The sequence below is a fragment of the Aidingimonas halophila genome (genome assembly GCF_900106955.1).
Classification (GTDB): domain Bacteria; phylum Pseudomonadota; class Gammaproteobacteria; order Pseudomonadales; family Halomonadaceae; genus Aidingimonas; species Aidingimonas halophila.
This window is the reverse complement of the sequence record NZ_FNNI01000007.1, coordinates 57,672-288,357: the sequence shown is the minus strand read 5'-3', so window position 1 is coordinate 288,357 and position 230,686 is coordinate 57,672. Positions and strand designations below refer to the sequence as shown.

The 230,686-nt window shown below is 58.8% G+C and carries 211 protein-coding genes, 7 tRNA genes, 1 other RNA gene, 1 pseudogene and 1 riboswitch (1 of these 221 running past the window's edge); of the genes and pseudogenes, 97 read left to right on the top strand and 123 right to left on the bottom strand.

Translation table 11 applies throughout. From position 1 onward, the window contains the following. The 7 genes from ugpA to BLW01_RS14895 form a co-directional block, all read left to right on the top strand. A protein-coding gene (gene ugpA / locus BLW01_RS14925; protein ID WP_092571100.1) for a sn-glycerol-3-phosphate ABC transporter permease UgpA crosses the window boundary here: on the top strand, window positions 1-442 show its 3' portion. 434 nt of this gene lie to the left of the window's left edge; only the last 442 of its 876 coding nucleotides appear in the window; its start codon lies beyond the left edge, outside the window; the stop codon is at window positions 440-442. A gap of 13 nt (window positions 443-455) precedes the next feature. Then, window positions 456-1,301 carry a sn-glycerol-3-phosphate ABC transporter permease UgpE gene (ugpE, locus tag BLW01_RS14920; protein WP_092571098.1) on the top strand — a complete coding sequence of 282 codons (846 nt, stop codon included), beginning with the start codon at window positions 456-458 and terminating at the stop codon, window positions 1,299-1,301. Between the two features lie 10 nt (window positions 1,302-1,311). After that, window positions 1,312-2,397 (top strand): sn-glycerol-3-phosphate import ATP-binding protein UgpC, encoded by a 1,086-nt coding sequence (locus BLW01_RS14915; protein ID WP_092571097.1) that lies wholly within the window; start codon window positions 1,312-1,314, stop codon window positions 2,395-2,397. After that, the gene (locus tag BLW01_RS14910) at window positions 2,394-3,161 is read left to right on the top strand and encodes a glycerophosphodiester phosphodiesterase family protein (RefSeq protein ID WP_092571095.1); all 768 of its coding nucleotides are present in this window, start codon (window positions 2,394-2,396) and stop codon (window positions 3,159-3,161) included. The genes BLW01_RS14915 and BLW01_RS14910 overlap by 4 nt, the downstream gene beginning before the upstream one ends. A 104-nt stretch (window positions 3,162-3,265) precedes the next feature. Next, window positions 3,266-4,345: a PA0069 family radical SAM protein gene (locus BLW01_RS14905; protein ID WP_092571093.1), complete on the top strand. Its 1,080-nt coding sequence runs from the start codon at window positions 3,266-3,268 to the stop codon at window positions 4,343-4,345. Between the two features lie 36 nt (window positions 4,346-4,381). Then, window positions 4,382-4,675 carry a winged helix-turn-helix domain-containing protein gene (locus BLW01_RS14900; protein WP_092571091.1) on the top strand — a complete coding sequence of 98 codons (294 nt, stop codon included), beginning with the start codon at window positions 4,382-4,384 and terminating at the stop codon, window positions 4,673-4,675. A gap of 191 nt (window positions 4,676-4,866) precedes the next feature. Beyond that, window positions 4,867-7,050, top strand: coding sequence for a putative bifunctional diguanylate cyclase/phosphodiesterase (locus BLW01_RS14895; RefSeq protein ID WP_092571089.1), 2,184 nt, complete (start codon window positions 4,867-4,869; stop codon window positions 7,048-7,050). Between the two features lie 9 nt (window positions 7,051-7,059). On the opposite strand, the gene chrA is transcribed toward BLW01_RS14895, so the two are convergent. Next, a complete protein-coding gene (chrA, locus tag BLW01_RS14890) occupies window positions 7,060-8,259 on the bottom strand; it encodes a chromate efflux transporter (RefSeq protein WP_092571087.1) in 1,200 nt (399 codons plus the stop codon). Between the two features lie 120 nt (window positions 8,260-8,379). Here chrA and BLW01_RS14885 point away from each other — a divergent pair, with 120 nt between their 5' ends. Further along, the gene (locus BLW01_RS14885; RefSeq protein WP_092571085.1) at window positions 8,380-8,859 is read left to right on the top strand and encodes a phosphatidylglycerophosphatase A family protein; all 480 of its coding nucleotides are present in this window, start codon (window positions 8,380-8,382) and stop codon (window positions 8,857-8,859) included. On the opposite strand, the gene BLW01_RS14880 is transcribed toward BLW01_RS14885, so the two are convergent. Then, on the bottom strand, window positions 8,845-9,318 hold the full coding sequence (locus BLW01_RS14880; protein ID WP_217635547.1) for a sodium:calcium antiporter: 474 nt from the start codon (window positions 9,316-9,318) through the stop codon (window positions 8,845-8,847). The genes BLW01_RS14885 and BLW01_RS14880 overlap by 15 nt on opposite strands. A 174-nt stretch (window positions 9,319-9,492) precedes the next feature. On the opposite strand from BLW01_RS14880, the gene cobO reads away from it, so the two are divergent. Both cobO and BLW01_RS14870 read left to right on the top strand, forming a co-directional pair. Next, window positions 9,493-10,092: a cob(I)yrinic acid a,c-diamide adenosyltransferase gene (gene cobO, locus BLW01_RS14875; protein ID WP_092571081.1), complete on the top strand. Its 600-nt coding sequence runs from the start codon at window positions 9,493-9,495 to the stop codon at window positions 10,090-10,092. 100 nt (window positions 10,093-10,192) lie between these two features. Continuing rightward, complete coding sequence (locus BLW01_RS14870; RefSeq protein WP_092571079.1) at window positions 10,193-10,909, top strand: tellurite resistance TerB family protein; 717 nt, start codon at window positions 10,193-10,195, stop codon at window positions 10,907-10,909. A 38-nt stretch (window positions 10,910-10,947) separates the two neighbouring features. Here BLW01_RS14870 and BLW01_RS14865 read toward each other — a convergent pair whose 3' ends face one another. After that, the gene (locus tag BLW01_RS14865) at window positions 10,948-11,505 is read right to left on the bottom strand and encodes a flavin reductase family protein (protein ID WP_092571077.1); all 558 of its coding nucleotides are present in this window, start codon (window positions 11,503-11,505) and stop codon (window positions 10,948-10,950) included. Window positions 11,506-11,924: 419 nt separating this feature from the next. Here BLW01_RS14865 and katG point away from each other — a divergent pair, with 419 nt between their 5' ends. Beyond that, window positions 11,925-14,078, top strand: coding sequence for a catalase/peroxidase HPI (gene katG, locus BLW01_RS14860; RefSeq protein ID WP_092571076.1), 2,154 nt, complete (start codon window positions 11,925-11,927; stop codon window positions 14,076-14,078). A gap of 110 nt (window positions 14,079-14,188) precedes the next feature. Here the strand turns inward: katG and BLW01_RS14855 are convergent, their stop codons facing one another. The 4 genes from BLW01_RS14855 to BLW01_RS14840 all read right to left on the bottom strand — a co-directional run bounded on the left by BLW01_RS14855 (window position 14,189) and on the right by BLW01_RS14840 (window position 20,077). Continuing rightward, window positions 14,189-15,424: a DNA glycosylase AlkZ-like family protein gene (locus tag BLW01_RS14855; protein ID WP_175529857.1), complete on the bottom strand. Its 1,236-nt coding sequence runs from the start codon at window positions 15,422-15,424 to the stop codon at window positions 14,189-14,191. A gap of 140 nt (window positions 15,425-15,564) precedes the next feature. Continuing rightward, the gene (locus tag BLW01_RS14850; RefSeq protein WP_092571072.1) at window positions 15,565-17,592 is read right to left on the bottom strand and encodes a pyrroloquinoline quinone-dependent dehydrogenase; all 2,028 of its coding nucleotides are present in this window, start codon (window positions 17,590-17,592) and stop codon (window positions 15,565-15,567) included. Between the two features lie 11 nt (window positions 17,593-17,603). Next, window positions 17,604-17,969 (bottom strand): hypothetical protein, encoded by a 366-nt coding sequence (locus BLW01_RS14845; protein WP_092571070.1) that lies wholly within the window; start codon window positions 17,967-17,969, stop codon window positions 17,604-17,606. Between the two features lie 302 nt (window positions 17,970-18,271). Then, complete coding sequence (locus BLW01_RS14840; RefSeq protein ID WP_092571068.1) at window positions 18,272-20,077, bottom strand: acyl-CoA dehydrogenase C-terminal domain-containing protein; 1,806 nt, start codon at window positions 20,075-20,077, stop codon at window positions 18,272-18,274. A gap of 367 nt (window positions 20,078-20,444) precedes the next feature. Here BLW01_RS14840 and BLW01_RS14835 point away from each other — a divergent pair, with 367 nt between their 5' ends. Further along, on the top strand, window positions 20,445-21,464 hold the full coding sequence (locus tag BLW01_RS14835; RefSeq protein WP_092571066.1) for a fatty acid desaturase: 1,020 nt from the start codon (window positions 20,445-20,447) through the stop codon (window positions 21,462-21,464). 141 nt (window positions 21,465-21,605) lie between these two features. Here BLW01_RS14835 and BLW01_RS14830 read toward each other — a convergent pair whose 3' ends face one another. After that, window positions 21,606-22,367, bottom strand: a complete 762-nt coding sequence (locus tag BLW01_RS14830) for an SDR family NAD(P)-dependent oxidoreductase (protein WP_092571064.1) — start codon at window positions 22,365-22,367, stop codon at window positions 21,606-21,608. Between the two features lie 131 nt (window positions 22,368-22,498). Between BLW01_RS14830 and BLW01_RS14825 the strand changes: the two genes are divergently transcribed. Next, window positions 22,499-23,683, top strand: coding sequence for an acetyl-CoA C-acyltransferase (locus tag BLW01_RS14825; RefSeq protein WP_092571062.1), 1,185 nt, complete (start codon window positions 22,499-22,501; stop codon window positions 23,681-23,683). Window positions 23,684-23,802: 119 nt separating this feature from the next. On the opposite strand, the gene crcB is transcribed toward BLW01_RS14825, so the two are convergent. Further along, window positions 23,803-24,201 (bottom strand): fluoride efflux transporter CrcB, encoded by a 399-nt coding sequence (gene crcB / locus BLW01_RS14820; protein ID WP_092571060.1) that lies wholly within the window; start codon window positions 24,199-24,201, stop codon window positions 23,803-23,805. 82 nt (window positions 24,202-24,283) lie between these two features. Next, window positions 24,284-24,359, bottom strand: a riboswitch (Fluoride riboswitch). 108 nt (window positions 24,360-24,467) lie between these two features. On the opposite strand from crcB, the gene arsH reads away from it, so the two are divergent. Next, window positions 24,468-25,178, top strand: a complete 711-nt coding sequence (arsH, locus tag BLW01_RS14815; RefSeq protein WP_092571253.1) for an arsenical resistance protein ArsH — start codon at window positions 24,468-24,470, stop codon at window positions 25,176-25,178. A 25-nt stretch (window positions 25,179-25,203) separates the two neighbouring features. After that, the gene (arsB, locus tag BLW01_RS14810) at window positions 25,204-26,286 is read left to right on the top strand and encodes an ACR3 family arsenite efflux transporter (protein WP_229806470.1); all 1,083 of its coding nucleotides are present in this window, start codon (window positions 25,204-25,206) and stop codon (window positions 26,284-26,286) included. A gap of 48 nt (window positions 26,287-26,334) precedes the next feature. Here arsB and BLW01_RS14805 read toward each other — a convergent pair whose 3' ends face one another. The 19 genes from BLW01_RS14805 to BLW01_RS14715 all read right to left on the bottom strand — a co-directional run bounded on the left by BLW01_RS14805 (window position 26,335) and on the right by BLW01_RS14715 (window position 48,140). After that, on the bottom strand, window positions 26,335-26,661 hold the full coding sequence (locus BLW01_RS14805) for a YnfA family protein (RefSeq protein ID WP_092571058.1): 327 nt from the start codon (window positions 26,659-26,661) through the stop codon (window positions 26,335-26,337). A 33-nt stretch (window positions 26,662-26,694) separates the two neighbouring features. Next, on the bottom strand, window positions 26,695-27,942 hold the full coding sequence (arsJ, locus tag BLW01_RS14800) for an organoarsenical effux MFS transporter ArsJ (protein ID WP_092571056.1): 1,248 nt from the start codon (window positions 27,940-27,942) through the stop codon (window positions 26,695-26,697). Window position 27,943: 1 nt separating this feature from the next. Further along, window positions 27,944-28,963 (bottom strand): ArsJ-associated glyceraldehyde-3-phosphate dehydrogenase, encoded by a 1,020-nt coding sequence (locus BLW01_RS14795; RefSeq protein ID WP_092571055.1) that lies wholly within the window; start codon window positions 28,961-28,963, stop codon window positions 27,944-27,946. Window positions 28,964-28,969: 6 nt separating this feature from the next. Then, the gene (locus BLW01_RS14790; RefSeq protein WP_092571053.1) at window positions 28,970-29,353 is read right to left on the bottom strand and encodes a metalloregulator ArsR/SmtB family transcription factor; all 384 of its coding nucleotides are present in this window, start codon (window positions 29,351-29,353) and stop codon (window positions 28,970-28,972) included. Then, on the bottom strand, window positions 29,334-29,762 hold the full coding sequence (locus tag BLW01_RS14785) for an arsenate reductase ArsC (protein WP_092571051.1): 429 nt from the start codon (window positions 29,760-29,762) through the stop codon (window positions 29,334-29,336). Before BLW01_RS14785 ends, BLW01_RS14790 begins: the two co-directional genes overlap by 20 nt. Window positions 29,763-29,895: 133 nt before the next feature. Then, window positions 29,896-30,678, bottom strand: a complete 783-nt coding sequence (pstB, locus tag BLW01_RS14780; RefSeq protein ID WP_217635552.1) for a phosphate ABC transporter ATP-binding protein PstB — start codon at window positions 30,676-30,678, stop codon at window positions 29,896-29,898. Window positions 30,679-30,771: 93 nt separating this feature from the next. Next, entirely contained in the window at window positions 30,772-31,938 is a 1,167-nt protein-coding gene (gene pstA, locus BLW01_RS14775; RefSeq protein ID WP_092571049.1) for a phosphate ABC transporter permease PstA, read from the bottom strand. Window positions 31,939-31,959: 21 nt separating this feature from the next. Beyond that, window positions 31,960-33,216 (bottom strand): phosphate ABC transporter permease subunit PstC, encoded by a 1,257-nt coding sequence (pstC, locus tag BLW01_RS14770; RefSeq protein WP_092571047.1) that lies wholly within the window; start codon window positions 33,214-33,216, stop codon window positions 31,960-31,962. Window positions 33,217-33,313: 97 nt separating this feature from the next. After that, window positions 33,314-34,330 carry a PstS family phosphate ABC transporter substrate-binding protein gene (locus tag BLW01_RS14765; protein ID WP_092571045.1) on the bottom strand — a complete coding sequence of 339 codons (1,017 nt, stop codon included), beginning with the start codon at window positions 34,328-34,330 and terminating at the stop codon, window positions 33,314-33,316. Between the two features lie 109 nt (window positions 34,331-34,439). Continuing rightward, a complete protein-coding gene (locus BLW01_RS14760; protein ID WP_308428099.1) occupies window positions 34,440-35,186 on the bottom strand; it encodes a sulfite exporter TauE/SafE family protein in 747 nt (248 codons plus the stop codon). After that, on the bottom strand, window positions 35,179-36,363 hold the full coding sequence (locus BLW01_RS14755) for a multidrug effflux MFS transporter (RefSeq protein WP_092571043.1): 1,185 nt from the start codon (window positions 36,361-36,363) through the stop codon (window positions 35,179-35,181). The genes BLW01_RS14760 and BLW01_RS14755 overlap by 8 nt, the downstream gene beginning before the upstream one ends. A gap of 112 nt (window positions 36,364-36,475) precedes the next feature. Continuing rightward, entirely contained in the window at window positions 36,476-36,985 is a 510-nt protein-coding gene (locus BLW01_RS14750; protein ID WP_092571246.1) for an STAS domain-containing protein, read from the bottom strand. Next, window positions 36,972-38,168, bottom strand: a complete 1,197-nt coding sequence (locus tag BLW01_RS14745) for a PP2C family protein-serine/threonine phosphatase (RefSeq protein WP_092571041.1) — start codon at window positions 38,166-38,168, stop codon at window positions 36,972-36,974. The genes BLW01_RS14750 and BLW01_RS14745 overlap by 14 nt, the downstream gene beginning before the upstream one ends. A gap of 12 nt (window positions 38,169-38,180) precedes the next feature. After that, window positions 38,181-38,981: an MlaA family lipoprotein gene (locus BLW01_RS14740; RefSeq protein ID WP_092571039.1), complete on the bottom strand. Its 801-nt coding sequence runs from the start codon at window positions 38,979-38,981 to the stop codon at window positions 38,181-38,183. A gap of 108 nt (window positions 38,982-39,089) precedes the next feature. Then, a complete protein-coding gene (gene hrpA / locus BLW01_RS14735; protein ID WP_092571244.1) occupies window positions 39,090-43,124 on the bottom strand; it encodes an ATP-dependent RNA helicase HrpA in 4,035 nt (1,344 codons plus the stop codon). Window positions 43,125-43,193: 69 nt separating this feature from the next. Beyond that, a complete protein-coding gene (locus BLW01_RS14730) occupies window positions 43,194-44,861 on the bottom strand; it encodes an AMP-binding protein (protein ID WP_092571037.1) in 1,668 nt (555 codons plus the stop codon). Between the two features lie 169 nt (window positions 44,862-45,030). Continuing rightward, entirely contained in the window at window positions 45,031-45,816 is a 786-nt protein-coding gene (locus BLW01_RS14725) for a class II glutamine amidotransferase (protein ID WP_092571035.1), read from the bottom strand. Then, on the bottom strand, window positions 45,809-47,698 hold the full coding sequence (locus BLW01_RS14720) for a vWA domain-containing protein (RefSeq protein WP_092571033.1): 1,890 nt from the start codon (window positions 47,696-47,698) through the stop codon (window positions 45,809-45,811). Before BLW01_RS14720 ends, BLW01_RS14725 begins: the two co-directional genes overlap by 8 nt. 10 nt (window positions 47,699-47,708) lie before the next feature. Beyond that, window positions 47,709-48,140, bottom strand: a complete 432-nt coding sequence (locus tag BLW01_RS14715) for a hypothetical protein (RefSeq protein WP_092571031.1) — start codon at window positions 48,138-48,140, stop codon at window positions 47,709-47,711. Between the two features lie 44 nt (window positions 48,141-48,184). On the opposite strand from BLW01_RS14715, the gene BLW01_RS14710 reads away from it, so the two are divergent. After that, complete coding sequence (locus tag BLW01_RS14710; protein ID WP_092571029.1) at window positions 48,185-50,272, top strand: S9 family peptidase; 2,088 nt, start codon at window positions 48,185-48,187, stop codon at window positions 50,270-50,272. 43 nt (window positions 50,273-50,315) lie between these two features. Here BLW01_RS14710 and BLW01_RS18515 read toward each other — a convergent pair whose 3' ends face one another. From BLW01_RS18515 to BLW01_RS14670, 8 genes are all read right to left on the bottom strand, one after another. Further along, window positions 50,316-50,939 carry a hypothetical protein gene (locus tag BLW01_RS18515; RefSeq protein WP_175529856.1) on the bottom strand — a complete coding sequence of 208 codons (624 nt, stop codon included), beginning with the start codon at window positions 50,937-50,939 and terminating at the stop codon, window positions 50,316-50,318. A gap of 213 nt (window positions 50,940-51,152) precedes the next feature. Beyond that, on the bottom strand, window positions 51,153-51,602 hold the full coding sequence (locus BLW01_RS14700) for a YcgN family cysteine cluster protein (RefSeq protein ID WP_092571026.1): 450 nt from the start codon (window positions 51,600-51,602) through the stop codon (window positions 51,153-51,155). Beyond that, complete coding sequence (locus tag BLW01_RS14695; RefSeq protein ID WP_092571024.1) at window positions 51,602-51,898, bottom strand: YcgL domain-containing protein; 297 nt, start codon at window positions 51,896-51,898, stop codon at window positions 51,602-51,604. The genes BLW01_RS14700 and BLW01_RS14695 overlap by 1 nt, the downstream gene beginning before the upstream one ends. After that, complete coding sequence (gene rnd, locus BLW01_RS14690; RefSeq protein WP_092571022.1) at window positions 51,895-53,025, bottom strand: ribonuclease D; 1,131 nt, start codon at window positions 53,023-53,025, stop codon at window positions 51,895-51,897. Before rnd ends, BLW01_RS14695 begins: the two co-directional genes overlap by 4 nt. A 31-nt stretch (window positions 53,026-53,056) precedes the next feature. Continuing rightward, entirely contained in the window at window positions 53,057-53,662 is a 606-nt protein-coding gene (gene recR / locus BLW01_RS14685; RefSeq protein WP_092571020.1) for a recombination mediator RecR, read from the bottom strand. Continuing rightward, the gene (locus BLW01_RS14680; RefSeq protein ID WP_217635551.1) at window positions 53,662-53,988 is read right to left on the bottom strand and encodes a YbaB/EbfC family nucleoid-associated protein; all 327 of its coding nucleotides are present in this window, start codon (window positions 53,986-53,988) and stop codon (window positions 53,662-53,664) included. Before BLW01_RS14680 ends, recR begins: the two co-directional genes overlap by 1 nt. Window positions 53,989-54,036: 48 nt before the next feature. Continuing rightward, window positions 54,037-55,902 carry a DNA polymerase III subunit gamma/tau gene (dnaX, locus tag BLW01_RS14675; RefSeq protein WP_092571016.1) on the bottom strand — a complete coding sequence of 622 codons (1,866 nt, stop codon included), beginning with the start codon at window positions 55,900-55,902 and terminating at the stop codon, window positions 54,037-54,039. 174 nt (window positions 55,903-56,076) lie between these two features. After that, the gene (locus tag BLW01_RS14670; protein ID WP_217635546.1) at window positions 56,077-56,649 is read right to left on the bottom strand and encodes a helix-turn-helix domain-containing protein; all 573 of its coding nucleotides are present in this window, start codon (window positions 56,647-56,649) and stop codon (window positions 56,077-56,079) included. A gap of 125 nt (window positions 56,650-56,774) precedes the next feature. On the opposite strand from BLW01_RS14670, the gene BLW01_RS14665 reads away from it, so the two are divergent. Continuing rightward, window positions 56,775-57,044: a helix-turn-helix domain-containing protein gene (locus tag BLW01_RS14665; RefSeq protein WP_092571013.1), complete on the top strand. Its 270-nt coding sequence runs from the start codon at window positions 56,775-56,777 to the stop codon at window positions 57,042-57,044. A gap of 102 nt (window positions 57,045-57,146) precedes the next feature. Further along, entirely contained in the window at window positions 57,147-57,854 is a 708-nt protein-coding gene (locus BLW01_RS14660; RefSeq protein WP_092571011.1) for a DUF2201 family putative metallopeptidase, read from the top strand. Between the two features lie 19 nt (window positions 57,855-57,873). Here the strand turns inward: BLW01_RS14660 and ffs are convergent. Beyond that, window positions 57,874-57,970: signal recognition particle sRNA small type (gene ffs, locus BLW01_RS14655), an RNA gene on the bottom strand. Between the two features lie 247 nt (window positions 57,971-58,217). Between ffs and BLW01_RS14650 the strand changes: the two genes are divergently transcribed. Next, window positions 58,218-59,441 carry an ATP-grasp domain-containing protein gene (locus BLW01_RS14650; protein WP_092571009.1) on the top strand — a complete coding sequence of 408 codons (1,224 nt, stop codon included), beginning with the start codon at window positions 58,218-58,220 and terminating at the stop codon, window positions 59,439-59,441. A 36-nt stretch (window positions 59,442-59,477) separates the two neighbouring features. Then, window positions 59,478-61,508 (top strand): hypothetical protein, encoded by a 2,031-nt coding sequence (locus BLW01_RS14645; protein ID WP_092571007.1) that lies wholly within the window; start codon window positions 59,478-59,480, stop codon window positions 61,506-61,508. 26 nt (window positions 61,509-61,534) lie between these two features. Here BLW01_RS14645 and BLW01_RS14640 read toward each other — a convergent pair whose 3' ends face one another. Next, the gene (locus tag BLW01_RS14640) at window positions 61,535-62,560 is read right to left on the bottom strand and encodes an AbrB family transcriptional regulator (RefSeq protein WP_092571243.1); all 1,026 of its coding nucleotides are present in this window, start codon (window positions 62,558-62,560) and stop codon (window positions 61,535-61,537) included. Between the two features lie 108 nt (window positions 62,561-62,668). On the opposite strand from BLW01_RS14640, the gene BLW01_RS14635 reads away from it, so the two are divergent. The 5 genes from BLW01_RS14635 to BLW01_RS14615 all read left to right on the top strand — a co-directional run bounded on the left by BLW01_RS14635 (window position 62,669) and on the right by BLW01_RS14615 (window position 65,513). After that, window positions 62,669-63,433, top strand: coding sequence for a TlyA family RNA methyltransferase (locus BLW01_RS14635; protein WP_092571005.1), 765 nt, complete (start codon window positions 62,669-62,671; stop codon window positions 63,431-63,433). Window positions 63,434-63,504: 71 nt separating this feature from the next. Next, window positions 63,505-64,422 carry a phospholipase A gene (locus tag BLW01_RS14630; protein WP_092571003.1) on the top strand — a complete coding sequence of 306 codons (918 nt, stop codon included), beginning with the start codon at window positions 63,505-63,507 and terminating at the stop codon, window positions 64,420-64,422. Window positions 64,423-64,505: 83 nt separating this feature from the next. Beyond that, window positions 64,506-64,838, top strand: coding sequence for an ElaB/YgaM/YqjD family protein (locus BLW01_RS14625; protein WP_092571001.1), 333 nt, complete (start codon window positions 64,506-64,508; stop codon window positions 64,836-64,838). Continuing rightward, window positions 64,838-65,230 (top strand): phage holin family protein, encoded by a 393-nt coding sequence (locus BLW01_RS14620; protein WP_092570999.1) that lies wholly within the window; start codon window positions 64,838-64,840, stop codon window positions 65,228-65,230. Before BLW01_RS14625 ends, BLW01_RS14620 begins: the two co-directional genes overlap by 1 nt. Beyond that, window positions 65,220-65,513 carry a YqjK family protein gene (locus tag BLW01_RS14615; RefSeq protein ID WP_092570997.1) on the top strand — a complete coding sequence of 98 codons (294 nt, stop codon included), beginning with the start codon at window positions 65,220-65,222 and terminating at the stop codon, window positions 65,511-65,513. Before BLW01_RS14620 ends, BLW01_RS14615 begins: the two co-directional genes overlap by 11 nt. Before the next feature lie 3 nt (window positions 65,514-65,516). Here the strand turns inward: BLW01_RS14615 and BLW01_RS14610 are convergent, their stop codons facing one another. After that, window positions 65,517-66,698, bottom strand: a complete 1,182-nt coding sequence (locus BLW01_RS14610; RefSeq protein ID WP_092570995.1) for a BaiN/RdsA family NAD(P)/FAD-dependent oxidoreductase — start codon at window positions 66,696-66,698, stop codon at window positions 65,517-65,519. A 258-nt stretch (window positions 66,699-66,956) separates the two neighbouring features. Between BLW01_RS14610 and BLW01_RS14605 the strand changes: the two genes are divergently transcribed. Genes BLW01_RS14605 through BLW01_RS14595 form a run of 3 tightly spaced genes read left to right on the top strand, consistent with a single transcriptional unit; the run spans window position 66,957 to window position 71,674 of the window. Next, window positions 66,957-68,063 carry an efflux RND transporter periplasmic adaptor subunit gene (locus BLW01_RS14605; protein WP_092570993.1) on the top strand — a complete coding sequence of 369 codons (1,107 nt, stop codon included), beginning with the start codon at window positions 66,957-66,959 and terminating at the stop codon, window positions 68,061-68,063. Continuing rightward, window positions 68,063-71,200, top strand: coding sequence for an efflux RND transporter permease subunit (locus BLW01_RS14600; protein WP_092570992.1), 3,138 nt, complete (start codon window positions 68,063-68,065; stop codon window positions 71,198-71,200). Before BLW01_RS14605 ends, BLW01_RS14600 begins: the two co-directional genes overlap by 1 nt. A 54-nt stretch (window positions 71,201-71,254) precedes the next feature. Next, entirely contained in the window at window positions 71,255-71,674 is a 420-nt protein-coding gene (locus BLW01_RS14595) for a SpoIIAA family protein (protein WP_092571241.1), read from the top strand. Between the two features lie 3 nt (window positions 71,675-71,677). Here the strand turns inward: BLW01_RS14595 and BLW01_RS14590 are convergent, their stop codons facing one another. From BLW01_RS14590 to BLW01_RS14580, 3 genes are all read right to left on the bottom strand, one after another. Further along, window positions 71,678-72,112, bottom strand: coding sequence for a DUF3617 domain-containing protein (locus BLW01_RS14590; RefSeq protein WP_175529855.1), 435 nt, complete (start codon window positions 72,110-72,112; stop codon window positions 71,678-71,680). A 65-nt stretch (window positions 72,113-72,177) separates the two neighbouring features. After that, the gene (locus tag BLW01_RS18510; RefSeq protein ID WP_175529854.1) at window positions 72,178-72,342 is read right to left on the bottom strand and encodes a hypothetical protein; all 165 of its coding nucleotides are present in this window, start codon (window positions 72,340-72,342) and stop codon (window positions 72,178-72,180) included. 152 nt (window positions 72,343-72,494) lie between these two features. Further along, the gene (locus BLW01_RS14580) at window positions 72,495-73,001 is read right to left on the bottom strand and encodes a GNAT family N-acetyltransferase (RefSeq protein WP_092570986.1); all 507 of its coding nucleotides are present in this window, start codon (window positions 72,999-73,001) and stop codon (window positions 72,495-72,497) included. A 126-nt stretch (window positions 73,002-73,127) separates the two neighbouring features. Between BLW01_RS14580 and BLW01_RS14575 the strand changes: the two genes are divergently transcribed. Beyond that, entirely contained in the window at window positions 73,128-73,604 is a 477-nt protein-coding gene (locus tag BLW01_RS14575; protein WP_092570984.1) for a peroxiredoxin, read from the top strand. 234 nt (window positions 73,605-73,838) lie between these two features. Here the strand turns inward: BLW01_RS14575 and BLW01_RS14570 are convergent, their stop codons facing one another. Both BLW01_RS14570 and BLW01_RS14565 read right to left on the bottom strand, forming a co-directional pair. After that, the gene (locus tag BLW01_RS14570; RefSeq protein WP_092570982.1) at window positions 73,839-74,894 is read right to left on the bottom strand and encodes an aldo/keto reductase; all 1,056 of its coding nucleotides are present in this window, start codon (window positions 74,892-74,894) and stop codon (window positions 73,839-73,841) included. 72 nt (window positions 74,895-74,966) lie between these two features. Then, window positions 74,967-75,965, bottom strand: coding sequence for an aldo/keto reductase (locus BLW01_RS14565; RefSeq protein WP_092570980.1), 999 nt, complete (start codon window positions 75,963-75,965; stop codon window positions 74,967-74,969). 120 nt (window positions 75,966-76,085) lie between these two features. Between BLW01_RS14565 and gcvA the strand changes: the two genes are divergently transcribed. Further along, window positions 76,086-77,006 carry a transcriptional regulator GcvA gene (gene gcvA, locus BLW01_RS14560; protein ID WP_092570978.1) on the top strand — a complete coding sequence of 307 codons (921 nt, stop codon included), beginning with the start codon at window positions 76,086-76,088 and terminating at the stop codon, window positions 77,004-77,006. Window positions 77,007-77,262: 256 nt separating this feature from the next. On the opposite strand, the gene BLW01_RS14555 is transcribed toward gcvA, so the two are convergent. The 9 genes from BLW01_RS14555 to BLW01_RS14515 all read right to left on the bottom strand — a co-directional run bounded on the left by BLW01_RS14555 (window position 77,263) and on the right by BLW01_RS14515 (window position 81,370). Next, window positions 77,263-77,350: transfer RNA gene (locus BLW01_RS14555), tRNA-Ser, on the bottom strand. A gap of 110 nt (window positions 77,351-77,460) precedes the next feature. Further along, entirely contained in the window at window positions 77,461-78,021 is a 561-nt protein-coding gene (locus BLW01_RS14550) for a nitroreductase family protein (RefSeq protein WP_092570976.1), read from the bottom strand. A 46-nt stretch (window positions 78,022-78,067) separates the two neighbouring features. Further along, complete coding sequence (gene queF / locus BLW01_RS14545; RefSeq protein ID WP_229806469.1) at window positions 78,068-78,907, bottom strand: NADPH-dependent 7-cyano-7-deazaguanine reductase QueF; 840 nt, start codon at window positions 78,905-78,907, stop codon at window positions 78,068-78,070. Next, window positions 78,904-79,677, bottom strand: coding sequence for an ABC transporter permease (locus tag BLW01_RS14540; protein ID WP_092570972.1), 774 nt, complete (start codon window positions 79,675-79,677; stop codon window positions 78,904-78,906). Before BLW01_RS14540 ends, queF begins: the two co-directional genes overlap by 4 nt. Then, window positions 79,674-80,672, bottom strand: coding sequence for an ABC transporter ATP-binding protein (locus BLW01_RS14535; RefSeq protein WP_092570970.1), 999 nt, complete (start codon window positions 80,670-80,672; stop codon window positions 79,674-79,676). The genes BLW01_RS14540 and BLW01_RS14535 overlap by 4 nt, the downstream gene beginning before the upstream one ends. A 244-nt stretch (window positions 80,673-80,916) precedes the next feature. Next, window positions 80,917-80,991 (bottom strand) — tRNA-Gly (locus tag BLW01_RS14530). A gap of 23 nt (window positions 80,992-81,014) precedes the next feature. Beyond that, window positions 81,015-81,090 (bottom strand) — tRNA-Glu (locus tag BLW01_RS14525). A 99-nt stretch (window positions 81,091-81,189) separates the two neighbouring features. Next, window positions 81,190-81,264: transfer RNA gene (locus BLW01_RS14520), tRNA-Gly, on the bottom strand. A gap of 30 nt (window positions 81,265-81,294) precedes the next feature. Further along, window positions 81,295-81,370 (bottom strand) — tRNA-Glu (locus tag BLW01_RS14515). A 216-nt stretch (window positions 81,371-81,586) separates the two neighbouring features. Here BLW01_RS14515 and msrB point away from each other — a divergent pair. The 4 genes from msrB (at window position 81,587) to htpX (ending at window position 85,320) form a co-directional block, all read left to right on the top strand. Then, window positions 81,587-81,988, top strand: a complete 402-nt coding sequence (msrB, locus tag BLW01_RS14510; RefSeq protein WP_092570968.1) for a peptide-methionine (R)-S-oxide reductase MsrB — start codon at window positions 81,587-81,589, stop codon at window positions 81,986-81,988. Window positions 81,989-82,077: 89 nt separating this feature from the next. Further along, a complete protein-coding gene (gene ylqF / locus BLW01_RS14505) occupies window positions 82,078-83,031 on the top strand; it encodes a ribosome biogenesis GTPase YlqF (RefSeq protein ID WP_092570966.1) in 954 nt (317 codons plus the stop codon). A gap of 46 nt (window positions 83,032-83,077) precedes the next feature. Next, on the top strand, window positions 83,078-84,307 hold the full coding sequence (locus BLW01_RS14500) for a pyridoxal phosphate-dependent aminotransferase (protein ID WP_092571239.1): 1,230 nt from the start codon (window positions 83,078-83,080) through the stop codon (window positions 84,305-84,307). Window positions 84,308-84,420: 113 nt separating this feature from the next. Then, window positions 84,421-85,320 carry a protease HtpX gene (htpX, locus tag BLW01_RS14495; RefSeq protein WP_092570964.1) on the top strand — a complete coding sequence of 300 codons (900 nt, stop codon included), beginning with the start codon at window positions 84,421-84,423 and terminating at the stop codon, window positions 85,318-85,320. Here htpX and pdxB read toward each other — a convergent pair. Beyond that, window positions 85,298-86,470 carry a 4-phosphoerythronate dehydrogenase PdxB gene (gene pdxB / locus BLW01_RS14490; RefSeq protein WP_092570962.1) on the bottom strand — a complete coding sequence of 391 codons (1,173 nt, stop codon included), beginning with the start codon at window positions 86,468-86,470 and terminating at the stop codon, window positions 85,298-85,300. The genes htpX and pdxB overlap by 23 nt on opposite strands. A 119-nt stretch (window positions 86,471-86,589) precedes the next feature. Between pdxB and BLW01_RS14485 the strand changes: the two genes are divergently transcribed. Further along, window positions 86,590-86,871 (top strand): hypothetical protein, encoded by a 282-nt coding sequence (locus tag BLW01_RS14485; RefSeq protein ID WP_092570960.1) that lies wholly within the window; start codon window positions 86,590-86,592, stop codon window positions 86,869-86,871. A 48-nt stretch (window positions 86,872-86,919) separates the two neighbouring features. On the opposite strand, the gene BLW01_RS14480 is transcribed toward BLW01_RS14485, so the two are convergent. Continuing rightward, a complete protein-coding gene (locus BLW01_RS14480) occupies window positions 86,920-87,240 on the bottom strand; it encodes a glutaredoxin family protein (RefSeq protein ID WP_092570958.1) in 321 nt (106 codons plus the stop codon). Next, the gene (gene rlmKL / locus BLW01_RS14475; RefSeq protein ID WP_092570956.1) at window positions 87,237-89,444 is read right to left on the bottom strand and encodes a bifunctional 23S rRNA (guanine(2069)-N(7))-methyltransferase RlmK/23S rRNA (guanine(2445)-N(2))-methyltransferase RlmL; all 2,208 of its coding nucleotides are present in this window, start codon (window positions 89,442-89,444) and stop codon (window positions 87,237-87,239) included. Before rlmKL ends, BLW01_RS14480 begins: the two co-directional genes overlap by 4 nt. A 355-nt stretch (window positions 89,445-89,799) precedes the next feature. Between rlmKL and rmf the strand changes: the two genes are divergently transcribed. Beyond that, the gene (rmf, locus tag BLW01_RS14470; RefSeq protein WP_092570954.1) at window positions 89,800-90,006 is read left to right on the top strand and encodes a ribosome modulation factor; all 207 of its coding nucleotides are present in this window, start codon (window positions 89,800-89,802) and stop codon (window positions 90,004-90,006) included. Between the two features lie 15 nt (window positions 90,007-90,021). Here the strand turns inward: rmf and BLW01_RS14465 are convergent, their stop codons facing one another. The 4 genes from BLW01_RS14465 to murI all read right to left on the bottom strand — a co-directional run bounded on the left by BLW01_RS14465 (window position 90,022) and on the right by murI (window position 98,150). After that, complete coding sequence (locus BLW01_RS14465; protein ID WP_092570952.1) at window positions 90,022-91,083, bottom strand: quinone-dependent dihydroorotate dehydrogenase; 1,062 nt, start codon at window positions 91,081-91,083, stop codon at window positions 90,022-90,024. A 102-nt stretch (window positions 91,084-91,185) separates the two neighbouring features. Beyond that, window positions 91,186-96,024, bottom strand: a complete 4,839-nt coding sequence (locus BLW01_RS14460) for an NAD-glutamate dehydrogenase (RefSeq protein ID WP_092570950.1) — start codon at window positions 96,022-96,024, stop codon at window positions 91,186-91,188. A gap of 177 nt (window positions 96,025-96,201) precedes the next feature. Then, the gene (trmA, locus tag BLW01_RS14455; protein ID WP_092571237.1) at window positions 96,202-97,311 is read right to left on the bottom strand and encodes a tRNA (uridine(54)-C5)-methyltransferase TrmA; all 1,110 of its coding nucleotides are present in this window, start codon (window positions 97,309-97,311) and stop codon (window positions 96,202-96,204) included. A gap of 20 nt (window positions 97,312-97,331) precedes the next feature. Next, window positions 97,332-98,150: a glutamate racemase gene (gene murI, locus BLW01_RS14450; protein WP_092570948.1), complete on the bottom strand. Its 819-nt coding sequence runs from the start codon at window positions 98,148-98,150 to the stop codon at window positions 97,332-97,334. Between the two features lie 169 nt (window positions 98,151-98,319). Between murI and umuD the strand changes: the two genes are divergently transcribed. Together umuD and BLW01_RS14440 are read left to right on the top strand one after the other, a co-directional pair. Beyond that, entirely contained in the window at window positions 98,320-98,754 is a 435-nt protein-coding gene (gene umuD, locus BLW01_RS14445) for a translesion error-prone DNA polymerase V autoproteolytic subunit (protein ID WP_092570946.1), read from the top strand. 17 nt (window positions 98,755-98,771) lie between these two features. Then, window positions 98,772-100,037 carry a Y-family DNA polymerase gene (locus tag BLW01_RS14440; RefSeq protein WP_092570944.1) on the top strand — a complete coding sequence of 422 codons (1,266 nt, stop codon included), beginning with the start codon at window positions 98,772-98,774 and terminating at the stop codon, window positions 100,035-100,037. An 8-nt stretch (window positions 100,038-100,045) separates the two neighbouring features. Here the strand turns inward: BLW01_RS14440 and BLW01_RS14435 are convergent, their stop codons facing one another. Continuing rightward, entirely contained in the window at window positions 100,046-100,600 is a 555-nt protein-coding gene (locus BLW01_RS14435; protein ID WP_092571235.1) for a hemerythrin domain-containing protein, read from the bottom strand. A 175-nt stretch (window positions 100,601-100,775) separates the two neighbouring features. Here BLW01_RS14435 and BLW01_RS14430 point away from each other — a divergent pair, with 175 nt between their 5' ends. Further along, window positions 100,776-102,131, top strand: coding sequence for a replication-associated recombination protein A (locus tag BLW01_RS14430; protein WP_092570942.1), 1,356 nt, complete (start codon window positions 100,776-100,778; stop codon window positions 102,129-102,131). Window positions 102,132-102,139: 8 nt separating this feature from the next. Here BLW01_RS14430 and lolA read toward each other — a convergent pair whose 3' ends face one another. Beyond that, window positions 102,140-102,769, bottom strand: a complete 630-nt coding sequence (gene lolA / locus BLW01_RS14425; protein WP_092570940.1) for an outer membrane lipoprotein periplasmic chaperone LolA — start codon at window positions 102,767-102,769, stop codon at window positions 102,140-102,142. Between the two features lie 128 nt (window positions 102,770-102,897). Continuing rightward, window positions 102,898-105,900, bottom strand: a complete 3,003-nt coding sequence (locus tag BLW01_RS14420) for a DNA translocase FtsK (RefSeq protein WP_092570938.1) — start codon at window positions 105,898-105,900, stop codon at window positions 102,898-102,900. A gap of 181 nt (window positions 105,901-106,081) precedes the next feature. Between BLW01_RS14420 and aat the strand changes: the two genes are divergently transcribed. The 3 genes from aat to infA all read left to right on the top strand — a co-directional run bounded on the left by aat (window position 106,082) and on the right by infA (window position 107,947). Continuing rightward, window positions 106,082-106,795, top strand: coding sequence for a leucyl/phenylalanyl-tRNA--protein transferase (gene aat, locus BLW01_RS14415; protein ID WP_092570936.1), 714 nt, complete (start codon window positions 106,082-106,084; stop codon window positions 106,793-106,795). A 57-nt stretch (window positions 106,796-106,852) separates the two neighbouring features. Continuing rightward, on the top strand, window positions 106,853-107,587 hold the full coding sequence (locus BLW01_RS14410; protein WP_092570934.1) for an arginyltransferase: 735 nt from the start codon (window positions 106,853-106,855) through the stop codon (window positions 107,585-107,587). A gap of 141 nt (window positions 107,588-107,728) precedes the next feature. Beyond that, window positions 107,729-107,947 carry a translation initiation factor IF-1 gene (gene infA, locus BLW01_RS14405; RefSeq protein WP_013332816.1) on the top strand — a complete coding sequence of 73 codons (219 nt, stop codon included), beginning with the start codon at window positions 107,729-107,731 and terminating at the stop codon, window positions 107,945-107,947. Between the two features lie 133 nt (window positions 107,948-108,080). Here the strand turns inward: infA and clpA are convergent, their stop codons facing one another. The 3 genes from clpA to BLW01_RS14390 all read right to left on the bottom strand — a co-directional run bounded on the left by clpA (window position 108,081) and on the right by BLW01_RS14390 (window position 113,351). Next, window positions 108,081-110,354, bottom strand: a complete 2,274-nt coding sequence (clpA, locus tag BLW01_RS14400) for an ATP-dependent Clp protease ATP-binding subunit ClpA (RefSeq protein ID WP_092570931.1) — start codon at window positions 110,352-110,354, stop codon at window positions 108,081-108,083. 175 nt (window positions 110,355-110,529) lie between these two features. Next, complete coding sequence (gene clpS / locus BLW01_RS14395) at window positions 110,530-110,913, bottom strand: ATP-dependent Clp protease adapter ClpS (protein WP_092570929.1); 384 nt, start codon at window positions 110,911-110,913, stop codon at window positions 110,530-110,532. A gap of 203 nt (window positions 110,914-111,116) precedes the next feature. Beyond that, window positions 111,117-113,351 (bottom strand): NADP-dependent isocitrate dehydrogenase, encoded by a 2,235-nt coding sequence (locus BLW01_RS14390; protein WP_092570927.1) that lies wholly within the window; start codon window positions 113,349-113,351, stop codon window positions 111,117-111,119. A gap of 54 nt (window positions 113,352-113,405) precedes the next feature. Here BLW01_RS14390 and BLW01_RS18505 point away from each other — a divergent pair, with 54 nt between their 5' ends. The 10 genes from BLW01_RS18505 to BLW01_RS14345 all read left to right on the top strand — a co-directional run bounded on the left by BLW01_RS18505 (window position 113,406) and on the right by BLW01_RS14345 (window position 122,333). Further along, window positions 113,406-113,555, top strand: coding sequence for a hypothetical protein (locus tag BLW01_RS18505; protein ID WP_175529853.1), 150 nt, complete (start codon window positions 113,406-113,408; stop codon window positions 113,553-113,555). 115 nt (window positions 113,556-113,670) lie between these two features. Next, window positions 113,671-114,267 (top strand): pseudouridine synthase, encoded by a 597-nt coding sequence (locus BLW01_RS14385; RefSeq protein ID WP_092570925.1) that lies wholly within the window; start codon window positions 113,671-113,673, stop codon window positions 114,265-114,267. Next, window positions 114,264-114,713: an NUDIX domain-containing protein gene (locus BLW01_RS14380; protein ID WP_092570923.1), complete on the top strand. Its 450-nt coding sequence runs from the start codon at window positions 114,264-114,266 to the stop codon at window positions 114,711-114,713. Before BLW01_RS14385 ends, BLW01_RS14380 begins: the two co-directional genes overlap by 4 nt. 94 nt (window positions 114,714-114,807) lie before the next feature. Then, entirely contained in the window at window positions 114,808-115,947 is a 1,140-nt protein-coding gene (gene mnmA / locus BLW01_RS14375) for a tRNA 2-thiouridine(34) synthase MnmA (RefSeq protein WP_092570921.1), read from the top strand. Beyond that, a complete protein-coding gene (hflD, locus tag BLW01_RS14370) occupies window positions 115,944-116,582 on the top strand; it encodes a high frequency lysogenization protein HflD (protein ID WP_092570919.1) in 639 nt (212 codons plus the stop codon). The genes mnmA and hflD overlap by 4 nt, the downstream gene beginning before the upstream one ends. Window positions 116,583-116,607: 25 nt before the next feature. After that, a complete protein-coding gene (gene purB / locus BLW01_RS14365) occupies window positions 116,608-117,972 on the top strand; it encodes an adenylosuccinate lyase (RefSeq protein ID WP_092570917.1) in 1,365 nt (454 codons plus the stop codon). A gap of 40 nt (window positions 117,973-118,012) precedes the next feature. Further along, window positions 118,013-119,215 carry a cupin domain-containing protein gene (locus tag BLW01_RS14360; protein WP_092570915.1) on the top strand — a complete coding sequence of 401 codons (1,203 nt, stop codon included), beginning with the start codon at window positions 118,013-118,015 and terminating at the stop codon, window positions 119,213-119,215. Beyond that, window positions 119,203-119,631: a GNAT family N-acetyltransferase gene (locus BLW01_RS14355; protein ID WP_373294226.1), complete on the top strand. Its 429-nt coding sequence runs from the start codon at window positions 119,203-119,205 to the stop codon at window positions 119,629-119,631. Before BLW01_RS14360 ends, BLW01_RS14355 begins: the two co-directional genes overlap by 13 nt. Window positions 119,632-120,039: 408 nt before the next feature. Beyond that, window positions 120,040-121,638 (top strand): isocitrate lyase, encoded by a 1,599-nt coding sequence (locus BLW01_RS14350; protein ID WP_092570911.1) that lies wholly within the window; start codon window positions 120,040-120,042, stop codon window positions 121,636-121,638. 221 nt (window positions 121,639-121,859) lie between these two features. Then, window positions 121,860-122,333 carry an outer membrane lipoprotein gene (locus BLW01_RS14345; protein WP_092570909.1) on the top strand — a complete coding sequence of 158 codons (474 nt, stop codon included), beginning with the start codon at window positions 121,860-121,862 and terminating at the stop codon, window positions 122,331-122,333. Window positions 122,334-122,428: 95 nt separating this feature from the next. Here the strand turns inward: BLW01_RS14345 and BLW01_RS14340 are convergent, their stop codons facing one another. Further along, entirely contained in the window at window positions 122,429-122,713 is a 285-nt protein-coding gene (locus BLW01_RS14340) for a hypothetical protein (RefSeq protein WP_092571233.1), read from the bottom strand. A gap of 247 nt (window positions 122,714-122,960) precedes the next feature. On the opposite strand from BLW01_RS14340, the gene BLW01_RS14335 reads away from it, so the two are divergent. After that, the gene (locus BLW01_RS14335; protein ID WP_092570907.1) at window positions 122,961-123,455 is read left to right on the top strand and encodes an FKBP-type peptidyl-prolyl cis-trans isomerase; all 495 of its coding nucleotides are present in this window, start codon (window positions 122,961-122,963) and stop codon (window positions 123,453-123,455) included. Between the two features lie 86 nt (window positions 123,456-123,541). Here BLW01_RS14335 and BLW01_RS14330 read toward each other — a convergent pair whose 3' ends face one another. Continuing rightward, the gene (locus BLW01_RS14330; RefSeq protein ID WP_092570905.1) at window positions 123,542-124,168 is read right to left on the bottom strand and encodes a CDP-alcohol phosphatidyltransferase family protein; all 627 of its coding nucleotides are present in this window, start codon (window positions 124,166-124,168) and stop codon (window positions 123,542-123,544) included. Window positions 124,169-124,190: 22 nt separating this feature from the next. Continuing rightward, a complete protein-coding gene (locus BLW01_RS14325) occupies window positions 124,191-126,350 on the bottom strand; it encodes an FAD-dependent oxidoreductase (protein WP_092570903.1) in 2,160 nt (719 codons plus the stop codon). A 156-nt stretch (window positions 126,351-126,506) separates the two neighbouring features. Between BLW01_RS14325 and msrA the strand changes: the two genes are divergently transcribed. Next, a complete protein-coding gene (msrA, locus tag BLW01_RS14320) occupies window positions 126,507-127,157 on the top strand; it encodes a peptide-methionine (S)-S-oxide reductase MsrA (protein WP_092570901.1) in 651 nt (216 codons plus the stop codon). On the opposite strand, the gene BLW01_RS14315 is transcribed toward msrA, so the two are convergent. Further along, window positions 127,125-128,330, bottom strand: a complete 1,206-nt coding sequence (locus tag BLW01_RS14315; RefSeq protein WP_092570899.1) for an MFS transporter — start codon at window positions 128,328-128,330, stop codon at window positions 127,125-127,127. The genes msrA and BLW01_RS14315 overlap by 33 nt on opposite strands. An 88-nt stretch (window positions 128,331-128,418) precedes the next feature. Between BLW01_RS14315 and BLW01_RS14310 the strand changes: the two genes are divergently transcribed. Then, entirely contained in the window at window positions 128,419-129,333 is a 915-nt protein-coding gene (locus tag BLW01_RS14310; RefSeq protein WP_092570897.1) for a LysR family transcriptional regulator, read from the top strand. Here BLW01_RS14310 and BLW01_RS14305 read toward each other — a convergent pair. Both BLW01_RS14305 and BLW01_RS14300 read right to left on the bottom strand, forming a co-directional pair. Next, window positions 129,318-129,911 carry a C40 family peptidase gene (locus tag BLW01_RS14305; protein ID WP_092570894.1) on the bottom strand — a complete coding sequence of 198 codons (594 nt, stop codon included), beginning with the start codon at window positions 129,909-129,911 and terminating at the stop codon, window positions 129,318-129,320. The genes BLW01_RS14310 and BLW01_RS14305 overlap by 16 nt on opposite strands. A gap of 156 nt (window positions 129,912-130,067) precedes the next feature. Next, complete coding sequence (locus BLW01_RS14300; protein ID WP_092570892.1) at window positions 130,068-132,521, bottom strand: DUF1266 domain-containing protein; 2,454 nt, start codon at window positions 132,519-132,521, stop codon at window positions 130,068-130,070. Window positions 132,522-132,747: 226 nt separating this feature from the next. Between BLW01_RS14300 and BLW01_RS14295 the strand changes: the two genes are divergently transcribed. After that, window positions 132,748-134,193 carry an NAD-dependent succinate-semialdehyde dehydrogenase gene (locus BLW01_RS14295; RefSeq protein ID WP_092570890.1) on the top strand — a complete coding sequence of 482 codons (1,446 nt, stop codon included), beginning with the start codon at window positions 132,748-132,750 and terminating at the stop codon, window positions 134,191-134,193. Window positions 134,194-134,225: 32 nt separating this feature from the next. After that, window positions 134,226-135,524, top strand: a complete 1,299-nt coding sequence (gabT, locus tag BLW01_RS14290; protein ID WP_092570888.1) for a 4-aminobutyrate--2-oxoglutarate transaminase — start codon at window positions 134,226-134,228, stop codon at window positions 135,522-135,524. Window positions 135,525-135,602: 78 nt separating this feature from the next. Here the strand turns inward: gabT and BLW01_RS14285 are convergent, their stop codons facing one another. Both BLW01_RS14285 and BLW01_RS14280 read right to left on the bottom strand, forming a co-directional pair. Continuing rightward, the gene (locus tag BLW01_RS14285; RefSeq protein ID WP_092570886.1) at window positions 135,603-135,845 is read right to left on the bottom strand and encodes a GlsB/YeaQ/YmgE family stress response membrane protein; all 243 of its coding nucleotides are present in this window, start codon (window positions 135,843-135,845) and stop codon (window positions 135,603-135,605) included. Window positions 135,846-135,898: 53 nt separating this feature from the next. Then, a complete protein-coding gene (locus BLW01_RS14280) occupies window positions 135,899-136,447 on the bottom strand; it encodes a DUF924 family protein (protein WP_092571231.1) in 549 nt (182 codons plus the stop codon). 263 nt (window positions 136,448-136,710) lie between these two features. On the opposite strand from BLW01_RS14280, the gene BLW01_RS14275 reads away from it, so the two are divergent. The 5 genes from BLW01_RS14275 to BLW01_RS14255 all read left to right on the top strand — a co-directional run bounded on the left by BLW01_RS14275 (window position 136,711) and on the right by BLW01_RS14255 (window position 142,633). After that, entirely contained in the window at window positions 136,711-138,306 is a 1,596-nt protein-coding gene (locus BLW01_RS14275; RefSeq protein WP_092570884.1) for a solute:sodium symporter family transporter, read from the top strand. 157 nt (window positions 138,307-138,463) lie between these two features. Beyond that, on the top strand, window positions 138,464-139,642 hold the full coding sequence (locus tag BLW01_RS14270) for an MFS transporter (protein ID WP_092570882.1): 1,179 nt from the start codon (window positions 138,464-138,466) through the stop codon (window positions 139,640-139,642). 27 nt (window positions 139,643-139,669) lie between these two features. After that, a complete protein-coding gene (locus BLW01_RS14265; RefSeq protein WP_092570880.1) occupies window positions 139,670-141,061 on the top strand; it encodes a YcjX family GTP-binding protein in 1,392 nt (463 codons plus the stop codon). Beyond that, the gene (locus tag BLW01_RS14260) at window positions 141,058-142,125 is read left to right on the top strand and encodes a YcjF family protein (protein ID WP_092570878.1); all 1,068 of its coding nucleotides are present in this window, start codon (window positions 141,058-141,060) and stop codon (window positions 142,123-142,125) included. Before BLW01_RS14265 ends, BLW01_RS14260 begins: the two co-directional genes overlap by 4 nt. A gap of 52 nt (window positions 142,126-142,177) precedes the next feature. Further along, window positions 142,178-142,633, top strand: a complete 456-nt coding sequence (locus BLW01_RS14255) for a universal stress protein (RefSeq protein ID WP_229806468.1) — start codon at window positions 142,178-142,180, stop codon at window positions 142,631-142,633. A gap of 2 nt (window positions 142,634-142,635) precedes the next feature. Here the strand turns inward: BLW01_RS14255 and BLW01_RS14250 are convergent, their stop codons facing one another. Next, window positions 142,636-143,436 carry an HAD family hydrolase gene (locus BLW01_RS14250; RefSeq protein ID WP_092570876.1) on the bottom strand — a complete coding sequence of 267 codons (801 nt, stop codon included), beginning with the start codon at window positions 143,434-143,436 and terminating at the stop codon, window positions 142,636-142,638. Between the two features lie 134 nt (window positions 143,437-143,570). Between BLW01_RS14250 and BLW01_RS14245 the strand changes: the two genes are divergently transcribed. Beyond that, the gene (locus tag BLW01_RS14245; protein WP_092570874.1) at window positions 143,571-144,200 is read left to right on the top strand and encodes an SDR family oxidoreductase; all 630 of its coding nucleotides are present in this window, start codon (window positions 143,571-143,573) and stop codon (window positions 144,198-144,200) included. An 83-nt stretch (window positions 144,201-144,283) separates the two neighbouring features. Continuing rightward, window positions 144,284-146,224 carry an exoribonuclease II gene (locus tag BLW01_RS14240; RefSeq protein WP_092570872.1) on the top strand — a complete coding sequence of 647 codons (1,941 nt, stop codon included), beginning with the start codon at window positions 144,284-144,286 and terminating at the stop codon, window positions 146,222-146,224. Window positions 146,225-146,275: 51 nt separating this feature from the next. On the opposite strand, the gene BLW01_RS14235 is transcribed toward BLW01_RS14240, so the two are convergent. The 10 genes from BLW01_RS14235 to sdhC form a co-directional block, all read right to left on the bottom strand. Further along, on the bottom strand, window positions 146,276-147,142 hold the full coding sequence (locus BLW01_RS14235) for an urea carboxylase-associated family protein (protein WP_092570870.1): 867 nt from the start codon (window positions 147,140-147,142) through the stop codon (window positions 146,276-146,278). Between the two features lie 147 nt (window positions 147,143-147,289). Continuing rightward, entirely contained in the window at window positions 147,290-148,162 is an 873-nt protein-coding gene (gene sucD, locus BLW01_RS14230; protein WP_092570868.1) for a succinate--CoA ligase subunit alpha, read from the bottom strand. Beyond that, window positions 148,162-149,328, bottom strand: coding sequence for an ADP-forming succinate--CoA ligase subunit beta (gene sucC / locus BLW01_RS14225; RefSeq protein ID WP_092571227.1), 1,167 nt, complete (start codon window positions 149,326-149,328; stop codon window positions 148,162-148,164). The genes sucD and sucC overlap by 1 nt, the downstream gene beginning before the upstream one ends. A gap of 144 nt (window positions 149,329-149,472) precedes the next feature. Beyond that, complete coding sequence (gene lpdA / locus BLW01_RS14220; RefSeq protein ID WP_092570866.1) at window positions 149,473-150,912, bottom strand: dihydrolipoyl dehydrogenase; 1,440 nt, start codon at window positions 150,910-150,912, stop codon at window positions 149,473-149,475. Window positions 150,913-150,959: 47 nt separating this feature from the next. After that, a complete protein-coding gene (gene odhB / locus BLW01_RS14215; RefSeq protein ID WP_092570864.1) occupies window positions 150,960-152,558 on the bottom strand; it encodes a 2-oxoglutarate dehydrogenase complex dihydrolipoyllysine-residue succinyltransferase in 1,599 nt (532 codons plus the stop codon). A gap of 41 nt (window positions 152,559-152,599) precedes the next feature. Further along, window positions 152,600-155,434, bottom strand: a complete 2,835-nt coding sequence (locus BLW01_RS14210) for a 2-oxoglutarate dehydrogenase E1 component (protein ID WP_092571225.1) — start codon at window positions 155,432-155,434, stop codon at window positions 152,600-152,602. Between the two features lie 291 nt (window positions 155,435-155,725). After that, entirely contained in the window at window positions 155,726-156,436 is a 711-nt protein-coding gene (locus BLW01_RS14205; RefSeq protein ID WP_092570862.1) for a succinate dehydrogenase iron-sulfur subunit, read from the bottom strand. An 11-nt stretch (window positions 156,437-156,447) separates the two neighbouring features. Beyond that, window positions 156,448-158,220, bottom strand: a complete 1,773-nt coding sequence (gene sdhA / locus BLW01_RS14200; protein ID WP_092570860.1) for a succinate dehydrogenase flavoprotein subunit — start codon at window positions 158,218-158,220, stop codon at window positions 156,448-156,450. A 3-nt stretch (window positions 158,221-158,223) separates the two neighbouring features. After that, on the bottom strand, window positions 158,224-158,571 hold the full coding sequence (gene sdhD / locus BLW01_RS14195; RefSeq protein ID WP_092570858.1) for a succinate dehydrogenase, hydrophobic membrane anchor protein: 348 nt from the start codon (window positions 158,569-158,571) through the stop codon (window positions 158,224-158,226). Then, window positions 158,565-158,942, bottom strand: a complete 378-nt coding sequence (sdhC, locus tag BLW01_RS14190) for a succinate dehydrogenase, cytochrome b556 subunit (RefSeq protein WP_092570856.1) — start codon at window positions 158,940-158,942, stop codon at window positions 158,565-158,567. The genes sdhD and sdhC overlap by 7 nt, the downstream gene beginning before the upstream one ends. 439 nt (window positions 158,943-159,381) lie before the next feature. On the opposite strand from sdhC, the gene gltA reads away from it, so the two are divergent. Then, window positions 159,382-160,668 carry a citrate synthase gene (gene gltA / locus BLW01_RS14185; RefSeq protein ID WP_092570854.1) on the top strand — a complete coding sequence of 429 codons (1,287 nt, stop codon included), beginning with the start codon at window positions 159,382-159,384 and terminating at the stop codon, window positions 160,666-160,668. 608 nt (window positions 160,669-161,276) lie between these two features. Here the strand turns inward: gltA and BLW01_RS14180 are convergent. The 4 genes from BLW01_RS14180 to BLW01_RS14165 form a co-directional block, all read right to left on the bottom strand. After that, window positions 161,277-161,352, bottom strand: a tRNA-Glu gene (locus BLW01_RS14180). Window positions 161,353-161,375: 23 nt separating this feature from the next. Beyond that, window positions 161,376-161,451 (bottom strand) — tRNA-Ala (locus BLW01_RS14175). A 77-nt stretch (window positions 161,452-161,528) separates the two neighbouring features. Further along, complete coding sequence (gltX, locus tag BLW01_RS14170; RefSeq protein ID WP_092570852.1) at window positions 161,529-163,007, bottom strand: glutamate--tRNA ligase; 1,479 nt, start codon at window positions 163,005-163,007, stop codon at window positions 161,529-161,531. A 105-nt stretch (window positions 163,008-163,112) separates the two neighbouring features. Next, complete coding sequence (locus BLW01_RS14165; protein WP_092570850.1) at window positions 163,113-164,009, bottom strand: LysR family transcriptional regulator; 897 nt, start codon at window positions 164,007-164,009, stop codon at window positions 163,113-163,115. 417 nt (window positions 164,010-164,426) lie between these two features. On the opposite strand from BLW01_RS14165, the gene BLW01_RS18795 reads away from it, so the two are divergent. Beyond that, entirely contained in the window at window positions 164,427-164,990 is a 564-nt protein-coding gene (locus tag BLW01_RS18795; RefSeq protein WP_229806496.1) for a helix-turn-helix domain-containing protein, read from the top strand. Window positions 164,991-165,216: 226 nt separating this feature from the next. Here BLW01_RS18795 and BLW01_RS14155 read toward each other — a convergent pair whose 3' ends face one another. Then, the gene (locus BLW01_RS14155; RefSeq protein WP_092570848.1) at window positions 165,217-165,813 is read right to left on the bottom strand and encodes a hypothetical protein; all 597 of its coding nucleotides are present in this window, start codon (window positions 165,811-165,813) and stop codon (window positions 165,217-165,219) included. Between the two features lie 263 nt (window positions 165,814-166,076). Here BLW01_RS14155 and dusA point away from each other — a divergent pair, with 263 nt between their 5' ends. Further along, entirely contained in the window at window positions 166,077-167,093 is a 1,017-nt protein-coding gene (gene dusA, locus BLW01_RS14150) for a tRNA dihydrouridine(20/20a) synthase DusA (RefSeq protein WP_092570846.1), read from the top strand. A gap of 15 nt (window positions 167,094-167,108) precedes the next feature. Here the strand turns inward: dusA and BLW01_RS14145 are convergent, their stop codons facing one another. From BLW01_RS14145 to BLW01_RS14130, 4 genes are all read right to left on the bottom strand, one after another. Beyond that, a complete protein-coding gene (locus tag BLW01_RS14145) occupies window positions 167,109-168,140 on the bottom strand; it encodes a succinylglutamate desuccinylase/aspartoacylase family protein (protein ID WP_092570844.1) in 1,032 nt (343 codons plus the stop codon). A gap of 73 nt (window positions 168,141-168,213) precedes the next feature. After that, window positions 168,214-168,915, bottom strand: a complete 702-nt coding sequence (locus tag BLW01_RS14140; RefSeq protein WP_092570842.1) for a hypothetical protein — start codon at window positions 168,913-168,915, stop codon at window positions 168,214-168,216. Between the two features lie 177 nt (window positions 168,916-169,092). Beyond that, a complete protein-coding gene (locus BLW01_RS14135) occupies window positions 169,093-172,278 on the bottom strand; it encodes an efflux RND transporter permease subunit (protein ID WP_092570840.1) in 3,186 nt (1,061 codons plus the stop codon). Then, window positions 172,275-173,576 (bottom strand): efflux RND transporter periplasmic adaptor subunit, encoded by a 1,302-nt coding sequence (locus BLW01_RS14130; protein ID WP_092570838.1) that lies wholly within the window; start codon window positions 173,574-173,576, stop codon window positions 172,275-172,277. Before BLW01_RS14130 ends, BLW01_RS14135 begins: the two co-directional genes overlap by 4 nt. Window positions 173,577-173,984: 408 nt before the next feature. Here BLW01_RS14130 and BLW01_RS14125 point away from each other — a divergent pair, with 408 nt between their 5' ends. Further along, window positions 173,985-174,623 (top strand): TetR family transcriptional regulator, encoded by a 639-nt coding sequence (locus BLW01_RS14125; RefSeq protein WP_092570836.1) that lies wholly within the window; start codon window positions 173,985-173,987, stop codon window positions 174,621-174,623. A gap of 84 nt (window positions 174,624-174,707) precedes the next feature. Beyond that, complete coding sequence (locus BLW01_RS14120; RefSeq protein ID WP_092570834.1) at window positions 174,708-175,637, top strand: alpha/beta fold hydrolase; 930 nt, start codon at window positions 174,708-174,710, stop codon at window positions 175,635-175,637. 30 nt (window positions 175,638-175,667) lie between these two features. Here the strand turns inward: BLW01_RS14120 and BLW01_RS14115 are convergent, their stop codons facing one another. Together BLW01_RS14115 and BLW01_RS14110 are read right to left on the bottom strand one after the other, a co-directional pair. Continuing rightward, window positions 175,668-177,065, bottom strand: coding sequence for a TolC family outer membrane protein (locus BLW01_RS14115; RefSeq protein WP_229806497.1), 1,398 nt, complete (start codon window positions 177,063-177,065; stop codon window positions 175,668-175,670). 250 nt (window positions 177,066-177,315) lie between these two features. Then, window positions 177,316-178,155 (bottom strand): fructosamine kinase family protein, encoded by an 840-nt coding sequence (locus BLW01_RS14110; RefSeq protein ID WP_092570830.1) that lies wholly within the window; start codon window positions 178,153-178,155, stop codon window positions 177,316-177,318. 152 nt (window positions 178,156-178,307) lie between these two features. On the opposite strand from BLW01_RS14110, the gene BLW01_RS18500 reads away from it, so the two are divergent. Beyond that, window positions 178,308-178,460 (top strand): hypothetical protein, encoded by a 153-nt coding sequence (locus BLW01_RS18500; protein ID WP_175529852.1) that lies wholly within the window; start codon window positions 178,308-178,310, stop codon window positions 178,458-178,460. A gap of 34 nt (window positions 178,461-178,494) precedes the next feature. Next, window positions 178,495-178,806, top strand: coding sequence for a YqfO family protein (locus tag BLW01_RS14105; protein WP_092570828.1), 312 nt, complete (start codon window positions 178,495-178,497; stop codon window positions 178,804-178,806). On the opposite strand, the gene BLW01_RS14100 is transcribed toward BLW01_RS14105, so the two are convergent. Further along, window positions 178,803-179,741, bottom strand: a complete 939-nt coding sequence (locus tag BLW01_RS14100; RefSeq protein ID WP_092570826.1) for a LysR family transcriptional regulator — start codon at window positions 179,739-179,741, stop codon at window positions 178,803-178,805. The genes BLW01_RS14105 and BLW01_RS14100 overlap by 4 nt on opposite strands. 166 nt (window positions 179,742-179,907) lie before the next feature. Here BLW01_RS14100 and BLW01_RS14095 point away from each other — a divergent pair, with 166 nt between their 5' ends. The 6 genes from BLW01_RS14095 to BLW01_RS14070 are packed head-to-tail and all read left to right on the top strand — an operon-like array spanning window position 179,908 to window position 184,933. Then, complete coding sequence (locus tag BLW01_RS14095) at window positions 179,908-180,732, top strand: transporter substrate-binding domain-containing protein (RefSeq protein ID WP_092570824.1); 825 nt, start codon at window positions 179,908-179,910, stop codon at window positions 180,730-180,732. A gap of 32 nt (window positions 180,733-180,764) precedes the next feature. Further along, window positions 180,765-181,421, top strand: coding sequence for an amino acid ABC transporter permease (locus BLW01_RS14090; protein WP_092570822.1), 657 nt, complete (start codon window positions 180,765-180,767; stop codon window positions 181,419-181,421). A gap of 10 nt (window positions 181,422-181,431) precedes the next feature. Further along, window positions 181,432-182,139 (top strand): amino acid ABC transporter permease, encoded by a 708-nt coding sequence (locus tag BLW01_RS14085; RefSeq protein WP_092570820.1) that lies wholly within the window; start codon window positions 181,432-181,434, stop codon window positions 182,137-182,139. After that, on the top strand, window positions 182,126-182,959 hold the full coding sequence (locus BLW01_RS14080; RefSeq protein ID WP_092570818.1) for an amino acid ABC transporter ATP-binding protein: 834 nt from the start codon (window positions 182,126-182,128) through the stop codon (window positions 182,957-182,959). Before BLW01_RS14085 ends, BLW01_RS14080 begins: the two co-directional genes overlap by 14 nt. 13 nt (window positions 182,960-182,972) lie before the next feature. Then, the gene (locus tag BLW01_RS14075) at window positions 182,973-183,680 is read left to right on the top strand and encodes a DUF1989 domain-containing protein (RefSeq protein ID WP_092570816.1); all 708 of its coding nucleotides are present in this window, start codon (window positions 182,973-182,975) and stop codon (window positions 183,678-183,680) included. After that, window positions 183,677-184,933: a M20 family metallo-hydrolase gene (locus BLW01_RS14070; protein ID WP_092570814.1), complete on the top strand. Its 1,257-nt coding sequence runs from the start codon at window positions 183,677-183,679 to the stop codon at window positions 184,931-184,933. The genes BLW01_RS14075 and BLW01_RS14070 overlap by 4 nt, the downstream gene beginning before the upstream one ends. Before the next feature lie 16 nt (window positions 184,934-184,949). Here the strand turns inward: BLW01_RS14070 and BLW01_RS14065 are convergent, their stop codons facing one another. Both BLW01_RS14065 and BLW01_RS14060 read right to left on the bottom strand, forming a co-directional pair. Then, window positions 184,950-185,507 carry an NUDIX hydrolase gene (locus tag BLW01_RS14065; RefSeq protein ID WP_092570812.1) on the bottom strand — a complete coding sequence of 186 codons (558 nt, stop codon included), beginning with the start codon at window positions 185,505-185,507 and terminating at the stop codon, window positions 184,950-184,952. Between the two features lie 142 nt (window positions 185,508-185,649). After that, on the bottom strand, window positions 185,650-186,714 hold the full coding sequence (locus tag BLW01_RS14060; RefSeq protein ID WP_175529851.1) for an AraC family transcriptional regulator: 1,065 nt from the start codon (window positions 186,712-186,714) through the stop codon (window positions 185,650-185,652). A 252-nt stretch (window positions 186,715-186,966) separates the two neighbouring features. Here BLW01_RS14060 and BLW01_RS14055 point away from each other — a divergent pair, with 252 nt between their 5' ends. The 7 genes from BLW01_RS14055 to BLW01_RS14025 all read left to right on the top strand — a co-directional run bounded on the left by BLW01_RS14055 (window position 186,967) and on the right by BLW01_RS14025 (window position 194,200). Further along, window positions 186,967-188,547 carry a peptide ABC transporter substrate-binding protein gene (locus BLW01_RS14055; protein ID WP_092570808.1) on the top strand — a complete coding sequence of 527 codons (1,581 nt, stop codon included), beginning with the start codon at window positions 186,967-186,969 and terminating at the stop codon, window positions 188,545-188,547. Between the two features lie 61 nt (window positions 188,548-188,608). Then, window positions 188,609-189,535 (top strand): oligopeptide ABC transporter permease OppB, encoded by a 927-nt coding sequence (gene oppB, locus BLW01_RS14050; RefSeq protein ID WP_092570806.1) that lies wholly within the window; start codon window positions 188,609-188,611, stop codon window positions 189,533-189,535. Continuing rightward, window positions 189,525-190,421 carry an ABC transporter permease gene (locus BLW01_RS14045; protein ID WP_092570803.1) on the top strand — a complete coding sequence of 299 codons (897 nt, stop codon included), beginning with the start codon at window positions 189,525-189,527 and terminating at the stop codon, window positions 190,419-190,421. Before oppB ends, BLW01_RS14045 begins: the two co-directional genes overlap by 11 nt. Before the next feature lie 11 nt (window positions 190,422-190,432). Then, on the top strand, window positions 190,433-192,043 hold the full coding sequence (locus tag BLW01_RS14040) for an ABC transporter ATP-binding protein (RefSeq protein WP_092571223.1): 1,611 nt from the start codon (window positions 190,433-190,435) through the stop codon (window positions 192,041-192,043). 75 nt (window positions 192,044-192,118) lie between these two features. Beyond that, complete coding sequence (locus tag BLW01_RS14035) at window positions 192,119-192,742, top strand: CoA pyrophosphatase (protein ID WP_092570801.1); 624 nt, start codon at window positions 192,119-192,121, stop codon at window positions 192,740-192,742. An 85-nt stretch (window positions 192,743-192,827) separates the two neighbouring features. Continuing rightward, the gene (locus BLW01_RS14030; RefSeq protein WP_092570799.1) at window positions 192,828-193,586 is read left to right on the top strand and encodes a Mut7-C RNAse domain-containing protein; all 759 of its coding nucleotides are present in this window, start codon (window positions 192,828-192,830) and stop codon (window positions 193,584-193,586) included. 65 nt (window positions 193,587-193,651) lie between these two features. Further along, the gene (locus tag BLW01_RS14025; RefSeq protein ID WP_092570797.1) at window positions 193,652-194,200 is read left to right on the top strand and encodes a thioredoxin family protein; all 549 of its coding nucleotides are present in this window, start codon (window positions 193,652-193,654) and stop codon (window positions 194,198-194,200) included. A gap of 16 nt (window positions 194,201-194,216) precedes the next feature. On the opposite strand, the gene BLW01_RS14020 is transcribed toward BLW01_RS14025, so the two are convergent. Next, complete coding sequence (locus BLW01_RS14020) at window positions 194,217-194,759, bottom strand: YqhA family protein (protein ID WP_092571221.1); 543 nt, start codon at window positions 194,757-194,759, stop codon at window positions 194,217-194,219. A 149-nt stretch (window positions 194,760-194,908) separates the two neighbouring features. Here BLW01_RS14020 and BLW01_RS14015 point away from each other — a divergent pair, with 149 nt between their 5' ends. Then, window positions 194,909-195,364, top strand: coding sequence for a cupin domain-containing protein (locus BLW01_RS14015; RefSeq protein WP_092570795.1), 456 nt, complete (start codon window positions 194,909-194,911; stop codon window positions 195,362-195,364). Between the two features lie 139 nt (window positions 195,365-195,503). Here the strand turns inward: BLW01_RS14015 and BLW01_RS14010 are convergent, their stop codons facing one another. Next, the gene (locus BLW01_RS14010; RefSeq protein WP_175529850.1) at window positions 195,504-197,141 is read right to left on the bottom strand and encodes an alkaline phosphatase D family protein; all 1,638 of its coding nucleotides are present in this window, start codon (window positions 197,139-197,141) and stop codon (window positions 195,504-195,506) included. A 254-nt stretch (window positions 197,142-197,395) separates the two neighbouring features. Between BLW01_RS14010 and ampC the strand changes: the two genes are divergently transcribed. After that, the gene (ampC, locus tag BLW01_RS14005; protein WP_092570791.1) at window positions 197,396-198,568 is read left to right on the top strand and encodes a class C beta-lactamase; all 1,173 of its coding nucleotides are present in this window, start codon (window positions 197,396-197,398) and stop codon (window positions 198,566-198,568) included. Here the strand turns inward: ampC and BLW01_RS14000 are convergent. Continuing rightward, complete coding sequence (locus BLW01_RS14000; protein ID WP_092570789.1) at window positions 198,560-199,261, bottom strand: aspartate/glutamate racemase family protein; 702 nt, start codon at window positions 199,259-199,261, stop codon at window positions 198,560-198,562. The two genes, ampC and BLW01_RS14000, sit on opposite strands and share 9 nt — an antisense overlap. Before the next feature lie 131 nt (window positions 199,262-199,392). Here BLW01_RS14000 and BLW01_RS13995 point away from each other — a divergent pair, with 131 nt between their 5' ends. Next, window positions 199,393-199,869 carry an OsmC family protein gene (locus tag BLW01_RS13995; RefSeq protein WP_092570787.1) on the top strand — a complete coding sequence of 159 codons (477 nt, stop codon included), beginning with the start codon at window positions 199,393-199,395 and terminating at the stop codon, window positions 199,867-199,869. Between the two features lie 30 nt (window positions 199,870-199,899). Here the strand turns inward: BLW01_RS13995 and tsaA are convergent, their stop codons facing one another. The 4 genes from tsaA to BLW01_RS13975 form a co-directional block, all read right to left on the bottom strand. Next, window positions 199,900-200,316: a tRNA (N6-threonylcarbamoyladenosine(37)-N6)-methyltransferase TrmO gene (gene tsaA, locus BLW01_RS13990; protein WP_092570785.1), complete on the bottom strand. Its 417-nt coding sequence runs from the start codon at window positions 200,314-200,316 to the stop codon at window positions 199,900-199,902. A gap of 19 nt (window positions 200,317-200,335) precedes the next feature. Next, window positions 200,336-201,094 (bottom strand): VIT1/CCC1 transporter family protein, encoded by a 759-nt coding sequence (locus BLW01_RS13985; RefSeq protein ID WP_092570783.1) that lies wholly within the window; start codon window positions 201,092-201,094, stop codon window positions 200,336-200,338. Continuing rightward, complete coding sequence (locus BLW01_RS13980) at window positions 201,091-201,420, bottom strand: hypothetical protein (RefSeq protein ID WP_092570781.1); 330 nt, start codon at window positions 201,418-201,420, stop codon at window positions 201,091-201,093. Before BLW01_RS13980 ends, BLW01_RS13985 begins: the two co-directional genes overlap by 4 nt. A gap of 66 nt (window positions 201,421-201,486) precedes the next feature. Beyond that, the gene (locus BLW01_RS13975) at window positions 201,487-202,167 is read right to left on the bottom strand and encodes a winged helix-turn-helix transcriptional regulator (protein WP_092570779.1); all 681 of its coding nucleotides are present in this window, start codon (window positions 202,165-202,167) and stop codon (window positions 201,487-201,489) included. A 153-nt stretch (window positions 202,168-202,320) separates the two neighbouring features. Here BLW01_RS13975 and BLW01_RS13970 point away from each other — a divergent pair, with 153 nt between their 5' ends. Continuing rightward, a complete protein-coding gene (locus tag BLW01_RS13970) occupies window positions 202,321-203,154 on the top strand; it encodes a class I SAM-dependent methyltransferase (protein ID WP_092570777.1) in 834 nt (277 codons plus the stop codon). 188 nt (window positions 203,155-203,342) lie between these two features. On the opposite strand, the gene BLW01_RS13965 is transcribed toward BLW01_RS13970, so the two are convergent. The 9 genes from BLW01_RS13965 to BLW01_RS13925 all read right to left on the bottom strand — a co-directional run bounded on the left by BLW01_RS13965 (window position 203,343) and on the right by BLW01_RS13925 (window position 212,875). After that, window positions 203,343-203,744, bottom strand: coding sequence for a VOC family protein (locus BLW01_RS13965; protein ID WP_092571219.1), 402 nt, complete (start codon window positions 203,742-203,744; stop codon window positions 203,343-203,345). An 88-nt stretch (window positions 203,745-203,832) separates the two neighbouring features. Then, window positions 203,833-204,501 carry a dihydrofolate reductase family protein gene (locus BLW01_RS13960; RefSeq protein ID WP_092570775.1) on the bottom strand — a complete coding sequence of 223 codons (669 nt, stop codon included), beginning with the start codon at window positions 204,499-204,501 and terminating at the stop codon, window positions 203,833-203,835. A 417-nt stretch (window positions 204,502-204,918) separates the two neighbouring features. Beyond that, window positions 204,919-205,650 (bottom strand): oxygen-insensitive NADPH nitroreductase, encoded by a 732-nt coding sequence (gene nfsA, locus BLW01_RS13955; protein WP_092570773.1) that lies wholly within the window; start codon window positions 205,648-205,650, stop codon window positions 204,919-204,921. Between the two features lie 123 nt (window positions 205,651-205,773). Next, window positions 205,774-206,853, bottom strand: a complete 1,080-nt coding sequence (locus BLW01_RS13950; protein ID WP_092570771.1) for an NAD(P)-dependent alcohol dehydrogenase — start codon at window positions 206,851-206,853, stop codon at window positions 205,774-205,776. A gap of 71 nt (window positions 206,854-206,924) precedes the next feature. Then, the gene (locus BLW01_RS13945) at window positions 206,925-208,721 is read right to left on the bottom strand and encodes an acyl-CoA dehydrogenase (protein WP_092570769.1); all 1,797 of its coding nucleotides are present in this window, start codon (window positions 208,719-208,721) and stop codon (window positions 206,925-206,927) included. 337 nt (window positions 208,722-209,058) lie between these two features. After that, window positions 209,059-209,832, bottom strand: a complete 774-nt coding sequence (locus BLW01_RS13940; protein ID WP_092570767.1) for an enoyl-CoA hydratase-related protein — start codon at window positions 209,830-209,832, stop codon at window positions 209,059-209,061. Window positions 209,833-209,848: 16 nt separating this feature from the next. After that, window positions 209,849-210,697 (bottom strand): 3-hydroxyacyl-CoA dehydrogenase NAD-binding domain-containing protein, encoded by an 849-nt coding sequence (locus tag BLW01_RS13935; protein ID WP_092570765.1) that lies wholly within the window; start codon window positions 210,695-210,697, stop codon window positions 209,849-209,851. 78 nt (window positions 210,698-210,775) lie between these two features. Next, on the bottom strand, window positions 210,776-212,110 hold the full coding sequence (locus BLW01_RS13930) for an MFS transporter (protein ID WP_092570763.1): 1,335 nt from the start codon (window positions 212,108-212,110) through the stop codon (window positions 210,776-210,778). 111 nt (window positions 212,111-212,221) lie between these two features. Continuing rightward, window positions 212,222-212,875, bottom strand: a complete 654-nt coding sequence (locus BLW01_RS13925) for a class I SAM-dependent methyltransferase (RefSeq protein ID WP_092571217.1) — start codon at window positions 212,873-212,875, stop codon at window positions 212,222-212,224. Window positions 212,876-212,912: 37 nt separating this feature from the next. Here BLW01_RS13925 and BLW01_RS13920 point away from each other — a divergent pair, with 37 nt between their 5' ends. Then, on the top strand, window positions 212,913-213,293 hold the full coding sequence (locus tag BLW01_RS13920) for a VOC family protein (protein WP_092570761.1): 381 nt from the start codon (window positions 212,913-212,915) through the stop codon (window positions 213,291-213,293). 60 nt (window positions 213,294-213,353) lie between these two features. Further along, the gene (locus tag BLW01_RS13915; protein ID WP_092570759.1) at window positions 213,354-214,286 is read left to right on the top strand and encodes a lysophospholipid acyltransferase family protein; all 933 of its coding nucleotides are present in this window, start codon (window positions 213,354-213,356) and stop codon (window positions 214,284-214,286) included. 14 nt (window positions 214,287-214,300) lie between these two features. Here BLW01_RS13915 and BLW01_RS13910 read toward each other — a convergent pair whose 3' ends face one another. Continuing rightward, window positions 214,301-215,707: a mannose-1-phosphate guanylyltransferase/mannose-6-phosphate isomerase gene (locus tag BLW01_RS13910; RefSeq protein ID WP_217635544.1), complete on the bottom strand. Its 1,407-nt coding sequence runs from the start codon at window positions 215,705-215,707 to the stop codon at window positions 214,301-214,303. Continuing rightward, complete coding sequence (locus BLW01_RS13905; protein WP_092570757.1) at window positions 215,704-217,275, bottom strand: sulfatase-like hydrolase/transferase; 1,572 nt, start codon at window positions 217,273-217,275, stop codon at window positions 215,704-215,706. Before BLW01_RS13905 ends, BLW01_RS13910 begins: the two co-directional genes overlap by 4 nt. A gap of 202 nt (window positions 217,276-217,477) precedes the next feature. Between BLW01_RS13905 and BLW01_RS13900 the strand changes: the two genes are divergently transcribed. From BLW01_RS13900 to BLW01_RS13885, 4 genes are read left to right on the top strand one after another with little or no spacing between them, the layout of a single operon-like run. Continuing rightward, window positions 217,478-219,010, top strand: a complete 1,533-nt coding sequence (locus BLW01_RS13900; RefSeq protein ID WP_092570755.1) for an OpgD/OpgG family glucan biosynthesis protein — start codon at window positions 217,478-217,480, stop codon at window positions 219,008-219,010. Further along, on the top strand, window positions 218,982-220,937 hold the full coding sequence (mdoH, locus tag BLW01_RS13895) for a glucans biosynthesis glucosyltransferase MdoH (protein WP_092570753.1): 1,956 nt from the start codon (window positions 218,982-218,984) through the stop codon (window positions 220,935-220,937). The genes BLW01_RS13900 and mdoH overlap by 29 nt, the downstream gene beginning before the upstream one ends. Further along, window positions 220,934-221,755 carry an FkbM family methyltransferase gene (locus BLW01_RS13890; RefSeq protein WP_092570751.1) on the top strand — a complete coding sequence of 274 codons (822 nt, stop codon included), beginning with the start codon at window positions 220,934-220,936 and terminating at the stop codon, window positions 221,753-221,755. The genes mdoH and BLW01_RS13890 overlap by 4 nt, the downstream gene beginning before the upstream one ends. After that, window positions 221,752-222,564, top strand: a complete 813-nt coding sequence (locus BLW01_RS13885) for a creatininase family protein (RefSeq protein ID WP_092570749.1) — start codon at window positions 221,752-221,754, stop codon at window positions 222,562-222,564. The genes BLW01_RS13890 and BLW01_RS13885 overlap by 4 nt, the downstream gene beginning before the upstream one ends. On the opposite strand, the gene ribA is transcribed toward BLW01_RS13885, so the two are convergent. Continuing rightward, on the bottom strand, window positions 222,554-223,681 hold the full coding sequence (gene ribA / locus BLW01_RS13880) for a GTP cyclohydrolase II RibA (protein WP_092570747.1): 1,128 nt from the start codon (window positions 223,679-223,681) through the stop codon (window positions 222,554-222,556). The two genes, BLW01_RS13885 and ribA, sit on opposite strands and share 11 nt — an antisense overlap. A 36-nt stretch (window positions 223,682-223,717) precedes the next feature. Here ribA and BLW01_RS18495 point away from each other — a divergent pair, with 36 nt between their 5' ends. Further along, entirely contained in the window at window positions 223,718-224,617 is a 900-nt protein-coding gene (locus BLW01_RS18495; RefSeq protein WP_342341871.1) for a RibD family protein, read from the top strand. 51 nt (window positions 224,618-224,668) lie between these two features. On the opposite strand, the pseudogene BLW01_RS18790 reads toward BLW01_RS18495, so the two are convergent. The 5 genes and pseudogenes from BLW01_RS18790 to BLW01_RS13855 all read right to left on the bottom strand — a co-directional run. Beyond that, window positions 224,669-225,529, bottom strand: a pseudogene (locus BLW01_RS18790) (lysylphosphatidylglycerol synthase transmembrane domain-containing protein); the annotation flags it as partial. A 2-nt stretch (window positions 225,530-225,531) separates the two neighbouring features. Beyond that, a complete protein-coding gene (locus BLW01_RS13870) occupies window positions 225,532-226,434 on the bottom strand; it encodes a class I SAM-dependent methyltransferase (protein ID WP_092570743.1) in 903 nt (300 codons plus the stop codon). Next, the gene (locus BLW01_RS13865; RefSeq protein WP_092570742.1) at window positions 226,431-227,519 is read right to left on the bottom strand and encodes a glycosyltransferase family 4 protein; all 1,089 of its coding nucleotides are present in this window, start codon (window positions 227,517-227,519) and stop codon (window positions 226,431-226,433) included. The genes BLW01_RS13870 and BLW01_RS13865 overlap by 4 nt, the downstream gene beginning before the upstream one ends. Then, window positions 227,516-227,914: a 6-pyruvoyl trahydropterin synthase family protein gene (locus tag BLW01_RS13860; RefSeq protein ID WP_092570740.1), complete on the bottom strand. Its 399-nt coding sequence runs from the start codon at window positions 227,912-227,914 to the stop codon at window positions 227,516-227,518. Before BLW01_RS13860 ends, BLW01_RS13865 begins: the two co-directional genes overlap by 4 nt. A 57-nt stretch (window positions 227,915-227,971) precedes the next feature. Beyond that, the gene (locus tag BLW01_RS13855; RefSeq protein ID WP_092570739.1) at window positions 227,972-228,961 is read right to left on the bottom strand and encodes a zinc-dependent alcohol dehydrogenase; all 990 of its coding nucleotides are present in this window, start codon (window positions 228,959-228,961) and stop codon (window positions 227,972-227,974) included. Between the two features lie 151 nt (window positions 228,962-229,112). On the opposite strand from BLW01_RS13855, the gene BLW01_RS13850 reads away from it, so the two are divergent. Both BLW01_RS13850 and BLW01_RS13845 read left to right on the top strand, forming a co-directional pair. Beyond that, window positions 229,113-229,862 carry a CDP-alcohol phosphatidyltransferase family protein gene (locus tag BLW01_RS13850; RefSeq protein WP_175529849.1) on the top strand — a complete coding sequence of 250 codons (750 nt, stop codon included), beginning with the start codon at window positions 229,113-229,115 and terminating at the stop codon, window positions 229,860-229,862. Between the two features lie 148 nt (window positions 229,863-230,010). Then, window positions 230,011-230,685 (top strand): cupin domain-containing protein, encoded by a 675-nt coding sequence (locus tag BLW01_RS13845; RefSeq protein ID WP_092570735.1) that lies wholly within the window; start codon window positions 230,011-230,013, stop codon window positions 230,683-230,685. Window position 230,686 lies beyond the last annotated feature (1 nt).

Below are 230,686 nucleotides of genomic sequence, written 5' to 3'. Positions count from 1 at the left end.
GAACCATCGCGTCAATGGCGGCCAGGCTATGCTTCTGGTGATCCTGGCGTCGATCTGGAAACAGATGAGCTACAACTTCGTGTTCTTTCTGGCCGGCCTTCAGTCGATCCCCAAAAGCCTGCTGGAAGCGGCAGCGATTGATGGCGCCGGCCCTTGGCGACGATTCTGGACCGTCACCTTTCCGCTACTATCGCCAACCTCCTTCTTCCTGCTGGTGATGAATAGCGTCTATGTCTTTTTCGAGACCTTCGGGACCATCGATGCCACGACCGGTGGCGGGCCGGGCGGAGCAACCCGCACCTTGGTCTATAAGGTCTACGAAGATGGTTTCGAGGGCTATGATCTGGGATCCAGCGCCGCACAATCCGTCATTCTGCTGATCCTGGTGGGTCTACTGACTCTCCTGCAATTCCGCTATATCGAACGCAAGGTTCAGTACTGAGAAGGACAACACGATGCGTTATCGTCGCCGCGGCCTCGACATTACCAGTCACACGCTCCTGATTCTGTGCGTGATCGTCTTCTTCCTGCCGGTGTGGATGGCGATCGTTGCCGCAACGCATACGCAATCATCGCTCTATACCGGCGTCGCCCCTTTCTGGTTCGGCAGTGAAGGGTTCGGAAACTTCCTGGCCGTGCTCAGCGATCCGGTCGGCCGATTGGGCACCGATGCCACCCGGCTATTGGTCAATTCCACGATCATGGCCCTGGGGATTGCCGTCGGCAAAATCACCATTGCCATTCTGGCAGCCTATGCGATCGTCTTCTTTCGCTTTCCATTTCGCATGCTCTGCTTCTGGGCGATCTTCATCACGTTGATGCTGCCGGTGGAAGTCCGCATCATGCCAACATACAAGGTGGTCGCCGGTCTGGGGATGTTGAATTCGTACACAGGATTGATCCTGCCGTTGATCGCCAGTGCCACGGCCACCTTCCTGTTCCGTCAGTTCTACCTGACCGTGCCGCCGGAGCTGCTCGAGGCCGCACGTGTCGATGGCGCCGGCCCCTGGCGCTTTCTGCGTGACATTCTGCTACCACTATCAAAGACCAATATCGCCGCGCTATTCGTGATCATGTTCCTCTACGGCTGGAACCAATACCTGTGGCCACTGCTGATCACCACCGAATCCGATTACATGACGGTCGTCATCAGCCTCAAACGCATGCTGACATCGGCAGATAACCTGGTGCCCTGGCACACGGTTACTGCGACCGCGCTACTGGCCATGTTGCCCCCCGTCATCGTAATCGTGCTGATGCAGCGCTATTTCGTGAAAGGGCTGGTCGATACCGAGAAATAAGTGAGACTCCATGGCAACACTACGACTGGACGGATTGAAAAAAACCTATCCCAATGGTTTCGTCGCCCTGCACGGCCTGGACCTGGAGATCGCCGATGGTGAACTACTGGTCGTGGTCGGCCCGTCAGGTTGCGGAAAATCCACACTGCTGCGCATGCTCGCCGGTCTTGAAGATATCACCGCAGGCGACCTCTACATTGGCGAGGCCCGCGTCAATCCATTGGAACCCGCGGACCGCGACATCGCCATGGTATTTCAGAACTACGCGCTCTACCCCCATATGAGCGTGGCCGGCAATATGGAATATGCCCTCAAGAATCGTGGCGTTCCAAAGGAAGCGCGTCGCCGCAAGGTCGAGGAAACGGCAAGCTTGATCGGTTTACAGGACCTTCTCGACCGTCGCCCGCGCCAACTGTCCGGTGGCCAACGTCAACGCGTCGCGATGGGACGCGCCATCGTGCGTGAACCTCAGGTGTTCCTGTTTGACGAACCCCTGTCCAATCTCGACGCCAAACTGCGTGTACAAATGCGTCTGGAGATACGCCGGCTGCAGAAACGCCTGGGAGTCACGTCCGTCTATGTCACTCACGACCAGGTCGAAGCCATGACGCTGGCGGATCGTCTGATCGTCATGAACGAGGGACGGATAGAGCAGTTGGGCTCGCCCATGACACTCTATGACCAACCCGCATCAACGTTCGTGGCCGGATTCATTGGCTCACCTGCCATGAATTTTCTCAGCGCCGAAGCCAGTGGTCGGACACTGTCACTCCCCTGCGGTAACCAATTGCATGCGCCTGTCGATGCCCATGGCCACGTCACTCTCGGCATTCGCCCAGAGCACTTGGTACCGGTCGAGGAATCCGACGATGCGCTGGCAGTCCAGGTCGAACTCGTCGAGCCACTGGGTGCCGACACCCTGGCGTATGTACAGCTGGATGGCCAGGCGGAACCACTGGTCGTCCGTTTCGACGGCGCACGTCGTCTCGAGGAAGGCGACCGCCTGTGGCTGGCTCCGGATCTTGAACGACTTCATCTCTTCGACCCTGAACAGGGTCAACGCCTGACAACCACAGAGGCCATCACGACCCCATGACACGACTCGAGGCAATACATCCCCATACCATTGCGCACCGTGGACTGTCGGCTCATTTTCCGGAGAATACCTTGACCGCGGTCCGGGGTGCTTATCGCTGTGGCTGTCCATGGGTCGAGCTAGACGTCCAGCTATTGGGTGATGGCACCCCCGTCATCTGGCACGATCCCGGGGTCAGACGCTGTTCCAGCCGTCGCGGCAAACTGTTCACGTTCGACATGACTACCGCGAAGACCCTTGATGTCGGTGCCTGGTTTCACCCTCGATTTGCCGGTGAGCGCATGGCGACACTGGAAGAGATGCTCGATCTGATCAATGAGCTGGGTCTTGGACTCAACCTGGAGCTCAAGGTGAACCGTGGCCGGGATCCCCGGACCTTGACAGAAACGTCGCTCCCCATGGCCCTCGATAAGCTACCGACCGAACGACTGGTGGTGTCCTCCTTTAACCGACAAGCTCTCCATACCGCCCGCCAGCTGGAACCCGACCCTCATCGCCTGAATCTCGGCCTGCTCTATGACAAACTGCCGAAAGAGTGGCGGGAGATTGCCAGTCATCTCAATGCCTACAGCTTTCATCTCGACTGGCGACGACTGAAGGAAAAACAGGCCCGGGAAATCAAAGCCACGGGCTATCGACTGTTCTGTTATACCGCCAATGATCCGATCGCCTTCGCTCCCTTATGGCAATGGGGCGTGGATGCCGTCATCAGCGATGACCCCGACCTGTTCGCGCACTATCTGCCAGGTAAAGCAGCCACCTGATCTCTGCTGAGGAGAATGCCAATGCGACGGCGACCGAAGAATTGGCATGCCTTGGGGTATCCTATATACTGTTTTTATATACAGCATATAGGCTGGAGATTGCCATGCACCCGAAGAGGCTGGACATCCACCACGCCCGCAAGGGACGGGGCGCCACCTATGATCCACATAATCGATTCTCGCCAACGCAAAGTGAAGCCGTTGATGATGGATGGTGGCAGGAAGCACCCGTCGAGCGGATCGTTACGGAAGTCACCGACGAACCCGCGAAAAGCGCCCTGTCCTGGAACCATTCTCCGGATCTTCCCTTCGACCGCTCATTGAACCCGTATCGTGGCTGCGAGCACGGCTGTATCTATTGTTACGCCCGACCTAGCCATGCTTACTGGGACATGTCACCGGGGCTCGACTTTGAAACCCGCTTGATCGCTCGCACTGGCATGGTCGATAGACTGCGCGAAGAGCTAGGCAAACCGGGGTATGTCTGCCGCCCCATCAACCTTTCCGGCAATACCGACTGCTACCAACCGATAGAAGCCGAGCGTCGTACCACCCGATCGCTACTGGAGCTGCTGCTGGAGTGCCGCCATCCTGTGACGCTGGTCACCAAGAGTGCGCTGATTCTACGCGACCTGGATCTGCTGTCGGCCATGGCCGAACACAATCTCGTCCGTGTGTTCGTCAGTCTCACCAGCCTCGATACCGAGCTCAAACGCACACTGGAGCCGCGCACGGCCTCCCCTCAGGCGCGCCTTAATGTCATAAAGGAACTCAATACCGCCGCGATTCCCGTCGGCACTCTGATCTCCCCCATTGTCCCCGGTCTGACCGACCATGAACTCGAGGATCTGTTGGAAGCCGCCAGTCGTGCCGGCGCACGTAGCGCCACCTGGATGTTATTGAGACTCCCTCACGAGGTCGCCCCTCTGTTCGAGGACTGGTTGACACATCACTACCCGCAACGTGCGGCCAAGGTGATGAGCCTGATACGGCAATGTCACGGAGGCGAGACATACGATTCCCGATTTGGACACCGTATGCGGGGCCAAGGCGTCTTTGCCGACTTGCTGGCTCAACGTTTCATCAAGGCCAGTCGCCGGCTGGGATTGCATGAACGTGTCGATAGCGGTCTCAACACCCAAGCCTTTATCCCGCCTCGTGCTCAAGGCGAGTTATTCAGCTAGGCTGAATAAGCCCATCGTTGCCACCAGGACGTGCCGATGCCAGTCAGCAAGACAAAATCGAGCTTCTATCGACGCCTCTATGTCGCCTATTTAATCGACAATGGTGTCGACAGTGTGCCTGCCATTACCGAAGCCACCGGAATGCCACGCCGAACTGCCCAGGACACCATCAATGCGCTGGCGGAATTGGATATCGTCTGCGTGTTCGAACACCAGGCAGGTGCCCCACACAACATCGGACGTTATGTCATTCGCGACTGGGGAGCCATCAATCCGCGCTGGATCACATTCCATATCGACCAGATTCGGCACGTTCTCGGCTACCCGTAACATAATGCAACACTGAAGATGATCGTTTCTGCAAAGTTGCGCCTACTTTCACTTCGTCAGCTGTGACATATTTTCCTATATTAAATTAGCGTGCCTTTTACATAATAACGAAAACTCCCGTTACCACTCCTGTGTCATGTCGATAAAACAACGAATGCACAACCATCCACGCGGGGAACCCAGGAGTCATAATGGATTTTTGGCGTTTTGATGAGACTGACCCTGATCTGGGGCCATTGCTGGAAGGTGGCTACGATCCATTACTCGTTACCCTCTCCATTGCCATTGCCTGTTTAGCCGGTCTGACCAGCTTGATGCTTGCCGATCGCATGATTGCCTCCCGTTCGTTTGCCATTCGTCGGTGGTGGCACATCGGAGGCGCCATCACCATGGGATGTGGCATTTGGGCCTTGCACTTCACCGCCATGCTGGCCTTTTCCGTCCAAGGTCACGAAAACATGGGCTACACCCTCGGTCTGACCGGGCTATCACTGTTACCGGCAATTCTCGGCAGTGGCGTCGCCCTATACTGCATGGCCCATTCCGCTCCCTCAATGCCCCGGCTGCTGCTGGGCGCACTGCTGATGGCCATCAGCATCGGCAGTATGCATTACATCGGTATGGAAGCCATGCATATGCCAGGGTTGCGTTATGACTTCGGGTTCTTTGGACTCTCCATCGTCGTCGCGTTCCTGCTTGCATTGGCGGCCCTTTATCTGCATTTCCGCGTGCGCAACCTGGGCGAACTTTCGGACAATGGAGTGCGCGTTGTCGCCGGTGTCTTCATGGGATTTGCGGTCGCGGGCATGCACTACACTGCCATGGGTGCATCACGCTTCTACGATACTGCCATCATGCCCGGAACCCAGGCCCCGCAGCTCTCCAACAGCGCCTTGGCAGCAACAATCGGCGGTTTCGCCGGTCTGATCCTCGGGCTTGGTCTACTAGCTGCCTGGATCGACCGCCAGAAAGCCATACAGCGCATGTTGGAGCACATTGCCAATACTGATGCCTTGACCGGCCTGCCCAATCGCACCCTGTTCCGACAGCGGTTGAGTACCGCGCTAGCTCGCAGTCAACGTCAGGATAAGCGGTTGGCCGTGCTCTTCATGGACCTGAACGATTTCAAGACGATCAATGACAGTCTCGGGCATGCGGCCGGGGACCGAGTGCTGCAGGAATTTGCCACTCGACTGACAAACTTCATTCGTGAGGACGATACAGTAGCTCGCTTCGCTGGCGACGAATTCATCGTACTCATCCAGGATCTGGAATTGCCTGAAGAAGCGGCCAGAACAGCCGAAAGACTGTTACGAGCCATGCAGCCGCCGATTGAATTTGACAACTGGAAGCTGCACGCAGATCCGAGTATCGGTATCAGTATCTACCCTGACGACAGCATCCGAGCGGATGAGCTGATCCAGCATGCCGATGCTGCCATGTACCGGGCCAAGACCGAGGATCTCGGTTATCACTTCTTCGACACTTCCTTGACCAATCAGGCCATGTTCCAGGTACGCTTGGGCAACGACTTACGTGGTGCCCTGAACCGGGATCAACTCTTTCTTCATTACCAGCCGCTGATCGATCTCCGCACCGGAGAATGGATAGGGCTTGAGGCTCTGGCTCGTTGGCAACATCCCGTGGAAGGAGCAATTTCACCTACCGTGTTTATCCCTCTGGCCGAGCGTACTGGCATGATCACTTCCCTCGGCGAGTGGGCACTCCGCGAAGCCTGTCAGCAAGGACGCACCTGGTTGGACGCCAACCTCGGCTTCGGTCACATTGCCGTCAACATAGCTGCACCACAACTGGCCCACCGTGGCTTTGCTTCACGCTTGCGCCACATCCTGCAGGAAAGTGGATTGCCACCCCATCATTTGGAACTGGAAATCACCGAGACATCGCTGATGCATTTCGACCATGAGACCATCGCTCAACTACGGGAAATCCGGAGCATGGGCATTTCTCTGGCGATCGACGACTTCGGTACCGGCTATTCCTCACTCAGATACCTCAAGGAACTGCCGGTCGACGCTTTGAAAATCGACCGTTCCTTCATCAACGGGATATTGGACGACCACCGTGATCAGGCCATTATCCGTGCCATCATCGATATGGGATCCAGCCTTGGATTTTCAGTGATCGCAGAGGGTATTGAAAGTGAAGCTCACGGACAGGCAGTGCAAGCTTACCACTGTCATAGAGGTCAGGGTTTTTTCTTTTCCCGCCCTGCGGATGCCGACACCATCACACGAGTTCTCGCTAACCAGACCGCATCGTCTCCGGCCTTTCATCCAGCCTATCCCGACACCCGCGTTGCATCTCGAGATATCAGGCGCCCCCATGTCGGCTGGGAGGCCCCACGCAGTTGATGGGCACACTCAGCCCGCACTGATCACGATACCTCCGAGTGCCGACACCACCACCACTGTCCAGGGTGGCACTTTCCATACGGTAAGCAGTACAAAGCCGGTGAGCGCCAGGGCGAATTCGGCCGGTCCAAGAATTGCCGTTGTCCAGACAGGATCATACAGAGCCGCGCCCAGAATACCGACAACCGCAGCATTGGTACCTCGCATCACCGCCTGAGCCCCCGTCAGGCGACGGAAGGCATTCCAGAACGGCATCACACCAATCAACAATAACATGCCTGGCAGGAAAATCATGACCAATGCGATCACCGCGCCCAGAACACCACTGGGTGGCGTCTGCATCACCGAGCCCAAATATGCCGCAAAGGTAAATAACGGTCCCGGAATCGCTTGTGCCGCTCCATAACCGCTCAGGAAGGCGTCCGAAGAGACCCAACCGGACTGCACCACTTCTGCTTCCAGCAACGGCAGTACCACATGCCCTCCACCGAACACCAGTGCCCCGGCACGATAGAAAGCATCCACCATAGACATTCCCTGACTGGACGAAAGAAGCGCCAGCAATGGCAGGCCAGCCAACAGGATCCCGAAGACCACCAGCGCCATACCACCTGCACGCCTGGAAACCGGAAAGTGCAATGCCTCACCCTCGGTGACACTTGCATCCCGACATAGCCACCAACCGACCACGGCACCCAGCAGAATCGCCGTTACCTGTCCGCCGGGCCCACCCACTGCCATCACCATCAGCACAGCCACCAACGCAATCGTTGCTCGCCGACGGTCAGGACAGAGATTCCTTGCCATCCCCCAGACCGCCTGGGCAACGATCGCTACAGCCACGACCTTCAAACCGTGGATGATACCGCTACCTACCGGGCCTTCCATCAGTGCCGCGCCCATGCCGAACAGCACCAAGACGATCGCCGACGGTAACGTGAATGCCAGCCACGCAGCGGCCGCCCCCCAAGGTCCGCCCCGCAGCAACCCCAATGCAAAACCTACCTGACTACTTGCCGGCCCGGGCAGAAACTGACACAGCGCGACCAGATCGGCATAGGCCTTCTCGTCCAGCCAGTGGCGACGTGTCACGAATTCGCTACGAAAATACCCCAGGTGAGCGATCGGCCCACCGAACGATGTCAGCCCCAGCAGGAGAAACGCTTTAAACACGTCCCTGACACGAGAACCGGCCTGCGTATTTGTCATGAGCCTTCCCGATCGATTGAAATCATTCCACGGATACCGAGCGATGGCGCGTCAAGTTCTGACGCATCCATTATCATGTACTCATTGTGTCACACCCATATGACAACCTTCAGGTATCCCATGACCGATTTCATCACCGCACTGGCCACCGGTTTCGGGCTCGGCCAATCGCCCATACTACCGGGAACCGTCGGCGCTCTTCCGGGGTTATTGCTGGCATGGTGGGTATTGCGTCATTCACGACGCTTACACTATCTCATTGCCGGCAGCTTGCTGGTCATAGCCGTGCCAATCTGCCATATCGCGTCGGATACATTGGGTGGCAAGGACGACAGCCGTATCGTCGCGGACGAGTTCATGGCCTTTCCCGCTGCCGTCGCTGGTCAACTGGCAACGCGACACCCCGCCGTCATGGGCGGCACCTTTGCTCTTAGTCGTATCGCGGATGGAATCAAGCCGCCACCGGCGGCCCAGCTCGAACACGTGGCAGGCGGCTTGGGAATCGTGCTGGACGACCTCGTAGCCAACCTCTATGTCTGGCTGATCATAGCGGTGGGATTAGCGCTCTGGCGGCGAGGAAAGCCTTCAACCACCCAGTGACCTCCATTCGCACCAAGCAGCGATCGTCAGGAATACGGCGGTGAGAGGGATAACGCCGTACATCAACGCCGCACTGAATGTCGGCAAGGCGTCATGATGCGCGGTGGCCAATATCAGATACGCGGTATACGCCACGTAATAGCCCAGCAACAGCGCTCCTTCACCACGACCGATGACTCCTCCAGTGAAGAAGACCGGTAGGCACGCCAAGGCCACGGCAATCATCACCGGGATATCGAATCGTATGACGGCCGCAGAAACGTCAACACCCGATGGCGCCAAAAGACTCGCCAGGCCGAGAACGCCCATGATATTGAAGACATTGCTGCCAACCACGTTTCCCACCGCAATATCGCGTTCACCGCGAATCGCCCCCGCCAATCGCGATGCACCTCTCACCAGCGCCTCTGCACCGATGATGAGAAATACCAGCCCCACCACAAACGGAACCGACGTCATCGCCCACTCCTTACACCGGAAACGGCCTGCATGTCTCCCACCAGATCGACGCATCATGTCACCAAGCAAGATGTTCGCAAAGGAAAATTCTCCGGTATCACACAGCGGAGATGGCCGGGTGCAATGTTCTGACGTAGTCTGTCATCATCATGAACATTTCCTTTCGGAGGGGTGATGAACGACCGAGAAACACGCCATAAGCAATCGATGCAGAAATTGAAGGAACGTGTCGATGAGAAGGTCGCCAAGGCGACGGAGCAACGTGGCCTGTTACTGGTATTCACCGGCAACGGCAAGGGCAAGACCACGGCAGCGTGGGGAACGGTGACGCGAGCGCTGGGTTATGGGTATAAAGTCAGCGTCGTACAGTTCATCAAGGGCATGTGGGAGTGCGGTGAACGCGATCGTCTGATCGATGACGAGAACCTCGATGTCCAGGTGATGGCAACCGGTTTCACCTGGGAGACGCAGAACCGTGAGAGCGATACCCAGGCCTGCCTGGACGTCTGGCAAGAAGCCGAACGGATGCTCGCCGATCCCTCGATCTATCTCGTGGTGCTCGACGAAATCACTTACATGCTCAAGTTCGGCTATCTGGATGTCGCACGCGTCAAACAAGCGCTACAACACCGCCCTACCGAGCAGACAGTCATCATCACCGGTCGTAATGCCCATCGTGACCTCCTCGATATGGCCGACACCATCACCGAGATGCATGACACCCGGCACGCTTTCAACAACGGTCTACAGGCCAGACGCGGCATCGATTACTGACCCCTTGATCGAACTCCTCATCGCCCAAAGGTTCCCATGAAGGGCTCATGAGGTTGTCCCATGATCTCCCACATTCGTTTCCGCCTTCATGGAGAGTGATATGAACGCCAAGGGAATCCTGGATCAGCTGATGAAACAAGCCGGTGGCGGCAGTGGTTCCCGCGAGGGCAGCGGCGGATTCGATATCAATCAAGTCGTCAATAACTTGTCTTCGCAACTCGGTGGCAGCAGTGGTCAGCAAGGCAATAGTGGTCTCGACCTCAAAAGCCTGCTGGGCGGTGGTGCACTCGGCATGCTGATCGGCTCCAAACGGGGTCGCAAGATGGGCGGCAAGGCACTGAAATACGGCGCCCTCGCCGGCGTCGGCGTGCTGGCCTGGAAAGCCTGGCAGAACTATCAATCCAATCAGGGTGACGACAGCCGGGAAGGCCAGCCCCTGGAAAAGCTGCAGGGACAGCAACAGGAGCAGCGCAGTCTCGAGATTCTGCAGGCCATGATCATGGCGGCTCGTGCCGATGGCCACATCGATGATGACGAACGAGCGCAACTCACCGAACAGATCGATGCCATGGGCGCCGACGATGAATTGCATCAATGGGTCGAAGCGCAGTTTCAAGCGCCACTGGATGCCAAGGCCCTCGCTCAGCAAGCCGACTCACCTCAGGCGGCTCGTGAAATGTACCTGGCCAGTGTCACCATCATCGATGATGACAACCCCATGGAACGGGCCTGGCTGGATCAACTGTCATCCGCCCTGGGACTCGACCCGCAAATGGCTGCAGAACTGGAGCGTCAGGTATCCGAAAACACCGCCTGACAACAAACCGACGGAACACGACCGGTCTCCAAGACCGGTCAACTCACTTTGGTAAACCCATCGTGCCGGTCGATGGTCTCCCCGGCCACCATGAAGAGACCATCGCCCTTGTAGTGCAGTGTGTCCGGATGTACCGGTAAGGGAGCGACGTGCGCCTTCACCACCTCGAAAATGAAAAAGGCGTACTCATCGACCAGGGAGTCGTCAAACAGTCGACACTCGAAATTCGCATGGCACTCCGGGATCAATGGCGCCGCTACTTCACTAGCCTCGCTTTTCGTCAGACCGAACTCGGTAAATTTATCGACCGTATCACCGGTGCTGTTGCCGATACCCACGACCGCGTCGGTCAATGCCGCCGTCGGCAGATTGATCACGCACTCCCGGCTTTTTTCGATCATGCCGTGGCTATGATTTCCCGCCGAGATCATGCATCCGACCAGCGCCGGCGAAAACGCCATCACCGTATGCCACCCCAGCGTCATGATATTGGTATCTCCCTGCCACGCCGATGACACCAGAACCACGGGGCCCGGCTCCAGATAGCGCCGAATATCGCTGACCGGAAAGTCTTGTTTAGCGTGTTGGGGATTCATCGCTGCTGACTCCTTGCCGTTCTGAATCTATCGTCTCCATTCAGCATAGATACGTTCAAGGCAGCTCATGGCAGTCACCTGACCGCCTGTTTCGCATTCCGGCCGTGTTCGGCCGGCTCAGCCGAACGGAACCAGCGCGCCATCGCTCCTTCAGGCGGACGAAGGCCTCACGCCCAGGACAGCCTGCATCAAGGGGGCGATGGGATGCAGACACCAGGACATGAGACACCCCATCTATTGATAATTTATTTCTATCATACGGTTATAAAAATACAAATTTTTACTATCGAAAGAATGCTTTAAAACAGTAGACCGTCAATAACGCATAGCTAACACGTGAAGATGAAAGCGTTAGTTAAGGTTCCGACCCTCGGTTCCTTGGGTATTGTCAAGGCCAAGCGCAATAAGGGGAGAAAAACATGAGTGGAAAATGTCCGGTAATGCACGGTGCTAACACCTCCACAGGCACCACCAACAAGGACTGGTGGCCGGAAGCCATCAACCTGGATATCCTGCACCAGCACGAGCGCAAAGCGAACCCGATGGACCCTGGTTTCAACTATCGGGAAGAGGTCAAGAAGTTGGACTTCGACGCGCTGAAGCAAGACGTGCATGCATTGATGACGGATAGCCAGGCTTGGTGGCCAGCCGACTGGGGGCACTACGGTGGCCTGATGATCCGTATGGCATGGCACTCCGCGGGCACCTACCGTATTGCCGACGGCCGCGGCGGCGGTGGTACCGGCAGTCAGCGTTTCGCTCCGCTCAACTCCTGGCCGGATAACGTCAGCCTCGACAAGGCACGTCGTCTGCTGTGGCCGATCAAGAAAAAATACGGTAATAAAATCAGCTGGGCCGATCTAATGATTCTGGCCGGCACCGTTGCCTATGAATCCATGGGACTGCCGTCCTACGGTTTTTCTTTCGGTCGCGAAGATATCTGGGAGCCGGAAAAGGACATTTATTGGGGAGCCGAGAAAGAGTGGCTTGCGCCTTCCGACGAGCGTTACGACGACGTCGATACACCGGAAACCATGGAAAACCCCCTGGCCGCCGTTCAAATGGGGCTTATTTACGTTAACCCTGAAGGCGTTAATGGCCAGCCGGACCCGCTGAAAACGGCCCAGCAAGTACGCGAGACCTTCGCCCGCATGGCGATGAACGACGAGGAAACCGCTGCGCTGACAGCCGGTGGCCATACCGTCGGTAAGTGTCATGGTAACGGCGATGCCTCTGTACTGGATCCCGAGCCTGAAGCCGCTGACGTTGAGAACCAAGGCTTTGGCTGGACCAACCCGAACATGGGCGGCAAGGCAAGTAACGCTGTCAGTTCCGGCCTCGAAGGTGCCTGGACCACCAACCCGACCCGGTTCGACATGGGCTACTTCGAGTTGCTGTTCGGCTATGAGTGGGAACTGAAGAAAAGCCCGGCGGGAGCGAATCAGTGGGAGCCGGTGAACATCAAGGAAGAAGACAAACCGGTCGATGCCAGCGATCCGTCGATCCGTCACAACCCGATCATGACCGACGCGGACATGGCGATGAAAGTGGACCCGACCTATCGGGCGATCTGCGAAAAATTCATGGCCGATCCGGAGTATTTCAAGCAAACCTTCGCCAAGGCATGGTTCAAGCTGACTCACCGCGACCTGGGTCCGAAGTCTCGCTATATCGGACCGGAAGTCCCCGACGAAGATCTGATCTGGCAGGATCCCATTCCGGCGGGTAACACCCATTATTCTGTCGAAAAGGTGAAGAAGCGGATCGCGGAAAGTGGCCTGAGCCTTAGCGACATGATCACGACTGCCTGGGATAGCGCCCGAACCTATCGCGGTTCCGATATGCGTGGTGGCGCCAACGGTGCGCGTATTCGTCTTGCCCCGCAGAAAGACTGGGCAGGCAACGAGCCTGAGCGCTTGGCCAGGGTGCTGGCAGTGTACGAAAACATTGCTGCCGCGTCAGGAGCCAGCATTGCCGATGTGATCGTACTAGGCGGCAGCGTAGGTATCGAGCAAGCCGCTAAAGCAGCCGGCTACGATATTCTTGTGCCCTTCACGCCGGGCCGCGGTGACGCCACAGACGAGATGACCGATGCCGATTCCTTCGCCCCGCTGGAGCCGTTGGCCGATGGTTTCCGTAACTGGCAGAAGCAAGACTATGTAGTCAAGCCGGAAGAAATGCTGCTCGACCGCGCTCAACTGATGGGGCTGACCGGGCCGGAAATGACGGTGTTGATCGGTGGTATGCGAGTGCTGGGCACCAACCATGGTGGTACCAAGCACGGTGTCTTGACCGACCGTGAAGGCCAGTTGACCAACGATTTCTTCGTCAACCTCACCGACATGGGTAACGTCTGGAAGACAGCGGGCAACGACGTATACGAGATCCGTGATCGTCAAACGAACGCCGTTAAGTGGACAGCGTCCCGCGTTGACCTGGTCTTCGGCTCCAACTCACTGCTGCGTTCATATGCAGAGGTCTATGCCCAGGACGATAATGACGAGAAATTCGTCAAGGACTTCGTCGCTGCCTGGACGAAAGTGATGAACGCCGACCGCTTTGACGTCGCGTAACACCACCTTCCTGCTTGGTGCATCGCACACCGGGAAACGCGACACGGCCCTTCGCAGGAAGTCAGCCGTGTCGCGATACCATAAACCACCTGCTTGGTGATTGGTTCGATTTATTCCTCAACTCGTCGATGGGATGACTTGACCGCCCGTTGCCAGGCCCGTCGCCCCTCTCGCCCCAGACCACGAGGCAGCACGACACGGTTGGCGCCGAGATAATCGAGGAAATCGCATGCGGCGTACTGCAGCGACTCGGCCAGGCCGTCGGGCAGCCGTGATGCAGTGATATCGTGCTCCCAGTGCCAGGCCAGAATGGTCAAGGTGTCCCGCCGGCAACGCGCGTCGAAACGGGCGACACAACGATCGCCCCAGAGCACGGGCAGAACATAATATCCCCAACGACGTTGATCGTGCGGCTTATACACCTCCCAGACATAATCGAAGCCGAATAACCGCGCGACAGCACCACGATCCCACATCAGCGGATCCAGCGGCGCGAGAAAACGTACACCGTGGCTTGCCGGGCTGAACGGTTCAGAGACGCTCTCGAGTGTCGAAAGCACGTCAGGCGACGTCCAATAGCGCTCACCCTCCACGTCAATCTCGATCAGTTCTCCTTCAGCCAGCGCTTGCGAAACGATACGATTGCGTTCGTCGCGCTTGCAGGGCAGAAACCAGACTGCCGCATCGGCAGTAGGTCGCAACAGCCCGGCGGCTTGTACACGACGTACGACCAAACGCTGCAAGGCATCGTCCTCCGACGCATCTACCTGAATGGCGTCCCTGGATAATACGCGTTCAGGTAAATCATAGGCATGACGCCCATTCACGCGATGATGGGTCATCAGACGCCCCGTGTCCCAGAGCGCCTTGAGAAGATGCTTTGACCGTTTGTTGCCGTACCAGCTACCTTGCAGTGCCGGATCAACCTGCTGGTCGCCGAGCTCGAGACTGGTGGCGGCTCCCCGACGTCCGACCTGCTCGAGTAACTCGTATGCTTCAGCTGAGTCAATGTCCACCCCCCGATTCCGCCAACGCTGGGCGAAATAGCGGTGAAACGGCCCCTGGGCCCACCACTCGCGAGGTTGAATCAGGCTGGCCTGCTTATCCCAGCCGTCAACCAGCCGCCGATGGTCATAAGCGGCCTGCTGCCAGTCCCCCCGACGATATCCTGGCACGCGAGATTGAAACACCAGATCGGGATTGGTGCCTACCGGCGCCAGCGGATCAAACTGGATCGTGCCTAAACGCCGGATTATCATTTCCAGCGATGCCGGGCGAAAGTGATAATTGACCAACAAGCGGCGGGCATCGGCACGAGTCAGGGCAAGACGTTGCTGAGCGGTCATTGACATTCCCATCGCCATACAAGACCCCGGGAGTATGGCGAGACATCTGGGGCGGCGGCAAGCCGACCATCATTCACGGCGCTATAAAAACGGGCTGGATCCGTGGACCCACCCCATTTGCTACGATTGGCTACCGGAGATTATTCGTCTTCCGGCAGCGCATAGACGACGACCTGGTCGCCGACCTGCTCCTTCAGAATCGAGTTACCTCCGGCGACGAAGGCAACGTATTCACGACCTTCGTACTCGTAGACGGCAGGGTTCGAGACGGCGGGAGCCTCGGCCTGGTCCTCCCACAGCTCTTCACCGCTATCGAGCGAATAGGCGCGCAGCTTGGCATCCATCGTGGAACCGATGAAGATCAGATTGCCGGCCGTGACCGCCGGACCGCCGATAGTCGGCGAGCCCCAGCTTTCGGGCATGAAGAAGCCATACTGCTGCGACGCGCCCAAGGGACGACGCCACTTCACGTCCCCCGTTGTCATGTCGAGTGCCACGAGCTCACCGAAGGGGGGCTCCCAGCATGGCATGCCGAGCCAGTTCAACGCGACTTCGAGCCGCATCCCGTAAGGTGCACCTTCCTGCGGGGAGAAGCCGCTCTCGTTGCCCGAGCCGCTGTCAGCCTCTTCGTAGGCCTCGCGATCATATAGCTTGATGGTTTGCACGATGTGCGAAGTGTTGACGATGGCCGTCTGGCTGGCGGGATCGAACGCGACACCGCCCCATTGCACGCCGCCGGCGCTGTCGGGATAGGCCAGCACACCTTCGCCCTGCGTGGTGGGTGGGGTATACATACCTTCGTACGACAGGTCGTCCCACAGTGCCGAGCACTGACCCAAACTGGCCGCGTCGGCTAACCCCCATATCTCGGGCTTCTCGGACTGGTCAAGCAGCGGCGCGGGTTTGGTCGGGAAGGGTTGCGTCTCCGCGTACTCCTCGCCTTCGACGGAACCGTCGCCCTGGGGCACCGGCCGCTCTTCGATCGGCCAGACGTCCTCGCCGGTCAAGCGGTTAACGACGAACAGGAAGCCCATCTTGGTCGCCTGGACCAGCGCCGGAACCTCTTCGCCATCCACTGTAATGTCCATCAGTGTCGGTGCGGCGTTGATATCATAATCCCAGATATCGTGATGGACCCATTGGCGCGACCAGACGACCTCGCCGGTGTCGACATCAAGCGCAGTGGTCGAGGTTGCCAAAGGTGCTTCCTCGGTACGGTTGCCACCCCAATAGTTGGGAGACGGCGAGGAAACCGGCAGATAAACGAGGCCGTTTTCCTCGTCGGCGGACATATGCGTCCAGACGTTGGCGGTACCGCTCTTCTCGCGTAACTCCTCGGGCAAGGCGTCGAAGGTCCACTCGCGTTCGCCGGTGCGGGCGTTGATGGAGAAAACGGTGCCGGGAGGCGCTTGTTCGAATGCCCAATCCTTGCCGGCCCAGCCGAGAACAAGGTGATCACCCACCACGGTCGGCGGCTGCAACAGCGACAACGGCCACTTATTGTTGGTGTCGTTCCACTGGTTGACGTCGAGCACACCGTTATCGGCGAAGTTTTCGCATTTCTCACCCGTGTCGGCATCGACGGCAAACAACTGCGCATCCATGGTGCCGAGATAGACGATCTTCTGACAGGCCTCGCCCGCTTCGGGATCGTCCGCTTCCCAATAAGCAACACCGCGGCTTTTCAGGGCGGGTTGTGTCATCGCCTCGAGCGTGGACTCGGTGTCGAAGCTCCATTTTTCCTCGCCAGTCGCGGGATCGAGCGCGAGAATACGGTAGAACGGCGTGCCGATATACAGTGTATCGTTGGCGAAGACCGGTGTCGCCGACCAGACGGTGGGCGGCAGGTCCCCCGAACCATCGGAAACATCGCCGGTATGAATCTCCCAGACTTTTTCCAGATCACCGACGTTATCGGCGTTGATCTGGTCGAGAGGGCTGTATTTCTGTGCATTGAGCTGGCCGTGGAAACTGTCCCAGGTTGGCGTGCCGGGAACCAGCGGGACCGCGTCGTCCCGGGCCGGATCTTCCCCCGCTCCACTTTCCTGTCCATTCGAAGCGTCTTGCGCGGAGGACTGATCCTGCGCCAGCAGCGCCGTGGGCGTCAATAATAGCACCAGCGCCGCGCTCGAGCCGAAGCGCCGTGCGGTGGATCTCTGTGTCGGCATGAATCAGCTCCTTATGAATGGGCAGGACGGGCAGTACGGGTCGCAAGGGCCATGTCGAGAATCAGACCGATCAGGCCGACGACCATGGCCACGCAGATCCACCACTGGTGCAAGAGGAATCCTGCGAAGAAGGTGCCCGCGAGACCCAGCAAGACCAGCACGCGCCAGGCGTTGCGCGCAGCGTTCCCTTTCAGGGCAGGCAAGATGAGCGCCATGATGGCCAAAGCAATGGTAGCCAGAATGGCGACAAGCGCTCCGAGTGTACCTGTCACCCCGGTAAGCGGGGTGAAATACGCACGGAGCGCGATGACAGCCCCGACGAGCGAGGCCACCAGAAGTACAATGGCGCCTAATCTTGGCGAATGGGATCGTGACATGACGTGATTGTCTCCTTCCTTGTGGACAGAAATGATCTCCTGGCTCTTATTCCGCCGTTGGAACGACACTGCGTCAGACGCAGGAATTCAAGCGAAACAAGTGGGCCGTAACTACGTCTTTAGTCTTAACATTCACATTCATTCTAGTAGAGATGGCCAGGAATTTTGACCTTACTGTGAAAATAATTGGCTTGCTAACTTATTCCGAAAAACGCAGAGGCAGGAAAACAACGGCGGCCTGTCGGCCGCCGGGAGCATGATGGTCAGAGCGCCTGACCCAGAACAGCAAGCATCGCGATCAATCAAACCTGAAAGCCGAGACCGAAGGCATCAGGTTCCATGGCGGTAAGGGACTCCATACCTACCTGCATCGCCTGCGCATGAGCGCGGGTGCGCGGCAATAAGCGCTGATAGTAGAAACGCGCGGTATCAAGCTTGGCACGATAAAAGGCATCCTCATCGCCCCCCAAGGCGTCATCGGCCTGCCTGGCGGCACGTGCCCACAGGTAGGCCAAGGCGACGTAGCCAGAATACATCAGGTAATCGACACTGGCGGCACCGACTTCATCGCGATCGTTCATGGCTTTCATGCCGATACCCATGGTCAGTTCCCCCCACTCGGTATTGAGTTTGGACAGTGGCTCGATGAATTCCTTGAGCGTGGGGTTCTCACTCTCGGCCTGGCAGAACTTATGTATCTCCTTGGTAAAACGCTTGAGCGTCTCGCCTTGATCCATCAGTACCTTGCGGCCCAAAAGGTCCAGTGCCTGGATGCCGGTCGTTCCCTCATATAGCCGCGTGATGCGTGCATCGCGTACCCGCTGCTCCATGCCCCACTCCTGGATGTAGCCATGGCCACCGAAGATCTGGACGCCCTCGTTGGTCGCTTCGAACCCGACTTCGGTCAGGAACGCTTTGACAATCGGCGTCAACAGGCCCAGCAAGCTCTCGGCCCGTTCTCGCTCGGCGGCATCCTGACCCTGCTCGACCACATCGACAAGACGCGCCGCATACATCACCAGCATTCGTCCACCTTCAGCGAACGCCTTCTGGGTCAATAGCATACGGCGTACATCGGGATGGACAATGATCGGATCGGCGGCTTTTTCCGGTGCCTTGGCACCCGACAGTGAACGCATCTGCAAACGATCGCACGCATAAGCCAGCGAGTTCTGGAAGCTTGCTTCCATCAGTCCCAACCCCTGTATACCGACACCGATGCGGGCCACATTCATCATCGTGAACATGCAGGCCAAGCCCTTGTGCGGTTCCCCCACCAGGAAACCGTGCGCCTCGTCGAAGTTCATGACACAGGTGGCATTACCGTGAATGCCCATCTTGTGTTCCAGCGAACCACAGGTGACCCCATTGCGTTCGCCGGGCTCTCCGGACGCCGTGGGCAGGTACTTGGGTACCACGAACAGTGAGATGCCTTTGGAGCCTTCGGGGGCATCGGGCAGCTTGGCCAATACCAGATGGACAATGTTCTCCGCCAGATCATGCTCACCCGCCGAGATGAAGATCTTGGTGCCGCTGATCGAATAGCTTTTATCGTCATTGGGGACGGCCCGCGTTTTGATCAGCCCCAGGTCGGTCCCACAGTGCGGCTCGGTCAGACACATGGTTCCGGTCCACTCACCCTCGACCAGCTTGGTCAGATAGGTCGCTTTCTGGGCCTCGCTACCGTGATGGCGCAATGCATCGGCAGCGCCCTGGGACAGCCCCGGATACATGCCCCACGCCAGGTTGGTGGCGCAGATCATCTCGGACAGCACCATGCCCAGCGAATGCGGCAATCCCTGACCGCCAAATTCCGGCTCGGCGGAGAGACTTGGCCAACCGCCCTCCACATACTGGCGGTAGGCCTCCTTGAACCCTCTGGGCGTTTTCACATCGCCCCCTTCCAACAGGCACCCCTCGCGATCACCACCCTGGTTGAGCGGCAGCAATACCTCACGGGTAAAACGTGCCCCTTCCTCCAGGATCGCATTGACGATATCCGGCGTCGCCTCGTCACCACCCGGCAACCGGGAGTAGTGGCCAGGAAAATCGAACATTTCGTCCATGACGAAACGCAAATCGCGAAGGGGGGCCTGATAGTCGGGCATCTCGAACACTCCTGGAATCATCGGCGAGGCAGCTGACAAAACCGCCCTCAAACACATGTTTGAAATTAGGGCCTCAGCCTTTAATAGTCAAGCGTTCGTTTGAGAAAGAAGACAAAATCGATCATCTAGGAGGCAGTCGGGTTTTCGACGTCCTCCTAGCCTATATCACGCTTCGGGCAGGATCGAAGGCATCAACGCATCCGGCAGGGTGGAACTTTTCCCGACACCATGCATTATCAGTGTACGCAAGCGCACATACACCTCACTCTCCCTCGGCGCATCATGAACCATCCTTCGAACGTCCAGCCACGCCCCACCGAGGCCGCAGACCACGGCATGGCGTACTGGACCCGACAGGAGCCCGCAGATGGAAACCTCAGGACAGAAACATGACCTCACCAGCGAACCACGCGCCCTCATGCGTGCCTTGGGAGAGTACCGCACGCCACGCATCGCCCGCAGCGTCGTCGAACTGCTGGTCACGCTGATTCCTTTCGCCTTCCTCTGGACCCTTTCCTGGGCGGCACTGACCGCCGGCCACTGGCTCGGCCTGGTGCTCACCCTGCCCGCCGCAGGTTTTCTCGTACGCCTGTTCATGATCCAGCATGACTGCAGCCATGGCGCCTTCTTCCCCTCAAAACGTGCCAATGACTGGGTCGGACGGGCGATCGGCGTGCTGACCCTGACCCCCTTCGACTTCTGGCGCCATACCCACAGGCACCATCATGCCCATTCCGGCAATCTCGACCGCCCGCGTATCGGTGGCATCGACACCCTGACGGTGGCGGAATTTCACGCCCTGCCTCGCAACGAGAGGCTGCGTTACCGCCTCTATCGTCATCCCCTCGTCCTCTTCGCTCTCGGCCCTGCGTACCTATTCCTGCTAGACAATCGATTGCCGATAGGCTTCATGCGCGCAGGCTGGATGCCTTGGCTGAGCACCATGACGACCAATGTGGCAATCCTGGTCCTCGTCGCCGCCATGATATGGCTGGTGGGTATCGGCCCCTTCCTGCTCGTGCAGCTGCCGATCACACTGCTCGCCGGAACGATCGGTGTCTGGCTCTTCTATGTCCAGCACCAGTTCGAGAACACCTTCTGGGAGCACGACCCTGACTGGACCTTCCAGGAGGCGGCGCTGCACGGTAGCTCACACTATGATCTGCCCGGTATCTTGCGTTGGTTCACCGCGAACATCGGGGTGCACCATGTTCATCACCTATGCAGCAGTATTCCCTTTTACCGCCTGCCCGATGTGCTGCGGGATCATCCCGAACTGCGTGGTATCGGCCGCCTCACCCTATGGCAGAGCCTCGCATCGGTGCGGCTGGTCCTGTGGGACGAGGAGAAGCACCGCCTGGTGAGCTTCAAGGAGGCAAGTGACTGACCTGTCGGGAGTCCTTCATCAGCGAAGGCTGGCCCTTCCGTGGACGAGTAGCTGCGAGGGGTGGCCCCGCACCCGGGAATAACGCCCAACAGGGCAGGAAGCGGCACAAGATGTCATCGTAGAGGGCGAAAGCGTCCCTCCTTACTGCATCCTGATGCCGCCATCAAGGCGGATCACCTCGCCATTGAGCATCGGATTCGTGATGATCTGTTCAACGAGTTGCGCATACTCTGCGGGTTTGCCCAGCCGCTTCGGAAAGGGAACGGCCTCGGTCAGAGCAGCAACGGCATCGTCGGGAAGATCCCCCATCATCGGCGTTTCGAATACGCCGGGAGCAATGCTCATGACACGGATACCATGACGCGACAACTCACGCGCCAGCGGTAATGTCATGCCGGCCACCCCCGCCTTGGATGCACTGTATGCGGCTTGTCCCACCTGGCCGTCGAAGGCGGCGATGGACGCGGTTGTCACCATCACCCCGCGCTCACCCTCGTGATTCGGCGTATTGCCGGTCATGACGGCAGCAGCCAGGCGGAGTACATTGAAGGTGCCCACCAGATTGATGTGAATGGTTCGTACGTAGGCATCGAGATCGGCGGGTTGTCCCTCGCGATCGACCAGTTTGGCCACGTTGACGACACCGGCACAATGGATGACTCCATGCAGTTCACCACTGGACCTGACAGCCTTGTCGATCCCGGCTTGCAGATCGCTCTCGCTGGTCACATCGCCCTGAACCGCCAACGCGGCATCCCCCAGCCGTCTGGCCTGCTCCTCCACGGTGCCATTGAGATCGCACAGCACTACCTGTGCCCCACCGCCAATCAGGCGCTCGGCGGTGGCGGCACCCAATCCGGATGCCGCGCCGGTGATCAGAAAGGTTCGATCCTGAATTAGCATACTGGCCCCTCACCACCCTGAACGAAAGCCTCGCTCACGCCTCGCATCGGATTTACACTAACGTTTGGATGACTACAACATAGGCCCGATCTGCCGAGCGAGCCAGCACCCCGTAAGCAAGGAGACACGCCATGTCCCATGACGATATCGTGATTCTATCCGCCAAGCGCACCCCCATGGGAAGCCTCCAGGGGAGCCTGGCGAACGTGACGGCACCGGAACTCGCCGCCGTTGCCATCGAAGCCGCCCTGGCTGACAGCCGATTGCCCGTCGACGCCATCGATGAAGGGCTTTTTGGCTGTGTGCTGCCGGCCGGCGTAAAGCAAGGCCCCGCCCGTCAGGCCATGCGTCATGGGGGACTTCCCGACGACATCGGTGCCACCACCATCAATAAGCTGTGCGGTTCCGGCATGAAAGCAACGATGCTGGCCCACGACCTGATCCGTGCCGGCAGCGGCCACATCATCCTGGCCGGCGGCATGGAATCGATGTCCAACGCGCCGCATCTGCTTCCCAAGGCACGCAACGGTTATCGACTGGGTCACGGTGAATTGAAGGATCATCTGTTCTACGACGGGCTGGAAGATGCCGAAACCGGCCGGTTGATGGGAGAGTTTGCCCAGCAGATCGCGGATGAGCGGGGGTATGATCGTGATCGCATGGACGACTTCGCCATCGCTTCGCTGGAACGCGCCATGACGGCCCATGGGAGAGGCCATCTGAGCGGTGAAATGGCACCGGTCACTGTCATCACTCGCCAAGGTGAGCAGTGTGTCGACCGCGACGAACAACCTTTCCAGGCCAGACTCGATAGAATCCGCGATCTCAAACCGGTATTCGCGCACGACGGCACCATCACGGCGGCCAATGCCAGCTCAATCTCCGACGGCGCCTCGGCACTGATCGTCGCCAGCAGGTCGGCCGCCGAACGGTATGGCGTCCACGCTAGCGCACGTCTGCTGGGTCATGCCACCCACTCTCAGCATCCCAGCGAGTTCACCATCGCGCCTGTGGGGGCAATCGGCAAGTTGATGGATCAACTTGACTGGCGAGTGACTGACGTCGACCTGTTCGAAATCAATGAGGCGTTTGCCGTCGTTACGTTGCTGGCGATGGACGGACTGGCGATCCCTCACGAAAAGGTCAACATCTTTGGGGGTGCCTGTGCCCAGGGTCACCCCGTCGGCTCCACCGGCTCGCGGATCATCGCCACCCTGATCAATGCGCTACGTGTTACCGGCGGCAAACGCGGCATTGCCGGGCTTTGTATCGGTGGAGGCGAGGCAACGGCTATCGCCGTGGAGCTCGAGGACTAGCCAGGCACTGTCAGATCACTATCCGTCAGTTCGCCGATACCGACCCTTTCCAGCGTCAAGCTACCGCTTGATGCCATGAAACCTCCCTGTCATGTCATATTCCAGGTAATGATGATGACTCATTTGATCGCCCCTGCCAGCATTCGCAATACGGCAAACGTGGCCACCCCCAGTCCCGTCATCAGCAGCGATCCGCCGACATGCAAACCGATGCCCAGCAATGCCGCCCCCCACCGACCGGCCTGCAGGTGATTGAACATTTCGGCGGAAAAGGTCGAAAACGTGGTCAACGCCCCCAAAAACCCCGTCACCAGGAACAGCCGCCACTCCGGGGAAAGCTGGGGAAAATAGGCAATGATAGTCAACGCCAGGCCGATCAACCAGGCACCCAACCAGTTGGCGAGCAGCGTTCCGGGCGGCACGGTGGGAAATAACGCATTGAGCCATAAGCCGAGCACCCAGCGCAGATTGGCACCCAGCACGGCACCGGCACTCACGGCGAGTATCGAGAATCCCATGATCGGGTCGTCCTCGTGTCGATGGATGGAAAACACACAGTGGACGCACGTCAGGCACCTGCACATGCACGCACCTCGGGCGCACTGCACAGGCATCATCAATCACGAACGTGATGGTTTGGCACGAGGCCAGGAGGTATGCCATCTCCTGAGGCTGTGGTTCTATCACGCTGCCTGTGGCGCTTCAAGCACCGCCATGATAACCCTTGAATACATATGCTTCCACATATATGCTTTTTCCCATATATCTCATTGGACCTCGGCTCATGACTGACATGCCCAATCTGGATAACCGATGCTTCCGTATCCCCGATACGGATTCGCTCTTCGATGCCACACCATCGACGCATCCACCCCGTATTCTGCTGCTCTATGGATCGCTGCGGGAGCGTTCCTTCAGCCGCCTGGCGGCCGAGGAGGCAGCTCGGCTACTAAGCGCCATGGGCGCCGAAACACGCCTGTTCAATCCCCGTGGGTTACCCCTGCCCGATAGCGAGGATGCCTCGCATCCCAAGGTTCAGGAACTGCGTGACCTGGCAACCTGGGCCGAAGGCATGGTCTGGTGCTCACCGGAACGCCACGGTTCGATGACCGGTATCATGAAGGCACAGATCGACTGGATTCCGCTTGCCCTGGGCGGGGTGCGCCCCACTCAGGGCAAGACATTGGCAGTCATGCAGGTCTGTGGCGGTTCACAGTCGTTCAATACGGTCAATCAGCTGCGTGTCCTGGGGCGCTGGATGCGCATGCTGACCATCCCCAACCAGTCATCGGTACCCAAGGCGTTCCTGGAGTTCGATGATAACGATCGCATGAAGCCCTCGCCTTTCTATGACCGTATCGTCGATGTCATGGAAGAGTTGATGAAGTTCACACTGCTGGTGCGCGACCGCAGCGACTATCTCACCGACCGTTATTCCGAGCGCCGAGAAGGTGCTGAAGAGGTGTCGACACGCGTCAACCAGCGCGCGATGTAGTCCCAACTGCCGACAGGAGTGTCTCATGTCCGTTCAGCAAGATGGCCTGCAACAGCAGGACGATTCCCCGGCCACACGCGAGGGTATGGGACTGTTCGAGCGTTTTCTTTCGCTATGGGTAGCACTCGCCATCGTTGTCGGAGTCCTGCTGGGTCAACTGGCCCCCGGCATGGCCGATGGGCTGTCACGCATGGAAGTCGCCCAGGTGTCGATCCCCGTCGCTATCCTGATCTGGGCGATGATCTTTCCGATGATGCTGCAGATCGATTTCACCTCGATTCTGGGCGTACGGCGTCAACCCAAAGGATTGGTCATCACGACGACGGTCAACTGGCTGATCAAGCCATTCAGCATGTTCGCCATCGCCTGGTTTTTCCTGATGGTGCTGTTCGAGCCGCTGATTCCTCATGAACAGGCGAGCGAGTACCTGGCCGGCGCGATCCTGCTGGGGGCGGCGCCCTGCACGGCGATGGTTTTCGTCTGGAGTTTCCTCACGCGCGGCGACGCCGCCTACACGCTAGTGCAAGTGGCGCTCAACGACCTGATCATGCTGTTCGCCTTCGCACCCATCGTGGTACTGCTGTTGGGACTGTCGAATATCAGCGTCCCCTGGGATACGGTGGCGCTCTCCGTCGTGCTGTACATCGTGATTCCGCTGGCAGCCGGTTATGCGACCCGTCGCTCATTGATCGCCCGCCATGGAAAGGACTGGTTCGATGATGTCTTCTTGAAGCGGATTGGCCCCATCACCCCCATCGGCTTGATCCTGACGCTGGTATTACTGTTCGCCTTCCAGGGCGAGGTCATCCTGGCCAATCCCCTGCATATCGTGTTGATCGCCGTTCCCCTGATCGTACAGACCTTTCTGATTTTCCTGCTCGCCTACGGCTGGGCCAAAGCCTGGAAGGTACCGCATTGTGTCGCAGCCCCCGGTGCCATGATCGGCGCCAGCAACTTCTTCGAACTGGCGGTTGCCGCTGCGATCGCGCTGTTCGGTCTGCAATCCGGGGCGGCCTTGGCCACGGTGGTCGGCGTACTGGTGGAAGTGCCGCTGATGCTGGCTCTGGTGCGGATTGCCAATCGCACGCGTGGCGCCTTCCACGAATAACGAAAGCCCACAAGCCAGAGCATCACGGTACCCAGCGTTTGCAAGCGTTTAGACAGTACGTGGGGCGAGCAGTATGACTCCCGCCCCCGCCAGGCAGAGGGTAACGCCCATGAAATCCCATTGATCGGGGGTGCGCTGCTCGACGATCCATAACCACAGCAACGAGACGAGAATGTAGATCCCGCCATACGCGGCATAGGCGCGTCCGGCATAGTCGGCGCTCGACAGACTGAGCAACCAAGCGAACAGTACCAGACTCCCCATCCCCGGAAGTAACCACAGAATCGATTTGTCCAGCCGCCACCAGGCCCAGAAGGCGAAACAACCGGCGATTTCAGCGATGGCGGCAGCCACGTAGATCAACAACGTCGGCATATGGGGCTCCAACGGCACGATGAATGTGCCAGCCTACTCGTTGACAGCACCTTGTCCAGCCTCGCGGCGGCCCGAGTCTTTCGGCAACGCGACGGCCATCGCTGCGCTGAGTGCCACCAGACCTGCCGCTACCCATAGGCAAGCACTGAGGCCCTGAGCCTGGTACAGCCAACCCGAGAGTACCGTCCCCAGCAGACGACCCATGGCATTGGCCATGTAATAAAAACCGACATCCATCGAGACGCCATCGGCACGTGCATAGTGAACGATCAGATAGCTATGCCAGCTCGAATTGATCGCAAACAGTACGCCGAAGGCCAGCAACCCGGCCACCAACCACGCCACTGCCTGCAGAGGCAACAGAGCCAGTAAGGCAGGCAATCCGGCCAGCGCCAGTGCCCAACCGACAGTCACGGCGCGCGCATCGCCCTTGATCAAGCGAGTCAGACGCGGTGCCTGAGTCTGTACACCCCCATAGCCGATCACCCACAGGGCGAGCAGCCCCCCGACCGTCCAGTAGCTCCAGCCATGCTGGTCGTACAGGAAGACCGGCAATGCCACGACGAACCAGACATCCCGCGAGGCGAACAGGCACATTCGGGCAGCCGACAGCACATTGATCGCCCGCGACTTGGAGAACACTTCCCGAAACCTGGGCTTCTGTTTCTGACGCCCGAGATCGGCGCGCAGCCGCCACAGCGACAATCCAAGCACCACGACCAGCATCATCGCCATGGCGATCACGGCACCGCGAAAACCGATCAGCGTCAACAGCAGGCCACCTACGAAGAACCCGGCGCCCTTGAGCGCATTCTTCGAACCGGTCAACAGTGCCACCCAACGGAACAGTGCACTCTGCGCATTGGCGCCCTGCTCGGGCACCAGTACCTTGACGGCGCTCTTGGCACTCATCTTGTTGAGATCCTTGGCGATCCCGGACAGTGCCTGAGCCGCCATCACCCAGGGAACGGTCAACGCCGCGGACGGCACCATCAACATGCCAAGCGCGACGATCTGCAGCGCCAGACCCACGTTCATGGTGCGGTTGAGCCCCAGACGAGCCCCCAGCCAACCGCCGACGAGATTGGTCACCACTCCGAATGCCTCGTAGAAGAGGAACAGCATGGCGACCTCGAGCGGGGAATAGCCCAACTGGTGGAAATGCAGCACCACCAGCATTCGCAATGCGCCGTCGGTCAGGGTAAACGCCCAGTAATTACCGGTGATCAGCAGATACTGACGAACCTCGAATGGCAGTGTCTTGAGTCGCGCCGCGAGCATGTTAATGGCCCAGCCCCACTTTCATTGCCAATTCCACGGTGCGGTTGGCGTAACCCCATTCGTTGTCGTACCAGGCATAGAGTTTCAACTGCGTGCCATTGATCACCATGGTCGAGAGCGCATCGATGATCGAACTGCGCGGATCGGTGCGGTAATCCACGGACACCAATGGTCGCTCCTCGTAGCCCAGGATACCTGCCAACGGACCATTCGCGGCGGCGTTCAGGGCCGTATTCACGTCCTCGGCCGTGGTCTCATGTTCGAGTTCGAATACCATGTCGGTGAGCGAGGCATTGGTCAGCGGTACCCGTACGGCATGACCGTTGAGCTTGCCTTCCAGCTCGGGAAAAATGGCCGTGATCGCCTTGGCGGATCCAGTGGTCGTGGGAATCAGGCTCATGCCGCAGGCCCTTGCCCGACGCAGGTCCTTGTGAGGGGCATCGAGAATCGACTGAGTATTGGTAATGTCGTGTACCGTCGTCATCGACCCATGACGGATACCGAACGTCTCGTGAATCACCTTGACCGCCGGTGCCAGGCAGTTGGTGGTACAGCTTGCCGCCGTCACGACCCGATGGATTGCCGGATCGTAGGCTTCGTCGTTGACGCCCATCACGACATTGAGTACGTCGCTGTCCTTGAGCGGTGCGGTCACGACGACCCGACTGACCTGCTGGTCGAAATACGGTGTCAGCTGTGCACTCGTCTTGATGACCCCCGATGCTTCGATCACGACATCGCAATCCGACCAGTCGCCGCCACCAATCTCACCTGCTCGAGTGAACGGCAGTCGGATACCGTCGACAAGGATGGCGTCACTGTCCGATGTAATGCCTTCGCCCGGCGCCCAATGGCCATGCACGGAGTCGAACTCCAGCAGGTGGGCGAAAGTCGCTGTATCGCCGCCCGGGTCGTTGATACGCGTGACCGTAACGGACTCTCTGCCAAGATGCGACCATAGGCTGCGTAGTGCCAACCGGCCGATACGGCCAAACCCGTTGATACCGATGCGTAACGTCATAATGAATCACTCCTGACAGCACATCTGACGCCGGGTCGGCCGGTTGCCCATGGTGGCAAGCTGACGTTGCAGCGACGCCAGCATCTCGCCTGCACCACTCGCCGTCGCAGTCAGCACGTCCAATGCCCAGTCAGGCAAGTCGGGCATCACCCGGTAGTAAACCCATTGCCCCTCGCGCCGGTCCTGCAGTAAGCCACAGTTACGTAACTGGGAAAGATGACGGGAGACTTTGGGTTGCGACTGTTCCAAGGCATGGGTGAGTTCACACACGCAAAGCTCACCTTCGCTATGCACCAGCAACATGATCGCCTGGCGTGTCTCATCGTTCAGGCACTTGAACAGCTGCCCCGGCGTGAGTAACGCCGAGGGCTCAGACAGTGTGGTCATCATCGCGGGCCTTCATACTTAACCAGAGACGCAGCCGAGTCCTGATTTCCTGCAGTGTGTCGGCATAGGCGTCTTTCGTGGAATACAAACGCGGGTCCTTGATATCCCAGAACAACCATTCGTCCGCATGACCCGACCATTGGCGACAGCGTTGTTGCGCTTTATCACATAACACGATCACGGCATCGAAATGCTGATCGACATAATCATCGAGTGATTTGGATGCCAGGCCTTGCGTATCGATGCCGAGTTCAGCCAGCGCCATCAAGGCCAATTCATGTGGCTGATCCGGGTCGACGCCGGCACTGACGGCCTCGAACCGATCACCCGCCAAGTGTCGCAACAAGGCCTCCCCCATCAGGGAACGAGCGGAATTCTGGTTGCATAAGAACAACACGCGTTGCTTATTCATCAAGATATCTCCTGAACCATATATACACATTAGCATATATACAGCCGCGTTGTGACACCTCGATGACAAGCACCATGAAGATACACTGGATCAGATGGCGAAACGGAACGGCGCCGTTTCGCCTGGGCTGATGTTAGCCAAAGCGGCCGGTGATATAGTCTTCAGCCTTTTTGGTATGCGGATTGGAGAACATGGTCTTGGTATCGTTGTATTCGATGATTTCTCCAAGATGAAAGAAGGCCGTATAGTCAGCAACACGAGCAGCCTGCTGCATATTATGGGTCACCGTCACGATGGTGAACTGCTTCTTGAGCTTATCCATCAGGTCCTCGATGGTCGCCGTGGAGATAGGGTCCAACGCTGATGTCGGCTCATCCATCAGGATCACATCAGGTTGTACGGCGATAGCCCGGGCGATGCAGAGACGCTGCTGCTGACCGCCAGAAAGAGAGGTGCCAGGCTGATGAAGCTTATCCTTGACCTCTTCCCATAAGCCGGCATCGCGCAGCGAGCGCTCTACCAACTCATCCTGATCGGCCTTGCGGCTGACCAGGTCGTGCATACGCGGGGCATAGGCCACATTCTCGAAGATCGATTTGGGAAACGGATTGGGCTTCTGGAACACCATGCCCACGCGACGTCGCAATGCCACTTCATCCATCTTGGGCTCATTGACATCGCGACCATCCATCTCCACCCGCCCCTGGATGCGGACGTTGCGAATCAAGTCATTCATCCGGTTCAGACAACGCAGGAATGTCGACTTGCCGCACCCGGACGGGCCGATCAGCGCGGTCACATTCTTCTGGTAGATATCAATATTGACATTATGCAGAGCTTGATGCTCGCCGTACCACAAGCTCAGATCGCGGACGCGGACACTCAGGTCATGGCCGACCTGTTCGTTGCGTGTCACCGGCTGCCCGGTTCGCTGACTGGTCATGGATGTCATCTCCCGCTCGGCAACTTGACTGTTCATGATCGTATTTCCTAGTCCAATGCGTGGTCGTTACCAACGACGCTCGAATTTCTTGCGCAACATCACGGCAGTCGCGTTCATGAAAATCAGCACGGCAAGCAGTACCAGAATGCCGCCGGCGGTTTTTTCGACGAAGGCCCGTTCAGGTTCACCCGCCCAGGTAAAGACTTGCGCCGGCAACACGGTGGCCGCTTCAGTGAACGATGCCGACACGTCGGGAATGAAGGCCACCATGCCGACGATAATCAGGGGGGCCGTTTCTCCCATTGCCTGGGCCAACCCGATGATCGAACCGGTCATGATACCCGGCAGTGCCAACGGGAGAACGTGGTCGCGAACGACTTGCCAACGTGAGCAGCCTACTGCGAATGCGCCTTGGCGAATACTGTCCGGCACGCTGCGTAAGGCCGCCCGTGTCGAAATGATGATGACTGGCAACGTCATCAGTGCCAGGGTCAAGCCACCAACCAGGGGGGATGACCTCGGCACCCCAAAGAAGTTGATGAAGACCGCCAACCCCAACAGACCGAACAGGATCGAGGGAATCGCCGCCAGATTGTTGATATTGATTTCGATGGCCTGGGTAAAGCGATTGTCCGGAGCAAATTCCTCCAGATAGATAGCGGTCATGACCCCGATGGGAAACGACACCGCCAAGGTCACGAGCATGGTCATGATGGTGCCGACGGCGGCTGCCATGATACCGGCACGTTCAGCCATCTTTGAGTCGCCCTGGCTAAAGAAGGTCGTGTTGAACTTCATATCCACCTGGCCATCCTCGACCCGTTCATCGATGGCGGCCTTTTCATCGTCGCTCAGTTCATTGCGATGCCCTTTCAGATATTGATCGACCTGACTGTTGGTCAATACCCAACGCGTTTCCGTTGTGCCGAGCAAGTCAGCGTCGTCACGTATCATGCCGGGAATCAGTCGCTCGAAACTACGGCTCACCAACGATGCGATCTCTGGGTCCAATGCCGCGCGGCCCATGGTCTCGGCATCTTCATTGTAATCGACTTCGACCTGCACATAGGCCTGCTGGAACGCTGGCAACCCCTTGTTCAACATGTCGGCGAAAAACACTACCAGGAAGAGAAGCGCTATGCCGAGCGATGCCATCGACATCCATTTGAGCCGAGCGGACTTACGGTGCCGACGCTTGAGTTGCGCGGATATTTCATCAAAGGAATGGCTCATGACTGGATTACACCTCGTCGATCACAAGTCGTTGATGCGGTATTTTTCGCGGAAGCGACGAATCATCACCACCGACACGATATTGAGAGTCAGCGTCACCACGAATAGCGCCAGCCCCAAGGCAAACGCCGAGAGTGTTGCTGAACTTTCGAACTCCTGATCGCCGGTCAGAGCTGCCACGATACTGACGGTAACCGTCGTCATGTCTTCTAACGGATTAGCTGTCAGATTGGGTCGCATGCCTGCTGCCATGACCACGATCATGGTTTCGCCCAAAGCGCGGGATACCGCCAGCAATGACGCAGAAATAATACCAGGCAGCGCTGCCGGCAATACGACGTGCTTGATGGTCTCGCTATTGGTCATACCCAGCGCCAAGGCGCCCTGGCGCAGGCTATCCGGCACCGAATTGATGACATCGTCGGACAATGAGGAAATGAACGGGATGATCATGATCCCCATGACCATACCCGGCGCAACCGCATTGTTATAGGCCGCGTCGAGTCCAAAGAAACCAGCCACATCGACAATGATCGGAGCCACGGTGATCGCTGCAAAAAAGCCGTATACCACCGTCGGAATGCCGGCGAGGATCTCCAGCATGGGCTTGGCGATACCGCGTACCCGGTGCGGGGCGAATTCCGACATGTAGATCGATGACATCAAGCCGATGGGGATGGCCACCAACATCGCAATCAAAGTAATCATCATGGTGCCGGCAAACAGTGGTATCGACCCGAACTGGCCCCCGCCACTGCCCTCTTCGGCGCGTCCCGCAGCTTCCAGGAAACTGGCTCCCGGCGACCAGGTGGTGCCGGTGATGAACTCCCAGAGACTCTCCTTCTGGAAGAACCGCAACGCCTCGAAAATGATCGAGAAAAGAATACCGAACGTCGTGAATATAGAGATCAGTGCCGCTCCGGCCAGCAACAGTCGAATCACGTGTTCGATGGCCTGACGGGCGTGGAACTCCGGCCGTACTTGCATCACACCTACAGCCAAGCCGACGGCGGCCACTACCAAGCTGCCTGATAGTAGATAGAACGTCGGTATCTCGGCACCCAGTAACAACATGACGAAGGCACCAATGGCCCCCACCATCAAAGCAGGACCGGCGGTGGAGAGTACGGTGAACCAAGCATATTGGTCAGGTTGTGCGTACATTGAGATTCCTGCCCCGCGCACACGAGCCGCCTTGGCGCGTCCCAGGAAAAACGCTACCAACCCTAGTAGCAGCAGAATGCCGCAGAACAGCAGGAAAATCTGGTTGGTCTGCATTGGGTCTCTCTCGGATGAATCAACCTGATATCAGGTACCTAACGACAACGGGCCGGCAGCAACCGCTACCGGCCTCGTCAGCGAACAGTCGCCACACTTACTCTTCCAGATCAGCGACCTCAAGCGTATCGCGATCCGATACATCCTGACGTTGTTGCTCACGCATGTCTTCCGGCAGCGGGATCAGACCGATATCCATCAGGTAGCCACCATCGCCTATCATCTGCTCGGTCATGAACATGTCGACGTATTCGTACAGCGGCGGCACATCGTCAGCGTGCTGATTCTTGACGTAGAAGAACAGTGAACGAGACACCGGGTAGTCGCCAGAGCTGATCGCTTCCGGAGTAGGCTCGACGCCATCGATGCTGGAACCGATCAAGCTATTGCTGTTCTCTTCAAGGAACGAATAGCCGAAGATGCCGAAGGCATCGGTGTCTTCTGTCAGGCGCTGAACGATCAGGTTGTCATTCTCACCGGCATCGGTGTACGCCCCATCGTCACGTATATCGGTATAGCCTTCACCGCCATATTCATCCATTTCTTCGGAAGCGGCTTCCATGACCAGTTCTTCGAACGCATCACGCGTACCGGAAGTCGTCGGTGGGCCATAGATCGAAATCTCGCGATCGGGCAGCGACGAATCAATGTCGCTCCAGGTCTCGTAGGGGTTATCCACCAACTCACCATCCTGAGGCACCTGAGCGGCCACCGCCAGGAAGATCTGCTCACGAGTCAAGTCGACGGCATCGTTTTCACTGGACTGCGCAAAAGCGATCCCGTCATAGCCGATCATGGCCTCGGTGACGTCCTCCACCCCATTTTCCATGCAGCCTTCCAGCTCGGATGGCTTCATGCGGCGTGAGGCATTGGTAATATCCGGCGTACCTTCGCCGACACCTTCGCAGAACAGGCGGATGCCACCGCCGGAACCCGTGGACTCGATGACCGGTGTCGGATATTCGGTAGTGGCACCGAATTCTTCGGTGACATAGCTGGCGAACGGGTAGACGGTACTGGAGCCGACGATACGGATCTGATCGCGGGCTTGAGCGACACTGGCCACGCTCATGGCAGCAGCAGCGATAGCAGTGGTCTTGAGGATGCGGTTCATGCGAGTAACTCCTGTCGATGAGAGTGTTCAACTTCCGCAACGCACACATTGCCGACAGAAAATGACAGCTTCATGACAACCGCAACGGCATCACGAAAAAAATGATGCTTCAGATCAACAGGCCTATGGCGGCCGCCGTGCAGAGCGCCAATGATCCCAGACGAATGATGACGGGATCCAGATGACGGGACAGTGCCTTGGCCAGGCCATTCCCCATCAATATGGCGGGAATGAACGTGATCGCCAGTCCGAGATGCCAGAGTTCGATACGTCCGGCGAGCATTAACGCCACAAGGGTCATCGAGGCACTGACGGTAAAGAATGCAGCGAGATTCCCGCGCACACTATCCGGCGGCAAGCGTTGCATCAGCAAGGCGATCGGCGGGCCTCCGATCGCCGATACCGTACCGAAAACGCCGGAAAGAATACCGGCGGAAAACAGCGTCATTCGATTGACCGGCAGGCTGAAGCGCGCCAGGCTCACCGCAACCGCAAACAGCACGATACCGGCGATGGTCACTTCCATCACCGCCAGAGGGGCGACCAGCAACAGCCAGATACCCAGTGCTGTCCCAGGGATGCGTCCAATCAATGCCATACCGATCGCGTCGACGCGAATCTCCCGGCGATACTGACGCAACATCATCAATGACACCATCAAACCGAAAATCACCAGCACCACCGGCACCAGTCGCGGCTCCAGCGGCAATATCAACGGTGCCCCGACGACCGCCAAACCGAACCCCGTGGCCCGTTGAACGAACGCCCCCAGCAGCAGGATCACACTACAGCCCAACCAGGAGACCGGGCTCATATCGATCCAGACCAGTAATGGACTTACCAAGGACTCATTCACGTCCGGCACGTCCTGCCAGCACACGCAGGCCTGAATTGCCGATTGTCGCCACGCCCAGCATGGTCAATACCATGGGCCATGCGCTCTCGATCTCGAACGCGCCGACCAGAACGCCGGACAGGGCACCACTGGTGAACTGAATGCTGCCCAGCAAGGCCGTCGCCGTCGCACTCATATGGGAAAAGTGATCCAGCAGCGACGAGATTGCATTGGGGGCGATCAGTCCCATCACCCCCATGAACAGCATGATCAACGGCACCACCGTCCATAGCGAATCCAGTCCCGAGGCCACCAACCCAACCAGCAGCATCGCAACGACCCACTGGATGGCCAGGCCGAGGGCGAGATTCTGCTGTGGGCTACGACGGCGTAACAACCGGATGTTGAGACGATTGGAGGCAGCCATCACGACGACGTTCGCCCCGAAGACCAACGGGTAGATGGCCGGCGACAACCCGTAATATTCCATATAGAGAAATGGCGAGGCGGTCACGAAAGCGAACATGCCCGCAAAGGCCATCGCCACGGCACAAATATACCCCATGGCCTCGCGATGACGAAAGACACTGGCGTAATTGGCCAATACCTGGCGTGGCGATGCCACCGGCTGATGTGGATCGCGGGTCTCGGGCAGTCGTGTTCCGAGCAACCACATCAAGAAACCGGCATAGCAGGCAAGAAATACGAAGATCAGCCACCAGTCGGCGAGGTACAACAGGCCACTGCCGACCGCCGGTGCCGCCAACGGCGCCAACATCATGATCATCGCCATGGTCGACATGACCTTGGCGGCCTCACGCCCACTGAAACAGTCGCGCACGATGGCGGCTGAGTTGACCACACAAGCCCCGCCACCGAGTGCTTGAATGAAACGAAACGCCCACAGCGTATAAAGCGACTCGACCTGGGTAATCGCCAGGCTGGCGATCAGGAAGACGGTCAGCCCAGCCAACAACACCGGCTTGCGTCCCACCCGATCGGACAGTGGGCCGCACGTCAGTTGTCCCAACGCAAAGCCCAAGAGAAACACACTGATCGAGAGCTCCGTGCGATGGATGCTGGCACCTACGGCATCGGCCAGAGCCGGCATGGCAGGTAAGTAGGCATCGATGGCAAAGGGAGCCAGAGCCGTATTGGCGGCTACCAGCAAGGCAACTCGATGAGCACTGAGCGACAAGAGGCACACTCCTTGGCCTGAAGAAAAAGATAGGGTGCTAATGATAGCCGATTTCGCCGCTCAGCGGAAAAGGCGACTCACCCGACGAACAGACCGGACAGGAGTGTGCGAATCAATCTACATGATCATGAGTTTTCTGCGCTTCGAGCAGATCGACCAGAGGCTGGAACTCCTCGCGGTTATGCTCATTCATTCGCATCAGAATACGATGGGCTTCGAGAATGCGCTGCTGGAGAGCCGATTCATCGGCGTCGATCTGCGGCAGTTCATCCAGTTCCGACGGTTCGGTCAGTGGCGTCTCGACAAGGGTGAAAAAACGCGAAAACCCCATGACATCCAGCATTCGCTGGACATCGGGATTATCGGCCACGATGGTCGGTGGCTGCTCCAGACGCCCTTTCACCGCCATCGCGACCTTGGCGAGAAATCCCAATGCGGTCGAATCCACATTGGTCGCTTCACGCAAATCGACCATGACTGCCTTGAGTCCAGGCGTCTCGGCCAATCGGGCGGCCTGCTGATCCAGGGTGGCACACAGGGTCAGCCGCACATCACCGCATAACTTAAGCACGAAGACACCCGAATCGAATGCTGCCTTCAGTCGCCCTTCATGCATTATCATCGCCAAACCCATTCAACGTCATGATCGTCAAGTCATCCGGAAGCTCTTCATATCCCGGTGCACGTTGAATAACGGCGTCTTCGTCATTATCCGGCACGTCACCAAGCGCCAAGCTTCCCCGCAATGCTTCCAGATCCTTGCTGGCAAGCACCAGACGCTCGAGTTCCTTGAGCCGCCGATCGAGCGTATCGCCCGACAAACACTCCAATATGCCATCGGAACACAGCCACAAACGAAAGTCCGATGGCAATTCCATCCCCAGATTGGGATATTCCACGCTGGGAAACAAGCCCACCGGCATTCCCTCGCCCGGTAGCACCTGTATATTCTCATTCACCACCAGCATCGGCATCGGCATTTGCGCTCCCAGTGAGTAATGCAGGTAGCGCTCCCGGTGGTCGACGACCCCCACGAACAAGGTCGCGTGCTTGCCGATACCGGTATCCAGCAGTTCTCGGTTGAGCTTGCCCAACCAGGAAGATGGCAGATGCTCCGGCTGTCGGCCATCCCATTCCCCAAGCCAGTGGTTGCATAGATATTTCAGCAGCACGGTCACGAAAGCCGAGGAGGCGCCATGTCCAGAGACATCGGCAAAATAGAATACGCTGAACCGCTCGTCATAGCGATGGAAATCAAGAAAATCACCGGAAAGATAAAGTGACGGTGCCAACCAATAATCATACGTGACACCGGCAATCGACTGAGGCCGGAGAGGAAGCAGTTTACGCTGAATATGTCCCCCCGCCTGCTGATCGAGGCGCAACATGGCCAGGTGAGTTTCCAGCGTTTCGTTGAGTTCGGCGAGATTCACACGGTCCCGCTCATGCTCGTCGGCCAGACGACGGTTGTCGATAACCTTGCCTATCATTCGGCGCAGGATATCGCCATGACGCAACGGTTCGACGACATAATCGACCATGCCGGCATCCACGGCCTTGAGCAGGTCACTGTCCAGTCGTGACTCGCTGACGACCATGGTCGGTAGCCTGGCCGCCAGAGAAGGCCATTCCTGTGCAGGTACCGCCCGCGCGTGAGCGACGACCATTACCGTTTCGCGAGGCAGGTCGTCGACATGCTCTGCCGCAACGACAGCGAACTCCCCCCTGGCGATGGTTTCGGCCAATGCATCACGATCGGGGCCGGGCCGATCGACGATGCCGATCAAACGTCGTTGGGTTGCCATAGGAATCCCGTGCTAATCGGCATACGCATCATCAAGATCGACGTCGTCGAAATCATCATCACTGAAATCGAAATCGTCACTCGCGAACGGATCGTCGCCTGTCTCGCCATCACTGACCTCGTAACGACGACGTTGCAGATAGCTGTCACGGATGAAGCTGTAGCGATCTCCTCGGATCAGTTCCTCCTGTTCGAGGAAACCGGCTCGGGTATCGACCACACGCAGGAATGTCAGCCCGTATCGCGTCGGGTCATCCTCGACATACGTCAGCGGATACGTGTACATATCCACCGGCAGGCCCGCCGTATCACGCACCGTACTCGGCCCCAACAGCGGCAGCACCAGGTAGGGACCGGAATCGAGTCCCCAGACCCCCAGCGTCTGGCCGAAGTCCTCACCGTCGACCGTCAGTCCCATCGCTGTCGCATGATCGAGCAACCCCCCAACCCCGACGACGGTATTGATCACGAAACGACCGGATGCCACTCCGGCATTACCCGGCTTGCCCTGCAGAACACTGTTGAGTGCCGTGCGAATCTCACCGAGATTGGAAAAGAAATTACCCACGCCGATTTGTACCGGTTCCGGTGTGACGGCATCGTAACCTTGAGCGGCCGGTTTGAGCGCATAGCGGTCAATCACTTCATTGAAGGCAAATACACCGCGATTGAATCCTTCCCACGGATCCTCGGGACTCCGATCGTCCTGTGCTGTTTGCTGGCTGGCACATCCCGACAGCAATATCGCTCCTAGCAACGATACGCCCCACCGGTGGATAGCTACTGCTGTTCCTGGCGTTCCCTTGCGTGTCATCGACTCACCCTGTGCTGTCCCATCTCATATACCGCGATTGTCGCATCTCCCGAGGAGATTTGCTGTTCGACTGCTACCCTAGCGCAGAAATGCATAGTCGGCGAATGATTATACACGGGTTATTTCCGCCCACCGACGTTCCAACCGCTTTTCCGAGACCGGTATCAGCGTACCCAGTTGCTGAGCAAAATAGGAGACTCGCAACTCTTCGATCCACCAGCCGAATTCATCGAGTCCGGCATCCTCGATACCGCTGCGACGGCTCGCTTTACGGCGCTCCGCCAGGCGTGTTTCGAATTCCTGTACCTGTTGCATCAGCATCTGATCTCGCTGGCGCTCACGAGGTGCCTTCTCCAGCCGGATGGCAGCGGCTTCCATGTAACGCGGATAGTGAGCCAACCACTCGCCGGCCTGTGCGATGAATCCGGGGTACACCAGGCGCTGCATCTGTGCCTTGATATCACTGTATACCAGCGACAGAGCCAGACTCAGATTGCCTTTCAACGCCTTGGTCACAGCCAGATGACCGGTCAGCGCTTTCTCCACCGTGCTCACGAGTCGTTCGCCATGGGGCACCAGAGCGGCACGAGTGTTCTCCAGGCGCTCGTGCAGTGCCGACTGAGATCTCGGTAGCGGATCGGTGGCTACGACTTGCAGGAACGTTGCCTCCACCACATCATCGATCAACTGTTGCTTGCTGCCGACATTGGCGAACAGCAAGGCGCAGCGGTCGAGGCCATCGACGCGTTTCAACATGCGTACCTGCTCCGGCAGGCGTTGCATGGCCAGACGCTTGATCCCATGGCGATGCGCCTCGAGCGCCTTGTCAGCGTGATCGAAAAGCTCCACACCCAAGCCGCCATCGCCCTCCACGAGCGCCAGGTAGGCCTCCACCCGAATGCCTGCCTGGGCCGTTACGCGCGATTCCGGTAGCGGTGTCTCGGGTAAGTCGTCGAGTCGGTCGTCGATCCGTGCCTGGCTGGCCAATGATTTGGCTCCCTCGCTGGCGGCATGCTCGAAACGCTGGATCAAGCCATCGATATCTCGCCCCTCCCCCAGCACATTGCCCTCATGATCGACAACCCGCAGGTTCATCATCAGATGGTGCTCGAGCTGGTCGGTCCGCCAGTCATCGGGCGATAGCCGCAGCCCGGTCTTGACCCGCAGAAACTCACCCAACGCAACGGTCAATGGCACATCATCCGGCTGCATGGCCTCCAGAGCAGCATCGACCCAATCGGGAATCGGTACGACCTGGCGACGGATGGACTTCGGCAAGGCCTTGAGTAGCGCAATGCACTTCTCACGTAGCAGTCCGGGCACCAACCATTCCAGACGCGCCCGCGGGAGCTGCGACAACATGGCAGCCGGCACCGTCAGCGTTACACCATCATCCGATGCACCTGGCTGGAAATGATAGCTCAAGGGATAGCGCACACCGCCTAGATTCAACTCGTCGGGATACTGCTCAACCGTCACATCCTCGGCTTCGCGAGCCATCAACGCGGCCTTGTCGAGCTTGAGGATATCGGGGTTCTCTGCCTCCGCCTCGCGACGCCAGCGCTCGAATCCCTTGCCATTGACGATATCCGCCGGAATGCGTTCATCGTAAAAGGCGAACAGCGTTTCTTCGTCGACCAGGATATCCCGGCGGCGTGCCCGGTCCTCGAGATCTTCGACTTCACCGATCAGGGCGCGATTGTGAGTAAAGAATTCCGCCCTGGTGCGATACTCACCCTCGACCAGCGCACGACGTATGAACAGTTCGCGCGCCTCGACGGGTGCAATGGGACCATAATGCACCTTGCGTCGAGCAACGATCGGCAAGCCGAACAGCGTCACTTGTTCGAACGCGACAACCTGGGCCCGCTTCATCTCCCAGTGCGGTTCGCTGTAACTACGCTTGACCAGATGCCCCGCCAGCGGTTCGATCCACGTCGGGTCAATGCGCGCCACCTGGCGGGCGAATAGTTGTGATGTTTCCACCAGCTCGAAGGCCATGATCCATTTGGGACGCTTTTTGGCCAATCCCGACCCCGGATGGATCAGGAACTTGCGATTGCGGGCGCCCAGGTAATCACGGTTTTCCAGCCACTGGCCGATATTCGACAACAGCCCCGTCAACAACGCTTGGTGCAGCTTGGCCGTATAGCGTCCCTGCTGCTCACCGACGCCTGACGCATCGTTCGATGCAGTCGTCGCGGCAGGCTGGGCCGGCGGCACCTGGATATCCATGTCGCGAAGCAGTTGACGCAACTGCCGGAAGGTATCGTGCCACTCACGCAAGCGCAGATAATTGAGGTAATGCTCTCGACACCAGCGCCGCAACTGATTACCGGACAACTCATTGCGCGCTGCCTCGAAGCCTTCCCAGAGGTTCAGCCAGGCAACGAAATCGGAATCAGGATCTTCCCAGCGCTTGTGGGCCTGGTCGGCAGCCTGGCGTTTTTCCGCCGGCCGGTCGCGAGGGTCCTGGATGGCCAGAGCGCTCACCACGATCAACACGTCGCGCAGGCTGTCATTCTCGGCCCCGGCAATCAGCATGCGTGCCAGGCGGGGATCGATGGGCAGGCGGGCCAAACGCCGGCCAGTGGCCGTCAACCCTTGCCGATCGTCGACGGCGCCCAGCTCGTACAACAGTCGAAAGCCATCCTTGATGAAGCGACGATCAGGGGGATCGACAAAGGGAAAGTCTTCGATATCCCCGAGCCGCAGTGCCAGCATCGAGAGAATCACCGAGGCCAGGTTGGTACGCTGGATCTCGGGTTCGGTGAATGGCGGGCGAGCGAGAAAGTCATCCTCATCATACAGCCGGATACAGACCCCTTCGGCAATCCGGCCACAGCGCCCTTTACGTTGTTCGGCACTGGCCTGACTGACAGGCTCCACCGGCAGACGCTGGATCTTGGCGCGATAGCTGTAGCGGCTGATGCGGACCAGTCCCGGATCGATCACATAACGAATGCCAGGTACCGTCAACGAGGTTTCCGCGACGTTGGTCGCCAGCACGATGCGGCGCCCGGTATGCGATGTAAAGACGCGATTCTGTTCACTGTTGGAGAGGCGGGCATAAAGCGGCAGAATTTCAGTGTCGCGCAATTGGGCCCGACGCAAGGTATCGGCCGTTTCACGAATCTCGCGCTCACCGGGCAGGAAGATCAGGACATCGCGCGGGCCATGGAACCAGCGCTTCTCCCGTTCGATGGACTCGACCTCTTCCACCGCGTGCAGAATCCCTTCCTGCAGCGTCCGGTCCTCCTCGTCATCGGTTGCCCGTACCAACGGACGGTACCGGGTCTCGACGGGATACGTCCGACCGCTGACCTCGACGACCGGTGCCGGCTCGTTCTCGCCGAAATGGGCGGCGACCCGCTCGACATCGATGGTCGCCGACGTGATGATGATCTTCAGATCCGGGCGTCGCCGTGTCAGCCGCTTGAGATATCCCAGCAGAAAATCGATATTGAGACTGCGTTCATGCGCCTCATCGATAATGATGGCTTCATAGCGAGACAGGTCGGGGTCGTGCTGGGTTTCCGCCAGCATGATGCCATCGGTCATGAGCTTGACCAGGGTATCGTCGCCGGTCTGGTCGGTGAAGCGAACTTGATAGCCGACCTGCTCACCCAACGGCACCTGCAACTCTTCGGCCAGGCGGGTCGCCACCGAACGCGCGGCCAAGCGGCGGGGTTGGGTATGACCGATCAGCCCTCGACGCCCCAGCCCCAGTTCCAGACACAGTTTCGGTAGTTGCGTGGTCTTGCCCGAACCGGTCTCGCCCGCCACGACCACTACCTGGTTGTCCGTCAATGCCTCGAGGATATCTCCCCGGCGCTCGGCAACCGGCAACTCTTCCGGGTAGTCGAGACGGACGTTCGCCCCGCGGCGGCGCTCAACGGCAGCACGCGACTGCGCCAGCCTGCGCTCGATATCGTTGAGGCCACGGTCGACGGGCTTGCCGTCACGTACCCGGCGTTTCAGTCCGGCCAGACGACGGTGAAACTCATGGGCATCACTCAACATGGCCTCATCAAGTTGCGAGGCAAGAGTCTCGATACGGGATTGTGCACGGGAGTCGGCAGGACGCGTGGTCGTGGTGTTCAAGCCAGCCTCTTTCGATGGAACGACAACGATCCGTCTCATGTAGCGGACGATGATGCCATTGTAACGCTCCACGATGCCTTGCGCCTAATCGGCCTGCCCCTTTGGAGCTCACTTCTCGTCGGTGTTATCACGCAGCTCACGACGAAGGACCTTGCCGACGTTGGTTTTCGGCAGTTCATCGCGAAATGTCACATACTTCGGCACCTTGTAGGCCGTCAACTGTTGCTTGCACCAGGTCCGCAACGTTTCGGCGTCGAGATCGGCATTGCGAGACACCACGAATAACTTGACCGCTTCGCCGGCACCATCGTCCGGCACGCCGACGGCGGCCACCTCGACGACATCGGGATGAGCGGCGACGACATCCTCGATCTCATTGGGATACACATTGAAACCGGAGACATTGATCATGTCTTTCTTGCGATCGACGATGCGTATATAGCCGTCCTCCTGGAGGATGGCAATGTCGCCGGTGTGGAACCAACCATCGGCATCGATGGCCTGGGTAGAGTCCTCGTCACGACACCAATACCCTTTCATCACCTGCGGTCCTTTCACGCAGAGCTCACCCGGTTCGCCCAGTGGAAGATCGCTGCCGTCCGCGTCCACGACCTTGACGGACGTGCCAACGACCGGCTTGCCGATCGTGCCCAGCTGGATCGCGTCCACCGGGTTGAAGCTCACGACCGGTGATGTCTCGGTCAAACCATAACCTTCCGCCACCGGACAGCCCGTCACTTCTTCCCAACGCTTGGCGACTGCCTGAGTGAGAGCCATTCCCCCGGATATGGTCAGTTTGAGCCGGGAAAAATCGAGTTGGCGAAAATCTTCACGGTTACAGAGCGCATTGAACAACGTATTGAGGCCGATGAAGCCGCTGAATGACCAGGATCTCAATTCCTTGACGAAGGCGTCGAGATCACGCGGATTGGTGATCAGCACCGAGTGGTTGCCGGTCTCGACCATGAACAGACAGTTCACCGTGAAGGTGTAGATATGGTAGACCGGCAACGGTGCAATGATGGTTTCACACCCCTCGCCCAGTCCCGGCCCGATGGCGGCACGAGCCTGCAACATATTGGCGATCAGGTTGCGATGCGTGAGCATGGAGCCTTTCGCACGGCCCGTCGTTCCGCCCGTATATTGCAGGGCGGCGACATCCTCGGGTCGATGCTCTGCTTCCTGGAGAGGAAGCTCACGACCGTGCGCCAGCGTCTGCCGGAACGGCATCGCCATCGGTAACTGGTAGTCGGGCACCATCTTTTTCACATGTTTGACGACAGTATTGATAAGCCAGCGCTTTGGAGCGCCATGCAAATCGCCCAGCTCGGTTACCACGATATGCTCAAGCGTCGTTTTATCCAGTATGCGTTCCAGCTTGTTGGCCATATTGGCCAGGATGAGGATGGCCTTGGTCCCGGAATCGCTGAACTGGTGGGCCATTTCGCGTTCGGTATAAAGCGGATTGGTATTGACCACTATCAGGCCGGCGCGTAATGCCCCGAAGACAGCCACGGGAAACTGCAGCACGTTCGGCAGTTGAATGGCAATTCGATCCCCCGGTCGAAGCGTCGTGTCATTTTGCAACCAGGCAGCGAAATCCCTCGACAAGCGGTCCAGCGCTGCATAAGTCAGGGTCTGCCCCATGCAACTGAATGCCGGTTTATCGGCAAAACGCGCTACGGATGCCCGAAAGACGTCGAGAACCGACGCGTAGTCATCCAGCCCTTCGATGGGCTGCCCTGTCAGAATGGGGGGATTGGCGTGCTCGCTCATGGGCTATCTCCATGACATGTCAGTGTCTCGTCATCCTGACAGGAACACTGACCGTATTGTTATTCGACCGGTAGGGAATATCTCTCCATACCTTTGACTCTGATTCTCGCTAACGTATCTCAAAGCCCGATACAGTGTAAAACGATCGATTGAAACTTACGTTTGCCATTTAGTCCAATGGCCCCAGCCGCTGCTGGATTTCCCCATCCTTCCAGACCAGCAACTCGCCTGGTTCCATGGCAGTCCAGCGCTCGTTGTCGGTCAAGGGTTCGGTTGCCAACACCGACACGACGTCATTGGGTGTCGTATGCTCTTCGAAGTTCACGGTCAATTCGGCATCCGACAGGCTGGCCTTGCCGAACGGCGCCCGCCGGGTGATATGGACCAGTTTGGTCGTACAATACGCGTAGAGATAGCGCCCATCGGAGAGCAGGAGATTGAAAACACCCAGTCGCCGCAAGTGTTCACAGAGCCCATGCAACACACACCACATCGAATCACGGTCATCGGGCGGGTCGGGAAAGCGTTGGCGCAACTCTCCCATCAGGAAGCAGAAAGCACGCTCGCTATCGGTATCACCGACGGGACGGTAGAACGACAGCGGCAGTGACTCCCACCCCTCGAGCTGTCCATTGTGTGCATAGCACCAGGGACGCCCCCACATTTCCCGGGTAAAGGGGTGGGTGTTCGCCAGCCGAATCGTGCCGACATTGGCCTGGCGAATGTGGCTGATCACCACATGTGACTTGATCGGGTAATCACAGATCAACCGCGCGATCGGCGAGTCGATGGAGGGGTGCGGGTCCCGAAAATCGCGATACCCGCCCTCTTCATAGAACGCGATACCCCACCCATCCCGATGCGGGCCGGTGCCTCCACCTCGATGCAGGAAACCGGTGAAACTGAAGCAGATGTCCGTGGGCACGTTGGCACTCATGCCCAACAGCTCACACATGTGGCTCCTCCCGAACTCTGCGCCGGCGCACGGCAGCGCGACGCCATGCCAGACCTGCAAGAGTGATGAACACGATCAGTCCCAATAACAACCAAGGCCACCAACGTGCCAGACGGGGCTCGAGTCCCATCTCGCGCCCGAAGCGTTCGATCTGGGGAACGCTCGAGAGCCACAGCGCTTCAACGCCTTCATTCAGTTGAGTCGTCAGCTCCTCCAACCAATGATGCGTGGCGTCATCCGTCTCATGGTCCTGCTCCGACTTTTCATCTCCGCTGGCCAGGGCCTGTCCCTCGATCCCTTCGGCGTCAATATTCGCCCCGCCCAGGCCGATACGACCATCGGGGTTGAGAACCAGATTCGGTAACCGCAACTCCCGCGATTCACCGTCGAGTTCGACAGTCGCGTCGAACGACAAGGGGACACGCACATCGGCATCCAGTTCAGGCAATTCCAGCACCCAATGACGGTCGTCCAGCGCTTCGATATCGAGTGACTCACCCTGCAATTCGGCACGTAAATCGGTGTTGTCACGAGCAATGCCCGGATGTTCGGCGATCAACTCAACGCGCTTGCCCTGCTCGTCGATCCGAGCGCTGATGGGAGGCAGGACATTCACCGCCTGAACCCGTTGCCGCTGGAAGTCCTCGGCCTCGGCACTGATGACCAGGCGCGCATTACCGGTCCGTTCCGGGGCGGGCAACATGCCGACGAAACGCTGTCCCTCCTCGTCATGATCCATCCGGGTAGCCTTCTGGACCTCACCCCCCATATCGGACAGTTCCGCTCTGACCTCAAGCCCTTCGGGGAGGTTCGAGGTGCGTTCCCCATCTTCCTCCAGCCAGGCCGAAACCGGTAGATCGAAGCCCAGATAGAGCGTCGGGGGCAAGGGAGACGTCCGCAGAACCAGCGACGACGAGACATTGATACGACTCTCATCACCGACGTCGCCCTCGATCCGCCACTCGCCCTCTTCCGGGGATGGTATCGTGATCAGGTCGAAGCGTGACTCACTTTGCCAGCGGATGTCGTCGGGCAGCTCGTCACCCTGCTCGTAACGACGGCCATCCGGTCCGACCAGGGTCGGCGAATCGGCATCGGGCTCATGAAACAATAGTGCCGAGAAGGATTCGACATCCGGGTCGATGACGAAGCGGTCATCGTCCAGCGGCACTTGGTCAGCGGGAAAAATCCGTTCCAGGATATCCAGGAAGGAGCGCAACAGCACATCGGGGGTCTCGGCCAATGCCGCCAGCCCGTCCGCGGATTGAGCCAGGCGTTCCACCAGAGACAGGTCGGCATCCGGCGAAAAGGCGATCGCATGAATGATCGTTCCTTCATCCGCCAACCGGGGTACCAGCTCATCGAGCAGCCGCTCCCGCGACTCGTCGTCGCTGCGATCCGCGTCATCGGGAAGGTCGATCATGCCATCGGTCAACAGTATCAGATGACGCTGACGATTCCCGGCATCTTCCTCGGCTGCCGCCTGTACGGCCGCTTCGATGTCGGTGTACTGCTGATACTCGACGAGGGAAGGCGCCAGTTGCGATGCGTCATTGCGCCATTGACGACCGATGGGAGCCACCGGCAAGGCATTGTCGACTCGTTCACCAAAACGCCAGATCCCGCCGTGAATACCGGAAGGCAACAGGGCGGTCAGCAATTCCAGGGCACTCACGCTCAACCGGTCGGGGTCATTGTCGCGCATGCTGCCGGACACATCGAAGATCACACGGACGTCCGGAGTCGGACGGTCATCATTCACAGTCAGACTGCCGACATCCCGCGTCATGATGGATGCCGATGCGTCCGGATCGTTCTGGGCCAGCGCGGGTGTCGCCATCCAGGCCAGACTCCAGGCGATGACCACTAGCAGCACGCGCATTCGACCTCCTTCATCCAATCACCGGCTCACGACGTTCCTGTCGCTCGACACCACCCTCGGGCTTGTTTGAAGCACTGCCACCCGCTGATGATCCATCCGCCTGCCGTGGCCAGAACCACCAGACGGCGGCCCCTGCCATGGCCCCCGACAAGGCCCCTATTGCCACCATGACCAAAGGGGCTGCTTTCAGCCCACCTTGCAGAAAATCAACGGTCGTCACCACGATGGCCGGTGCGATACCTTGATAGGTACCGCCCTCCTCTTCCATCAGCGGTAGTGAAAATCGCCACGGCATCCACAATGTGCCAGCGACAATGCCGGTTATCATCAGTCGGGGCAGACGTGGTACGAAGCGGATACCGAGATACCCGGTGACCAGTACAATCACTGACAGTAGGATGTAGGCAACCCACAGCAACGGTATCGAGTCAGAAATCAACATACTATCTCTCCTTGAACACTACTTCCCATGGTACACCGCACCTTATGAAAGCACAGCCACCCCGTGACCACGACGTTGCCGTTCCTGAAAGGTTCCTGCCCGAATTTCGCCATGCGGACGATCCCGACTGGCATTGGCTGGAACAGCGTGATGACCCAGCCGTCAAGGCCTTTTTGGAAGCTGCCAATGCCCATAGCCGTGACTGGTTCAGCTCGCTCGAACCGCTGATCGACAGTTTGTACCACGGCCATTTAGCTCGCCGGGAACTCGCGATCACCGGACTGGCAACGCCTCTCGATCACTATACCTACTGGAGTGAAACAACCGAAGATGGTGACTATCCCAGTTGGTGGCGACATCCCAACGAAGATTATCGGCAGAAACGTTGTTTTCTTGATCTTCAGGCCAGGGCCAGTGACAAGGACTTCCTCGAACTCGGGGACATGGCGCTCTCACCCGACGAAACCTGGCTAGCCTGGACGGAAGACACCCAGGGAGACGAGTATTTCACGCTGATGCTCAAGCAACTGCCGGACGGCAATCCCGAGGTATTGCTCGAGCATATCGGCCCGGATCTGATATGGGCCGAAGATAACCGGACCCTGCTGTTCACCCGTTATGATGCAACCCAGCGGCCCGAAAGCATCTGGCGTTTATCGATTGACGAGCCTACACCCTACCGGATCTTTCATGAACCCGATCCCGAATACTGGCTCGATCTCGGCAAAACACGCTCACGCGAATGGCTGATCATCGAGAGCGCCTCCAAGGACACCACCGAGTGTCACTTGATTCCTGCTGCGTCACCCAGCACACCAGCCTCCTGTTTCCGAAAGCGCGAACTCGGCGTCGAGTATGTGCTGGAACATCGCCCGGGGTATTTCTATATACTCCATAATCGACACGCCCCGCATTTCCGACTGGATTGGGCCGAGCAACAGCGGCCCACGGAATGGCGCTCCCTGCTCGACCACCGGCAATCGCATACATTGGAGGGAGTGGATGCGTTCGACTGGGGGCTGGTGATCACGGAACGCGACCACGACGAAGCTCAGGGTCGACTACGCACCATCGAACTGACGCCCGATCAACAGATCAACCAGGACTCGACGCTTCCCTTGCCCGAGACACCCTGCAGTCAATATCTTGCAGACACCCCACACTTCCGGACACGGCGTCTGCGATTGGAGGAAGAGTCCTTCACTCACCCCGTACAGTGGATCGAGTTCGACCTGGATAGCGGGGAGCGTAGACTGCTGAAACAACAACCCGTCCACGGCAATCTGCTTCCTGAGCAACTGAAAGCACAACGGATATGGGCGACCTCCCACGATGGTGAACGTGTACCGGTGTCGATCGTGGCACGTGCCGACAAACTGGGCCATTCACCCATGCCGGTTCTACTGTATGGTTACGGCGCTTACGGTGAAGCACTCGATCCGTGGTTTTCGATTGCTCGACTGGAGCTACTGGACCGCGGGGTGGCATTCGCCGTGGCTCATGTCCGTGGGGGAGGCGAACGCGGCGAGCCCTGGTATCTGAAAGGGAAGCTCCAGCACAAGGAAAACAGCTTCCAGGACTTTCTCGCTGCCCGTGATGCCCTGGTGGATGCTGGACTGGCCGATGACCGACGTATCGTCGCTTATGGCGCCAGCGCCGGCGGGTTACTGGTTGGGGCCAGCCTCAATATGCGTCCGCAAGCTTTCTGTGCCGCGGTACTCGATGTGCCTTTCGTGGATGTATTACGGACCATGATGAATCCGAATCTGCCACTGACTACCGCCGAATATACCGAATGGGGTAACCCCGAGATCCCGGACGTGCATCATCGCATCGCTGCCTACTCACCGCTGGACAATCTGAGTGATCAGCCCTATCCATGCCTGTTCCTGCAGAGCAGTTGGCACGACTCCCGCGTCCCTTATTGGGAGCCGGCCAAACTCTATGCCCGCCTGCATGAACGGCGCCTCGATCGCCGGATGCACGACGCCAGTCCTGTTCTGTTACATACCGACATGACATCGGGACATGGCGGCGCATCGGGTCGCTTCAAGGCCTGGCGCGACAACGCCCGCCAGGATGCATTCATTCTATGGGCCTTGGGGCTAACCGATAGCCTGGATCGTTCGTAAGCCCGACTCACTGCCATCGGACGGCTCCGGCGCAAACGGTCGTCTAACTGCCTCCGCCGGAGCCTCCATTAGCACCGCCGCCAGTACCGCCACCACTGGCACTGCCACCGCTACCCCCATTCGCTCCACCACCGGTACCGCCACCACTGGCACCACCGCCACTGCCGCCATTGGAACCGCCGCCGCTACCACCGCCGTTACCGTTGCCGCCTCCACCGCCGTTGGAGCCTCCTCCAGTTCCTCCGCTATTGCCTCCACCAGTACCGCCATTACCACCCCCGGTACCGCCACCGCCGGAGCCGCCCCCATTACCGGTACCCGGTCCGGGGCCGCTGCCGGGCGTTGAGCCATTATCGCTGCCACCGTCATCACCGGGTACGACACTATCCCCCGTTGTGGCGACATTCAGGAAGAACGATCCACCGCCGCAACCGCCGCCACTATCGGCACCACCGCCACCGCATCCCCCCCCGCCGCTTCCGGAACCGCCACTACCTGCACCACCACCGCCACCACCACCGGCGGCTGGAGCCGGTAGACGGTCATCCATGATCTCGGATAACGCCTCATCCGATACATCGCCATTATCCCAGGATGACTGCGCCCAAACCGATGATGCCCCCGCTATTAGAACTGCTGACAAAGTCAGTGTTGTCCAGCGTCCCATGATCCACCTCGCATGATCATCTTACCCGTCAATACCCGCCCATGATTGCTATCCAGGAAGGCTGGACAACAAACCGTTACATGCTCTGTTAGCATTACGTGACAAGCGCGAGTGCACCATCGGAAAAGAGACTGATTATGCGACAGGAAAAGTCCATACCCGATTCATCGGAAAAACATGACTCATGCCATGTCGGGGGGCGGGAAAGAGCCATCATTCATGGATAGGGAGCACGGCGATGATGTGATCGTCGAGTTCGTCATCAGGCACATCGGGTTCCGAGACAGCGTAGTGGGAAACACTGACACCGGCACGATGCACACTGTCAGGATCGCCGGAAATCAAGGGATGCCAGTCAGCCAGACCGCGACCTTCATGAACACGGCGATATGCACAGGAGTGAGGTAGCCAACGGAAATCGCCAACTCGATCCGGGGTGAGTTGCGTGCATCCAGGCACACGCTGGAAGCGATTGTCATAGTCACTACAGCGACAGCTGCCAATATCCAGAAGCTGGCAGGCGACATCCAGCGTTGCGATGTCACCGGTGTCCTCGTCTTCAAGCTTCAACAGACAACACTGGCCACAACCATCGCATAACGCTTCCCACTCTTCGTGGGTCAGCGCGGAAAGCGGCAACCACTCCCAGAAACGTTCACGCATCAGTAACGCGCTTCAGTCGGCGCTCGATAACGGTCCAGTAGATGATCGTCCTTGCCCGGCGGCATCTGTAAATAGAAACCGCTGTCGACAATGCTGTCCATGACGTCCTTTGTGCTGGCACGCGCCAGCCGTCGTTCAGGCGTGAGCAGCAGGGTCATTATGGCGACCGGCTCACCGAAACGCTCGAGCAAGGCATCGGGCACGTGTTCCAGCCCTTCACGCTTGTCGACGAAGAGATACATCCCTTCCCTGCTCGAACTCTTGAACACTTCACAAACCAGTCGTTCGGCGCTCATGCCAGCTCCTCATCAACCAATACCTGGCGCAATGCCGATGATAGCCGTTCACCACGCCAGCCTTGTGGCAAGGGTAGCGGATCATTGCGCAGATTCGCCGTGACCAGTGCTTCCAGGTCACGACGCCGCATCAGCACTTCCGGTGCGACACCCAACTGCTCAGCGTCACGATTGACCACGGCCTTCAGCCTCTTGAGACGCTTCTTGAAATCGCTGGTCAATGGTGAAGGCAGTGCCTCGGGTAGTGACGCATCCGTCAGCTGGCGCGCCTCGTTGAGCAGCGCCAGCAATGTATCGCCCTCGCGTTTGACCAATGATGGTTTGATACCGTCGATGGCGGCCAATTCATAACGGTTTCGGGGCATTTTTTCCGCAATGGCAAACAGCAGCTTGTCGCTGACCAACCAGCCGCGCGGCAGATCACGCCGACGCACTTCACTTTCACGCCAGGACGTCATGAGACGATACGCTTCCATCTGCCGCGGCGACAAGCGCCAAAGCTGACGCTGACGGAGGTACCAGAGCGCATCATCACTTTCATCACGCCCCGCTTGCCTCACCAACGCCTGACAGTCATCCTCGAGCCAGGAGAAACGGTCGAGGGCTTCCAACCGTTCGCGCTGGGCATACCACACCTCCAGCAAATAAACGACGTCCAGTGCGGCATACTCTCGCTGAGCCTCGGACAACGGACGTTCGAGCCAATTGGAGCGTGTCTCATCCTTGGGCAGATTTTCCCCCGCCCAATGAGCGACCAGGCGCTGATACCCCATGGCCGGATCTTCCCCAAGCAGCCCCTGGGCAAGCTGAGTATCGACCAATGGGGCAACGATGACTCCCGCCCAGGCTGCCAATACTTCGATATCCTCGCTGGAGGCATGCAACAGTTTGACCGGGCCGCTGGCCAATAGCGTCCGACAAGCGGCCGTGGCCGCCACGGCCTGAGGGTCGATCAAATATACGCACCCACCGGCAGTGAGCTGTACCAACGCCGGCACCGGATGGAAGGTCGACTCACGAAAGAACTCCGTGTCCAGAGCCAGAGTGTCAGCGCTCTCGAGGTCGCGGCAAGCCGCATCGAGTGCCTCGGGGGTATCGATCCAATGAATATCAGGCGTCAACGGCATAGCGGTTCCGGTTGAATGATCAAGCTGGCGGTCAGTCGCTCTGAAACGGTTGGCGGCCAGTAAAGGCCCGGCTCAGCGTACCGCCATCCACATATTCGAGTTCGCCGCCCATCGGCATGCCATAGGCCAGGCGAGACAGGCGAATCTCGCGATCCGCCAACTGTGTGGCGATATAATGTGCAGTGGCCTCTCCCTCAGCGGTGGGATTGGTGGCAAGCACGATTTCTTCGACGCCACCCTCTTCGAGCCGCGCTTCCAACTGATCGAGCCCGATGTCCTCGGGACCAATACCGTCCAGCGGTGACAAGTGGCCGTGCAGGACGAAGTAGAGCCCCTGAAATCCTCCCGCCTCCTCGAATGCCAACATGTCGGCCGGCGATTCGACCACACATAACACGCTTGGATCGCGACGGGGGCTGCAACAAAGCGTACAGGTCGTCTCCTCTGTCAAGGTACGGCAACGGGAACAGTACCCGACACACTCCAGCGCCTCGGCAAGACTCGATGTCAGACGCCTGCCTCCCTCCCGGTCACGTTCGAGCAGATGCATTGCCATGCGTTGGGCACTCTTGGGCCCAACGCCGGGCAGCACCCGCAGCGACTCCATCAACTGCTCTACCAGCGGCGAAAAACTCATCAAAAAGGCATCTTGAATCCAGGTGGCAGGTTCAGACCCGCCGTGGCCTCTTCCATCTTCTCTCGCGAATTGGCTTCGACTTTTCGTACAGCATCATTGACTGCCGCGCCCAGCAGGTCCTCGAGCAACTCCTTGTCCTCCTGCATGACGCTGGGGTCGATATCGACCTTGCTGACATCATGGCGGCCATTCATCGTGACTTTGATCATGCCGGCCCCGGCTTCGCCGACCACCTCGGCCTGCGCCACTTCTTCCTGAACGCGCTGCATCTTCTCCTGCATTTCCTGGGCCTGCTGCATCAGGTTGCCCATTCCTCCGCCCTTCATCATGGCAAATACCTCTCGACGTGGAACAATCAGCCGCGAAGCGGCTCGTCAGTGTGTTTCGCGTTCGCTGGCTTGAGCCTTGACGGTCGATTCGACCAGCCGAGCACCGAACGTTTGCTGTATCTGTTGTATATGCGGGTCATCCTGCAAGGCTTCAACCGCCCGCGCTCGCTGCTCTGATTCCAGGCGTTGCGACCTGGCGCGAGGCGTTTCGACACCCTCGGACAACTGACCGTCAACAATGGACAATCGACGCTCGATACCGGCACCGGCCAGGGCATTCTGAATGCGCTCAACATGGATATCGGCATTCATCGCCGCCTGTGAGGGATCCAGACGCAACACCAGGGAACTGCCGTCATCGGTGTCGACCATACAGTGCGCGGCCAGGTTGCGTGTCAAACCGCCGAGGTCCAGCCGGTCGAACAATGCCAGCCAATCATCATGGCTGAAGGTTCCCGACAGGCCGGAGTCGCTCAGCGCCTCTGCCGATTCCGGCGTCGGTATCGGTGTCTCGTCGACAGCCACTGCGGCAGGAGGAGACAGGGCCGTTTCCGCCTCCGCCGGGGGTAGCTCAGACGCCTCGGCTGTCTCGAACGACTCAGGCTCGGGGAGGTCAGCGTGCACAGCGTCGCCGATATCCTCCATCGGCTTCGGCTCGGGTACGGCGGCAGCGCGCTCGGTTACCTCGCTATCGTCAATGGGTGGCGCCTCATGCGCTGCCGCCGAGTCATCGACCGAGGGAGGTCCAGCTGACGATGTATCCGTTGGAGAGCGCATCGGCAACGGGGTCTTGGCCGGCTTTGGCACGCCCTGTGGCCGGAACGCCAGCATGCGCAGCAGGGTCATCTCCAGCGCCGAGCGCAGATCCGGCGCATGGGACATATCGCCCCTGCCCTGCAGTCCGATCTGGTAGTAAAGCTGCACGTCTTCGGCCGTGAACCGCGCCGCCAACGCCAGTAACGTGTCGCGATCCCCCTGGCCGTTGTCCAGCGCCTCCGGCACCATCTGCGCCACCGCCAGGCGGTGCAACATGCCGACCAGATCATCGAGCACCCCGGCAAAGTCGGGCCCTTGCTCGGCCAATGACGCCACTTCGGACAGCACCCGCTGCGCATCGACCTCAGCCAGGGCTTCCATCAAGGCCAGCAAGTGGCGATGATCCAGCGTGCCCAGCATCGCCGACACATCGGAGTGATGTATTTCGCCCTGCCCCAATGCGATGGCTTGATCGGTCAGGCTCATGGCATCACGCATCGAGCCATTGGCGGCTTTGCCAAGCAGCCAGAGCGCGCTCTCATCGAAGGGCACGGATTCGGCCTCCAGAACCCGACTCAGGTAGTCGACGATCGGTTCCGGCGGCATGTTCTTGAGACTGAACTGCAGGCAGCGCGACAGAACGGTGACCGGCAGTTTTTGCGGATCGGTCGTCGCCAGCAGAAACTTGACATGGGGAGGCGGTTCTTCGAGCGTCTTCAGCAACGCGTTGAAACTGTGGGTCGATAACATATGCACCTCATCGACGAGGTACACCTTGTAACGCCCCTGGGTCGGCGCATACTGGACATTATCGAGCAGTTCGCGGGTGTCCTCGACCTTGGTGCGGGATGCCGCATCGACTTCGATGAGATCGACGAACCGGCCCTCCTCGATCATGCGGCAATTTTCACACTCCCCGCAGGGTCGGGACGTCACGCCATCGTCGCCCCGACCATTGGCGGTACAGTTCAGACACTTGGCGAGTATGCGAGCAAGGGTCGTCTTTCCCACCCCCCGGGTCCCCGTGAACAGATAGGCATGGTGCAGACGCCCCTGGTCCAGTGCGTTGACCAACGCACGACGGACATGCTCCTGCCCCACCAGCTCGTGGAAGGTGCGCGGACGCCATTTACGTGCCAGTACCTGATAACTCATGCAGCGCGGGTTCCTTGCTGAAGTCGACCGATAAACGGCTTCATTGAAACGGGCATCGTCGATCCATGGAAAACCATCGACGACGATACGTCATTCTAGCGATTGCAGCGAAGGGCGGAAAGCAAGACTGATGGTTTCCTGCCGAACGCGTCGACCGGTACCAATCGCCATGACTCATTCGTCTCCACGATGGGAATGTACGGCCACCACCAGGGCAACCGTTTTTTCCAGCTCCGCCTGGCTCAGGACTTCCATCAACTCGGAACGACCATCGGTGAGGACCCGCAGGACGTCGATGGCCCGTTGCAATACCCATTCACGCTGGCTTTCGGTTCGCGTCAGCTTCATCAGAGGTTCCATGATGCGAGCATAAACGATGGTGGGCACACTCTCCGTCTCGACACCGGCGTGACGGCGCGGGTCTCGCCCCCCACCTTCCGACGGAGACGAATGCAATGAGGGGCTGGTTTCCTGTACTCCCTCGATCACACTGCCACTGTCCCCCTCGCCGATCGCTAGCCATCCCACCGATACACCGAGAGCACTCGCAAGCACGACGAGTTTGTCCGCACCGGGCAGCGACGAACCGCTCAAATATTTCCTTATCAAACTTTGCGCGATACCGGTATCCCGCTCCAGGGCGTACGCCGACCTTCCTGCCATTGCCCGACGCAGGCGCTCGCAAAACCCATCCACATCCCATGCCTGAACCCCTTTAGCGTGAGACTTACCGGACTGATACACCACGTCGGACTCCAAGCCATTGATATATCATGATCAATAAAAATACAATCAATAAATTACGCATATAGATGGAAATAACCGTCTATTTGTGATTGCATACAACTTCATATCATTGCACTGTTTCCGTCATGAACGAAAAACCGCGAGCAAAAAAACCGGCCCCGGGAGACTGGCATCGTGCCGATATCGTGGCAGCCCTCCACAAGGCCGGCTGGACGCTGCGAAAACTGGCCGCTCATCACGGGTACCGTCAGGCTACCACCTTATCCGTGGCACTGGACCGCCCCTGGCCGAAAGGCGAACGCCTCATTGCCCAGGCAATAGGCGTCGATCCAGCGACCATCTGGCCGTCTCGCTACCGCGACGACATCGCGCGGTATCAAGAGCGTAAAGAATAGCAGGCCAGCGACATGAAGTCGCCCAGCGATATTATGGAGATGCATGCCGATGACATGGCCCATTGACCGGGATGTCAATGACAGTAGTCACAGGAGTTTTTCATGTCCCCGAATGCGATCGCACGACTGGCAGCCTACTGCCATATCCACGACAAACCGAGGGTGCCGACGCGCGCCGAGCAGATGGTCAAGAAAGAGCAGCAGCAATCATGGCGGAGCGTCCGCGATGCACTGATCAAAAGCCACCCTTTCACGGGTCACCTGGTCAGGTTCCTGGATCCGGTACCGGTCATCGACAGCCGTCTTCCCACCCTGCTGACCGATGGGCGGCATCTCTTCATCAACAGTCACTTTGCCGCCCATCTACCAACCAGAGACTCTCGCTTTCTATTGGCGCATGCCGCCTACCACTGCATCGGCGGCCATTTCCTGCCGGTCGGCGAAAAGGACATCCACCGCTGGAACCTGGCCTGCGACCATGCCGTCAATTATCTGGCAATCCTCGAGCGCATCGACATACCGCCGGAAGCGGTGCTCTATCCCTCCCAGGCGGGATGCTCACCACTGGCTGTCTATGAGTGGTTGGCACGCCATCCGTGTCCGACTCATGACCGACCGCTGGACATTCACCAGCAGGACGTCGTCGACACCAACAGGACGGCCACGGTCATCGACCCGGATTTTAGCCCGCTACCACCCTCAGCATCACGCGCTCATGCGTGGTGTGAAATGGCGCTGGAGCATGCGGAACAGCGTCAGCGGATCAACAGCAACGTGCGGAATTACCTGGCCGTGCTGGCCAAGAAATGACTCTCTGGAAGGAGGCAACCCCCGACAGCCACATCCCGGCACACGCATCCACCACTACCGTTGCTCCCTTCCGGGCCTGGCGGGGTTCGCGGTTTAGCGTTGCGGGAGGACCGACGGGGGTCACCATAACGATACGGATGATCACCAGCGTCTTGCAGTCAACAGAACTACGACGTCAACGGCGTATCCGAGCGGAGCGCACTATAACAGCCACCCTCGACACGGGCAATAGCTCATGCCTCGCCACGTGCCAATCCACTGCTCGCGACGTTACTGTCACGGATCGAGAAGACATTGCCATGGCAGCACCTCCTCAACAGGTGTAGCTTGGGTGGTATAGACCATCCATTCGGGGAGTGCGACATGAAAAAGGATCCAAGCAAGGGCTATATCGCGTTTCTTGGCTGGAGCCTCAACGCCATTGAAGCCGCCGAGAATTTCGACCGGCGCTATGTCGTCGTTGCACCGCCATGGGCTGAAGACTACTGTCAGGAGCACGACATTCCCTACGTTCCGTGGGATTTCGAGCGACTCAACGATCGCTCCATGGAAATCGCCCAGACGCTGCAGGATATGGGAGTGGACGTCGCCATCCCACTATTCGAGGAAACCGTCGAATGGGCTGGCGCCATCAATTCCGTCCTGCTCGACAATCCCAGACTTTATGGGCAGTCATTGTTGCTGCGTGACAAGGCGCTGATGAAACGCCGAGCCCAGTTGGGCGGTATTCGTGTCGGCATTTTCGAGGAAGCTCATGACCATGACGATGTCATCCGCTTCCTCAAGCGCGTCAATCAGACGCTGCTCAAGCTCGACGGCGACCCCAACGATCCCATTCATCTGAAGGCATTCGACAAGGCCGGCTGCCTCGGGCACCGCGTCATCCGCACGCCCGATGAAGTCGATACCATCCCCGAGGAAGAGTTTCCGGTACTGATGGAATCTCACCTCGACGGTTGGGAGTTCGCGGTCGAGGCATGGATCCACGATGGCAAGATTCGTTTCCTGAACATTTCCGAGTATGTGACGCTCGGGTATTCGGTTTTCGTGCCGGCGACTCCTGAACTTGAGAAATACCGTCCTCAGATCACCGCCCAGATCGAAAAGCTGATCAAGACATTCGACATTGACTTCGGCTTCATTCATCCGGAGTACTTCGTTACCAGCGATGGTGAAATGTACTTCGGGGAAGTCGCCTATCGACCGCCCGGCTTCAAGGTCTTCGAACTTCTGGAGCGGGCTTACGGCTTCAATGCCTACCAAGGTTTGATCCTCACGTTCGACCCCAAGACGACCGAAGAAGAGATCACCGCCTTCTTCCCCCGCGAGGTGGTCGACGCCAAGGGGCATGCCGGCTGCTTCGGTGTCTACCCACGCCGGCGTGTGGTCAGCCGCCTGGAAATCCCGGAAGAGACCGAAGATCACCCCTATTTCGAATCGCATGAGCTGACGGCACCGCAAGAGGAGACCGTAACCAAACGCACGGCCTTCGGTACCCACTGGGGGCTAGTCTACTTCTTCGGTGAAGACCCCCATACGATGCGGGATCTGCTGAAACATCAGGAGTCTCTGGATTTCTATGTATAATCCTAGAGAACAAGCCTGTTAATACGAGGAGTGGGCGTGACGACGCATGACCATGACGCATCCAGCGATGATGCCAGACTCAAGCCATTGCTGGACAAGCTCGACGACGCCATCGCCATCCTGGCGGACGCCCCGGACTTCGCCAAACCCGGCAAGTTACGCCGGATTTTCGATACCGCGCGGCGCATCATGCTGCTTGACGGGGGGTGTACGGCGCTCGAGGCACGCGCCCAGACTCTGGAAGACGCCGGTCTCTTCACGGGAACCGATTGGGGCCATCCGCAGACATTGGTTCCCTCATTGACGACACTCTCCCTGAAGAGCCCCGACACCGATACCGTCATACTCGAAGCCTTGAGCGAACTACGCCTGCTCAAGGTGGCGATGGGGGAATACGCGCACCCTCAAGTCTCCAGCGAGCAGGCACACCACTACCTGACCCAGGTACTCGCCATCAACCTGGAGCTGCTGTTTTCCGCCCCGAGTGAAGCGGAACGCGAGACACAAGGCCGCCTGGCCACGATCACGCGATCGCTGTTCGCCCATCTGGCCGAACGTATTGGCTATGAACATGTCATGGACAAGCTGATCGATGAGATATGGCGCATCCTTCAGCAACGCCCCATCCAGGTCGAACCGGTCAAGCGCATGATCACCCAGATCGCCGCGTGTCGTCTCGACCCGGATATCGATCTGGGGACCAGCGGACAGGGTGCCGACCGATTGATCAGCAGCCTGTTCGGGGCCACGCAAGCCTGCCGTGAAGACCCCGGCGTCGACGTCTATGCACAGCGCCTTGCCAGCATGGACAGTGGTGCCTTGCAGTATGAAGCCACGGGCTTTGCACGCGCCATGCACGATACTGGTCTGGTATCGCCCTACCATACGATCCTGCTCCGGCACCTGCTCGACCAGGGCGATCATCTGCTGTCGGAAGCTCTCGGCCTCTCGTCGACGGGTCGTGATTGCCTGCTGTGCTACCGACAGCTCATCCAAGCGATTATCGAGGAGTCAGTCCATCCAGCCACGGCACAGGGGATATATGGCCTGGCCCTGATGCTGGAACGCGGCATTCTCTATCAACTCCCCGTGGCACCAGCGTTATGGCGCCAGGTCGCCCTGCCGTTGTCTGCCTGGTCCCAGGAACGCCTGACACTCGCTTATGGTGACGTCGTCTCCCCCCAAGCCAGATTATTGGAAGGCGTGCTGTGTATGCTCGGTATGCCGTTGGGTATCGGCCAGGGCAATAACCCGACGTGCCAGTCGGCACGCGCACTATCGATGTGGGCCTACAACGATCCTGATTACCTGCTGCAGATGGTGGCCTGGGCCGCCCGCGACGATGAGATCATCATGCATTTCGAGGGGCAACCGATTTCATCGATGGCCAGTCTGTCAGGTGTGGCCACGGAATTGCCCATCGACCTGGATCCGGTCTCGCTGCTGGTCGTTCCGCACCTCGACCGCATCTATGCCGAGATGGGACGTCGCTGTATCGGCCGCGAGGGCGATCCGCACCGCTGGGTGAATCCCGAATTCCATGGATGGTGGTCCGGTCGCGGGTTTCGCATCAACGTCGACGTGGCCACCGGTCAGATCACGGGGCTCGAGGATTTTCTGCGCCACTTCTATGCCAGTTATCACCCCTACTACAACGGCAATCAACCCCTGATTCACCCCCAGCCCGCCGGTATTGCCGTGACCGACAGCTCGGCGCGTTTCATCGGCTGGCACGCCATCAGCCTGCTGCGTGTGGCACTGGACCCTGGCGATGTGATGCGCGCTTATTTCTACAACCCCAACAACGACAGCGGCCAGGATTGGGGGGATGGCGTCGAGGTCAGTACCGCCGGCAACGGTGAACGTTTTGGCGAGGCCTCGCTGCCTTTCGAGCAATTTGCATCGCGACTCTACATCTTCCACTACGACCCGCTGGAAAGCGGCGAGCTGGCGAGTATCTCGCAGGAGGAGCTCGATCGGGTCATCGGTCATATCCACCGCAGTTGGGGCGCGGACCGCTTACAGGCCGATTCGCTGCAGACGATAGCCCACAATCATCGCAGGTAACCACAAGATTGCCGCCCTGACCGACATCACTGCGAAAACCGGTGCCGCAACCAGCGTGCCCAAAAAGGGGCCACTATCATCAGTGCGACCATGCGGAGCAAGTGGTGAAACGCCACGAACACCGGGTCGAGATCGAGTGCCACGGCAAGGATTGCCATTTCGCCGATCCCACCCGGCGCCAGTGCCAGCAACGCCACATCCCGCGGGACACCCACGCTCTGATGGATCAACTCCGCAAATATGCCCAGCACCCCCAAGGCAAGAAGTGTCGCGATGAACGCCTCGAACAGGTATCGCCCGAAACGGGCACCGGAAAGGCCACGAAACCGTGATCCGATGGCACTTCCCAGGACCCAGAGCATCATATTCATGCCCCAGTCCGGTAATTGAAGACTTGCCACTCCGAAACCACTGAGTAGTGCCACGAATGCCAATGGGGCCAACAAGGCCGGCGTCGGCACTTTCAACTTGCGCCCCAGGGGGATCAGGATCGGCAGGGCCAGCAATAACCAGGGATCGCGGGTCACCATGGCGACCGTATTATCTGCGGCCTCGCCACCCTCGAATGCCCAGAACAGCGGCGGTAGAATCAGCACGACCAACACCACGCGCAGGGATTGTGCGACCGCAATTCGTTGCGGATCACCGCCACTGCGATCACCCATCATGATCATCGCCGTCATGGCGCCAGGCGATGAGGCGAACCAGGCACTGACGGCATCGAAACCACGATAGCGATACCAGGCCGACGCTGCTGCCGTGGAAACCGCGACGCCCACCAGCAACAGGGCCGCTGACAACGGCCAGTCCAGTACCCGTTCAGCCAACTGGGGAGTCACACGACTACCCAGCACCATCCCCAACACGCCGAGAAAGACTTCGCGTAACGGTTCGGGAACCCGGACATCTACGCCTCGCGCCGAAACGATCAGGTTGGCTACCAGAGGGCCCAGCATCCAGGCCAATGGCAACCCCGTCTGATCAAAAATCACACCGCCAACGGCGCCGACGGCCAAGGCTTTGAGCAACGCTCCCTGCGAGGCTCTTGTCACGAACACTCTCCCTTCATTAACCGGCTAATGACCTCATGATCGCATGAAATGGCTGCCAAGCGGGAGCAGAACGGTATAATGTCGTTTTGACCGACTCATGAGAGACGCATGCAGCGACTCGATCAACTGCTTGTCACACAAGGGCTGGCTCGCTCGCGATCACGCGCCCAGCGGCTGATTCGTCAGGGATTCGTCAGTCTCGGCGATACCGGACGCCTGCTGACCAAACCCAGTGAGCGACTGAACGATGGGAGTCCCCTGGTGGTAGCCGATGCGCCGGAGGAGCGCTATATTTCACGAGCGGGACTCAAGCTTGATGCCCTGATCCAGCACACGGCCATCTCCGTCACCGGCAGAACCGCCCTTGATGTCGGCCAATCCACCGGCGGTTTCACGGACTGCCTGCTGCAGCACGGTGCTGCCCATGTGATCGGCATCGAGGTCGGCCACGGCCAACTCGCGTCCCTACTGTCGAATGACGACCGTATCACCGTCTTGGAAGGTATCAATGCACGGGCCATGACTCGATCGCCATTGCTGCAGGACGCGCTGGCTCGTCATGCCTCCACGGGTCTCGACCTGGCGGTCATGGATGTCTCTTTCATTTCACAAACGCTGATTTTACCCGAGCTTGCCCGACTACTGACTCCGGGCGGCGAACTGCTATCCTTGGTCAAGCCTCAGTTCGAACTGGGGCCGGGGCAAGTCAACGAGCGTGGTATCATCACCGGCGATACGGCTTTGCTCACCGTCGAGTCGCGATTGCGGGACTATTGTCACGAGAACGGATTCGATGTGCTGTGCTGGATCGACAGCCCGATTCAGGGTGGAGACGGTAACCGGGAATTCTTGCTGCATGCCAGGCGGCAATGATTGACTTGACTCGATGGCATGGTAGAAACGACACATCGACACCTCATTGCCTAACATAACAGGAAGTTCACATGGCCATGATCAAGCCATTACTCATGTATTCACTGGGGGTGATCGTAACGCTTCTCCCTTTTTCCATGCTCCATGCCCAGCAGGATGAAGAAGTGGGTGAAGCGGTTCTCGAGGCAAACCAGCGACGGTTGCTTGAAGAGCAATCGGAACGTAACCCGTTCTCCATCACGACCTACCGGCGCAATTACCTGATGCCGTGGAGTTACAACACCAATCCAAACGAAAGCCAGTTCCGCGCTGCCAATGATGGGGCCGATGTCGATAACGCCGAGGTCATGTTCCAGTTCAGCGCCAAGTTCTCCCTGGCCGACGAGTTGTTCGGTGAGACTGGCGACCTCTATTTTGCCTATACCCAACGCAGCTGGTGGCAGGCATATAACTCGGAAAACTCCTCCCCCTTTCGTGAAACCAATTTCGAACCGGAGTTCTTCGTCAGTTTCGACAATGACTGGGATTGGCTTGGCTGGACCAACACCCAGAACCGTATTGCCATCAACCACCAATCCAACGGACAGTCCGGTGACGAGTCACGTAGCTGGAATCGCCTGTACCTCGACAGCGTCTTTCAACGCGGGGACTGGGCTGTCAGCGTGGCGCCACACTGGCGCATTCCCGAATCCCGCAGCGAAGATGACAACCCGGATATCGAGAAGTACATGGGCTATGGCGACATTACCCTCGCCCACCGCTTCAACGACAACCATGAAGCCAGCCTGATGGTGCGCGGCAATCCCGGCGCCGGCCACATGGGGGCACAACTGGATTATTCATGGCCCTTTTTCGGCAACGTGCGCGCCCACATTCAGTACTACAACGGCTACGGGGAAAGTCTGATCGATTACGATCATGACAACAATCGTCTCAGCCTGGGCTTCAGCCTGAACCCTCTGTTCAGTGGCAGCGGCCTCGATCGGTGAGCTCCGGATCAACATGTCGACCATTCACCTCAGTGACATAGCTGCTATGCTGTGAACGTCATTCACCGTCAGAGGAAGACCCTATGGCAAACCGTAAACCCAATACCGAAGCCAGTACCGAGCAACTCAAGGCCGATCTGCGCCATCTCACGCAGACCGTCGAGGAATTGGTGAGTGCAACAGCCGACGATTCACGCAACAACATCAAAGAGTTACGGGAACGTGCCGAGAAACGCCTGCAAGACACGCGTTCACGGCTTGAAGCACGTGGTGAACACCTTTATGGCGAAGCACGCGACAGCGTGCGTGAGCAGGTCGACGCCTGTGACAAATACGTCCACGACAACCCTTGGACCAGTGTCGGTATCGGCGCCATCGCCGGCGTGGTCATCGGCATGCTGATAGGACGTCGTTGATGGCAGATCGCCAAGGACCGGCAGAACGTCTGTTCGACGCGACCAAGCGGCTGATACAAAGCCTGTTGAGTACCGGCGAGACGCGGTTGCGCCTCGCCGTCGTCGAACTCGAAGAGGAGCGGGCCAGACTCTTCACTCTGCTGCTCATATCCGGCATCAGTCTGATACTTCTGATGCTGGGGCTGGTCGTCTTGACTCTCTTCGTCGTGGTGATCTTCTGGGAAAGTTATCGTCTGGAAGCGATTGGCGGCTGCGCGGCCGTGCTTCTGCTCAGCGGCACCGGCCTGGCCCTGTGGGTACGTAGGCAAGCAAGGCGTCGCACGCTACTGAAAAGTACTCTCAAGCAACTGGCGACTGACCGGGACCTACTGGAGCGTGAACGTGACTCGTAATCTCTCTCCAAGCCAACTGCGTCGCCAACGCAAGGCAGAGCTCGAAACGCGCATCGAGCAGCAACGACTCGATATGCTGGTCGATGCCAATCGCTGGCGGGAAGCGAGTAGCGGCATCGATGACGCCTGGCACACCGCCATGCGCTGGAAGGTGCCGATCTATGCAGTCAGCGGCCTGCTGTTCTGGCGAGGTGTCAAAAACCGCAATACGTTATTACGCTACAGCCGACGGGGCGTTACCGTCTGGATGCTCATGAAGCGCCTGCGCAAGCTGTTGGGGTAATTGCTATAATGCCTGGCCACAGGCGACGCCTGACGCCCAGGCCCATTGAAAATTATACCCTCCGAGCTCTCCTGTTACATCCAGCACTTCACCGATGAAGCGCAACTGCGGCAGCCCTTTGACCTCGAAGGTCTGTGAGGAAATCGCCGCTGTCTCGACACCCCCCATGGTGACCTCTGCCGTCCGCCAACCCTCGGTACCGGCCGGCTTGATGCGCCACGGCTGCAGACGTCCCTGCCACTCATGAATCCTGGCATTGGATAGCTCGGCCAGTATCGGGTCCTCCCCCCCATACCATTCAGCCAATGCCAAGGCCAGGCGCCGCGGTAGATAGTCACCAAGGCAGGTCGTCAAGCGACGCTTGGGGGTCGTCTGTCGCGCCACGGCCAGAACATCAGCCACATCCCTCTCCGGCAACAAGTCGATCTCGAGATCATCACCCGACTGCCAATAGCTGGAAATCTGCAACATGGCGGGTCCGGACAAGCCCCGATGGGTGAACAGCATCGGCTCGTGGTATCTGCCATCGCGACAACGGACGATCACCGGTGTGCTGACACCCGACAAGTCCGCCGCACGCGCTTTCCAGCCTGAGGTCAGTGTGAACGGGGCCAGAGCGGGTGTCGTGTCCGTCACCGACAGCCCGAACCGGCGGGCGATGTCATAGCCAAATCCCGTCGCCCCCATGGTGGGAATCGATAGTCCACCGGTGGCCACCACGACGGCACCTGTCTCGATCCGCCCGAGCGAGGTCTGCAGTACCATCCCATCACCCAAACGCTCGACGGATTCCACCGTTGTCTTGAGCTGGATATGGATACCGGCCCAATCACACTCCGTCAGCAACATCTCGACAACCTGCTTGGCAGAATCGCGACAGAACAACTGGCCCGGCGTTTTTTCTACATAGTCGACGCCATGCCGCTCGACCAGTTCAACGAAGTGCTCCGGACGATAGCGTTTCAATGCCGAGATACAGAAGTGGGGATTGGAGGAGAAGAAATTGGCGGGCGATGTCTCCATATGAGTGAAATTGCAACGCCCGCCGCCGGACATCAGAATCTTCTTGCCCGGTTTGTTGGCATGATCGAGCAGCAGCACGGACCGGCCGGCATAGCCGGCGGTCAGGGCACACATCATGCCAGCCGCACCGGCTCCGATCACGACGACGTCAGGTTGCGTCATGGCTCACCGACATGGAGTAAGGGCTACATATTGATACGGTTTCAAGGGATGGCCACATATGAACGGTTATTGAATCGGCCATGATAACAAAACGCGCATTTTCGCTATACCCGGTGACCTTCGCTATTGATCGCCAATCCTATACAATAGCTATACATGGAATAGCTATATTTGGCTGTGCATTTTTATCACATTGTTTGCACAGACTTGCGCGTATGATGCAAGCGAATAATGAACTTCATAACCAATGAGCCAGTAATGCGCCCTTCGACTCGACTCGCCCCCCGCTCCCTCTCCTGCTTGTATGGTTTCCTGCTTTTCCTTGTCGTGGTCAGCACGGGTGCCTCTGCCCAGGAACGTACCGCCGTGATCGGTACCGAGGTCACCGTGAGCCAGTGGTCCGATCCACTGGAGGCATTGGGTACGCTGCGTGCCGATGAGAGTGTCACTATCTCGGCCACCGTGACCGCCGTGGTACGCGAGGTAAATTTCGGCGATGGTGATGAGGTGGAAGCGGGCGACTTGTTGGTGCAATTGGAAGATGGCGAAGAGCAGGCCCAGTTACGTTCTACCCAAGCCCTGCGTGATGAACGTGCCAATGCGGTATCGCGAGCTACCCAGTTACAGTCACGCAACCTGGGCTCTCGAGCCGATGTCGAAGACAGTCAGGCCCAGTTGCGTCAGGTCGAGGCGGAGATCGATGAAATCAGGGCTCGCATCATGGAGCACCGGCTACGGGCTCCCTTCGACGGTGTCGTCGGCTTCCGTGATATCAGTCCCGGCTCGCTGGTCACACCGGGCGATGAACTGACCACGCTGGACAAGCTGGATGTGGTCAAGCTGGATTTTCGTGTCCCTGAAGGCTTCCTTTCCACACTGGAACGGGGTCAAAGCATCCGAGCCACTGCAGCCGCTTACGAGGACCAGACGTTTGAGGGAGAGGTCACCAGTATCGGCACGCGCATCGACCCCACTACACGCAGCGTCCAGGTTCGGGCCGAGATCGAGAATCCCGAACGACTGTTACGTCCCGGCATGCTGATGATCACCACGCTGGAACGCCAGGTGCGCGATGCGCTGGTGGTGCCGGAGTCGGTACTGATTCCACGCGGCGAACGGCAGTATGTCCTGGTGATCGATACCGAGGATGACAACCGGGTCGAACAGCGTGAAATCGAGATCGGTGAACGCCGTGAAGGTCAGGTGGAAATCCTTGAGGGAGTCGATGAAGGCGAATTGCTGATCAGTCACGGCGTTCAGCGTGTACGAGACGGCGATCAAGTCGAATTACTGGGTATTGCCAACGACGAGAACGGCATTCGGGATATCCTCGAGCGTCATCGTGACGATAGGGATGACGCCTGATGAAGCTGTCCGATCTCTCCGTACAACGGCCGGTCCTGGCCACAGTCATCGCTGCGCTGATCGTGGCCTTCGGCCTGTTGGCTCTCGAACGGTTGGCACTGCAGGAATACCCCTCCATCGATCCGCCCGTCATCAGTATCGACACACGCTACCCCGGTGCCTCGGCCAGTGTAGTGGAAACACGCATCACGCAGGTGTTGGAAGACCGGATCGCCGGCGTCGAAGGAATTCAGATCATCACCTCATCCAGCGAAGATGGACGCTCCAGTATCCGGGTCGAATTCGGACTCGACATGGATATCGATGCGGCAGCCAATGACATTCGCGACCGAATCTCCGGATCGCTCGACAACCTCCCCGATGAAGCCGATCCCCCGGAGGTCCAGAAAGCCGACAGCGATAGTGAGGTCGTGGTCTGGCTGAGCCTGTCGGGCGAGGCTTATTCGATCCCTGAACTGACCGACTATGCCAACCGCTATCTGGTCGATCGGTTCTCGGTGCAACCGGGGGTGTCTCAGGTCCGCGTCGGTGGTGGCCTGGAGTATGCCATGCGCGTATGGCTGGATCGTAATGCCTTGGCTGCGCGAAACCTGACGGTCGGTGATGTCGAAGACGCTCTGCAGGCCGAGAATGTCGAACTGCCCGCTGGTTCCATCGAGTCGGAAGATCGCCAGTTCGTGGTGCGGTTGCCACGCAGCTTTGCCGAGCCCGAGGAATTCCGCCAGTTGGTACTCGATGAGGGCGAGGACGGCTACCTGGTTCGCATGGACGACATTGCCCGCGTCGAAGTCGGCGCAGTGGAAAACCGTTCACTGTTTCGTGGCAATGGCGTTCCCATGGTCGGCCTGGGCATGATGAAGCAGTCCACCGCCAATGTGATGGAGTTGTCCGAGGGTGTCCAGGCGGAGATGGAGCGTCTGCAGGACACCCTGCCCGAAGGCATGGAACTGCGCGTGAATTTCGACTCCTCGGTCTTCGTCGAGGGGGCGATCAAGCAGGTCGTGATGACACTGTTCATTGCCATGGGACTGGTCGTGCTGGTCATCTTCATGTTTCTGGGCAATTTCCGGACCACATTGGTCCCCGCCGTAACCGTCCCCATCGCACTGATCGGGTCATTCATCGCCCTCGCCGTGCTGGGCTTCTCCATCAACCTGCTGACCCTACTGGCACTGGTACTGGCCATCGGGCTGATTGTCGACGACGCCATCGTGGTGCTCGAGAACATCAACCGGCGCATGCATGAGTATGGCGAAACGCCGCTGGTGGCGGCGTTTCGAGGCACACGACAGATCGCCTTTGCGGTCATCGCCACGACCCTGGTGTTGATCGCCGTCTTCGTGCCCTTGAGCTTTCTGCAAGGCGATATCGGTCGCCTGTTCTCGGAATTCGCGCTTACCCTGGCTGCCGCCGTCGCCATCTCCAGTCTACTGGCACTGACCTTGACCCCGATGATGGCCTCCAAGATCCTCAGCCCCAACATGCATGAAGGCAAGTTGGCCGCTGGCGTCCACTGGTTACTGGATGCCAGTCAACGACTCTATCGCCATCTGCTCGGCTGGGCGCTGAAAGCCCGGTTACTCATGCTAGCGGCTTTCGTGGCCTTGATCGCAGCGACGACCTGGTTGACCACCCAGTTGCCCAATGAATACACGCCACAGGAAGACCGCGGCAATTTCTTCATCATGGTCAATGGTCCGGAAGGCGCCAGCTACGATTACATGGTCGATTACATGGACGAAATCGAAGCCCGCCTGATGCCCATGGTCGACGACGGCGAAATCGAACGGGTCGTCGTCCGCGCTCCTCGAGGCTATGGCAATATCGAGACCTTCAACAACGGCTTCGCCATCGTCAATCTCGCCGACTGGGGAGACAGACGATCCGCCTGGGACATCATGGCCGATGTCCGTCAGGAACTCGACGGCCTGCCGGGGATCACGGCCGCCCCCATCATGCGTCAAGGGTTTGGCCAACGCATACAGAAACCGGTGCAGTTCGTGCTGGGCGGTGGTACCTATGAGGAATTGGCCGAGTGGCGCGACATCCTGTTCGAGCGGATTCGTGAGGACAACCCTCGTCTGACCGCCCTCGACAGCGACTATCAGGAAACCCAGCCACAACTGCGCGTCGATATCGACTATCAGCGAGCCGCCGATCTCGGCGTTACCGTCACGGAAATCGGTCGGACCCTGGAAACCCTGCTCGGGGGGCGCAACGTGACTCGCTATGTCGATGACGGGGAAGAGTACGACGTCATCCTCGAAGGAGAACGCGACAAACAACGCAGCCCCGATGCGCTGGACAATATTCAGGTACGCTCCGACCGCAGTGGCGAGTTGATTCCACTGGCCAGCCTGGTCAGTCTGGAAAACTTCGCTGGCCCGAGCACACTCAACCGCTTCAACCGGATTCGCGCCATTACGCTGGAAGCCGAACTGGTCGATGGATACCCGTTAGGTGAGGCACTGGACTATCTGGAGCGTATTGCCGACGAGGAGTTGCCCGGCGAAGCTCAGACCGATGTCCAGGGGGCATCCCGTGATTATCAGGAAGCCAGCGGTGCCACCGGGTTCCTCCTCATCCTCGGCGCGCTGGTCGTCTTCCTGGTGCTCGCCGCCCAATTCGAAAGCTTCATTCATCCCTTCGTCATCATGTTGACCGTGCCTCTGGCCATGTTCGGCGCGCTGCTGGGCCTCTTCCTCAGCGGCCAGTCCCTGAACATCTATAGCCAAGTGGGATTGGTGATGCTGGTTGGCTTGGCCGCCAAGAACGGCATTCTGATCGTGGAATTCGTCAACCAGCTACGTGATCAAGGTAAAGAGTTCCGTGATGCCCTGATGGAATCCGCCGTGACCCGTTTGCGCCCGATTCTCATGACGGCGGTGACCACCATGGCAGGCTCCATCCCATTGATCGTCTCCACGGGTGCCGGATCCGAAACCCGACTGGTCATCGGTACGGTGATTTTCTGCGGAGTCGCCGCGGCCACCGTATTCACACTGTTCGTGGTACCGGTCGCCTATGACTTGCTGGCCCGACGTACCGGCTCTCCGGGAGCAGTCAGGCGACGGCTCGAACGGGAAATGGCAGAGTCCGACGAGGCACAGTCTGAATCAAGTCACGGCAGTGTCTAGCCCTGCTATGCTGGGAGAAGTGGAACACGCTATCGGTTTCAGGAGGCCATGCTGATGATTGAACTGCTTCCCCCCGGCGCTGCCCACGTCGTGGCATTCCGTGCCAGCGGGCGTGTGACGGCCGACGACTTGCAACACGTCATTGATGCCATCGAGGGACTGAAAGAGGCACAGCCGCGTATCAGTCTCTACGCAGAGATCGATGCCATGCGCTGGATGACGCTCAGTGCCGTATTGCGCGATCTGGGCTATGGCCTCACCCAACTGGGTGATCTACGGCATTTCTACCGGGCGGCCATCGTCACCGACCGCCACTGGGTGCGACCGATTGCCCACCTGGAAACACGGCTATTCAAACCACTGGAAGTTCGCGCTTTCCCCATGGCCGAGCGTGAACCGGCGCTGGAATGGGTCAGGCATCTTCCCGAAGCGCCGGATAGTGCCGAGGTCGGTGAAGCGGCTACTGCCGGTTGATACCTAACAGTCACCGACCCGACGCCCTTCGATACGCGTCTTCATGAGCATTTCACCCGCTGGTGTCATGCTTTCGACATCCATGGTGCCTTCGGCGCGATCTCCCATGAACTGCATGTCACCACTGATGGTGGCATCGGCGCCTTCACCCTGGCATTCCAACCGATAGGTCATGCCATCGGACCGGGAATCCATATCCACCAGTTCGCACTCATCCTGATCGTCCACCATGATGATACTGGCTTCATCGATCTCTTCCTGGGTCAAGCACTGGCGTTGCGTATCGCTCTGGTCAGGAATCTGCATGTCCCCTTTCACTTGCGTCTCACTGGAGAATTCCCACTCTCCCGGTTCGAGATTGGCAGGTTCCTGCTCCGCCAGAACGGACGTGGTGCCTACGAGAGAGACTATGGCGACATACCCGAGGAAACGACGCATGAGACAATCTCCATCCATTCAAGGTGTTGTTGTTTTCCGTGAATCAGCATAGTTCAAGGAGAAGGTTATCGCCTCTCACGTGCCTCACGCGGCCTTGTCAACCAGAGCACCGTTCCCAGCCCGGTCGCAGCCACGCCCACAAACAAAAACAGCCGCGCTGCCATCAATCCCAGCACCACCATTACCAGCCCAATGACCACCACGATCGGGCCGATCCTCTTGCCCGTCATAACGTCTCCCATCATCAGGAATGAATACCCAGTGTAGACGCGACATCTTTGCATGCGGAAGAGCCGGATCGATAGCGGATACTCAAAACTGGGCCCATCGAAGTGACTGGTTGGCGCGATGAAATACGCAATCATGCCAAGGCCATTCTGGCTCAAGCGCTTCCAGGAAACCAGCAGGACCGGGACTCGGCAAAGGTACGGTACATGATAGTTACCCTCTCGCCACGGTATTCGCGATCCTCCAGCGCATGCCACCCCAATCGCCGATAAAGTGCCTGCTGATCCGGCGTGTAGAGATAGAACTTGCCATGACCATGTGCGCAGGCTTCTTCTTCGACGCGTCGCACCAATTGCGAAGCGATGCCTCGGCCACGCCACGCAGGCAGTACATAGACCGAGGCGAGCCAAGGGGTCAGATCACGCCGATCGCTCATGTCATCGGCAACCAGACTGGCCATGCCGATCGGTACATCAGCGTGCAGGGCGGCAAACACCGTGGGCACCCCACCTGAACCGCACTCGGTACGAAACACCGCGATGGCGGTGTCGAGGCTTCGCTCAGGGTGCAGATGCCCCCACTCGCCATGGGCCCATTCGGCCAGGGTCGCGACGTGGACTGAGTCGTCGCTGATACGTGCTATACGGATGGCTTGTTCCATGACGCCAGTATTCCTGGTTTGACCGCGTTGTTCCAGGGGGCTTACGCTCGGTGCGGACAATGCACTAGAAGCAACCGGCCAACGGCCGGTTCGTTCACCTCCCATATCCCGCATAAGGATACTGCAATGACGATCGTCGAAGGAGACAGGATTCCCGACGTCACGATCAAGACCAACGGAGCCGAAGGCCCTGAGGATATTTCCACGGGTGACTTGTTCGCCGGCAAGCGTGTGGTGCTATTTGCCGTTCCCGGCGCCTTCACTCCCGGCTGTTCGAACACGCATATGCCGGGCTTCGTGATCAATGCCGACAAGATCTTCGGCAAGAGCGTGGACACGATCGCCTGTATGGCCGTCAACGACGCCTTTGTCATGGATGCCTGGCAGAAGGATCAGAATGCCCGGGCCTTCACCATGCTGGCCGACGGCAATGCCGAGTTCGCACGAGCGCTGGGCACTGACATGGATGCTTCAGGCGGTGGCATGGGGACCCGCAGCAAGCGCTTCGCCCTGATCGCCAATGACGGTGTCATCGAGTACCTGGGCATCGATACCAAGGGCGTTCAAGAAAGCAGTGCAGAGACCGTGCTGGCTCATCTTTGAATGTAAGAAATCTCGTACGTCATATGTCCGAGATTTCTTGCAGAAAACGACTGAGAGCCCACTTAAACTAAAAGAGTGTGTGACTCGTAGGACATCGCCTCGAAGGTCTGGTGTGTGCTCTCCACTCTTGAGACGTGTCTCTTTTCCCCGGCGCCCCCGCCGGGGTTTTCTTGTCGTGCACTAAACATGGCGCAAAGCACCTTGACGGACGCTAAATGAACCAGCCGGCATCTCTCATTCGTCGAGGTACTGACCATGAAGCACACGATCGGCACTGCCCAACCGACTGGCCGCAGTATTGTGCTGGTGCCAGTAGGGATAAAGCAGTGTCGGTCGGCCGACTCTCTCGATGGCCGCGATCTCGTCCGCAGTCAGACGCAGTCGCGCACCAGCCAGGTTGTCCTTGAGCTGATGATCCTTCCGCGCGCCGACCACTGCAGTGGTCACACCGCTACGCGTCAATAACCAGGCCAGTGCTACCTGGGCGGCTGACACACCATGACCATCAGCCACGTCGATGAGCACGTCGATCAAGTCGAAGAGTTTGTCCTCATCGTGAATCGGCGGCTCGGTCCATCCCTGACTGAACCGTGTTCCATCGGGGCTACGCTGATCGCGGCGATACTTGCCCGACAGCAAGCCGCCGGCCAGAGGGCTCCAGACCATGGTGCCCAACCCCTGATCGACGGCCGCCGGCATCAGCTCGTACTCGGCGTCGCGGGTCTGGGCGGTGTAGTGGATCTGCTGACAGATCGGCTTGATGAAGTTGTGCCGTTCGCAGATCTTGAGCGCCTTCATGACGTGCCAGGCGGACCAGTTGGAAACGCCGTAATAGCGAATCTTGCCATCGCGCACTAACTGATCCATGGTAGCCAACGTTTCTTCCAGTGGGGTTCTGCCATCCCACTCGTGCAGCAGATAGAGATCCAGCCAGTCGGTGCGCAAACGTCGCAGGCTGGCCTCGCACTGACGCAGAATATGATGGCGCGACAAGCCTTCGTCGTTGGGACCTTCGCCCATCGGGAAACGCACCTTGCTGGCCACAAGCACCGAATCGCGTCGGTCCGCCAGCACCTCGCCGAGGATTTCCTCGGAACGCCCTTCCGAATACATGTTGGCGGTATCGAAGAAGTTCACGCCCTGTTCCGTCGCCAGATCGACCTGGCGCTTGGCACCGGCTACATCGGTGTCCCCGACACTGGCCATCTTGCCGACACCACCGAAGGTCATGGTGCCCAGAGTGAGTGAGGAAACGCGTAGTCCTGACTGGCCGAGATAACGATATTCCATGTAAATTCTCCTGGTTGATGATGAAACGGACGCTGCACTACCTACGCTACGCAGTCTCGACGCATACCGATGTCAGCCACCTCTGGCAGGCGGGGCCATGAATTCCGGACCCACCGGGTCCGTGACATGTTCGTCAATGAGGGTATCAATATCGCGCAGGTCGGAAGCTTCCAGCGTCCAGCCATCGATGTCATCCAACGGTGTCACCTGATCCGGCCGCCGCGCTCCCCACAGGGCGATGGCATTGGGGTGGGCGTCAAGCACCCAGCGAACCGCCAGGGCCAGTACCGGTTTGTCGTGACGCTCGCGGGCATATTGTGTCAATGCTTCGACCGCCGCGAGATACTGCGTGAATCGAGGCGCCCGGAACTTGGGGTCGGATTGACGCAAGTCATCGCCGGTGAAGGTCGAGTCCGCATGCATCTTGCCAGTCAACAAACCACGACACAGCGCGCCATAGGCCAGAAAGACCAGTCCTTCGCGCTGCGCATAAGGGATGATATCGCGCTCGGCATCGCGCTCGAACAGGTTGAGCGGCGGCTGAACACTGTGTAACGGCGCAACCTCACGAAACGCTTCACACTGCTCGGACGTGAAATTACTGACACCGATAGCTCGTATCTTGCCGTCGCGATACAGCCGTCGCATGGCATTGGCAGTTTCCTCCATCGGCACTCGAGGATCCGGCCAGTGGATTTGATACAGGTCAATCGTCTCGGTGCGCAGACGCCGCAGTGAGTCGTTTATCTCCTTTTCGATGCGCGCCGCCGAGGCATTGCGCACCACGCCATCGCTGCCTTCTTGCCATTCCAGCGCCGTCTTGGTAGCCAGGACCATCTTGTCACGCTGCCCGTACTCGGCAATCGCCCGTCCGACGATCTCCTCGGAATGCCCAAAACCATATACCGGCGCAGTATCGATCAAGGTAATACCGCGATCCAGGGCCGCATGAATGGTACGAACGGCATTGGCATCATCGGTGCCGCCCCATTTCCAACCACCTATCGCCCAGGTTCCCAATCCTACACGCGAAGGGACCAGCTCCGTTCCCGGGATTCTGACGCTCTCCATGTATCGCTCCTTTAGCAACAGCGCGTTTGCCAATTGCGATCAAGCGTGATGGACCACCGCATCTTTGACAAGCAACGAATTCTCGCCCTAGGCTAAGCTCAAATTAGTCTTGGACCTATCATGGTGCGTACGCTGCCTCCCCTGGGAACCCTTCACTGCTTCGAAATGGCGGCACGTCATGCCAGCTTTGCGCGTGCTGCCAACGCCCTCAACCTCACCCCCGCAGCAGTGAGCCAACAAATTCGTCAACTTGAGTCGCGGCTCGGGACGGCACTCTTCCTGCGTCATGCGCGCAGCGTCGAACTCACACCTGCCGGACAGGAATACGCCACAACCGTGGGCCTGGCACTCGACCAGATTGCCGCGGCGACAGAGCGCATCGTCGGTCATCACGTGCCACATCGGCTAACGATTGCGACCACCCCGGCCTTCGCTGCCAAGTGGCTGGTACCTCGACTGATCGACTTCCAGGGACGACACTCGGAGCTCGAAGTGCGCCTGGTGACCTCCAATTCACTGGCGGACATGGCACGTCAGGATATCGACGTCGCAATACGTTATGGCCAAGGGAAGTGGTCCGGGCTCGAGGCCTCCGAGTTGATGCAGACCGACCTGTTTCCGGTATGCAGCCCCACTCTACTGGATGAGCCACCATCGCTGACCCGGCTCTCGGCGTTGCGAGGGCATGTATTGCTTAGGCTCATGCATGATGAATGGCCCGCCTGGCTACGCCACATGGGGCTACTGGAAGGAGACGATTTGGAAACCGAGGGCTGGCGTCCCGGCCCTCGCTACCCCGATGCAGGACTAATGATCCAGGCGGCGCTCGCCGGCCAGGGCGTAGCGCTGGGACAGCGCGTTCTGGTGGCGGACGACCTGGCCACAAAGCACCTCGTGAAGCCCCTCGATGTCTCGCTACCCAGTACGTATGGCTATTGGCTTGTCATGCAGCCCGGCAGCGCCAGCCTTCCCAAGATACGTGCCTTCCGCGACTGGCTGGACGAAGCCGTCCAGACATGGCAAAACACCAATGGCGCGTGACGAATAGGTCATTAGTGACCTGGGAGATCGCACCGTTAAGTGAGCATCCGTTTTCAACGGGGCGGTATGGATGCCGACTTGCCCGATCGCCGCCCGCAAACACCAGTATCACGTAGAAGATAGTGCCGATAAACGTCATGATCAGTGGGTCGGTTTCTGCGCGCTTCATCGCCTTGGCTGCAAGTTGGTGCAATCCAGCGACCCGAAACGAAAAAGGCGAGCCAACGCAACTTGTTGACTCGCCTTAAAAATTCGGTGGCGGAGAGGGAGGGATTCGAACCCTCGAAGCCTTTCGACTTACGCGCTTTCCAGGCGCGCTCCTTCGACCACTCGGACACCTCTCCGTGCAGATTGTCGTTCCAGTGACCAGGGCGCGCCCGGCGTCAGAACGGCGCACATGGTAGCGAGCTAACCCTCGGATTGCAAGCCGATTTTCCGCATTGGCTGGTCAGCCTCACTGCCACTGCTCGACGAAGTCAGCTGGATCACGTTCGGTGAGTCGTCTATGGCGGCCTCCAAGTTGGCCAAGGTAGAGGAAACCGACGATCTCATCGTGTTCTGACAACCCCAATCCCTCCCGGACCGTCGGATCGAAAGCGTAATGGCCGGTTCGCCACATGGCGCCAAGTCCCTGGGCATAGGCAGCAAGAGAGATCGCATACGCTGCACATCCCGCGGAGAGCACTTGTTCCTGTTTGGGGACTTTCTCGATACCCGGTGCCACCTTGGCGATCACGGCAATGATCAGCGGCGCCCGTAGCGGTTTCTTGCGCGCCGTATCCAAGGTGTCTGAATCGATTCCGGGAGTCTTGCGTGCTTCCGCATCTGCGAAGAGTTCGCCCAGGCGCTCCAGCCCTTTACCGGTAAACTCGATGAACCGCCAAGGTGTCAGTTCCTTGTGATCCGGAGCACGCAAAGCTGCATGATACATGGCGTCGAGTTGGTCGCGGCTTGGCGCCGGCCCCGACAACTTGCCCATCGAGCGACGTTCTTGCAACAGTGTCATGGCATCCATCGGCGTCTCCCTGTGCGATGAGTGGCGAACGACTTATGGTGGCGCACTACTGTCGGGCCAGGCGTAACGACGCGGGAGGCGCCTCTCCCGGGGTAGCCCGCCATGGGTTGATATCCAGCCCACCCCGGCGTACATAGCGTGCCAGCACGAACAAGCGTGCCGGTCGGGCCTGTGTCATCAGGTCGCAAAAAATGCGCTCCACGCAGTGTTCATGGAAGTCCTGATGCTGACGGTAAGAGACCAGATACCGGAGCAGACCTTCACGATCCAGACGGGGTCCGCGATAGCGGATCAGCACACTTCCCCAATCCGGTTGGCCGGTGACCGGGCAGTTGGACTTGAGGAGGTGGGAATGCAGGCTCTCCTCAACGGTATCCTTACCGGCGGATAACAGGGTCGGATTGGGCGTGTAATCCCGGATATCGATATCCAACCCATCGAGGCATTCGCCGGGTAGACGCCTGGTCCCCAGCGATTCATCGTCGACGTCGAACAGTTCGACCGCAACCGACGCACCGGCGGCAGCCGTCAGGTCACGTACGAGCGTATCGTGCACTGCCTTGGCGTCATCGAATGCTGTCTGATTGAAACTGTTGAGATAGAGCTTCCAGGACTTCGATTCGATCAGGTAACGGGACGTCGCCGGCAATGTGAAGCGGGCAATAGCGACCCGGGGTTTGCCACGTCGATCCAGCCAGGAGAGTTCGAACGCCGTCCACTCGTCTGCTCCGATGAACGGCAGCGGCTTTCCGTCCAGATCCAGCGCGGCCCGGCTGGTCTCTCGAGCAATCGGATACAACAACCCGGCATCGTAGTGTGCCGGATAGTCGGATGCCTGCCCCAACGGCGCATTATGCAAACTATCGGGACGATCCTGAGAGCTCACTGACGAATCCCCTTGCCACGTTCCAGCATCCATAACCCCACGATGAAGAACACTACAATGAAGGCAGCGATGGCCGCCAGCGCGGCAACGACCGGAATATCGGACACCCCCAGGAAACCGTAACGGAACACATTGACCATGTAGAGGATGGGATTGAGCATCGACACGCCCTGCCAGAATGCCGGCAGCATATCGATCGAGTAGAACACTCCCCCCAGATAGGTCAGGGGTGTCAGCACGAAGATCGGCACGATCGAGATGTCGTCGAACTTGTTGGCGACCAATGCATTGATGAAACCACCGATCGAGAACAGCGTGGCGGTCATGACAACCACCAGCAGTGTCAGCAAGGCATGTTCCACCGGCAACCGCGTGAAGAACAACGACACTATGGTAACGATCACGCCGACACCCAAGCCTCGGGCCATGCCACCGATCACGAAACCGGACAGAATCACCCAGTTCGGCATCGGCGATACCATCATCTCCTCGACACTGCGCTGGAACTTGTTGGAGAAGAATGACGACGCCACATTGGAATAACTATTGGTGATTACCGACATCATGATGAGGCCGGGCACGATATAATCCATGTAGTTGAAGCCGCTCATCTCTCCGATACGCGAACCGATCAGACTGCCAAAGATGATGAAATACATGGTCATCGTGATGGATGGCGGCAGTAGTGTCTGTGGCCATATACGCGTAAAACGGCGGATCTCCTTACCAACCAGAGTCCACAATGCGACAGCAATCTGCAGAGGATTCATTGACGCACCTCCGCTCCCGGCACGGGTTCGACCTCGTCATCATCAATACGCACCGACGATGATTGCTGGTCACCGTTGTCATCTTCGACCATCGACACGAACATTTCCTCCAACCGGTTGGCCCGATTGCGCATCGAGACCACATTCACGCCTTGTTCGCTGAGTGCAGTAAAGACGTCATTGAGCCGCTGCCCTCTCTTGACGGAGACTGACAATTGCGATGGTTCCGGCTGTGCGACCTCGAACCCGTCAATGGTCGGCACTGTCTCTAAAGGGTGTGACAGGTCGAGCAGGAAGGTTTCGGCATGCAGTTGGGCCAATAATTGACGCACGCTGGTGTTCTGCACGATCTCGCCATGATTGATGATGGCGATGTTTCGGCACAGACTTTCCGCTTCCTCGAGATAGTGCGTCGTCAAGATGATGGTCGTTCCTTCCTCGCGATTGATACGCCGCATGTAGTCCCACATGCTGCGGCGCAGTTCAATATCCACCCCCGCCGTCGGTTCATCGAGGATCAATAGCTTGGGACGGTGCATCAGTGCGCGAGCGATCATCAAACGACGCTTCATGCCCCCGGAGAGCATGCGCGCACTCCCCTTGCGTTTATCCCACAAGCCGAGATCCTTGAGCAGTCGTTCCGCGCGCGGCCTGGCCTCTCGCAGCGGCATACCATAGTAGCCTGCTTGAGAGTGGATAATATCCTCAACCTTCTCGAACTGGTTGAAGTTGAACTCCTGAGGCACCACGCCGATATGATACTTGGCCCGGGCAAAGTCCTGGTCGATGTCGATTCCGAAGACCGACACCTTGCCGTCTGTCTTCTGCACCAGTGAGCAGACAATACCCAGTGTCGTTGACTTGCCGGCGCCGTTGGGGCCCAGCAATGCAAAAAAGTCGCCCTCGGCGACATCGAGATCAATGCCCTTCAAGGCATGAAAACCGTTACCGTAGACTTTGGTCAGCCCACGAATGGACAGCGCCGGTTCGGCCATCAAGGAGCCTCTATATTCCGTCTTCAAAACGATTAGGTCACTAATGATGCGGGCAAAACAACAGAAATCAATCCCCGTCGATACCGCCATCGACAGGACACGCCATCATAGCATTCTTACACTGAGAAGGGACGCTGAACACGTTGACTGGAGCGGGAACGTGATCGACCGGGTGGCGATCCACCGGGCTGGCGCACCAGCTCGCGACCCTCACATCGGCCTACTCACCTACCGAAGCAGGATTTGGAGCGGGAAACGAGATTCGAACTCGCGACCCTCGCCTTGGCAAGGCGATGCTCTACCACTGAGCTATTCCCGCATACTGGAAAGGCATAAATCGGATGGCGTCCCATAGGGGGTTCGAACCCCTGTTACCGCCGTGAAAGGGCGGTGTCCTGGACCACTAGACGAATGGGACGCAGACAAACACCGAGCTTGGAGCGGAAACGTGATCGACCGGGCTGGCGCACCAACTCGCGACCTTCACGTCGGCCTACTCACCTACCGAAGCAGGATTTGGAGCGGGAAACGAGATTCGAACTCGCGACCCTCGCCTTGGCAAGGCGATGCTCTACCACTGAGCTATTCCCGCGCATTGACCACTCTACCACCCGATGACGATTGGCGTCCCATAGGGGGTTCGAACCCCTGTTACCGCCGTGAAAGGGCGGTGTCCTGGACCACTAGACGAATGGGACGCAGCACCTCGCGATCGAGATGGCGCGTATCTTACTGAGGGCCTCTGAAGCTGTCAAGCAATGGCCGTAGCAGGAATTTGCGTCACCACCGACTACGCTGATTAATGTAACGAAGGGCTGGAAATCGTCCCGCCGTTCGTTGTTTGATGGGCAGAACTGGCGGTTCGCCGTCAATGCGTCAATTCATTCCGTTCGCCAGCAGCCAGAGGGTTTGTCATGCGCAAGAAGATCGAAAAGAGCGACGCCGAATGGCGCAGTCAACTCACCCCCGAACAGTATCGCGTCACACGCGAACAAGGGACCGAGCCCCCGTTCAGTGGTGACTACCACGTCAGCGACAAGCAAGGCATCTATCACTGTGTCTGCTGCCATGCGCCCCTGTTCGAAAATGAGCACAAGTATGATGCCGGTTGTGGCTGGCCCAGTTTTGATCGCCCGCTGGGTCGGGGATCGGTCGAGGAGCACTCCGATCATTCGTTAGGCATGCAGCGTACCGAAGTCGTCTGCGCGCATTGCGATGCACATCTGGGACATGTCTTCCCGGACGGCCCGCCGGACACGACCGGTCTGCGCTATTGCATCAATTCAGTCGCCGTTTCATTTCATCCCGACGAGTGAATAAAGCGAGTCCACGTCAACGGCCGCGCATCTGTTATGATGGGCGGCCGTTGCGTTATGACGACACCGACGCGTGAAGGAGCGAGAACATGCTCGGCTGGTATCCGGGACATATGAACAAGGCGCGACGCCAGATCAAGGAGACGCTGCCGGAGATTGACGTCGTGCTGGAAGTTCTCGATGCACGATTGCCCTACTCCAGTGCCAACCCCATGCTGGCCGAATTGGCCGAGCACAAGCCGGTATTGAAGATCCTGTCCCGCGCGGACCTGGCCGATCCGACACGTACGACGGAGTGGGTCGCTCACTTCGATGCCCAGTTCAGCACTCGAGCCCTGGCTGTCACGACGACCGAGGCCCGGGAACTGAAGCGTATCCCCAAGCTCTGTCATGAGCTTGCAGGCCAGGTGCGGGCAGACCGCGATGTCCGGGTCATGGTGATGGGCATTCCCAATGTCGGCAAGTCGACGCTGATCAATGGGCTGGCCAAACGCAAGATCGCCAAGACCGGCAATGAACCGGCCGTGACCAAACGCCAGCAGAAAGTTCGGATTGACGGCCGGGTCGCACTGATCGACACACCTGGCGTGCTCTGGCCCAGGATCGAGGATCAGGCATGTGCTTACCGGCTGGCAGCCAGCGGTGCGATCCGCGACACCGCCATCGATTACGTCGATGTCGCCACCATCACCGCCGCCGAACTGGCCAAACGCTACCCCGATGCGTTGACGACGCGCTACAAGCTTAAGACGTTGCCACCCTATACCCCGGATCCTCAGGCCGCCAGCGTGGATAGCGACGGCCCCATCCAGGTTGATTTCCTGGCCCGTGCCGGCTTCGACGGCGTCGCCATCCTCGGTGACATCGCTGCCAAACGGGGCGGGTTGCGCTCCGGTGGCGAGGTTGACCTGCATCGTGGTGCTGAAGTGCTGCTCCACGAGTTACGCGATGGCAAACTGGGTCGCTTGACCCTGGAAACGCCGGCGGATATCCCCGCCGAAACGACGGACGACGACATGATGCGCGACACCGCTCACTCGTGAGTACGCGCTCGCCACGACAGCCATGGACATATATCCCGACGCCCTCATGGATAGCACACAACTGACCAAATCCCACAAGCTCGAAAACGTCTGCTATGACATTCGCGGGCCGGTACTGAATCACGCCAAACGCCTGGAAGAGGAAGGCCAGCGTATTCTCAAGCTGAATATCGGCAACCCGGCCCCCTTTGGTTTCGAGGCTCCCGAAGAAATTCTCCAGGATGTCATGCGCAACCTGCCCACCGCCCAGGGGTATTGCGATTCCAAAGGCCTTTACTCGGCACGCAAGGCGGTGATGCAGGAGTGCCAGCGCAAGGATATCCCTGGCGTCGGTATCGAGGACATCTTTATCGGCAACGGCGTATCGGAACTGATCGTGATGGCCATGCAGGCCCTTCTCAACGATGGTGACGAGGTACTGATACCGGCTCCTGACTACCCGCTATGGACGGCCGCCGCCAACCTGTCCGGCGGGCGGCCGGTCCACTACCTATGTGACGAACAGGCCGACTGGGCACCCGATCTGGCCGATATCCGCGGCAAGATCACCAGTCATACCCGAGCCATCGTTCTGATCAACCCCAACAACCCGACCGGGGCCGTTTATCCCCCCGAAGTCATCAGGGAGATCTTGGCGATCGCTCGAGAACATCGTCTGGTGGTGTTCTCGGATGAAATCTACGACAAGATTCTCTATGACGACGCCGAACACGTCGCGACCGGCTCGCTGGCAGACGACGATCAACTCGTGGTGACCATGAACGGCCTCTCGAAGAGTTATCGCTGTGCCGGATTCCGCAGCGGCTGGATGATTCTGTCCGGTAACGTGGCCAAGCAGAATGCCCGTGATTTCCTTCAGGGGCTCGAGATGCTGGCCTCGATGCGGTTATGTGCCAATGTGCCGGCTCAACACGCCATCCAGACGGCCCTGGGCGGATACCAATCGATCAATGACCTGATCCTGCCGGGTGGCCGACTCCGCGCACAGCGCGATATCACGGTCGAAAAACTCAACGCTATTCCCGGCGTTTCCTGCACCGTTCCCAAGGGCGCGCTCTATGCGTTCCCCCGGCTCGATCCCAAGGTTTTCAATATCCACGACGACGAAAAACTGGTGCTCGACCTGTTGCTTCAAGAGAAAATTCTGCTGGTACAGGGTACGGCGTTCAACTGGCCGGACCCCGACCACGTGCGTATCGTGACGCTGCCTTGGGCGGAACAACTGGGCGATGCGCTGGAACGTTTCGGGCGGTTCCTCGAACGCTACAGGCAATAATGGAATAAAAGTCGTCCAGGTACTTGAAACACAAAGGGCTTGGCCGTATCTAAGCTATCAATGATCGCCCCCGCGGCGACTCAGGTACAGACCACAGCGGGAGTTCAAATCACATGATGCGAATCATTCTTTTCCTGGCCACTAACCTGGCAGTCATCCTGGTGGCCAGCATTACGCTGCGTCTGCTCGGCGTCGAGCCCTACCTCAACGCCAATGGGTTGAACATGAACGCGTTGCTGATCTTCTGCTTCGTGTTCGGCATGGGCGGTTCGATGATCTCCTTGTTCATCTCCAAGTGGATAGCCAAGCGAAGTACCGGCACGCAAGTCATCGAACAACCGCGCAACGCGACCGAAAAGTGGTTGCTCGATACGGTGGCAGAGCTTTCACGGGATGCCGGTATCAAGACCCCCGAGGTCGGCATCTTTCCCGCTCAGCAATCCAACGCTTTCGCCACGGGCTGGAAGAAGGACGATGCCCTGGTGGCTGTCTCCGCCGGTCTGCTCAACCGCATGAAACCGGAAGAGGTTCGGGCGGTACTGGCTCATGAGATCGGCCACGTCGCCAACGGCGACATGGTCACCCTGGCGCTGATCCAGGGCGTGTTGAATACCTTCGTCATGTTCTTCGCACGAATCGTCGCCCATTTGGTGGATAACTTCCTGCGCAGCCGCGATGACGGCGGCGGTCTGGGTTTCTTGGGCTATTTCGCGGTCGTGATCGTCGCCGAGATCGTGTTCGGCCTGATTGCCTCGATCATCGTAGCCTGGTTCTCGCGGTTTCGGGAATATCGGGCCGATGCAGCCGGAGCCAAATGGGCAGGTAGTGCAGCGATGATCGGTGCCCTCGGACGATTGAAAGCGGAAACCGAAATGCCCGACCAGATGCCGGATACACTGACGGCATTTGCCATCACGACAGGACAGACCCGCAAGGTGATGGAGCGGCTCTTCGCCAGTCACCCCCCTCTGGATGACCGCATTCGCGCCCTCAAGGAGTCTTCCTATCGGTGATTATCGTTGACGTGTGAATGCTGAATCCTGCCGCCGCCAGCCAGGAAGCGTAATCGGCGGCATCGGCGCCGAGTTCTACCGTCAAAGTAGAGAACTCTCGGCGCCTGACCTTTCCTGCCCGACATCCGTCGAAGCCTGCCCCCATTCCTCGCTTCCGGCAGGCCAGGGCCAGACGGTCATGATCACGCCGCACGTCATGGACGGCCCGCACACACAGCCGTAACGCCTCCCAGGGAGTCAGACCACCATCGAGAACCAGTCGGGACAGGCTCGGCGGCGGCGTCAGCTCCTCGAAGGCATGGCACTTCGGCATTCCCCACTGATCCGCCAATGCGGTGTAGATCATATGAGTGGCCCGCAGCTTGCCATCCAGGCTGTAACCAGCCACATGGGGTGTAGCGATGGCAACCCGTTGCCACAGCGCTTGATCGATATCCGGCTCACGTTCCCAGACATCGAGTATTGCCGTGATATCGCCACGACGGCTGAGTCGTCGCAACAGCGCATCACCATCCAGACACTCTCCTCGACCGGCATTGAGAAGCCAGGTTTCCGGTGCCAGCGCCTCGATTCGGGCGTCATCGAACAAATGATACGTTGCGTATCGTCCTTCAGGAATCAATGGCGTGTGCAAACAGATCACATCACACAAGGCAATCAGCGTATCGAGATCGACATACCCGTCGTCACCTTCTGCCTGCGCTCGTGGCGGATCACAGCAAAGACAATCGATACCCAGTGCCGAGAGACGCTGGAACAGCCGTCCACCGACATTACCGACACCGACGACACCGACACGTCGCTCGTCCAGTTCCGTCCCCTCGCGTTCGGCTATCGTCAGCAGACTCGACAGCACCTGATCGACGACCGCCTCGGCATTGCACCCCGGCGCACTGGCAAAACCAATACCGCGCGATGTCAAGGCCGTTTGGTCCACATGATCGGTGCCGATTGTGCATGTGCCGACAAAGCGAAGTCGTGAATCAGCGACCAGTGCATCATCGACACGCGTGATCGAACGTGTCAGCAGTACATCGGCATCGCGTACGGCACGAGCATCGATTTCCCGACCTGGCAAGCGTGTCAGCCGCCCCCATTCCCCAAAGCAAGTGTCGACCCCGGGGATATCTCGATCAGCGACGATATGCATGGCAGCCTCCTTGCGTCGGAAAAAGAAAGTCGGGTGGTTTGTGCCGCAACAGCGTGCCGTTACAATAACATGTCTCGATACCTGATGAGGCGTTCCGCCACCGCACAGCAGGAGCCACCGTGATCGTTCGCTGGGAAAGTGACCATGACTATGTGCTGGTGCATATTCACCAGGATATGTTCGGCGATTGGATATTCAGTCGTGCCTGGGGACAGATAGGTACACAGTACGGCGGCCTGCAACACCGTCTGGCCGATGATCACACCCAGGCCCTGATGTGGCTGGATGACGAAGCCACGATCCAGGCCTCACGAGGCTTTCGGAAGGTCTTGGAAACCCAGGACGAGACACCGGAGGGGCGGGATGCCGTCAAACAGCTCTCGTTACTCGATAGCGTTTAGCGTGACGCGACACCGGTAGACACGAGGTGTATATCCGTATCTACCGGCTCATCCCAAATACCGACGCCCATCCCGCCAATACCCACCCTGCGATTCACGAGTATCCGCTGTCACTGTATCGGCACGCAGGCAGCCCCGCTCAGCCAGCCAACCGGTCAGTCGCTCGGGGTCGAATCCGCGATCGAGTTCATGGCCATTCATGTCGGCCAGCACGGGAATGCGTTCGCCATATCGCGCCAGCAGCTCATCGTCATCGGCGATGTCCACTCGTTCGAGAGTGACCGGGTCATCACTCAGCCTGGCGAATTCCGCTTCCAACCGTTCACAGAGATGGCATCCCAGTGTCGTGTAGAGAGTCAGACGAGTCATGCCGGCTCCCGGTGGCGAATCAGGAAGACGTGATGAAGATGAGGATTGCGGGAGAAGTCCGGATCAAAGGTTTGCGACGAGATATCTTCCACCGCAAAGCGCTCGGCCAACTCGGGCTCAAGGCGGAATTTTCGTTGGTTGTTGGAGAACACCAGCGTCCCCCCTGGTGCCAGTCTCGCCATGGCCAGCTCAATCAGGCGCGGATGATCACGCTGTATATCCAGTGTCTCCGCCATCTTCTTGGAATTGGAGAAGGTCGGCGGATCCATGAAGATGAGATCGAACTCGCTACCGGCGGTTTCCAGCCAGTGGATGCAGTCATCACGCACCACTCGATGACGACTGGGATCAAGACGGTTCAAGGTGATGTTATCCCGCGCCCAGTCGAGATAGGTGTTGGAGAGATCCACACTGACGCTATCGCTGGCACCTGGGGACGTCGACGTCCCCAGAGCGGCATGCACCGTCGCCGCTGCGGTATAGCAGAACAGGTTGAGAAAGCGCTGACCGGCAGCCATTTCCGCCAGCATCCGGCGTACGGGGCGATGATCGAGAAAGAGTCCCGTATCCAGATAATCCTGCAGGTTGACCCAGAAGCGGGCCTGCCCCTCCTGAACCTGGAATCGCTCACCGCTGGTCCCATGTTTCTGATACTGCGCACTACCGGTCTGGCGCCGACGCTGTTTGACATGAACATGATCGGGTCGTACCCCCAGCACCTCGGGAATCACCGTGAGGGCCTCGTGCAGACGGCGCTGCGCCTGGGCACTGTTGACCGACTTGGGCGGCGCATACTCCTGAACATGCACACGATCTGCATAGACATCGATGGCCAATGCGTATTCCGGCATATCGGCGTCGTATAACCGATAGCAACTCTCGCCCATGCGCTTCAGCCACTTCCGCAACCGTTTACGGTTCTTTTCCAAGCGATTGGCGAACATGCGTGCGCCCTCACTGTAGGGCGACGCTTCTCCCGGTGTTTCCGCAGCCACCGTGTCCCCACTCATTTGCGCTTCGGGCACATCAATCAACAGCAACTTGCAATCCAGCGGCCCATTCTTGAAGGCGTATTGTTTGACAGCACGCAATCCCAGGCGGTGCCCCAGATCCGGGTTTCCAGTGAAGAGTGCCAGGCGCCATCCCGGAAAGATCCGACGTGCAGCTTGTCCCAACTCGGTATAGAGCGAAACCAGTTCAGGCAGTTCCCCCAACCGCTCGCCATAGGGTGGGTTGGTAATCAACAAACCCCGCGCATCGTCAGGCAATGAGTCAGGGCGCGACAGTGTCGTCAGCGACTTTCCTTGAAGTTCGATCAAGGCAGGAACCCCCGCACGCATGGCATTGGCCTTGGTCGCCGCAATGGCCTGTGGACTCTGATCGTAACCGAAGAGCCGGACCCGACAGCGCTTGCGCCCGATACTCGCTCGTGCCTCGGCCTCACGCGTGAGTTCGCCCCAGACAGCCGGATCGTGTCCCGCCCAGCCGTGAAACCCAAAACGCTTTCGACGCAACCCAGGGGCAATATCGGCGGCCATCAATGCCGCTTCGATCAGCAGCGTGCCGGATCCGCACAGGGGATCGACCAGCGCCTCCCCTTGCTTGGCTCGCTCAGGCCAACCGGCACGAACCAGCAACGCACTGGCGAGGTTCTCCTTGAGGGGCGCATGAGCCAGGTCGCGTCGATATCCCCGCTTGTGCAGGCTGTCGCCGGACAAATCGATCCCCAACGTCAGCCGTCCCCGATGCAGGTGAGCATACAAGCGGAGATCCGGTGAGCGCGCATCAATGCGAGGTCGTGGCGCACCGGCCTCATGTAGTGCATCCACCACGCCGTCCTTGACGGTCTGCGCGCCAAATCGGGTATGCCGGATATGGGCGCTCTGACCATGGAAATCCACGGCCATGGTGGTACCCGGCCGCCAATGCGCCGACCAATCAAGTGCGCCGGTCGCCGCCTTCAACTGTTCGGGACGCTCGATATCCTGTACCTGTGACAGGCACAGCACGATACGATTGGCCAGGCGCGACCAGAGACAGAAGCGATAGGCTTCCACCAGGGAGGCGTGAAGGTGTACCCCCGCCACCGTGGTCCGGTCGACCCGAGCGCCCAGTGCTGTCAATTCATCGGCCAAGAGGGTTTCTATCCCCTTGGGGCAGGTCGCAAAGATTTCCAGGGAATCCGTCGTTTGCATCATATTCATCAATACTGGTTCGGCCCCTGCTGTGGATCCACTCGCTGATATGTCGATTCGATAACGGAATCATTACAATTTGCTGGTCGACAGATATCGGGATCATGAGCTAAATGTAAAAGTGTAGCTACTGAAAAACGCATGCGCTCCTGTCCACGGACGCCCGAAGAGGTGTATGTCTGACAGCGGTTTACCCTGCCATGCATGTCAGACCGTGTGACAGCGTGTGACAGCGGGTTGTTATATGGCAAACAGCCGGAATACGACAACACATGGAGGTATCCATTCGTTTCGTGCAACCCGATACCCTTGAAAAAAAGACATTCATTGTCATCCATCAACGCTTCCTTCAAGAGGCCATCCGATGAAACGACAGAAACGTGATCGCTTCCAGCGTGCTTATGTTCACGGCTATAAAGCCGGTATTTCAGGCCGTTCCCGTGATGATTGCCCCAGTCAGGATATCAATCTTCGCGAATACTGGATGAGCGGTTGGCGTGAAGGTCGAGGGGATCAGTGGTCCGGTATGACAGGTGTATCCGGCATTCACAAGAACCCCATGGTGACGTGACACACCCTCATTTCCCTACGAAGGCCCGTGATCTACACGGGCCTTTTTGTTGCCGACCAACGAACTCGCCTGGCACAGCGCCCTTGCACACTCCCCCACCAACGCCGGCCCACGATAGATCAAGCCTGAATACAGCTGTACGAGATCGGCGCCCGCATCATGCTTCGCCAACGCCGCCTCCCCACTATCGATACCACCGACACCGATGATCGGCATATCCGGCAACTGCCGGCGCAATTCGCGCACTACGACATCGGAGGCCTCTCGAACCGGGCGCCCCGATAGACCACCGGCTTCATCGGCATGAACCAGCCCTGCGACAGCCTTGCGCTCAATCGTGGTATTCGTGGCAATCACCGCATCGATACCATGCGTCCTCAGCGAGCGAGCCACTAGCGCAACGTCATCGGCGTTCATGTCAGGGGCGATCTTTACAGCCAGTGGCACCTGGCGTCCATGCTCACGATCCAGTCGCAGGCTCTCGTCACGCAGCGCCCCCAATACGGCATCCAGATGCTTGCCGAACTGCAGGTCACGCAATCCCGGCGTATTCGGTGACGACAGATTGACGCTGACATAATCCGCATGCGCATGCACCTTGGCAAGACAGGTCAGATAATCGTCCACTGCCCGCTCCACGGGGGTCGCAAGGTTCTTGCCGATGTTGATACCGATGACACCATCGAAACGGCTCGCCTGAACACGGGCCACGAGATGATCGACACCGCGATTATTGAATCCCATGCGATTGATGATCGCGCCGGCATCGGGCAATCGAAATAGACGCGGTTGCGGATTGCCATCCTGTGGCAGAGGCGTCACGGTACCGACCTCGAGGAACCCGAAGCCCAGCGCTCCCAGAGCCTCCAGGTAATCGGCGTTCTTGTCGAGACCGGCGGCCAAACCGACCCGGTTGGGGAAACGCAGCCCCATCAAATCCACCGGGTCTCCGACCCGACCACCACCCAAGCGACCGGTCAGACCCAGACGATGGGCTCCCTTGAGCGCAGCAAGCGTGAGATGGTGGGCGGTTTCCGGATCCAGCCGGAACAGCAACGGCCTGAGGAGTCGATACATGACGCTACCTGACGGTGGGGTTCTGCGCAAAAACGGGTGGCGAGTATAGCGCAGTCTCACCACCCTCCGCGAATCCCTCCTGCTATTCAGGCCGTGAGTGGGTCAGCCTTCTCCATTACTTTCGGCCAGTTCCACGAGTTCACGGATGGCCACCGCAAAGAGCGGATAACCTCCCTGCCCGCCTGCTTGAATCTCTTCGTACAGCCCGCACCAACGCTGATACAGCGTATAGTGGCGCGTCAACCACTGATCGACCCGCGGCGCAACCTCCCTGGGGGCGCCTTCCATCCGCAATACACCGACGGTCAGCGCCAATTGCTGACGATCGAGATCATCGCGGAACGCCTCGCGGGCTTGCGCCTGCCAGCTATCCTGCACATGTAGCGCGTTGATCCGCTCGATGACCTGAGGCAACGCCAGACGATGGCCAATCTCGTAGAAGACCTCGGCAACCCGTTGAATCTTCTCGCCTGACTGCTTGGCTGCCTCGATGACGCCCAGACCGGAGTACATGCTCGTGCTGGATGCCACGGTAGCGGCCAACGATGCAGGCACCCCTGCCTCGACCAACTCGTTGCGACGCACTTCCCAGATGTCACGCTCTTCACCTCGTAAGCGCTCGTCGAGGCTCTCCTGGAGTTGAGACAGACGGGGAGCAAAATGCTCGATGCTATCCTTGGCGGTCAAACTGCTGCGCTGACGCAGGAACCAGCGCGTGGCGCGTCGCAACAGACGCATCAGATCAAGCATCATACGATACTGCACATGGCTTTCGACCTGGTTGTCGAGCGCCTCGATCTGCTCCCAGATCTCATTGAGATGGAAACTGTCACGGGCGATGACATAAGACCTGGCGATATCCGCCCGGTCATTGCCGGTGGTATCCATCAAACGACGTACGAACACGACACCCATATGATCGACCAGATCATTGGCGATCTGGGTTGCCACGATTTCACGTTTGAGTTTGTGGTCGTAGATCTGTTTCTTGAAGCGCTTGACCAGCACTTGCGGGAAAATACGCTCAAGATGCTGCTGTATATAAGGGTCATCGGGGACATCGGACGCAATCAGATCCCCCTTGAGCACACTCTTGGAATAGGAGATCAGCACCGACAGCTCAGGCAGCGTCAGCCCGCCGCCGGCATGGGAACGTTCCAGCAACTCCTCGTCACTGGGGAGGTACTCCAGTTCGCGATCCAGTTGACCGCTGGCCTCGAGCTCATTGATGAAGCGTCGATAAGGGCCCATGCCTTCTCGGGACAGGATCTCCGACAATGACAATGCCTGGGTCTGGCGATAATTGCCACGTAGTACCAGGGCCCCGACATCATCCGTCATCTGTGCCAACAACTGGTTGCGCTGCTTCTCGGTCATATCGCCACGCTTGACGATATCATCAAGCAGGATCTTGATATTGACTTCGTGGTCGGAACAGTTCACTCCGCCGGCATTGTCAATGAAGTCGGTATTGACGCGCACGCCGTGGAAAGCCGCTTCCATACGACCGCGCTGGGTCAGTCCCAGGTTACCGCCTTCGCCGATAACCCGACAGTTGAGCTCGTTGCCGTTGACCCGCAGCGCATCGTTGGCCTTGTCACCGACATCGGCATCGGTCTCGTTCTCCGACTTGACGTAGGTGCCGATACCTCCGTTCCAGATCAGATCGACGCTGGCCTTGAGCATGGCACGCAACAGATCATTCGGGGCCAGCTTGTCCTCTTCGATGGCGAAGACCTGTTTCATCTCCTTGGAGATCGGAATCGACTTGGCGCTCCGACTGAAGATCCCCCCGCCTTTGGAGATCAACCGGGTGTCGTAATCTTCCCAACTCGAACGAGGCAAATCGAACAGGCGTTGACGCTCGGCGAATGTCTTGGCTGGGTCCGGGTCCGGGTCGACGAAGATATGCAGATGATTGAAGGCGCCGACCAGGCGGATCTTGTCCGACAACAGCATCCCATTGCCGAACACATCCCCGGCCATGTCACCGATACCCACCACGGTAAACGGATCGGCCTGCGTATTGACCCCCATCTCGCGGAAGTGCCGCTTGACGGATTCCCAGGCACCTTTGGCAGTGATGCCCATTTTCTTGTGGTCATAGCCATTGGCGCCCCCCGAAGCGAAGGCGTCCTTCAACCAATGGCCGTATTCCAATGAAATCTCGTTGGCGATATCGGAAAACGTCGCCGTCCCCTTGTCGGCGGCCACCACCAGATAGGGATCATCATCGTCATGGCGTACCACGGCTTGAGGCGGTACCACGGTGTTGCCATCCAGGTTATCGGTGACATCCAGCAACGCACGGATGAATATCCTGTAGCAGGCGATGCCCTCCTGCTGGATGGCATCCCGGCCACCCCCTTCAGGCAAACGTTTGCAGACGAAGCCGCCCTTGGCACCGACCGGCACGATTACGGCATTCTTGACCTGCTGCGCTTTGACCAGCCCCAATATCTCGGTACGAAAATCTTCGTGACGGTCAGACCAGCGCAACCCACCACGTGCGACCTTGCCGCCACGCAGATGGACACCTTCAACCCGCGGTGAATAGACGAAGATTTCGTAGGCAGGGCGTGGCTTGGGCATCCCCGTGACGCGTGACGGCTCGAGTTTGAAGGCGATATATCCTTTGAGCTCACCATTGGCATCGGGCTGATAGTAATTCGTTCGCAGCGTCGCTTGAATCAGCTCCATGTAACGGCGAATCAACAGATCATCGTTAAGGCTGGCCACGTCATCGAGCAGCCGGTGCAGACGCGTCACGCTTTCCTGTATGGCTTCGGCACTCTGGTCGCCACTCGGATCCAGACGTAAGGCGAACAGATGCACCAATTCACGGGTGATGTCCGGATGATTGGCAAGCGTCGTGGAAATATAGAGCTGGGACAGACCGAAGCGGATCTGCTTGAGATATCGGGCATAAGCACGCAGTATCGCCACTTCCCGCCAGCCCAGATTGGCGCCGATTACCAGACGATTGAAGGGATCGTTCTCTGCGTCTCCGACCCAGATCCGCTTGAACGCTTCGGTAAATGAGTCGCGCATTTCCTGCAGGTTGACGACTTCACTGCCGTGATGCTCGAGATAGAAATCATGAATCCAGTAACTGCCATCACTGCGCTCAATCTCGTAAGGGTATTCACCAATGACCCGCAACCCCAGATTTTCCATCATTGGCAGCACATCGGAGAGTGGGATTGGACTCCCTTTATGGAACAGTTTGAGGTTGACGCTGTCGCCTTCTTCTTCGACCAGTCGATAGAGCGACATCGATAGCGGAGCGCCGCTGTCGAGTTCGTTGATGTGATCGATGTCGTAGACGGCCGTCCGGGCCGAAAAATCCTCACGATAGCCGATCGGGAAAGCGTCGCGGTAGACATCCATCAACCGGTTGGCCTGTTCTTCGCCAAAGCCTTCCACCATCGCGGTATGCAGGTCATCTCGCCAGTTACGCGCCAGGTTGATGACCTTCTGTTCGAGGCGTCTGAGATTGTAATCCACCGGCTCGTCGCCATTGAATCGCAGAATCAACTGGATTCTCGCCAGCACCGACTCGGAGAGATAAGTGTTGAAATCGCCGAAGGTCGCGTCGAGTTCGTCACAGAGCAGATTCTGGATACGTACGCGCAGATCGGTGGAAAATACGTCACGCGGTACGAAAACCAGACAGGAGTAGAATTTGCCGAACCGGTCCTCGCGGATGAACAGCCGGACCCGACGACGCTCGCGAATGTTGAGAATGCCAACGGCCGTATCGCACAGTTCACCAATGGAAGTCTGAAACAGGTCATCACGCGGGTAGACGTTGAGAATCTGACGTAACTGGTTTCCGTCATGACCTTTCGGATTCACATCAGCCGCTTCCATCACAGCGTCGATCTTGCGTCGCAACACCGGAATATGACGCGGTGAATCGTTGTAAACGGTCGCTGCATACAGACCGAGGAAACGACGCTCACCGATCACCCGCCCATCATCGTCATAGCGATCGATGGAAATGTAATCCGGATAGGTCGGACGATGCACCCGTGCATGGTAGGCGCTCTTGGCGAAGGACAGCAGTTCCGGCACCAGTACGTAATGTTCACCATCCACCCCCATGTCATTACGTATGCGCTCCCGGTAGCGGGGATGTTCTAGCTTGAAGACACCGAGTTCGCTATTGGGGACCTTCTGTAATTCATCGTGGCCATCGGTCTCGACCACTTCATACTCATCGCAGCCCAGGAACGTAAAGTTATCCTCGAGCAACCACTCGAGAAACGCGATGGCCTCCTTATGGTCGGCACTCTTGACCTGCTTGGGTCGTTTGGCCTTGAGCTCCTTGAGGGCATCATGGACCTTTCCGCACATGGGTTCGAAGTCATTGACCGCCGTGCGTACGTCACGCAGCACGTCATAAAGGCTGTTCTCGATATCTTCGAGGAGCGTCTGGTCGGAATGGCGATCGATCTCGATGACCATCAGCGACTCACGATTACCGGGAGCCTGCTTGTCTCCGGCACGTGTCAGGCGCTGCAATCGGTGCGATGCATCACGTTCGGTGGCCAGTACCGCGTTGTGAATGGCATAGACGGTGATACCGCGGCGATTGAGTTCGATGCGCACGGAATCGACCAGAAACGACATATCGGGATGCAGCACTTCAACCACTGAGTGGGTCGACTGCCAGCCGTGCTCTTCGAAATCCGGATTATAGACGCGAACCTTGGGCGATTCCGGATCATGCGTCTGGATGAAGTGCCAAGTGGACAGCGTGGAGCCATAGATATCCTCCACCCGGCGTTCGGCAAGATCCTCGATGGAAGCCCGTGAGTAGAGGATATCGGCGAAGACCATGATCGGTTCTATCTTGTTTTCGGGGAGTCGCTTCGCCAGTTGTTCCCTGATTTGCGCCAGAAACTCCTGCTTCCCTTCGATGGCAACGTGTTGCATCAATCACCTCGGTTTGATCCGACCGCCCTGCGTGCGGTCCTCGAATGGCAATCCGGCATACCCTGCACCGGTTCCGATGAGATCAAGCTTACGTCAGACGCGTGCCAGTCCCTACTCTATTGACCTTTTTTCATGGAGCATGTCAGTTGTGCATTGCCTCTTGACGACCATAGCTCGCTAAGGGCGACGTTTATCCAGGACGACACCGCATTCGCAGTGAGGTGTCCAGGGAAACTGATCGAACAAGGCAAAACGCGTCACTGCATGAGTACGCCCCAGATGCGCCAGGTTTTCCGCTAATGTCTCGGGGTTGCATGAGATGTAGACGATCCGGTCATAACCTCGCAACTGATCGCAACTTGCTTTATCCAACCCGGCACGCGGCGGATCAACCAGCACAGTACAGAAATCGTAGTCGTCAAGCGCCATTTCGGCCACTCGACGCCCCCCTTTATCCCCACGGAGTGCCGCTGCGAATTCTTCGGCAGACATCCTGGCGACATACGCATTGTCGATACCATTGGCCGCCAGGTTGATCTTGGCAGACGCCACCGAAGTCCGAGAAATTTCCGTGGCCAGTACCCGGCGAAAATTTTCAGCCAGCGCGACCGTGAAGTTGCCGTTACCACAGTAGAATTCCACCAAATCGCGGGCTTCACTCCCTTGAGTGACATCCCGTGCCCAGGAAAGCATGGATTGACAGATGGCGGCATTAGGCTGAGTAAAGCTGTTTTCGACTTGTTGATAGTGGAATTCACGGCCATCGACCCTCAGCCGTTCCCACACATGGTCCCGCTCCAGTACCCGACGCTGCTTACGGGCCCGGCCGATGATCATCGCCCCCAGACGGGTCTGCAGCTTGCGGGCTTCAACCTCCCATTCATCGTCCAACTGGCGGTGATAAATGAGAGTGATCAAGGCGTCGCCGGAAAGCGTGGTCAGAAACTCGGCCTGAAACAGCTTCCGGCGCAGCACGGTATTATCGCGGACAGCCTCCAGCAGTCGTGGCATCAAGTCATTGATCTGACGACTGGCGACCGGGTATGTATCGAGACGAATCACACGCTTCTTGCCGGGAATCTCCCGGTCGTTCTCGAACATCGCGTAGAACAGATCCTCTCCTTCATGCCATACCCGAAATTCGCAACGTTGACGGTAGTGGCTGGCCGGAGACGGGTAGACTTCAAGCGGAGGCGGTGAAAAGCGCGCAAACTGCTCGGTCAAATGCACTCGCTTATCATCGAGTTGTTCATCATAGCGGTCAGGGTCGACGACAGGTACAGCCACGGACAATGAATCTCCAGGAGTCATGAGGGAAGCATGGATGACGACAATGGGGGTATGGGGTCAGTGATGGTGAGCAATGAGGGGGCGGCGAAGCCGAACCGATGCAAGGCCCGAGTGACTTCAGGCGTCATGGCAGTGGTCCAGGATCGTCCCGGTCCGTTCGCCACCGCCGGTGAAGTGGATACCTGAGCCGTACGACGGGCGATGGCCTCGCCGGAATCCACCCAATGAATCAGCCAGGGAGACAACCCACTCAGATGCTCGCGCAGCAGTGGAAAATGCGTGCAGCCCAGCACGATGGTATCCAGTCGAGAGTCCAGCCATAGCGGTTCGAGGCTGGCCGATACAATCGCTTCGTCCATTGCTCGGCCCGCCAGCAGGCGCTCGGCCTGTGCGACCAGAGGATCGGCAGCGACTCGCTGCACTCGACAGTGCGCTGCAAACGTCTCGATCAGGTGTCGCGTATAAGGTCGATTGACGGTTGCCGACGTGGCCAACAGGGCGATATGCCCGCTCTGCGACAGCCGGGCAGCCGGTTTGATGGCCGGCACCGTGCCGACCACGGGGATCGCCAGATGGGCTCGCAACGCCTCCAGTGCCAATGTACTGGCGGTATTACAGGCAATCACCAGTACACTGGCCCGACTGGCCTCGACCGCCGCGTCACAGACGGCAACGATGCGCTCGACCAGCCAATCGTCGGCCTTCGTCCCATAGGGCAACATCGCATTGTCGCAAGTATAGGCCAGCGCCGCATCGGGGAGTTGCTGACGCAACGTTGCAACCACGGATAATCCGCCTACCCCCGAATCGAACACCAGGATCGGCCCGTCGTTCATGGCGACATCTCCCCGAACGTATTCCGATAGCGCACCAAGAGCACTGCGCGCATTCTACCCCAGCCCCCGGGATCATGCGACGTTGCATCCGCAGACAACACGCGCTGTTGCAATCTCCCCATATACTGTTTATTTTTACAGTATAAATTCATCATCAGGACAGTCCATCATGCGTGTCGACCCTCTGTCGCTCCCTGCTATGAACCGGACCTCACCGTCCCCTTGGACACGCAGTGCCAGCGGCTTCCCTTCGCCGGCGGACGACTACCGGGAAGCGCCCCTGGACCTGCACCGACATCTGGTACCGCATCCGTCCGCGACCTTTTTCATGCGTGTCGCCGATGAATCCCAGTCACGCGATGGTTTTCACCAACACGATCTGCTGATCGTGGATCGCTCATTGACGGCACAGCGGGGAGACTGGGTAATCGCGGCGCTGGATGGCGAACTCTGTCTGCAGCGGCTGGATGGCAATGGCCGACGCATCTGGCTTTGTCCGGCGGATCCCGGTCGGGCGCGCCTGCCACTCGACGATGAAAACGACGTTCGTCTGTGGGGAGTCGTCAGTCATATCATCCATGCGTGCCGCCACCGCCCCTCCTGACCGCAGGGAATCCTCATATGTTCGCTCTCGTCGACTGCAACAACTTCTATGTCGCCTGCGAGCGGCTTTTCCGCCCGGATCTCGCCGGCCGGGCCGTAGCCGTGTTATCCAACAACGACGGCTGCGTCATTGCCCGCTCCCAGGAGTGTAAGAACCTGGGCGTTCCCATGGGGATTCCCACGCACAAAATCGCTCCGAGTCAGCGGCGTCATCTGCACTTGTGCTCCTCGAATTACGCGCTGTACGGCGACCTTTCTTCCCGTGTCCAGCAAGTGCTTGGTGCCCGGGTTCCAGCCCTCGACCCTTACTCCATCGATGAGTGTTTTCTCGACCTGAGCGGATTGGCTGTCGATGAACTCGAATCACTGGGCAACTCCCTCGTGCGGGCCGTCGACCGTGAGGTCGGACTACCGGTCTCAGTCGGTATTGCCCCCACACGCACACTGGCCAAACTCGCCAATCAGCGAGCCAAACGACAACCGCAAACACCGCAGGTATGCGTCTGGACGCACCCTGACGATCCAACCCTGACCACCTGGTTGAGTTCATTGCCCTTGAGTGCCATCTGGGGCATAGGCAATCGACTACAGGCCGCGCTGACCGGGCAGAACATTCTGACGGCCGACACCCTGAGGGATGCGCCGCAGCCCTGGTTGAAACAACGTTTCAGTGTCGTGGTAGCGCGTATTGCCCGGGAACTGAGCGGCGCCCCCTGCCTGTCCCCCCACGAACTCGAGACGCCGCGTCGCCATATCCTCTGCTCACGTTCGTTCGGACGGTCATTGACGGATCCCCGCGACCTTGCCGCCGCGCTACGCCACCACTGCCAGCAAGCCGGAGAAAAATTGCGCCGTGATGGAATGCAGGCCGGCGCCGTCGGCGTTTTCCTGCGTACCAACCCATTCCAGACTACACCGCAACATCGCAGCAGCTTATGGGCTGCCCTGCCCTGTCCCAGTGCCGACACGCGTCATATCAACCAACAAGCCCAACAATTGCTGGCTCATGTGTGGCGGGAAGGTCATGCATACCAGAAAGTGGGCATCATGCTCACCGACCTCTCATCACGCCATTTCCAACAACGTCCCCTGTTTGCCAGACAGGACTCGCCGCAACAGGAGCGGCTGATGAACGTATGGGACGGCATCCGCCAGCGCTTCGGTCATGACGCACTGACATTGGGTATCCAAGCGGCCGATGCCCGCTGGCGGATGCAGAGTCGCCGACGATCGCCCCGCTATACGACTCGCTGGGATGAACTTCCACGGGTCAGTAGCCGTTAGCCGACTCTTCAGGGAGTGGTGGTGGCAGGCTCTGGCGCCGCACTCAATTCAGCGTAGAGTTGAGGGTAGGCGTCTTGTAATTGTTCCAGCTTCTCGGCCGCCCCTTCCGGCATGGCATCGGCGAGTCGCTGTAGATCATCATCGTCAAAGTACTCCTGAATCAACGGGAACAATGACTCTCTCTCGTCACGGAGGTAAGCGCGATGCGCTTCGAGATAGGCTTTGAGATCATCGGCAAACCGATCCATGGGGATCACCGCATCCATCAGGATCATGTCAATATCCTGGGAGAGACGCATCAGACGCTCGTGCAGTGCCTTGTAGTCTTCGGCCAGTTGACGACTCAAGTCCATGCTCTGAGGCACTCTGGCCGATAATTGCTCGCTGCAAATACGTTCCAGAGGTACGGTAAAATCATCCATGTAATCGAGAATGTAATCGACGACTTCACGAACCAGTTGAAAGTCCGGACGTTCACCAGCGGCCAGTGTCTTGTGCTTGAGTTGCAGCACGTGCAACAGACGCGCCATGTTGGCATGATCCAGACGCAGTTGGGTCAACATCGGCATCACAGAGCCTCCTCTGCAGTCGAAGGCGAATGTCAGTATGTCATTGGATTCGCCACCGGGGCCTGGGTTCAACGGCCATGGGGTCAGGATGGTTGGTTGAACCGTAAGAATAGACCCTAAAGACGCTGTCGTCTCATCATTCCCTTTTCTTATAGGATTTCAATACGTTATGGATCTATTCAGCCAACAACAATCGCATGAAAGCGCCCCCCTGGCTTACCGCATGCGACCCAGGCGCCTGGCTGATTATATCGGTCAACAAGCCCTGGTCGGGCCGGACAAGCCGTTGCGGCGCATGGCGGAAACAGCAGCCGTACGCTCGATGATACTATGGGGGCCGCCAGGGGTCGGCAAGACCACACTGGCCGAGATTCTCGCCAACGAGTCCGGTGCCGAGCTGGAACACCTTTCGGCGGTCATGGCCGGGGTCAAGGATATCCGTGCCGCCGTGGAACGAGCGCGACTCTCGCAGTCGCAGGGACGCAGCACACTGCTCTTTCTCGATGAAATTCATCGCCTCAACAAGAGCCAGCAGGACGCTCTGTTACCGCATGTGGAATCCGGGCTGCTGACCCTCATCGGTGCCACGACCGAGAACCCCTCATTCGAAGTGAACTCAGCGCTGTTATCCCGTGCCCGCGTCTACGTACTGAAGGCACTTGATGAGACAGAGTTGATCACCGTCATGCGCCAGGCGTTGGAAGACGATGAACGCGGTCTCGGTCAACGCCGAATTCTCGCTGACGAGGACGTGCTGGCAAAACTGGCACGCGCTGCCGATGGCGATGCACGACGAGCACTAGGGCTGCTGGAAACGGCATGTGACTTTACGACCACCAATGCGTCCGGTGAGGAGCGGTTGACGGCTGCAGCCATTGAAGATGTGATCGGTCATCGTGCCAGCGCCTTCGACAAGCAGGGCGACCACTACTATGACCTGCTGTCAGCGATCCACAAATCGGTGCGTTCGTCACGACAGGACGCGGCGCTACTCTATATCGCCCAGTTCATTCAAGGCGGCGGTGATCCCCTGGATGTCATACGTCGCCTGTCGGCGATCGCCTCGGAGGATGTCGGCAACGCCGACCCACGCGCCTTACCGCTGGTCATGGCTGCCTGGGATGCCTATCTGCGTCTGGGGGACTACGAGGGGCAGCGAGCCATCGCCCATGCGGCCATTCACCTGGCCGTTGCCCCGAAAAGCAACGCCATCGATCAGGCCTGGAATGCGGCCAAGGCATTCGTCGCCGAGCACCCCAACCTTGAAGTCCCGACCTATCTGCGCAATGCGCCGACCCAACTGATGGCCGAACTGGGACACGGCGAAGGCTATCGCTATGCACATAATGAACCCAATGGCTACCCGGCAGGACGCCTCCATGATTGCTGGCCCGACGACCTGCCGAGAACCCACTTCTATGCCGCCAGCGACCACGGCCAGGAATCACGCTTCAAGCAGATCATGGAATGGCGGAAAAGTCTGGATCAACAAGCTGATGACGATCCCCCCGACCATAGCCGCTAGGATCACGCTCATTCATCCTCGCGAATCACATCCGCCCCGTCGGGGATATCGAATTCGAACTGCGAGTCATCGATATCGGCATTGACCTCAATCGATGAAAACTCGATCGCCGTGCGCTGGCCGGTACTATCGGTCATGTCCAGCATGGTCAGTCGATCGTCATCGAATGCCATGGAGAGCTCTTCGAAGAGCGTATCGGCATCTCGCGGGGTCAGCGTGAACACGTCATGACCATCCTGTTCACGATGACTGACGTCGTAGCTCTCCGTCAGATCCGACGTGCTTCCGGACAACAACAGTGCCGGTGTATGTGTCACACGCCGATCCAGGCTCTGCACCGTCACCTGCTCAAGATCGGGATCATAGAGATATACCTCGTCGCCATCGGAGACGACTTCCTGTTGATACGGTGCATCCACTTCCCAGCGGAACAGACCCGGCCGTGATAGCCACATGCGGCCCTGAGCTTCCTGAAGTCGCTCACCACCGCCATCGAGAATCTGCTGTTCGAAATCCGCTCGATACGTCTCCAGTGGCTCCAGTAGATCGGTAAGACGATCGGCGTCCTCGTTCGCAATGGCAGTCATCGGTAACAGTGTGGCGAGCGGCAGGGCCAGTAACGACGTCTTCAGCTTCATGCTTGCTCCTTGATACGGCTTCGTGCCGAGAATGAATACCTGCCTGATGGACAACCATCGCGCACAGGAGTTGCCTCGGCCGTCAGGTTTCCTTGTTTGCTGCATATTCAACACCGGACCAATCGGCCTCAATCCCCTACCGGCGGTGGCGCCAGGACCTCTCGCGAACCGTTGGATCCCATCGATGAGACGACACCCGCGCTCTCCATCGCTTCAACCAGACGCGCGGCCCGGTTATAGCCGATCTTGAAGCGCCGTTGCACTGCCGAAATCGAGGCACGCCGCGATTCGGTCACGAACATGACGGCTTCGTCATAGAGGGCATCGCGTTCAGGATCGTCGCTATCGCCACCCCCGCCTTCGGCTTCGAGTCCGGTCAGGGCATCGGCGGAGACGCCACCTGACAGAATTTCCTCGACGTACTCCGGCTCCCCGCGGCGTTTCCAGTCCTCCACGATACGATGGACTTCATCATCATCGACGAAAGCCCCATGAATCCGCATCGGCTGACCGGCACCGGGAGGCAGGTACAGCATGTCGCCATGCCCCAGCAGGTTCTCGGCGCCTCCCTGGTCGAGGATCGTGCGCGAGTCCACTCTGGATGACACCTGGAACGCCATGCGTGACGGAATATTGGCCTTGATCAGTCCCGTGACGACATCCACCGAGGGGCGCTGAGTCGCCAGGATCAAATGAATGCCGGCAGCACGCGCTTTCTGAGCCAGACGCGCGATCAGTTCCTCGACCTTCTTGCCGACGATCATGAACATGTCGGCAAACTCGTCGATGACTACCACGATGTAGGAGAGTTTCTCCAGTACCGGTGGTTGTTCATGCATTTCCCAGGGTTGCGGTTCCCATAGGGGGTCGGCAACCTGGGCGCCGGCACGCTCTGCCTCATCGAGTTTTTCATTGAAACCGGCAATGTTGCGAACCCCCATCGCTGCCATCAGCTTGTAGCGACGTTCCATTTCGGCTACGCACCAGCGCAATGCGTTGGCGGCCTCCTTCATGTCAGTCACTACGGGCGCCAGCAGATGCGGAATACCGTCATAGACGGACAGTTCCAGCATCTTGGGATCGACCATGATCAAGCGCAACTCGTCCGGCGACGCCTTGAGCAACATGGAAATCAACATGGCGTTGACCCCCACGGACTTGCCCGACCCGGTGGTACCGGCAACCAGCAAGTGGGGCATCTTGCCCAGATTGGTGACAACCGGTGCACCACCGATATCCTGTCCTAGTGCGAGTGTCAGAGCCGAATCGGCATGCTGATAACGATCGGAATCGATCACCTCTCGCAACCGGATCATTGCCCGTTTGGGGTTGGGGATTTCAATGCCGACCGTCGGACGTCCCGGAATCACCTCCACCACGCGGACGCTCTTGACCATCAGCGAACGCGCCAGGTCTTTCGCCAGGTTGCTGATCTTGGATACCTTGACCCCAGCCGCCGGCTTGATTTCGAACCGAGTGATGACGGGGCCCGGCCAGGTCTCCACAACTTCCGCCTTGACGCCATATTCGCGCAGACGGGTTTCAAGCAGTTCCGCCATGTCGGCCAACTGATCCGATGTATAGTTGGGCTGATGCGGCTCCGGAGGGGTGAGCAGCTTCAGAGACGGTAATTGACTACCAGGATCCGGCATGGTGTCGAACTGAGGGCGTTGATTCTGTAAATGCTCGACTGTCCAGAGTGTCGGCCCCTGCGGAGTTTCAGCGGCTTCTCTGGCCTGATCAGCCGTGGCGACCGAGAAGGGCGCATCAACTTCCGGCTGCGGTTTCCGCTCCTGCGTTGTCGGCATCTCGGACAAGGGATCTGCGCCTGATACCTCCTCTGTAGCAGGCGTTTCAGAGTCATTGGCATCTGACCAGGACAGACGTGGTTCATCCTCGTCCTCCTCCTGCCAGTCCTGGTGGCGCCAATCGCTCAAACTGGGCTCACGCTTTTCACTGCGTGCCGGTGAGTGCGGTGACGAGCCGGAAGACGCCCAGGCCGCCGGCGATGACGTGTCGTCGTCGTGCTCTTGCCGTGTCGGTTCAGGCGATGACGAAGTCGCCACGCTGGGTGCCGGCCGATCGTTTCCATCGCGGTCGGCTCGTAGCGGCATGCCCGCCCAGGCAGGCTCATCGGCATCAGGGCGCAGAGTACCGGCATTCTTTTCATCGATATTCGACTGCCGACGGACATAGGCGGCGTCGGGATTTTTGGCGGAGGGTGTGTGCTCGGGAACATCCCAAGGGATGTCGGTTCCGTCGTTTCCTTGCTCAGCAAGCGATGGCGCACGTTGCGCCGATTTGCGACGACGCAATCGTAAACGCTGCCACAAGGAAGGCCGAGAGATGTCCTCTTCCTCCTCTTCACTCTCCACCACCTCAGGCGGTTCCGGTTCGGGTGCCGCGACCGAACGCGCCACTTCACGGCGCTCCGCCAGACGGTCGCGAGCGCCGGATAGACGCATCCCGACGCCTTTCAATAACCGCCACAGGCCGTGACCTACGTCGTCCATTACCGTAAGCCAGGACAAACCAGAAAAGAGGGGGAAACCGCACAGCATGGCGACGAGCGCCAGCAATGTCGTTCCATGTGAATTGACCAGTGGCAACAATGCATTGACCAGGCCCTCGCCCAGAATGCCGCCAGCCGCATAAGGCAACTGACTATCAGGGCGGTAAAAGTGCAGAGCCCCCAACGTTGTTGTCCCCAGCAACAGCAAGACCAGACCGCCAATCCGGACGGCCAATGCCGTGGCATCCCATTCGAAACGGATCTGACGCGAGCGAATCAAACGCCAGGCACCTAGCCCCAGCATACCGGGCCACCAGAGGGCGCTGGCACCAAATAACGAATACAGGATATCCGCCAGCCAGGCCCCCACCGGTCCCATCCAGTTGACGACATCGGTTTCCGGCCCGCTACGGGACCAACCAGGGTCTCCAGGCTGGTAACTGAACAGCGCCAGTAGTAGAAAAACGCAACCCGCCAGCAACAGGATGACGACCCCCTCGCGCGTCGCCCCTTGCAGACGCAAACCAAAGCGCCGTGCCGTTTCCTTCGCCTGGGATGCACTTCCCTTGGCCTGAACCTTGGAACGCGAACGACTGGCCGCTTTCTTGTTAACACTCAAATGACCTTCCCCCTTGCGCCTTTCATGGCGTCCACTCGTGTCTCCTTAATGGGAAGTTGATCGACTTCACGAGACATCATACCGGGCCTGGCCGACTTGGCACAGGGCCCAACCGCTTGAGAGCAGCGAGAAAGCCCGTCACACTAGAGCGCATTCCAGTGACCATCGACAATCACCTATCATGCTTTCCTGGCTCCCCGAGACTCCCGTACAGTTTCCTGATCTCGACCAGGCCCTCGACGACCCGGAAGGCCTGCTGGCTGCGGGAGGAGCGCTCACCCCGGATTGGCTCATGGCGGCCTATCGGCGCGGTATCTTTCCCTGGTTCAGTGAAGGGCAACCGATACTCTGGTGGAGTCCTTCGCCCCGCATGGTACTGTTTCCCGAGGAAATCCGGATCCACCGCAGCTTGGCCAAACGGCTGAGAAACGCCGGTTTCCACGTGAGTATCGACCAGGCATTCGACTCGGTCATTCAACAATGTGCCAACTCCCGAAAAGACCGGGAAGGCACCTGGATCACCGAGGAGATGGCGAACGCTTACCAGCAGTTGCACCGACTCGGTCAAGCCCACTCTGTCGAAGTTTGGCATAGTGACCGGTTGGTTGGGGGACTATACGGTGTCGCACTAGGGCATGTCTTTTTCGGGGAATCCATGTTTTCCCAGGCACGGGATGCCTCCAAAGTGGCCCTGGTCCATCTATGCCATCACATGCAACGCCAGGGTAGCGGCATGATCGACTGTCAGATGCATACCGCCCATCTGGCTCGCCTGGGCGCGCGTGATATCGCTCGCACGGCATTCATCAACTATCTTGAGCAGTATATCGATACATCCACGAACCTGTTCTCCCGGACCCTCGCTAAGAACGTGACATCCCGGAGCCAAGAATGAACGCATCGTATCATGACGCGTCGGGGCGACGTCTGAAAGCGAAAGGAGGTCGTTGCAGTGAGTAGTAATACCCCGCAACAACCCGTACGGGATCTGCGATTTTTCCTCACCGTCCCTCATTCATGCAGTTATCTTGAGGATCGCGAGGCGACGACGCTGTTTCTGGATCCTCAGGAAACGCCGGGGCAAAGCGTCTATGAGGCACTGACACTGCTGGGGTTTCGTCGTAGTGGGCGACATCTCTACCGGCCCCACTGTGAGGACTGTCGCGCCTGTATCTCCGTTCGCGTACCAGTTGCCGACTTCACTCCCAATCGAACACAAAGAAAGCTCATCAACCGCAATGCCGATCTTAGCCTGCATGAACGGTCAGCCGCTTTCGACAACGAACACTATCTCCTGTATTCACGTTACATCCATGAACGCCATGCCGATGGCGACATGTTCCCACCCAGTCGAGAGCAATACCGGACTTTCCTGACATCGGACCACTCCTATGCACGACTGCTGGAATTTCGTCTGCACGGCAGGCTCCTTGCGGTAACGGCCATCGACTTGCTCGGTCACGGTATCTCTGCAATTTACACCTATTTTGACCCGCACCCGGACTTCGACCGACGCTCACTGGGGACCTATGCCATCCTGCGACTGATTGAAATGGCACGAGAACGCGGATTGACCCATCTGTACCTGGGGTATTGGATCCGTAATTGCCGCAAGATGAATTACAAGCAGGCTTTCCAGCCATTGGAGTACCTTGACGGTCGCCACTGGCGACGAGCCATTCCATGAAAGGGACGGCTTTTTTGCCTTGAAGACCGGCATGCGGCACAATATCCCGCTATTCTGATCGGCGAAGGTAAAGGCGGCCGATCGGTCGGTAACCACACCGACAAATCGTCTTATCGTGACAACCAACGAGGAATTGCCTATATGGCACGTGAAGACCATATCGAAATGGAAGGCGTCGTCGTCGACACGCTTCCCAATACCATGTTTCGCGTCGAGCTGGAAAACGGCCACGTGGTAACGGCCCATATCTCGGGCAAGATGCGCAAGAACTATATCCGCATACTCACCGGCGACAAGGTCAAGGTCGAACTGACCCCCTACGATTTGTCCAAGGGGCGTATCGTCTACCGCTCTCGCTGAAGCTTTCCGTCTCGTCTCGCCCGCTTGATACCAGCCAGATACATATAACGACGCCCCGTCGCTAAGGACAGGGCGCCGGTATGACGTGAGGGTCAACAATCCGACCATTGACCCTCAACTGGCCTGGGTTATATCACGCCATCTCGGCTTCCGTGGCAAGATGCAGTTCGTCACTGTCTTCTTCGACCGTGACATGCACCACTCCGCCATGATCGGCCAACTCGCCAAAGAGAATCAGCTCAGCCAACGGCTTCTTGAGTTTCTCCTGGATCAGGCGTGCCATGGGACGGGCACCCATTTCGGGATCGTAGCCGCGTTCAGCCAACCAGGCACGGGCCGCTTCGTCGACATCCAGCTGGACCCGTTTTTCGTCGAGCTGGGCCTGAAGTTCGACCAGGAACTTGTCGACCACATTCCTCACCACATCGGGTTCCAAGCCATGGAACTGGATGATGCCATCGAGACGATTGCGGAATTCCGGCGTAAAGGTTCGACGTATGGCCTCGAGCCCATCGGTCGTATGGTCCTGCGTCTGGAAACCAATGGAGCGCCGCGCCATCTGTTCAGCTCCGGCATTCGAAGTCATGATCACGATAACGTGACGGAAATCCGCCTCACGACCATTGTTGTCGGTCAAGCGACCATGATCCATCACCTGCAGCAGCAGGTTGAAGACTTCCGGATGCGCTTTCTCGATCTCGTCGAGCAGCAACACGCAATGCGGTTGCTTGGTGACCGCCTCGGTCAACAAACCACCCTGGTCATAGCCGACATAACCCGGAGGCGCGCCGATCAGCCGTGAGACGGTATGACGCTCCATGTACTCGGACATATCGAAACGGACCAGTTCGATCCCCATCAGAGCCGACAGTTGACGCGCCACTTCAGTCTTGCCGACCCCGGTTGGACCGGAGAACAGGAAACTGCCCACAGGCTTGTCGGGTGACTTCAACCCTGCACGAGACAGCTTGATCGCGGCCGCCAGACTGGAAATGGCTTCATCCTGGCCAAAGACCAGCATCTTGAGATCGCGCTCTAGATTCTCGAGCAGCTTGCGATCGGAACTGGAGACACTCTTCGGGGGTATCCGCGCGATGGAGGCCACCACAGCCTCTACCTGGTCGACATCGATCGTATCGACACGCACCTCCGGCGGCAACAAGCGCTGATGCGCGCCGGCCTCATCGATCACATCGATGGCCTTGTCCGGCAGGTGCCGATCATTGATATAACGATCGGACAGCCGAGCCGCACTCTCCAGGGCACCATCGGAGTACTTGAGTTTATGGTGCTCCTCGAAGCGCCCACGCAGTCCCTTGAGAATGCCGATCGTATCTTCGACTGACGGCGCCTGTACGTCGACTTTCTGAAAACGCCGTGCCAACGCTCGATCCTTTTCGAATATGCCACGATATTCCTCGAAGGTGGTCGAACCGATGCAACGCAATTCGCCGGAAGAAAGCAACGGCTTGAGCAGGTTGGAGGCATCCATGACACCCCCCGATGCAGCCCCGGCACCGATCACCGTATGAATTTCATCGATGAAGAGAATCGAGTTGGGCTGCTTCTTGAGCTCGGCCAGCAAACTCTTCAGGCGCTTCTCGAAGTCGCCACGGTACTTGGTACCGGCAAGCAATGCGCCCATATCCAACGAATAAACAACACCATCATTGATGACGTCGGGAACGTCCTCTTCGACGATACGCTTGGCCAATCCTTCAGCAATCGCCGTCTTCCCGACGCCCGCCTCACCCACGAGCAACGGATTGTTCTTGCGCCGGCGAGCGAGTATCTGCACGACCCGCTCAAGCTCGTGGTCACGACCGATCAAAGGATCGATTCGCCCCATGCGAGCCTGTTCATTGAGATTGGTGGCATAGCCTGTCAACGGATGGGCGCTGCCTTCACTGACACCCTCCTCGGCTTCTTCGGCATCCGGCGAGGGCGATGAGGCATTCTGACCATGCCCGGATACCTTCGAAATGCCGTGCGCAATGTAATTGACAGCGTCGACCCGAGCCACGTTCTGCTGCTTGAGGAAGTAAACCGCCTGGCTTTCCTGCTCGGAGAAAATTGCTACCAGTACGTTGGCGCCGGTCACCTCATTCTTGCCGGAGGACTGTACGTGAAATACCGCCCGTTGCAGTACACGCTGAAAGCCCAGCGTCGGCTGCGTTTCACGATCAGTCTGGTCTTCGGGGATCAGCGGCGTCGTGGAGTTGATGAAATCCTGCAGGTCCGAGCGCAGCTTATCAAGGTTCGCACCGCAGGCACGTAGCACATCAGCAGCCGAGGCATTATCGAGCAATGCCAGCAGCAGGTGCTCCACGGTCATGAATTCATGGCGTTTGGAACGCGCCACGGTAAACGCCGTGTTAAGGGTCAATTCAAGTTCTTTACTCAGCATGGCAGTCCCCTTCTCGCCGCCTCGGTCACCATTCCGCAGATTCTGAAACCGGCATTCTCACCATCGGGCACATTGACACTTTACGCAAGCCTGGAATTCAACTTTCAACCGACCATCACCCCCTTGGTCAGCCGCGCACTATGCTCACCGGACCAAGCTTCGAGGAACGGTATCATCAATCAGCCGCATCAATATCACACAACAACGGATGCTGGCACTCCCTGGCATACTGATTGACCTGATGACTCTTGGTCTCCGCAATGTCCCGAGTAAAAATACCGCAAGTTGCCTTTCCCTGAGTATGCACCGCCAGCATTACCTGTACCGCCTTTTCGTTGTCCATGCTGAAGAAGCTCTGCAGCACTTCCACAACGAACTCCATGGGGGTGAAGTCATCATTATGCAGCACCACCTTGTACAACGGCGGCTCGGCCAATTCGGGATCGGACGTCTGTACCGCCAGATCCGGATCATCCTCCTCCTGGGGATCAGGAGGGCGTGTCATACCACTCAAGGGCAATGCTTGGCGCAGTTTGTCAGGCGCATCGACATCATGCATAGCAGTACGAATCCATCTATTGAGCCGGTTTACCATTTCGATGCCGACACTTGTTCGACGCGAGATGTTCACCAGGGTTCACTACAAAGATGCGTCCACGAAAGCGCTCTTGCAAGGGGGAAGGACGCAAAAAAGCCCTTGCCCGTTCCAGGGCAAGGGGCGAGAGGTTGGTTGACGAAGACTTGAGCCTCGTCGAGGGGCACTCAGCCCTTGGAGACCATCTCCAGCGCCTCGTTGAATGTCTGGCTCGGCCGCATTGCCTGGCGAGTCAGATCAAAGTCGGGATGGTAGTAGCCACGAATATCGACAGGCTGCCCCTGCACCTTGTTGAGTTCACCGACAATGGTGGCCTCATTGGCCTCAAGCGTTTTCGCCAGACGAGAAAACAGTGATTTCAGCTCCGCATCGCCTTCCTGTTCCGCCAGCGCCTGGGCCCAATACAACGCCAGATAGAAATGACTGCCGCGGTTATCGAGTTCGCCGACCTTGCGCTTGGGAGACTTGTCACTGTCGAGGAACTTGCCATTGGCCTTGTCCAGCGCATCGGCAAGTAGCGTGGCACGCTGATTGCCGAAGCTCTCGCCAAGATGCTCGAGGGAAGCCGCCAGCGCCAGAAATTCACCCAGTGAATCCCAACGCAGGTGATTCTCTTCCAGGAGTTGTTGAACATGCTTGGGTGCGGAACCGCCGGCACCGGTCTCGAACAAGCCACCACCATTCATCAACGGAACGACCGACAGCATCTTGGCACTGGTACCCAGTTCCATGATCGGAAACAAGTCGGTCAGGTAATCACGGAGCACGTTGCCGGTCACGGAAATGGTGTCCTGTCCCTGACGGATACGCTCCAGCGAGAACTGCATGGCGTCGACCGGTGCCATGATCCGGATGTCCAGGCCACTGGTATCGTGGCCTTGCAAGTAACGCTCGACCTTGCGAATCAACTGGGCATCGTGGGCCCGGTCGGCATCCAGCCAGAATACCGCCGGCGTGCCGCTGGCACGTGCCCGGTTCACGGCCAGTTTCACCCAGTCCTGAATCGGTGCATCCTTTGTCTGGCACATGCGCCAGATGTCCCCTTCCTCGACCAAAGTCTCGAAGATCACGTTGCCCTGTGCGTCGGTAACACGCACGGTACCGTCCGCGGGGATCTGGAACGTCTTGTCGTGAGAGCCGTACTCCTCGGCTTTCTGCGCCATCAGGCCGACATTGGGCACACTGCCCATGGTCGTCGGATCGAAAGCACCGTTTCGCTTGCAATCATCGATCACGGCCTGGTAGATGCCCGCGTAGCAGCGGTCGGGGATCACGGCTTTGGTATCGTGCAGCGCGTCATCGGCGCCCCACATCTGGCCGGAATCACGAATCATGGCCGGCATGGACGCATCGATGATCACATCACTTGGCACATGCAGGTTGGTGATTCCCTTGTGCGAATTGACCATGGCAAGCGGCGGACGCTGCCCATACAGCGACTCGATCTCGGCAGTGATGGCACTCTGTCTGTCCTCGGACAGGGACTTGATCGTCGCGTAGAGATCGCCAATACCGTTGTTGGGATCGAATCCAGCCTCATCCAGATCATCGGCGTACTTCTCGAGGACGTCACGATAGAACTCGGAGACCACGATGCCAAAGATGATCGGGTCTGACACTTTCATCATCGTCGCCTTGAGGTGCAGGGAGAACAGTACGTTCTTGGCCTTGGCATCCTCGATCTCATCGGCCACGAAACGACGCAGCGCCTGCTGGCTCATCACAGCAGCGTCGACGACTTCGCCAGCCAGCACCGGCGTTTTTTCCTTGAGCACCCGAGTCGAGCCGTCGTTGCTCACCAGTTCGATCTTCAGGTTGCCGTCACTCTCGATCAGCGCTGATTTTTCGCTACCGTAAAAGTCGCCTTCCTGCATGTGCGCCACGTGGGATGCGGAGTCGGCACTCCACTCTCCGAGGCGATGCGGGTATTTACGCGCATAATTCTTGACCGACTGCGGCGCACGACGATCCGAGTTACCTTCGCGCAGCACCGGATTCACCGCACTTCCCTTGACTCGGTCGTAGCGGGCCTGGATTTCCCGCTCTTCGGCATTCTGCGGCTCTTCAGGATAATGGGGCAGCTTGTAGCCCTGCTGCTGAAGCTCCTTGATCGCCGCTTTGAGCTGCGGAATCGACGCGCTGATGTTGGGCAACTTGATGATGTTGGCTTCCGGCGTCTTGGCCAATTCTCCGAGCTCGGCCAGATGGTCATCAAGCCGCTGTTCCTCACTCAGATAATCGGGAAACTGTGAGATAATCCGACCAGCCAACGAGATATCACGCGTTTCCACTTCGATACCGGCCGGATCGGTGAACGCATCGATGATCGGCAGCAGTGAGTGGGTTGCCAGTGCGGGTGCCTCGTCGGTGAGCGTATAAATAATCTTCGGCGTTTTGGACATATCAGCGTTAAACTCTCTTGGTCACAGCAGTTGCATGGAATTGAGCGGTACGCCATGGCTCGACTGCGCGACGCAACCGCCGGGCGCATTCCGGCATGCCTCACTGAGGCACTGACGCGCCCCGACCTCACGGGCCATGACGCTCGGGTCACCATGCAGATACGGGACGCTGACGATCCGATCGTGACGGCGGCGCCCCAATGATCAGGCGCAAGTATATCAGTTCACTTTCGCCTGCGCATGAAGAATGTCGACAATCTCCCTCAGCGATTGGGGCACCCCTGATCCCGATCAATAAAGATGGCATGATACGCCGTATATGAGCTCGCTTTACTTATTGCACAAACCGTATCGAGTGCTTTCGCAATTCCGCGATCACGAGGGGCGCTCGACGCTGGCCGACATCATCGACATACCGGATATCTATCCGGCGGGCAGGCTCGACTATGAATCGGAAGGTCTGCTGCTGCTCAGCGACGACGGACAATTGATTCACCGAATCAGTCATCCGCGTCACAAACAACCCAAGACCTACTGGGTTCAGGTCGAAGGGGTACCGGGTGACGATGCGCTGGCAGCGCTGCGCGGCGGCATCCCGCTCAACGATGGCATGACACGGCCTGCCAGAGTTCAGCGCCTGAAGACGCCGGATGTCCCGGAGCGGGATCCACCGGTGCGACAGCGACAGAACATCCCCACGCACTGGCTGGAAATCACGCTGAGTGAAGGCCGCAATCGCCAGGTCCGTCGCATGACGGCCCATGTCGATCTGCCAACGCTGCGACTGATCCGCGTGGCCGTCGGCCCCTGGCGCCTCGGGGATCTAAAGCCCGGCGAATGGCGGTCTGAAACTCTTCATGCCCCGGTCAGCCCCAAGCAAGGCTCATCCTATCGCGCCGGGAGGGTACGCCGATGACACGCTGGACCCCACACGTAGCGGTCGCCACCGTGGTCGAACGCGCTGGCCGCTATCTGATGGTCGAAGAGGACCGGGGAGGCCCCTTCACCCTGTTCAACCAACCGGCCGGTCATCTCGAACCCGACGAAACATTGCTCGGCGCCGCCGAGCGCGAAGCTCGTGAAGAGACGGCCTGGCGCGTCGGTATCACTGACTATCTGGGGCTTTACATCTATCGAACCCCGGCGGGTATCACGATCCACAGCCACGCTTATGTCGGCATGGCACTGGCTCACCTGGGCAACGAACTGGATGCCGATATTCACGCCATACATTGGCTGACATTCGATGAAATCGAGGATCTCGACCGCGCCGACCGCCTGCGTAGCCCCCTGGTCATGCGCCGCCTGCTCGACGCCCGGCTTGGCCGCGTCTTTCCTCTCGATGTCATTCAGGAACGCTGACGCCGACATCGGCACACTGACACCGCTCGAAGCACGCCGTCGGTATCGTGTATAATGTCGGGCCATTTTGTGGTCATCCAACCCGAGAACGCCTATGTCATCCACGGGCAAGGTCATCGTCGGCATGTCCGGCGGTGTCGACTCCTCCGTATCCGCGCTGCTGTTGCTCGAACAGGGGTATCAGGTCGAAGGCCTGTTCATGAAGAACTGGGACGAGGACGACGGTACGGAATACTGCACTGCCAAGGAGGATCTGGCGGACGCACAAGCCGTTTGCGCTAAACTCGGTATCGAGTTGCATACTGCCAATTTCGCCGCCGAATACTGGGATAACGTCTTCGAGCATTTCCTGGCGGAATACCAGGCCGGGCGCACCCCGAACCCTGATGTGCTTTGCAACCGGGAAATCAAGTTCAAAGTGTTTATCGAGTATGCGGAAATGCTGGGTGCCGAGCGCATCGCCACCGGCCACTATGTCCGACAGGGGTATCGTGACGGACCCGATGGCCAACGCCCCCGGCTGCTCAAGGGCATCGATCCCAACAAGGATCAGAGCTACTTCCTGCACGCCGTTCCCGAAGAGGCCATTGCACGTACTCTGTTCCCTCTCGGTGAAATGCAGAAACCCGACGTGCGCGCCATCGCCGAGCGTTACGGTCTGGATACGGCTCGCAAGAAGGATTCCACCGGTATTTGCTTCATCGGCGAGCGACGTTTCCGCGATTTTCTTCGTCAGTATCTCCCCGCCCAACCCGGCCGGATCGAGACACCGGATGGCGATGTCATCGGTGAACACATGGGGTTGATGTACTATACCCTGGGCCAACGCCAGGGACTGGGGATTGGCGGTCTGTCCCGATACTCCGAGGATCCCTGGTACGTCGCCCACAAGGATTTGATCCGCAATGTCCTGATCGCGGTCCAGGGCAAGCACCACTCCTGGCTGTACAGCGACGCCCTGACCACCGAACCCATGGACTGGATTGCCGGCCACCCCCCGGTCAATGAGGGACGCTTTCATGCCAAGACCCGCTATCGCCAGCCCGATGAACCCTGCAGGATCCGGGTTCTTGACGATGGCGGCGTCGAGGTCGTATTCGACAATCCGCAGCGAGCTGTGACACCAGGACAATCACTAGTGCTCTACGATGACGATATCTGCCTGGGAGGTGGCGTGATCCGCGATACCTGGAAAATGTCCTCAACATCCTTCGCCAGGGAGCTCGGCGCATGAATACCACTCCCATCCGTCCCGCCCCCGAAAGCTCCGTCGGGCGTCAGGCCCTGGCGCTGGCGGGAGTCTTCCAGGCCGCTCATCAGGTCGATGAACTGGCTCGTACGGGACAGGTCGACGATCGCGCCTGGGAAACCCTGATTCGTGCCACGACCGACACGGCACCGGAAAGCTTCGAGTCGATCTACGGGGGCCATCCCAACAACCTTCGTCAGGGGCTGGAGATCCTCGACGCCGTTGTCGGACGCAAGCAGGCCAACCCCGTGGTGCTCCGCTACGGCTTTTCTCTTCTGTTGTTGATGAACAAGCTGCGCAAGAACAATGACATGCTCACCGAACTGGGACAGCGGTTGTCGCGCATTCAGGGACAGGCAGACCATTTCGGTGTCATTCACGAGAACGTGATCGCCAGCCTCGGCGAGCTGTATCAGGACACGCTGTCGACCTTCAAGTACCGCATTGTGGTGCAGGGCGATCCCTCACTGCTGCAAAGCCCGATGATGCCTGAACGAGTACGGGCAGCGCTGCTGGCCGGCGTGCGCTTCGCACTATTGTGGCATCAGCAGGGTGGGCGGCGCTGGAAGCTGGTATTCCAACGCGGTGCGCTCAAGCGTGCCCTCGACGAACTCAACTAACGCTTTTTCGTTCTGGACGACCATCATGCAACTCTCCGCTCTCACCGCTTTGTCTCCCGTCGATGGCCGCTACGGCAACAAGACCGAAACGCTTCGCGAACACTTCAGTGAATTCGGCCTGATCCGTGCTCGTGTCACCGTCGAGGTACGCTGGCTGGAACGGCTTGCCGCTCACCCAGGCATCATTGAAGTCCCTCCCCTTTCCGCTGAGGCAACCGGTTTTCTGAATCGCCTCGTGCAGGAATTTTCGGAAGCCGATGCCGCCAGGATCAAGGCGATCGAGGGAACGACCAACCACGACGTCAAAGCCGTGGAATATTTCCTCAAGGAACGGATTGCCGACAATACCGAGTTGCATGCCATCAGTGAATTCGTGCATTTCGCCTGTACCAGCGAAGACATCAACAACCTGTCATATGCCTTGATGCTCCAGGGTGGCCTTGGCACGCTATTGCCCGTGATGCATGAGGTCACCCAAGCCATCGAGTCACTGGCACACGATCATGCCGATCAGCCCATGCTGTCACGCACGCACGGGCAGACGGCCAGCCCCACGACCCTCGGCAAGGAGATGGCCAATGTCGCCTATCGCCTCCGACGTCAACTGAAGCAGATCGAAGCCACTGAACTGCTGGGCAAGATCAATGGGGCCGTTGGCAACTACAATGCCCACCTGACAACCTATCCGGATGTCGATTGGGCCGAGAACGCACAATTCTTTGTCGAGTCGCTGGGACTGACCTTCAACCCCTACACCACGCAGATCGAACCCCACGATTTCATCGCCGAACTGTTCGATGCCATCGCACGCTTTCACACCATCCTGATCGACTTCGACCGCGATATCTGGGGCTACATCTCCCTGGGATACTTCAAGCAGAGGATGGTGGCAGGAGAAATCGGCTCCTCGACCATGCCGCACAAGGTCAACCCCATCGATTTCGAGAATGCCGAGGGCAATCTGGGCATGGCCAATGCCATTCTCGGCCATCTGGCCCAGAAGCTGCCGATTTCCCGCTGGCAGCGCGATCTCACCGACTCGACCGTGCTGAGAAATCTCGGCATGAGTCTGGCCTATGGGCTGATCGCCTACCAGGCCACGCTTAAAGGCATCGGCAAACTCGAAGCCAACCCCGAACGCCTGGCCGAGGATCTCGACGACAATTGGGAAGTCCTGGCAGAGCCGATCCAGACAGTCATGCGCCGCTACGGCATCGAGCAGCCGTATGAGAAGCTCAAGGAACTGACACGCGGCAAGCGCGTCGACCAGAACGCCTTTGCCGCTTTCATCGATACCCTCGAGCTCCCGGACTCGGTCAAAGCGGAACTCAAGCAGCTGACGCCGGCGACCTACATCGGCAATGCCGCCGAGCAGGCGAGAAAACTTTAAGCGACCAGCAGCCCATAGCCATACGGATGGAGGTGGCCCCATGTCTCCCGATACCCCGTTACCCCAGCTCGGCGGGCGGACGGCCGCCGAGTTCCTGAGTCATTACTGGCAACGCAAGCCATTGCTGATCCGTGGTGCCTTTCCGGACTTCGAAAGTCCGCTGGACCCGAACGACCTGGCAGGCCTGGCCTGCGAGGAAGGGATAGAGGCCCGTCTGGTCGAAATCAATGGCGATGAGGGGCCCTGGCAGGTTCGTCACGGCCCCTTCGATGAAGACACCTTCAGCACGCTTCCCGAACGTGACTGGACTCTGCTGGTCCAGGCCGTGGATCATTACGTTCCCGACGTTGCCGAATTGCTGGAGCACTTCACCTTCCTGCCACGCTGGCGTCTCGACGACATCATGATCAGTTATGCCCCGCCGGGAGGTAATGTCGGGCCGCATGTCGATCAATATGATGTCTTCCTGTTGCAGGGCAGTGGCCAGCGCCGCTGGCAGCTCGGCGGACACCTGTCGGAGGACGCCCCAATCATTGATGGTATCGACTTGAAGATTCTCAAACACTTCAGTGTCGAGGCAGGACAGGACTGGGTATTGGAACCTGGCGACATGCTCTACCTGCCGCCGGGAGTAGCTCATCATGGTGTCAGTTGTTCCGATGATTGCCTGACGTACTCGATTGGCTTCCGAGCCCCTTCAGCCGACGAGGCCATCACCTCGTACGCCGATTATGTGGGCGAGACCCAACCCGCATCACACCGTTATGCCGATGCAGCCATGAGTCCTCCCGCCGACCCCGGCGAAATCGATGACGATTCACTGTCCCGTATGCGTTCGCTGATTCTCGAGACGCTGGACGATCCCGCCATGCTGGCTCAGTGGTTCGGTCGTGTCATGACCCAGCCCAAGTACGTCGATCAACTGGTGCCCGCGGAAACGCCAACCGATGTCGATGTGCTTGTCGCCGAACTACACGCCGGGATATCGCTGGAACGCACTCTGGGATCACGATTCGCCTGGCGAGCGAAGGATGCGGCAACAGCCACCTTGTTCGTTGATGGCGACGGTATCGATTGTTCTCCGTCTCTCGCCCGCCATCTCGCCTCCGGGAGCCCGATTACCGGTGATGTGTTGAACCATGACGGCGCCGCCGAACTGCTCGCCTCGCTCGTCGATCGAGGCAGCCTGGTATGGCCAATGAATGACGATGATCAGGACGAGGATGAAGCGTGGACAACGTAATGATGGAGAGTGGCGACTGGACCACTCTGGGACCGGTCGCCGGTGAGATACGTCGCCGCGTGTTTATCTTGGAGCAGCAGGTTCCCCAACACGAGGAGTGGGATGGACGTGACGACGAATGTCTCCATTTCCTGGTCTGGTCAGGAAAACATGCTATCGGCACCGCCAGGTTACTGCCCGATGGTCATATCGGGCGTGTCGCTGTGCTGAAGGAAGCGCGAGGATCGGGAATTGGCCGGGAACTCATGCAGTTTGTCATCGATACGGCTCGACAGCGGGGCCATGAATATCTTGAACTTGCCGCCCAGACCCAAGCCCTCGATTTCTACCGCCGCCTGGGTTTCAAAGACTTTGGTCATGACTTTATCGATGCAGACATACTGCACCGCAATATGCGCCTCATTCTAGTCGATTGATTCTTCTTGAATATTTTTACTCGGCGAAATATAGCTACAGAAACGGACCAACCTCTCTCCTTTTGTAGTTCTGCTACAACCATCATTACCCCTAAGTAATGATTGTTGAAAGCGCAAGATATGAACGATATTGCACTGCAAGACAGGAAAAAAACGCACGTTTTATGCCCCTCTTGTAGTGAGACGTACCCATAGGCATTTCTGCGTACTTCCTGTTCGACTAAGGCAGCACAGACAGCTTTAGTGTTCTGAATAGACATACTGATTTCGCGGATGCAGCACTACCCTGTTTCTCCCGAGAAGTCTAGATTGGAGCACTCGGCATATCCCGCCCAGGCTGTTTGCCTAGTCAATCAACCGACCTGGTTGCTGCCATGACCATCGCTCACGAAAGAAGGACGGCTCGAAATGTCAGCTTACCAAAACGACATCAACGCGATTGAACGGTTGCGCAGCGCTCAAGACGGCAAGTGGGATAACATCAATCCCGAGTATGTGGCTCGCATGCGTGCTCAGAACCGTTTCAGGACCGGACTGGATATTGCTCGCTACACCGCCGCCATCATGCGCCGCGATATCACCGAGTACGACGCAGATCCCAGCAAGTACACTCAATCGCTGGGCTGCTGGCATGGCTTCATCGGTCAACAAAAGATGATCGCCATCAAGAAGCATCATGGCACCACCAAGGGGCGTTACCTCTACCTCTCCGGCTGGATGATTGCGGCCATGCGCAGCGAGTTCGGTCCCCTTCCCGATCAGTCGATGCATGAAAAAACCGCGGTTCCAGCGCTGATAGAGGAGTTATACACCTTTCTCCGGCAGGCGGATGCACGGGAGTTGAATCATCTATTCCGGGAGCTGGATACGGCTCGCGACAAAGGGGACCAAGTCAGAGCGCGGTCCATCCAGGAACAGATCGACAACTTCGAAACGCACATCGTGCCGATCATCGCCGATATCGATGCCGGTTTCGGTAACGAGGAAGCCACCTACTTGTTGGCCAAGAAGATGATCGAAGCCGGCGCTTGCTGTATTCAACTCGAGAACCAGGTATCCGACGTCAAGCAGTGCGGCCACCAGGATGGCAAGGTCACGGTGCCTCATGAAGACTTCGTGGCCAAGATCAATGCCGTTCGGCATGCCTTTCTCGAGCTGGGCGTCGACGATGGCGTCATCGTAGCGCGCACGGACTCTCTCGGGGCCGGTTTGACGCAGAAGCTGCCTGTCAGCAAGGAACCTGGCGATTTGGCATCGCTGTACAACAGCTTCCTGTACACGGTACCGATCGATACCAGCGACGATATCAATGAGGGCGATACCGTCATCAAGCAGGACGGTGAATTACGCAAACCCCTGCGCCTTGCCAATGGCCTATACCGCTTCCGTTCGGGTACCGGCGAGGACCGGGTGGTTTTCGATTGTGTCAACGCCTTGAAGAATGGCGCCGACTTGCTGTGGATCGAAACCGAAAAACCCCACGTGGGCCAGATCGCCAGCATGGTCAACCGCATCCGTGAGGAGGTTCCTGACGCCAAACTGGTCTACAATAATTCGCCTTCGTTCAACTGGACGCTCAACTTCCGTCAACAGGTCTACGACGCCTGGGAGAAGGAAGGCAAGGATGTCTCGGCCTACGACCGTGATCAACTGATGAGTGCCGAGTACGATGACACGGAACTGGCAGCCATTGCCGATGAGTGGACCCGCAATTTTCAGCGCGACGGATCGCGAGAAGCGGGCATCTTCCATCATTTGATCACGCTACCCACCTATCACACCGCCGCCTTGTCGACGGATGAATTAGCCAAAGGGTATTTTGGCGATGAGGGCATGCTGGCTTATGTGGCGGGTGTACAGCGTCAGGAAATCCGCCGTAGCCTGGCCTGTGTCAAACATCAGGATATGGCTGGCTCCAACATCGGCGACGACCACAAGGAGTACTTCGCCGGCGAAGGAGCTCTAAAAGCCGGCGGCAAGGCCAACACGATGAATCAGTTCGGTTGATCTCACGATTCGACAGTACATTCCAGGCAACTTAGGGAAGGCGTCCGCCTTCCCGTTTTTCCTGATCTTCCACAGTATTTATCATATTCGCACGCTACACTGGTGACACAAGAATGGTCTAATCGGTAAATGGGAAATAGTGTTAGACTCGTTATAAAACGCTGTTCTATAATCCTCGACAAGGACATGAGGTCTCAATGGGTGTATCAGGAGGTTCTTTCATGAAACGTCTTCTGCCCGTGCTGGCGATCAGCATGTTGACACTAGCGGGGTGTGCCAATACCAGCCCTTACTCTGGCGATGTCTACCGTGGTAGTCAGGCAGGAACCGCGCAAACTGTCAGCTATGGCACCATCACTGCCATCCGCCCTGTACAGATACAGGCTGATGATCAGAACAGCGGAGTCCTCGGTGGCCTGGGGGGTGCCGTGATAGGCGGGCTGCTGGGTAATCAGGTTGGTGGTGGTTCAGGTCGCACGATCGCAACAGCCGCCGGCGCCATCGGCGGTAGTGTCGCCGGACGCAAGATCGAGGATACCGCCAATCGCGCCAATGCCCTGGAAATCGAAGTGCAGCGCGACAATGGCGAAAACGTCGTCGTCGTTCAACGCCCTGACCGAGCAGGTAGTCTGGATGTCGGACAGCGGGTTCGCTTGATTGGCAGCGGGGCCAACATGACGGTAGCCCCCTACTGATCATGAACCAGCTAGAGTCATGCGTCATGATACGCGACACCGGGGTCGCCAAGAGTTGGCGGCCCCGGCATTTCGTGGTCAACGCCATTCACGATTCAGTGTAGCTTGACCTTATTCATCGCCAAGCAGATCACGCGCTTGCCCAACAGGAAAAGCAACCCAAGAACGATCAACGTCATCAGCATCTCGACGGGGCGCACGATGAACGTAGCGCCGAGGACTGCCAGCGCTGGCGACCAGATCCAACGGTCATCCCGGCCACTGAGTAGCTGCCGAGGCAGCTTGTTCTCGAAAAAGCGCCCCAGGGAGCCATCCCAACTCCGCAAGCACGAATAAAGAAACACGGCAAACGCGAGCAACCAGATCAATGTCACGGTCATGGCTTCCTCCGGGTGGAACATTACTGTCTTTTCTTTCGAGAAATACTACGGCAACACCAGCGCCCCTCATACCCCAGCATTGCATCAGACTAGCTCTGCCATGAAATGCGCTGCAACGTCTCCTCGGTACGCTTGAATCAACGTCAAGGAATCATCGCAAAAAATGAAAAAATTCCCGATGCCCCTGACAGGCCCCAGGATCGCACGTTACCATGATACTGACATGTACTCACCGAAAGGTTCTTCAATGCAGATTGCGCAGAACACCGTCGTCGCGTTCCACTATACCCTGACTAACGAGTCAGGTGACGTGCTGGACAGCTCGGAAGGCCGCGACCCACTCACCTACCTGCACGGTGCCGGTAATATCATTCCTGGCCTGGAAAAGGAACTGGAAGGCCGTGAGAGTGGTGAACAACTGCAGGTGACGGTCGAGCCTGCCGAAGGCTATGGCGAAACCCAGCCGTCGCTGGTCCAGGAAGTGCCGCGTGACGCGTTTCAGGGTGTAGATCAGGTAGAGCCGGGAATGCAATTTCAGGCTCAGACCCAAGGCGGTCCCTTGATGGTTACCGTCACGCAGGTCGAGGGCGATACCGTCACGGTTGACGGCAACCATCCGTTGGCCGGTCAGACGCTGAACTTCGACGTACAGATCGCTGAAGTGCGCGAAGCCAGCCAGGAAGAAATGGAGCACGGCCACGTCCATGGTGAAGGTGAAGGTGAAGGTGACGAAACTCACTGAGTGAGTTGCGATTCACATGGCTGGTTGCCCGCGCGGGCCCATCGAAAAGAGCAGCGATACGCTGCTCTTTTTTGTTGCCGGTCGGACTAGTGGTGGCTTTCCTGCTGTTTTAGCGTCCAGTATCCGCCATACAGTCGAGTCGCGGTCGTGATCAGACAAGCCGCGGCAAACACCATGGCCGTCCACGGAAACAAGGATGGCCAAAGACAGAAAACGACGAACGCCAATACGGTTTCCGTTCCCTCGGTCAGGCCATGCAGGTAATAGAAGGCTTTCTGTTCGAAATGCGGACGTTCCAATTGATGCTTCGCCGCCATGATGGCGAATGCCAGAAAGGAACTACCCGTCCCCACGAAGGAAAACATGAGAATGGCGGCAGCCACACCATTGGCGACGGGATCGGCGAGCGCAAAACCGAGTACGACGGCGGCGTAAAAGAGAAAATCCAGCCCGATATCAAGAAAGCCTCCGGCATCACTGGCCCGTTCCGAGCGTCTTGCCAGAGACCCATCGAGCCCATCTGCAAGCCGATTGATCAAGATGGCTATCAGTGCCCAACCATAAAGTTCCCACGCTAACAAGGGAACGCTCAGCATTCCCACCATGAAACCGCCCACGGTAACTTGCGTCGGTGTCACCCGGCAACGCACCAGGGTGCGTGCCAGCCAATTCAGCGGCGTTTGTGTCAAAGGCATGGTCCAGCGGTCCAGCATGGTGGCTCCTAGTCGTTCATCATCAGTGGCGACGCCACCGGAAATAGCGTTCAAGCAAATTCAGAAGACGTTCAGGCTTGTGTGCATTTTTCCAGACCCCAGCACTGGCCTTGGCTGCTTCGGACCACGTCGGGTAGGAATGCACGGTTCCCAGTAGTTTGTTGAGACCGATGCCCTGTGTCATGGCCAGCGTGAACTCTGCCAGCATCTCACCGGCACCATGCCCCACGATACTGACTCCGAGAATTCGATCCTTGCCCGGTGGCGTCAGGATTTTGACAAAACCTTCAGTACGATCCTCGGCAATCGCACGGTCCAGCTCACTGAACGCATAGCGTGTCACCTCATAAGACACATTCCGGGCGTTGGCCTGACATTCATTGAGCCCGACGCGAGCCACTTCCGGCTCGCAGTAGACGACGGCCGGCAGGCAACGATAATTCACGCCGAACCGCTTGAATTCCCCGAACAGCGCGTTCACGGCAGCATGCCACGCCTGATGGGCACTGGCATGAGTGAGCTGATAAGGACCGGTCACGTCGCCACAGGCCCAGATGTTGGGATGCAGGCTACGCAACGTCTCGTCAACATCCAGAGTGCCGTCATCCCGCATCGGGATACCCAGGGCATCGAGTCCCAGCCCTTCGACATTGGCCTGTCGACCTACGGCCATCAGCATCCGATCGAAGCCGATTCGTTCGATATCAAACCCGTTTTCCCCGGGTCGCTCGACGACCAGAACATGCGCTGCCTTGTCATGTGCCGTCCCGGGTTCGACCCGTATCGCCTGCCATCCAAGGCGCAGGTCGACACCCTCACGTGACAACCGTGCAGCAAGGACGTCAGCCACATCACCATCTTCACGTGCCAATAACTGGCCATCACGCTGAACTAACGTGACCTGACTGCCCAAGCGCGCAAAACTCTGCCCAATTTCACAACCGATCGGCCCTCCTCCAATGATCACCAGTCGCTCAGGTAACCGGTCGAGTTGCCAGAGATTATCCGACGTCAGTACCTCGATATGTTCCATTCCCGGTAAGTTCATCACGCGAGGTCTGGCGCCGGTGGCGATGATGACGTGACGTGTAGAGAGCACGCGCTCATCGACTCGCACCTCCCATGGCGTCTGCAATCGGGCATGTCCCTCGATGACCTCGACCCCCAGCCCTTGATACCGTTCCGCGCTGTCATGAGGAGCCACTTCGTCGATGGCTCGGTGTACATGAGCCATTACCGCCTTGAAATCAACCCGAGGCTCGCCCGCCTCGATTCCATATCGGCCGGCCTCGCGAACGGCCTGGGCCTGTCGTGCCGACGCAATGAGTGCCTTGGAGGGAACACAGCCGGTATTCAGGCAATCGCCTCCCATGCGCTCACTCTCGACCAATGCCACCCGCGCTTTGACTGCCGCCGCGATGTAACTGGCAACCAATCCGGCAGATCCCGCCCCGATCACGACCACATCGTAATCGGCGGTATGCGGCTTGCCATAACGGCGCGCCATGCGACGGCGCTTGACATAGTCCACCCCACGCCTTGCCAGCAGGGGAAATATCCCGATCAATGCAAACGAGAGAATCAACCCCGGCGACAACACACCACTCAATGATTCCAGGTCGCCCAACTCACGTCCGGCATTCACGAACACCGCCGTGCCAGGCAGCATGCCCAACTGGCTGACCCAGTAGAAGGTCCACACCCGCATCCGCGTCAGGCCCATGACCAGATTGATGACGAAAAACGGGAAGAGTGGAATCAGGCGCAACGTGAAAAGATAAAAGGCACCCTCGCGGGCGATCCCACGGTTGATACTCTCCAGTTGGCGGGAAAAGCGTCGCTCGATAGCGCTCTGCGCCAGTGTCCGGGCAATCAGGAAGGCCAGAGTCGCACCCATGGCGCTGGCAAACGAAATGATCACCAGTCCCCATCCCAAACCGAACAGCGCCCCACCTAACACCGTCAATAGCGTCGCACCGGGCAGCGACAGCGCGGCCATGACCACGTAAATGACGAAGAATCCCCCGGACACCACCCAAGGTTCTGCGGCCAACCAATCCTGAAAGTGATCCTGGCGTGCTTTGAGTGCCTCCAGGGTCAAGGCGTCATCAGCGCCACTGAGGAAAAAGAGAAGAACGGCCGTGGCAAGAACGGCAACGAGAATCAGCCGGCGTGATAACAAGAATGGCACTCCCTGTAAGTTGTGGCTTCTGATTGTCTCTGCGGGGCTGTACCTTGGTGGAATATGACGCCAACACCTTACAGACTCGATGGCACTGAACTGTGAACGGTTCTCGCTATCCAAGGATAGTAAACCATGCAACCTTCGAGGCACCTCATGTCACCATCGACTGCGTTACGCTATTTGACTGCTGCCGCCCTGCCCTTTGCCATCATATCGGCAACGCAGGCCGAGGAGAATGATGATGGCGACACGGCCCGCGCTGTCTTTGCCGGCGGCTGTTTCTGGTGTGTCGAAGAAGCGTTCGATCCGGTCGCAGGCGTGCTGTCCACGACGTCGGGATTCAGTGGCGGACACGTCGAGTCTCCAACATACAACGACGTAGTCGACGGCGGCACCGGCCACGCCGAGGTCGTCGAAGTGACATATGATCCCGAGCGGGTCGATTACGAAGACTTGCTCTATGTATTCTGGCGCAATATCGATCCCTTTGCCGAGAATCGGCAGTTCTGCGATGTGGGCGACTCCTATCGCAGCGCCATCTTCGTCATGAACGACGAGCAACGGGAATTAGCCGAGAGCACGCGTGACGAATTGGCTGAACGCTTCGACCGAGACATTGCTACCGAAATCGAGGACTTCGAGGCCTTCTACCCGGCGGGTGACGAACATCAGAACTATTATCAGGAAAATCCCGTACGTTACCGCTTTTACAAATCCGGTTGTGGCCGCGAAGAGCGTCTTGAGGAAATATGGGAAGAAGAAGCCGGAGGCCTAGCCGATGGCCGAGTGGAACGTGCTGAGTGAACGTTCACGTCGCTTCAACCAGGCCGCAGTGGCAAGGGTGAACACCAGAACCAGCCAGGACGCGATGACCACTCCCGGCCAACCACCCACCAGCCAGAACGGCTCGAGGTAGAACGCACCCAGGCTCGCGCCGACATAGTAGAAGACCAGGTAGAGCGCTGACGCACTGCCCCGAGCCTCGGTAGCATGGCGGCCTACCCAGCTGGACGCCATGGAGTGGCAGAAAAAGAAGCCGAACGCATTGATCGTCAGTCCCAGAAGAATAACGGCCAGTGGATTGGCTAACGTGATCAGTGTACCGCCCATCAGAATCACGATTCCCATCATCATGCAGGTCGGCTGCGCCAGTCGCTGAGCCACTCGCCCCGATAGCGCCGACCCCAGCGTACCGCCCAGATAGGTCAGAAATATCATTCCCAGCCATTGAGTGCTCAAACCGTAGGGACTGTCATTCAACCGGAAGGTCATATAGCTGTACTGATTGATGAAAATCAGGAAGTTCAAGCCGCCGATCAAATAGGCTGCCAACAGTACAGGATTGGCAAGATGGCCACGGATCGATTGCAGTGCCGGTCGCCACTTGAAAGGTGTCGCCTGGAAGTGGCGGGCCGGCGGCAATAGCCGCCAGAACATTACAATGCATACCATGCTGAGAATACCGACCGCGAGAAAGCTGGCTTGCCATCCTCCCAGATGCGCCGCTGTGCCACCAATGACACGCCCGCCGATACCTCCCAGAGTATTGGCACTGATATAGAAGCCCACCGCCAACATCAGGGCTCGCTTATCAAACTCATCTCCCATCCAGGCGATGGCCACAGCAGGCAACCCCCCAAGCACGAATCCTTGCAGCGCCCGCACGATCAGCAGTGCTGCGAAGTTCGGCGCGAGCGTCACCACCAGCGAACACAAGCCGGTCAACAACAAGGTAATGCGCATGATCGCACGCCGACCAATGGCATCGGACAGCGTTCCGAAAAACAGCAACGACATCGCCAGTGTCAAGGTTGCCACTGACATCGCCAGCCCGACCACCAGCGTCGAGATACCAAAGGTATGTCGGAGCTCCGGCAACAACGGCTGGGGGGCATACAAATTGATGAATACCGTAAAGGATCCGAGGCACAGCGCCAGCGTCGCACGCCACCACTCACGGCTATATGCTTCGATCATGGATATCTCCTGGCTGGGATGGTCATGATCGCGTGAATTAAGGCATCATCCAAATAGAACATTAAGATACATTCCATCGGATATTCTTATGGCCCTTCCCTTCGATCTACGTGCCCTGCGAGTCTTCGTGACGATTGCCGATCACGGCGGATTCAGCGCTGCTGCCCGAGAATTGCATGTTGCGCAGTCAGCTGTCAGCCAGACCATCGCCAGCCTGGAAGAGCGTCTGGACGTTCAACTCCTCCACCGTCATGAACGACGCATCAGCCTGACGCCCGAAGGGGACATCCTCTGCCAGCATGCGCGTGAATTGCTGGCTCATGCCGAGGCCGCCCATCTGGCGATGCGAGAGCTGCACGGCCTGGTCAAGGGAGAAGTCCGCATTGGCATTCCCTCCATGCTGGGGTCCTACTACTTCCCGCCACTACTGATGGGATTCAAGGCGCAACACCCCGGCATTCGGCTGACCGTGATCGAAGCCGGGACACGGCGCCTGCAGCAAATGATTCATGATGGTGAGCTGGACTTGGGTGTGGTGATGGATGACGCCGACAGCCAATCGCTGGAACGACGACATTTTCTTCGAGAAGAAATGGTGGTCTGCGTGCCTCATGATCATGAGTTTGCACAGCGAAACGCCGTTACCGCAGACGCATTCTTCAGAGAACCTCTGGTGCTTTTTCAGGATGGCTATTTCCACCGTGAATTCGTGGACACACTGGCTCGAGACACCCAGTATCAGCCCGATATTGCTTTTCAATCCAACCTGATCCCACTCACCAAGGCCATTGTTCGTCAAGGCTTTGGTATAACGACGTTCCTGCGGCGGGTCATCGATGACCCCGGCCTGGCCGCCGTCTCTTTCGACCCACCGGCCTGGCTGGATCTCTGCCTGGCCTGGTCGGCGCGGGCCGGGTTATCACGTGCGGAGCGTGCTTTTGTCGACTTTGTCGTCGACCATCAGCAAGCGCTCACCGATCACCATGATCAGGAGCCGGAATAGCGCGATAGCATGGCACGATGCGCAAGGCGGGTCGGCTCCATGGGGCGACGCGCCTGCCAGAAGTGGCGCTGCCAATAGAGGTTGTCTATTTCAGAAAGCATGACGCCTTGCGAGGTGGAGGCATGCAGAAAGCGACCTTCACCGACGTAGATTCCCACATGGCGGTAGACACCCGGCGGTCTGAAAAAGACGAGATCGCCCGCTTCCAATTCTTCGAGAGAAACACGGTGCCCTTCCACGGCTTGGGACTCCGTCGTTCGGGGCAGATGCGTATCGAAACGTTCATCGAAGATAGCCTGGACCAGCGCCGAGCAATCGATACCGTACTCGCCCTCTCCCCCTAGTCTATACGGTGTTCCGACCCAGCGTTCATGCTCATCCAGCAGCGCCTGGCGAACGACCTTGGGCGACGGTTGCAGAAAACTCTGTACCAACGGCTCATCGAGGGGAGAATGAGGGAGCGTTTCCGCCGAACCGTGACTGAAGTAATCGGCATCACTCGGCGGCTCTTGTGTCGTTGTACCAGCACATCCGGCCAAAGTCGCCAGCAAAAAAACGCATCCTGCAAGTCGCAGCATCCTGATGCTCTCTTGTTATCCATGGACACGGCTCGACCTCAATCCCTCTTGATGCATGGTCGAGCCACCTACAAAGTGAATGAATATAATCGACTTTCACGTCATTGGCGAATTCAGGGACACACGTTGCACATTCCGACGACTATACATCGCCCTTCAATGCAGGGTATGGGCATCTCCCAGCAAGGTATCGATATGCATGGGCGCCCAGTGATGTGGCCGTGCGCCAGGAAAATCCAGGCTCGACCACGGACCGGCAAGCGGTGGCGCCCCGGTCAACCAGCCGACCAGCGCGTCACGAAAGCGCTGAAGAAACGTATGACGTTCTTCGGTTTCCGCCATGAAAAATGCAAACCCTGCATAGAGTCCTGCGGCGTAGGCCGACCAATCACCATAGTGCGTCTGCGCCAGTGAATAAGCCGTTTCCAGATAGAGATCGAACGTCTGGTCATCCAGCCAGCCTAACTGTCGTCCCGCCATGGCCAGATCGATACTCTGGGCAATGTCCCAGGCTGCCATGTCCACATCATTGCAGCACGCATCGTTTTTCTGCACTCGCTCGAGTCGCAATAGGTGATTGCGGTCATCCTCATTGCAGGCGCTGGCTTCCAGCATCGCGATTTCCGATGCCAGCCGCTCCTTGTTGAGGGTGTAGGGTGCATAATTGATCTGATAGTCCTGACGATCACCGGCATTGAGCAGGTAATCAAGAAACTCAAGCAATGCATCACGATCCTGCAGGGCATACTGCTCATCGAGCCATTCACGAATCGCCCGGCATTCACGCTCACTCTCCTTCACCGGCTCCGCCCAGACATTGGGGTTCAACGGTCCAACCAATGTCTGAGCGGTAAACCGGCGAAGACTGGGCCGTATGCCCGGCTCGTGCCAGGCCGTCGCACACCAGTCGAGCCAATGGAACGGACTGCCGGGATCATCACGATGCCAGCGTATATCCGGAGCCAACGCACCAGAATGATCGTCGGGCAAGGCTGTTTCCCAGGCCGCCCAGGCATCAAGCAGCCGTCGCGCATCACCGTAGAAACGACACAAGACACTCCGCAGAGCCTCAGCCAATGCATCGAGTGATGTGGCATCAAAGTCCCCGCTGTCCATCGCCAACTGCAAATGAAAGGCATACTTTTCAGCCATGTAAATGGTGGCCGCATGATGGCTGCAGCGTTTCAAGGCTGCCCGCTGATTAACGGCATCCGGCTCGGGTTTGCCTAACCTGGTGTCGGTAGGCGGTAGTGCATTATAACGAGCATCCGCGGCCAGCTGATTGAGGTGATGAGCCTGTGCAGGGAGCCAATGACGCGAGAGTTCGGCCAAATCATCACCGGGATACAGCCCTAACGCTTCCTGCAAATGCTGCCTGGCTACCTGGCGCTGCTCCTCGGAAGGCGAAGTCACAGCCGTTCCCTGGCGAACCAACAGACCCGGCTCTCTTACAGCAGCCAGGGTCAGGACCCAGTGTCTGGCATCGTTTCGCCACTGGCCAATGGCAGCACGTGATGCTGCTCGCGTGTTGTCATCAAGGACCTCCCTCAATGGCAACTGCCAGGGGCTCGCGGGCGAGTACCAAAGCAAACGCCAGTCATGTTCGTTATCCGCCATGACATCGCGCCCTTCGAAGAGGGAGCGTCCACGCTGATAAGCATGAGACAAGGCAATCCAATCACTGTAACGCCGCGCAATCAAATCCGCCCCATGCGCAGCAAATGCCCGGGACTCAGCAGCATCAAGCCACTCCAGGCCCTCACCGACGAACGCGAGCTCCACCAGCCGCACCCAATCCCACGCGGCCCACTCCAATGGTTCGCCACAGGACACGAACGCAAGCAGCGTGCGTCCATAAGACGCGGACTCCTGGAGCGAAACCAGCCAGCGCTGGCGGTCACGCTCATCCTTGTCGAGCAACTGCATCGCATCCATGTCCCACTGATAACGGTCTCCCTGGCCCGCCAGCCATAAAAGCGTGCGAATCAGATCGTCACGGCCTCGAATGTCCCACTCCTGACGCAACCACTCAATAGCATGCGGCGTATCCAGAGATGCGTTCGCCGGGGACACCAGCGTCGGCGCGAAAACAGCACGCAACCGCCAGACGGTAGGCTCGGCCCAGAGAGAGGTATCAGGCTGCGGCTCGGCTAGTGCCTGCTCCAGCCGTTCCCAGGTGACACCGTCTCCTTCACGTTCCAGTGTCAATAGGGCATCACACGCCTGCGGAAAGCCGTCATCACCGCGCCACCATCCTTCAGCACCACGGACCTGACGCAATGCACTCAGCCACGACGACAGCGCCGCATGATGACGACAAATATCAGACGCCACATGATGAACCCAGGCACGAGCTTGCGACTCTCCTATCCAGCCAGCGGCAACGGACAGCGCCACCCCCTCCAATGCCGCCAACTGAACGGTTGGACTTGCTTGTTCCAATGAACAAGCTTGCAGAAGCAGCCATCCCAACTCACCGCGGTCCCGCATCCCCATCTGCATGAGGTGCGACTCAGCGAGTTGAGACTCCATAGCTGTCGGGTCGGGATCGAATGGCCAACCGCAAAGCACGAGTTGTTGTGCCCACCATGCATTCAGGGGATCAACCAAATTTCACCTCGATAGGGGTAGAGCCAAGACGGCACGACGATAAAACGGTGCCTAGTGTAGCCGAAAGCGAGGCCATCGCCGATGCCTAAGTATTATGACGCCATAGTCATGCTCGCGGGGAAAGAAAAAGGTTGGCGCAGTGTTTTAAATAATGCACACTCCGTCAAATATGACGTCATCCCACGATAGCAACCGTATCCAATGCTCATCTCGACGAGGAGATACTATGGCTCAGTTGCCTGACATTCTGATTCCCCAGGCGTACATCAATGGTCAATGGCACGCCGGAAGCCGCCGTTTTCCGGTGACGAACCCGGCTTCCGGCGAAACACTGGCCGACGTTCCCGACCTGGACGCCGATGACACGCGGAAAGCCGTTGCCGCGGCTGACGCAGCGTGGCCTGCATGGCGCAGGACCCCTGCCAAACAACGTGCCGCCCTATTGCGTACCTGGTTCAATGCCATCATGGCCCATCAGGAAGACCTTGCACGCCTGATGACACTCGAGCAGGGCAAGCCTCTAGCCGAATCCCGGGGGGAGGTCGGCTATGGCGCATCGTTCGTGGAGTTCTATGCCGAAGAAGCCAAACGCATCGCCGGTGAAACCCTCCCCAGTCATGGTGAAAACAAGCGCCTGCTGGTGTTTCGTGAATCGATAGGGGTCGTCGCGGCCATCACTCCCTGGAATTTTCCGCTGGCGATGATCACCCGCAAGTGTGCTCCGGCCATGGCCGCCGGTTGCCCCGTTGTGATCAAGCCCGCGGAAGCGACGCCATTGACTGCCCTGGCGCTGGCGGCCCTGGCCGAACAGGCTGGCATCCCGGCAGGGGTGCTGAATGTCGTGACGGCTCAGGATCCCAAAGCCATCGGTGACGTTCTGACCTCTGACCCCAGAGTACGCAAGGTATCGTTCACCGGTTCGACACCTGTCGGCAAGACACTGCTGGCTCAGTGTGCACAGACCGTCAAGAAGGCGTCGATGGAACTGGGCGGCAACGCACCGTTCATCGTCTTCGATGACGCCGACCTGGATGCTGCCGTGGAAGGCTCCATTGCTTCCAAGTTCCGCAACTCTGGACAGACCTGTGTATGTACCAACCGCTTCCTGGTCCAGTCACACGTCCATGACGCATTCGTTGACAAGCTCGCCAAACGCGTTGCTGAACTCAAGGTCGGCAATGGACTGGAAGACGGTGTTGTCCAGGGACCGTTGATCAATACGGCGGCGCTCGACAAGGTGCAGACACACATCAGTGATGTGCTGGACAAGGGAGGCAGACTGGTTTGCGGCGGCGAGCCACACCCGCTTGGCGGCACCTTCTTCCAGCCCACGGTACTTGCCGATGTCACTGACGACATGCGGGTCGCTACGGAAGAGACATTCGGTCCTGTCGCGCCGGTTTTTCGTTTCGAGACCGATGATGAAGCCATCGCCATGGCCAATGCCACCGAGTTCGGTCTGGCCGCCTATTTTTACGCTACCGATTACCGGCGTATATGGCATGTCATGGAAGGCCTGGAATATGGCATGGTAGCTGTCAATGAAGGGTTGCTTTCCACGGAATTGGCACCCTTCGGCGGAGTCAAGGAATCCGGGCTGGGTCGTGAAGGATCGCATCACGGCTTGGATGAATACACTGAGCTAAAATACGTCTGTATCGGCGGCTTATGAACGCCACTTCATTTCCTGGAAGGAGATTGACCATGAACAACGCCCAACTCAATGAACTCAAGCAGCGTTATGTCGCCAGCGGTGCCGCCAGTCCCGCTACCCAATTTGCCGATCGTGCCGAAAATGCCGAAATCTGGGATGCAGATGGCAACCGTTTCATCGATTTCGCCGGCGGTATCGGGGTACTCAACATCGGCCATCGACATCCCAAGGTCGTCGAAGCCGTCAAGGCCCAGCTCGACAAGGTCATGCATACCTGCCAGACGGTCATGCCATATGAAGGCTACGTCAAAGTGGCGGAAAAGCTCAGCCAGGTGACGCCAGTACGCGGCCACGCCAAGGTAATGCTCGCCAACTCGGGCGCCGAGGCACTGGAAAATGCCGTCAAGGTCGCGCGTGCCGCCACCGGCAAGAACAATGTGATCTGCTTTGACGGCGGCTACCACGGTCGCACGTTCATGACCATGGCCATGAACGGCAAGGTCGCCCCCTACCAGACCGATTTCGGCAGCATGCCCGGCAATGTCTTCCGCGCGCCCTACCCGGTGCCCTACCACGGCGTCAGCGAGGACGAAGCCCTGCGTGGCCTGAAGATGGCACTGAAGACCGATGCCAATCCCCGCGACACCGCCGCGGTCGTGATCGAGCCAGTACTCGGCGAAGGCGGTTTTTATGCCGCTTCCAGCAGCTTCCTCAAGGCGATTCGCGATATCTGCGACGAGCACGGCATGCTGATGATCGTCGATGAGGTTCAGTCCGGCTTCGGGCGTACCGGCAAACTGTTCGCTATCGAGTACAGCGGCGTGGAGCCGGACATCATGACCATGGCCAAGAGCATGGCCGATGGCATGCCGATCTCCGCCGTGGTCGGTACCGACAAGCACATGGATGCCTCCGGCGGAAACTCGTTGGGCGGCACGTATACGGGTAGCCCGGTATCCTGTGCAGCCACTCTAGCTGTCCTCGACGTATTCGAAGAGGAAAACATCCTCGAGAAGAGTCAGGCGTTGGGAGACAAGCTATCCAAGCGCTTTGCCCAATGGCAGCAGCATTTCGAGTGCGTCGACAACCCGCGCAACATGGGCGCCATGGCCGCCTTCGAACTGGTTTCCAGCAAAGCCGACCATACTCCCGATGCGGAACTGGCCGGTGCACTGTGCAAAAAGGCTCGTGAGAAAGGATTGATCCTGCTCTCCTGCGGAATGTACGGCAACACCATTCGTTTCCTGATGCCGGTGACGATTCAGGACGATGTACTCGAGGAAGGCTTGGGCATCATTGAAGACGCCTTGACAGAGCTGGTAGGTAAAAAGACGACTGCCACCGCCTGAACGACATCGTCACTGCCACCACAATGGCCCGGCAACGAGATGCCGGGCCATTGCCTTATGGATAGAGCAAAGCAACCGCTAACCGCTCTTGACTTTGGCGATGACCCACAGAAGGACCACAGCGCCCACCGTCGCGGTTACCAGCGAACCGATGAAACCGCCGGACGACAGACCTAGCAGGCTGAAAAGAAATCCGCCGACCACGGCACCAACGATACCGACGCCGATATTCCCGAGTATACCGAAACCGCCACCGCGCATGATATTACCGGCGATCCATCCTGCCAGCCCACCTATGATCAACCATGCAATCAATCCCATAGTTCACTCTCCTTTCATTCCTTTCAAAGATGCCCGCCATCCAGATGTCGTGATCAGAATGATGAGCCGGGTGCCTGCAAGAAATTCCGCTCTTCTGCCGTCGATTCGCGCCCCAGAATGGCATTGCGATGCGGATAACGTCCAAACCGGGCAATGATTTCCCGGTGCCGATGCTCAAAACGCAGATTCTCCTCCAGACCCGGCTGGTCGAACAAGCGCAGGGCCTCATCATGAATCAGTAACGATTCGCTATGCATGAACGGCATATAGAGAAAAGCCCGCTCCGCCGGTTCGAGGTGTCGATCCGCCTTGCGTGCCACCGATTCCTGAGCCAATACCAGGGCCTGGGGATCCTGAGCAAAGGCTCGCGGGGTGTCTCGATGAATATTTCTCGAAAACTGATCCAGGACCAGAATTTCCGCCAAACGCCCCTGGACAGATTGCCGCCACGGCCAGCACTCCCCTCTTATCGCCGCCTCGAGCGTTCCACTGAAACGCTCGGCGATTCTCTGATCCAGCGTGTCTTCCTTGGCAAACCACTGCGTTGGCGTGAGCTCCTCGAACCAGAATGACAGCACCTGCTGCGCGGTCAGATCTTCCATCATCGGATCCTCGATGAAACTATCCTGTAGCGAAGTATCGTCATCATGGCCTGACTCTCGCTTCGTGTCGAACCCTCAAGCGTTGACCTCGATCATGGCGGACATGGTCTCCCTCAATGTCAGACATTAGACGAAAGGTGTATGGAGGAATCGATTCAGCCGACTAGAATTCCCACGCCAGTCGTAAGTTTACGCAACTTTTACTCGGCAAAGCCGCGATAACGCCGCAAAAACCCATCCAACACTTGAAGGATAACGATACCATGCATGCCCTGACTCTGGCGTCGTTCCTGTTTTTCACCGGGCTGGTTGCTTTCATCACCTGGCGTATCACGCGACGGGACGATCACAAGAGCACCAGCGGCCTCTTCCTTGCCGGGCGCAGCCTGACATTCCCCCTGATCGCCGGTTCTCTACTGATGACCAACCTCTCCACGGAGCAGATGGTGGGGCTCAATGGATCGGCATTCACTGATGGCCTGAGTGTCATGGCCTGGGAAGTCGTCGCCGTTCTGGCATTGGTCGCTTTAGCCCTGTTTTTCCTGCCACGCTTTCTGCGCAGTGGCATCACGACAGTGCCACAACTGCTTCAAATTCGTTTCGATGGCGCGACTCAGTTAATCTGCAACATTATTTTTCTCATCGCCTATGCGGTGATTCTGCTACCGATCATTCTCTATTCGGGCGCTATCGGGCTCCAGGGAATGCTCGATCTCCAGGGGCTGACCGGTATCGAGTCCAATACCGTTCTACTATGGGGCACCGTGTGGCTGGTCGGTATCATCGGTTCCTTCTATGCCCTGTTCGGCGGTCTGCGTACGGTTGCTGTCTCCGACACCCTGAATGGCATCGGCCTATTGGTCGGCGGTTTCGTTATCGTCTATTTTGGCTTGCAGGCCGTCAGCGATGATGGTGGGCTGTTAGCTGGCTGGGACACGCTCAAGGAATCCAACCCGGAAAAACTCAACTCCATCGGTGGCAGTGACCAGCAAGTTCCCTTCTCGACCCTGTTCACGGGCGTGTTCCTGATCAATCTCTTCTACTGGACCACGAACCAGCAGATCATTCAGCGGACGTTCGCAGCCAAGAACCTGGCCGAGGGACAGAAAGGGGTGCTGCTGACCGGCTTCTTCAAGCTGCTCGGCCCGCTCTATCTGGTCCTGCCCGGCATCATTGCCTATCATCTGTACGCCGACCAGGGCATTCGCGCCGACGAGGCCTATGGCCACCTGGTCTTCAATGTACTGCCTCCCTACCTCACCGGCTTTTTCGCTGCCGTGATGGTTGGCGCCATCCTCTCGTCGTTCAACTCGGCGCTCAACAGTACCACGACGCTGTTCAGCATGGGTCTGTACAAGGGCGTGCTCAACAAGAATGCGTCCGAAGCACAGGTCGTCAAATCGAGCAAGATATTCGGTTGGATCATGGCCATCTCGTCGATGACCATCGCGCCTCTGTTGGCCGGCCAAGAGAGCCTGTTCGGCTACCTGCAGAAGATGAACGCCATCTACTTCATTCCCATCCTCGCCGTCGTGCTGGTCGGGTTACTGACCAAACGTGTTCCCGCCATGGGCGCGAAAGTCGGGCTGGTAGGCGGCTGCCTGCTGATCTTTGCGGGATATTTCATTCCGCCCTTCACCCTGCTTCCGGAGGTGATGAGCGAGTTCCACTTCGTCGCCAGTATCTTCGTATTGCTGGTGCTGGTCATGCTGTTGATCGGCAAGTTACGCCCGCGCGAAACGGAGTGGGTCCATGAAGACAGTGGTGCCGTCGACCTGACCCCCTGGAAAGGAGCCATACCCGCGGGGACCGTGCTGGTCATCCTGGTGATCACTATCTACGCCGCTTTCGCCGGATAACTCGACCACTCGATCACCAATTCCTCAGCGCCCTGCCCACCACGCAGGGCGCTTTTTTATCCTCATGACCTCATCGGTGGGATATGGGTCCTTGCAGATATGACCCCGAAGACTGAAACTTGGCGGGTTGCCATCAAGGATGATCGGGAGTCGTAGCATGCCTCTATCCGTTATGCTGCTGTCGTTATGCCAAGCCCTGCTGGTCAGCGGCAATATCCTGCTGATTGCGGTATCTCCGTTGATCGGTGCCGAGTTGGCGCCGACGTCCGCCTGGTCCACGGCACCGGTTGCCACCCAGTGGCTCGGGCTGATGTGCGCCACCATTCCCGCCTCATTGATCATGGCTCGACTGGGCCGCAAACGCGGCTTTGTACTCGGCAACATGATGGGGCTCATTGGTGTGGCGACGGCCATTCAGTCACTGGCCGGGGAGCATTTTTTCCTGTTCATGCTGGGGACCTGGTTGATCGGTATCGGCATCGGGTTCGGCCAGCTATATCGCTTCGCTGCGGTGGAAGCGGCCCCCGCCAAGCTACGCGACCGAGCCATCGGCCTGGTCATGGGAGGCGGTGTCCTCGCGGCCTTCTTCGGACCCTGGCTGGCCCGTACCAGTCGGGACATCGCGGATGTGCCCTTTTTAGGCAGTTTTCTGGGACTGGGCGTCTTGTATCTGACAGCGCTGGTGATTCTAGCGATGATACGGCTACCTGCGGTCGAGATCACCCACGGCGAAGGGGAGCCACGCCCATTAGGTGACATTCTCCGTCAGCCAGTATTCATCGTTGCTGTCGTCGCTGGGTTGATCGGCTATGGCGTCATGAACCTGGCCATGACAGCCACGCCATTGGCAATGGCCAATCAAGGTATGCACTTCGATCATGTCGCCACGACGATTCAATGGCACGTGCTGGCGATGTTCCTGCCGTCATTCATTACCGGGCATCTCACCGCGCGTTATGGCACGTCCCGCATGATCATCATCGGCTGCTTACTCCTTATCGCCTGTGCCGTGGTCGCTCAATTCGAGACAGGGGTTGCGGGATTTCATACGGCCTTGATCCTGCTGGGATTGGGCTGGAACTTTACGTTCCTGCCGGCTACCGGACTGCTCACCGAAGCGTATCGCCCCATCGAAAAAGCCCGGACCCAAGCGGCCAACGAGTTCCTGGTCTTCTCGACCGTGGCACTCACCGCCTGGCTGGCTGGCCCGTTGGTGGATCAATTGGGGTGGTCACTGCTCAACGCCTTGCTGATTCCGCTGTCGATGATGCCGATCGCCTTGTTGGCATGGCAACGGCTTGCCAGACAGCGCCAACACCCGCACATTAGTGGCTGATGACCACAGCGAACGGAATCAAGCTTGATGCGTCAGTCACTGGCCAATGAAATCAACGATCTGATCGAACGGGGCCGTGACCGCCAACTGCGTTTGGCAGTCACGGGGCTGTCGCGATCCGGCAAAACGGCCTTTCTCACCTCGTTGGTCAATCAACTTCGGCATGCCGGTCTCGAAGCCCGTCTCGATCTGTTGCCGGCGGCCCGCGAGGGGCGGCTACTCGGTGCCAAACGAATCGCTCAGAAGGATCTCGATGTGCCGCGTTTTCCCTATGACGAGGCGCTGGCAGCGCTCGATGGTACGCCGCCCCGCTGGCCCGAACCGACACGCGGTATCAGTGAACTGCGTTTGGCGATTCGTTACCGGCCGGCACGGCGAGGCCTGTTCAGCAATAACACACGAGAACTCAGTCTCGACCTGTTCGACTACCCCGGCGAATGGCTACTTGATCTGCCACTGTTGCAACACGACTACCTGAGCTGGAGTCAGAGTCAGACATTCGCCCACTCTCCCGAGCGTCGCGCATTGTTCGCCGACTGGCTCACTGCCATCGAAAATCTCGATCCGGCCGCTGAAGCCGACGAATCCCGATTGGCCGACATCGCCGCCCTCTATGCGAAGGGACTAGGCCATGCCCGCGAGGCCGGGTTCTCGAATCTGCAGCCGGGCCGTTTCTTGCTACCTGGAGATCTCGAGGGTGCGCCGGTTCTTCAGTTCTTCCCACTGCCAGCCGTCGCACAATCCGACCGCACGGTACTGGAGTCGTTACCCGAGTCCAGCATCTACCAAACACTGGTGCGACGCTACGACCACTATTTGCAACGTATCGTCAAACCGTTTTACCGAAACCATTTCCGCCACTTCGACCGTCAGATCGTACTGGTCGATGTCCTGGGCGCTCTCAATGCCGGCCCTGAGCGCTTCGAGGACCTGTCGCGGGCGTTAGGGACATTGATGCAGAGCTTCGCCTACGGCCAGCGACACTTGCTGTCGCGGCTGTTTTCTCCACGCATCGACCGACTGGCCATCGCCGCCACCAAGGCCGACCATGTCACACCGGAACAGCATGGCAATCTCGTCACCCTACTGGAAGCCCTGCTGGCCGAACCGCTGCGGGATCTGCATTTTGCCGATATCCCGGTCAAGGCTCTGTCCCTGGCCTCCATTCGCGCCACGCAACCCCAATCCGTCACGCAGGACGGACGACAACTGCCGGCGCTGCGTGGTACCACACTGGATGGCGAACCGTCACTGCTCTTTCCCGGTGATGTCCCACCCCAGTTGCCTGATGCTACCTTCTGGCAGCGTCAGGGATTCGCGTTCCGTGCATTTCGGCCGCTGCCGCGAAACAACGGTGTCCTGCCCCATATCCGTCTTGACACAGCGCTGGACTGGCTGCTCGGAGATAAATTGCAATGAGCGACAAGCGACATGACGCGCCTCGTCCAGCGCAACGCTTTGATATGAACGGTCAGAGCGATCGGCATCATCCGCAACATCCTCGCCCCCCCAGACACTTTGATCCCGGCACTCCTGCACAGGCCTTGCCAGACGAGGACCATACCGGGGAGGCAAGTGATGCCGCCGTCACCGACAGCCTTGCACGACCTCGGCGTCGACGCTGGGGCCTGATGATTCTGCTTGGCGGCAGTCTGGTGATGGGGGGTGTCGAATTGGGCCAGGGACTGTATGGTGCCACACTTGGTGGAGATTGGAGCAGCGGTGCCTGGAGTGCCCTCGGCCTGTTCGCACTGGGTCTGGGAGGAGTCGCGGTCGTTCGCGAGCTCTGGCGGCTTGCGCGACTACGCCGACATGTTCAGCTACGACAGCGTCTGGCAGACCTCGATGCCCACTCGCCCCAACGTGCCGCATCTCTGGCCGATACGCTCCGACGTCAATTGGGTCTGGATGACGATCACCCGCACTGGCAAGCCTTCCAACAAGCCCATCAGCCACATCACGATGGTGGGGAAATCCGGCACCTGCTCTCGCACCACCTGTTGGCGCCACGCGACCGGGAAGCACGACGACTCATCTCTCGCATGTCCGGTGATACGGCCATCATGGTGGCTGTAAGCCCGTTGACGCTGGTGGATATGACGCTGGTGGCCTGGCGCAATCTCGCCTTGATCGACCGTATTGCACGCCTCTACGGCCTGGAACTGGGGTATGCCAGCCGGTTGCGACTCTTTCGTGCCGTGCTCTACAACATGGCCTTCGCCGGTGCCAGCGAGATGGCCAGTGAAGCGGGCATGGAGGTGCTCTCCATGAACCTGGCCGGCAAGTTATCGGCCCGAGCAGGCCAGGGATTGGGCGTCGGTCTGCTTAGTGCCCGACTGGGGCTGCGCTGCGTTCAGCTAGCCCGCCCGTTGCCCTTCGAAGACGGCCAGTCGCCACGCATCAGCGATCTACGCCGGGAACTCTGGCAACGTCTACGGCGACTCGAGAGTGGCGAAAACAACAATGAGTCCCGCTCGACTTGATCTCGATCAAGGCATAACGCCTGTTATCGACTAGGCTACAGGAGAGATTCCAATGAATGAGGTATCCGTTATGTATCAGTCGATTCTAGTTGCCGTTGACGGCTCAGATAATTCACGCAAGGCTCTGGAGGTCGCCGCACAACTCGCGCAGGGCACGGCCTCCCTCACCATTCTTCATGTTCCCGAGACGCTGACGCATGGTGCGACCATGGTTTGGGGTATCGGCGCCGTCGACCTGCAAACCACGCCGGAAGAACATGATAAAATCGGCCAGGAAGTCGTCTCCAAAGCCGCCGATGCCGCCCGCGACATGGGGGTCACGAAGCTCGATACACGCGTCGAGCGAGGTGAGCCGGCACGTACCATTCTGCGCCAGGCCGAGAAACTGGGTGTCGATGCTATCGTGCTTGGCAGCCGTGGCCTGAGCGACCTGAGTGGCTTCGTCTTCGGCAGTGTCTCTCACAAGGTGACGCACGCAGCCAACTGCAGTGTCATAACCGTACGGTAAGTTCAGAGAAGCGCGAAGCGTCGCTCCAGTACCCGAGCGACTGACAGCTCGTCATGATGGCCGATATGCTCGGCATGTGGCACATGCCCGGCCAGTTCCGGATGAGCGTTGGCCATCACATGCGCTTCCCCGGCTACAGACAGCATCTCGGTGTCATTGAGATTGTCGCCGAATGCCAGGCAACGATCGGCAGACATGCCCAGTTTATCCAGCAAAGCGGCCAGTGCTCGCCCTTTATTGACGCCTTGGGCCATCACTTCCAGCGAATTCATCTGAGAATAGGTGATATGCAACCGTTCGCCATGACGAGTACGGATCGTCGTTTCGAGCTCCTTCAGTGATGCCGGGTCGCCAATGTAGAGCACCTTGCCGACCCTTTCTCCATCGAGCTCTTCAGGACTTGCGACCCGATAACCGAAGCCGGTATGCGCATGCAATGCCAACAGTTGAGGCGCTTCGGCATCGATCAACCAATCATCGTCGCGATACAGATTCAAACGTACACCGGGATCGCGTTGAAGCCCTATCAGGTCCCGGGCCAATTCACCATGCAGATGGTGAGACGATACCAACCGATCTTCGGGATCATGCACATAAGCGCCATTGGTACTGATCAAATGGACAGGAACCCCCAGGCGGTCGCGAAAGGCCAGCATGTCGCGAAAGTGGCGCCCTGAAGCGAAGGCGATCCGATGGCCCGCTTCAGCCAGTGCCTTGAGCGTTTCGATGGTACGTGGATGAAGATCGTGATCGGCGCCCAACAGGGTGCCATCGAGATCGGAAACGATAAGATGGGATGTCATGCCAGATCCTTTGTCACTCATTGACGCCTAGACTAACGGATATGATCGTATTCTGTCCGTATTGGCTATCTTGGAATTTTCAATGATCGATACCATCGATCGGTGAAAGTCACTGCAAAGGAGCAGCGATCCCCATGAAAACGCTGGTCATTGGCGCCAACGGTCAGATTGGTCGTCAATTCTGCGAAATCGCCCATCGCAACGGCCTGCCCTTACGGGCCATGATACGACATCCCAACCAGCAATCCTGGTTTCATGAGCGCGGTATCGAGACAGTGATCGCCGACCTGGAGGGCGACTTGCATCAAGCCTTCAACGGTTGCGACCAGGCCGTGTTCACGGCGGGCTCCGGTCCACATACCGGCCCGGACAAGACCCTGCTCGTCGACCTTTATGGTGCGATCCGGTGTATCGATCTGGCCGTTAATGCCAGTCTCGAACGTTTCCTCATGGTCAGTGCCCTGCGTGCCAGCGATCCATTGTCGGCACCTGAAAAATTACGGCCCTACATGGCAGCCAAGTTTGCAGCCGACGCCTACCTGCGTGCCGCCAGGATTCCGCATGTCATTCTCAAGCCGGGCCGTCTGACTGACGAAACTCCGACACGTCTAGTCAGCACGTCGCTGGCACATGCACCTGACAATACAGTGTCACGCGGGAATGTCGCGTACGCCCTCGCCCATCTGGCACAGACGCGCACTCTGAAAAATCGCGAATTCGACTTGCTCGATGGTGAATCGAATGTCGCCATGGCGCTGGTATAGTCATTCATGGCCACGCCATCATTGGCGATGGCGGTATGAATCCGTATAGTAATGACCCTATCCCTGCCAACTGAAAGTGTCCGATGCTGCAAAACAACGCGCTGCTTGCTCAGCTCAAGCAAGATATCCGCGATAACACGCCCCGCGTCGAAGGCGTGATCAAAGCTACTGAAAAAGGGTTCGGCTTTCTCGAAACCGATAATGGCGAATCCTATTTCGTCCCCCCTCCCGCCATGAAACAGGTGCTTCATGGAGATCGGGTCGAAGCGGTCGTCAAGGAGGAGGGAGACAAGACTTCCGTCGAGCCCGATACCCTGCTCGAGGCGGGGTTGGATCGCTTTATCGCTCGTGTGCAGAAACGCGAGGGCCGACTGGGAATCGTACCCGATCATCCTGCGTTCAAGCAGGCGCTCAAGGCCCGGATCAAGCGCGATATCGATGAAAACGCCATAGGTGACGGTGACTGGGTCGTCGCCCGTTTGGTACGTCATCCGCTCAAGCCCGACGACCGCGCCTTTTTCACGCAAATCGATGAACTCGTTGCCAAAAGTGACGATCCTGCCGTTCCCTGGCGTGTCACACTAGCCCGTCACGCTCTCGAACAAGCTTCCCCGGAAGCCGGCGACGATTGGCCTCTGCGCGACGAAGGACTGGATCGTGAAGACCTCACTGACGAGCCGTTCTTCACTATCGATAGCGAAAAGACGCGGGATATGGATGACGCCCTGCGCATCGACTCGCGGGCAGAGGGAGGATGGCGTCTGACCGTAGCCATCGCCGACCCGACGGCTTATGTCGAGGAAAACCATGCCATCGACCATGAAGCGCGCACTCGTGCGTTTACCGTCTATTTACCTGGGCAGAACGTTACCATGCTGCCGGAAGTGCTGGCCGACGATCTTTGCTCGCTCTGGGAGGGGTGCAATCGCCCGGTACTGGCGTGCGAACTGAATGTCGAAGCCGATGGCAGCCTCGGCGATTATCGCTTCTTCGCCGCTACCGCCCGATCGCATGCCAAGCTGGCATATGATGCGGTATCCGACTGGCTCGAGGGCCAGAGCGAGTGGGCGCCTGACACCACCATTGGCGAGCAGCTCAAGGCGTTGCGCGATCTGACGGAAGCCCGCACGGCCTGGCGCGAGGAGCACGCCCTGGTCTTCAAGGATCGCCCCGATTATGTTTTCGATCTCGATGAAGCCGGCAATGTCCTGAATATTCGCACTGAGGAACGCCGCATTGCTAACCGCATGATCGAAGAAGCCATGATCGCGGCCAATGCCTGCGGTGCTGATCTACTGGCCGACAAGATCGGACACGGTATCTTCAATGTGCATCGAGCCTTCGACCCGGAAAAGGCCGAAGCGGCCCACGAATTTCTGGCCGATCAGAATATCGAGGTCGAGCGAGAGGCGCTACTTGAGCTTCCCCGTTACCGTGAACTCAAGCGAGAACTGGAGAATCGCGAGGATCCCTGGCTGGACGCTCGGCTGCGCCGTTTCCAGGGATTCACCAGCATGTCGGCTCAACCGGGGCCGCACTTCGGTTTGGGATTGTCCGCCTACGCTACCTGGACCTCGCCGATTCGCAAATATGGCGATATGGTCAATCACCGTTTGATCAAGCGAGTGCTCAAAGGGGAAAACGCCCCGGCCGAAGCCAGCCAGTCGCTGACCGAACAATTGACCGAACGTCGTCGCCTGAATCGCATGGCCGAGCGTGATGTCAAGGACTGGCTCTATGTGCGCTATCTCGGGGACGCCGCCAAACAGCAGCAGGAATTCGATGCCGAGATCGTCGCCATCAACCGGGGCGGCCTGCGGGTGCGCTTGATCGACAATGGAGCAACGGCATTCGTTCCTGCCCCCTTGATCCACAGCGATCGCGACAAGGTCGTTATCGATGACAAGGAAGGGCGCGTGCAGGTCGAAGGGGAAGAGCGCTTCAAGTTAGGCGATGCCATTCGCGTGATATTGACCGAAGCGCGCGAGGACACGCGCTCTTTGGTGGCACGCCCGGCAGCTTGAGCGATCTTGCCAACGCCTGAACAGGCAGTGCCAGCACTGCCTGTTCGCTTTTCAGGCAAATCGACGTCGCTTCTCGGCAGTCCAGTCAACAGCAGGGCCTCGCAGGCCATGAGCACCTGCATAAGGCGCATATTGCGGCGGCTCCCAGCCTTCGAGAAGCGTATCATCCAGTTTGAATACCTCCACGCCGATGGGGTGACAGGTCGCTAGTGGATCACCGGCATTCGGCCCCCACAGGTCCACGGACAAATCGCCGCCCGGACAGCAGGACAAGGCACAGAGCAGATCGATTTCGGCAAAGAACTCGATGTAATCACCCTCGCGCGCTGGACAGGCTTTCATGAAATATTGATCGTCCTCGTTGAGGCCGGTGCACTGAAAGACATTGAGCACATCGTGCACATCGAACTCGGTCAGGCCGAAAGAGGCTACCGCCCGCACCAGATTGGAGTGACAGTGATGATCGAAGTCCTCACCGGTCAATAGCTTATTGACGTAGGGATCACAGCGGGTTCCCAACAGATCGTGCACGCGGCCGCCCTCCTCATCCACGCCGTAAGCCGACATAGTGTCGTCGATGATGGTGGCCATCGGCCGCAGATAAGGCAATGTCGACCATAGCCGGTCCCACGTGGAAACATGAGCCCGCTGGAGCTGACGCGTTCGTGATGCCCAGAAACGTTCGCGGGGATTGTGACGATGCCACAAGTTGAAATCACCGACCTGAGGCCCCTCCTGCGTCGATAGACGCAACACATGCCCCGCTGGCACTTCCCAGGCCAGTCCCTCACGGATGGGGACAGTCAGCGTCTCGACTCGCGTCCGGGCGGCGGGATAGGTCAGGCGGGAATAGAAATCTCGATCGACATCCAGTATCGATCCTCGGGACGCCTGATAGGCAGCAGGAACCTTCGCCATGACATTGTCTCGTTTCCAATGGTGGATCGGATCAGCGTAGCGGAAGATCGGTCAGGTCGCCTCAACGCTCAAACCACCGATCCGCGACGAAAAAGGGCACCCTGAGGTGCCCTTTGACAGTGCCTGTGCATGAAGCGTAACCGCGGCTCACCAGCCGGCTGCTTCCTTCAGCGCATCACCGATTTCCGCCAGCGAGCGGACGGTCTTGACGCCTGCAGATTCCAACGCACCGAACTTCTCGTCGGCAGTGCCCTTGCCTCCAGCGATGATCGCACCGGCATGCCCCATGCGTTTACCCGGAGGGGCCGTCACACCGGCAATATAGGCAACGACCGGTTTGGAGACGTTGGCCTTGATGAAGGCGGCAGCCTCTTCTTCCGCAGTACCCCCGATTTCACCGATCATGACGATCGCTTCGGTCTTGTCGTCCTTCTCGAACTTCTCGAGGATATCGATGAAGGTCGAGCCGGGGATCGGATCACCACCGATACCCACGCAGGTCGACTGGCCGAAGCCATGATCGGTGGTCTGCTTGACCGCTTCATAGGTCAAGGTGCCCGAACGGGATACGATACCGACTTTGCCCGACTTGTGAATATGGCCAGGCATGATGCCGATCTTGCACTCGTCCGGAGTGATGACGCCGGGGCAGTTGGGGCCGATGAGCTGAACACCCAGCTCGTCGCACTTCACCTTGACGTCGAGCATGTCCAGTGTCGGAATGCCTTCGGTAATGCATACGATCAGCTTGATGCCGGCATTGGCGGCTTCAAGGATAGAATCCTTGCAGAACGGCGCCGGAACATAGATGACGCTGGCTTCGGCCCCGGTTTCTTTCACCGCTTCCTTCACGGTGTTGAATACCGGCAACCCCAGATGCTCCTGGCCGCCCTTACCCGGCGTCACACCGCCGACCATCCGGGTACCATAAGCAATCGCCTGCTCGGAGTGGAAGGTCCCCTGTCCACCAGTGAAACCCTGGCAGATGACCTTGGTGTTCTTGTCGATCAAGATGCTCATTACTTGCCCTCCGCTGCCTTGACGACTTGCTGTGCCGCATCGGTCAAGCTGGTTGCAGCGATAATGTTCAAACCACTGGAAGCCAGTTTCTCGGCACCCAGCTCGGCGTTGTTACCTTCGAGACGCACCACGACAGGTACGTTGACGCCGACCTGCTCGACGGCACCGATAATCCCCTCGGCGATCATGTCACACCGCACGATACCACCGAAGATATTGACCAGAACGGCCTTCACGGAGGTGTCGGAAAGAATGATCTTGAAGGCTTCCGCCACACGCTCCTTGGTGGCACCGCCGCCCACATCGAGGAAGTTGGCCGGCTGACCGCCATTGAGCTTGATGATATCCATGGTACCCATGGCCAGGCCGGCACCATTGACCATACAGCCGATATTGCCGTCCAACGCCACATAGTTGAGATCCCACTCCTGTGCCTCGGCCTCACGCTGATCCTCCTGCGAGGGATCGCGCATGGCCTGCAGGTCGGGATGACGATAAAGCGCATTGCCATCCAGGTTGACCTTGGCATCGAGGCAGTGAAGATGGCCCTGCTCGGTAATCACCAGCGGGTTGATCTCCAGCAGCGCCAGATCCTTGTCATGGAACATCTTGGAAAGTCCCAGGAAGATCTTGGTGAACTGCTTGATCTGATCGCCCTTCAGACCCAGAGCGAAGGCCAGTTCGCGTGCCTGGTATGGTTGGGCACCCACCAGCGGATCGATCTCGGCCTTGAGGATCTTCTCCGGTGTTTCCTCGGCGACCTTTTCAATTTCGACACCGCCCTCAGTGGAGGCCATGAAGACCACACGACGCGTGCCACGATCGACAACGGCGCCCAAGTAAAGCTCATTGGCGATATCCGTGCAGTTCTCGACCAGGATCTTGGACACCGGCTGACCGTTCTCGTCGGTCTGGAAGGTGACCAGATTCTTGCCCAGCCACTGCTCGGCGAAGGCCTTGGCCTCCTCCGGGCTCTTGATCAGTTTGACGCCACCGGCCTTACCTCGACCACCGGCGTGGACCTGAGCCTTGACGACCCACATCTCGCCACCGATCTTCTTGCAGGCTTCGAGCGCCTCCTCGGGAGTGTCCACGGCAAAGCCCTTGGACACGGGCAGTCCATAATCGGCAAACAGTTGTTTGCTCTGATACTCGTGAAGGTTCATCGATTCATGCCATTGGTTGCATGTGATTCGAACGGCAATCCGGTACGCCATCGCTAAAGGATGCTCCCCAGATTGCCCCCGTCAGCTTCCGATACATGGCCGGAAGCGACGCGCCACCCGCAGGTGGCGCTTGTTGTTCATCGGTTACTTGCGCTTTTTGCGATTGGCCATGTGAATGGCATGACCATCGACCGCCAAGGCGGCTTCATGGATCGCCTCGGAGGTGCTCGGATGCGCATAGCAGGTCAGAGCGATATCTTCGGCACTGGAGCCGAACTCCATGGCAATCACGCCTTGCGCGATCAGTTCACCGGCGTGCTGACTGACGATATGCATGCCCAGGATGCGGTCGGTCTCGGCATCGGCAATCACCTTGGCGCTTCCTTCTGCTGCATTGTTGGCCAATGCCCGCCCATTGGCGGAGAAGGGGAAGGAGCCGGTCTTCACTTCAATACCAGCCGCCTTGGCATCCTGTTCGGTCATGCCGACCCAGGCGACTTCCGGTGACGTATAAATGACACAGGGGATGGCATCGTAATTCATCTCGGCTTTATGGCCGGCGATGATATCAGCCACCATCATGCCTTCTTCAGACGCCTTGTGGGCCAGCATCTGACCACGCACACAATCGCCGATGGCATAGACACCCGGGACACTGGTACGGCACTGGTCATCAACGAAGATGAATCCACGTTCGTCCAGATTGACACCGGCATCTTCACCCAGCAGGGCCTCGGTGTAGGGGCGACGTCCGACACAAACGATCAGCTTGTCGAACGTGATCTCCTTTTCACCTTCGGCATCGGCGTACTTGACAACCACTTCATTGTCCTTGATCTCGGACCCGGTAACACGCGTCCCGAGACGAATGTCCAGCCCCTGCTTCTTGAGCAGCTTCTGGGTCTCCTTGGCAATGTCCTTGTCGACCATGGGCAAAAAGGTGTCCATCGCTTCGAGCATGGTCACCTCACTACCGAGCCGGTTCCATACACTGCCCAGTTCCAAGCCGATGACACCGGCACCGATGACTCCAAGACGCTTGGGAACTTCTTCGAATTCGAGCGCGCCCGTCGAGTTGACGATCAACCCTTCCGTCAATGGTGTCGGAGGGATTTCCACCGGTACCGAACCAGAGGCGATGACGATATTGTCGGCTTCATAAGTCGCCTTTTCGCCATCATGACCGGTGACTTCAACCTGCTTGCTGGAAAGCACCTTGCCGCTGCCTTCCAGTGCCGTCACCCCATTGGCCTTGAACAGAGCGCTGATGCCTCCGACGTTCTTGGCAATCACCTGCTCCTTGAACTCATGCATCTTGGCAACGTTGGGCGTCGGCTCACCCACTTCGATGCCGATTTCATTGTAGTGATCACGCGCCTCGACGAACTTGTGCGACGTCTCCAGCAGCGCCTTGGAGGGAATGCACCCCACGTTCAGGCAAGTACCGCCATGGACGGTCTTGCCCTCCTTGTTGACCCACTTCTCGACACAGGCGGTCTTGAGCCCCAGTTGTGCTGCGCGAATGGCAGCAACATAGCCACCCGGGCCCGCGCCAATGACAATGACATCAAATTTATCGGCCATGAATGTGTTTCCTGTTTCGTCGGTTCGCGAGGAATACGTTGTGGAGCTTAGACGTCCAGCAACAAACGTGCCGGATCCTCTAGTAGTTCCTTGATCGTCACCAGGAACTGCACGGCGTCTTTGCCATCGATCATGCGGTGGTCATACGAAAGCGCCAGATACATCATCGGGCGAATTTCCACCTTGCCGTTCACCGCCATGGGACGCTCCTGGATCTTGTGCATCCCCATGATCGCCGTTTGCGGCGGATTGAGAATCGGCGTCGACATCAATGAGCCGAAGATACCTCCGTTGGTGATCGTAAAGGTGCCACCTTGCATCTCGTCGATGCCCAGCTTGCCATCGCGTGCACGCGTGCCGAAATCAACGATCTGCTTTTCGACATCGGCAACCTTCATGCTGTCCGTATCACGCAGCACCGGTACGACCAGTCCCCGGTCAGTGGATACCGCGACACCGATGTCCTGGTACCCGTGATAGACGATATCGGTACCATCGATCGACGCGTTGACATCGGGGAATCGCTTGAGCGCCTCACTCGATGCCTTGACGAAGAAGCCCATGAAACCCAGCTTGGTATCATGCTTCTTGAGGAAGGTGTCCTTGTATTGGGCACGCAGAGCCATGACCTCGGTCATGTCCACCTCATTGTAGGTGGTCAGCATGGCAGCCGTTTGCTGTGCCTGAACCAGTCGCTTGGCAATGGTCTGGCGCAGACGGCTCATCGGCACCCGCTTCTCAGGACGCTCACCCTCGACCGGTGGTGCAGCAGTTGCTGCCTGAGCAGGTGCTGATGCCGCTGGCTGTTGGGGTGCCGCTTTCTTGGCGCTGCCGTCCTTCACGGCCTTCTGGACATCCTCCTTGAGCACGCGCCCCCCTTTGCCGGTCCCCTCGATCTTGCTGACATCCAGATCGTGCTCGGCAGCCAGCTTGCGTGCAGCCGGGGCCAGAATCTTGTCTCCGACCTTCTCGGACTCGCCGCCACCGCTGCTGTCCGAGGTTGCTTCAGCGCTCGCTCCACTCGCTTCAGGTTTCGTGCTCGAAGCACCATCACCCGCGCCTTCTGCAAAGGTTGCCAGGACCTGTTCGGAGGTCACCTGACTGCCTTCTTCGACCTTGATTTCGCTCAACGCGCCATCAGCGGGTGCCACGACTTCCAACACCACCTTGTCGGTTTCGATTTCCGCCAGCACCTCATCACGCTTGGCGGCTTCGCCGACCTTTTTATTCCAACTCGCGACGGTACCTTCCTGGATCGACTCCGGGAACGTCGGCGCCTTGACGTCATGCGTCTGACCGGAGGCAGCCGGAGACTCGGGCTTGGCGTCGCCATCGCCTTTCTCTGCCTTGGTATCGGTCTGCTTATCTTCCCCCTTGGTGGCGGAACCTTCTCCCGCCGGCTTGTCCTCAGCGGCACCCAGCAGGCCAAGCACCTGCTCGGATGCCACAGTATCGCCTTCATTCGCCTGGATCTCGGTCAGTGTGCCGGCATCCGGCGCGACGACCTCCAGCACCACCTTGTCAGTCTCGATTTCGACGATCAGTTCGTCTCGCTCGACGCTGTCACCCGGCTTCTTGTGCCAAGCCGCTACGCTGCCTTCGGCAACGGATTCCGGAAAGGTTGGCGCTTTGATCTCGGTAGCCATGTCGTTTCCCTTGTGAGTTCTCTCTTCCCGATGAAGACGCTTTATGCATTGAAGGCGTCATTCACCAGTTGGCGCTGCTGTTCAACGTGAACGGACATATAGCCCGCTGCGGGTGCCGCTGACGCCGGACGTCCGGCAAATTTGAGCTCCTGCCCCAAGCCCTCGTGCAACATGTCGGCGACCATGCGCATGTGGTGCTGACTTTGGTACCACGCTCCCTGGTTAAGAGGCTCTTCCTGGCACCAGACCACTTGTTCGATGTTGGCATAGGCCTTGAGGGTCTCGAACAACTCCTCCTTGGGAAACGGATAGAGCTGCTCGATGCGGACAATCGCCGTATCGTCACGCTCGTTGTCGGTACGGTAAGTCGTCAGATCGTAATAGACCTTGCCGGAACACAGAATCACGCGTCTGACCGTTTCCGGGTCCAGCTTGCCTTGATCTGGCAAGACCATCTGGAATCGACCGTTGGCCAACTCATCCAGATTCGACGTCGCTTCCTTGTGGCGCAGCAGGCTCTTGGGCGACATCACCACCAGCGGCTTGCGCAATGGCCGGATGACCTGCCGACGTAGCAGATGGAATATCTGGGCCGGTGTCGTGGGTACACAGACCTGCATGTTGTGCTCGGCGCACAGCTGCAAGAATCGCTCGAGGCGCGCAGACGAGTGTTCGGGTCCCTGCCCTTCATAGCCGTGCGGCAACAGCATGGTCAAACCGCACAGGCGGCCCCACTTGGTCTCACCGGAAGATATGAATTGGTCGACCACCACCTGGGCGCCATTAAAGAAGTCGCCGAACTGGGCCTCCCAGATGATCAAGGCATTCGGTACCGTTGTGGCATAGCCATACTCGAATGCCAGCACCGCCTCTTCCGAAAGGAAGGAGTCGTGGATGGTGAAACGCGGCTGCCCATCCCTGATGTGCTCAAGCGGCACATAGGTACTGCCATCCTTCTGGTTATGCACGACCGCATGGCGATGGGAGAAGGTCCCACGACCACTATCCTGCCCGGTCAACCGGATCGGATGCCCCTCATCCAACAGCGTGGCATAAGCCAGAGTCTCGGCAAATCCCCAGTTGACCGCCATCCCCCCGGCCAGCATCTTGCGGCGATCTTCATAAATCTTCGCCACCTGGCGCTGGGTCTGTACGCCGTCGGGGATCTCGCACATCCGTGTCGCAAGCTGCTGCATGCGCTTCATGTCGACCGTGGTATCGGCATTGCCGGTCCATTCGTGGCCGAGATAAGGAGTCCAGTCGACAAACAACGACTTGTTGGGCTCCTTGACCAGGGCATTGGCCACATGGTTTCCCGCCATCAAGTCTTCACGATATTGATCGATCAGCGCCTTGGTGTCATCTTCGGAAAGCACACCATCTTCGGCCAGACGTTTGGCATACAAGGCACGCGATGACGGGTGATCCTTGATCTTCTGGTACATCATCGGCTGAGTACCGGAAGGCTCATCGGCTTCATTGTGACCCCGGCGACGATAGCAAACCAGATCGATCACCACGTCCTTCTGGAATTGCTGGCGATAATCCAACGCCACCTGAGTGGCATGCAGGATGGCATCCGGATCATCACCGTTCACATGGAAAATCGGTGCCTGCACCATCTTGGCGATATCGGTGCAGTATTCAGTGGAGCGCGTATCCTGCGGATGCGATGTCGTGAACCCGACCTGGTTGTTGATGATGATATGCACCGTACCACCGGTCCGATAAGCGCGGGTCTGGGACATCTGAAATGTCTCCATGACCACACCCTGGCCGGCAAAAGCCGCGTCACCGTGCACGTTGATCGGCAACACCAGGGTTCCATCGGCGTCTTCACGACGGTCCTGTCGAGCTCGCACCGAACCTTCGACCACCGGCGAGACGATCTCGAGGTGCGAGGGGTTGAACGCTAGCGCCAGGTGGACTTCGCCACCCGGTGTCATGACATTCGAACTGAAGCCCTGATGGTATTTGACGTCCCCCGAACCCTGCTCGATGACTTTCTTGCCATCGAATTCCTCGATCAGCTCGGAAGGGCTCTTACCCAGAATATTGACCAGCAGGTTCAGACGTCCGCGGTGAGCCATACCGATGACGACTTCCTTGGTCCCATAACCGCCGGAACGCTGGATCAATTCATCCATCATGGGAATGAAGGTTTCGCCACCTTCCAGACCGAACCGCTTGGTGCCAGGATATTTCGAGGCCAGGTAGCTCTCCAGGCCTTCCGCTGCTGTCAGACGTTCGAGCAGATGTTTACGCACTTCGTCACTGAATTTCGGCTTCGAGCGCACTGACTCGAAGCGCTGCTGAAGCCAGCGTTTCTCATCCGTATTGACGATGTGCATGAACTCACAGCCAATCGAGCGGCAGTAAGTATGCTCGAGCGCTTCAACGATCTCCTTGAGGGGGGCCTTATCCTTGCCCAGGAATAGAGAGCCGGTCTGAAACTCGGTATCCAGGTCGGCTTTCGACAACTGGTGGAAGGAGAGGTCGAGATCGGGGACGGGATTCTGACTACGCAGATTCAGCGGATCGATGTCGGCCTTTTGATGGCCACGGAAGCGATACGCATTGATCAGCTGGAGAACTCGGACCTGTTTCCGGCTTTCCTCGTTATCAACAGGTGCAGCTGCGTGTGTCGTACGTTGATTCTGGCCTAGCTGGTAGAATTGTTCGCGGATCGGGCCGAGTGGAACATCGTAGGAAGCGCTGCCTTCCGGGCGCGGTAATCGGTCGAAGTAGTTGCGCCATTCGTCGGGGACAGCATTGGGATCGACGAGGTACTGTTCGTAAAGCGCCTCCACATAATGAGCGTTTCCGCCGCTCATGTGTGATGTGCGCCACATCAACTCCATTATGCCTTGTTGCATCTCTCGGTCACCCTGCACTGATGGGGTGTTATCGGGGCTGGATACGAGTTGCCGTTCCAGCTCTGGTGATGCCCTGCCGGCTCGGGCGGTCATCTTTCCGGCACTCCCGATCATCTGATGTCACGGGAGCCTGGCTGCGCATTGTCAGAAGCCGATGCCTCTTGGCACCGGCTTCTGAATACGGGTGCCGTTTTACGCCACACCATGAATCTCGTCGCAATCGCCATTGATCGCGGCACATAGTCGCAGCCAAAAAACCGGCACCTATGGTAGCAAGCCTAGCGCTCAGGTTTAAGTGGCATTGGCCAGCAACATCTCTCGAATCTTGCCAATCGCTCGTGTGGGATTGAGTCCTTTGGGACACACGGCCACACAATTCATGATGCCGCGGCAACGGAATACCGAGAATGGATCCTCGAGATCAGCCAACCGTTCCCGCGTGGCGGTATCACGAGAATCCGCCAGGAAGCGATACGCTTGCAAAAGTCCGGCCGGCCCCACGAATTTATCCGGATTCCACCAGAACGACGGGCAGGCAGTGGAACAACATGCACACAGGATACACTCATACAGCCCGTCGAGCTTGTCGCGATCCTCCGGTGACTGTAGACGCTCTATGGCCGGCGCCGGCTCATCGTTTTGCAAGTACGGCTGGATCCGCTCGAACTGTTCATAGAACACCCCCATATCGACCACCAGGTCACGAATGACCGGTAATCCCGGAAGCGGCCTGAGGACCAGTTTGCCCTTCTTCACGACCTCGGACAGTGGCGTAATGCAAGCCAGACCGTTCTTGCCGTTCATGTTCATGCCATCGGAACCACAAACCCCTTCGCGGCAACTCCGACGATAGGCCATGGAGCTGTCCTGTTCCTTGATCATCGACAGGACGTTCAGGACCATCAGGTCACGGCCCTGGGTGTCCACCTGAAACTCCTGCATATAAGGTGCGGAGTCGGTTTCAGGATTGTAGCGATACACGGATACCTGAAGCATTGACATCGTGGACTCCCTCAATAGGTGCGGACTTTCGGCTCGAAGGTATCGACCGTTTTCGGCGTGAAGTTGACATCGCGCTTGCCAAGCTTCTTCTCAACCGGGAAGTACAACGAGTGCTTCAACCAATTGACGTCGTCACGGTCCGGATAGTCATAACGGGAATGCGCGCCACGACTCTCCTTGCGTTCCAGCGCTGAGACCGCGGTCGCTTCCGCCACTTCCATCAGGTTGTCCAGTTCCAACGCCTCGACGCGAGCGGTATTGAAGGCCTTCGACTTGTCGCCGAGATGGGCATTATTGATACGCTCACGCAAGTCCGCCAGTTTCTTGACGCCTTCCTGCATGTTGTCTTCCTGACGGAACACGCCGAAGGCATTCTGCATGACATCCTGCAATTCGGCCTTGAGCGACGGCACCGACTCGCCGCCACTGGATTCATCCCAGCGGTTGATCCGAGACATGGCAAACTCGACATCGGAGTCAGTGGCCGCGAGGTAATCGACCCCGTCATTCAGCGCACTCTCGATGTACATCCCGGCAGCACGGCCGAAGACCACCAGGTCGAGCAGTGAGTTCCCCCCGAGGCGGTTGGCGCCATGCACGGAGACACAAGCCGCCTCACCGCAGGCAAACAACCCATTGACCAGTTTGTCATTGCCGTCGGCATCCTGGGTAATGGCTTGCCCATGCACATTGGTGGGAATCCCGCCCATCATGTAGTGGCAGGTCGGCACGACAGGGATGGGTTCCTTGGCCGGATCGACTTGGGCGAAAGTCTTGGAAAGCTCGACAATTCCCGGGAGGCGCTTGCCGAGGACGTCCTCGCCCAGGTGGTCGAGCTTGAGATAGACATGGTCGCCATTTTCACCGCAACCGCGCCCCTCGAACATTTCCATGACCATGGAACGCGCCACCACATCGCGGCCAGCCAAGTCCTTGGCGTTGGGCGCATAACGCTCCATGAAACGTTCGCCGTCCTTGTTGATCAGATAACCGCCCTCACCACGACACCCTTCGGTCACCAGTACGCCGGCACCATGGATGCCGGTGGGGTGGAACTGCCACATTTCCATATCCTGCATCGGGAATCCGGCTCGAAGCGCCATGCCGATACCATCACCCGTATTGATCAGGGCATTGGTGGTCGATGCGTAAATACGACCCGCACCGCCGGTCGCCAGTACCGTAGCCTTGGCCTTGACGTGAACCACTTCGCCTGTCTCGATGTCCATAGAGATACAGCCGACCACATCGCCATTGGCGTTCTTGACCAGGTCGACGGCATACCACTCGTTGAGAAAGGTGGTGTTGTTCTTCAGGTTGTTCTGATACAGCGTGTGTAATAACGCATGGCCGGTACGGTCGGCTGCTGCACAGGTTCGCGCGGCCTGGCCGCCCTTACCGAAGTCCTTCGACTGACCACCGAAAGGACGTTGATAGATCCGCCCATTATCGAAACGAGAGAAAGGCAGCCCCATGTGCTCCAGTTCGAACACGGCCTTCGGGCCTTCGGAACACATGTACTCGGCCGCTTCCTGATCGGTGATATAGTCGCCACCCTTGACGGTGTCGTACATGTGCCAGCGCCAGTCGTCGTTGGGATCGGCGGAGGCAATGGCACAGGTGATACCACCTTGAGCGGATACCGTATGCGAGCGTGTCGGAAAGACTTTGGACAGGACAGCGGTCTTTTTGCCGGACTTGGCCAGCTCCAGAGCGGCACGCAAACCGGAGCCACCGCCACCGATAATGATTGCATCGAATGTCAGGCTACGCATGCTAGACATGAATCAGGCTCCCCACAGGACTTGAACGCCCCACACCAGAAAAACGAAGATGACCAGGATGATGATGGTCTGGACAGCGACCCGGATACCGGTCGGCTTGAGATAGTCGGTCGTGACGGTCCACAAACCTATCCAGGCATGAGCGGCAATGGAAACGAACGCCAACAAGGAGAAGATACGCATCCAGGTCTGGCTGAACAGTCCACTCCAGGTGTCGAAATCCAGTCCCGGATTGAACAGCAGGAAGCCGACCATGAAGAGCGTGTAGACTGCCAGGATAATGGCGGAAACACGCTGAATCAGCCAGTCCGAGAGGCCACTGCGACCGAAATTCGTGATATTGGTTACCATACCCAGACTCCTGCCAGAATCACCAGTACCGCACTGACCACCACGGTGATCTGCGATTTACGTACGCCGCCTTCCAGGGTCACGCCAATGTTGATATCCATCAGCAGGTGCTTGATACCGGCGACGAAGTGGAAGGCGAGCGCCGACAACAGCCCCCAGGCAACCAGCTTGGCCAGTATATTGTGGGCCAGAGCATCACGGACGGCTTCAAACCCTTGCGGCGACGACAACGATACGTCGAGCGCCCAGAAGGCGAAGATCAATCCAATGAAAAGAATGATGCCAGTGATGCGGTGGGCAATCGACGTTAGCGCCGGGAGGGGAAACGTTATCGTGGAGAGGTCGAGGTTTACGGGTCGTTTGCTATTCACGGCTCTTTACACACTCTCTTGGCCCGCTCATGTCTGCGCCGGGCGTTTGCCCGAGCGGGCGGTGGTTTTGAGGAAGGGCTCGGCCGTTTGCCAAGTCGACACGAAAGCAATTCCTAGCGATCGTGCGGGGTGCGATTATAGGGGCACGGGCCAAGTATGACAAATCGGCCTTCGTCATCATCCGGTTTTCTGTCACCCCTGATTGAACCTATCGGATACTTGACCCTCGCATCCATGAGCGCAAAATAGCTCAAAATGATGCAGAGCACCATTTATTATACAACACATGTATAGAAATCAAAGCAGCGCATAAGCCTCTGCCCAATGGGCTAATTGACAATCCCCGGAACACTTCTATAGTGGGCTAACTTTTTTGCCCGACATAGTACACGAGACAACGACTTATCGTCTGACACAGTAAATAATGAGGAGGCCACCCATGGCTGACAGGAAAGCGCAGTTAACGATCGAAGGGCTGGACAAGGTAATCGAATTTCCTGTCTATTCCGGTAGCGCTGGCCCAGATGTCATCGACATCAGAAGCCTGACAGCCGAAGGGCTCTTCACTTATGACCCGGGATTCATGGCGACTTCGTCATGCCAATCGGCGATCACGTATATTGATGGCGCCAACGGTGTCCTGCTTCACCGCGGCTATCCGATCGGTCAATTGGCCGAACACTCCAACTTCGTCGAGCTCTGCTACCTGCTGTTGAATGGCGAACTTCCCAGTCAGGAAGAGTATCGCGAGTTCGAGGCCAATATTCGTAACCACACCATGGTTCATGAGCAGTTGGCCAACTTTTACAAGGGATTCCGCCGCGACGCTCACCCGATGTCGATACTATGCGGCGTCGTTGGCGGACTGGCTGCCTTCTATCATGATCACATGAACATCACGCGTGAAGAAGACCGTCGCATCAGCGCGATCCGCCTGATCGCCAAAATGCCGACGCTGGCCGCGATGTCCTATAAATACAATATCGGCCAACCGTTCAATTATCCGCGCAATGATCTCAACTATGCGGAAAATTTCCTCTACATGATGTTCAGCAACCCCTGCGAGGAGTACAAGATCAATCCGGTCTTCGCCAAGGCGATCGATCGCATCTTCATGCTCCACGCGGATCACGAGCAGAACGCCTCCACCTCCACGGTACGTCTGGCGGGCTCGACCGGCGCCAACCCATTCGCCTGTATCAGCGCGGGCATCGCCGCCCTGTGGGGACCGGCTCATGGCGGTGCCAACGAGGCCGTTCTCAACATGCTCGATGAAATCGGTGATGAATCCGAAGAGAACATTCAGCGCTATATCGATCGAGCCAAGAACAAGGACGATCCCTTCCGTCTAATGGGCTTTGGCCATCGCGTCTACCGTAGCTTCGATCCACGCGCCAAGGTCATGAAAGAGACCTGTGACGAGGTGCTCGGCGAGCTCGGTATGGCCGACGATCCACAACTCAAAATCGCCAAGCGCCTGGAAGAAATCGCCCTCGAAGACGACTATTTCATCGAGCGCCAGCTGTATCCTAATGTCGATTTCTATTCCGGCATTATCCTCAAGGCCATAGGCATTCCCACCAACATGTTCACGGTGATCTTCGCGGTCTCACGGACGATCGGCTGGATATCTCACTGGAACGAGATGATCAGTGGCGAGTACAAGATCGGCCGCCCACGCCAGCTCTACGTGGGTTACAACCAACGCGACTACCCCGCCAAGTAATCGACATGCCGGTAGATGGTCGCCTATTACAAGCGGCCATGACGATAACGCAACGAGGCCGCTCCAAGCGGCCTCGTTGCGTTTCCGACCAAGTCAACCGACAGAAGCCATGTCAGTGACAAGTCTTGTAAAACTCTTTACGGCCAGGCGACAACATTGTGACAACCACGGGACAGTCTTGTTGCGATGCAATGAACCCCGATCTCATCGGCCCTTGTCGCGACTCCTCGGCCCTTTTCCACACTTTCTGTGGATAACCTTGTTCATAAGCTTGAGAAAAGTTCCACAAACCACCATGACAAGCGGGTTTCACTTAGATCGGTCAATTTTTAAACAACCATAATTGACTGATTTACATGGATTTATTAGAAAACTCATTCCAACATTCAGCTTATATGAGTGTTGTGCACAATCCATGGAGGCAGACAGCCGAACGTGGACAACTTCGAGGCTTGTCAAGGTTAACAAGGCAGATTTTATCTAGCGGGGAGCATTTCACGGGATGCCTTTTCGCCCTTCTCGGAGAGCAGAGACGACATCACATCTCGCAAGCGCAAAGAGGATTTGCAGGCGAGATAACACAAGCGATGTAAAGGAATGAACAAGAGTGGCGTCCCATAGGGGGTTCGAACCCCTGTTACCGCCGTGAAAGGGCGGTGTCCTGGACCACTAGACGAATGGGACGCATCTGTCATCGAAGACGAAATTGGTGGAGCCTAGCGGGATCGAACCGCTGACCTCAACACTGCCAGTGTTGCGCTCTCCCAGCTGAGCTAAGGCCCCGCATCTCGTGAAGACGGAGCGCATATTACTGATACGCCCCGGGGTCGTCAACACTTTTTGTTCTTGCCGCTTCAAACTTACAGCTGCTTGTATTCCTTCTCGAAGCGCTTGGCCTGCTTCTTCGAGACACCCCCCAGCACGGCAATGGCATGCCGTAACCGGGCACGGGTCATGTCCGAACCAAGAATGGTCATCGCGTCGAGCACCGAGGTGGAAGTTGGGGAACCGGTAACGGCGATGAAGACCGGCGCCAGGAAGATTTTCATTTTGAGTTCGAAGGCATCAGCCAACGCCTTGACCTCTTCCAGCAGCGTTTCCTTGTGCCAGGCAGTGACACCCTCAAGACGCCAGACCAGGAATTGCAGCAACTTGATAAGCGTCTCATGCTCCAGCTTGACAGTCTCGAAGCTCGATTCATCGATAGGGGGCAAGCCAGAGAAGAAGTGACCCGCCAACGGCGTCACTTCCGACAGCGTATCCACTCTGGGCCTCACCTGAGGCAGAATTTGCTTCACATAGTCTTCATTGAATGCCCACTCGCGCAGAGCTTGCAGCAACCCGTCATCATCAAGGTCTTCACGAATATAAACCCCATTGAGCCAGGTCAGCTTGTCCAGATCGAAGACCGGCCCGCCCAGGGAAATACGCTGGATGTCGAAGTGAGACATCATTTCCCCAAGTGAAAACTTTTCTCGGTCATCCGGCATGGACCAGCCCATACGCCCCAGGTAATTGGTGACGGCCTGCGGCAGATACCCCATGCGTCGGTAATAGTTGATCGACGTGGGATTTTTACGCTTGGACAGCTTCGACTTGTCCGGATTGCGCAGCAACGGCATATGGCAAAGCTCGGGCATGTCCCAGCCGAAATACTCGTAGAGAAGTTGGTGCTTGGGTGCAGAATTGATCCATTCCTCTCCCCGCAGGACATGCGTGATACCCATCAAATGATCATCAACCACATTGGCCAGATGATAGGTCGGCATGCCATCGGACTTGAGCAGAATCTGTGCATCGACCTGAGCCCAATCGACCTCAATGGCACCCCGTAACATATCCTGAACGACACAGGCCCCCTCTTCCGGCACTTTCATCCGGATCACATAAGGCCATCCCTCACGTGCACGGCGAGCTTCCTCCTCGACGGGCAACGCCAGATCCTCGGGCTTCAATGCCAGATGAAGGCCTTCAGCCTTGCGTGATTCACGCAAGGCATCGAGTTCTTCACTCGTTCGATAACACTTGAAGGCATGGCCGGCATCGAGCAGTTGTCGAGCATGTTCGGCATAGCTCTCACCACGCTCACTCTGCCGATAGGGCCCATATTGACCGCCGACATCCGGTCCTTCATCCCATTCGAGCCCCAGCCAGCGCAACGAGTCCAGAATCATCTGCTCGGATTCCGTCGTCGAGCGTGCCTGGTCGGTATCTTCGATGCGCAGGATGAACTCCCCGCCATGCTGACGGGCAAAGCATAAATTGAACAGCGCGATATAGGCGGTACCTACGTGTGGATCCCCGGTGGGGGATGGAGCGATGCGAGTGCGTACAGTCATGTCCTTTCAATCTCTTGGAAGCGAACTGGCGGCATTATACGCACTCACGAACAGATCATCAGTCTCTATCATATTGACGGCCTCGTTCGCTCGTCGCGCATGACACTATAAGGCCAGATTCTCTCGAAACCACTCGGTGATGAAATCCAGATAAGCGCGGGTCTTGTCCGGCAGGTATTTTCGCGAACGGAACAGAACCAGCATGCTGCCATGTTCGTTCCAGTAAGGCTGCAGCAGAGGGATAAGATCACCGTCAGCGACAGCCGAGCGAGCGGCAAACGTGGGTAGATAAGCAAGACCAAAACCAGCCTTGGCCGCCTCTACCACACCCAGCAAATTGTTGATGACCAGACGCGAGTGGGGCTCGACATCCAATGGCTGTCCATTGAGGGAAAAACGCCAGTGCGCCCCAAGATCATAATTGCCATAGAAAATGGTGTCGTAGTTGGCGATATCCTGGGGATGCAGCGGGTAGTTGACTCGCGCCAAGTAATCCGGTGCCGCATAGAGGCCATAGACGACTTTGCACAAGGGCCTCGAGACCATGCTGGAAGACGGCAACGGCCCCATGCGGATCGCCAGGTCCACGGCTTCGTCGATCGGCTCGAAACGCTGGTCCTCCAGCAGAATCTCCACGGCGACATCAGGATAACGACGCATGAACGCTGTCGTCGGTTCTGCCAGATACATGAAGCCGAAACTGACCTGGGCGCTCACTTTCAATTGGCCACGAGGTCTGGCGGTCACGGACTGGACCTGCGCTTCGGCCACCGAGAGTTCCTCACTGATGCGCAGCCCATGTTCATAGTAGATCTGCCCTGCCTCGGTGAGATGCAATGCGCGTGTCGAGCGATTGAGCAGGCTCACTCCCAGCTCCTCTTCCAATGAAGCCACCCGCTTGGACGCCAGAGACTTGGAAATCCCCAGACGACGTGCCGCGCCGGTAAAACTCCCGCTGCGTACCACTTCGACAAATACCTTCAACGCATCCAGAGTGGCCACTCCACGCCTCCTGCTCCTGCCAGGCCCCATTTTGTTTCCATAATGGAAACACAAGTTTTCGATTGTACCCTCTTATTCCGAAAAGGCCGACTGCCTATACTCGCTTTGTCCTGAATTGCTGGCTTGAAGCCATCAACCTCGGGGCAACGCCATCAGGTCATGGCTCATGTCTGACCTGGATGGCGCCTTCAGTGCATAACTTGCCTTGAGCGTGCCGACATCAAATCGGCACGCTTTTCTTTTTTCACGCTTGCGACGTCTTCCCTCTCATCGAAATGCACCAATCCCGTTCAGCGGCGTCACAGCGTGCACCGGAACTAAGTGACGTGTACTGTTATCTCAACGTTGATGCGCGTTATTGCACAGTTCATGGCGAATGCCAGAGCATGTCCTATCCCCTGAAACGAGATACATTCAATGGAAGAACTAGGCACAAGGATCAAACGGTTACGTGAAAGCGCCAAACTCAACAAGGCAGCACTGGCCCGTCGGGTCGGCGTATCGGATGTCACGATTGGCTACTGGGAAAGCGGTGAGATCAAGCAGATCGGGCATACTCGGCTGGTCGCGCTGGCTGAAGCGCTAGACTGTGGTCTCGAAGAATTGCTGATCGACGCTCCCATTGCTCCCTTCCCCTTCCTGGAGTTATCGCCGGTCCCCCCACTGCCATGGCACAAGCATCCTACCCAGGTAACCACCCTGCCTGAGGGCTGGCCGACCAGAAACGACCATCCACGACCATGCTATATCGTCACCCCATCGCCTGACGCCACCTTCGAGCACCTTGCGTCAGGGGACCTTGCTGCTATTACACCCACTGAAACCCATCAGGGTAGCGGGCTGTACATCACCGAATATCAAGGTCGGCTATCGGTCCAACTGATGAAAGACAATAACGAGGACATACCGGCACGATCTGCCCCTTTCATTCATGGACGGATTATCGCCAAGTGGAAACTCACTACAGGGAGCGTTGGCTGACACCAGGCAAGCTATTCGTGGCACAGGCAAGAGCTGGATAAAAAACGATGGATCGCCCCCTCCCTCCATGGAAGGGAAGATCCATCGGCGCGGCATCCCTATCACTGAATCGGATAATCCCTATCCGATGCCTCCTAACCTGACAGCTAGACGTCGACAGCAACATAACCTGAGTTATGAAACAGTAAAAATGCGTCAGCGGACATTCATCGACACCGCAAGACAGTCAGTTACCGGCGGTATAGTTCGTGGTATAGGTCGCAACAGCACCTTCATATTGTGAATCGGTCACCAATGGGCCACTCAAGTGCTGGCCACGATCACCAATGATCTGCTGTACAGCGCGAGGCTGTACACCGGGTGGTGACATTCTGAAGGTAATCGTGTATTCACCATCCGGCATCCCGCTTTCCGGTCCAAGCGGCCCTGCCTCGAAGCCTCTATTCTGTACATCAACACGGGAACGCCAACTGATACGGCTGCCATTGCGCTCAACAATCACCAGCACCTCGGTACCATCGGGCAGGTTGGTCTCACCAGTCACTACCAGGCGCCGGTTCTCCTGACGCGCGGCAGATATCGTGACCTCCACAGGTTCGGTCATGGTGTCGGGAGAAGACGATGCCGATTCCGCATTCGTCGTATCTTCCTGAGCCGCCGTCGACTGGCTATCCGACGCTTCTTCAGCCTCATCGTTGTTGCCGTCACCGCCACACCCTGCCAGTAACAACATTAACACCAGCAGCGAACCGGTTATCCGAAAACCGCTTTTCGAATCCATGAATTCGCGTTTGATACGTCTTGCTGTCTTGCTCGACACCATGACCACCTCGGTTACCCACTGGCTGCTAGTGTACTAGCCCGTTGTGCCTCAACTCTTTCAGCATAATCGATATCTCATTGATTTCGATATACTTCAAGGCGAAATTTCCACAGAAAACATGCGATACAGGGCCTGCATGCCCGCCCTCTCCCATCACTGCCCACGATTCGACGGACACCAGGTTGAGACGAACAGGCTCCCATTCTCCGATTGGACTGGTAGAATAGCAGCCTCGTTGATTCCCTTTCTGCCACGTAATACCGATGCCCGAACCTGACCGTACCTTCGCCATAGCCCCCATGATGGATTGGACGACGCGCGATTACCGTGCCTTTGCACGGACGCTGACGCGGCGAGCGCTGCTGTATACCGAGATGGTGACGACTGGGGCGATCCTCTATGGCAGTCCACGGGAACGTTTCCTCGGGTATAGCGACGTCGAGCATCCGTTGGCACTGCAACTCGGCGGCAGCGATGCCGGTGAACTGGCTGAGTGCGCGGCCATTGCCGAAGCTTGGGGATATGACGAGATCAACCTCAATGTCGGCTGCCCCAGCGACAGGGTTCAGAACAACCTGATCGGTGCCTGCCTGATGGCCCACCCGGAGACCGTCGCCAAGGCGGTGCACGCCATGCAGGACAACGTGTCCATTCCGGTGACGGTGAAATGCCGCATCGGCATCGACGATCAGGACGAGGATGAAGACCTGGAGAGATTCATCAATACCGTGGCCGATGCCGGTTGCCGGGTCTTCATTCTCCATGCACGCAAGGCATGGCTGAAGGGCCTTTCTCCCAAGGAAAATCGCGACATCCCCCCACTGAACCGAGAACGCGCATATCGTCTGAAGGCGAGTCATCCGACGCTTCACATCGGCATCAACGGCGGGCTCAAGACCCTCGATGAGTGCAAGGACCAGCTGACACATGTCGATAGCGTGATGGTTGGTCGCGAAGCCTACCAGAACCCCTGGCTGCTCTCGGCTGTCGATCGGCAACTGTACGGTGTGGCCGGCCCAGCTGAGAGTCGACATGCCGCCGCTCAAGCGTTTCGTTCCTACATCGCTCAACGTCTCGATGACGGCGTGAAACTCAATCACATCACACGTCATCTGCTGGGACTGTTTCAGGGGTGCCCCGGCGGCCGCAAGTTCCGTCGTCATCTATCGGAACATGCACATCGCGACGGTGCAGGACTCGACGTCTTCGACGAGGCACTATCCCTGGTCCCTGCCTTCCACGACGAGGAGCAGCAACGCGCTATTCTGGAAACCGCCTGATACCGCCTCCGCTACTCAGGACAATCCACTGCCGGGATCATAGTCCGACTGGAAATTTTCCACGGCATTCTCAGCCTCCTCGATAGCCTCGAAACGCGCCACATGGAACAGGGCTTCCCCTTCATTGGCGAGGGGCAGGTTACTCATACCAATCACGATGCCGTCAGCTGTCGCCTTCACCTCTCCCTCTGCATTGCCGAACGGATCCGCCACCAGCCCGAGCACCTGCCCCTTGGAGACCCGGGCACCCAACTTCACTCGCGGTCGTAGAATGCCGTCGATAGGCGCACGCGCCCAACTCGAACCATTGGCAACTTCCGCCGGCGGGGGCTGACGCCGTCGATGCTCGCCCGATAACATGCCAAGCCGACGCATGACTCTCAGTACGCCGCGAACACCGGGAGCAATGGCCCATTCGTCGAATCGCAGCGCTTCGCCTGCCTCATAGGTCAACACCGGTACGCCGCGGTTCTGAGCGTAGTGACGCAAGCTCCCTTCACGTAGTTCGGCATTGAGAATGACCGGCGCACCGAAGGCATCGGCCATGGTCGCCGTTTCGGCATGGGATGTCAGCTGTGCACGGATCTGCGGGAGGTTGGTGCGATGGATCGCGCCGGTATGCAAATCGATGATATGCGTGGCCTGATTGACGATCTGGTCGCGGAATAGTGCCGCTACCCGCGACCCGAGCGACCCTTCTTCACTGCCGGGAAAACAGCGGTTGAGATCACGCCGGTCGGGAAGATAACGACTGTGTTGTACGAAACCGAACACATTGACGATAGGCACCGCAATCAAGGTACCGCGTAGCCTTGATATCGCTCTGCTGCGGAGCAAACGGCGCACGATCTCGACACTATTGATTTCGTCGCCATGAATGGCCCCACATACCAGTATGACGGGACCATTCTGACGCCCATGGACGACTTCCACAGGGATATGAAGCGGGGCATGGGTATACAGCTTGGCAACGGGTACGTCGATTTGCGTGCGCCCACCCGGCACCACTCGGGTGCCGGCGAGTTCGAAAGCGGATCGTCGGGCCATCCTCGGTCCTTATTGATAGTCGCGGGCCTCTTCGGTACGGGCTAGCGTACCAGAAACGCTCCTCTTTCACCCATCAGGCAGCCGACCCGTTATTATGCGTTGTACTGTTTTGATTACGGTGACGTTTGTGCATCAATCTCAGATGACTCAGATAGGCCCGTGTCTCGAGATACGACGCTGCCGGCACACTTCGGTATGCATCCTCATCAGGCAGATACTTGACCAACACCCGTCGCTCATCGATTTCCGGCAAAGCGTCAGGCTTGGCATGTAGATGGACAGTGTTCGAGGGATCATCCTCATAAACGGCCGTGGCATATTCACTGCCAGGGATATGCTCGATCACACGCACGGTTTCTCCCAGCTGACAACGATGCGCCGAAGCCGGGTGACGATGAAACCAGACATGCATGCGGCGACAAATGGCCTCCGCTATCGGGGATGCGGCCACGAAACTGGCCCACAACACCACGACGCCGACCGGCACCCGGAACATGCCCAGTGCCAGCCATTGCAATACGGCAAGCTCAATCGCCAGCGTGAAAGCGCCCGCAATTATCAGGAGCACCGTCACAGCCACAGAGGCCGGCACACCGGCAAACCCCAGGGAGACCATGGTACTGGCCAGATGATCGCCCTTGAGACTGTCGTGTTCGAATAGCTCTACCGGCGCTAGGCGCAGGACAACCAGCAGCCAGTAGCAGGCCGCCAGCACCAGCAGCAGAGTGAATAGAATCAACGGAAAGCTCAGCGCAAGACCGATGGCGTTCTCCATGGCGTGCTCCTCACGCTGGTTCTTGGCCAGCGAATTGGTTCATAACTTCATAATAGACCAGATTCCGATATATGTGCTCGGTACCGTCATGAGACATGTCCAGACGCCATAAAAAGCGGACACCCCGAGTATCGGGATGTCCGCTTGCGAATACCGACGATGGAGTGACAAACCGCTTTACTGCGAGTCACTCTCCAAAGCCGGTTGGCCGGTCTGATCTTCGTAATGACCCAACTTGCGCCGTAGCCAATCGGACATACGCGCAATCATGGCGTAAAAGGACGGCACGAAGAAGCTGGCCAGAATCGCGACCGACGCCATCCCCACAGCAACCGTGGTACCGATCTGATGGCTGCTCGCCTCACTGGCACCGGTGGCCAATGCCAATGGCAAGGTACCGAAGATGAACGCCAGCGACGTCATCACGATCGGGCGGAAGCGAAGTTCCGCCGCCGTGATAGCGGCATCGGGAATCGACTTGCCTTTTTCCCGACGTTGCAATTCCGCGAACTCCACGATCAGTATGGCGTTCTTGGCCGCCAACCCGACCACTACAAGCATGCCGATCTGGACATAGACACTGGTTTCCATGCCGCGCAATACGATACCGCCAATCGCGCCCAGGAAGGCGAAGGGTGTCGAGGTCAGGACCGCCAGTGGCAATGACCAGCTCTCGTACTGAGCCGCCAGGATCAGGAACACCATAATCATGCCGAAGATGATCGCCAGCATGGCGGTATTACCCAGTTCCGATTCCTGGTAGGCCGTACCGGTCCAGCCCATACCCCAATTACTTCCCAAGGTATCCTGAACGACCTCTTCCATCGCCTCGATCGCCTGGCCGGAGCTATAGCCGGGGGCCGGTCCCCCCTGGAACTGCGCACCGAGGTAGACACCGAAACGTGTCACCACGGCCGGTTTGGCATCGCGCTCGAACTCCACGAACTCGGACATCGGGATACGCTCGCCATCACCGCCACGCACATAGACGTTATTGATATCCTCCGGGGTCTTGCGGTACTCATCCTGGTTCTGCAAGTAGACCTGGAAGTTGCGGTTCTGGTAGCTGAAGTAGTTGACGAACCCTTCGCCGAACGTATTCGAGAGCGTCGAGTTGAGATCCTGAAGATTGACGCCATAACTCAGCGCCTTCTGCTGATCGATCTCGGCATGATAGCCCGGCACATTGGTGTTGAAGGTCGAGAACACCTCCTGCAGCGCCGGATGCTCGTTCGCCGCCTGCGTTACCTGCAGCGATGCCTCGTAGAGCTCTTCGGGAGACGCCCCCTCATACGACTGCAGATACCCGGTGAACCCGCCTGTGGTGGATAGTCCCTGGATAGGTGGCGCATTGAACGCCATCGCCGAGCCGCCCTCGATCTGGGCACCCAACTGCATGATCCGCCCTACCAGTTCATCGGCGGTGAGATCCCGGTCACCCCAGGGTTCCATGTTGATGAACATGATGCCCCGCGCCGAGTTCACCGCACTCGACAGAATGTCGTAGCCGGCTACCGCAGTTGAATATTCGACCCCCGGGATCTTTTCGATCTCGCTACTCAGCTTATCCATGTAGCGATTGGTTCGATCCAGCGAGGCAGCATCCGGCAAGCTCACGCTGGCCAGGACGATCCCCTGGTCGGTTGTCGGTACCAGGGTCGATGGGGTGTTCTGATAGAGCCACCAGGAGCCGAAGCCCACCAGGGCAGTCAACACCAGCGCCAGTCCCCAGAAGCGTACCAACACTTTCACGACCCACATGTAACACGCCGTGATACCGGCAAACAGTCGGTCAAAAAGCCGTAACGGCGTGCTCAACGCCCTCATCAGCTTCGACTGTTCAACCTTGGGCTTGTGTTTGATGAAGATCGCTGACAAGGCCGGCGTGAACGTCAACGCCATCAAGGCCGAGAACGCCACCGAAATGGCCACTGTCAGAGCGAACTGCTGATAGATCTGCCCGGTGAAGCCGCCCAGAAACGCGACCGGAATGAAGACCGCCGCCATGATCAACGACGTGGCGATGACGGGGCCACCGACCTCTTTCATGGCACGTATGGTGGCCTGACGAACGGTGATGTCATCTTCTTCACTCAGCACACGTTCAACGTTTTCCACCACCAGTATGGCGTCGTCGACCACGATCCCTATCGATAGCACCAACGCAAACAGCGTCAACAGGTTGATCGAGAAACCAAAGGCGTAGAATCCAGCAAAGGTGGCAATAACAGAGACAGGCACCACCGACATGGCGATGATCGTGAAACGCCAGTTCTGCAGGAAGATGAACAGGATCACCAGGACAATCAGGAAGGCTTCCACGAAGACATGCTCGACGGTCTCCACCGAGGCATCGATGAAGAGCGTCGTGTCGTAAGGAATCACATACTCCATGCCGGCCGGGAAACGCTCTTCCAGATCGGCGATGGTCTCCTTGACGGCATCGGCCGTCTCCAGCGCATTCGCTCCCGGCTGCTGATTGATGATGATTGGCGTCATCGTATCGCCGTTCAGGCGCGCATCGACCCCATAGAAAGAGGCGCCTAGTTCGATTTCCGCCACATCGTCAAGTCGCAGAGACGAACCATCCGGATTGGTCCGCAAGGGAATCTCGCGAAAGGCCTCGGCATCCGTCAGCCGGCCATCGGCAGAGATGGTATAGGTATAGGCCCGGGGCTCCTCCTGAGGTGTCGCTGCCAGGCTACCTGCCGGCACCTCGGTATTATGCGCCTGGATAGCTTCGGACACTTCCGACGGGGTCAGATCGTACTGGGACAGCTTGTCCGGATCCATCCAGATACGCATGGCAAATTCGCCACCCCCCAACACCTCAGCGTCCCCCACGCCGGGCACCTGGCGCAGTTCGTCGAGAACGTTCAGGGTCGCGTAATTCTGCATGAAGATATTGTCGTAATCGCCCGAGGGAGATATCAGGGAGATCAGCATCAATATCTCATCGGAGCGAAGCTCCACGGTGACTCCCTGGTCCTGGACCTCTTGCGGTAACTGCGAGAGCGCCCCCTGGACCCGGTTGTTCACATTGATGGTATTGATGTCACCATCGGTGCCGATATTGAAGGCGACACTGAGGTTGACGGTACCATTGCTGGCACTGGTCGAGTTCATGTAGATCATGTCCTCGACCCCGTTGATCGCCTCTGCCAGTGGCGCTGCCACTGTCTGTGCCGCCGTTTCGGCATCCGCACCGGGGAACTGCGCCTGAACGGATACTGTCGGCGGGACCACGCTGGGATACTGCTCGATCGGCAGCGCCCGCAGACTGACGGCGCCGATGATCGTCAGGATGATCGCCAGGACCGTGGCGAAAATCGGGCGGTTGATGAAGAAGTTGGAGAAGTTCATTCGTCCTCGGCCCCCTCATCTCCGCCACTGTCGTCGGTGGCGTCACTGCCTCCGCTCTCACCGCCTTCCAGGGCTTGCTGAGCCTGCTCTTGGTCTTCGGCTTCCTCTTGCGCCTGTTCCTCCTCGGCATCCTCGACCACAGCCCCGGCATCACCATCGAACGACTGAGGATCGATCGCCGTGCCGGGTTCAATGCCGGCTGGATCGCCGACGACCACGCGGTCCCCCTCGTCCAGCCCTTCCCGGATGATCTGCCACGGGCCGGCCACTTCACCGAGCTTGACCGTGCGGGCACGCGCCTCATCATTCTCATCCAGCACGAACACCTGGGGCCCCATCAGACCTTGAGTGACCGCGATTTCCGGTACAGCCAGCACGTCGTAACGCTTCATATCTTCCAGTTGCACGCGGACAAATTGTCCCGGCAACACAGCGGCCTGAGGGTTGTCGAAGATCGCTGCGGCCTGCACGGTGCTTGTGCTCTGATCGACGCGCGAGCCCAGAAAGTCGAGACGACCTTCCAGCGTGGTATCCCCACGATCATCCAGCCCTGGTACCCGCAGATTGGCACCGATATCGGACACCGAGTCGTTTTCCGAGAGCTGCTGACGCAACTCGAAGGCATCCCGCTGTGGGAGCTGGAAGCGCACCTCCAACGGATCAAGCGGCGTGATCGTCGCCAACTCGGTCCCATCCGTGACGAGGTTCCCCGTATTCACTTGGTGCAGACCGATCATGCCCGATACCGGTGCCGTCACTTTTGAATACTCGAGATCCAGGTGAGCACTGGCCAGGGCCGCTTCTGCCTGGGCGACATTCGCTTGCGCGACTCGCTGATCCGCCATGGCCTGATCATACTGTTGACGGCTGACGGAATCCTGGCTCAACAATTGCTCGTAGCGCTCAGCATCCCGATTGGTACGTGCCAGCTCGGCCTGGGCACTTTGCAGATCCGCCTCTCGCTCATTGACGGTGGCCTCATACAGGTCCGGTTCGATCGTGAACAGCCGGTCACCTTTTTCGACAAAGGTCCCTCGCTCATAGTGACGTTCCTCCAGAAACCCGGAAACCCGCGCCACGAGAGTCACCTCATCATCACTGCGCAACATCGCGGGGTAGGACTTATCCAGCGGAATATCCTGCCGCGCCATCTCCATCACCTCGACGGGACGAGGCGGGGGCTCCTCACCGCCCTGCGCCTGTTCCCCGGATTCGTCTCCCTGGTTGCATCCTGTCAGCACCAGTAGCGTGACCAGCACTGCCAGGCTTCCACGAAGCGAGAAACTCATTTTTTTCATAGCGTTGTTTCCATTGAACATATCGTAAGGCGACCCACAGTCAGCCCACATGTATATCGTCAGCGGGGGTCGATCGTTCCCAAGTCACGCCCTTGAACGGCACGGCGGTCAGGACAGGAGGATCGCGCCAAATTCAACGCTTACCGCCCGGTTCAACCAGCAAACAACAGAATGGGCAGGTGACAAGGCATCCTGATCAGCAGACCGCATGAAACAGACTCCACGAATGAGACGTTAGGCAATGGCCCTATTCTCGAGCCAATCGAAACCATGCATTATAGTTACATGCATGTATGTATGCTAGGAGTGCGAACTCTACATCCATACAACCATGAATGTAAATCACGACGCCTAACGCCCTCCTGGGGTAAACTGTTTGATGACCTTTTGTGAAATCGACATAACACTATGCCCAGACGCACCAAAGCCGAAGCCGCCGCCACCCGTGAAGCCCTGCTTGATGCTGCCGAGGACGTATTCTTCGACAAGGGCGTCGCACGCACCTCACTGGAACAGATTGCCCGCCATGCCGGGATGACACGCGGAGCCGTCTACTGGCATTTCCGCAACAAGGCCGACCTCTTCCATGCCCTGCTGGAACGGGTACGTATGCCGTTTGCCGAGCTGGTCGACGAAGTCGAGCAGGGATCGGAGGCATCGCCACTGGAAACCACGCGTCTGGCCTGTCATGTCAGCCTGAAACGATTGGAACAGCCACGCTATCGCCGCATCCTTTCCATCCTCGTTCACCGTTGTGAATTTTTCAGTGACATCAACCCCCTCGAGATGCAGGACCAACTTGCCAACGAATGTTTTGCAGAATTGTGTGAACAATTTCGACGTGCTCATGACCAGGGCGCCCTGGCACCTCATCTGACACCTGAAACTGCCTCGCGCCTGCTTCAATCCACACTTGGCGGCCTGTTCCACGATTGGTTGCGCATGCCGGACCGCTTCTCCATCGTGACAGAAGGGGGGCACGTGATAGATACCCTGTTCGAGTTGATGCAACACCCCTCCAGCGAAGAATCATCACACCAACCCTAGCGCTCTTGACGCCACCTCGCTAATGTTGCGAAGCAACATCGCATCTACACTCTATGCAGTAGCGGCCATGGCGGGAGGAGCACAATGGACAAACTGGATCTGGTTCGGGTCAGGCAACTGGAAATCGCCGTGCGTATTTGGCATCCGGAGGCCTCCAGCACCCTGATCGCCTGGCACGGCTTGGCGCGACATGGCGGTGACTTCGAAGGACTGGCACGCCAGTTGGGACCGGAGTGGCGGATACTCGCACCGGATACCCCTGGACGCGGGTTGTCGAGCTGGTCGCTGTTTCCTGCCCACGATTATCTCTACAGTCACTATATGCAGATCGCCATCGCCCTGCTCGATCACTATGAGTTGGATCATGTGCCTTGGCTGGGGACTTCCATGGGCGGTTTGCTTGGCATGCTGATCGCCGCGGACGACACCCATGGCGACCGCATCGAGCAGCTCATTCTCAACGACGTCGGTCCGGAAATCGATCCACAAGGTCTGGCCGGGCTCGCCAGTTACTTTGCCATTCCGCATCGCTTTTACACGTTCGGCGAGTTGCTGACCGAACTGCGCGACCACTACGCCTCGTTCGGCATCACCGACGACGCCACCTGGCAGGCCATGGCACTCGAAAGCGCTCGCCGTTTGCCCGATGGCAGTTGGACTTTCCACTACGATCCTCGCATCGCCGAACAATTCGTCAACGATACGCCGCGCGACACCTGGGCTGACTGGGCGGCCATTCGATGCCCCTTGACGGTGATCCGCGGTGTCGACTCAACGATTCTCGCCGCCGACACCGTTCACCAAATGAAGCTTCAGCAACCTGGACTGGCAACGCTGGACGTACCGGGATGCGGACACGCCCCCATGCTGAATACCCCCAGTCAGGTACAACCGATTAGCGACTTCCTGAACCGCCCCGCCGACACCATCTCCCCCGCAACGACCAAGACCAAGGTTCAGGGGTCCCTGTGGCAACGACTCTTGCATTGGGTCCGGTCACTCTGGCCGCGCTAGCAGGCGTAATCCGAACGGTGAGGACAACGCTCAACCGGTGGGGGCCTCCGGCGCATCACCGATCTCCATCGCCTCGTCATATCGACTGTCGCCACCAGTTTCGTCCGGCAATTGCAGTGACACCGGATCTTCATCACGTAGCCACTCATTCACCGAGCGAATAGCATCGGTATCGAGAATTCCAGCCTGCTGGCGAAGCTCGAGCATGTCGACGACATAGTTATAGCGGGCTTCCGCATGATTGGCGATGGCGTCGTACAGATTCTGCTCGGCATTGAGCACATCGACGATGTTGCGGGTGCCGACGTCGTAGCCCGAACGAGTGGCTTCCAGAGCGCTCTGGTTGGATTCGATCGCCTGCTGACGCGCTTCCACGCTCTCGACATCATTGCTCACCTGAGTGAACAACGAGCGTACCTGCTGAATGGTGTCACGCCGCTGCGCCTCGGCATCATACTGCGTCGACTCGAGCTCATAGGTACTCTGTTGGATACCTGCGCTGGTCGAGCCACCAGTATAAAGTGGCAGGCTGGCGCGTAACCCCACCTGGCTGGACGAATTGTATTCGTCCTGAATCTCGCTATCGGTGTCAGAGTATTGATAATTGGCGAACGCCTCCAGTGTCGGCAACCGCCCTGCCTTCGAAACATCGACAACGCTACGGGCGACATCGATACCCGCTTCGGCCATCAGCACCATCGGGCTGTTTTCCATTGCCAGATCGACCCAGTCATCCCGCGTATCCGGTTCAGGTGACTCGATCGGCACGTCGTCGCCCAATCCATCGATGCTGTTGTAACGATTGCCGGTCAGACGCTCCAGGGCCTCGAAGCTGACCTGTAGATCGTTTTCCGCCGCGATGCGATCGGCCCGAGCCTGATCGTAGCTGGCTTCCGCTTCATCGACATCAGTAATGGCGATCAACCCGACATCGAACTGCTCGCGTGCCTGTTCTAGCTGGCGTTCGATGGCTGTTTCCTGGGCCTCCCGGGCGTCGAGGATGTCATGGGCCCGCAGAATATCGAAATAGGCCGAGGCCACATCGTAGAGGAGTTGCTGTTGCGTCGCCTCCAGCGAATACGCCTCCTGGTCGATTTCCTCTTCGGCGCGCTCCAACTCATACCAGTTGGTGGCATCGAACAGCGCCTGCGTCGCTTCCAATGATGCACTGGCACTGTTGTAGTCGTCATCGACACCGCCCCCTGCAGCAGCTCCACCGCCCTCACCACCTTGGGACGATCCACTGTAGGTCCGGTTGTGTGCCCCTTCTGCCGACGCGCTGAGTTGCGGCAACAGGTCACCGCGCTCGACATCGCGCCCCGACTCGATACTGGAATAGCTGGCTCGAGCCGATGCCAGAGTGGCATCGTTTTCCAGCGCATCGCGCGCAATGGTCAGGAGATCGGCCGCCTGTACGGGAGTTGTCATAGCTGCCGAAATCATCAGCGGCAACAATGCACGACGGCCAAGGGCAACAACTCCACAGGCGGCGGAAGATGCATCATTCAACGGCGACATCAGGAATTCCTTTGCTGGGCGTAGACAACAGTTTACATACAATGCCGCATGTTTGCCTGCGAATCAATCTCGGACAAGGCACATATAGAACCTAGCTCAGGGACAGAAGACATGAAAGCGCGTCATATGCACTTCCAAAGAGATTGCCAATTTCCCGCCTTTACCCTGCTTCAACACGGCTTACGGCCCGTTCGACCGCACCGCGATAGGCACCACCGAACAACAACAAGTGGTTGAGCAGCGGATACAACTGGAACAGCGCCTCGCGCCTCGGCCAGTCGTCGGGGCCTGAACCATTCCAATAGGACTCGAAAAACGCCTCACCCGGTGAACCGAACAGCGTCAGCATCGCCAGGTCGACTTCGGGATAGTGGCGATACACGGCCGGATCGATCACTGCCGGTCCCTCCGGGGTAAACAACACATTACCTGACCACAGGTCACCATGTATCAAGCTCGGCGGAACATCCTCCAGCCAATTCTCCAGACCGCCGGCGACTCTCTCGATCCGTTCTCGTAGCACCGCGGGCAACAAACCGCGCTCATGACAGGCCCTGGCCATCGGTACCAAGCGTCGCTCCCGTTGAAACACCCGACCATCGCCGGCAGGACCATTGGGCTGAGGAGTCAGCCCGCAGGCGTTATCGCGCGACCAGCCATGCTGTTTCCCGATAACGGAATGCAACTCCCGTAGCCCTTCACCAAGGGCGACCTCATCACGTCGACGTGAACCCGAGGCATCCAGTGCTTCCATTATCAGCCATCCATCCCCCACGGCCAGGACCGCTGGTATATACAGTGAGCTTCCAGCCTCACGCAGGGCCTGCAACCCATCGGCCTCCCCCGCTAGCCGCTCGGCATCGTCATGCTTTACCACGACACTGCCCTGCGCCGTTTCCAGACGGCTGACAGATGCAATGTCGCCGCCGCTCATTCCCTTCGGCTCACTCAAGGGAACCAGACCGACGTGATCGAGCAACGCTTTCAATGTCTCGTGCATCATGCCTCCTTTTTTGCGTGCCTCCAGCCAGGATTTGTAAGAGATTAGCGATAACGCTTGTAAGCCATCTCAGTCGAACCGCGTCAGGCCGGTTTCCCCGGTGACAGACTTGACGTAGCGTAACGGCCGCGCCTGACGACAAGGATAGTTTCATGGCCCAGACAGGTCTGCAGTTTACACTCGAGGGGGCCGGCGCCCCGGCCGGGGAACTGGTCGTCGTCGACTTCACCCATACCGAGCAGCTGCAAGATGCTTCATCATACCAGCACCCCTTGCATACCAGGCCACGGCATCTCAACCTATGAGAGCAATGTAGTCACGCCATCATCAGGAGTTCGCATGTACAAGCTTGCTTTCTTCGTGCCCGTGGAAGATGCCGAAACCGTCAAGGAAGCTATCTTTGAAACCGGTGCCGGACGTATCGGCGATTATGAGGCGTGCTGCTTCCAGACCCCCGGCACGGGACAGTTTCGCCCGCTCGAGGGCGCCGATCCGCATATTGGCGAAGTCGGAGGCCTGGAGCATGTCGAGGAGTTGAAGGTGGAGCTGGTCTGCAGCGATGACGTCATCCATCCTGCGGTAGCGGCACTGAAGCTGGCGCATCCTTATGAAGAGCCGGCCTATGATGTCTGGCAACTCGAAGACATCTAATCCACTGCCGACGCATCGTCTCCCTCGTTGCCATGAGCATGCTGCCAGAGCTGGGATACCAGTTCCTGGATGAAGTTGCGCACCATCAGAGAGGGTCGCCGACCGGCACGAGTCACAATGCAGAATGGTGAGGGAATCCGGATGCTGTCGGCCATCAAGGGGCGCAGCTCCCCCCGAGCCACCCAGTGCGCGGCGTAATGCGTCGGCAGGTTACCGATGAAATGCCCGCTCAAGATCAATAATGCCTGGGCTTCCATGTTGGATGCATGAGCGCCGACCTGTGCCCCGGGAAAGGCCTGCAACTCCTGCAGGTTGGCATACGGCCGCACGACGAACGGATACCGGCTGATCTCACCAGCGTTCAGCGCGCTATCCGGCTGTCCAAAGAGCGGATGACGAGCACCGCAATATACGCTATGCATTTCCGTGTAGATCTGGCGATGCTGGAGCCCTTCCATCTGCGTCGTCTCAGGCAGGATGCCTGCCTGAATATCGCCATTGGCAATCTCCCCGATCAGGTAATCGGGACTCCCCACCATGACATTGATTCTGACTTTGTGGTTCTTGCGCAGGAATTCGCCGATAACGTCTTGTAGCTGCAATTCCTCATTCATGATGGTGTTATCCACCACACCTAGCCGCAACGTCCCATAGACGGTGCTGCGCAACTCGCTCATTTCACTGTCGAAGTCATCGACATCCGCCAGCAGCGCCTTGGCGCGTTCATAGGCGATGGCGCCACGTTCGGTCAACTCGAACCCTTGTCGCCCACGCTGACAGACCGTGAACCCGACCCGCTCCTCGATCGCCCGGATATGGAAACTGATGGCGGACTGACTCATGTGCAGTGCCGTCTGCGCGCCGGCAAACCCTCGGTGTTCAGCCACGGCGAGAAAAACGGCCAGGCTCTTGAGATCGGCGGCAGCGAGTTTCATCGGTTCTCCGCGCTAAAGTGGTGCAAATTACATCAATATCGTAGGTATGAACTGCAAAAAATAGCAATTTTTTTGTTGTGAATACCCTGCTTTACTAATACCGACCCTAACGACACAACGCAGTGCCTCTCCGCAAGTAACAAGACCACCAACCGGAGGATCGACCATGAATTGCGCATTTACGATAAGCGGTGTCATCGCGGCAACGACACTCGGCATCGCATCGGCCCACGCCGATCTGCTGGAAGACATCAAGGAAGAAGGCGTTTTTACCGTCGGTACGGAAGCGCGTTTCGCCCCGTTCGAGTTCGTCGAGGATGGTGAGATCGTCGGCTATTCCGCCGATATCATGGCAGAAATCATGCCTGAGCTCGAGGGTGTGGAACTGGAGCGCAAGGATCTGCCATGGCAGGGCATTCTGCCCGGCCTGGAACGCGAGCAGTTCGATTACGTTGTCACGTCCGTGACCGCCACTCCCGAGCGCATGGAGCGCTACCATCTCAGCGCCCCGATCGCCGATGCCACCATGGCGGTCATGACGCGAGCCGATGACGACTCGGTGGAATCGCCGGAAGACATAACCGGCAAGACCGCCGGCGCCCAGGCCGGTTCAGCCCAACTGGAAGCGCTGGAAGCCTACTCCGAGAGCCTCGACGAAGGCGTGTCGACCATCGAGACGTATACCTCCGTCGACGAGGCTTATGCCGATCTCGGCAATGGGCGCGTCGATGTCGTCATCAACAGCCTCCCCAACCTGATGGAAGCCGAGCGCACCCGTCCGGACACGTTCAAGGTAATCGGCACCTTCGGCGATCCGGTCTATTTCAGTTGGGCGGGTCGCGATGACGATGAGAGCGAGAGCCTCAACACCTTCATGGACGAACAGATTCAACGGCTCAACGAGGACGGCACCCTGGCGGAGCTGCAAGAGAAATGGTTCGGCGACACCATGGATCTTCCCATGGAGCTACCCGAGCCGGACGTCGAGTAACGCCATCAGGCGAATAAAGCCCCGGTACCCCCATGTTCGAGATACTGATCGACAATTATCCCGTTCTGCTGCGCGGGCTCACGTTCACGCTGATCGTATCCCTCTCGGCCATCGCACTGGGCATGCTTCTCGGCATGACACTGGCGTTCGCACTGACCAGCCGATTCGCGACCGTTCGCTGGCTGGCCGGGGGGTACCGTAGCTTCTGGCGTGGCACGCCCATCCTGCTGCAACTGCTACTGGTCTATTATCTGCTGCCGGAATTCGGCCTCAACATTCCACCGCTGCCGGCTGCCATTCTGACTCTGACGCTCAACACCGCCGCATTCCAGTCGGAAATCTTCCGCAGCGGTATCGCCCACATCCCTCAGGGGCAGATCGAAGCGGCGCGTATGGTCGGCATGCACCATTGGGATATTCGCCGCCGTATCGTGGTGCCTCAGGTTTTCCGCCTGACCTTGCCGCCACTGACCAATGAGGTCATCACCATTCTCAAGAATTCATCGCTGATTTCGGTGATCTCAGTGACGGAACTGATGCGCACCAGCGAACAGATCGCCTCACGCACCTTCCAGCCACTGGAAACCTACCTGGTCGCTGCACTGCTCTACCTGGCGGTCAATCTACTGCTCGCCCGCATCAGTGCCTATCTCGAGCGCCATATGAAGGGCGGCCTGGCCGCCGAGTGAGGAAGCCTCAATGTTCGATTTCCAACTACTGTTCGAGATGCGCGGCCTGATTCTGCAAGGACTCTGGAATACCGTCTGGATCTGCTTCCTGGGATGCCTGGTCGCACTCGGTCTGGGGTTGGTACTTGCGTCGCTACGGCTCTCCAGCCCGCGCCTCGTCGGGCCGCTGGTGGCCACCTATATCGAGTTATGCCGGGGCATCCCCCTGCTCGTCATCCTTTTCCTGCTCTACTACGGCGGGCCCAGTATCGGACTGCGGTTGAGCGCGGAAATCGCCGGGCTGGTGGGAATCGGCCTGTACGGTGCCGGCTATTTCGCCGAGATCTATCGTGGCGGCTTCCTCTCGATTCCACAGGGGCAACTCGAAGCCGCCCGCATGCTGGGGATTTCGCGACTGAATATTCTACGGCGAATACAGATTCCCCAGATGCTGCAACTGATTGTGCCACCGAGCACCAATCAACTGATCATCCTGGTGAAAGAGTCGGCATTGCTGTCGGTGATCTCGGTCGACGATCTGACCAAGAACGCCACAGCCATGGTCAACGAGACCTTTGCAGTGATCGAGCCCTACATCACGGTCGCCCTGCTCTACTGGCTGATCATCGAAACGATCGCACGCGGCGGCTATGCCCTGGAAAAGCGACTGGCACAACGCAGCCGGATGCCCACCCCATCGTCATCCGACACCGCAGGAGCCACTCATGCCACCTCTTGAGACAACCATCGATCCAATCACCAAGGCCAAGACGACAGCCGTCAATGGTTCACTGATCGAAGCCAGAGGCATCAGCAAGCATTTCGGAGATCTGCACGTCCTGGACAACATCGACTTCGCCCTGTCGCCGTCAGAGGTCGTGTGTGTCATCGGCCCCTCGGGTTCGGGAAAATCGACCCTGTTGCGCTGTCTCGCGTTTCTCGAACCCTATGACGACGGCAACGTATATATCCACGGCCAGTTGCTCGGCTACGAACAGCGTGGCGGCATGCGCATCCGCGCCAGCGAAAAAGCCATTGACCGGGTCCGGGCACCATTGGGCATGGTGTTCCAGCATTTCCATCTCTGGCCGCACCGCACAGCACTACAGAATGTCACCGAAGCGCTGCGCCTGGTACAAGGCCTGTCACGCCGCGAGGCCGACCGTGAAGGCATGGCCATGCTGAAACGTGTCGGCCTGTTCGATCGCGCACACCACTATCCGGCGAGCCTCTCGGGTGGACAGAAGCAGCGCGTCGCCATTGCTCGCGCCCTGGCCATGAAACCGGAAGTCATGCTGTTCGATGAACCCACCTCGGCACTCGACCCGGAACTGGTCGGTGAAGTGCTCGCCGTCATGAAGCAACTCGCCAGCGACGGCATGACCATGGCTATCGTCACCCACGAGATGGGGTTCGCGGCAAATGTTGCCGACAGGGTCGTGTTCATGGATGAAGGTCGCATCGTCGAGAGCGGTAAACCCGAGACGCTATTCCGTCGCCCCGCCAGCGAACGGCTATCGCAATTCCTCAATACCTGGCGTGAACGCGCCCTGACCTGAAAGGAGAACCCCCATGACATTCGATCACGCCCGTATCGCTACCATGCCGCGACAGAACTGTTACCCCTGCGGCCAGAACGGTACCCTCGACAATCCCATTTCTCCTCAGGGCATCCCCGTACTGGGCGAACGCTATGAGGTCCCCGCCCGTCAGGGGCGTGCCGTGCGTCTGACGGCCGGTCAAACGATTCGTATCATCAATACCCACGGCACTCAGGTGTGCGATACCTGGGCGTTCAGCACTCACAATCTCAATGAATTCATGTCCTGGGAGCATGGCCGGGCCTGGATCGATGGCCTGATCCCCTCGGTCGGCGACCCACTGCTCAGCAACCGCCGCCGACCAATCATGACGTTGACCGCCGATACCTCGCCGGGCATTCACGATACTCTGATGGCGGCTTGCGACCTGTATCGCTACATGACCCTGGGGGTAACCGGCTACCACGACAACTGTGCCGACAATCTGCGACTGGCGATGCAGGCCATCCAACTCTCGGTGCCGGAAGTGCCCCAACCGCTCAACCTGTGGATGAACATTCCCGTCAACGCGCAGATGAAGATCGACTGGAGCCCGCCGGTATCACGCCCCGGCGATTACGTCGAACTGCGTGCCGAAATGGACTGTATCGTGGCCATGTCATCCTGTCCGCAGGACATCATTCCCATCAATGGTGAACAGTGCGAGCCGGTCGAACTGCATTTCGAGGTCCGAGCATGACATCGACGACCGGACGGGTGGTGGCTGCGCTGGATGGCGCACGGCTGTGGGCGGAACTGCATGATCTGGCGCAACTCGGTGCCCGCACCGACGGTGGTGTCGCCCGGCTCACTCTCGACGACAACGACATACAGGCCCGGCTGTGGCTGGCCGAACAGGCAAAGGCCATCGGCTGTCAGGTGCGAGTCGATCCGATCGGCAACATGTTCGTCCATCTGCCGGGCACCGATCCCGATCTGCCTCCCATCACCACCGGCAGTCATCTCGACAGTCAGCCGACCGGCGGCAAATACGACGGGGCCTATGGCGTACTTGCCGGGTTGGCGGCCTTGCGTGCCTTCCGGGAAGCGGGCGTTCAGCCTCGCCACTCGCTGGAGGTGGTTTCCTGGACCAACGAGGAAGGCATGCGCTTCGCGCCGGGCACCTCGGGATCGGCCTGTTTCACCGGTGTGCGGCGTAAAGACGAGACACGCGCCCTCACCGATGCCGATGGTATCTCGTTCGGCGAAGCGCTCGATGCCTGCCTGACCCGACTCGGCGAGGCGGGGATTGAGCGATGCCCTCTCGGCACGCCCATGCAGACATTCATCGAGTTGCATATCGAGCAGGGACCGATACTGGAACGACAAGGCGCGCCCACCGGTATCGTTACAGGGATTCAGGGCGTTGGCTGGTTCGAATGCGAGGTGCGAGGAACCGCCAATCACGCCGGCACGACACCTCGTACCGCGCGTCAGGACGCTCTGGAAGGGGCTTGTGCCCTGGCTGCCGCATTGCGCAATGCCGCCTGCGATGATGAGGACCTGCTGCGCTTCACCATCGGCCGCTTTCAGGTCTTTCCCGGCTCGGTCAATACCATTCCCGAGCGCACATTGTTTACCATCGACCTGCGTCATCCCGATGCCGGTACGCTTACTGAACTCGAGGCTCGCTTCCAGGCGCTGGCCGCCCAGGAATGGGCCGGCTGCACGGCCGCGCTGACGCCTCTATCGCGCATCGACCCTGTCGCCTTTCCCGAGGTTGTCACTGATGTCATCGCTGAAGCGGCGGCCGAGTTGGGACAGAACGCACCGTGGCTGGTATCGGGAGCGTTTCATGACGCCATTCACCTGGCGGGCCATTGCCCCACCGGCATGATTTTCATCCCTTGCAAAGGAGGTATTAGCCACCACCCCTCGGAGCGTATCGACGCCAATGATGCCATAGAGGGCGCCCGCTTGCTGACCGCCACGCTATGCCGGCTCGCCATGTAGCATGCTGGCGAAGTATCTAGGCGCTGCCGAAATAGCGCTCCCTATCTTCCGGCGTGATATCGCTGATGTGAAGGGGGTAATCATCGCTGAGCCGATCCTGATAGAAGTGCCGCAGCGTGCGCTCGATGGTCGGGAACGCCAGCTCCTCCCAGGGAATCTCGTGCTCTTCGAACAATGCGACTTCCAGGCTTTCCGGGCCGGCATCGAAACCGCCGTCGAGATCGGCCCGAAAGATCATGTAGACCTGATTGATGTGCGGCAGGTTGATCAAGGTGTAGAGACCGTGGATCGAGACGTCGGCACACGCCTCTTCCTGCGTCTCCCGGGCAGCGGCTTCAACGGTTGTCTCGGCGTTTTCCATGAAACCTGCCGGTAGGGTCCAATACCCCTTGCGTGGGGGAATCGCCCGGCGACAAAGCAGAATCTTGCTGCCCCTCACCGGCAACGTGCCGGCCACGATACGTGGATTCTGGTAATGGATGGTGCCACAGGCCTCGCACAAGTAACGCGGACGGTCGTCACCATCGGGTATCGCAAACTGGACGCGGTGTCCGCAGTGACTACAGAAATTCATGCATGGCCTCATGCTTGACGCCTGGAAGCGGCTGGGTATGAACGGAAGGCTCCAGGCGGAGCGTCCATGTTAGAGAAATTACACGAGTGCCTGCAAGCACGACTCGCCTCCGTATTGATCCGGTGATATTCAGCATGGCCGGTCACCGCAGGGGTTCGCGTTCATCATCCCGAACCGCATACCGGGATCGATATTGGGTAGGAGTCATCCCGTACCAGTGGTGATGGGCTCGAAAGAAGCTATTACGTTCCGAAAAGCCCAGTAACCAGGCCACTTCCTTGAGGTTGGCGTTCGAGTAGCAAAGCAACTGATGCGCCCTCTCCCGGCGGGTATCGTTGATGATCGCCTTGTAACTGGTACCGCATCGATGCAGATTGCGCTGCAGGGTCCGCTTGCTGACACCCAGGTCCCTGGCCACATCCTCGATGGTGGGTACGCGTCCGACCAGAGCCTCGCTCACCTTGTCACGCACCTGTCGGACACAGCAGGCACTGCCGATCTCATTCAGCGCCGTATCAGCCACCTCCCGATGCACATCATCCAGAACTGCATTGGCGGTACGGAGGGGGTTGCCGAGTTCCGAGGTATCCAGCGCCACGGCATAACGTGACTGGCCGAACGATAGGCGCGCTCCGAATAGCGATCCGGCATGCGAGGCACACGGCTTGCCGTGCATCAAGGCGATTTCATCTATCCGAGGGTAATGACCCAGCAGAATCCGGAAGAATCCCATCAGCCCCGACACTCCAGCCAGCGTGAAACCATGCGGTAAGCGCAAGCCACGAGAATAGCTGGCCGCCAACCAGGTTCGCTTCCCCTCCGAACATACTGTCACCGCCACGTCGTCATCGACCAGTGGCGCATAGTGTGCCAGCCGCGCCAAAGCGTCCCCGAAAGTGGCACTGGTCATCATCACGTATCCCGTGATACCCAGGAATCCCGCATCCACCAATTCATGTCCCGCCACGGCCACATTCACGTCCGAGCGTTCTAGCTCAGCCAGCGCATAGAGTCGCAACAGATCGGCACGCCTCACCCGATGATGGGTCTCGCTCAACGCCGTCCGATCCACCCCTGCTTGTCGGCATAGCTTCCGTTCATCCAACCCCATTCTGCGAAGCAGCTCGATCTTGAATCGCGCGGCAGAGGCTGCAACGGTCGCCCCGGTATCATCGCCAAACTCAGAGCCTCGTTCACATTGCGACATGGTCCTTCCCCTCTTGTTATTGGCTTCCCGCCATTGACGAGTCAGTCGCATCTCATTTTTAAATTATTGATTTTAAAAAAATAATGACGTCTCTCAGAATTCATATAGCAACACATGCCAAAAGAGTAGCATTACACGCCAGCCAATACAGTCACCCTGTACCAGGTGGTAATGTCAGATGCGGGCAGTGATCCTGCCGTTCGATTGCCCATGCAAAAGGACAAATACAACCAAGCCACGGAGTGATCCTCTATGCGAAAACAACGTCTATTACTGGCAAGTAGTGCGGCATTGCTATCCGGCCTCATGACCCTACCCCTGCAAGCCGACACCTTGCGCATTGCCATCATGGGCGAACCGGCGTCGCTCGATCCACACAAGATCAGCGGCACCTGGGAGAACGATGTTGTCGGAGACCTCTTCGAGGGGTTGGTCACCGAAGCTGCCGACGGTGAGCGAATTCCGGGCGTCGCGGAATCCTGGGAGATTTCCGATGACGGCACCGAATACACCTTCGAGCTACGTGACGACGCCCGCTGGTCCGATGGCGAAGTCGTCACTGCCGAGGATTTCGTCTATGCATTTCAACGCATCCTGAATCCAGCCACGGCTGCGGACTACGCCTATCTGCTCTATCCGGTCAAGAATGCTGAAACGGTCTATGAAGGCGATGCCGATCCGGAGACGCTCGGCATCGAAGCCGTCGATGATCATACCCTGAAGATCACGCTGGAACGCTCGACGCCCTACTTCCTCGATCAATTGTCACATTACACGGCCTATCCGGTGCCCAAACATGTCGTCGAGGAGCATGGCGATGACTGGTCCCGCGCCGACCACATGGTGTCCAACGGGCCTTTCAAACTGGAACGCTGGCGCTCACAAACCCGCATCGAGGTTTCCAGGAACGACCAATTCCACGATGCCGACGAGGTGGCACTCGACGAGGTGGTGTATTTTCCCATCGAAGAGCGCACGACGGCCCTGAATCGCTTCCGCGCCGATGAAATCGATGTCGCCCGCGATTTTCCGACCCAGCAGTACGACTGGCTGCAGGAAAACCTGCCGGATGCCACGACGACGGCACCGTTCCTGGGCATCTACTATTACACGCTCAACACGCGTGACGGCCATCCCACGGCCGATCCACGAGTTCGTGAAGCGCTCAGCCTGGCGGTGCGGCGCGAGGTCATCACCAACCAGATCCTGGGTACCGGTGAAGAACCCGCCTACAGCTTCGTCCCCCCGGGCGTGAATCGCTATGATGCACCGCAATCGTCCATGGCCGACATGAGTCAGGAGGAGCGCATGGCCCGCGCCAAGGAGCTCCTCGCCGAGGCGGGCTACGGCCCTGACGATCCGCTAGAGTTGAACCTGCGTTATAACACCAGCGAGGACCATCGCAAGGTCGCCATTGCCATCGGCGCCATGTGGGAACCGCTGGGGGTCGAGGTCGAGCTCAACAACTCGGAAGTGGCCGTGCATTACGAGGACATGCGCCAAGGCGACTTCGATGTCGGTCGTGCCGGTTGGATCGGCGACTACAACGATGCCCAGAACTTCCTGAGCCTGCTGGAAACCGGTGTCGCCAACAATTACGGCGCGTACAGCAATGAGAAGTTCGATGCGTTGATGGATCAGGCGTCCGAAACCCAGGATCTCGACGAACGCGCCGACATCATGGCCGAAGCCGAAAAGCTGGCGCTCGACGAGACGGCCACCCTGCCAATCTATTACTACGTATCACGCAATCTGGTGAACCCCGATCTTCAAGGGTGGGAAAACAATATCGAGGACATCCACCGCTCGCGCTGGGTCTCCTTCGACGATTGACATCCCGTTTTCCTGACTGGCATGACGGGCCCCGACACGTGCGGGGCTCAGGGGAATCCTGATGCTGCACTACATTGCTAAACGCCTGCTACAGGCCATACCGACGCTGCTGATCGTCATCACCGTGTCGTTCTTCCTGATGCACCTCGCACCGGGCGGTCCGTTCGATGGCGAACGCCAGCTGCCCGCCGAGATCGAGGCCAATTTGCTGGCCAGCTACAATCTCGATCAACCGATCTGGAAGCAGTACCTCATCTATTTGGGCAACCTGCTGCAAGGCGACTTCGGCCCCTCGTTCCGCTACGAGGACTTCAGTGTCACCGAGCTGATAGGCCAGGGCTTTCCGGTCAGCCTCGAACTGGGCATGTGGGCAATACTGCTTGCCCTGGCCGTCGGCCTGCCACTCGGCATCATCGCCGCGCTGCGCCGCAATTCCAGTATCGACTACCTGGTCATGGGCACGGCCCTGGCCGGCATCGCCATTCCCAATTTCGTCATCGCCCCCTTGATGGCACTGGTGTTCGGCGTGTTCCTGGCGTGGTTGCCGGTGGGGGGCTGGAACGACGGCCACTGGCGCAACATGCTGCTTCCCGTGGTGGCACTTTCGATCCAGCAGATCGCCTATATCGCCCGCATGATGCGCGCCAGCATGATCGAAGTGCTGGGCAGCCAGCATATCCGCACCGCCCGAGCCAAGGGGCTGTCGGAACGGGAAGTCATCTGGCGACATGCCATGCGTCCGGCCATGCTCCCGGTGGTGTCCTACCTGGGCCCGGCTGCGGCCGGCATCATCACCGGTTCGGTGGTCATCGAACAGATTTTCGGCATCCCCGGTATCGGACGTTACTTCGTCCAGGCTGCACTCAATCGCGACTACACCCTGGTGATGGGGACGGTAGTGTTCTATGGCGCGTTGATCGTGCTGCTCAACCTGATCGTCGACCTCATCTACTCCGCTCTCGACCCGCAGATTCGCTATGACGACTGACCTTCCTACAATGCATACGGCCAGCGAGGCCCATACCGTCGGCGAGAGCCTGGGACGCGAAGCCTGGCGGCGCCTCAAGCAGAACCGGGCCGCCATGACCAGCCTGGTCATACTGATCATCCTGACCGTCGCCTGTATCGCCGGGCCATGGTTGACGCCCTGGGGGCTGAGTGAAGTCGACTGGAATGCCTTCACGGCACCGCCCAGCCTGGCCGAGGGCCATTACGCCGGCACCGATGCCAACGGCCGGGACCTGCTGACACGCTCACTCTACGGTGGACAGATCTCACTCTCCGTGGCGGTCGTCGCCACGCTGGTCTCCCTGGTGATCGGTGTCCTCTATGGCGCGATCGCCGGTTTCATGGGCGGTCGCGTGGACAACCTGATGATGCGATTCGTCGACATCATGTATTCGCTGCCATTCATGTTCCTGGTGATCCTGATGATGGTGCTGTTCGGACGCCATATCCTGCTGATCTATGCCGCCATCGGTGCGGTCGAGTGGCTCGACATGTCGCGCATCGTGCGCGGCCAGACCCTCGCCCTCAAGCGCCGCGAATTCGTGGAAGCCGCCCGCGCACTGGGTGTCACCAATCGCACCATCATCGTCCGCCACCTGATCCCCAACACCCTGGGGCCGGTCATCGTCTACGTCACCTTGACGGTGCCCAAGGTCATCCTGCTGGAGAGCTTTCTATCGTTCCTGGGCTTGGGCGTCCAGGAGCCGATGACCAGTTGGGGCGTGTTGATCAGTGAAGGCACCGACATGATGGAAACCGCCCCCTGGATGCTGATCGTCCCCTCAGCGTTTCTGGCGTTGACGCTGTTCTGCCTGAACTTCCTGGGCGATGGGCTGCGCGATGCCCTCGATCCCAGGACCCGTTGATGGAGACCGACATGTCGCAACTGTTGCTGGAAATCGACCGGCTGCGCGTTGACTTTCCCCTGCCCCAGGGACGCATCACGGCAGTCAAGGATGTCAGCCTGTCACTGCATACCGGCGAGACCCTGGCGCTGGTCGGTGAATCCGGTTCGGGCAAGTCGATCACCGCCACCTCGATCCTGCGGTTGCTCCCGGAACTGGCCGAGGCCAAGGGCGATATTCGCTGGCACACGCCACAAGGGATCAAGTCACTGCTCGATGTGAGCAACAAACGGATACGTGCCATTCGCGGCAACGAGATCGCCATGATCTTCCAGGAGCCGATGACCTCCCTGAACCCCTTGCAACGCATCGGCCACCAGATCCGCGAAGTGCTTGACAAGCACACCTCGCTGAACGGTCGCGCCGCACGGGACCGGGTGATCGAATTGCTGGAACAGGTCGGCATCCCCGAGGCCCAGCGTCGCCAGACGAGCTACCCCTACGAACTCTCCGGCGGCCAACGACAACGGGTAATGATCGCCATGGCGTTGGCCTGCGAGCCCAAGCTGCTGATCGCGGACGAACCCACCACGGCCCTGGATGTCACGGTCCAGGCACAGATTCTCCAACTGCTCAAGACATTGCAGGAGCAGTACGGTCTGGCGATCCTCTTCATTACCCATGACCTGGGCATCGTTCGCCACTTCGCCGATCGCGTCTGCGTCATGCGTCAGGGGGAAGTCGTGGAAACCGCCCCCACGGCGGAGTTATTCCGTTATCCCCGCCATGACTACACGAAAACATTGATCGAGGCCGAACCTCACGGCAGCAAGCCCCCGGTCGACGCCTCGGCCCCCCTGTTGGTGGACGCCAGGGATCTGCGGGTACGCTTCGCGCTCAAGAAGCGCCTGTTTCGCCCCAATGCCTATTTCGAGGCGGTAAAGGGGATCGATCTTCGTATACAACGTGGGCAGACCCTGGGGATCGTCGGCGAATCCGGGTCGGGCAAGTCGACGCTCGGCCGGGCACTGCTGCGCCTGCTCGAGAGCCAGGGCGAGGTGCGCTTCGACGATACCGAGCTGACCCACCTCGACGGCAAGGCCATGCGCCCGATACGGTCACGCATGCAGGTCGTTTTCCAGGACCCGTTCGGCTCGCTGTCGCCCCGTATGACGGTGGGCGAAATCGTCAGTGAAGGATTGCGCGTCCACCATCCGGAACTGAATCGCCGCCAGCGTATCGAGCGCGTGACCGAAGCGCTGCAGGAGGTCTCGCTGGACCCGGCGATGCGCCAGCGTTACCCGCATGAATTCTCGGGCGGACAGCGACAACGCATCGCCATTGCCCGCGCCCTGGTGCTCAAACCCGAGTTCCTGCTGCTCGACGAGCCGACATCGGCCCTGGATCGCTCGGTCCAGGCCACGGTCATCGACCTGTTGCGCACGCTGCAGAAACGTCACGACCTGACATACCTGTTCATCAGCCACGATCTGGCGGTTGTCCGCGCTCTGTCGGATACCGTGCTGGTGATGAAGGACGGGCAAGTGGTCGAACAAGGAGACACCGACGCACTGTTCCGATCGCCCCGGGAAGCCTATACCCGGGAGCTCATGCGCGCCGCGTTCCTGGACATGCCTGCTTGATGGCGTATCACGACGTTCCGTCTTGACGCCTGGCAGTGGGCTGGGTACAAACGAATGAAACCCGACGGAACTTCCATGTTAGAGAACGTTCGCGAGCGACTGCACGCACTCCAACCCCGGCGCATCGCCCTCGATATGCCCCAGGCGGCCGTATTGATGGCAATCGTCGAGCGTCCGGCCCCGACGCTGCTGTTCACGCGCCGGGCCGATCACCTCAAGCAGCACAGCGGTCAGGTCGCCTTTCCCGGCGGCAAGCGCGAGCCTGATGATACCGATCTGCTCGCGACCGCGTTGCGCGAGGCTCACGAGGAGATCGCCTTGCCTCGCGACCATGTCGAGGTGATCGGCCGGTTGAGCGACGTGATCTCGTTGCACGGCATGCGGGTCACCCCTTATGTCGGGCTAATCCCGCCGGACCTGCCGCTGCGACCGGACTTCGAGGAGCTCGATACCATCTTCGAGGTACCGCTTTCCCTCTTCCTCGAGGACTGCCGCAGCCATACCGATGTCATCACCGTCGACGGGCGTCCGATCTACGTGCCGAGCTATCACGCCGAAGGACATATCATCTGGGGGTTGTCGGCGATGATGCTGGTGGAACTGCTGGCGGAGGGTTTCGGCTGCGATATCAGCCTGGATCGTTTCCCTGTAGGCGGCCGCTTGCGCTATCGGCCACCTCGCAAGCTGAGGACGACATGAGCGACATGCTCTCCCCTCTGCCCAGATGCCGAGCCGACCCGGCTGATCGACAGCGAACGTGTCATTGAGGCAGGCAGGAGGCATCATGGCCATCGCTTACTTCCGCTTTTACGGCGATCTCAACGACTTCCTGCCACCGGATCGGCAGCACCAGTACATCGAGTACTCCTTCGAACGACGCGCCGCCATCAAGGACGTAATCGAAGCACTGGATGTACCGCACACCGAGGTCGACGTCATCGTCGTCCATGACGCATCGGTCGGCTTCGATTACATCCTGCGCGACCGGGACAGGGTAGCGGTCTTCCCCTGGACCCTCGACGCCGACGTCGATTCACCGCGCCATCTGCGACCGAGGCCACCGCCATGCCCCTGCTTCGTGCTCGATGCACATCTCGGGAAGCTGGCCCGCTACCTGCGGCTGCTGGGTTTCGATACCCGCTACCGCAACGATTATGACGACCAGGAACTGGCCGTCTGCGCCGATGAGGAACACCGCGTACTGCTCACCCGTGATCGCGACCTGCTCAAGCGCAAGCGGGTCTCCCTGGCACATTTCGTGCGCGCCGACGATCCCTGGCAACAACTCGAAGAAATCTGCGACCATCTCGGGCTGCACAGCGGTTTCGCTCCGTTCACACGCTGCGCTCACTGCAACGGCACGCTGCGGCCCGTCGACAAGGCGCAAGTGATCGACCAGCTCGAACCCAAGACCAAGCGCTACTACAACCACTTCCTGCAATGCGACACTTGTGCCCAGATCTACTGGGAAGGCAGTCACGTCAACCGCATGCAGGCACTGATCAAACGCCTCGGACAACGCCGCAAAGAACCGCCACGGTAGCAATGACCGGTTCGGTCTTTGTTATCCTCAGGGTATCGATATTAACGCAACATGGAGGTGTGACCATGTCACTGACACCATCGCAAATGACCGAACTGGGTTCGCCCATGCCTGACTTCGACCTGCCCGATGCCCAGGGCGGCCATGTCGACAGCAGCCGGTTCGAGGGCCAGCCGATTCTGGTCGCCTTCATCTGTAACCACTGCCCGTTCGTCAAACACATTGCCGATGCCTTCGCCGAATTCGCTCGCGAGTATCAGTCCAAGGGGCTGGCGGTGGTCGCCATCAACAGCAACGACTTTCATAACCATCCTGATGACAGCCCCGAACGCATGGCCGAGGAAGCCCAGGCGCGCAGTTACGAGTTCCCCTATCTGGTCGACGAGAGCCAGGAGGTCGCCCGCGCCTTCGATGCCGCCTGCACGCCGGACTTCTTCCTGTTCGACTATAACCACAGACTCGCGTATCGCGGCCAGTTCGACGACAGCCGCCCCAGCAAGGACACACCGGTCACCGGACAGGATCTCCGCGATGCGGCCGACGCCATTCTCAATGGCGAAACGCCCGACAGCAACCAGACACCCTCGATGGGCTGCAATATCAAATGGAAGTGAATGGCAACGGCGCGGCTCACTCTTTCTTGTGCGCCAGGCTCATGAGATAGAGTGCCGCCGCCAACGCCAGCACTGACAGCGCCAGATAGATGGCGTCCAATGGCGACTGGAAACGGATATCGACCACAGCCCGGAAGAACTCGATAATCACCGCCAGGATCACGACCCGCGCGATCTTGTCCTTGAGTTGATCGAACGATTGCACGTTGAAAGGATGATAGGATGAGTGCGTCTCGGCCTGCTCAATGGGCGAGACGAATAAACGGTAGACCCCCAAACCGAAGATCAGCAACACGATGGCGATCAGATAGATATCCACGGCCATGATGATGTTGGGTACCACCACATCGTGGATGTCTTCCGTGGCACCGAAGAAGTAATACTCCACGGCAACCAGCAGCACGTGAAAGATATCGACGGTGCCGATGATGAACAACACCAACGCCCCGAGCAGACTGGGCACTACCGCCAGCATGACCAGCAAACGTGAATTCCAGAGATAGCGTTCGAACCGCTGTTCGTGTCGGTTGGCATCAGGCTTGTTGGAGTTGTCTTCCATGGTCTCTCGCAGATCGGGAATAATGATGTCCACGGCCATTATAGCCGTTCAGCACCCAGCGTCTCATTGCGTCGTCAACCGTCGTTCACTCGACTTCAGCGTTGAGGATAGCCACCGTGTCGCCGATCACGCCATCAGGAGATAACCGCATGTCACGCATTCAGCAGTTGATCGATCATTATCGCCTCCAACCGCACCCGGAAGGCGGGCACTTCGTGCAGGTCTTCCAGAGCCGCATGACATTGAATTCGCCAGTGAACGGCGCCATTCGCCCCGGCGCCACGCACATTTATTTCCTGCTCCAGCGCGGCGAGCGCAGCCGGTTTCACCAGGTGCTGCACGACGAACTCTGGCATGTCTATGAAGGCGCCCCGCTGCGGCTGATACGCGGCGACGGCCAACGATTCGAGGCGACCACCATCGGCGCAGGCTGCGACGATTACTTCGCCGTGGTTCACGGCGGCCAATGGCAAGGCGCGGAAAGCACCGGCGACTATACGCTGTGCGGCTGCACGGTCGCCCCGGGCTTCGACTTCGAGGATTTCACCATGATGTCGGACGCACAAGCCAAGGAAGTGCCGCCCGACTGGCGGCATTTCGTGTGATTCACGACCTGAGAGAAGAGCCCATGTAGGGTCTCGAGCGGCGCAGACAGCCGCGAACGAACAACTCGCTGATCCTGAAGCGCCAGCGGAAGAATCAGTCGGGTTCGAGACCTTGGTTCCCTCACCGGCGTTATTGCCGCTATACCAAGGCAATGTATTTCTGGTGCAGGTCGTCGCCTTCAGGGCCGCAGCGGTATAGATGGGCGCCGATGGTGAGTTCGCCGTCCCAGTAATCGGCGTTGATCAGGGCGAAGTTATTCTTGCCCGCCACGGTATAGAGTTGTTCGAATTCACCATCATAGCCGTTGATCCCGGCCGAGCGCTGCATGGCAATGGTGGCCAGAGATGGTGCCGGCGAGCGCGATATCGCGCTGGAGGTGACATTGAACAGGTTGGCCTTGGCGTATCGGGTCGAGTGGGTAATGCGGAACGCACTGGCGCAGTGAACATCGCCACTCAGGATGATGATGGGCAGTTGGTGCTTGTCGGAGGTTTTCAGTAACAGATCCAGCAGTTTCCTGCGCTCGTCGTGGTTCGTTTCGTGCCCCCATTCATCCATGAAATCGTCTTTCACGCTTCCCACATCGAGGGTATTCGCCACCATCTCGTTCCAGTGTACGACGGGCACGGGAGAAATGATGAAGACCGCTTTCTTGCGCGCCATCTTGCGCGATGTCATCCAGCGCTCGAAGCGCTTGAACTGGGTTTCCCCGAGCAGGCGGTACGCGTCCCGCTCGCAGTCATGGTGACCGCGCAAATCCAGGGCGTAGAAGGCGAACTCGCCATGCTCGAAGCTATAGTCCCACTGAGTGTCGTCCAGGTTTTCCAGGTTCAGCGTGGTCGATGGATTATGGGAGTGTTGATATTCCCAGTACACCTTGGAGGCGGCCCGGAACATCAGCATGACGAGCTGGTAGTCCTTCTCCGGGTCGTCATCCCGGAACATTCGCGCCAGTTTCTCTTCGCGTTCCTTGCGGGTCAGCGAGCCCCAGCCATCAACGATCTCATGGTCATCCCAGATCATGTATTGCGGAAAGCGCCGGTAGACCGCCCTGACGTTTTCGAAATGCCAGTAGACGCGGTAATACGTTCGATACAGCTTGACGAAATAGTCGACCAGGCCTACCTCATCGAGGGTGCCGCTATCATCGCTGTATCGTTCGATCAGCGCCTGCTTGTTCTCTTTCAGCCAGTCCCAGACATCCTGGATACGCGACGCCTTGTTGGTATCGCAGTAGATCTGATCGCCACCGCCGATCACGAAGTGGGCCCGGCGGTCGTCGAGCACCTCGCGGAAGTTCTCCCAGGCGCCTTCGTTACTCGGTTTGACGCTATAGGGGTCGTGGCAGGAGTAGAAACCGAACCGCAGCCCGATCGGTTTCTGCGGCAGCGTGCGAAACCAGTGCTGGTGATCGCCGCCCAGCTCGATGCGCCTGTCGATATCCGACGATCCGATCAGGTAGTAGTAATAACGCGTCTCGGGAGCCAGACCCTCAATGGTGAAGCAGTGAGTCAGGCCCTCGTCCTGGCGGAACTGATGATGGTCGAGAGCGACGACGTCATCGTGTTCCTCCTTGATCGCTGCAGGCGTCTTGCCCGACAGGTTGTAATTATCCTCTTCCAGTTTCCGCTCACTGAGCAATAGCCACCACGTCCCTGCCTTGTATGTGCGAACCCAGAGCCGCACGGAGGACGACGTGGTGTGTCCCACGATCGCCGCTGAATTCAGCTTCGGCTTCATCGACTCGTAATTGTCGGGATCCTGCAATACGGACATCGCTCGCCTCGCTTGTCGTTGTGTCGTCATGCACGCCTGGACTTCTGGATAGCAGAGGATACCCTGCATTCACAGCGATTCATCCAGCGCTCGTTCCACGCTGGAGACGACAGGCGGTGCCGCCGTATCGCTCTTCAAGAGAACACGGGAGTCCGATGCCGGTCATGCTCCGGGAACTTCCGGTGATGGGGGTTTTCGTGCATGATGTCGACGCTGAATGATGGAGTCATTTACCGCTTGATAAGGACATTGCAATGAAAGGATGGATGCTGGGTGTGTCACTGACGCTGCTAAGTGGGGGCAACGTGGCACTGGGGCAGACTGACGATGTGGAAACACGAACCCGCGAAGTGCTCGATCCCATCGTCTCATCGCTGATGGACGCGCAACATATCCCCGGCATGGCGATCGCCGTTGTCAGACCGCAAGGTACGTGGATTGCCAATTACGGCGTCGCCGATCGCGAAGCCGAGACGCCGGTCGATGACGACACCGTGTTCGAGATCGGCTCGCTCAGCAAGACCTTGACCGCCACCCTGGTGTCGCTGGCGGTCGTCGAGGGCCAACTCGATCTCGACGCCCCGGTGAGTCGCTATCTTCCTGAACTCGAGGGCAGCGCTTTCGATGAAATTACCGGACGCCACCTCGGCACTCACACGGGCGGCGGTCTACCGCTTTTCGTGCCGGAGTCGATCACGGATCGCGAGTCATTGATGGCGTGGTATCGCCAGTGGCAGCCACGCGAGCCGATCGGCGAGAGTCGTACCTACTCGAATCTCGGCATAGGGTTGCTGGGGCTGGCAACCGCGGCCGGCCTCGATAGCGACTTCGTGACGGCGATGCACGACAAGGTGCTGGAACCCTTGGGCATGGCGAGTACGTGGTATGACGTCCCCGACGCACGGATGGCGGACTATGCCATGGGCGAGGACAAGGACGGCGAGCCGATTCGTGTCTCGCCCGGCGTTCTGGATGACGAGGCTTACGGCCTCAAGACCACGGCCACCGACCTGGCCAGGCTGGTGCAGACCTACCTGCATCAGGAAGACACCGGAGGCGAGCTGCAACAAGCTGTCGACGCGACACGCCGGGGCTATTACCGGGTCGGCGACATGACGCAGGACCTGATCTGGGAGCAGTATCCGTTACCCGTTGCACTCGATACGCTGCTCGCGGGCAACGGCTACGACATGATTCTCGATCCCAACGCGGCCGAGGCGATCGAGCCGACGCAGCCTCCGCGTGATGATGTCTGGGTCAACAAGACCGGCTCCACCAACGGCTTCGGCGGCTATATCGTGATGCTTCCCGGTGAGCAGACGGGGCTGGTGATGCTGGCCAACAAGAATTATCCCAACGACGCACGCGTCGAGGCCGCCTACCGCATACTCACCGGCCTCGACGTGATCGATGGCGAGTCATTCTGACTGATGCAGCGCCCGTTCCACGGCCCCGGCCGCATGGATGGCCGTCGTGTCGTAGAGCGGGACGTCAGTATCGGTTGCCTTGACCAGCATGGCGATCTCGGTACAGCCGAGAATCACTGCCTGGGCACCATCGGCGTGCAACGAGCCGATCACACCCAGGAACCCGTCTTTCGAGGCGGGTTCGATACGCCCGAGACAGAGTTCATCGAAAATAACCCGATGCACATAGTCTCGCCGGGCCTCATCCGGCACCATCACCTCGATGCCGTAACGCTCGGTCAGGCAGGATTTATAGAAATCCTGCTCCATGGTGAAGCGCGTACCGAGCAAGCCGACCCGCGTGATGCCGTCGGCGGCCAGGCGTTCGGCGGTGGCATCGGCAATATGCAGTAACGGGATATCGATGGCCGCTTCCACCTGCGGCGCCACCTTGTGCATGGTGTTCGTGGCGATCAGCAGAAAATCCGCCCCGGCCCGCTCTACCTGGCGAGCGGCATTCGCCAGCACCTCTCCGGCATCGTCCCATCGCCCCTCGTGCTGCATGGTCTCGATCTCGGCGAAATCGATACTCACCATCGCTACCTTCGCGGAATGCAATCCGCCCAGCGCCTGCTTCACGCCCTCATTCAGCGCCCGATAGTAGCTCTCGGTGGATTCCCAACTCATGCCGCCAAGCAACCCGATGGTAAGCATTGCGAACCGTCCTCTGGATGTGTATTGATGAACAGACTCTGCATGAACCTGAGCGATATCGAATACAATAGACGACATACGCCGCTTGACGCGACTCGCACTCAGCCACGACCGACCGGGAGGGACTCCAGATGAGCCAGCGCGACCACCGCTACCAACTTCACCTTACCTGGACCGGCAATCGCGGCAGCGGCACCAGCGCCTATCGCGACTATGACCGGGACATGATCATCGATATCCCCGGCAAACCGGCCCTGCACACCTCCGCCGACCCGGCCTTCCTCGGCAACCCCGACTTGCACAATCCGGAAGACATGCTGGTCAGCTCGCTCTCGGCCTGCCACATGCTGTGGTATCTGCATCTGTGCTCCGATGCCGGCATCGTTGTCACCGCCTATACCGATGACGCCACCGGGCATATGACCCTGACCCGCGACGGCGGCGGCCACTTCACCCAGGTCACGCTCAGGCCACGCGTCACGATCGCCACTGGTTGTGACGCAGCACGTGCCGAACGACTGCACGCACGTGCTCATGAACTCTGTTTTATCGCCAACTCGGTGAATTTCCCGGTGGCATGCGAAGCGGAAGTCGAGGCAGCGGAATGATTCGCGGACACCACGAACGCTAGATACCACTCACCTCTCATCGATGCTTCTGAGCACCGCCTTGATATCGACGATCGGCGTTCCATCGATTGCCTCCATGGCGGCGACCTTCAACCGATGCCCATCGATCTCCAGCACCGAAACCCGATGCAGCCCCAAAGGATTGGGACGATCCGGCGAGCGCGTCGCGAACACGCCGACCAGCGACGACTCGACCCTGCTGCGCGGATGCACCTTGAGCACATCGCGCCGGCCGTGATGCAACAAGGTCAACACGAGAATCTCGTCGCCAACCTCGATTCCATCGAGCCCTTCCGCCACCGAATCGAAAATCTCCAGCCACACCTGCGGCGCCCCCTCGTCCGCCTGACGGGGCGCCTCCTTGCGACTGGTCAGTGGCGAATGCACCACCCCAATGGGTTCAAGTGTGTAGTCGGTTTCGTTCATGTCACCCAGACCTGGCGCTTCAAACACTCACACCAAACCAGGTACTGGCCAAGTGACCGGTCAGGAAAGCCAATCCCGCAGCGGCTCCCCCCATCAACAGGGTGCGCAGCCCCGATTGCAGTACCGGCCGATTGTAGATGACGCTTTTCATCATCCCGATCAGGAAGAACATCAACCCGGCGACCAACAGGCTGGCCAGGAACTGCCGTGTGGTATCGAGGAACGTCACGGCATAGGGCATCAGCGGCATCGCGCCAACGATCAGGAAGGCAGCGAATGTGGTCAGCGCGGAACGAATGGGGCTCAACCCCATCTTCTGCAGGCCGTGTTCTTCACTCAGCATGGTATCCACCCACACCTCGCGATTCTGGCTAATGGTCTCCACCACACGCTCCAGCGTCTCTCCCTCGAATCCTTTACGCTGGAAAATCTGGCGGATTTCGTCACGCTCTCCTTCCGGAATCATATCGATATGGTACCGCTCGCTTTCGCGGATATCGTCGATGTATTCGCGCTGCGCCTGGATCGACTCGTAATTGCTGATCGCCATGCTGAAGCCATCGGCCAACAGATTGGCGAAGCCGAGCACCAGTGCGACCGTGGCCGAAAAACCGGCACCGAAGGCACCGGATACCACGGCGAAGGTGGTCACGCAGCCATCGATACCGCCCAGGATGGCATCGGGGATCGTCTGCGCCTTGGGCATCTCATCCAGACGGCGGCGAATCTCCTCCGGACGGTGCTCACGCTCCAACGACTCACGGGCGGGCTTCTTCATGACAGTTTCCTGCGCCGCGTCTCCTGATAGGAGAGAACGACCAGAGTGAGCACAGTGATCGGCAGCACGAAATAGCCGAACAGCACGCCCCCTTCCCAACGGCTGATCGTGCCATTGGTGAAACAGATCGGCAGGCAGGCCAATGCCACCGCGATCAGCCTGGCATGATCATCGAGATAGACGAAGCGATACCCCGCCAGGCGCTCCAGGGCACCACGCAGTTCTTCGACCGCCTTGAGCTCCTCGGCACCGAACATCCCATCGACGGCATAGGCATACGGTAGACGGGGGTCGCCGAGCAGCACGCTAACGTTCTGGCATCTCATATGATATCTCTACCCTCGTTTCTCGATCACTCGGTGAATTTCCCGGTGGGTTGCTTCACTGCGGGATTAACCCTGCCGCATGGCTTCCTCCACAATCACCGACAGCATCAGCCATCTGGGCAGGCTCCGGATCAGATCGACTAGCCCGTGAAGCCGGATCTCGTCAGTCTCGATAGCCGCAGCAAGACGTCGCTGTCCGATCCATACGCGCCCCATGACACGAACCGTGCTGACAACATACAGACTCACCTCGAAGCCCGGGTCGGACTGACAGAGATCCACCTCATCGTCCTCGACCAACAGCCACCAGCGGCGCATCTCTGCCGGAGCGTCGCTGTAGTCGAATTGAACCACGGTACGGCCAGGCGGCAAGGCGCTGGTGTCAATGCGACGCCGCATGTCCCACATGAGCACCCCGGCGTCCCAGTCCGGGCCGTCCAAAGCGCTTTCCACCCATCGCCGGCCCCACACCCCCATGGCGATGACGATCTGGCCGAGCCCATGGCCTGCCTCGGTCAACCGGTAGGTACCACCGGGCTCGTGGGTCAAGACACCGGCAGCCTCGAGCTGCCGCAACCGTTGTGACAGCAAGGCTCGCGACATCAGCGGCATGCCCCGGTGAATTTCATTGAAACCCGACGAGCCACTCACCAACTCGCGCATGATCAGAGGGGTCCAACGTGTCGCGAGGATCTCCGACGCCTTGGCGACCGGACAGAACTGGCCGTAACCTTCGCGTCCCGACATGTCACCCTCCTATGCCTCGGATGTGCCAAGTATGGACAACAGCCGCACTCTCTGACCGGTTCAGATTTTGAACTAGCGGCGTGCCCACCGCTCGGTGATGCTCAGAATTGCGGCGCCTGGTATCGCGCCGGATTCCGATAAAGGAGACATGTCATGACAATAGCACGGCAATCACGGATACACTCGATTCGCGACCATAACGCCGGCCCGTCGACCGTCTGGTCCAGTGGCGGAGCGGCCTATGACGAAGTGAGTCGCGGCATTCTCGATGCCATCGAGCACACCATCAATCGCCTGGAACCGACGCCCGACATGCGCATCCTCGATGTTGCCACCGGCACCGGCTGGACCGCCCGGCGCCTGGCCGATCTCGGCTTCCAGGCGGCAGGCGTGGACTTCGCCCCCGAGATGATCGCAGCTGCCCGCGAACGCGCATCTGCACGCGGACTCGACATCGAGTTCATTGAAGGCGATGCGGAAGCCCTGCCATTCGATGACGGTGCTTTTGACGCCGTCATCTCCACGTTCGGGGTGATGTTCGTGCAACGTCCCGAAGACGCCGCCGCCGAACTGGCAAGGGTGTGTCGCCCTGGCGGACGACTGGCACTGGCTGTCTGGACACCGGACGGCAATGTCTTCGAGATGTTCAAGATCATCAAGAGCTACATGCCCCCGCCCGACGGTACACCTCCGCCATCCCCCTTTGAATGGGGTCGTAAGGAGCGTGTGCAGGAACTGCTGGGTGACGCCTTCGAACTACGCTTCGAACAAGGCACTTCCTACTACCGGGAACCCAGCGGACGACATGCGTGGCACACCTTTTCGGAGGGGTATGGCCCCGTACGTACGCTAGCCGGCAAACTGGACGAGGCGAAGCGCATGCAGTTCGAATCCGAGTTTGCGGCGTTTCACGACAGCTTCGCTGATACACTCGGCATCACGGTTCCCAGGGCATACTGGGTGATCCACGGCATACGACGCCATTGACGGCGTATCGCAGTGGATGCGGTGTCAAGAACCACGTCAGCCGCGATGGGTGCCGCAACGCACCAGGCGGTATCACCGTCGGCAGGGCTCACTGCCCTGCCATCGCGGTTGAAACCATTCTCCCATCACCTCGTCAACCAAACTGACTGCGGGAAAGCAGTCAGTCGCGAGCAGTGCATGTACTGCTATCAGGTCAAGTCCTGATAAGGGTTGTATGCCACTTCCCAGTAGTGCCCCTCAGTATCCTGAAAGTAACCGGAGTAACCGCCCCAGAAGACTTCCTGGGCCGGCTTGATGAGTGTGGCACCGCCCGCAACCGCCCGGCGGAGTACCTCATCGACGTCTGCTTTGGTGGCAACATTGTGGGCTAGCGTCACGCCACTGAACCCAGCCTGCTCGGTAATGGATACACCGAGATCGTTCGCCAGCGCCTCTCGTGGATAAAGCGCTAACCACGTTCCCTCCAGGCTGAAGAAGGATATATCACCCTCGACATCATATTTCGGCAACCCCAGACCTTCCGCGTAAAAACGGGTCGCCCTTGCCAGATCATCCACTCCCAGAGTGATAAGACTGATTTTCGGTTTCATGGCTACTTCCTGATCATCTTCCGTATCCTGCAACATGTATTTTGCCGTTCATAACCGGTGCAGCGTGCGAGCGTTTCACCGCGGATAGCTAACCCTCTCGCTGCATCTTTTCGCGCCGGGTAACCTCCGCCGGTGTGGGAGGGTCCATGGCGAAGTCACCGGTTTTTACCGCACCGTCGCGCACATACTGTGCAATCACGACACCGCGGGGCGATACTCGACTGGCGGCGAGCTTGAACGCCGTTGCCCTGGCACCGTCGTCGAACAGCTTCTTGCCTCCCCCGAGCACGATCGGAAACGTGAACATATTGATCTCGTCGACGAGGTCGTTCGCAAGCAGTGTCCGGAGCAAGTCGGTGCTGCCTTGTGTGACCAGCGCTGGCCCGTCTTCCTGCTTCAGCTTGGCGACATCGGACGCCGCGTCATTGAGGGCCACCGAACCTTTCCAGGTCAGATCCAGGCCCCTGCGGGTCGCAACGTACTTCGTGATCGAATTGAAGGTTCTGGCGATGGAATCATCGGGCCCGTCCTCGGCATACGGCCAGTGCGCGGCGAATATCTCATAGGTCTTTCGTCCGAGCAGCAGGTCGAAACGCTGACTGAACATCCTGCCGATCGCTTCGCCGAATACGTCGTCCGCCAACGGCGCAACCCAGCCGCCGTAGCCGAATCCGCCGGTCGGATCTTCCTGGGGGCCGCCAGGCGCCTGCATGACGCCGTCCAGTGACACCATGGCGCCGACAATCACTTTCCGCATGAGCTCATCCTCCTGGTTTGCCTTCTCGCCCCCGGTAGTCGAACGAGACACCGTGCAATCGACAGCTCGGTACGTTCTGGATGTGGCTTCCAGAATGAGGCTTCTGAATTCAGACTCAGCCGTTCTTGAGCGTTTGGCGCCAGACCGAATGAGACTCCCTTTTCAGGATATTTCTGGATGAGACGCGTCGGGTTTGATAAGGATGGCGCGCCTACACTGGCGCCGGATTAATCCAGCGATGTGTCGCCGATCGAGCAGCTATCCGACACCACTCGCTGACATTCACATGCTCCATTGTGGTTTCACGTTACCTGGTATGCAGCCTGGCAACGAACTCTATTCGTGCCGCGTAAGGAGGTTCAAGGACGAGAGGTGGGGCGGGATGAAGCAGAGCGCCAGGTGACGCCCTGCGTACGGTTACTTCATCTCGAAACCGCGTTCGACGAGGAAGTCGCGCATATGCGGGCGCAGTTTGGTATCGAAAAGCGGCGTGAGGTTGCGTGACCAGTTGGCGTCCTTCTTGCCGCTGCTGCGTTGCTGATAATAGCTGTGCATGGTGTCGTCGAAGACCTCCACCTGCTCGCGATCGTCGCTGTAATGATCCTCCTTGAGGATCGCTTCGACCGGCAGGCGGGGCTTGATGTCCGGTTCGTGGGCCGGATATCCCAGGCACATGCCGAATACCGGGTAGACATGCTCGGGAAGCTGGAGCAGGTCGCTGACTGCCTGCGGGTTGTTGCGAATGCCGCCGATGTAGCAGATACCCAGTCCTTCGGATTCGGCGGCGATTGCCACATTCTGTGCCATCAGCGCGGTATCCACGCTGGCCACCAGCAGTTGCTCGGTCATGCCCCGCACCACGTTGGCACCGGTACGTTCGGAAGCTTCCGTGGGGCGTTTCATATCGGCGCAGAACACCAGAAAATCCGAGCACGTGGCAATATAGTCCTGACCGCCGGCCAGCTCGGCGATCTTCTCTCGCTTCGCCGGCGTCGTGACATGAATGACGCTGTAGGCCTGAACATGACTGGACGTCGCAGCGCTCTGGCCGGCCTGAATGAGCTCCAGCAGCAGCTCGTGAGAGATCTTGCGATCGGTGAACTTGCGGATCGAACGGTGGGATTTAAGCAATTCTATGACGGGATTCATGCAACCTCGCTCCACGTGAAATCATTTGCGTCCTAACCATGATACCGCAATTGTGCATCAACTCTCACGTGGGGGGTTGGAACGGGCGGTGAGCCGCCCGTTTGCCGTGCCTTGCGTGTGCGCTCAACTTGCCTTGATCGCCACCTTCAGCACCCCGTCGCGCTGATGCGAGAAGAGATCATAAGCGTCGGCAATGTCATCCAGCGGGTAGTGGTGAGTGACCAGGGGGCCGAGATCGAGGCGCCCGGAGTCGATCACTTGCATCAGGCGGCGCATGCGCTCCTTGCCGCCGGGACAGAGCGAGGTAATGATCTTGTGATCGCCCAGACCGGCACTGAAGGCATCGAGCGGGAGCGTCAGGTTTTCGGAGTACACGCCCAGGCTGGAGAGCGTGCCGCCCGGTTTGATGACACGCAGCGCGGCTTCGAAGGTTTCCTGCTTGCCCAGCGCTTCGATCGAGGCATCGACGCCACGGCCGCCGGTCAGCTTGAGAATTTCCGAGACGACATCGACCTCACGGTAATCGATGGTGATATCTGCCCCCATCTGCCTGGCCATGGCCAGGCGTTCGTCGACACCGTCCACGGCGATGATCAGGCCCGCACCCCGCAGGCGTGCTCCGGCCGTGGCACAGAGGCCGATCGGACCCTGGGCGAAGATGGCCACGCTGTCGCCAATCTTGATACCGGCCGATTCGGCACCGGCGAAGCCGGTGGACATGATGTCCGGGCACATCAACACCTGTTCGTCGGTCAGCCCATCGGGTACCGGCGACAGGTTGGCCTGGGCGTCGGGCACCTGAAGATACTCCGCCTGGGCACCGTCGATGGTATTGCCGAAACGCCAGCCGCCCATCGGCTTATAGCCGTGGGCATGGTGCCCGCCATCCTGGGAGCTGCATCCGTCCTGGCAGGCGTAGGAGGTAAAACCGGGACAGATCGCACCGGCGATCACCCGCTGTCCCTCCTTGTAGCCCTGCACGTTGGCACCGAGCTTTTCGATGATACCGACCGGCTCATGCCCGATCGTCAGCCCCTTCTCGACCGGGTACTCCCCTTTGAGGATATGCACATCGGTACCGCATATCGTCGTGGTAGTGACGCGGATCAGGGCATCATTGGGGCCGATGTCGGGAACCGGTTTGTCATCGATCTCGATTCGACCGGGCTCGACGAATATCGCCGCTTTCATCATGGTCGTCATGGCGTCTCCTCCTTGGGAGATGGGGATGGCACCATCAAAGCATAAACACCGTCACGCTATTTTGCGTTGGATCAAGAAAAGGCGCGATTCGCCTGATATTCCAGCAGTGTCTCCTTCCCTGCGTCGATGATAATGCGCTGCGCCCGGCCGACCGGTAGCCAGTGCCGCAGCGCGAAGTCGGCACTCGCTAACTTGTCATGATAGAAAGTACCGGTATGCCCTGCTTGTATGGCGACTTGTGCCTTTAGAGCGGCACGCCCCATCTGCCAGGCACAAAGCACGTGACCGGCCAGCGACAGATAGGGTGTCGCATAGGCCTGAACGGCGTCCTCCCCCCGCTCCGGATCGGCGCCCTGCTCCACCAGTCGCGTCGTCGCATGTCGAAGATCGGCGGCGGCGGCGGCCAGTGCCTTGCCCTGGTCATATAGCGCGTCATCGGCCTGCAATTCAGTAGCTGTGGCATCGACTGCATCGATCAGCACGGTCATTGCCTCGCCGCCGTCACGCTGAAGTTTACGACCGGCCAGATCGAGTGCCTGGATACCGTTGGTGCCTTCATAGATCGGGGCGATACGGGCGTCACGCAGTAGCTGGGCGGCACCGGTCTCTTCGATATAGCCCATGCCGCCATGGACCTGAATCCCCAATGAGGCGATCTCCACGGCCTGGTCGGTCGAGAAGCCCTTGACTATGGGTATCAGCACATCGACCGTCGCCTGGGCCGCCTGGCGGATGGCATCGTCGTCACCATGGTGCGCTACGTCCATCTGCGCCGCACAATAGAGCGCCAGGGCACGCATGGCATCCGTACGGCTGCGCATGGAGAGCAGCATGCGGCGCACATCCAGGTGATCGCTGATCGCACAGGACTCGCCGCCCCGCGTTTTCGGTGCGTGCCCCTGCTGGCGGTCGGCAGCGTAAGTGAACGCTTGCTGGGTCGCCCGTTCGGCCACGCCGATCCCCTGGATCCCGACCTTGTGGCGCGCCGAGTTCATCATGGTGAACATGTGATTGAGGCCACGCCCCGGCTCGCCGACGAGATAGCCGATGGCGCCTTCGTTCTCGCCGAAGTTCAGCGTACAGGTCGGCGACCCATGGATACCCATCTTGTGTTCCAGCGACGCACAGACGATATCGTTGCGCACGCCCAGCGTGCCATCGTCATTGACCAGGTATTTGGGTACCAGGAACAGCGAGATACCACGATTGCCCGCTTCCGCGCCCGGCATGCGCGCCAATACCAGATGAATGATGTTCTCGGCCGCATCGTGTTCGCCCCAGGTGATGAAGATCTTCTGACCCTTGAGCCGATAATGCGACTCCTCGGGGATCGCCAGGGTACGAACTCGCGACAGATCGGACCCCGCCTGGGGCTCCGTCAGGTTCATGGTACCGGTCCAGGTCCCGTCGATCAGTCGGGGCAGGAACAGCGTCTGCTGCGATTCGTTACCGTGCAGGGCAAGCGCTTCGATCGCACAGGCCGTGAGCGTGGGACATAGCCCCAACGCCATGTTGGCGCCGTGCCACATTTCCTGAACCGCGCTGGCGATCACTTCCGGTAACCCGTGTCCGCCCAGTGATTCAGGCACACCGATACCGTTCCAGCCCCCTTCGGCGAAAGCGCGATAGGCATCGGCGAATCCTTCGGGCGTAGCGACGGCATCCCCTTCGAGCCGACACCCTTGCACATCCCCAATGCGATTGAGCGGCGCCCAGACCTCGTTGGCCAGGCGTGCAGCTTCATCGAGTACCGCATCGACCACGTCGGGACCGGTCTCGTCAAAGCCCGGCAAAGACAGAGAGTCATGCTCGAGCAGTTCCCCGAGAACGAAGCGTATATCGCGCACCGGCGCGGCGTAGGATGTCATGATGCCACCTTTAAAACGAGTGTTTGACTCTCAGCATAGCGGCTTCATGTCAGCACGTGAAGCCTAGCCAAAAGTCGAACTCGCCGGCACGAGCATGCCATCGCGTTGAAGGTATGCGGGCCGTTTACCGCAGGTAATCGGCCAGGGCATCGAAGGCCGCACGCTGTAACGACGCTTGCCGTGCCCAGAACTGCAACACTTCAGCGTCATAGACTGCTGATGGAGGGTAGCCAATCGTCATGACAGGACTCCTGAAGGGACTACGCCCTCAGGATAGTCTTATTTGTTTTGCATCGCAGCAAAATTCGCAGCCTAAAAATATTTTTCCTTCATCCCGTCAGAATGCCGCCTTGCGCTTCTCCAGGAAGGCGCTCATGCCCTCGCGCTGCTCTTCACCAGCAAAGCCGAGGGCGAACAGGCTGGTTTCCAGGGCCAGGGCACTATCGAGATCCTGGTCCTGGCCATCGTGAACCGCCTGCTTGGCCGCACGCATGGCATTGGGACCGTTGCGCGAGAACTGTTTGGTGAGTTCAGCGATAGTGGCATCACGTTCATCAAGGGCGATGACGCGGTTGACCAGGCCGATGCGCAACGCCTCATTGGCGTCGATACGACGTCCGGTGGTGATCAGATCCAGCGCCATGGCGGGACCGACCCGGCGCGGCAGCCGCTGAGTACCACCGAAACCGGGGATGATGCCCAATCCCACTTCCGGCTGGGCAAAGAAGGCATTGTCGGTGGCAATCGCCCAGTCACAGGCCAGGGCCAGTTCGCAGCCGCCGCCCAGAGCGTACCCGTTGACCAGGGCTACGGTCGGCACCGGTAGCGTTTCGAGTCGTTTCAGGACCGTCAGCGCCTGGCTGGCGAAATAGCGAGCCTGTTCGGGTGTCTTGTCGCGCATCTCGGCAATGTCCGCACCCGCCACGAACGCTTTTTCGCCGGCGCCGGTGAGAACCACTCCACGCAAGCCCGCATGCGCTTCCAGGGCGGCCAGAACGCTACCGAGTTCGGCGATCAGGTCGGTATTGAGTGCGTTGAGCGCCTCGGGCCGATTCAGGGTCAGCGTCACCACACCGGCCTGTTCGGTTTGTTCGATCAACGACATCGTCATCTCCTTGCCTACTGGCTCATTCATAGTGATAGAAACCGTGTCCGCTTTTCCGACCCAGATGACCGGCGGCCGCCATGCGTTTGAGCAGCGGGCAGGGACGATACTTGGGATCACCGAAACCGTCCTGGAGCACCTCCATGATGTCCAGACAGATATCCAGACCGATCAGGTCGGCCAGCGCCAGCGGCCCGAGTGGATGAGCGGCGCCGAGTTTCATGGCTTCATCGATGGCTTCCGGTGTGGCCGTGCCTTCCTGTACCAGAAATGCCGCTTCGTTGATCATCGGAATCAGCAGCCGGTTGACCGCAAACCCCGGCGAGTCGGCGATCGGTACGGCGGTCTTGCCCATGGACGTCGCCAGCGCCTCGACCTTGGCAACGGTGGCATCCGAGGTCTGTTCGGCACGGATCACCTCCACCAGCTTGAGCACCGGCACCGGATTGAAGAAGTGCATGCCGACCACCCGTTCGGGATGTTCGCTGACCGCAGCCAGTCGAGTCAGTGACAGCGAGGAAGTATTGGAGGCCAGGATGGTATCGCGGGAACGCGCCGACAGATCACGAAAGATCGACTCCTTGAGTTCGGCCTTCTCGGGAGCCGCCTCGATGATCACCTCGCGGTCGTCCAGCGCGTCGATCTGACTGGCGGTACTCAGTCGTCCCAGTGCCTCGTCACGCTGGGATTCGCTCAGCCGCTCCTTCTGGACCAGCTTATCGAGGCCCTTGCCGATCCCGGCCCGGGCCCGTTCCAGTTGCTCATCAGCGATATCGTAGAGGATGACGTCGTGTGATGTAGTCACCAGCACCTGGGCAATGCCCTGCCCCATGGTACCGGCGCCCACGACGCCAATGCGGGAAGTCGTCATCGGTCGTGTCTCCTTGGCTAAGGCGCTCGCTCATGCGAGCCGATCGAGCCATAGCCTAACGCGAACGGCATCATCGCGTCAGGCGGAAACGTCATTCGGCTCGCGATAGGCCTCATTCGGCTCGGCGACCGCCACGTCAGGCACCACACCGGAGAGATCCTCCTGATGCTCGTGCTCGATGGCGCCCTGTACCAACTCTTCAGTGACGTTGAGTTCGGCCCCGACCACGGTCTGTGGCGGGGTTGACGCAAACGGTGCCACCGGCTGCGGTGCCGGCCGAACGCTACGACGCCAGGCAAAGAACCCGACCAGACCGAGGCCCAACGCACCGATCGACCAGAACAGCCCCCCGTCGCCGACCGCCGTCATCACCGGCGTGATCAGCGACGGACTGAGAGTGGAGCCGACGGCATTGATAAGCAGCAACCCCTGGCTCATGCGCACCAGAGCACCGGCCGGCGCTCGGTCTGCGGCATGGCTGACCGCCACCGGATAGAGTGCGAATACCCCACCCCCCAGCAGAAACAGCAGCGCCACTTGCATCCAGGTGACGAGCGGAAGCAGCAGCAGGGCCAGTGAGATTACTGCAGTAGCGGCGCCGATCAGGATAAGCACCAACTGGCGATCATGCCGATCCGACCAGCGTCCGATCGGATACTGGAGCAACATGCCGCCCAGTACCACCACCGCCATCATCTGCCCGATGTCGGCCACCGTCATGCCGGTACGCTGCAGATAGAGCGGCAACAGTGTGTAGATCGCCGCCACTGCCAGGCCAGAGCCAAAACAGCCCATGACACCGGTCGGCGTAATCACGATCAGGCGGAGCGGCGACAGCGGTTCAGCATGCTCGATCAGCGGCGATACCCGGGGGATCACCGCCATCGGCAATACCGACAGCGAGGCCAGCATCCCCACGACCATGAACGGCGCCGCCTCTCCCAGCGCATCGGTCACGCCTAACAGCAATTGACCGGCCACCCCTGCGGCATAAAGCGAAATCATGTAAAGCGCCAGCAAGCGGCCGCGCACGCGTGTCTCTGCCGAGGTCAACAGCCAGCTCTCGATCACCAGATAGACCCCGACTGTCGCCCAGCCACCGATCAAGCGCAGGACAAACCAGCTAGTGGGGTCAAGCCACAACCCTTGCAACAACACGGTGACGGCTACCAGCGAGGCGAAACAGCCATAGGCGCGGATATGGCCGATACGCAGCAGCAAGCGGTCGTTGAACAGCGCGCCGAGAGCCAGGCCGATGAAATAGGCCGACGAGACCCAACCGATGACGAGCGCCGACTCCCCTGCCGCATCGAGGCGTAAAGTGATCAGCGTCGCCAGGAAGCCGTTACCGATTCCCAGAATGAACAGCCCCAGCAACGGGGCCAATGCCATGGCCAGCAGTTGACGCGACATTGCAACGACATCCTCAATGATCAGATCAGAGGGAAAGGGGCGAAAAAGCGATGCGACTATAGGCCCCTTCCCGTCGATCGCCAAGCACTTTCATTGCGATGTCGAGCGGAGCTACGTCACTGTCGGTTTATGCAGTAACGCTACATCGGCAGCGGGAAATTCGACCTGCATGTCCAGGTGGCCGGCAAGCCAATGGAAGGTTGTCTCACTGAAGAATGCTACATGGGTCAGGTCACGGATGTAGTGCCAACCGGCAAAGGCCTTGCGTGACAGCACGCGCTTGGTCATGATGCCCATCCAGCCACCCGGCCGCAGCCGTTCGGCCAGCCGTTCCAGCTCGCTTCCGGGGGCATTCAGATGCTCGACCACTTCGCTGGCGGTAATGATATCGTAATACTGCTCGAAGACTCGGGTATCCGGTGCATAGAACGGGTCATAAAGGGTCATGTCGATGCCCTGTTCGACCAACATGGCCGCCAATGCCGGACCGGGACCGCAGCCGAAATCGAGCCCTGTGGCACCGGGCGGCACGCGAGCAAGCAACGGTCCGGCCAGGCGCGAGAGAAAACGCCGATACCCAGGGTCGTCGATATCGTTTTCATGCCGATCATAAACGGCCTTCTCCTCCGCAGGAGAAAGCTGTTGTCCAGGCGGCACGAAGACCAGTTCGCAAGCCTGGCACTGCCAGTAATCGCGCCACTTGTCGCGATGGTAGTGCTCTGTCTCGTCGTGGTGGCAGAGAGGGCAGGACAACCGGTCATTCATCGTCGTATGCTTGCAGGAAAACGGAAAGGAACACGTCATGCTATCAGCCATCGATCACCTGGTCGTCACCGTTCACGATATTTCCCGTGCCGTGGATTTCTACACGCGAGTACTGGGACTCGAAGCCCGCTACAGCGACGCGGGTCGCGTCGACCTGATGCTCGGCGACATGGCCTTCCGGTTGCATCAGGCCGACACTGACGCCAGCCCCAAAGCGGACGCGCCGACGCCAGGCAGTCTCGACCTGTGCTTCAAGAGCCTGTTGCCGCTCGATGAAATCAAGCAGCATCTCGATACCCTGAACATCGCCATCGAGCTCGGTCCCGTCGAGCGACGCGGTGCCACCGGCCAGATCGAATCGCTTTACCTGCGCGACCCGGACGGCAACCTGATCGAAATATGCCGTCCCAAGCGCTGATGGCATCCGCATCGGATGCCGGTATCATGTACGCGACCCAGCGACTCGACAGCGGATTTCATGAGTGACGTCGACACTTCCATCACGACCCGACTGCAAGCCGGAGCCATCAGCCTGCTGTGGCGCACGCTTGCCAACCGGCGAGTGAGCACGATCTGGCGGTTATCCCGTTTGATCGGCCCACTGATCCGGCGCTTCAGCAAGCGTGAGCGCAAGGTGACCGACATCAATCTCGGTGAGGTCTACCCTGATCTGGACACACAAGCGCGACAGCGTCTCTCCCGTGACAGTCTGGTTCATTCCAGCGCCACCATGCTCGAACTGGGGTTCGCCTGGATGGCGCCCCCTCAGCGTGTTGAAGCTTCTCTCCTGGAAGTCCATGGCCGCGGACTGCTCGATGAGGCGCGCGCCGAAGGGCGGGGAGTGATCGTGCTGGCACCTCATTTCGGTAACTGGGAGGTGCTGAATTTCTGGCTCTCGGGCCATTTCCCCTTCACCGCCATGTATGAACCGCCCAAACTCGCTCCACTCGACCCAATAATCCGCCAGGGTCGGGAACGCATGGGCGCCGAACTGGTGCCCACCAATGCCCGCGGTATCGCAGCGCTGATGAAGGCACTGAAACGCAGCGAGGCAGTCGGTATTCTCCCCGATCAGACCCCGAGTTGGGGCAGTGGCGTATTCGCGCCCTTCTTCGGCCGACCGGCCTACACCGCCACACTGTTACCCAAGCTGGTTTCGCGCACCCAGGCGCGTGTCGTCACCGGCGTTGCCCGCCGCCTGCCCGGTCGTGGCTTTGCGATCCATTTCCTGGCCGCTGACGAGCGCGTTTACGACAGTGACGAAGCCACCTCGGCAACGGGTGTCAACGCCTGCGTCGAAGCGGCGATCGCCCTGGACCCACCGCAGTACCAGTGGGAGTACAAGCGGTATCGCAAGGTCCCCGAGGAAGAAGCCGGCTATCCGGATTTCCGTCGTTATCGCCTCTATTGACCCGGCTCTCATCGTCACGACCTGCCATAGCGATCTTCCAGTCGTTCGATGTCATCCTCGCCGAGATAGTCGCCGGACTGTACCTCGATCAGTTCCAGCACGACGTTGTCGGGATTTTCCAGCCGGTGCGCCACGCCGACAGGGATATCCGTGGACTGGTTGGCATTCAGCGGAAACTGTCGCTCGTCGAGCGTTACCCACGCCCTGCCGCTCACGACCACCCAGTGCTCGGCACGCTGATGATGGCGTTGCAATGACACCCCGGCGCCGGGTGCAACCTGAATACGCTTGACCTGATAACCGGGGCCACGGGCGATGATTTCGTAGCTGCCCCAGGGGCGGTGCACCCGTGGATGCAAAGCGGCTTCTTCTCGCCCCTCGGCTTCCAGGCGCGCCACCAGGGTCTTGACCTCCTGGCTACGGTGGCGATCGGCGATCAGCACGGCATCACCGGTCTCGATAATGGTCAGATCGCTCACTCCCAAGGCCGCCACCAGGCGATGATCGGCATGCACCAGCAAGTCGTGTGATGACTCGACCATCACATCGCCACGAATCCGATTACCGTGCTGATCGGCCGCCCCGCTCTCCCAGACGGCCAGCCAACTGCCGATATCGCTCCAGCCGGCCTCAAGCGGCACGACGGCGGCATGGGCGGTCCATTCCATGACCGCGACATCGACAGAGAGATTGTCACAACTCAGAAATGTCTCGGCATCGGGGCGCAGGAAATCGAGATCGGGCTTGGCGCCCAGAAATGCCGCCTGACAGGCATGCGCCATTGCCGGTTGCCACCACTCGAGTTCCGCAAGATAGCGCGACGCACGAAACAGGAACATACCGCTGTTCCAGTCATACTCGCCACTGTCGACGTAATGACGGGCCGTGGCCTCCGCCGGTTTTTCGACGAATCGCGACACGGTAAATCCCTGGCTTCCCAAGGGAGTCCCGCGCTGGATATAGCCATAGCCGGTTTCGGCGTGTGTCGGCACGACCCCGAAGGTGACCAGGTAGCCCTGCTCCGCGAGCTCTCTGGCGCGATGCACGGCCTGATGGAAGGTGGCGACATCCTCGATCCGGTGATCAGCGGGCAGCACCAGCAGCAAGGGATCGTGCCCGTCACGACATGCCGCCAGGGCCGCCAGGGCAATCGCCGGAGCGGTATTACGTCCTTCGGGTTCGAGCAGCAGCGACGCGGCCTGAACACCTTCCCGGCGCAGTTGTTCGGCCACCAGAAAACGATGGTCTTCATGGCCGACGACGATCGGCGCCGTCGACGCCAGCCCGTCGAGACGTGCCAGGGTCTGCTGTAACAGGCTTCTCTCTCCCTCCAGCGCCAGAAACTGTTTGGGATACTGTTGGCGGGACAGGGGCCACAAACGAGTGCCGCTGCCGCCGGCTAGAATCACGGGAGTGATCAAGGCGATGTCTCCTCTGGCGTGGTATCGCGGGAAAAGGCGTCGTGCAACCAGTCGCGCAAGCGCTCCATACGCACGGCCGGACCGTCGTTGTCGGGTCGTGTGCCCGTGACGAAACCGTGCTCACGGAAAGGCCGTGTCAGCGACTCGTCACCGGCTATCACGTGAACGGGCACCTCCGGTCCCGCATCCTCACCAATGACGACCGGTGAGGCTTGATGGTCGCCCATGACGATCATCAGGGTATCATCGTCGACATGGCGCTCGGCCCAGTCGAGAGTGGCGCTGACAGCATAGTCGACCGACTTCGCATACTGTTCACGTACCCGGTCCATATTCTGCCAGAGCGTTTCGGGCGACTCACCGTCCTCGGTCCAGCGGTCGAACACCTTGCCATCGCCGACCGTATCCCAGTCGATGAGCGGCAGAACCGGTGTCCAGGGTGCATGGCTGCTGATCAGCGCCAGCTTGGCGAATATCGGCGCATCGATCGCATCACGAATATCGCGCTGGAAGCGATCGAGCGTGAACTGATCCGGCATGGTGACCCAATTGAGGGCCGGCCCGGCGTAGTCGAGATCGTCGGCTGCGTAGATGCGGTCGAACCCATAGGCACGGCCTTCCGGCCATGCCAGGGTAATGGCCGGCATCACCGCCACGGTCTCGTGTCCGGTGGCGCGAAAATCATCGACCAACGTTGCCTGGTCACTGTCGAGGAATAGCTGGTACTCGAGTTGGTTGTCGATCCAGCGTCCGCCGAGGGTGCTGGCATGAGCCAGCCACGACTGGCCTCCCTGGACGGGGGAGTGCATTCGGCCCGAGACCACCGACAGACCGGCCGATGACATACGCGCTTCGGCGTCTTGCAATCCCGGTACGACTCCCGGGGCCAGGCGCTCATCGTCCAGTAACGCCATGCCGTAGGATTCGATGAAAACCAGAATCACATCCTTGCCGGCCAACTCGACGAGTTCGTGAGTCTTGGCGGCATCGGCCTCAAGGCCGGACTGGAACTCTCGGCGCGCCGCCTGCGTGGCAATCGCACTGCGCGCCTGAGCGGTCAGCGTATCGATCAATGGCGTCGCTATGTGAGGCAGTGGCACCCCGAACACGCCCAGCCCGGTCACCACAGCGGTGGCAGCCACCACTCCCCAACCCCGGAACGGCATTGGCACACGGGTCGACAGTAACCAGCGAATGCCGATGACAAGCAGTACGATCGCGACAACGGCCAGCAGTACGACGGTCAATGCCACCAACAGACCGAAGTTGCCCGTCATCAGACGATAGAGAGCATCCAGCAGAGGCCAGTCCAGCAGCAGGTTCAGCGGGCGCCCCAATGACAGTTGTAACGTCGTGTCGCCCAGCATGATCAACCAGACCAGCACCACCAGCGCCGCCAGCCCCCAACGGCCTACCCGACCGGCGCGTGTCGCGGGTAACACACTGGCGAATGCCGCAATCAATACGGCATCGGCCGCCAGCCAGGGGGTCACGCCACCGTAGCGTATCCATAGCGGCAGAAGCAGCAGAACGTTCAGACCCACGAGGCTCAGCAGCAATCGACTCATCGACAAGAACCAACCTTGATAGCATCCCACCCGTTCATCAGTGTCATCGCAACACGCATCCGCGACACGGCGCCAAAAGTGTACGATATTTGTACAAGAGGCATATCAATCGTCTCTCTCCGGGATATTTCCTAGTATTCAATACAAAAAGCTGATGCAATGGTTATACACCATCGTCAGCGTGTCCATGGAGGACAGGACAATGGATGTTGTACGTTCACTGGCATTGGCCTGCTGTCTGACGATTCCAGCCGCAGCAGTGAATGCCGATCCATTCGAACAAGTGATCACACGGGCCAAGACCCTGGCAGACGCACCCTATGACGATCGACGCGATGCATTGCCTCCGGCCTTGCGGGAGATCGGTTACGATACCTACCGTGACATCCGCTTTCGTGCCGACCAGGCACTGTGGAAGGATAACGGCCATTTCTCGGTGCAGCTGTTTCATTCAGGTTTCATCTTCGATCAGCCAGTAACGATTCACCAGATCGAGAATGGAGAGACTCGGACACTGGAGTTTTCGCGCTCCCTCTTCGACTACGACGGCAATGCCGCTTCACTACCGGACAGTGACCTCGACGGCGCAGGATTCGCCGGTTTCCGCCTGCACTACCCATTGAACCGGGCCGACTATCAGGATGAGTTCCTGGTGTTTCTCGGTGCCAGCTATTTTCGCATGATAGGTCGTGATCAGGGATATGGCCTGTCCGCTCGTGGCCTGGCCATCGACACCGCCTCGTCCGAAGGAGAGGAGTTCCCGGCCTTTCGCGAATTCTGGCTGGTCGAGCCCGATGAGAACGCCCACCGAATGACGATCGTGGCCTTGCTCGATAGTCCATCGCTGACAGGGGCGTATCGCTTCGAGGTCATTCCCGGCAAGGATGTCGTACTCGATGTCGAGGCTCAGCTCTTTGCACGCGACACCATCGACAAGCTGGGCATCGCGCCACTGACCAGCATGTACGCCCACGGCGATACCACGCCCCGCAACGCCGACGACTTTCGACCGCGCGTGCATGACTCGAACGGATTACTGATGAACACCAGTCGCGATGAATGGATCTGGCGACCGCTCATCAATCCCCGCGAGTTACGCATCAGCCATTTTCAGGACGCGGCGCCTTCCGGCTTTGGACTGGTACAGCGGCCGCGCGATTTCGAGGACTATCTCGATCTGGAGTCACACTATGAACGTCGGCCCAGTCATTGGGTCGAACCCCTTGAGGGCGACTGGGGCCAGGGACACGTCGAACTGGTCGAAATTCCCAGTGATAGCGAAACCAACGACAATATCGTGGCGTATTGGGTCCCCGATCGACCGTTGGAGGCCGGCCAGTCAAGACGCTTTCACTATCGGCTATCGACCTTCGATGATCGGCTGCCTCAGCAGAATCTGGCGCAAGCGATCCGAACCCGGCAGGGATGGGGCGCCGTGCCCGGTCAGGACGACCCACCCCCTCGCTCGGTACGACAGTTCACTATCGATTTCCGCGGCGGCGAACTCTCCAGCCTGGATGCCAGTCACCCCGTGGAGGCTCGACTGGAGACCAGCAGCGGCGAGATCAGCAACCTCCAGGTGCAGCGCCTGCCCGACGGCGAGACCTGGCGGGCCGGTTTCCGACTGACGCCAGAGCGCGGCGAGGCCGCCGACATGCGTTGGTCGCTGACGTATCATGGCGAACCGATGACAGAGACCTGGAACCATGTCTGGTACCCCGACGAGTCCGAATGACACCGGCAACGCCGCTCCGACGACCGTTCCCTGGCAGGCGGTGAGGCGACTACTGTTCATTCTGTTGACCGTGACCAGTACCGTGCTGGCGGGCTGGACGATGTTCCATGTGTTGCACACCAATGGCATCACGCCGCTGCAGTGGGCCATCCTGGCGCTGTTCGTGATCACGTTCGGTTGGATCGTGACGGCATTCTGGCATGCCGTGGCCGGTTTTTTGTTACAGCTGTGTCGACGCGACCCCCTATCCCTACGTCGCCTGGCGACACAGGAGACCGGCAAGACGCCGTTGACCCTGCAAACCGTGTTGGTCATGCCGATTCATGAAGAGTCTCCACAACGGGTCGTGGCGGGTCTCGAGGCCACATGCCGGGATCTGCTGGCACAGGGCGATGATGCCTCTCTTTTCGAGGCCTTCGTGCTGAGCGACAGCCAGGATCCGGTCACCGTGCAGAACGAACAGCGGGCCATCGCCGGACTGCAGCAGCGACTTGCCGGTGCATTATCGGTTCACTATCGTCGGCGGGACGACAATCAGGGCCGCAAGGCCGGCAACCTGGCCGACTTCTGCCGACGCTGGGGTCACCGCTATGATGCCATGATCGTACTCGACGCCGACAGCCTCATGGGAGGCGCCACCCTGGTATCATTGGCTCGTTCGTTGCAGGCCAATCCGGATGTCGGCCTGATACAGACGGTACCGATCCCGGTTCGACAACGTACCGCTTTCGGGCGTGTCAACCAGTTTGCCGCCGCGCTTTACAGTCCCATGCTGGCAACCGGACAAAGCTTCTGGCAGGGAGACGCCGCCAATTACTGGGGTCACAATGCCATCCTGCGAGTCCAGGCGTTCATGGCACACTGTGGTCTGCCTCGCCTCTCCGGTCGACCACCGCTGGGCGGCGACATTCTCAGCCACGATTTCGTTGAAGCCGCCCTGTTGCGGCGTGCCGGCTGGCGTGTCCTGCTCGACCCCTACCTGACAGCCAGTTTTGAAGAGGTGCCGGCCAACCTGGTCGACTATGCCAAACGCGACCGCCGCTGGAGTCAGGGCAATCTTCAGCACTTGCGGCTACTCCCGCAACGTGGCTGGCACCTCATGAGCCGGTTGCATTTCCTGTTCGGTGCCCTCGCCTATATTTCCTCGCTACTGTGGATGCTGATGCTGATCATGAGCAGCGGCGAGGCGCTACTGCAGACGGTCGATGAACACCGGTTCTTTCGCACCGGCTATCAACTCTTCCCTGATTGGCCCGAATCGACGCCCTGGATCGTCGTCCCCCTGCTGGGTATCACGCTAGCGCTGCTGCTGTTGCCCAAGCTGTTGGGTATCGTATTGGCCATGTCCCGACGCCCAGACGCGTTCGGCGGACGTTCTCGACTGTTGTTCAGCGCACTACTGGAAATGGGCTTCGCGGTGATGATTGCGCCGATAATGATGGTCTGGCACAGCCGCTTCGTCATCAGCGTTTTGGCCGGCTTTCATGTCGACTGGAGCAGCCAGATTCGCGACTCCAGTCACATGGCCTGGCGGGAGGCGTGGCGACACACCTGGCCGGCAACGCTACTCGGCGCTATATGGGCGCTGGCCACTCACTGGTGGACACCCGCCTTCTTCTGGTGGCTGACACCGGTCTGGGGCGGATTGGTGATGGCAGCCCCCTTGACCTATCTCAGCGGTCAGGACCGCTGGGGACTCGCACTCGCCGGACGGGGCTGGCTAAGCGTTCCCGGCGAGACCGAACCGGCATCGGTCCTGCAACGACTGACCGATATATCGGTGTCTTGCGTGACACCGCATGCCACACCGGCACCACCACCGATCGAGTCCCATGGTCACATGCCAGTCCAGGCCTGGGGACGTATCGACAAGAACGCAAGGACACCACGTTTTGAGAACACCCTGAAACGCCGGGGGTCCTCATGAATCTGTCGCGTCACGCTACCCCCCTACAGCCGTGGAAGGCCCGATGCCGGCGCAGCATCGGTCTCGCCCGATCGCTGATCATTTATTGGCGTCCCGGCCGCCAGCGTGGCCTGCGTCGGCTGTATGGCGAGTTCCTCAGGCCGGGCGACCTGGCTTTCGATATCGGCGCCCATCTCGGTGACCGCAGCGCCGCTTTTGCCGGCCTGGGCGCCCGCGTCGTTGCCCTTGAACCCCAGCCCCACTTGTTTCGCTGGTTCAATCGCCTGCTCGGCCACCAACGAGACATCACTCTGATCGCCAAGGCCGCCGGTGCGATGCCGGGAGAGGCTTCCTTATCGCTCAGCCTCGCCACGCCTACCGTATCCACGCTGGCCAATCGCTGGCGCGATACCCTGGCCCGGGACAACAAAGGCTTTCGGCACATCCGGTGGGATGACACCGTGACGATAACGGTGACCACATTGGATACTCTGATCGATGAACAGGGCGTGCCGGCCTTCTGCAAGATCGACGTGGAGGGCTTCGAAGACCAGGTACTGGCCGGGCTCAGCCGGCCGCTGCCGGCACTGTCGGTCGAATTCGTGGCCGGCGCACTGGATATCGCACTGACTTGCGTGAACCGGCTTGAAAGCCTGGGGGGCTATGAATACAACGTGGTTGCCGGTGAAGCGCGTCGTTTCAAGTGGCATGAATGGCAGACAGCCCAGCGAGTGCAAGCCTGGCTCGATCAGGGCGCTGACGGACTGGCGTCGGGCGACCTCTATGCCCGATTGCGCAACGACAACACGTGGATATGCCCCGATAAGGAGAACCCATGAGCGAGCCGCGATTCCTCGACTGGCAGGCGCTGACCACCACAGAGATCCGGGCACTCCCCGCGGAAAGTGTCGCCGTCCTGGCGTTGGGAGCGATCGAACAGCATGGTAGTCATCTGCCACTGTCGACCGATAGCGATATTGCCGACGGCTTGCTCGAGGCCGCCACCACTCATTTCCCAACGTCATTGCCAGTGGTGCGTCTACCGACGATCGTTGTCGGCGCCAGCGACGAACACCTGGACTTCCCCGGCACTCTGAGCCTACCGGCAGACACCGCCATCGCAACGCTGGAAGCCTATGGAGCTGCCGTCGCTCGCGCCGGCCTCGAACGACTGGTGCTGTTCAACGCTCATGGCGGCAACAAGGCCATCATGGATATCGCGGCCCTGGCGCTGCGTCGTCGGCACGGCATGCTGGTGGTGAAGGCCCAGTACATGCACTGGACGCCCCCGGACTGGCTACCGGCCGAAGAGCACCGTCACGGACTGCACGGAGGCGCGCTGGAAACCTCGTTGATGATGCATCTGGCGCCGCACGAGGTGCGTCACGACCACCTGGGTAGCCCCACTTCCAGCGGCGAGACGCTGGAACGGCAAGGCTACCTGGTGGGGCCGGAAGGCGACGCGGCCTTCGCCTGGCTCGCGGAAGATCTCCATTCCGGCGGCGTCGTTGGCGATACTCACTTCGCATCTCAAGCGTTGGGCGAACGACTGACCACCCACTATGCCGAACGACTCGCCAAGGTCTTGATCGATACGCATGCCATGGCATGGCATGGCATGGTGACGGTAATCGGGCCTAGCCGCTGAAGACATCGTCCAGCCAATGTCCCCCCCGATCGGCCTTGGTACTGAGATAACGGTGGTTGTGATCGGTCAATCGCCCATAAACGGCCTGCCGGCCGATAACCTCGATTCCGGCCTCGCTCAGGGCGGCCATCTTCAACGGGTTGTTGGTCAGCAGCTGCACTCGTTGAATCGCCAGCTGGTTCAGAATATCCACCGCGACCTGGTAACCGCGCTCATCATCGCCGAATCCAAGGATCTGATCGGCATCCACGGTATCGTGCCCGATATCCTGAAGTGCGTAGGCACGCAGCTTGTTGCTCAGGCCGATACCCCGCCCTTCCTGCGCCAGGTAGAGCAGCACTCCACCTCCCATGGCGTGGATGTCGGCCACGGCATTGCGCAACTGCTCCCCGCAGTCGCAACGCAGGCTACCGAACAGGTCGCCGGTCAGACACGCCGAGTGCAGGCGTAACGGCACTACCGACGACCAGGAAGTCGGTTGGCCAATCAATACGGCGACATGCTCACGCAGGCCATCCGCTTCGCGGAAGAGGATGAACCGACTGTCCGGCGACTCGGCAAGCGGCACCCGTGCCTCGCTGACCCGTTTGAGGCGACCGCCGGAGGCATCCGCACAGCGTGCCGCCTGTTCGACCGGTACCGCCAGCAGGGTACCGTCAGCGATCCTGGCATCGACGACGGCACGCTGCGATGCCGGCACATGCGCCGTCAGCGCGGCGGGAATCAACAAGGCCTGTCGCATCAACGCCAGCGCGGTCCGATCCGCCTGACTGGCCGGCTCGGCCGACGCTGTCGCGGTTGATGACCGTTCATTCACCGCCGACACTGACATATTGGCTCCGACCGCCAACTCATACAGGTAATGCCGATTGCGGGCCGCAGCCATCGTCAAAGGCAACCGACCGGGCTCGGCATCCTCCGATGACTGCAGCAACGCCAGACGATGACGGCTGAGCACCAGGCCGGGGGCCTCACCTGCCAGGGTCACCAGGTCATTCAACTGTGACTCGGTCACCTCCTCGAGGGGCTGGACCAACACATACTCTCCCGCCTGACCCTGGAGTACGATGGGCAACCCTCGCCGGATATCGAAAATGGCTCGCTCGACCTGGTGCATGACTCATTCCTCGCTGTCTGCCCATCGACGTCGACGATGGGGTATTCCATGATTGGCTGGCGAAGACGACTTGGAGATCCCATGGCCCTGCCCCCGCTCGACGACAGCCTCGCCTGGACCTGCCTGCAACGTATCCGTGATGGAGATATCCGTGGCGCTACGGCCCTGTGCCGGGAGACCACGGGCCACGCCCTGCGAGTCGATGCTCAAGGATGGCAATTCGCCGGCCATGTCGATGCGTCTGCCCGGCAACTGCTCGACTGCCTGCTCCCGGTGGTGATACCGCCGGGGAATGTCGCTATCGCCCAGCTCGGGCAGAGTCTCGATGGTCGAATCGCTACCGTCACCGGCCATTCTCATTACATCAACGGCCTGGAAGGACGCACGCATCTCCACCGTTTGCGGGCATTGGTCGACGCCGTGGTCGTTGGCGTCGGCACCGTCGTGGCCGACGACCCGCTGTTGACGGTACGACATGTCGAAGGGCGCCATCCCGTCCGTGTCGTGCTCGACCCCAATGCCCGGGCACCAGCCTCCTCTCGCGTGTTCCAGGATGACAGCGCCCCCACCCTGCATGCAGTCGGCGCCTGGGCGAAGCCCGCCGCCGGCATCGGCGACCATGTCGAACGGTTGGTGATTGCCGACGCGCCCGGTGATGTCATGCCACCTGCGCTGCTTTCGCGACTGGTGGAACGGGGAAACCCGCGCGTGCTGATCGAGGGCGGCGCCGAGACGGTCTCGCGCTTCATCGATACCGATGCACTCGACCGCCTTCACCTGCTGGTCGCGCCGCTGTTGATCGGTTCCGGCGAGACAGGATTGCGTCTCGCCCCCATCGATACGCTGGACCAGGCCCGCCGCCCTACGCTGCGACGTTTCGACTGCGGTGACGACACTCTCTTCGACATCGCGTTCCGGACGCCGCTGCATGGCTGACGAGGTGCGTCGACGCGATATGAGACACAGCATCCCCGGCAGGCTCGCCAGCCACACCAGTACGCCATAGCTGAGCGAGATGGCCACACCCTGTGCCGCCGGTAACCCGACGCTGCTCCAGACCAACGCAGCGGCACCTTCACGCCACCCCCAGCCGGCCACCGAGAGCGGAATCAGCATCGCCAACAGTACCGGAGGCACCAGCGCCAGCAGGGAGGTCGTCGGCAGGTCGTTGCCAATGGCGCGGGCCGCGCAGACGAAGATCAGGGCATAAGTGGCGATCACCAGCACGGACGCCGGTAACTGGCGACGCCAGATTCGGTCGACGAGTAGTGCGCGTCGGCAGTCGTGAACCAGCGTGCGAATCGCGGCGGGGCAACGTACATGGTGGCGATGAAAGGCGACCGTTCCGCCAATGATGACGCTCCCCGCCACCAGCCACTCGATACTCATCGACAACGACCCCGTCACGCGGCCAAGGGCCTCATGCCAGAGCGGCGACAGTGCCAGGGCCAGCACCAGCGCCAACAGCATCACGAGCTGTCCCGACAGCCGCTCGATGATCACCGCCCGCCAGGCGCCGCCTGCCATACCACTGGCTCGGGCGTGACGCCAGGCCCGGGCCGCATCGCCCAGTACCGCACCGGGTAACACCTGATTGAGGAAGGTTGCCAGATAGTAGTCACCCAGCGCCCGTCGCCAGACCAGCCTCAATCCCAGTGCCCGAGCGGTCAGACGCCAACGCCAGGCCGACAGCCACATCTGCGGCACGGAAAGCATCAGTCCCAGCAACAGCCACAGCGGGTCCAGTCGCTGCACCTCAGCAGCGATCGCTGCCAGATCCAGCCACCAGGCCAGGCCTATCAGCACCACCAGGCTGAGCACGATCCGCAACAGACGCTGCCAAGCCATGATCACTCCCCGTCCCCAGCGATGGCGAACAGGTCCCTGTGGCCGACCATCAGCCCCAATGTCCCGGCGGTCAAGGCATCATGACGATCGCGGTGCCAGGCGCGAACACGATCGGCTGTATCAGGGCACTGTTCCTCCACTGCCATCGCCCACCCTTGGATCATCGCCAACGCCAGCGGTATCGACTCGGGCTGTTCGGGGCGCAGAATCCAGGGGCTCGGCCGTTTCCATACTCGGTATCCTCGGGCGCTGAATATCTGAGCCAGCCTTGTCGGCGCATCACCTCCCAGAGCCGGCCCGAAGCCTTTGTCACGATACTGATGAACCGCCAGGGTCTCGCGTATCCAGTCATCTTCCGGTGAAATCGCGAGGCGCTGGCCCGCCTCGGTAAACGCCCAGTCACCATCGATGCTGAGAGTGAAAAGTACCGACGCATCGTGGCGCGCACAGGCATCGGCCAGGCGAGCAACCCAAGAGTGAGAGACCAGATCGAACAGGGCCGATGCGGTCACCAGGTCGGCAACCGCCACCAGATCGTCCAGTGCCAGTGGATCGTGGCGCAGCTCCCGCAAGTCACGGACCGTTGTGGACAGACGAATGGGCCGGTTACCGGCATCGTGTAGCGAGCGGCCACGTTTCTCGGCCGTCGGCAACAAGCTGACATCGTTATCGACCAAGCACCAGGACTGTGGCCCCGGTAACCTGGGCGCCAGATAGGCGGGATTGGCACCGGCACCGGAGCCGAGATCGAGACACGCCACATGCTGCTGAGTGCCTTTCCGATGTCGCGCCAACCAGTCGGCACAGCGTGCAGTCAAATCCCTGTTACGCGCCTGGATATCGGCCGGCTCGCGTTGCGCCAGCCAAGGTGACGTGAATGCCAGATCATCGGCAGCGAGCGTCATGACGACCCTCCCGACGGCATGACGGGTGACCTTAGCAACGCATCAGCAAATGCCTGCCCGGCATCCTGCCAGCGAGGCAAACGGTCACGTGCCTGACGGGCCCCATGGCGTAACTGCCGACGCCACTGCGGTGAATCCAGCCAGCGACGCAATGCATCGCCCAGCGCATCGATATCGCCCGGTGGCACCGCCGCACCGGCGTCTTTCGCCAAGGTGTGGGCCAGAGCACCCCCCGTCGTCGTCAGTACCGGCAGGCCATGAGCCAACGCCTCGGTGACGACCATGCCATATCCCTCATAGTAAGAGGGAAGCACGAAGAGATCCGCCTCGGCATAAAACGCTTCCAGGTTGTCAGGGGATCGCTCGCCCTGCAATACGATACGCGAATCGAGCGCATGACTATGAATCAGCCTGGCCACCCGCGCGTCATGTGATGGATCGCGATCCCGTCCCCCGACACAATCGCATCGCCAGTGTCTATCCTTCAGTCCCGCCAACGCCTCGATCAGCAGGTCGTGCCCCTTGCGGGGAGTGACGGTGGCCACACACAACAGACGTTGCTCACGCTCGGCGTCATCCCCGTCGGTCGCACTGGCAGCCAGTGGTGCCGACACAACGCCGGGTTCGACCACCGCAATCTGCTCCGGCGGTACATGCCAGCTCGCCAGCCGACGCGCGGTAAAATCGCTGGTGACGATCACGCGCCCCACCGCAGCCAGCGCCCGTGTCTCGCTGGCCAGCAGGGCCATGCGCCGTGTCTCATCCAGCCCGGTTTCATCCGCCAATGGATGATGGATCAACGCGGTGATGTCGAGACGGTGTGCCGCCTGCGACACCGGCCCCGGCAATCCCCCCATGGCCAGGCCATCGATGACCACCCGCGCCCCATCCGGCAGCGCGGACAAGGTGCCGCCCATTGCCTGGCGAGCGGTCTCGTCGGCATCCGGAAAGCGTCCTTCCAGCCCAATGACATCGACATGCCAGCCCAGATCGCGCAGGGCCGCCACGATACGGGCATCATAGACATATCCGCCCGTCAACTGACCAGGGTCGCCGGCGACGATCAATGTCAGATCCGCGCTCACAGCGCCCCCTCATAGCTGGCCCAGGCGACATGGGATTCATGCAGTGTCACACAGAGAGCCGTCAGTCCCTTGGCGTGTTCACCCAGACGGCCTTGCCGAATGGCGGTGGAAAGTCGCTCGAAAATGACGTGAGCCATGAACTCCGTCGTGGTATTGCGCCCCTTGAATGCCTCGACATCATCGAGATTACTCAGGTGAAATTCGTTCAATACCTCGCCGAGTACCTGACCTGCCAGAGCGATATCGACCACCAGATCGTTGTCGTCGAGTTCCGGACGCCGGAAGGTCACATCGGTCACATAGGTGGCGCCATGGGTCCGTTGGGCGGGTCCGAAGGCGTCACCATCGAAGCTGTGGGCAATCATGAAATGATCACGCACGGTCAGGCTGTACATAAGATATCTCCTTGTCTCGGCCACCACTGGACTGACGCCGCCCTGTCGGTGCCGCTGTCACCGTTGGGCGTCGTAACGAATGCGGTGACAAAGTGTCTTTCCCTCATCATTCATCAGAACCGGCATCAGGGACGGGAGTTCACGAAAATCGCTTTCGCCACTGATCAAAACATCCAGGCGCGGATCATCGAGCAATGACAACGCCAGACTCAGGCGACGACGATGACTCCAGCGTGCCCGTCGGGCTGCGGGGATGCCACCGACCTGGCTGGAACGCAACGTCAGGCGTTGTGAGTGGAATGCGCTACCCAGCGGCAACGGAACATCCTGATCCCCGTACCAACTCATTTCCAATAGCGTGGCCTCATAACCGGCCAAAGCCAATGCCTGGGATAACCCCGACGGCGATCCACTGGCATGGATGACCAGGTCGTTATCCGTTGGTGCCATCTCGGGCAATTGGAAACCGATACCCAACGCCTCGGCCAACGCCTGACGTTGCGACGCGATATCGATCAGGCAGGTATGCGTCCCGGGGACGCCTGCGCACAGATACGCCACCAGCATGCCGATCACCCCACCGCCAACGACACAGATACGATCCCCGATCATCGGCATGGCATCCCACAGGGCGTTGACCGCCGTCTCCATGTTGGCCGCCAGCACGGCCCGTTCCGCCGGGATCCCCGGGGGCAGCGGAATGACCGCTTCGGCCGGCACCACATAGCGATCCTGATGCGGATGCAGACAGAAGACCTCGCGTCCTTGCAGATCGGGGGAGCCCTGCTCGACTCGCCCGACACTGGCATAGCCATACTTGACCGGAAACGGGAACTCCCCCTCCTGGAACGGGGCGCGCATCCGCTGATACTCGCTGGGCGGCACACGTCCGGCAAAGACCAGCGATTCGGTCCCGCGGCTGATAGCCGAGTAATGGGTGTCGATCAGGACTTCCGTATCGTCGGGCGGCTCAAGCGCTTCATCGCGCAACTCACCCCGCCCCGCTGCGGCCGTCCAGAATGCCGTTGCTTGTTTCGACATCATCATCCGTCTTGATTCCTGTCATGACTCAATAGTTGTACATAACATGTACTTTAGCAATAGAATTGCATCACTCTCCCTATAGACAGACGTTATGCACTACGCTATCAGCATAGAAGGAGAAGCACGGCTGTCGCCGCCTCGAGGAGACGCTGTCATGGCAAGACGTTTCGCTATTCGACCGGGGACGCTCGTACCCATTGCCCATTCAGCGGTACGGGAATTAGGTGCCGGCTTACTGATTGTCGCCTTGCTCACCGAAATCGTGCGTCTGCTCACGACAGCGCCTATCACGCTCCACCTGGGAGTCGGCAGCCTCTATCTCGGCATGGCGGGACTGCTGTTAGGATGGTGGCCGACTGGACGCTCGGGGTTCGGTTGGGCCAACCGTATTACACTGTTGCGCGGTGTACTGATTGCGATCTTCACGGGATTGCTATGGATGCCGACACTGCTAACCCGCCATGTCGAGCTCGTCATGGGGATAGCACTGGTCGCTCTGCTTCTCGACGGCGTGGACGGTTGGGTGGCGAGGCGAACGGCAACGACAAGCACCTTCGGTGCCCGTTTCGACATGGAGCTGGACGCATTCTTCATCCTGATGCTGTGCGTTGCGGTCATGCAGCTCGACAAGGTGGCTCCCTGGATCCTCGCCATCGGCGCACTGCGCTACCTCTTCGTCGCCGCGAGCTGGGCCTGGCCCTGGCTGCGCGCCGATCTCCCCGAGAGCCGACGCCGCAAGACCTTCTGTGTCTGGCAGGTCATCACCCTGTTGGTGATTCTGCTTCCTTTCATTTCCGAAACCACTGCGACGGGCTTGGCAGCCCTCTCCTTGTTGCTGCTATCGAGCTCGTTTCTTATCGATGGCCTCTGGTTGTACCGACAGCACACGGTCAACGCCACCTGATGCGTCTCCTAAACGCCATCGAGGATGTCGACGGTGGCCTCAGAGTCGGTCGCGGTTCACTATACTGCAGATAACACGCCTCGAGAGAGCAAGCTTTACCTGCCACCACCAGCTTGCTGCACTTGATCGGCACACCGGGAGTCCGTCTATGCTAATCAATGCCGATTTTACGCGCCGCGCGACGATGGCACCCGAGGAATACCAATGGGTTGACTCGCCGCAGATGGGGGTCGAGCGAGTGATGCTTGACCGTGTCGGGGAAGAAAAGGCGCGTGCGACCAGTATCGTGCGATACGCACCCAACTCTCATTTCCCACGCCACCAGCACCCGGGCGGGGAAGAGATATTCGTGCTGTCCGGGGTCTTCTCTGACGAGGAAGGCGATTACCCAGCCGGCTGGTACGTGCGTAACCCCCCCGGCTCGTCCCATCAACCATCGAGCGAGGACGGCGCCACCATCCTTGTGAAACTCTGGCAGATGAGACCTGACGACACCCACAGGGTACGCATCGATACCCATGATCCGTCTTCCTGGTTGTCTCGGAATGGTCGCGATGTCTGTCCGCTTTTCTCCGACGACCTCGAACGGGTCTGTATACAGCGCGTGGCGCCGGATGAAGTCATGTTTGCCGATCCGGTAGACAGCGCCGAGATGTTGGTACTGGCCGGAGATGTAATGGTCGCCGACCGATCCTATCCTCGCGGCGGTTGGATACGTCTCCCCCCAGGCCACTACCCGGATGTCATCGCGGGCACCCAAGGCGCAACCGTCTACCTCAAGACTGGCCATCTGGCCCATGCAACAACAGAGACGCCACCATGAA

What these genes read in the sequence shown, in the direction of transcription:
- BLW01_RS14575 (WP_092570984.1), top strand. Translation starts at nt 73,128, where the DNA reads ATGACGATCGTCGAAGGAGACAGGATTCCCGACGTCACGATCAAGACC.
- odhB (WP_092570864.1), bottom strand. Translation starts at nt 152,558, where the DNA reads ATGGCTACCGAGATCAAAGCGCCAACCTTTCCGGAATCCGTTGCCGAA.
- BLW01_RS13860 (WP_092570740.1), bottom strand. Translation starts at nt 227,914, where the DNA reads ATGTACAGCCTGACCGTGCGTGATCATTTCATGATTGCCCACAGCTTC.
- BLW01_RS14130 (WP_092570838.1), bottom strand. Translation starts at nt 173,576, where the DNA reads ATGAAAAAAATGAGTTTCTCGCTTCGTGGAAGCCTGGCAGTGCTGGTC.
- BLW01_RS14025 (WP_092570797.1), top strand. Translation starts at nt 193,652, where the DNA reads ATGTCACTGACACCATCGCAAATGACCGAACTGGGTTCGCCCATGCCT.
- BLW01_RS13935 (WP_092570765.1), bottom strand. Translation starts at nt 210,697, where the DNA reads ATGACGACTTCCCGCATTGGCGTCGTGGGCGCCGGTACCATGGGGCAG.
- gltX (WP_092570852.1), bottom strand. Translation starts at nt 163,007, where the DNA reads ATGACTGTACGCACTCGCATCGCTCCATCCCCCACCGGGGATCCACAC.
- sdhD (WP_092570858.1), bottom strand. Translation starts at nt 158,571, where the DNA reads ATGGTAACCAATATCACGAATTTCGGTCGCAGTGGCCTCTCGGACTGG.
- BLW01_RS18495 (WP_342341871.1), top strand. Translation starts at nt 223,718, where the DNA reads ATGGGGTATTCCATGATTGGCTGGCGAAGACGACTTGGAGATCCCATG.
- BLW01_RS14740 (WP_092571039.1), bottom strand. Translation starts at nt 38,981, where the DNA reads ATGACACGCAAGGGAACGCCAGGAACAGCAGTAGCTATCCACCGGTGG.
- BLW01_RS14805 (WP_092571058.1), bottom strand. Translation starts at nt 26,661, where the DNA reads ATGCCGACGTTGTTGATCTACGTGGCTGCCGCCATCGCTGAAATCGCC.
- BLW01_RS14340 (WP_092571233.1), bottom strand. Translation starts at nt 122,713, where the DNA reads ATGACCGTGACATTGATCTGGTTGCTCGCGTTTGCCGTGTTTCTTTAT.
- BLW01_RS14665 (WP_092571013.1), top strand. Translation starts at nt 56,775, where the DNA reads ATGAACGAAAAACCGCGAGCAAAAAAACCGGCCCCGGGAGACTGGCAT.
- BLW01_RS14580 (WP_092570986.1), bottom strand. Translation starts at nt 73,001, where the DNA reads ATGGAACAAGCCATCCGTATAGCACGTATCAGCGACGACTCAGTCCAC.
- BLW01_RS13855 (WP_092570739.1), bottom strand. Translation starts at nt 228,961, where the DNA reads ATGATGATGTCGAAACAAGCAACGGCATTCTGGACGGCCGCAGCGGGG.
- BLW01_RS14260 (WP_092570878.1), top strand. Translation starts at nt 141,058, where the DNA reads ATGAGCGACAAGCGACATGACGCGCCTCGTCCAGCGCAACGCTTTGAT.
- BLW01_RS14825 (WP_092571062.1), top strand. Translation starts at nt 22,499, where the DNA reads ATGTCCCATGACGATATCGTGATTCTATCCGCCAAGCGCACCCCCATG.
- BLW01_RS14090 (WP_092570822.1), top strand. Translation starts at nt 180,765, where the DNA reads ATGTTCGAGATACTGATCGACAATTATCCCGTTCTGCTGCGCGGGCTC.
- BLW01_RS14285 (WP_092570886.1), bottom strand. Translation starts at nt 135,845, where the DNA reads ATGGGATTGATTGCATGGTTGATCATAGGTGGGCTGGCAGGATGGATC.
- BLW01_RS14880 (WP_217635547.1), bottom strand. Translation starts at nt 9,318, where the DNA reads ATGACGTCGGTTCCGTTTGTGGTGGGGCTGGTATTTCTCATCATCGGT.
- gcvA (WP_092570978.1), top strand. Translation starts at nt 76,086, where the DNA reads ATGGTGCGTACGCTGCCTCCCCTGGGAACCCTTCACTGCTTCGAAATG.
- BLW01_RS14120 (WP_092570834.1), top strand. Translation starts at nt 174,708, where the DNA reads ATGGACAAACTGGATCTGGTTCGGGTCAGGCAACTGGAAATCGCCGTG.
- BLW01_RS14385 (WP_092570925.1), top strand. Translation starts at nt 113,671, where the DNA reads ATGAGCTCGCTTTACTTATTGCACAAACCGTATCGAGTGCTTTCGCAA.
- katG (WP_092571076.1), top strand. Translation starts at nt 11,925, where the DNA reads ATGAGTGGAAAATGTCCGGTAATGCACGGTGCTAACACCTCCACAGGC.
- BLW01_RS14795 (WP_092571055.1), bottom strand. Translation starts at nt 28,963, where the DNA reads ATGACGTTACGCATCGGTATCAACGGGTTTGGCCGTATCGGCCGGTTG.
- BLW01_RS14060 (WP_175529851.1), bottom strand. Translation starts at nt 186,714, where the DNA reads ATGTCGCAATGTGAACGAGGCTCTGAGTTTGGCGATGATACCGGGGCG.
- BLW01_RS13950 (WP_092570771.1), bottom strand. Translation starts at nt 206,853, where the DNA reads ATGACGACCATGATGAAAGCGGCGATATTCGTCGAGCCCGGTCGAATC.
- BLW01_RS14125 (WP_092570836.1), top strand. Translation starts at nt 173,985, where the DNA reads ATGCCCAGACGCACCAAAGCCGAAGCCGCCGCCACCCGTGAAGCCCTG.
- BLW01_RS14240 (WP_092570872.1), top strand. Translation starts at nt 144,284, where the DNA reads ATGCTGCAAAACAACGCGCTGCTTGCTCAGCTCAAGCAAGATATCCGC.
- BLW01_RS13905 (WP_092570757.1), bottom strand. Translation starts at nt 217,275, where the DNA reads ATGAGTCGATTGCTGCTGAGCCTCGTGGGTCTGAACGTTCTGCTGCTT.
- BLW01_RS14140 (WP_092570842.1), bottom strand. Translation starts at nt 168,915, where the DNA reads ATGGAGAACGCCATCGGTCTTGCGCTGAGCTTTCCGTTGATTCTATTC.
- BLW01_RS14145 (WP_092570844.1), bottom strand. Translation starts at nt 168,140, where the DNA reads ATGGCCCGACGATCCGCTTTCGAACTCGCCGGCACCCGAGTGGTGCCG.
- BLW01_RS14070 (WP_092570814.1), top strand. Translation starts at nt 183,677, where the DNA reads ATGACATCGACGACCGGACGGGTGGTGGCTGCGCTGGATGGCGCACGG.
- BLW01_RS18505 (WP_175529853.1), top strand. Translation starts at nt 113,406, where the DNA reads ATGGCTCGACTGCGCGACGCAACCGCCGGGCGCATTCCGGCATGCCTC.
- BLW01_RS14235 (WP_092570870.1), bottom strand. Translation starts at nt 147,142, where the DNA reads ATGGCGAAGGTTCCTGCTGCCTATCAGGCGTCCCGAGGATCGATACTG.
- BLW01_RS13915 (WP_092570759.1), top strand. Translation starts at nt 213,354, where the DNA reads ATGAGTGACGTCGACACTTCCATCACGACCCGACTGCAAGCCGGAGCC.
- crcB (WP_092571060.1), bottom strand. Translation starts at nt 24,201, where the DNA reads ATGGGATTCTCGATACTCGCCGTGAGTGCCGGTGCCGTGCTGGGTGCC.
- mnmA (WP_092570921.1), top strand. Translation starts at nt 114,808, where the DNA reads ATGTCATCCACGGGCAAGGTCATCGTCGGCATGTCCGGCGGTGTCGAC.
- BLW01_RS14030 (WP_092570799.1), top strand. Translation starts at nt 192,828, where the DNA reads ATGGCCATCGCTTACTTCCGCTTTTACGGCGATCTCAACGACTTCCTG.
- clpS (WP_092570929.1), bottom strand. Translation starts at nt 110,913, where the DNA reads ATGCATGATGTCGATGCGCCTGACAAACTGCGCCAAGCATTGCCCTTG.
- BLW01_RS14910 (WP_092571095.1), top strand. Translation starts at nt 2,394, where the DNA reads ATGACACGACTCGAGGCAATACATCCCCATACCATTGCGCACCGTGGA.
- BLW01_RS14630 (WP_092571003.1), top strand. Translation starts at nt 63,505, where the DNA reads ATGGCCATGATCAAGCCATTACTCATGTATTCACTGGGGGTGATCGTA.
- dusA (WP_092570846.1), top strand. Translation starts at nt 166,077, where the DNA reads ATGCCCGAACCTGACCGTACCTTCGCCATAGCCCCCATGATGGATTGG.
- BLW01_RS14695 (WP_092571024.1), bottom strand. Translation starts at nt 51,898, where the DNA reads ATGAGCGCCGAACGACTGGTTTGTGAAGTGTTCAAGAGTTCGAGCAGG.
- BLW01_RS14020 (WP_092571221.1), bottom strand. Translation starts at nt 194,759, where the DNA reads ATGGAAGACAACTCCAACAAGCCTGATGCCAACCGACACGAACAGCGG.
- infA (WP_013332816.1), top strand. Translation starts at nt 107,729, where the DNA reads ATGGCACGTGAAGACCATATCGAAATGGAAGGCGTCGTCGTCGACACG.
- ribA (WP_092570747.1), bottom strand. Translation starts at nt 223,681, where the DNA reads ATGCACCAGGTCGAGCGAGCCATTTTCGATATCCGGCGAGGGTTGCCC.
- BLW01_RS14110 (WP_092570830.1), bottom strand. Translation starts at nt 178,155, where the DNA reads ATGCACGAGACATTGAAAGCGTTGCTCGATCACGTCGGTCTGGTTCCC.
- BLW01_RS14335 (WP_092570907.1), top strand. Translation starts at nt 122,961, where the DNA reads ATGCAGATTGCGCAGAACACCGTCGTCGCGTTCCACTATACCCTGACT.
- BLW01_RS14075 (WP_092570816.1), top strand. Translation starts at nt 182,973, where the DNA reads ATGACATTCGATCACGCCCGTATCGCTACCATGCCGCGACAGAACTGT.
- BLW01_RS13975 (WP_092570779.1), bottom strand. Translation starts at nt 202,167, where the DNA reads ATGTCGGGACGCGAAGGTTACGGCCAGTTCTGTCCGGTCGCCAAGGCG.
- BLW01_RS14720 (WP_092571033.1), bottom strand. Translation starts at nt 47,698, where the DNA reads ATGCGCGTGCTGCTAGTGGTCATCGCCTGGAGTCTGGCCTGGATGGCG.
- sdhA (WP_092570860.1), bottom strand. Translation starts at nt 158,220, where the DNA reads ATGTCTAGCATGCGTAGCCTGACATTCGATGCAATCATTATCGGTGGC.
- BLW01_RS18500 (WP_175529852.1), top strand. Translation starts at nt 178,308, where the DNA reads ATGGCCCAGACAGGTCTGCAGTTTACACTCGAGGGGGCCGGCGCCCCG.
- BLW01_RS13850 (WP_175529849.1), top strand. Translation starts at nt 229,113, where the DNA reads ATGGCAAGACGTTTCGCTATTCGACCGGGGACGCTCGTACCCATTGCC.
- gabT (WP_092570888.1), top strand. Translation starts at nt 134,226, where the DNA reads ATGAACAACGCCCAACTCAATGAACTCAAGCAGCGTTATGTCGCCAGC.
- BLW01_RS14840 (WP_092571068.1), bottom strand. Translation starts at nt 20,077, where the DNA reads ATGCCCGACTATCAGGCCCCCCTTCGCGATTTGCGTTTCGTCATGGAC.
- BLW01_RS13890 (WP_092570751.1), top strand. Translation starts at nt 220,934, where the DNA reads ATGAATCTGTCGCGTCACGCTACCCCCCTACAGCCGTGGAAGGCCCGA.
- htpX (WP_092570964.1), top strand. Translation starts at nt 84,421, where the DNA reads ATGATGCGAATCATTCTTTTCCTGGCCACTAACCTGGCAGTCATCCTG.
- BLW01_RS14250 (WP_092570876.1), bottom strand. Translation starts at nt 143,436, where the DNA reads ATGACATCCCATCTTATCGTTTCCGATCTCGATGGCACCCTGTTGGGC.
- BLW01_RS14500 (WP_092571239.1), top strand. Translation starts at nt 83,078, where the DNA reads ATGGATAGCACACAACTGACCAAATCCCACAAGCTCGAAAACGTCTGC.
- BLW01_RS14310 (WP_092570897.1), top strand. Translation starts at nt 128,419, where the DNA reads ATGGCCCTTCCCTTCGATCTACGTGCCCTGCGAGTCTTCGTGACGATT.
- lpdA (WP_092570866.1), bottom strand. Translation starts at nt 150,912, where the DNA reads ATGGCCGATAAATTTGATGTCATTGTCATTGGCGCGGGCCCGGGTGGC.
- BLW01_RS14480 (WP_092570958.1), bottom strand. Translation starts at nt 87,240, where the DNA reads ATGACTCGTCTGACTCTCTACACGACACTGGGATGCCATCTCTGTGAA.
- BLW01_RS14115 (WP_229806497.1), bottom strand. Translation starts at nt 177,065, where the DNA reads ATGACAACTCCCGTACAGGCGGCCGATCTCCTGACCATTGCGCGCGAT.
- BLW01_RS14915 (WP_092571097.1), top strand. Translation starts at nt 1,312, where the DNA reads ATGGCAACACTACGACTGGACGGATTGAAAAAAACCTATCCCAATGGT.
- BLW01_RS14330 (WP_092570905.1), bottom strand. Translation starts at nt 124,168, where the DNA reads ATGCTGGACCGCTGGACCATGCCTTTGACACAAACGCCGCTGAATTGG.
- BLW01_RS14305 (WP_092570894.1), bottom strand. Translation starts at nt 129,911, where the DNA reads ATGCTGCGACTTGCAGGATGCGTTTTTTTGCTGGCGACTTTGGCCGGA.
- BLW01_RS14900 (WP_092571091.1), top strand. Translation starts at nt 4,382, where the DNA reads ATGCCAGTCAGCAAGACAAAATCGAGCTTCTATCGACGCCTCTATGTC.
- pdxB (WP_092570962.1), bottom strand. Translation starts at nt 86,470, where the DNA reads ATGCATATCGTCGCTGATCGAGATATCCCCGGGGTCGACACTTGCTTT.
- BLW01_RS14895 (WP_092571089.1), top strand. Translation starts at nt 4,867, where the DNA reads ATGGATTTTTGGCGTTTTGATGAGACTGACCCTGATCTGGGGCCATTG.
- BLW01_RS14210 (WP_092571225.1), bottom strand. Translation starts at nt 155,434, where the DNA reads ATGCAACAAGGCATAATGGAGTTGATGTGGCGCACATCACACATGAGC.
- murI (WP_092570948.1), bottom strand. Translation starts at nt 98,150, where the DNA reads ATGAACGACGGGCCGATCCTGGTGTTCGATTCGGGGGTAGGCGGATTA.
- lolA (WP_092570940.1), bottom strand. Translation starts at nt 102,769, where the DNA reads ATGAAGCTGAAGACGTCGTTACTGGCCCTGCCGCTCGCCACACTGTTA.
- BLW01_RS14040 (WP_092571223.1), top strand. Translation starts at nt 190,433, where the DNA reads ATGTCGCAACTGTTGCTGGAAATCGACCGGCTGCGCGTTGACTTTCCC.
- msrA (WP_092570901.1), top strand. Translation starts at nt 126,507, where the DNA reads ATGTCACCATCGACTGCGTTACGCTATTTGACTGCTGCCGCCCTGCCC.
- cobO (WP_092571081.1), top strand. Translation starts at nt 9,493, where the DNA reads ATGAACGACCGAGAAACACGCCATAAGCAATCGATGCAGAAATTGAAG.
- rmf (WP_092570954.1), top strand. Translation starts at nt 89,800, where the DNA reads ATGAAACGACAGAAACGTGATCGCTTCCAGCGTGCTTATGTTCACGGC.
- BLW01_RS14680 (WP_217635551.1), bottom strand. Translation starts at nt 53,988, where the DNA reads ATGAAGGGCGGAGGAATGGGCAACCTGATGCAGCAGGCCCAGGAAATG.
- BLW01_RS14850 (WP_092571072.1), bottom strand. Translation starts at nt 17,592, where the DNA reads ATGCCGACACAGAGATCCACCGCACGGCGCTTCGGCTCGAGCGCGGCG.
- BLW01_RS14465 (WP_092570952.1), bottom strand. Translation starts at nt 91,083, where the DNA reads ATGTATCGACTCCTCAGGCCGTTGCTGTTCCGGCTGGATCCGGAAACC.
- dnaX (WP_092571016.1), bottom strand. Translation starts at nt 55,902, where the DNA reads ATGAGTTATCAGGTACTGGCACGTAAATGGCGTCCGCGCACCTTCCAC.
- BLW01_RS14870 (WP_092571079.1), top strand. Translation starts at nt 10,193, where the DNA reads ATGAACGCCAAGGGAATCCTGGATCAGCTGATGAAACAAGCCGGTGGC.
- BLW01_RS13965 (WP_092571219.1), bottom strand. Translation starts at nt 203,744, where the DNA reads ATGAAACCGAAAATCAGTCTTATCACTCTGGGAGTGGATGATCTGGCA.
- BLW01_RS14295 (WP_092570890.1), top strand. Translation starts at nt 132,748, where the DNA reads ATGGCTCAGTTGCCTGACATTCTGATTCCCCAGGCGTACATCAATGGT.
- BLW01_RS14565 (WP_092570980.1), bottom strand. Translation starts at nt 75,965, where the DNA reads ATGGAGAGCGTCAGAATCCCGGGAACGGAGCTGGTCCCTTCGCGTGTA.
- BLW01_RS14535 (WP_092570970.1), bottom strand. Translation starts at nt 80,672, where the DNA reads ATGGCCGAACCGGCGCTGTCCATTCGTGGGCTGACCAAAGTCTACGGT.
- BLW01_RS14590 (WP_175529855.1), bottom strand. Translation starts at nt 72,112, where the DNA reads ATGCGTCGTTTCCTCGGGTATGTCGCCATAGTCTCTCTCGTAGGCACC.
- BLW01_RS14625 (WP_092571001.1), top strand. Translation starts at nt 64,506, where the DNA reads ATGGCAAACCGTAAACCCAATACCGAAGCCAGTACCGAGCAACTCAAG.
- BLW01_RS13920 (WP_092570761.1), top strand. Translation starts at nt 212,913, where the DNA reads ATGCTATCAGCCATCGATCACCTGGTCGTCACCGTTCACGATATTTCC.
- BLW01_RS18795 (WP_229806496.1), top strand. Translation starts at nt 164,427, where the DNA reads ATGGAAGAACTAGGCACAAGGATCAAACGGTTACGTGAAAGCGCCAAA.
- BLW01_RS13960 (WP_092570775.1), bottom strand. Translation starts at nt 204,501, where the DNA reads ATGCGGAAAGTGATTGTCGGCGCCATGGTGTCACTGGACGGCGTCATG.
- gltA (WP_092570854.1), top strand. Translation starts at nt 159,382, where the DNA reads ATGGCTGACAGGAAAGCGCAGTTAACGATCGAAGGGCTGGACAAGGTA.
- BLW01_RS14055 (WP_092570808.1), top strand. Translation starts at nt 186,967, where the DNA reads ATGCGAAAACAACGTCTATTACTGGCAAGTAGTGCGGCATTGCTATCC.
- BLW01_RS14085 (WP_092570820.1), top strand. Translation starts at nt 181,432, where the DNA reads ATGTTCGATTTCCAACTACTGTTCGAGATGCGCGGCCTGATTCTGCAA.
- BLW01_RS13985 (WP_092570783.1), bottom strand. Translation starts at nt 201,094, where the DNA reads ATGAAGAAGCCCGCCCGTGAGTCGTTGGAGCGTGAGCACCGTCCGGAG.
- BLW01_RS14785 (WP_092571051.1), bottom strand. Translation starts at nt 29,762, where the DNA reads ATGAATAAGCAACGCGTGTTGTTCTTATGCAACCAGAATTCCGCTCGT.
- BLW01_RS14790 (WP_092571053.1), bottom strand. Translation starts at nt 29,353, where the DNA reads ATGATGACCACACTGTCTGAGCCCTCGGCGTTACTCACGCCGGGGCAG.
- oppB (WP_092570806.1), top strand. Translation starts at nt 188,609, where the DNA reads ATGCTGCACTACATTGCTAAACGCCTGCTACAGGCCATACCGACGCTG.
- BLW01_RS14700 (WP_092571026.1), bottom strand. Translation starts at nt 51,602, where the DNA reads ATGCGTGAACGTTTCTGGGAGTGGTTGCCGCTTTCCGCGCTGACCCAC.
- BLW01_RS13940 (WP_092570767.1), bottom strand. Translation starts at nt 209,832, where the DNA reads ATGACGATGTCGTTGATCGAACAAACCGAACAGGCCGGTGTGGTGACG.
- BLW01_RS13970 (WP_092570777.1), top strand. Translation starts at nt 202,321, where the DNA reads ATGACAATAGCACGGCAATCACGGATACACTCGATTCGCGACCATAAC.
- BLW01_RS13995 (WP_092570787.1), top strand. Translation starts at nt 199,393, where the DNA reads ATGAGCCAGCGCGACCACCGCTACCAACTTCACCTTACCTGGACCGGC.
- BLW01_RS14100 (WP_092570826.1), bottom strand. Translation starts at nt 179,741, where the DNA reads ATGAAACTCGCTGCCGCCGATCTCAAGAGCCTGGCCGTTTTTCTCGCC.
- BLW01_RS14430 (WP_092570942.1), top strand. Translation starts at nt 100,776, where the DNA reads ATGGATCTATTCAGCCAACAACAATCGCATGAAAGCGCCCCCCTGGCT.
- BLW01_RS13870 (WP_092570743.1), bottom strand. Translation starts at nt 226,434, where the DNA reads ATGACGCTCGCTGCCGATGATCTGGCATTCACGTCACCTTGGCTGGCG.
- recR (WP_092571020.1), bottom strand. Translation starts at nt 53,662, where the DNA reads ATGAGTTTTTCGCCGCTGGTAGAGCAGTTGATGGAGTCGCTGCGGGTG.
- BLW01_RS14830 (WP_092571064.1), bottom strand. Translation starts at nt 22,367, where the DNA reads ATGCTAATTCAGGATCGAACCTTTCTGATCACCGGCGCGGCATCCGGA.
- BLW01_RS14750 (WP_092571246.1), bottom strand. Translation starts at nt 36,985, where the DNA reads ATGATAATGCATGAAGGGCGACTGAAGGCAGCATTCGATTCGGGTGTC.
- BLW01_RS14570 (WP_092570982.1), bottom strand. Translation starts at nt 74,894, where the DNA reads ATGGAATATCGTTATCTCGGCCAGTCAGGACTACGCGTTTCCTCACTC.
- BLW01_RS14460 (WP_092570950.1), bottom strand. Translation starts at nt 96,024, where the DNA reads ATGCAACACGTTGCCATCGAAGGGAAGCAGGAGTTTCTGGCGCAAATC.
- pstC (WP_092571047.1), bottom strand. Translation starts at nt 33,216, where the DNA reads ATGCAGACCAACCAGATTTTCCTGCTGTTCTGCGGCATTCTGCTGCTA.
- BLW01_RS14550 (WP_092570976.1), bottom strand. Translation starts at nt 78,021, where the DNA reads ATGGATGCCATGACACTGTTGCAAGAACGTCGCTCGATGGGCAAGTTG.
- msrB (WP_092570968.1), top strand. Translation starts at nt 81,587, where the DNA reads ATGCGCAAGAAGATCGAAAAGAGCGACGCCGAATGGCGCAGTCAACTC.
- BLW01_RS14045 (WP_092570803.1), top strand. Translation starts at nt 189,525, where the DNA reads ATGACGACTGACCTTCCTACAATGCATACGGCCAGCGAGGCCCATACC.
- umuD (WP_092570946.1), top strand. Translation starts at nt 98,320, where the DNA reads ATGCGTGTCGACCCTCTGTCGCTCCCTGCTATGAACCGGACCTCACCG.
- BLW01_RS14540 (WP_092570972.1), bottom strand. Translation starts at nt 79,677, where the DNA reads ATGAATCCTCTGCAGATTGCTGTCGCATTGTGGACTCTGGTTGGTAAG.
- BLW01_RS14360 (WP_092570915.1), top strand. Translation starts at nt 118,013, where the DNA reads ATGTCTCCCGATACCCCGTTACCCCAGCTCGGCGGGCGGACGGCCGCC.
- BLW01_RS14095 (WP_092570824.1), top strand. Translation starts at nt 179,908, where the DNA reads ATGAATTGCGCATTTACGATAAGCGGTGTCATCGCGGCAACGACACTC.
- BLW01_RS14015 (WP_092570795.1), top strand. Translation starts at nt 194,909, where the DNA reads ATGTCACGCATTCAGCAGTTGATCGATCATTATCGCCTCCAACCGCAC.
- mdoH (WP_092570753.1), top strand. Translation starts at nt 218,982, where the DNA reads ATGTCTGGTACCCCGACGAGTCCGAATGACACCGGCAACGCCGCTCCG.
- BLW01_RS14715 (WP_092571031.1), bottom strand. Translation starts at nt 48,140, where the DNA reads ATGTTGATTTCTGACTCGATACCGTTGCTGTGGGTTGCCTACATCCTA.
- BLW01_RS14725 (WP_092571035.1), bottom strand. Translation starts at nt 45,816, where the DNA reads ATGTGTGAGCTGTTGGGCATGAGTGCCAACGTGCCCACGGACATCTGC.
- BLW01_RS13945 (WP_092570769.1), bottom strand. Translation starts at nt 208,721, where the DNA reads ATGACATCCTACGCCGCGCCGGTGCGCGATATACGCTTCGTTCTCGGG.
- BLW01_RS13885 (WP_092570749.1), top strand. Translation starts at nt 221,752, where the DNA reads ATGAGCGAGCCGCGATTCCTCGACTGGCAGGCGCTGACCACCACAGAG.
- BLW01_RS14280 (WP_092571231.1), bottom strand. Translation starts at nt 136,447, where the DNA reads ATGGAAGATCTGACCGCGCAGCAGGTGCTGTCATTCTGGTTCGAGGAG.
- ampC (WP_092570791.1), top strand. Translation starts at nt 197,396, where the DNA reads ATGAAAGGATGGATGCTGGGTGTGTCACTGACGCTGCTAAGTGGGGGC.
- BLW01_RS14635 (WP_092571005.1), top strand. Translation starts at nt 62,669, where the DNA reads ATGCAGCGACTCGATCAACTGCTTGTCACACAAGGGCTGGCTCGCTCG.
- BLW01_RS14345 (WP_092570909.1), top strand. Translation starts at nt 121,860, where the DNA reads ATGAAACGTCTTCTGCCCGTGCTGGCGATCAGCATGTTGACACTAGCG.
- BLW01_RS14765 (WP_092571045.1), bottom strand. Translation starts at nt 34,330, where the DNA reads ATGAACCGCATCCTCAAGACCACTGCTATCGCTGCTGCTGCCATGAGC.
- purB (WP_092570917.1), top strand. Translation starts at nt 116,608, where the DNA reads ATGCAACTCTCCGCTCTCACCGCTTTGTCTCCCGTCGATGGCCGCTAC.
- BLW01_RS13900 (WP_092570755.1), top strand. Translation starts at nt 217,478, where the DNA reads ATGGATGTTGTACGTTCACTGGCATTGGCCTGCTGTCTGACGATTCCA.
- BLW01_RS14435 (WP_092571235.1), bottom strand. Translation starts at nt 100,600, where the DNA reads ATGTTGACCCAACTGCGTCTGGATCATGCCAACATGGCGCGTCTGTTG.
- pstA (WP_092571049.1), bottom strand. Translation starts at nt 31,938, where the DNA reads ATGAGCCATTCCTTTGATGAAATATCCGCGCAACTCAAGCGTCGGCAC.
- BLW01_RS14865 (WP_092571077.1), bottom strand. Translation starts at nt 11,505, where the DNA reads ATGAATCCCCAACACGCTAAACAAGACTTTCCGGTCAGCGATATTCGG.
- BLW01_RS14905 (WP_092571093.1), top strand. Translation starts at nt 3,266, where the DNA reads ATGCACCCGAAGAGGCTGGACATCCACCACGCCCGCAAGGGACGGGGC.
- hrpA (WP_092571244.1), bottom strand. Translation starts at nt 43,124, where the DNA reads ATGAGACGGATCGTTGTCGTTCCATCGAAAGAGGCTGGCTTGAACACC.
- ugpE (WP_092571098.1), top strand. Translation starts at nt 456, where the DNA reads ATGCGTTATCGTCGCCGCGGCCTCGACATTACCAGTCACACGCTCCTG.
- sucC (WP_092571227.1), bottom strand. Translation starts at nt 149,328, where the DNA reads ATGAACCTTCACGAGTATCAGAGCAAACAACTGTTTGCCGATTATGGA.
- BLW01_RS14205 (WP_092570862.1), bottom strand. Translation starts at nt 156,436, where the DNA reads ATGTCAATGCTTCAGGTATCCGTGTATCGCTACAATCCTGAAACCGAC.
- BLW01_RS14265 (WP_092570880.1), top strand. Translation starts at nt 139,670, where the DNA reads ATGCGTCAGTCACTGGCCAATGAAATCAACGATCTGATCGAACGGGGC.
- tsaA (WP_092570785.1), bottom strand. Translation starts at nt 200,316, where the DNA reads ATGAACGAAACCGACTACACACTTGAACCCATTGGGGTGGTGCATTCG.
- BLW01_RS14650 (WP_092571009.1), top strand. Translation starts at nt 58,218, where the DNA reads ATGAAAAAGGATCCAAGCAAGGGCTATATCGCGTTTCTTGGCTGGAGC.
- BLW01_RS14600 (WP_092570992.1), top strand. Translation starts at nt 68,063, where the DNA reads ATGAAGCTGTCCGATCTCTCCGTACAACGGCCGGTCCTGGCCACAGTC.
- BLW01_RS14105 (WP_092570828.1), top strand. Translation starts at nt 178,495, where the DNA reads ATGTACAAGCTTGCTTTCTTCGTGCCCGTGGAAGATGCCGAAACCGTC.
- BLW01_RS14155 (WP_092570848.1), bottom strand. Translation starts at nt 165,813, where the DNA reads ATGGTGTCGAGCAAGACAGCAAGACGTATCAAACGCGAATTCATGGAT.
- BLW01_RS13980 (WP_092570781.1), bottom strand. Translation starts at nt 201,420, where the DNA reads ATGAGATGCCAGAACGTTAGCGTGCTGCTCGGCGACCCCCGTCTACCG.
- BLW01_RS18510 (WP_175529854.1), bottom strand. Translation starts at nt 72,342, where the DNA reads ATGACGGGCAAGAGGATCGGCCCGATCGTGGTGGTCATTGGGCTGGTA.
- BLW01_RS14660 (WP_092571011.1), top strand. Translation starts at nt 57,147, where the DNA reads ATGTCCCCGAATGCGATCGCACGACTGGCAGCCTACTGCCATATCCAC.
- BLW01_RS14610 (WP_092570995.1), bottom strand. Translation starts at nt 66,698, where the DNA reads ATGACGCAACCTGACGTCGTCGTGATCGGAGCCGGTGCGGCTGGCATG.
- BLW01_RS14835 (WP_092571066.1), top strand. Translation starts at nt 20,445, where the DNA reads ATGGAAACCTCAGGACAGAAACATGACCTCACCAGCGAACCACGCGCC.
- BLW01_RS13925 (WP_092571217.1), bottom strand. Translation starts at nt 212,875, where the DNA reads ATGAATGACCGGTTGTCCTGCCCTCTCTGCCACCACGACGAGACAGAG.
- BLW01_RS14595 (WP_092571241.1), top strand. Translation starts at nt 71,255, where the DNA reads ATGATTGAACTGCTTCCCCCCGGCGCTGCCCACGTCGTGGCATTCCGT.
- BLW01_RS18515 (WP_175529856.1), bottom strand. Translation starts at nt 50,939, where the DNA reads ATGGGACGCTGGACAACACTGACTTTGTCAGCAGTTCTAATAGCGGGG.
- BLW01_RS14000 (WP_092570789.1), bottom strand. Translation starts at nt 199,261, where the DNA reads ATGCTTACCATCGGGTTGCTTGGCGGCATGAGTTGGGAATCCACCGAG.
- BLW01_RS14035 (WP_092570801.1), top strand. Translation starts at nt 192,119, where the DNA reads ATGTTAGAGAACGTTCGCGAGCGACTGCACGCACTCCAACCCCGGCGC.
- ylqF (WP_092570966.1), top strand. Translation starts at nt 82,078, where the DNA reads ATGCTCGGCTGGTATCCGGGACATATGAACAAGGCGCGACGCCAGATC.
- BLW01_RS14730 (WP_092571037.1), bottom strand. Translation starts at nt 44,861, where the DNA reads ATGAGCGAGCACGCCAATCCCCCCATTCTGACAGGGCAGCCCATCGAA.
- BLW01_RS14710 (WP_092571029.1), top strand. Translation starts at nt 48,185, where the DNA reads ATGAAAGCACAGCCACCCCGTGACCACGACGTTGCCGTTCCTGAAAGG.
- BLW01_RS14380 (WP_092570923.1), top strand. Translation starts at nt 114,264, where the DNA reads ATGACACGCTGGACCCCACACGTAGCGGTCGCCACCGTGGTCGAACGC.
- chrA (WP_092571087.1), bottom strand. Translation starts at nt 8,259, where the DNA reads ATGACAAATACGCAGGCCGGTTCTCGTGTCAGGGACGTGTTTAAAGCG.
- aat (WP_092570936.1), top strand. Translation starts at nt 106,082, where the DNA reads ATGCTTTCCTGGCTCCCCGAGACTCCCGTACAGTTTCCTGATCTCGAC.
- sucD (WP_092570868.1), bottom strand. Translation starts at nt 148,162, where the DNA reads ATGAGCATCTTGATCGACAAGAACACCAAGGTCATCTGCCAGGGTTTC.
- arsJ (WP_092571056.1), bottom strand. Translation starts at nt 27,942, where the DNA reads ATGCTCGCGGCGCGACTCAAGACACTGCCATTCGAGGTTCGTCAGTAT.
- BLW01_RS14620 (WP_092570999.1), top strand. Translation starts at nt 64,838, where the DNA reads ATGGCAGATCGCCAAGGACCGGCAGAACGTCTGTTCGACGCGACCAAG.
- BLW01_RS14275 (WP_092570884.1), top strand. Translation starts at nt 136,711, where the DNA reads ATGCATGCCCTGACTCTGGCGTCGTTCCTGTTTTTCACCGGGCTGGTT.
- BLW01_RS14010 (WP_175529850.1), bottom strand. Translation starts at nt 197,141, where the DNA reads ATGTCCGTATTGCAGGATCCCGACAATTACGAGTCGATGAAGCCGAAG.
- hflD (WP_092570919.1), top strand. Translation starts at nt 115,944, where the DNA reads ATGAATACCACTCCCATCCGTCCCGCCCCCGAAAGCTCCGTCGGGCGT.
- BLW01_RS14270 (WP_092570882.1), top strand. Translation starts at nt 138,464, where the DNA reads ATGCCTCTATCCGTTATGCTGCTGTCGTTATGCCAAGCCCTGCTGGTC.
- BLW01_RS14885 (WP_092571085.1), top strand. Translation starts at nt 8,380, where the DNA reads ATGACCGATTTCATCACCGCACTGGCCACCGGTTTCGGGCTCGGCCAA.
- nfsA (WP_092570773.1), bottom strand. Translation starts at nt 205,650, where the DNA reads ATGAATCCCGTCATAGAATTGCTTAAATCCCACCGTTCGATCCGCAAG.
- rnd (WP_092571022.1), bottom strand. Translation starts at nt 53,025, where the DNA reads ATGCCGTTGACGCCTGATATTCATTGGATCGATACCCCCGAGGCACTC.
- BLW01_RS14350 (WP_092570911.1), top strand. Translation starts at nt 120,040, where the DNA reads ATGTCAGCTTACCAAAACGACATCAACGCGATTGAACGGTTGCGCAGC.
- BLW01_RS14745 (WP_092571041.1), bottom strand. Translation starts at nt 38,168, where the DNA reads ATGGCAACCCAACGACGTTTGATCGGCATCGTCGATCGGCCCGGCCCC.
- BLW01_RS13845 (WP_092570735.1), top strand. Translation starts at nt 230,011, where the DNA reads ATGCTAATCAATGCCGATTTTACGCGCCGCGCGACGATGGCACCCGAG.
- rlmKL (WP_092570956.1), bottom strand. Translation starts at nt 89,444, where the DNA reads ATGAATATGATGCAAACGACGGATTCCCTGGAAATCTTTGCGACCTGC.
- clpA (WP_092570931.1), bottom strand. Translation starts at nt 110,354, where the DNA reads ATGCTGAGTAAAGAACTTGAATTGACCCTTAACACGGCGTTTACCGTG.
- BLW01_RS14845 (WP_092571070.1), bottom strand. Translation starts at nt 17,969, where the DNA reads ATGTCACGATCCCATTCGCCAAGATTAGGCGCCATTGTACTTCTGGTG.
- BLW01_RS13930 (WP_092570763.1), bottom strand. Translation starts at nt 212,110, where the DNA reads ATGTCGCGTCAACTGCTGGCCATGGCATTGGCCCCGTTGCTGGGGCTG.
- BLW01_RS14255 (WP_229806468.1), top strand. Translation starts at nt 142,178, where the DNA reads ATGAATGAGGTATCCGTTATGTATCAGTCGATTCTAGTTGCCGTTGAC.
- BLW01_RS14245 (WP_092570874.1), top strand. Translation starts at nt 143,571, where the DNA reads ATGAAAACGCTGGTCATTGGCGCCAACGGTCAGATTGGTCGTCAATTC.
- BLW01_RS14135 (WP_092570840.1), bottom strand. Translation starts at nt 172,278, where the DNA reads ATGAACTTCTCCAACTTCTTCATCAACCGCCCGATTTTCGCCACGGTC.
- BLW01_RS14315 (WP_092570899.1), bottom strand. Translation starts at nt 128,330, where the DNA reads ATGATCGAAGCATATAGCCGTGAGTGGTGGCGTGCGACGCTGGCGCTG.
- BLW01_RS14080 (WP_092570818.1), top strand. Translation starts at nt 182,126, where the DNA reads ATGCCACCTCTTGAGACAACCATCGATCCAATCACCAAGGCCAAGACG.
- BLW01_RS14065 (WP_092570812.1), bottom strand. Translation starts at nt 185,507, where the DNA reads ATGAATTTCTGTAGTCACTGCGGACACCGCGTCCAGTTTGCGATACCC.
- BLW01_RS14440 (WP_092570944.1), top strand. Translation starts at nt 98,772, where the DNA reads ATGTTCGCTCTCGTCGACTGCAACAACTTCTATGTCGCCTGCGAGCGG.
- arsH (WP_092571253.1), top strand. Translation starts at nt 24,468, where the DNA reads ATGACTGACATGCCCAATCTGGATAACCGATGCTTCCGTATCCCCGAT.
- BLW01_RS14390 (WP_092570927.1), bottom strand. Translation starts at nt 113,351, where the DNA reads ATGTCCAAAACGCCGAAGATTATTTATACGCTCACCGACGAGGCACCC.
- arsB (WP_229806470.1), top strand. Translation starts at nt 25,204, where the DNA reads ATGTCCGTTCAGCAAGATGGCCTGCAACAGCAGGACGATTCCCCGGCC.
- BLW01_RS14855 (WP_175529857.1), bottom strand. Translation starts at nt 15,424, where the DNA reads ATGACCGCTCAGCAACGTCTTGCCCTGACTCGTGCCGATGCCCGCCGC.
- BLW01_RS14605 (WP_092570993.1), top strand. Translation starts at nt 66,957, where the DNA reads ATGCGCCCTTCGACTCGACTCGCCCCCCGCTCCCTCTCCTGCTTGTAT.